The 193344-nt window shown below is 42.7% G+C and carries 196 protein-coding genes, 11 tRNA genes, 7 rRNA genes, 1 other RNA gene, 2 pseudogenes, 1 riboswitch and 1 other annotated feature (1 of these 219 cut by a window edge); of the genes and pseudogenes, 180 read left to right on the top strand and 37 right to left on the bottom strand.

What is annotated here, in order from left to right; translation table 11 throughout:
• Window positions 1-474 precede the first annotated feature (474 nt).
• The 16 genes from rpmH (at window position 475) to rpsR (ending at window position 12359) form a co-directional block, all read left to right on the top strand.
• On the top strand, window positions 475-612 hold the full coding sequence (gene rpmH, locus AC3IPL_RS10805; RefSeq protein WP_133452124.1) for a 50S ribosomal protein L34: 138 nt from the start codon (window positions 475-477) through the stop codon (window positions 610-612).
• Window positions 613-705: 93 nt separating this feature from the next.
• Entirely contained in the window at window positions 706-1053 is a 348-nt protein-coding gene (rnpA, locus tag AC3IPL_RS10800) for a ribonuclease P protein component (protein WP_489241039.1), read from the top strand.
• Between the two features lie 15 nt (window positions 1054-1068).
• Entirely contained in the window at window positions 1069-1812 is a 744-nt protein-coding gene (gene jag, locus AC3IPL_RS10795) for an RNA-binding cell elongation regulator Jag/EloR (protein ID WP_489241038.1), read from the top strand.
• A gap of 123 nt (window positions 1813-1935) precedes the next feature.
• Window positions 1936-3315, top strand: a complete 1380-nt coding sequence (gene mnmE / locus AC3IPL_RS10790) for a tRNA uridine-5-carboxymethylaminomethyl(34) synthesis GTPase MnmE (RefSeq protein ID WP_489241037.1) — start codon at window positions 1936-1938, stop codon at window positions 3313-3315.
• Between the two features lie 12 nt (window positions 3316-3327).
• Window positions 3328-5199, top strand: coding sequence for a tRNA uridine-5-carboxymethylaminomethyl(34) synthesis enzyme MnmG (gene mnmG / locus AC3IPL_RS10785; protein ID WP_489241036.1), 1872 nt, complete (start codon window positions 3328-3330; stop codon window positions 5197-5199).
• Window positions 5200-5916, top strand: coding sequence for a 16S rRNA (guanine(527)-N(7))-methyltransferase RsmG (gene rsmG / locus AC3IPL_RS10780; RefSeq protein ID WP_489241035.1), 717 nt, complete (start codon window positions 5200-5202; stop codon window positions 5914-5916).
• Window positions 5917-5949: 33 nt separating this feature from the next.
• Window positions 5950-6801: a nucleoid occlusion protein gene (noc, locus tag AC3IPL_RS10775; protein WP_489241034.1), complete on the top strand. Its 852-nt coding sequence runs from the start codon at window positions 5950-5952 to the stop codon at window positions 6799-6801.
• 203 nt (window positions 6802-7004) lie between these two features.
• Window positions 7005-7763 carry a ParA family protein gene (locus AC3IPL_RS10770; RefSeq protein WP_489241033.1) on the top strand — a complete coding sequence of 253 codons (759 nt, stop codon included), beginning with the start codon at window positions 7005-7007 and terminating at the stop codon, window positions 7761-7763.
• Window positions 7756-8607, top strand: a complete 852-nt coding sequence (locus AC3IPL_RS10765) for a ParB/RepB/Spo0J family partition protein (protein WP_489241032.1) — start codon at window positions 7756-7758, stop codon at window positions 8605-8607. Before AC3IPL_RS10770 ends, AC3IPL_RS10765 begins: the two co-directional genes overlap by 8 nt.
• A gap of 10 nt (window positions 8608-8617) precedes the next feature.
• Window positions 8618-9511, top strand: coding sequence for a mechanosensitive ion channel family protein (locus tag AC3IPL_RS10760; protein ID WP_489241031.1), 894 nt, complete (start codon window positions 8618-8620; stop codon window positions 9509-9511).
• Window positions 9504-9692 carry a DUF951 domain-containing protein gene (locus AC3IPL_RS10755; protein WP_489241030.1) on the top strand — a complete coding sequence of 63 codons (189 nt, stop codon included), beginning with the start codon at window positions 9504-9506 and terminating at the stop codon, window positions 9690-9692. The genes AC3IPL_RS10760 and AC3IPL_RS10755 overlap by 8 nt, the downstream gene beginning before the upstream one ends.
• Before the next feature lie 13 nt (window positions 9693-9705).
• Window positions 9706-10806 (top strand): redox-regulated ATPase YchF, encoded by a 1101-nt coding sequence (gene ychF, locus AC3IPL_RS10750; protein ID WP_489241029.1) that lies wholly within the window; start codon window positions 9706-9708, stop codon window positions 10804-10806.
• 11 nt (window positions 10807-10817) lie between these two features.
• A complete protein-coding gene (locus AC3IPL_RS10745) occupies window positions 10818-11141 on the top strand; it encodes a hypothetical protein (RefSeq protein ID WP_489241028.1) in 324 nt (107 codons plus the stop codon).
• Window positions 11142-11250: 109 nt separating this feature from the next.
• A complete protein-coding gene (gene rpsF, locus AC3IPL_RS10740; RefSeq protein WP_489241027.1) occupies window positions 11251-11541 on the top strand; it encodes a 30S ribosomal protein S6 in 291 nt (96 codons plus the stop codon).
• Window positions 11542-11561: 20 nt separating this feature from the next.
• Window positions 11562-12089, top strand: coding sequence for a single-stranded DNA-binding protein (ssb, locus tag AC3IPL_RS10735; protein WP_489241026.1), 528 nt, complete (start codon window positions 11562-11564; stop codon window positions 12087-12089).
• A gap of 27 nt (window positions 12090-12116) precedes the next feature.
• Window positions 12117-12359 (top strand): 30S ribosomal protein S18, encoded by a 243-nt coding sequence (rpsR, locus tag AC3IPL_RS10730; protein WP_489241025.1) that lies wholly within the window; start codon window positions 12117-12119, stop codon window positions 12357-12359.
• Window positions 12360-12396: 37 nt separating this feature from the next.
• Here the strand turns inward: rpsR and AC3IPL_RS10725 are convergent, their stop codons facing one another.
• Complete coding sequence (locus AC3IPL_RS10725) at window positions 12397-12984, bottom strand: GNAT family N-acetyltransferase (RefSeq protein ID WP_489241024.1); 588 nt, start codon at window positions 12982-12984, stop codon at window positions 12397-12399.
• Between the two features lie 227 nt (window positions 12985-13211).
• On the opposite strand from AC3IPL_RS10725, the gene AC3IPL_RS10720 reads away from it, so the two are divergent.
• Complete coding sequence (locus AC3IPL_RS10720; RefSeq protein WP_489241023.1) at window positions 13212-13718, top strand: YfbU family protein; 507 nt, start codon at window positions 13212-13214, stop codon at window positions 13716-13718.
• 8 nt (window positions 13719-13726) lie between these two features.
• Here AC3IPL_RS10720 and AC3IPL_RS10715 read toward each other — a convergent pair whose 3' ends face one another.
• Both AC3IPL_RS10715 and AC3IPL_RS10710 read right to left on the bottom strand, forming a co-directional pair.
• The gene (locus AC3IPL_RS10715; RefSeq protein WP_489241022.1) at window positions 13727-14464 is read right to left on the bottom strand and encodes a ZIP family metal transporter; all 738 of its coding nucleotides are present in this window, start codon (window positions 14462-14464) and stop codon (window positions 13727-13729) included.
• Window positions 14465-14523: 59 nt separating this feature from the next.
• Entirely contained in the window at window positions 14524-15678 is a 1155-nt protein-coding gene (locus AC3IPL_RS10710; RefSeq protein ID WP_489241021.1) for a YsnF/AvaK domain-containing protein, read from the bottom strand.
• Between the two features lie 237 nt (window positions 15679-15915).
• Window positions 15916-16017, top strand: a riboswitch (purine riboswitch).
• A gap of 100 nt (window positions 16018-16117) precedes the next feature.
• On the opposite strand from AC3IPL_RS10710, the gene xpt reads away from it, so the two are divergent.
• Genes xpt through guaA form a run of 4 tightly spaced genes read left to right on the top strand, consistent with a single transcriptional unit; the run spans window position 16118 to window position 21039 of the window.
• Window positions 16118-16696 (top strand): xanthine phosphoribosyltransferase, encoded by a 579-nt coding sequence (gene xpt / locus AC3IPL_RS10705; RefSeq protein WP_489241020.1) that lies wholly within the window; start codon window positions 16118-16120, stop codon window positions 16694-16696.
• A complete protein-coding gene (locus tag AC3IPL_RS10700; protein ID WP_489241019.1) occupies window positions 16696-17964 on the top strand; it encodes a nucleobase:cation symporter-2 family protein in 1269 nt (422 codons plus the stop codon). The genes xpt and AC3IPL_RS10700 overlap by 1 nt, the downstream gene beginning before the upstream one ends.
• Window positions 17965-18014: 50 nt before the next feature.
• Entirely contained in the window at window positions 18015-19484 is a 1470-nt protein-coding gene (gene guaB / locus AC3IPL_RS10695) for an IMP dehydrogenase (RefSeq protein WP_489241018.1), read from the top strand.
• A 13-nt stretch (window positions 19485-19497) separates the two neighbouring features.
• On the top strand, window positions 19498-21039 hold the full coding sequence (gene guaA / locus AC3IPL_RS10690) for a glutamine-hydrolyzing GMP synthase (protein WP_489241017.1): 1542 nt from the start codon (window positions 19498-19500) through the stop codon (window positions 21037-21039).
• Window positions 21040-21259: 220 nt separating this feature from the next.
• Here guaA and AC3IPL_RS10685 read toward each other — a convergent pair whose 3' ends face one another.
• The 3 genes from AC3IPL_RS10685 to AC3IPL_RS10675 are packed head-to-tail and all read right to left on the bottom strand — an operon-like array spanning window position 21260 to window position 24047.
• Window positions 21260-22093 carry a type II toxin-antitoxin system PemK/MazF family toxin gene (locus tag AC3IPL_RS10685; protein ID WP_489241016.1) on the bottom strand — a complete coding sequence of 278 codons (834 nt, stop codon included), beginning with the start codon at window positions 22091-22093 and terminating at the stop codon, window positions 21260-21262.
• Window positions 22094-22103: 10 nt separating this feature from the next.
• The gene (locus AC3IPL_RS10680; protein ID WP_489241015.1) at window positions 22104-23339 is read right to left on the bottom strand and encodes a tyrosine-type recombinase/integrase; all 1236 of its coding nucleotides are present in this window, start codon (window positions 23337-23339) and stop codon (window positions 22104-22106) included.
• 3 nt (window positions 23340-23342) lie between these two features.
• Window positions 23343-24047: a helix-turn-helix domain-containing protein gene (locus AC3IPL_RS10675; RefSeq protein ID WP_489241014.1), complete on the bottom strand. Its 705-nt coding sequence runs from the start codon at window positions 24045-24047 to the stop codon at window positions 23343-23345.
• 192 nt (window positions 24048-24239) lie between these two features.
• Here AC3IPL_RS10675 and AC3IPL_RS10670 point away from each other — a divergent pair, with 192 nt between their 5' ends.
• From AC3IPL_RS10670 to AC3IPL_RS10615, 12 genes are all read left to right on the top strand, one after another.
• Complete coding sequence (locus AC3IPL_RS10670) at window positions 24240-24455, top strand: helix-turn-helix transcriptional regulator (protein ID WP_489241013.1); 216 nt, start codon at window positions 24240-24242, stop codon at window positions 24453-24455.
• Window positions 24456-24477: 22 nt separating this feature from the next.
• On the top strand, window positions 24478-24648 hold the full coding sequence (locus AC3IPL_RS10665; RefSeq protein ID WP_489241012.1) for a hypothetical protein: 171 nt from the start codon (window positions 24478-24480) through the stop codon (window positions 24646-24648).
• Window positions 24641-24919: a helix-turn-helix domain-containing protein gene (locus AC3IPL_RS10660; RefSeq protein WP_489241011.1), complete on the top strand. Its 279-nt coding sequence runs from the start codon at window positions 24641-24643 to the stop codon at window positions 24917-24919. Before AC3IPL_RS10665 ends, AC3IPL_RS10660 begins: the two co-directional genes overlap by 8 nt.
• 61 nt (window positions 24920-24980) lie before the next feature.
• A complete protein-coding gene (locus AC3IPL_RS10655) occupies window positions 24981-25223 on the top strand; it encodes a hypothetical protein (RefSeq protein ID WP_489241010.1) in 243 nt (80 codons plus the stop codon).
• A gap of 136 nt (window positions 25224-25359) precedes the next feature.
• On the top strand, window positions 25360-26220 hold the full coding sequence (locus AC3IPL_RS10650) for a primase C-terminal domain-containing protein (RefSeq protein WP_489241009.1): 861 nt from the start codon (window positions 25360-25362) through the stop codon (window positions 26218-26220).
• Window positions 26195-27547 (top strand): DNA primase family protein, encoded by a 1353-nt coding sequence (locus AC3IPL_RS10645; protein ID WP_489241008.1) that lies wholly within the window; start codon window positions 26195-26197, stop codon window positions 27545-27547. Before AC3IPL_RS10650 ends, AC3IPL_RS10645 begins: the two co-directional genes overlap by 26 nt.
• Window positions 27548-27847: 300 nt before the next feature.
• Window positions 27848-28096, top strand: a complete 249-nt coding sequence (locus AC3IPL_RS10640) for a hypothetical protein (protein ID WP_489241007.1) — start codon at window positions 27848-27850, stop codon at window positions 28094-28096.
• Entirely contained in the window at window positions 28077-28334 is a 258-nt protein-coding gene (locus AC3IPL_RS10635; RefSeq protein ID WP_489241006.1) for a hypothetical protein, read from the top strand. The genes AC3IPL_RS10640 and AC3IPL_RS10635 overlap by 20 nt, the downstream gene beginning before the upstream one ends.
• A gap of 51 nt (window positions 28335-28385) precedes the next feature.
• A complete protein-coding gene (locus tag AC3IPL_RS10630; RefSeq protein WP_489241005.1) occupies window positions 28386-28745 on the top strand; it encodes a hypothetical protein in 360 nt (119 codons plus the stop codon).
• 1011 nt (window positions 28746-29756) lie between these two features.
• On the top strand, window positions 29757-30290 hold the full coding sequence (locus AC3IPL_RS10625) for a pathogenicity island protein (protein ID WP_489241004.1): 534 nt from the start codon (window positions 29757-29759) through the stop codon (window positions 30288-30290).
• Window positions 30287-30622: a hypothetical protein gene (locus AC3IPL_RS10620; protein WP_489241003.1), complete on the top strand. Its 336-nt coding sequence runs from the start codon at window positions 30287-30289 to the stop codon at window positions 30620-30622. Before AC3IPL_RS10625 ends, AC3IPL_RS10620 begins: the two co-directional genes overlap by 4 nt.
• Window positions 30619-30954: a hypothetical protein gene (locus tag AC3IPL_RS10615; RefSeq protein WP_489241002.1), complete on the top strand. Its 336-nt coding sequence runs from the start codon at window positions 30619-30621 to the stop codon at window positions 30952-30954. Before AC3IPL_RS10620 ends, AC3IPL_RS10615 begins: the two co-directional genes overlap by 4 nt.
• Window positions 30955-31907: 953 nt before the next feature.
• Here the strand turns inward: AC3IPL_RS10615 and AC3IPL_RS10610 are convergent.
• The 3 genes from AC3IPL_RS10610 to rpmG (AC3IPL_RS10600) form a co-directional block, all read right to left on the bottom strand.
• Window positions 31908-33038 (bottom strand): NADH-dependent flavin oxidoreductase, encoded by a 1131-nt coding sequence (locus AC3IPL_RS10610; RefSeq protein WP_489241001.1) that lies wholly within the window; start codon window positions 33036-33038, stop codon window positions 31908-31910.
• A 150-nt stretch (window positions 33039-33188) separates the two neighbouring features.
• Window positions 33189-33869, bottom strand: coding sequence for a metal-binding protein ZinT (locus tag AC3IPL_RS10605; RefSeq protein ID WP_489241000.1), 681 nt, complete (start codon window positions 33867-33869; stop codon window positions 33189-33191).
• Window positions 33866-34015: a 50S ribosomal protein L33 gene (rpmG, locus tag AC3IPL_RS10600; protein WP_489242350.1), complete on the bottom strand. Its 150-nt coding sequence runs from the start codon at window positions 34013-34015 to the stop codon at window positions 33866-33868. Before rpmG (AC3IPL_RS10600) ends, AC3IPL_RS10605 begins: the two co-directional genes overlap by 4 nt.
• 124 nt (window positions 34016-34139) lie before the next feature.
• Here rpmG (AC3IPL_RS10600) and AC3IPL_RS10595 point away from each other — a divergent pair, with 124 nt between their 5' ends.
• The 5 genes from AC3IPL_RS10595 (at window position 34140) to AC3IPL_RS10575 (ending at window position 39914) form a co-directional block, all read left to right on the top strand.
• The gene (locus tag AC3IPL_RS10595; RefSeq protein WP_489240999.1) at window positions 34140-34880 is read left to right on the top strand and encodes an alpha/beta hydrolase; all 741 of its coding nucleotides are present in this window, start codon (window positions 34140-34142) and stop codon (window positions 34878-34880) included.
• Window positions 34881-35107: 227 nt separating this feature from the next.
• A complete protein-coding gene (locus AC3IPL_RS10590) occupies window positions 35108-36355 on the top strand; it encodes an ABC transporter substrate-binding protein (protein WP_489240998.1) in 1248 nt (415 codons plus the stop codon).
• A gap of 62 nt (window positions 36356-36417) precedes the next feature.
• Window positions 36418-37311, top strand: coding sequence for a carbohydrate ABC transporter permease (locus AC3IPL_RS10585; protein WP_489240997.1), 894 nt, complete (start codon window positions 36418-36420; stop codon window positions 37309-37311).
• Window positions 37308-38144, top strand: a complete 837-nt coding sequence (locus tag AC3IPL_RS10580; protein WP_489240996.1) for a carbohydrate ABC transporter permease — start codon at window positions 37308-37310, stop codon at window positions 38142-38144. Before AC3IPL_RS10585 ends, AC3IPL_RS10580 begins: the two co-directional genes overlap by 4 nt.
• Before the next feature lie 15 nt (window positions 38145-38159).
• On the top strand, window positions 38160-39914 hold the full coding sequence (locus AC3IPL_RS10575) for a glycoside hydrolase family 2 protein (RefSeq protein WP_489240995.1): 1755 nt from the start codon (window positions 38160-38162) through the stop codon (window positions 39912-39914).
• A gap of 107 nt (window positions 39915-40021) precedes the next feature.
• On the opposite strand, the gene AC3IPL_RS10570 is transcribed toward AC3IPL_RS10575, so the two are convergent.
• Genes AC3IPL_RS10570 through AC3IPL_RS10560 form a run of 3 tightly spaced genes read right to left on the bottom strand, consistent with a single transcriptional unit; the run spans window position 40022 to window position 43691 of the window.
• On the bottom strand, window positions 40022-41518 hold the full coding sequence (locus tag AC3IPL_RS10570) for a UDP-glucose--hexose-1-phosphate uridylyltransferase (protein WP_489240994.1): 1497 nt from the start codon (window positions 41516-41518) through the stop codon (window positions 40022-40024).
• On the bottom strand, window positions 41515-42507 hold the full coding sequence (galE, locus tag AC3IPL_RS10565) for a UDP-glucose 4-epimerase GalE (protein WP_489240993.1): 993 nt from the start codon (window positions 42505-42507) through the stop codon (window positions 41515-41517). The genes AC3IPL_RS10570 and galE overlap by 4 nt, the downstream gene beginning before the upstream one ends.
• A complete protein-coding gene (locus tag AC3IPL_RS10560; protein WP_489240992.1) occupies window positions 42504-43691 on the bottom strand; it encodes a galactokinase in 1188 nt (395 codons plus the stop codon). The genes galE and AC3IPL_RS10560 overlap by 4 nt, the downstream gene beginning before the upstream one ends.
• 140 nt (window positions 43692-43831) lie before the next feature.
• Between AC3IPL_RS10560 and AC3IPL_RS10555 the strand changes: the two genes are divergently transcribed.
• From AC3IPL_RS10555 to isaB, 5 genes are all read left to right on the top strand, one after another.
• Window positions 43832-44923, top strand: coding sequence for an ABC transporter ATP-binding protein (locus AC3IPL_RS10555; RefSeq protein WP_489240991.1), 1092 nt, complete (start codon window positions 43832-43834; stop codon window positions 44921-44923).
• 11 nt (window positions 44924-44934) lie between these two features.
• Window positions 44935-45969: an aldose epimerase family protein gene (locus tag AC3IPL_RS10550; RefSeq protein ID WP_489240990.1), complete on the top strand. Its 1035-nt coding sequence runs from the start codon at window positions 44935-44937 to the stop codon at window positions 45967-45969.
• 15 nt (window positions 45970-45984) lie between these two features.
• Window positions 45985-47163, top strand: a complete 1179-nt coding sequence (locus tag AC3IPL_RS10545; RefSeq protein WP_489240989.1) for an ROK family transcriptional regulator — start codon at window positions 45985-45987, stop codon at window positions 47161-47163.
• A gap of 97 nt (window positions 47164-47260) precedes the next feature.
• Complete coding sequence (locus AC3IPL_RS10540; protein ID WP_489240988.1) at window positions 47261-47452, top strand: hypothetical protein; 192 nt, start codon at window positions 47261-47263, stop codon at window positions 47450-47452.
• 160 nt (window positions 47453-47612) lie between these two features.
• Window positions 47613-48128 (top strand): immunodominant staphylococcal antigen IsaB family protein, encoded by a 516-nt coding sequence (gene isaB, locus AC3IPL_RS10535; protein ID WP_489240987.1) that lies wholly within the window; start codon window positions 47613-47615, stop codon window positions 48126-48128.
• Window positions 48129-48287: 159 nt separating this feature from the next.
• Here the strand turns inward: isaB and AC3IPL_RS10530 are convergent, their stop codons facing one another.
• Window positions 48288-49109, bottom strand: a complete 822-nt coding sequence (locus AC3IPL_RS10530) for an HAD family hydrolase (RefSeq protein ID WP_489240986.1) — start codon at window positions 49107-49109, stop codon at window positions 48288-48290.
• 115 nt (window positions 49110-49224) lie between these two features.
• Here AC3IPL_RS10530 and AC3IPL_RS10525 point away from each other — a divergent pair, with 115 nt between their 5' ends.
• From AC3IPL_RS10525 to AC3IPL_RS10510, 4 genes are all read left to right on the top strand, one after another.
• The gene (locus AC3IPL_RS10525) at window positions 49225-50163 is read left to right on the top strand and encodes a nucleoside hydrolase (protein WP_489240985.1); all 939 of its coding nucleotides are present in this window, start codon (window positions 49225-49227) and stop codon (window positions 50161-50163) included.
• Window positions 50164-50257: 94 nt separating this feature from the next.
• Window positions 50258-50350: transfer RNA gene (locus tag AC3IPL_RS10520), tRNA-Ser, on the top strand.
• Between the two features lie 109 nt (window positions 50351-50459).
• Entirely contained in the window at window positions 50460-51545 is a 1086-nt protein-coding gene (locus AC3IPL_RS10515) for a dipeptide epimerase (RefSeq protein WP_489240984.1), read from the top strand.
• The gene (locus AC3IPL_RS10510) at window positions 51529-52434 is read left to right on the top strand and encodes a C40 family peptidase (protein WP_489240983.1); all 906 of its coding nucleotides are present in this window, start codon (window positions 51529-51531) and stop codon (window positions 52432-52434) included. Before AC3IPL_RS10515 ends, AC3IPL_RS10510 begins: the two co-directional genes overlap by 17 nt.
• On the opposite strand, the gene AC3IPL_RS10505 is transcribed toward AC3IPL_RS10510, so the two are convergent.
• Window positions 52373-53146, bottom strand: coding sequence for a serine hydrolase (locus tag AC3IPL_RS10505; RefSeq protein WP_489240982.1), 774 nt, complete (start codon window positions 53144-53146; stop codon window positions 52373-52375). The genes AC3IPL_RS10510 and AC3IPL_RS10505 overlap by 62 nt on opposite strands.
• Before the next feature lie 169 nt (window positions 53147-53315).
• On the opposite strand from AC3IPL_RS10505, the gene treP reads away from it, so the two are divergent.
• The 8 genes from treP to recR all read left to right on the top strand — a co-directional run bounded on the left by treP (window position 53316) and on the right by recR (window position 61711).
• A complete protein-coding gene (gene treP, locus AC3IPL_RS10500; RefSeq protein ID WP_489240981.1) occupies window positions 53316-54767 on the top strand; it encodes a PTS system trehalose-specific EIIBC component in 1452 nt (483 codons plus the stop codon).
• A 62-nt stretch (window positions 54768-54829) separates the two neighbouring features.
• Window positions 54830-56467, top strand: coding sequence for an alpha,alpha-phosphotrehalase (gene treC / locus AC3IPL_RS10495; RefSeq protein ID WP_489240980.1), 1638 nt, complete (start codon window positions 54830-54832; stop codon window positions 56465-56467).
• Between the two features lie 68 nt (window positions 56468-56535).
• Window positions 56536-57267 (top strand): trehalose operon repressor, encoded by a 732-nt coding sequence (treR, locus tag AC3IPL_RS10490; protein ID WP_489240979.1) that lies wholly within the window; start codon window positions 56536-56538, stop codon window positions 57265-57267.
• A 66-nt stretch (window positions 57268-57333) separates the two neighbouring features.
• Window positions 57334-57599, top strand: an RNA gene (ffs, locus tag AC3IPL_RS10485) — signal recognition particle sRNA large type.
• Window positions 57600-57796: 197 nt separating this feature from the next.
• A complete protein-coding gene (locus AC3IPL_RS10480; protein WP_489240978.1) occupies window positions 57797-59038 on the top strand; it encodes an aminoacyltransferase in 1242 nt (413 codons plus the stop codon).
• A gap of 114 nt (window positions 59039-59152) precedes the next feature.
• Window positions 59153-60778: a DNA polymerase III subunit gamma/tau gene (gene dnaX / locus AC3IPL_RS10475; RefSeq protein ID WP_489240977.1), complete on the top strand. Its 1626-nt coding sequence runs from the start codon at window positions 59153-59155 to the stop codon at window positions 60776-60778.
• A 16-nt stretch (window positions 60779-60794) separates the two neighbouring features.
• Complete coding sequence (locus tag AC3IPL_RS10470; RefSeq protein WP_149458861.1) at window positions 60795-61115, top strand: YbaB/EbfC family nucleoid-associated protein; 321 nt, start codon at window positions 60795-60797, stop codon at window positions 61113-61115.
• The gene (gene recR, locus AC3IPL_RS10465) at window positions 61115-61711 is read left to right on the top strand and encodes a recombination mediator RecR (protein ID WP_489240976.1); all 597 of its coding nucleotides are present in this window, start codon (window positions 61115-61117) and stop codon (window positions 61709-61711) included. The genes AC3IPL_RS10470 and recR overlap by 1 nt, the downstream gene beginning before the upstream one ends.
• Window positions 61712-61753: 42 nt before the next feature.
• Here recR and phnE (AC3IPL_RS10460) read toward each other — a convergent pair whose 3' ends face one another.
• The 4 genes from phnE (AC3IPL_RS10460) to AC3IPL_RS10445 all read right to left on the bottom strand — a co-directional run bounded on the left by phnE (AC3IPL_RS10460) (window position 61754) and on the right by AC3IPL_RS10445 (window position 65124).
• Window positions 61754-62560 (bottom strand): phosphonate ABC transporter, permease protein PhnE, encoded by an 807-nt coding sequence (gene phnE / locus AC3IPL_RS10460; protein ID WP_489240975.1) that lies wholly within the window; start codon window positions 62558-62560, stop codon window positions 61754-61756.
• Window positions 62557-63336, bottom strand: a complete 780-nt coding sequence (gene phnE, locus AC3IPL_RS10455) for a phosphonate ABC transporter, permease protein PhnE (RefSeq protein ID WP_489240974.1) — start codon at window positions 63334-63336, stop codon at window positions 62557-62559. The genes phnE (AC3IPL_RS10460) and phnE (AC3IPL_RS10455) overlap by 4 nt, the downstream gene beginning before the upstream one ends.
• Complete coding sequence (gene phnC, locus AC3IPL_RS10450; RefSeq protein WP_489240973.1) at window positions 63336-64109, bottom strand: phosphonate ABC transporter ATP-binding protein; 774 nt, start codon at window positions 64107-64109, stop codon at window positions 63336-63338. Before phnC ends, phnE (AC3IPL_RS10455) begins: the two co-directional genes overlap by 1 nt.
• 79 nt (window positions 64110-64188) lie before the next feature.
• On the bottom strand, window positions 64189-65124 hold the full coding sequence (locus AC3IPL_RS10445) for a phosphate/phosphite/phosphonate ABC transporter substrate-binding protein (RefSeq protein ID WP_489240972.1): 936 nt from the start codon (window positions 65122-65124) through the stop codon (window positions 64189-64191).
• Window positions 65125-65323: 199 nt separating this feature from the next.
• Here AC3IPL_RS10445 and AC3IPL_RS10440 point away from each other — a divergent pair, with 199 nt between their 5' ends.
• The 14 genes from AC3IPL_RS10440 to rsmI all read left to right on the top strand — a co-directional run bounded on the left by AC3IPL_RS10440 (window position 65324) and on the right by rsmI (window position 79423).
• The gene (locus tag AC3IPL_RS10440) at window positions 65324-66838 is read left to right on the top strand and encodes a DNA-binding protein (protein ID WP_489240971.1); all 1515 of its coding nucleotides are present in this window, start codon (window positions 65324-65326) and stop codon (window positions 66836-66838) included.
• A 92-nt stretch (window positions 66839-66930) separates the two neighbouring features.
• On the top strand, window positions 66931-67779 hold the full coding sequence (locus AC3IPL_RS10435; protein WP_489240970.1) for a patatin-like phospholipase family protein: 849 nt from the start codon (window positions 66931-66933) through the stop codon (window positions 67777-67779).
• A gap of 373 nt (window positions 67780-68152) precedes the next feature.
• A 16S ribosomal RNA gene (locus AC3IPL_RS10430) occupies window positions 68153-69705 on the top strand.
• A gap of 219 nt (window positions 69706-69924) precedes the next feature.
• Window positions 69925-72849 (top strand): 23S ribosomal RNA (locus AC3IPL_RS10425).
• A gap of 76 nt (window positions 72850-72925) precedes the next feature.
• A 5S ribosomal RNA gene (gene rrf / locus AC3IPL_RS10420) occupies window positions 72926-73040 on the top strand.
• The 16S, 23S and 5S rRNA genes sit together here, the layout of an rRNA operon.
• Before the next feature lie 135 nt (window positions 73041-73175).
• Entirely contained in the window at window positions 73176-74507 is a 1332-nt protein-coding gene (locus AC3IPL_RS10415) for an Orn/Lys/Arg family decarboxylase (RefSeq protein ID WP_489240969.1), read from the top strand.
• Window positions 74508-74515: 8 nt separating this feature from the next.
• On the top strand, window positions 74516-75130 hold the full coding sequence (gene tmk / locus AC3IPL_RS10410) for a dTMP kinase (RefSeq protein ID WP_346869242.1): 615 nt from the start codon (window positions 74516-74518) through the stop codon (window positions 75128-75130).
• 30 nt (window positions 75131-75160) lie between these two features.
• Window positions 75161-75490, top strand: coding sequence for a cyclic di-AMP receptor DarA (locus tag AC3IPL_RS10405; RefSeq protein ID WP_149459921.1), 330 nt, complete (start codon window positions 75161-75163; stop codon window positions 75488-75490).
• 42 nt (window positions 75491-75532) lie between these two features.
• Window positions 75533-76456: a hypothetical protein gene (locus tag AC3IPL_RS10400; protein WP_346869241.1), complete on the top strand. Its 924-nt coding sequence runs from the start codon at window positions 75533-75535 to the stop codon at window positions 76454-76456.
• On the top strand, window positions 76457-77254 hold the full coding sequence (locus AC3IPL_RS10395) for a PSP1 domain-containing protein (protein ID WP_346869240.1): 798 nt from the start codon (window positions 76457-76459) through the stop codon (window positions 77252-77254).
• Between the two features lie 11 nt (window positions 77255-77265).
• The gene (yabA, locus tag AC3IPL_RS10390; RefSeq protein WP_489240968.1) at window positions 77266-77586 is read left to right on the top strand and encodes a DNA replication initiation control protein YabA; all 321 of its coding nucleotides are present in this window, start codon (window positions 77266-77268) and stop codon (window positions 77584-77586) included.
• A 35-nt stretch (window positions 77587-77621) separates the two neighbouring features.
• Window positions 77622-78347, top strand: coding sequence for a tRNA1(Val) (adenine(37)-N6)-methyltransferase (locus AC3IPL_RS10385; RefSeq protein ID WP_489240967.1), 726 nt, complete (start codon window positions 77622-77624; stop codon window positions 78345-78347).
• Window positions 78340-78633 (top strand): GIY-YIG nuclease family protein, encoded by a 294-nt coding sequence (locus tag AC3IPL_RS10380; protein WP_346869237.1) that lies wholly within the window; start codon window positions 78340-78342, stop codon window positions 78631-78633. Before AC3IPL_RS10385 ends, AC3IPL_RS10380 begins: the two co-directional genes overlap by 8 nt.
• A complete protein-coding gene (gene rsmI / locus AC3IPL_RS10375; RefSeq protein ID WP_489240966.1) occupies window positions 78590-79423 on the top strand; it encodes a 16S rRNA (cytidine(1402)-2'-O)-methyltransferase in 834 nt (277 codons plus the stop codon). The genes AC3IPL_RS10380 and rsmI overlap by 44 nt, the downstream gene beginning before the upstream one ends.
• 33 nt (window positions 79424-79456) lie before the next feature.
• Here rsmI and abrB read toward each other — a convergent pair whose 3' ends face one another.
• Window positions 79457-79741 (bottom strand): transition state genes transcriptional regulator AbrB, encoded by a 285-nt coding sequence (gene abrB / locus AC3IPL_RS10370; RefSeq protein ID WP_346869235.1) that lies wholly within the window; start codon window positions 79739-79741, stop codon window positions 79457-79459.
• A 262-nt stretch (window positions 79742-80003) separates the two neighbouring features.
• Here abrB and metG point away from each other — a divergent pair, with 262 nt between their 5' ends.
• From metG to rrf (AC3IPL_RS10155), 43 genes are all read left to right on the top strand, one after another.
• On the top strand, window positions 80004-81965 hold the full coding sequence (gene metG, locus AC3IPL_RS10365; RefSeq protein WP_489240965.1) for a methionine--tRNA ligase: 1962 nt from the start codon (window positions 80004-80006) through the stop codon (window positions 81963-81965).
• A gap of 10 nt (window positions 81966-81975) precedes the next feature.
• Window positions 81976-82743: a TatD family hydrolase gene (locus AC3IPL_RS10360; protein ID WP_489240964.1), complete on the top strand. Its 768-nt coding sequence runs from the start codon at window positions 81976-81978 to the stop codon at window positions 82741-82743.
• 114 nt (window positions 82744-82857) lie between these two features.
• Entirely contained in the window at window positions 82858-83397 is a 540-nt protein-coding gene (gene rnmV, locus AC3IPL_RS10355) for a ribonuclease M5 (RefSeq protein ID WP_489240963.1), read from the top strand.
• A gap of 1 nt (window position 83398) precedes the next feature.
• Window positions 83399-84289 (top strand): 16S rRNA (adenine(1518)-N(6)/adenine(1519)-N(6))-dimethyltransferase RsmA, encoded by an 891-nt coding sequence (rsmA, locus tag AC3IPL_RS10350; protein ID WP_489240962.1) that lies wholly within the window; start codon window positions 83399-83401, stop codon window positions 84287-84289.
• Window positions 84290-84388: 99 nt separating this feature from the next.
• On the top strand, window positions 84389-84652 hold the full coding sequence (veg, locus tag AC3IPL_RS10345) for a biofilm formation stimulator Veg (RefSeq protein WP_133444403.1): 264 nt from the start codon (window positions 84389-84391) through the stop codon (window positions 84650-84652).
• Window positions 84653-84770: 118 nt separating this feature from the next.
• On the top strand, window positions 84771-85622 hold the full coding sequence (gene ispE / locus AC3IPL_RS10340; RefSeq protein WP_489240961.1) for a 4-(cytidine 5'-diphospho)-2-C-methyl-D-erythritol kinase: 852 nt from the start codon (window positions 84771-84773) through the stop codon (window positions 85620-85622).
• A 62-nt stretch (window positions 85623-85684) separates the two neighbouring features.
• Window positions 85685-86509, top strand: a complete 825-nt coding sequence (gene purR, locus AC3IPL_RS10335; protein WP_489240960.1) for a pur operon repressor — start codon at window positions 85685-85687, stop codon at window positions 86507-86509.
• 13 nt (window positions 86510-86522) lie between these two features.
• On the top strand, window positions 86523-86897 hold the full coding sequence (locus AC3IPL_RS10330; protein ID WP_489240959.1) for a RidA family protein: 375 nt from the start codon (window positions 86523-86525) through the stop codon (window positions 86895-86897).
• A gap of 42 nt (window positions 86898-86939) precedes the next feature.
• Complete coding sequence (spoVG, locus tag AC3IPL_RS10325; protein WP_489240958.1) at window positions 86940-87332, top strand: septation regulator SpoVG; 393 nt, start codon at window positions 86940-86942, stop codon at window positions 87330-87332.
• 151 nt (window positions 87333-87483) lie between these two features.
• Window positions 87484-88839, top strand: a complete 1356-nt coding sequence (glmU, locus tag AC3IPL_RS10320; protein WP_489240957.1) for a bifunctional UDP-N-acetylglucosamine diphosphorylase/glucosamine-1-phosphate N-acetyltransferase GlmU — start codon at window positions 87484-87486, stop codon at window positions 88837-88839.
• Between the two features lie 29 nt (window positions 88840-88868).
• Entirely contained in the window at window positions 88869-89834 is a 966-nt protein-coding gene (locus AC3IPL_RS10315) for a ribose-phosphate diphosphokinase (protein WP_489240956.1), read from the top strand.
• 135 nt (window positions 89835-89969) lie between these two features.
• Window positions 89970-90614, top strand: a complete 645-nt coding sequence (locus AC3IPL_RS10310; RefSeq protein WP_489240955.1) for a 50S ribosomal protein L25/general stress protein Ctc — start codon at window positions 89970-89972, stop codon at window positions 90612-90614.
• Between the two features lie 132 nt (window positions 90615-90746).
• Entirely contained in the window at window positions 90747-91319 is a 573-nt protein-coding gene (gene pth / locus AC3IPL_RS10305) for an aminoacyl-tRNA hydrolase (protein WP_489240954.1), read from the top strand.
• Window positions 91316-94819 carry a transcription-repair coupling factor gene (gene mfd / locus AC3IPL_RS10300; RefSeq protein WP_489240953.1) on the top strand — a complete coding sequence of 1168 codons (3504 nt, stop codon included), beginning with the start codon at window positions 91316-91318 and terminating at the stop codon, window positions 94817-94819. Before pth ends, mfd begins: the two co-directional genes overlap by 4 nt.
• Window positions 94806-96308 carry an oligosaccharide flippase family protein gene (locus AC3IPL_RS10295; RefSeq protein ID WP_489240952.1) on the top strand — a complete coding sequence of 501 codons (1503 nt, stop codon included), beginning with the start codon at window positions 94806-94808 and terminating at the stop codon, window positions 96306-96308. Before mfd ends, AC3IPL_RS10295 begins: the two co-directional genes overlap by 14 nt.
• 11 nt (window positions 96309-96319) lie before the next feature.
• Window positions 96320-97462 (top strand): MazG nucleotide pyrophosphohydrolase domain-containing protein, encoded by a 1143-nt coding sequence (locus AC3IPL_RS10290; protein ID WP_489240951.1) that lies wholly within the window; start codon window positions 96320-96322, stop codon window positions 97460-97462.
• Between the two features lies 1 nt (window position 97463).
• On the top strand, window positions 97464-97733 hold the full coding sequence (locus AC3IPL_RS10285; protein ID WP_489240950.1) for an RNA-binding S4 domain-containing protein: 270 nt from the start codon (window positions 97464-97466) through the stop codon (window positions 97731-97733).
• An 11-nt stretch (window positions 97734-97744) separates the two neighbouring features.
• The gene (locus AC3IPL_RS10280) at window positions 97745-98119 is read left to right on the top strand and encodes an FtsB family cell division protein (RefSeq protein ID WP_489240949.1); all 375 of its coding nucleotides are present in this window, start codon (window positions 97745-97747) and stop codon (window positions 98117-98119) included.
• Between the two features lie 92 nt (window positions 98120-98211).
• On the top strand, window positions 98212-98598 hold the full coding sequence (locus AC3IPL_RS10275; protein WP_489240948.1) for a S1 domain-containing RNA-binding protein: 387 nt from the start codon (window positions 98212-98214) through the stop codon (window positions 98596-98598).
• Between the two features lie 59 nt (window positions 98599-98657).
• A complete protein-coding gene (tilS, locus tag AC3IPL_RS10270) occupies window positions 98658-99899 on the top strand; it encodes a tRNA lysidine(34) synthetase TilS (RefSeq protein WP_489240947.1) in 1242 nt (413 codons plus the stop codon).
• Window positions 99892-100431, top strand: coding sequence for a hypoxanthine phosphoribosyltransferase (gene hpt, locus AC3IPL_RS10265; RefSeq protein WP_489240946.1), 540 nt, complete (start codon window positions 99892-99894; stop codon window positions 100429-100431). The genes tilS and hpt overlap by 8 nt, the downstream gene beginning before the upstream one ends.
• A 117-nt stretch (window positions 100432-100548) precedes the next feature.
• The gene (gene ftsH / locus AC3IPL_RS10260; RefSeq protein WP_489240945.1) at window positions 100549-102630 is read left to right on the top strand and encodes an ATP-dependent zinc metalloprotease FtsH; all 2082 of its coding nucleotides are present in this window, start codon (window positions 100549-100551) and stop codon (window positions 102628-102630) included.
• 60 nt (window positions 102631-102690) lie between these two features.
• A complete protein-coding gene (gene hslO / locus AC3IPL_RS10255) occupies window positions 102691-103560 on the top strand; it encodes an Hsp33 family molecular chaperone HslO (protein ID WP_489240944.1) in 870 nt (289 codons plus the stop codon).
• A 71-nt stretch (window positions 103561-103631) separates the two neighbouring features.
• A complete protein-coding gene (gene cysK / locus AC3IPL_RS10250) occupies window positions 103632-104564 on the top strand; it encodes a cysteine synthase A (RefSeq protein WP_489240943.1) in 933 nt (310 codons plus the stop codon).
• Between the two features lie 92 nt (window positions 104565-104656).
• Window positions 104657-105430 (top strand): dihydropteroate synthase, encoded by a 774-nt coding sequence (gene folP, locus AC3IPL_RS10245; RefSeq protein WP_489240942.1) that lies wholly within the window; start codon window positions 104657-104659, stop codon window positions 105428-105430.
• Window positions 105431-105433: 3 nt separating this feature from the next.
• The gene (gene folB, locus AC3IPL_RS10240; RefSeq protein ID WP_489240941.1) at window positions 105434-105790 is read left to right on the top strand and encodes a dihydroneopterin aldolase; all 357 of its coding nucleotides are present in this window, start codon (window positions 105434-105436) and stop codon (window positions 105788-105790) included.
• A 4-nt stretch (window positions 105791-105794) separates the two neighbouring features.
• Window positions 105795-106268 (top strand): 2-amino-4-hydroxy-6-hydroxymethyldihydropteridine diphosphokinase, encoded by a 474-nt coding sequence (folK, locus tag AC3IPL_RS10235; protein WP_489240940.1) that lies wholly within the window; start codon window positions 105795-105797, stop codon window positions 106266-106268.
• Between the two features lie 14 nt (window positions 106269-106282).
• On the top strand, window positions 106283-107281 hold the full coding sequence (gene dusB / locus AC3IPL_RS10230; protein ID WP_489240939.1) for a tRNA dihydrouridine synthase DusB: 999 nt from the start codon (window positions 106283-106285) through the stop codon (window positions 107279-107281).
• Window positions 107282-107283: 2 nt separating this feature from the next.
• Window positions 107284-108771, top strand: coding sequence for a lysine--tRNA ligase (gene lysS, locus AC3IPL_RS10225; protein ID WP_489240938.1), 1488 nt, complete (start codon window positions 107284-107286; stop codon window positions 108769-108771).
• 217 nt (window positions 108772-108988) lie between these two features.
• Window positions 108989-109103 (top strand): 5S ribosomal RNA (gene rrf / locus AC3IPL_RS10220).
• A gap of 11 nt (window positions 109104-109114) precedes the next feature.
• Window positions 109115-109190 (top strand) — tRNA-Val (locus tag AC3IPL_RS10215).
• Window positions 109191-109199: 9 nt separating this feature from the next.
• A tRNA-Thr gene (locus AC3IPL_RS10210) sits at window positions 109200-109275 on the top strand.
• Window positions 109276-109285: 10 nt separating this feature from the next.
• Window positions 109286-109358 (top strand) — tRNA-Lys (locus AC3IPL_RS10205).
• An 8-nt stretch (window positions 109359-109366) separates the two neighbouring features.
• Window positions 109367-109453 (top strand) — tRNA-Leu (locus tag AC3IPL_RS10200).
• A gap of 5 nt (window positions 109454-109458) precedes the next feature.
• A tRNA-Gly gene (locus tag AC3IPL_RS10195) sits at window positions 109459-109533 on the top strand.
• 22 nt (window positions 109534-109555) lie between these two features.
• Window positions 109556-109644 (top strand) — tRNA-Leu (locus AC3IPL_RS10190).
• Between the two features lie 13 nt (window positions 109645-109657).
• Window positions 109658-109734: transfer RNA gene (locus AC3IPL_RS10185), tRNA-Arg, on the top strand.
• A 13-nt stretch (window positions 109735-109747) separates the two neighbouring features.
• Window positions 109748-109821 (top strand) — tRNA-Pro (locus tag AC3IPL_RS10180).
• A gap of 15 nt (window positions 109822-109836) precedes the next feature.
• Window positions 109837-109912: transfer RNA gene (locus AC3IPL_RS10175), tRNA-Ala, on the top strand.
• Between the two features lie 131 nt (window positions 109913-110043).
• A 16S ribosomal RNA gene (locus AC3IPL_RS10170) occupies window positions 110044-111597 on the top strand.
• A gap of 92 nt (window positions 111598-111689) precedes the next feature.
• Window positions 111690-111766, top strand: a tRNA-Ile gene (locus tag AC3IPL_RS10165).
• A 139-nt stretch (window positions 111767-111905) separates the two neighbouring features.
• Window positions 111906-114830, top strand: a 23S ribosomal RNA gene (locus AC3IPL_RS10160).
• A gap of 76 nt (window positions 114831-114906) precedes the next feature.
• Window positions 114907-115021 (top strand): 5S ribosomal RNA (gene rrf / locus AC3IPL_RS10155).
• A 99-nt stretch (window positions 115022-115120) separates the two neighbouring features.
• Here rrf (AC3IPL_RS10155) and pdxR read toward each other — a convergent pair.
• Window positions 115121-116488 carry a MocR-like pyridoxine biosynthesis transcription factor PdxR gene (gene pdxR / locus AC3IPL_RS10150; RefSeq protein WP_489240937.1) on the bottom strand — a complete coding sequence of 456 codons (1368 nt, stop codon included), beginning with the start codon at window positions 116486-116488 and terminating at the stop codon, window positions 115121-115123.
• 102 nt (window positions 116489-116590) lie between these two features.
• On the opposite strand from pdxR, the gene pdxS reads away from it, so the two are divergent.
• The 3 genes from pdxS (at window position 116591) to AC3IPL_RS10135 (ending at window position 118802) form a co-directional block, all read left to right on the top strand.
• On the top strand, window positions 116591-117478 hold the full coding sequence (pdxS, locus tag AC3IPL_RS10145; protein ID WP_489240936.1) for a pyridoxal 5'-phosphate synthase lyase subunit PdxS: 888 nt from the start codon (window positions 116591-116593) through the stop codon (window positions 117476-117478).
• Window position 117479: 1 nt separating this feature from the next.
• Complete coding sequence (gene pdxT, locus AC3IPL_RS10140; RefSeq protein WP_489240935.1) at window positions 117480-118046, top strand: pyridoxal 5'-phosphate synthase glutaminase subunit PdxT; 567 nt, start codon at window positions 117480-117482, stop codon at window positions 118044-118046.
• A 102-nt stretch (window positions 118047-118148) separates the two neighbouring features.
• Complete coding sequence (locus AC3IPL_RS10135; protein WP_489240934.1) at window positions 118149-118802, top strand: nitroreductase family protein; 654 nt, start codon at window positions 118149-118151, stop codon at window positions 118800-118802.
• Between the two features lie 33 nt (window positions 118803-118835).
• On the opposite strand, the gene AC3IPL_RS10130 is transcribed toward AC3IPL_RS10135, so the two are convergent.
• Window positions 118836-120101 (bottom strand): pyruvate MFS transporter, encoded by a 1266-nt coding sequence (locus tag AC3IPL_RS10130; protein WP_489240933.1) that lies wholly within the window; start codon window positions 120099-120101, stop codon window positions 118836-118838.
• Between the two features lie 187 nt (window positions 120102-120288).
• Here AC3IPL_RS10130 and AC3IPL_RS10125 point away from each other — a divergent pair, with 187 nt between their 5' ends.
• From AC3IPL_RS10125 to AC3IPL_RS10110, 4 genes are all read left to right on the top strand, one after another.
• Window positions 120289-120990, top strand: coding sequence for a FadR/GntR family transcriptional regulator (locus AC3IPL_RS10125; RefSeq protein ID WP_489240932.1), 702 nt, complete (start codon window positions 120289-120291; stop codon window positions 120988-120990).
• A gap of 106 nt (window positions 120991-121096) precedes the next feature.
• Window positions 121097-121831 (top strand): (Fe-S)-binding protein, encoded by a 735-nt coding sequence (locus AC3IPL_RS10120; protein WP_489242349.1) that lies wholly within the window; start codon window positions 121097-121099, stop codon window positions 121829-121831.
• Complete coding sequence (locus tag AC3IPL_RS10115) at window positions 121828-123261, top strand: LutB/LldF family L-lactate oxidation iron-sulfur protein (RefSeq protein WP_489240931.1); 1434 nt, start codon at window positions 121828-121830, stop codon at window positions 123259-123261. The genes AC3IPL_RS10120 and AC3IPL_RS10115 overlap by 4 nt, the downstream gene beginning before the upstream one ends.
• Window positions 123261-123950 carry a LutC/YkgG family protein gene (locus AC3IPL_RS10110; RefSeq protein WP_489240930.1) on the top strand — a complete coding sequence of 230 codons (690 nt, stop codon included), beginning with the start codon at window positions 123261-123263 and terminating at the stop codon, window positions 123948-123950. The genes AC3IPL_RS10115 and AC3IPL_RS10110 overlap by 1 nt, the downstream gene beginning before the upstream one ends.
• Before the next feature lie 39 nt (window positions 123951-123989).
• Here AC3IPL_RS10110 and AC3IPL_RS10105 read toward each other — a convergent pair whose 3' ends face one another.
• A complete protein-coding gene (locus AC3IPL_RS10105) occupies window positions 123990-125213 on the bottom strand; it encodes a NupC/NupG family nucleoside CNT transporter (protein WP_489240929.1) in 1224 nt (407 codons plus the stop codon).
• A gap of 204 nt (window positions 125214-125417) precedes the next feature.
• Between AC3IPL_RS10105 and AC3IPL_RS10100 the strand changes: the two genes are divergently transcribed.
• From AC3IPL_RS10100 to tuf, 30 genes and pseudogenes are all read left to right on the top strand, one after another.
• Window positions 125418-125876: a CtsR family transcriptional regulator gene (locus tag AC3IPL_RS10100; protein WP_489240928.1), complete on the top strand. Its 459-nt coding sequence runs from the start codon at window positions 125418-125420 to the stop codon at window positions 125874-125876.
• A 17-nt stretch (window positions 125877-125893) separates the two neighbouring features.
• Entirely contained in the window at window positions 125894-126274 is a 381-nt protein-coding gene (locus tag AC3IPL_RS10095; RefSeq protein WP_489240927.1) for a UvrB/UvrC motif-containing protein, read from the top strand.
• The gene (locus tag AC3IPL_RS10090; RefSeq protein ID WP_489240926.1) at window positions 126275-127282 is read left to right on the top strand and encodes a protein arginine kinase; all 1008 of its coding nucleotides are present in this window, start codon (window positions 126275-126277) and stop codon (window positions 127280-127282) included.
• 12 nt (window positions 127283-127294) lie between these two features.
• A pseudogene (locus AC3IPL_RS10085) lies at window positions 127295-129682 on the top strand (ATP-dependent Clp protease ATP-binding subunit); the annotation flags it as partial.
• Window positions 129683-129857: 175 nt separating this feature from the next.
• Entirely contained in the window at window positions 129858-131222 is a 1365-nt protein-coding gene (gene radA / locus AC3IPL_RS10080; protein WP_489240925.1) for a DNA repair protein RadA, read from the top strand.
• Between the two features lie 17 nt (window positions 131223-131239).
• Window positions 131240-132292 (top strand): PIN/TRAM domain-containing protein, encoded by a 1053-nt coding sequence (locus AC3IPL_RS10075; RefSeq protein ID WP_489240924.1) that lies wholly within the window; start codon window positions 131240-131242, stop codon window positions 132290-132292.
• Window positions 132292-132975: a 2-C-methyl-D-erythritol 4-phosphate cytidylyltransferase gene (ispD, locus tag AC3IPL_RS10070; RefSeq protein ID WP_489240923.1), complete on the top strand. Its 684-nt coding sequence runs from the start codon at window positions 132292-132294 to the stop codon at window positions 132973-132975. Before AC3IPL_RS10075 ends, ispD begins: the two co-directional genes overlap by 1 nt.
• Window positions 132968-133447, top strand: a complete 480-nt coding sequence (gene ispF / locus AC3IPL_RS10065; RefSeq protein ID WP_489240922.1) for a 2-C-methyl-D-erythritol 2,4-cyclodiphosphate synthase — start codon at window positions 132968-132970, stop codon at window positions 133445-133447. The genes ispD and ispF overlap by 8 nt, the downstream gene beginning before the upstream one ends.
• Window positions 133448-133462: 15 nt before the next feature.
• Entirely contained in the window at window positions 133463-134917 is a 1455-nt protein-coding gene (gene gltX / locus AC3IPL_RS10060; RefSeq protein WP_489240921.1) for a glutamate--tRNA ligase, read from the top strand.
• Between the two features lie 256 nt (window positions 134918-135173).
• On the top strand, window positions 135174-135815 hold the full coding sequence (cysE, locus tag AC3IPL_RS10055) for a serine O-acetyltransferase (protein WP_489240920.1): 642 nt from the start codon (window positions 135174-135176) through the stop codon (window positions 135813-135815).
• Window positions 135799-137193 (top strand): cysteine--tRNA ligase, encoded by a 1395-nt coding sequence (gene cysS / locus AC3IPL_RS10050; protein ID WP_489240919.1) that lies wholly within the window; start codon window positions 135799-135801, stop codon window positions 137191-137193. The genes cysE and cysS overlap by 17 nt, the downstream gene beginning before the upstream one ends.
• Entirely contained in the window at window positions 137186-137587 is a 402-nt protein-coding gene (locus AC3IPL_RS10045) for a Mini-ribonuclease 3 (RefSeq protein WP_489240918.1), read from the top strand. The genes cysS and AC3IPL_RS10045 overlap by 8 nt, the downstream gene beginning before the upstream one ends.
• Window positions 137584-138318 (top strand): 23S rRNA (guanosine(2251)-2'-O)-methyltransferase RlmB, encoded by a 735-nt coding sequence (gene rlmB, locus AC3IPL_RS10040; RefSeq protein WP_489240917.1) that lies wholly within the window; start codon window positions 137584-137586, stop codon window positions 138316-138318. The genes AC3IPL_RS10045 and rlmB overlap by 4 nt, the downstream gene beginning before the upstream one ends.
• The gene (locus tag AC3IPL_RS10035; RefSeq protein WP_489240916.1) at window positions 138318-138839 is read left to right on the top strand and encodes an NYN domain-containing protein; all 522 of its coding nucleotides are present in this window, start codon (window positions 138318-138320) and stop codon (window positions 138837-138839) included. The genes rlmB and AC3IPL_RS10035 overlap by 1 nt, the downstream gene beginning before the upstream one ends.
• Window positions 138840-138921: 82 nt before the next feature.
• Window positions 138922-139542: a sigma factor gene (locus tag AC3IPL_RS10030; protein ID WP_489240915.1), complete on the top strand. Its 621-nt coding sequence runs from the start codon at window positions 138922-138924 to the stop codon at window positions 139540-139542.
• Window positions 139543-139599: 57 nt separating this feature from the next.
• A complete protein-coding gene (gene rpmG / locus AC3IPL_RS10025; protein WP_489242348.1) occupies window positions 139600-139731 on the top strand; it encodes a 50S ribosomal protein L33 in 132 nt (43 codons plus the stop codon).
• A gap of 11 nt (window positions 139732-139742) precedes the next feature.
• On the top strand, window positions 139743-139919 hold the full coding sequence (secE, locus tag AC3IPL_RS10020; protein WP_149459296.1) for a preprotein translocase subunit SecE: 177 nt from the start codon (window positions 139743-139745) through the stop codon (window positions 139917-139919).
• Between the two features lie 11 nt (window positions 139920-139930).
• Window positions 139931-140476 (top strand): transcription termination/antitermination protein NusG, encoded by a 546-nt coding sequence (gene nusG / locus AC3IPL_RS10015; protein ID WP_489240914.1) that lies wholly within the window; start codon window positions 139931-139933, stop codon window positions 140474-140476.
• Between the two features lie 153 nt (window positions 140477-140629).
• Entirely contained in the window at window positions 140630-141052 is a 423-nt protein-coding gene (gene rplK / locus AC3IPL_RS10010) for a 50S ribosomal protein L11 (protein WP_133418118.1), read from the top strand.
• Window positions 141053-141159: 107 nt separating this feature from the next.
• Window positions 141160-141855 carry a 50S ribosomal protein L1 gene (gene rplA / locus AC3IPL_RS10005; RefSeq protein ID WP_489240913.1) on the top strand — a complete coding sequence of 232 codons (696 nt, stop codon included), beginning with the start codon at window positions 141160-141162 and terminating at the stop codon, window positions 141853-141855.
• A gap of 34 nt (window positions 141856-141889) precedes the next feature.
• Window positions 141890-142016, top strand: a sequence feature (ribosomal protein L10 leader region).
• Window positions 142017-142051: 35 nt separating this feature from the next.
• Window positions 142052-142615: a 50S ribosomal protein L10 gene (gene rplJ / locus AC3IPL_RS10000; RefSeq protein WP_489240912.1), complete on the top strand. Its 564-nt coding sequence runs from the start codon at window positions 142052-142054 to the stop codon at window positions 142613-142615.
• Window positions 142616-142646: 31 nt separating this feature from the next.
• Window positions 142647-143015, top strand: coding sequence for a 50S ribosomal protein L7/L12 (gene rplL, locus AC3IPL_RS09995; RefSeq protein ID WP_489242347.1), 369 nt, complete (start codon window positions 142647-142649; stop codon window positions 143013-143015).
• A gap of 69 nt (window positions 143016-143084) precedes the next feature.
• Window positions 143085-143681, top strand: a complete 597-nt coding sequence (locus AC3IPL_RS09990) for a class I SAM-dependent methyltransferase (protein WP_489240911.1) — start codon at window positions 143085-143087, stop codon at window positions 143679-143681.
• 192 nt (window positions 143682-143873) lie between these two features.
• Entirely contained in the window at window positions 143874-147413 is a 3540-nt protein-coding gene (rpoB, locus tag AC3IPL_RS09985; protein WP_489240910.1) for a DNA-directed RNA polymerase subunit beta, read from the top strand.
• Window positions 147414-147469: 56 nt separating this feature from the next.
• The gene (rpoC, locus tag AC3IPL_RS09980; protein WP_489240909.1) at window positions 147470-151087 is read left to right on the top strand and encodes a DNA-directed RNA polymerase subunit beta'; all 3618 of its coding nucleotides are present in this window, start codon (window positions 147470-147472) and stop codon (window positions 151085-151087) included.
• 175 nt (window positions 151088-151262) lie between these two features.
• Window positions 151263-151517, top strand: a complete 255-nt coding sequence (locus AC3IPL_RS09975; RefSeq protein WP_489240908.1) for a ribosomal L7Ae/L30e/S12e/Gadd45 family protein — start codon at window positions 151263-151265, stop codon at window positions 151515-151517.
• Between the two features lie 88 nt (window positions 151518-151605).
• Entirely contained in the window at window positions 151606-152025 is a 420-nt protein-coding gene (gene rpsL / locus AC3IPL_RS09970; RefSeq protein WP_133418110.1) for a 30S ribosomal protein S12, read from the top strand.
• Between the two features lie 79 nt (window positions 152026-152104).
• Complete coding sequence (gene rpsG / locus AC3IPL_RS09965; RefSeq protein ID WP_133443661.1) at window positions 152105-152575, top strand: 30S ribosomal protein S7; 471 nt, start codon at window positions 152105-152107, stop codon at window positions 152573-152575.
• A gap of 93 nt (window positions 152576-152668) precedes the next feature.
• Window positions 152669-154750, top strand: a complete 2082-nt coding sequence (fusA, locus tag AC3IPL_RS09960; protein ID WP_489240907.1) for an elongation factor G — start codon at window positions 152669-152671, stop codon at window positions 154748-154750.
• Window positions 154751-154877: 127 nt separating this feature from the next.
• Window positions 154878-156065, top strand: coding sequence for an elongation factor Tu (gene tuf / locus AC3IPL_RS09955; RefSeq protein WP_489240906.1), 1188 nt, complete (start codon window positions 154878-154880; stop codon window positions 156063-156065).
• Between the two features lie 74 nt (window positions 156066-156139).
• On the opposite strand, the gene AC3IPL_RS09950 is transcribed toward tuf, so the two are convergent.
• The 3 genes from AC3IPL_RS09950 to AC3IPL_RS09940 are packed head-to-tail and all read right to left on the bottom strand — an operon-like array spanning window position 156140 to window position 159646.
• Window positions 156140-157312 (bottom strand): M20 metallopeptidase family protein, encoded by a 1173-nt coding sequence (locus AC3IPL_RS09950; RefSeq protein WP_489242346.1) that lies wholly within the window; start codon window positions 157310-157312, stop codon window positions 156140-156142.
• Entirely contained in the window at window positions 157312-158484 is a 1173-nt protein-coding gene (locus AC3IPL_RS09945; RefSeq protein ID WP_489240905.1) for an amidohydrolase, read from the bottom strand. Before AC3IPL_RS09945 ends, AC3IPL_RS09950 begins: the two co-directional genes overlap by 1 nt.
• Window positions 158477-159646 (bottom strand): amidohydrolase, encoded by a 1170-nt coding sequence (locus tag AC3IPL_RS09940; RefSeq protein WP_489240904.1) that lies wholly within the window; start codon window positions 159644-159646, stop codon window positions 158477-158479. Before AC3IPL_RS09940 ends, AC3IPL_RS09945 begins: the two co-directional genes overlap by 8 nt.
• Window positions 159647-159755: 109 nt before the next feature.
• Between AC3IPL_RS09940 and AC3IPL_RS09935 the strand changes: the two genes are divergently transcribed.
• The 3 genes from AC3IPL_RS09935 to AC3IPL_RS09925 all read left to right on the top strand — a co-directional run bounded on the left by AC3IPL_RS09935 (window position 159756) and on the right by AC3IPL_RS09925 (window position 162831).
• Entirely contained in the window at window positions 159756-160946 is a 1191-nt protein-coding gene (locus AC3IPL_RS09935; RefSeq protein ID WP_489240903.1) for a glycine C-acetyltransferase, read from the top strand.
• A gap of 131 nt (window positions 160947-161077) precedes the next feature.
• Window positions 161078-162022: an L-threonine 3-dehydrogenase gene (locus AC3IPL_RS09930; protein ID WP_489240902.1), complete on the top strand. Its 945-nt coding sequence runs from the start codon at window positions 161078-161080 to the stop codon at window positions 162020-162022.
• A 110-nt stretch (window positions 162023-162132) separates the two neighbouring features.
• Entirely contained in the window at window positions 162133-162831 is a 699-nt protein-coding gene (locus AC3IPL_RS09925; RefSeq protein ID WP_489240901.1) for an HAD family hydrolase, read from the top strand.
• Window positions 162832-162867: 36 nt separating this feature from the next.
• Here AC3IPL_RS09925 and AC3IPL_RS09920 read toward each other — a convergent pair whose 3' ends face one another.
• Both AC3IPL_RS09920 and AC3IPL_RS09915 read right to left on the bottom strand, forming a co-directional pair.
• Window positions 162868-163524, bottom strand: a complete 657-nt coding sequence (locus AC3IPL_RS09920; RefSeq protein WP_489240900.1) for a deoxynucleoside kinase — start codon at window positions 163522-163524, stop codon at window positions 162868-162870.
• Window positions 163517-164113 (bottom strand): deoxynucleoside kinase, encoded by a 597-nt coding sequence (locus tag AC3IPL_RS09915; protein WP_489240899.1) that lies wholly within the window; start codon window positions 164111-164113, stop codon window positions 163517-163519. Before AC3IPL_RS09915 ends, AC3IPL_RS09920 begins: the two co-directional genes overlap by 8 nt.
• A 65-nt stretch (window positions 164114-164178) precedes the next feature.
• Between AC3IPL_RS09915 and tadA the strand changes: the two genes are divergently transcribed.
• Both tadA and AC3IPL_RS09905 read left to right on the top strand, forming a co-directional pair.
• On the top strand, window positions 164179-164667 hold the full coding sequence (tadA, locus tag AC3IPL_RS09910) for a tRNA adenosine(34) deaminase TadA (protein ID WP_489240898.1): 489 nt from the start codon (window positions 164179-164181) through the stop codon (window positions 164665-164667).
• A gap of 35 nt (window positions 164668-164702) precedes the next feature.
• Window positions 164703-165581, top strand: a complete 879-nt coding sequence (locus AC3IPL_RS09905; protein WP_489240897.1) for a Cof-type HAD-IIB family hydrolase — start codon at window positions 164703-164705, stop codon at window positions 165579-165581.
• 44 nt (window positions 165582-165625) lie between these two features.
• On the opposite strand, the gene AC3IPL_RS09900 is transcribed toward AC3IPL_RS09905, so the two are convergent.
• The 5 genes from AC3IPL_RS09900 to thiD all read right to left on the bottom strand — a co-directional run bounded on the left by AC3IPL_RS09900 (window position 165626) and on the right by thiD (window position 169122).
• Entirely contained in the window at window positions 165626-166183 is a 558-nt protein-coding gene (locus AC3IPL_RS09900; RefSeq protein ID WP_489240896.1) for a sugar O-acetyltransferase, read from the bottom strand.
• Window positions 166184-166192: 9 nt separating this feature from the next.
• Entirely contained in the window at window positions 166193-167062 is an 870-nt protein-coding gene (folE2, locus tag AC3IPL_RS09895; RefSeq protein ID WP_489240895.1) for a GTP cyclohydrolase FolE2, read from the bottom strand.
• A gap of 23 nt (window positions 167063-167085) precedes the next feature.
• Window positions 167086-167754, bottom strand: a complete 669-nt coding sequence (bshB2, locus tag AC3IPL_RS09890; RefSeq protein ID WP_489240894.1) for a bacillithiol biosynthesis deacetylase BshB2 — start codon at window positions 167752-167754, stop codon at window positions 167086-167088.
• An 11-nt stretch (window positions 167755-167765) separates the two neighbouring features.
• On the bottom strand, window positions 167766-168122 hold the full coding sequence (locus AC3IPL_RS09885; RefSeq protein WP_489240893.1) for a YojF family protein: 357 nt from the start codon (window positions 168120-168122) through the stop codon (window positions 167766-167768).
• 169 nt (window positions 168123-168291) lie between these two features.
• A complete protein-coding gene (gene thiD, locus AC3IPL_RS09880) occupies window positions 168292-169122 on the bottom strand; it encodes a bifunctional hydroxymethylpyrimidine kinase/phosphomethylpyrimidine kinase (RefSeq protein ID WP_489240892.1) in 831 nt (276 codons plus the stop codon).
• Between the two features lie 109 nt (window positions 169123-169231).
• On the opposite strand from thiD, the gene AC3IPL_RS09875 reads away from it, so the two are divergent.
• From AC3IPL_RS09875 to AC3IPL_RS09845, 7 genes are all read left to right on the top strand, one after another.
• Window positions 169232-169918 (top strand): uracil-DNA glycosylase, encoded by a 687-nt coding sequence (locus AC3IPL_RS09875; protein ID WP_489240891.1) that lies wholly within the window; start codon window positions 169232-169234, stop codon window positions 169916-169918.
• The gene (locus tag AC3IPL_RS09870) at window positions 169890-170159 is read left to right on the top strand and encodes a DUF5327 family protein (protein WP_489240890.1); all 270 of its coding nucleotides are present in this window, start codon (window positions 169890-169892) and stop codon (window positions 170157-170159) included. Before AC3IPL_RS09875 ends, AC3IPL_RS09870 begins: the two co-directional genes overlap by 29 nt.
• A gap of 13 nt (window positions 170160-170172) precedes the next feature.
• Entirely contained in the window at window positions 170173-170535 is a 363-nt protein-coding gene (locus AC3IPL_RS09865) for a DUF423 domain-containing protein (RefSeq protein WP_489240889.1), read from the top strand.
• 371 nt (window positions 170536-170906) lie between these two features.
• Entirely contained in the window at window positions 170907-171869 is a 963-nt protein-coding gene (locus AC3IPL_RS09860) for an ABC transporter permease (protein WP_489240888.1), read from the top strand.
• A complete protein-coding gene (locus AC3IPL_RS09855) occupies window positions 171853-172806 on the top strand; it encodes an iron chelate uptake ABC transporter family permease subunit (RefSeq protein WP_489240887.1) in 954 nt (317 codons plus the stop codon). The genes AC3IPL_RS09860 and AC3IPL_RS09855 overlap by 17 nt, the downstream gene beginning before the upstream one ends.
• Window positions 172799-173602 (top strand): iron ABC transporter ATP-binding protein, encoded by an 804-nt coding sequence (locus AC3IPL_RS09850; RefSeq protein WP_489240886.1) that lies wholly within the window; start codon window positions 172799-172801, stop codon window positions 173600-173602. Before AC3IPL_RS09855 ends, AC3IPL_RS09850 begins: the two co-directional genes overlap by 8 nt.
• 91 nt (window positions 173603-173693) lie before the next feature.
• Window positions 173694-174713: a ferrated catecholamine ABC transporter substrate-binding lipoprotein SstD gene (locus AC3IPL_RS09845; RefSeq protein WP_489240885.1), complete on the top strand. Its 1020-nt coding sequence runs from the start codon at window positions 173694-173696 to the stop codon at window positions 174711-174713.
• Between the two features lie 71 nt (window positions 174714-174784).
• On the opposite strand, the gene hemQ is transcribed toward AC3IPL_RS09845, so the two are convergent.
• A complete protein-coding gene (gene hemQ / locus AC3IPL_RS09840; RefSeq protein WP_489240884.1) occupies window positions 174785-175534 on the bottom strand; it encodes a hydrogen peroxide-dependent heme synthase in 750 nt (249 codons plus the stop codon).
• 154 nt (window positions 175535-175688) lie between these two features.
• Here hemQ and pta point away from each other — a divergent pair, with 154 nt between their 5' ends.
• The 13 genes from pta to AC3IPL_RS09775 all read left to right on the top strand — a co-directional run bounded on the left by pta (window position 175689) and on the right by AC3IPL_RS09775 (window position 186890).
• Window positions 175689-176678 (top strand): phosphate acetyltransferase, encoded by a 990-nt coding sequence (pta, locus tag AC3IPL_RS09835; protein ID WP_489240883.1) that lies wholly within the window; start codon window positions 175689-175691, stop codon window positions 176676-176678.
• Complete coding sequence (locus AC3IPL_RS09830; protein WP_489240882.1) at window positions 176678-177514, top strand: lipoate--protein ligase family protein; 837 nt, start codon at window positions 176678-176680, stop codon at window positions 177512-177514. The genes pta and AC3IPL_RS09830 overlap by 1 nt, the downstream gene beginning before the upstream one ends.
• Entirely contained in the window at window positions 177504-177830 is a 327-nt protein-coding gene (locus AC3IPL_RS09825; protein WP_489240881.1) for a YuzB family protein, read from the top strand. Before AC3IPL_RS09830 ends, AC3IPL_RS09825 begins: the two co-directional genes overlap by 11 nt.
• Window positions 177831-177946: 116 nt before the next feature.
• On the top strand, window positions 177947-178441 hold the full coding sequence (locus AC3IPL_RS09820) for a GNAT family N-acetyltransferase (protein WP_489240880.1): 495 nt from the start codon (window positions 177947-177949) through the stop codon (window positions 178439-178441).
• A 9-nt stretch (window positions 178442-178450) separates the two neighbouring features.
• Complete coding sequence (locus AC3IPL_RS09815; protein WP_489240879.1) at window positions 178451-178951, top strand: GNAT family N-acetyltransferase; 501 nt, start codon at window positions 178451-178453, stop codon at window positions 178949-178951.
• A gap of 88 nt (window positions 178952-179039) precedes the next feature.
• Window positions 179040-180335 (top strand): HD domain-containing protein, encoded by a 1296-nt coding sequence (locus AC3IPL_RS09810; protein WP_489240878.1) that lies wholly within the window; start codon window positions 179040-179042, stop codon window positions 180333-180335.
• Window positions 180336-180345: 10 nt separating this feature from the next.
• Complete coding sequence (locus AC3IPL_RS09805) at window positions 180346-180855, top strand: YwhD family protein (protein WP_489240877.1); 510 nt, start codon at window positions 180346-180348, stop codon at window positions 180853-180855.
• 140 nt (window positions 180856-180995) lie between these two features.
• Complete coding sequence (locus AC3IPL_RS09800) at window positions 180996-181406, top strand: YwiB family protein (protein WP_489240876.1); 411 nt, start codon at window positions 180996-180998, stop codon at window positions 181404-181406.
• Window positions 181403-183061, top strand: a complete 1659-nt coding sequence (gene argS / locus AC3IPL_RS09795; protein ID WP_489240875.1) for an arginine--tRNA ligase — start codon at window positions 181403-181405, stop codon at window positions 183059-183061. The genes AC3IPL_RS09800 and argS overlap by 4 nt, the downstream gene beginning before the upstream one ends.
• A 101-nt stretch (window positions 183062-183162) precedes the next feature.
• On the top strand, window positions 183163-183996 hold the full coding sequence (locus AC3IPL_RS09790; protein ID WP_489240874.1) for an ABC transporter substrate-binding protein: 834 nt from the start codon (window positions 183163-183165) through the stop codon (window positions 183994-183996).
• Window positions 183971-184912: a FecCD family ABC transporter permease gene (locus tag AC3IPL_RS09785; RefSeq protein ID WP_489240873.1), complete on the top strand. Its 942-nt coding sequence runs from the start codon at window positions 183971-183973 to the stop codon at window positions 184910-184912. The genes AC3IPL_RS09790 and AC3IPL_RS09785 overlap by 26 nt, the downstream gene beginning before the upstream one ends.
• Before the next feature lie 9 nt (window positions 184913-184921).
• Window positions 184922-185959 carry a PQQ-dependent sugar dehydrogenase gene (locus AC3IPL_RS09780; RefSeq protein ID WP_489240872.1) on the top strand — a complete coding sequence of 346 codons (1038 nt, stop codon included), beginning with the start codon at window positions 184922-184924 and terminating at the stop codon, window positions 185957-185959.
• A 10-nt stretch (window positions 185960-185969) separates the two neighbouring features.
• On the top strand, window positions 185970-186890 hold the full coding sequence (locus tag AC3IPL_RS09775) for a magnesium transporter CorA family protein (RefSeq protein WP_489240871.1): 921 nt from the start codon (window positions 185970-185972) through the stop codon (window positions 186888-186890).
• Here AC3IPL_RS09775 and AC3IPL_RS09770 read toward each other — a convergent pair.
• Window positions 186887-187384 carry an NUDIX hydrolase gene (locus AC3IPL_RS09770; protein WP_489240870.1) on the bottom strand — a complete coding sequence of 166 codons (498 nt, stop codon included), beginning with the start codon at window positions 187382-187384 and terminating at the stop codon, window positions 186887-186889. The genes AC3IPL_RS09775 and AC3IPL_RS09770 overlap by 4 nt on opposite strands.
• Window positions 187385-187456: 72 nt before the next feature.
• Here AC3IPL_RS09770 and AC3IPL_RS09765 point away from each other — a divergent pair, with 72 nt between their 5' ends.
• From AC3IPL_RS09765 to AC3IPL_RS09750, 4 genes are all read left to right on the top strand, one after another.
• On the top strand, window positions 187457-188146 hold the full coding sequence (locus AC3IPL_RS09765) for an HAD family hydrolase (protein WP_489240869.1): 690 nt from the start codon (window positions 187457-187459) through the stop codon (window positions 188144-188146).
• Window positions 188131-188841, top strand: coding sequence for a hypothetical protein (locus tag AC3IPL_RS09760; RefSeq protein WP_489240868.1), 711 nt, complete (start codon window positions 188131-188133; stop codon window positions 188839-188841). The genes AC3IPL_RS09765 and AC3IPL_RS09760 overlap by 16 nt, the downstream gene beginning before the upstream one ends.
• 9 nt (window positions 188842-188850) lie before the next feature.
• Entirely contained in the window at window positions 188851-189642 is a 792-nt protein-coding gene (locus AC3IPL_RS09755) for an alpha/beta fold hydrolase (RefSeq protein WP_489240867.1), read from the top strand.
• 86 nt (window positions 189643-189728) lie between these two features.
• Window positions 189729-190499 (top strand): alpha/beta fold hydrolase, encoded by a 771-nt coding sequence (locus tag AC3IPL_RS09750; RefSeq protein WP_489240866.1) that lies wholly within the window; start codon window positions 189729-189731, stop codon window positions 190497-190499.
• 55 nt (window positions 190500-190554) lie between these two features.
• Here the strand turns inward: AC3IPL_RS09750 and AC3IPL_RS09745 are convergent, their stop codons facing one another.
• Window positions 190555-191418 (bottom strand): IS3 family transposase, encoded by an 864-nt coding sequence (locus AC3IPL_RS09745; RefSeq protein ID WP_489242292.1) that lies wholly within the window; start codon window positions 191416-191418, stop codon window positions 190555-190557.
• 11 nt (window positions 191419-191429) lie between these two features.
• Entirely contained in the window at window positions 191430-191957 is a 528-nt protein-coding gene (locus AC3IPL_RS09740) for a helix-turn-helix domain-containing protein (protein WP_086039228.1), read from the bottom strand.
• A gap of 186 nt (window positions 191958-192143) precedes the next feature.
• Here AC3IPL_RS09740 and AC3IPL_RS09735 point away from each other — a divergent pair, with 186 nt between their 5' ends.
• Together AC3IPL_RS09735 and AC3IPL_RS09730 are read left to right on the top strand one after the other, a co-directional pair.
• Window positions 192144-192488: a glucose PTS transporter subunit EIIB gene (locus AC3IPL_RS09735; protein ID WP_096077005.1), complete on the top strand. Its 345-nt coding sequence runs from the start codon at window positions 192144-192146 to the stop codon at window positions 192486-192488.
• 26 nt (window positions 192489-192514) lie between these two features.
• Window positions 192515-192703, top strand: a complete 189-nt coding sequence (locus AC3IPL_RS09730; protein ID WP_198337171.1) for a PTS glucose transporter subunit IIA — start codon at window positions 192515-192517, stop codon at window positions 192701-192703.
• Window positions 192704-192908: 205 nt separating this feature from the next.
• Here AC3IPL_RS09730 and AC3IPL_RS09725 read toward each other — a convergent pair.
• Window positions 192909-193344, bottom strand: a pseudogene (locus tag AC3IPL_RS09725) (recombinase family protein) (its annotated part continues 113 nt past the right edge of the window); the annotation flags it as partial.

Here is a 193344-nt window from a genome sequence, read left to right as displayed (position 1 = left end):
ATTGTGCCTCTTTCTCATTAAAATTTTTTCGGAAGTTATACACAGCATCATACATTGTGTATAATTTTAAGCACAGGGTGTGAATATTTATCCACAATTTATTCACAATGTGTGGATAAATAAATACAAGTGCATAGTTTTTCACACGAAATATAACAAAATATTATCAAATAAATGCAATAATATCAATCAATTTATATAGTTATCCACAAAGTTATCAAAAGTCACAGCACTCTTTATACCAACTTGTGGATTTGTGGGTTACCCGTGAGATGACTGTGAATAGTTCAGACATTCATTTTTAATTATCCACAATTCAGTGAAATTAAGATGTGGATAAGTGTATAACTTTTTTGATGCTTCCATCTTTTTAGTAGTTGCAAGGTGGAATGTAATTTGTTATACTTCAGTAGTTATTGTCAATCACATAAAAAGTGAAACATAGATGAATCAATTTAATAGGAGGTGTCCTAAGTGGTAAAACGTACTTATCAACCAAATAAACGTAAACATAGTAAAGTTCACGGTTTCCGTGCACGTATGAGCACTAAAAACGGACGTAAAGTTCTTGCACGTCGTCGTCGTAAAGGCAGAAAAGTATTATCAGCTTAAGATCACTCTCGCAGTGGTCTTTTTTTTGGTTTAAAACGGGGGTCTCATCTAGTATAATTGTATAAAATGCGGGCCTGGAAGTGAGTGGAGACAGTGGAAAAGAAATATCGAATTAAGAAAAACGAAGACTTTCAGATGATTTATAAGCACGGCAAGTCAGTCGCGAATCGTCAGTTTATCGTTTATCGTTATGATTCCCACACGCAGGATCATTTCAGGCTGGGAATATCAGTGTCTAAAAAGTTGGGAAATGCCGTCGTAAGAAATCGCATTAAACGGTCTATCCGAGAAAGTTTCACAAAACATAAGGAAGATATCATTCCAGCAGATTTTATCGTGATTGCAAGAAAACCAGCCAACGACATGTCTGTAGATGAAATTAACAGCAGTCTTGAACACGTGATGAAAATTGCCAAAGGATTCAATAAACGTATTAAATAGAAGGGGGCTGTGCTTGTGCTGCAGAAGAGTTTCACAGGCAGAACAGTAGAAGAAGCGGTTCAGTTAGGGTTAAGTGATATGAATATCACAGAAAACCAAGTGAAAATTGAAGTGATCAATCAAGGGAAAAAAGGATTGTTCGGATTTGGACAGCAGAATGCAGAAGTCAACTTAATCGTTATTGATCCAGTGCTCAAAAAGCTGACCTCATTAGATGAATTAATCACTGCGAAAGAACCTTTTGTTGAGCCGGAAGCTGAACAGCAGGCTGCTGACGAAGTACCGGTATTATCAGATGCACGGCGCAGACTGCCGGACAATGCAGAGAAGACAGCAGCTTATGTAGAGGCGATTATTCAATCGATGGGTATTACAGTCGATAGTACGTGTCATATTAAAGGTAACGAAATTACCATTGAGTTATTTTCACAAGACGCTGCTAGAATTATCGGTAAACGAGGACAAACATTGAATGCATTGCAAGTGCTTGCTCAGACTTATTTCCAGCATATTCAAAAAAGTTTTGTTATCGTTACGCTCGATATCGAGAATTATCGTGCTAAAAGAAAAGAAACACTGCAGACATTGGCGCTGAATATGGCCGGCAAAGCAAGAGCGACGGGCAGTACTGTCAGATTTGATCCGATGCCGAACTATGAACGCAAAATTATGCATCAAGTGCTGGCTGGTATGAAAGATATTGAAACTCATTCTGAAGGACGAGAACCTAACAGATATTTAGTGATAAAAGCTAGATAACATTAATGAATTAACTCTAAAAACTTTTGTTTTTAGAGTTAATCTCTTTATTCAAAGCATATTGATTTTAATTTTTAGTCGTTCGTTCTACAATCAACAAATGACTATGATGGAGGAGATACTATGGATTTTGATACAATTTCGAGCATCTCAACACCGATGGGTGAAGGTGCGATAGCTATCGTCAGGCTATCCGGACCAGAAGCGGTGACGATTGCAGATCGTCTATATAAAGGAAAGACTTCATTGAGTGATGTTCAGAGTCATACGATCAATTATGGCCATATTGTTGATCCAGTCTCCGGTAACATCATAGAAGAAGTGATGGTCGCGGTCATGCGAGCCCCGAGAACATTTACTCGTGAGGATATCGTTGAAATTAACTGCCACGGTGGTATTATGACGGTCAACCGTATTTTGGAACTGACGTTATCAAACGGTGCACGTATGGCTGAACCCGGTGAATTTACAAAACGTGCCTTCTTGAACGGCCGTATTGATTTGTCTCAGGCAGAAGGAATTATGGATTTCATCCGCTCTAAAACAGACCGCGCGAGCAAAGTCGCGATGAACCAGATAGAGGGCCGGCTGTCGACAATGATCAAAGGACTGAGACAATCAATCCTTGAAATATTGGCGCAGGTTGAAGTGAATATCGACTATCCAGAATATGATGATGTTGAAGAAGCGACGACGCAGTTTCTGTTAAGTGAAGCAGAGAAGATTGATTCAGCGATTGACGGCCTACTGCAGACAGGTGTGCAGGGCAAAATACTCCGCGAAGGACTATCGACGGTTATTATCGGTAAACCGAACGTCGGAAAGAGTTCAATGTTGAATAATTTGATTCAAGACAACAAGGCGATTGTCACAGAAGTTGCAGGAACGACACGTGATGTACTGGAAGAGTACGTCAATGTCCGCGGCGTACCCCTCAGACTGGTAGATACAGCAGGTATTCGTGAAACTGAAGATATCGTCGAGAAGATTGGTGTGGAACGCAGTCGAGAAGCACTAAAAAAAGCGGATTTAATTCTATATGTGCTCAACTATAATGAGCCGCTCACAGAAAGCGATTATCAGCTGGCCGACTTGATTAAAGACGAAGATGTCATTGTCATTATTAACAAAACTGACCTTGAGCAGCAGCTTGATCTGGATGAAGTAAAACAAATGGTCGGCGATGTGCCTGTCGTTCATACATCTATGCTGTCACAAAGTGGTATTGACGCACTGGAAGAGGAAATCAGTAGAATGTTCTTCCAAGGAGAGGTCGCGTCGCAGGACATGACGTACGTGTCAAATGCAAGACATATCAGCTTATTGAAGCAAGCTAAACAAACCATTAACGATGCTATGACAGCTGCAGAAGCAGGTGTCCCGATTGATATCGTACAAATAGATTTGATTAGAACATGGGAACTACTCGGAGAAGTCATTGGAGAAGAAGTGTCAGATAGTTTGATTGATCAGTTATTCAGTCAGTTCTGTCTTGGTAAATAAGGAGGAAATAAGTTGGAACATTATGATGTAATTGTTGTCGGTGCCGGTCATGCAGGCGTAGAAGCAGGGCTTGCTTCTGCTCGTAAAGGTGCAAAAACGCTGATGCTGACGATTAGTCTAGATTCAGTCGCTTTTATGCCTTGTAATCCGTCTGTCGGTGGACCTGCAAAAGGAATTGTCGTCCGTGAGATTGATGCACTAGGCGGCCAAATGGCCAAAACGATTGATAAAACACATATTCAAATGCGTATGTTAAATACAGGTAAAGGTCCTGCGGTCCGCGCACTCCGTGCTCAGGCAGACAAAGTATTGTATCAGCAGGAAATGAAGGAAGTTATAGAAAATCAGGATAATCTTGATATTATGCAGGGCATGGTTGAGCGTCTGATTATTGAAGACGGTCAAGTAAAAGGTGTAGAAACTGTCATCGGGACTACTTATTATGCAGATGCTGTGGTTCTGACTACCGGCACATTCCTGCGCGGTGAAATCATCCTTGGTAATATTAAATATTCATCAGGTCCTAACCACCAGATGCCATCTATCACACTTGCTGATCATTTACGTGACCTTGGCTTTGATATTGTGCGTTTTAAAACAGGGACACCGCCGCGGGTTAACGGGGGTACTATTGATTACTCCAAAACTGAAATACAGCCGGGCGATGATGTCGGACGTGCGTTCAGCTACGAAACAACAGAATATATACTTGATCAGCTGCCATGCTGGCTGACTTATACGAATGATAAAACGCATCAAGTCATCGATGACAATCTTCATTTATCTGCGATGTATTCCGGTATGATCAAAGGAACAGGACCGCGCTATTGTCCTTCAATCGAAGACAAATTTGTCCGTTTCAACGATAAACCGCGTCATCAGATCTTCCTTGAACCAGAAGGGCGCAACACGAAAGAAGTATATGTGCAGGGATTGTCTACCAGCCTGCCGGAACATGTTCAGCGTCAAATGCTGCAATCGATTCCTGGACTTGAAAATGCTGATATGATGCGTGCAGGTTATGCGATTGAATACGATGCAGTCGTGCCTACTCAACTATGGCCGACACTTGAAACTAAAAAGATCAACGGACTCTTTACAGCGGGACAGATTAACGGCACTTCTGGTTACGAAGAAGCGGCAGGTCAGGGGTTGATGGCTGGTATTAATGCTGCAGCCAAAGTATTGAATCATGAACCCGTCATTTTAGGACGAGCGGATGCATATATCGGTGTGCTGATTGATGATCTTGTCACTAAAGGGACAAATGAACCTTACCGTCTACTGACGAGTCGTGCGGAATACCGCCTGCTGCTTCGTCATGACAATGCAGATATTCGTCTCACTGAACTAGGACACCGCATCGGACTTATTTCTGACGAGCGCTATGCTAAATTCCAGCTGAAACTTGACGCTATTTCCGAGGAAATCAACCGGTTGTCGAACTACCGCATTAAACCATCCGAACGAACTCAGAAAATCATTGAATCTCATGGTGGTGCTGTACTTAAAGACGGCATATTAGCGATTGATCTGCTGCGCCGTCCAGAAATGGATTATGCATCCATCATCGAACTGATGGATGATGACAAACAAGTGGATGATGAAGTGGCTGAACAAGTTGAAATACAGACCAAATATGAAGGCTATATTCAAAAATCATTGCAGCAAGTTGAGAAGATGAAGCGGATGGAAAACAAAAAAATTCCAGAGAACATCGATTATGATGCGATTCATAGTTTAGCGACAGAAGCCCGTCAAAAACTGAAAGAAGTCAAACCACTCAGCGTCGGCCAGGCATCACGTATTTCCGGGGTTAATCCAGCAGATATATCCATTCTCCTTGTCTATATTGAACAAGGTAAAATCGCAAAGGTGAACTAGATGAACGAACAACAATTTGTTAATAATTTAGCTGAAAAAGGGTTCGAATTAACTGAAACTCAACAAAAACAGTTTGCAATCTACTATAAAAATTTAGTAGAGTGGAATGAGAAAATTAATTTAACAGCTGTGACGGCAAAAGAAGAGGTATATTTGAAGCACTTCTTTGATTCGTTGACACCTGCATTCTATTTTGATTTCAAATCAATTGAGACGTTATGTGATGTCGGTGCGGGTGCCGGATTTCCAAGTATCCCTCTTAAAATTTTGTTTCCGCATATCAAACTGACGATAGTCGATTCCTTGAATAAACGTATTAATTTTCTTAACCATCTGGCAGCAGAATTGAATCTTGAACAAGTTCATTTCGTTCATGACCGGGCTGAGACATTCGGAAAATCACCGCAGCGTGAACAGTTTGACGTTGTGACAGCACGTGCTGTCGCAAGATTATCTGTGCTGAGTGAGCTCTGTCTTCCACTCGTCAAAAAAGGCGGACATTTTCTGGCATTGAAAGGTGCACAAGGTAAGATAGAGATAGACGAAGGACTGTTTGCTGTCAATATATTAGGCGGGGAAGTCGTGGCGAATCATCAATTCACCTTGCCGATGGAAGAGAGTACACGTTATATAGTCGATATCGAAAAGCGTAGACAGACACCTAAGAAATATCCGAGAAAACCTGGTACACCTAACAAAGAACCGATTATGAAATAAAATGACACGATTTAAGAAAGTGAGTCGATTGTAGTGAAGAAACCCTTTTCTAAATTATTTGGATTACGTGATAAGGAAGAAGATGTGGTCATAGACCGCGAACGTGAAAAAGGTAATGTCATTGTGCTGCCGATAGAACGCATCGTACCGAACCGCTATCAACCGAGACAAGTATTCGATGAAGAGAAAATACAGGAGCTGGCAGATTCAATCCAATTCTACGGGCTGCTGCAACCGATTGTTGTCAGACCAATTGAAGAAGGGATGTTTGAAATCATCGCCGGAGAACGACGATTCCGTGCTCTGAAATTAAATCATACAGTCAAGACAGAGGTCATCGTCAAACCGATGAATGATAAACAGACAGCGGCTATTGCTTTGATTGAAAATATTCAGCGCGAAAACTTGTCAGCGGTTGAAGAGGCTGAAGCTTATAAGAAGCTGCTTGATCTTGATGGAATCACACAGCAGGATTTGGCTGCAAGCCTTGGCAAAAGTCAGTCGTTCATTGCGAACAAGCTCAGACTGCTGCGCTTGTCTCAGCCCATCCTTGATGCACTGGGCAGAGCCCAGATTACTGAACGTCATGCAAGAAGTCTACTGGCATTAACACCAGAGCAGCAAGTGGACATGCTCGGGATCATAAAAACTCAGGGACTGAATGTCAAACAGACAGAAGAGCGCGTCAAGCGTATGCTCGGCGGTGAAGATGTCAAACCGACACGTATCGCATTTACACGTGACCTCAAACTTGCCTTCAATACAATCGGCGAAAGTGTCAAAGCAGTTGAGAAAAGTGGTATTAAAGTCAAACGTAAAGATACAGAATATGAGAACTTCTACGAAATCTCAATTAAAGTATTCAAAAATCCTGATAACAAATAACGGCTCACGTTCATGTAAGTTCAAAACAGACAATCCGTCGTGACTGTCTGTTTTATTTTATTCAGTCATCGCTGCTTTTGAATGGCTGGTATGATGGATTTATCAGGGACTATGAGATTATTTTTAGGTTGTGCAGTTTACGCCTAAAATTGATATAATCGGTATTATGAATATGCCCGTCATAGAAACGAGGAGAGAGTGACATGAAAATTTTAGCTATAGCGAATCAGAAAGGCGGCGTCGGCAAGACGACGACATCTGTGAATTTAAGTGCGGCACTGGCAGCACTCGGCAAAAATGTATTGTTAGTAGATACAGACCCTCAAGGTAATGCAACAAGTGGTGTCGGTATCGATAAAAATAATGTGGAATACTCAGTGTACGACATGCTGGTTGAAGATGTATCAATCAATAAAGTAGTGATTCCTACTGAACAGGAAAATCTATGGATCATTCCTGCCAACATTGCACTGGCAGGAGCAGAAATCGAACTTGTTTCAGCGATGAGCCGTGAAGTTCGCCTGAAATATGCATTCAAAGAACTTGAACAGGATTATGATTACATCATTATCGATTGCCCGCCGTCTCTTGGTCTGTTGACTATCAATTCCTTCACTGCAGCAACAGGGATCATCATTCCTGTGCAGTGTGAATACTATGCCCTTGAAGGCTTGAGCCAACTGTTGAATACCATTAAGCTCGTTCAGCGACATTTGAATCAAGGACTTGAAATTGAAGGAGTACTATTGACGATGCTGGATGCGCGGACGAATTTAGGAAATGACGTCATGTCCGAAGTGCGCGCGCATTTTGGTGACAAAGTATATGATACGATTATCCCAAGAAACGTACGACTCTCTGAAGCACCTTCTCATGGACAGCCGATTAACGTCTATGATGCCCGTTCTGCTGGAGCAAAAACTTATAACGAATTAGCAGAGGAGGTTATCAGTCATGGCTAGAGGACTTGGAAAAGGATTAGGACGCGGGCTCGATGCTTTGTTTCAAGATAACAAAGGAGACGAACTCATCGAACAGATCCGCCTGGAGCAGATCCGCCCGAATCCTTATCAACCACGCGAAGAGTTCGACGAAACCGCGCTGAATGAACTGGCAGAATCCATCAAAATTCATGGCGTACTGCAGCCGATTGTTGTCAGAAAATCAGTCAAAGGTTATGACATAGTTGTTGGAGAACGTCGTTTCAGAGCGAGTCAGATTGCAGGAAAACACGATATTCCTGCAATCGTCAAAACATTGACAGACAAGCAGATGATGGAACTTGCCATCATTGAAAACTTACAGCGTGAAGATTTAAATCCGCTGGAAGAAGCTAAGAGTTATCAAGTCATGATGGAACACTTGAACTTAACGCAGTCAGAAACCGCTGATCGTCTCGGTAAGTCACGACCGTATATTGCCAATATGCTCCGTCTATTGAACTTACCTGATGAAATCAAACAGTTGATCAATGATAAAAAGATTTCCGGCGGTCACGGCCGCACGCTGCTTAGTCTGAAAGATGCTGATACAATGCACGTTGTCGCTGCTAAAGTCATCGCTGAATCAATGAGCGTGCGTCAGCTGGAGCTGTACGTCAAATCGCTCGGTGAGCATCCGGTAAAAGTAAAACAGGAGACTGCTAAACCGAAGTTTCTCGTGAAACATGAACAGACGTTAAAAGAATGTTTCGGGACAAAAGTTGAAATTTCGAAGTCGCGTAACAAAGGTAAAATTGCGATTGAATTCACATCAGAGGAAGAGTTCAATCGTCTAATCTCCCTGCTGGAAAATGCCGGACGATGATAGGTGAGCTATGATTGATTTCAATGAATTTATCCATGAAGTTTTGAAGCCCTTTGCTGATCCGGAACTATGGACAGCGGTCTTTAAAAATATATTCTGGGCTGTTGTTACCATTCTTGTTGCGATGGTGATCATCAAAGTGGTTCATCAGTTTATTGGACAGTTCTTCAATGTAAGACGACGCTCTAACTTATCGCACTCAGAGAAGCGGGATATCACCCTCGTTAAACTGCTCCAGAACATCACATCATACGTCGTCTGGTTTATTGTGATTACGACGATTTTAAGCAATTTCGGTATAAAAGTAGAGAGTATTATCGCAGGAGCAGGCGTCGCTGGTATTGCCATCGGTTTTGGTGCACAGACATTGGTGAAGGATGTTATCACTGGTTTCTTTATCATCTTTGAAAACCAGTTTGACATAGGAGATTATGTGCGTATCAATACGACTGGTACAACAGTGGCTGAAGGTACCGTGCAATCCATCGGTCTTCGTTCAACGCGTATTCGTTCTTATACTGGAGAGCTGACTATATTGCCAAATGGCACGATGAACGAAATCGTCAACTTCTCAGTGAATAATTCCGTCGCTGTCTTTGAAGTTTCCGTTTCAAGTGATGAGAATCTGAAGAAAGTAGAGCTGCTGCTGGAACCTTATCTTGAATCGTTGCAGGGGAAATATGAAGAGTTGACGGCAGTGCCTGAAATATTAGGCGTCGATATGGTGAAAGCAGGGGAGGCAGTCATTAAGGTTGCTGCTGAAACTTTACCGAATAACCATACAAAAATTGCACGATTATTGCGTCGCGACTTGAAGGATTTCCTGGATGCTCATGGTATAAAAGCACCTGTTCCACGTATGGTCATGTATAATCAGCCAAAAGGAGGTCCGACAGATGTATGAGCTGGATGATATTGTAGAAATGAAAAAACAGCATGCCTGCGGTACGAATGCTTTTCGAATCATCCGTCTGGGCGCTGATATTAGAATTAAATGTGAAAACTGCGGCAGAAGTGTTCTGTTGCCGAGACACGAGTTCAACAAAAAAATGAAAAAAATAATTTCGTCACGAGACGAATCTTAAAGGAGAAACATACATGGCATTAACAGCTGGAATCGTAGGGCTTCCGAACGTCGGAAAATCTACATTATTCAATGCAATCACTAAAGCGGGGGCGCTTGCTGCAAACTACCCATTCGCAACCATCGATCCCAATGTGGGCATTGTTGAAGTACCGGATTATCGCCTTGACCGTCTAACTGAACTGGTAAAACCGAAAAAAACAGTACCGACTGCTTTTGAATTTACGGATATCGCAGGTATCGTTAAAGGAGCTTCCAAAGGAGAAGGATTAGGAAACAAATTCCTATCGCATATTCGTGACGTCGATGCTATTTGTCAGGTTGTCCGTGCATTTGACGATGAGAATATCACTCACGTTTCAGGTAAGATCGATCCAATTGATGATATTGAAGTTATCAATATGGAATTGATTCTAGCGGATTTAGAGTCTGTTGAAAAACGCTATGCGCGTGTTCAGAAAATGGCCAAGCAGAAAGATAAAGAAGCAGTGGCTGAAGAAGCAGTGTTATCGATCGTCAAAGAAGCGCTTGAAAATGAACGTCCTGTCAGAAGTATTGAATTCTCTCCAGAGCAGTTGAAACTGGTTAAGGGCATGCATTTATTGACAGCTAAACCGATGCTCTACGTAGCGAACGTCTCTGAAGATGACTTAATCAGCGGTGAAGAAAACGAATATTTAACAGCGATTAAAACTTATGCAGATAACGAAGGCTCTGAAGTTATCGTCATCAGTGCCAAAATCGAAGAAGAACTGGCAGCACTTGAGGAAGAAGATAAAAAAGAATACTTAGCGGACCTTGGAATTGAAGAAGCAGGTCTTGATCGACTGATAAGAGCGTCTTATCATCTGCTAGGTCTTGCAACATATTTCACGGCGGGTGAACAGGAAGTACGTGCGTGGACATTCAGACATGGGATGACAGCGCCGCAATGTGCGGGAATTATTCATACGGACTTTGAACGCGGGTTTATCCGTGCAGAAACAGTAAGCTACGAGGATCTTGTAGAAAATAATGGAATGACCGGCGCTAAAGAAGCGGGTAAAGTAAGACTTGAAGGTAAAGACTATTTGATGAAAGACGGAGATGTCGTACATTTTAGATTTAACGTCTAAGGAGGAACTATATGCAGCCTTTAAAACGGATTATCTACAGTATCAAAGTCATTACGAAGTCTGACGATCACAAAGAAAAGATGTATCAAGTCACTTACTATTATGTCGTTCAGGCAGTACTGCCTGACGAACATGTGACATTGAATGAGAACATTTACAACAAAATCAGCTACAAAGATACTGATATACGTTATTTAGATATCATCAGCTGCGACGAAATAGAACCTGAAGACAGTGATTATTATCTATACGATTACCTTTATAAGACAAAAGATACGAAGTTATTTCATGTCAAAGATATGGTCGTCTATAAGTTGAATGAAGTATTGTACTAATGTTGTAATCAGTAGCAATCTATGCTATAATTTTCAATTGTGAGTAATGAAAATTATTCCTTGCTTTACGAAATCGTAAAGCCGCATAGACCATAAGGAGGTGTAATAGATGAGAACATACGAAATTATGTACGTTGTACGCCCGAACATTGAAGAAGATGCGAAGAAAGCGTTAGTAGAACGTTTCAACGAGATCTTAACTTCAAACGGTGCAGAAATCATCGAAGCAAAAGATTGGGGTAAACGTCGTTTAGCCTACGATATCAATGACTTCAAAGAAGGTTTCTACCAAATCGTACGCGTGAACTCTACTGATCAAGCGACTAACGAATTTGATCGTTTAGCTAAAATCAATGACGATATCATTCGTCACATTGTCATTCGCGAAGAAGAAAAATAATATTAGGTGGGGGCGATTGCATGCTTAACCGAGTTGTATTAGTAGGTCGTTTAACAAAGGATCCAGAATACAGAGTTACACCATCAGGCGTGTCAGTAGCCACATTTACACTAGCAGTTAACCGTACTTTCTCAAATGCTAATGGAGAACGCCAGGCTGATTTCATCAACTGTGTTGTCTTCCGCAAGCAGGCAGAGAACGTCAATAACTTCTTGAGTAAAGGTAGCTTAGCCGGTGTTGACGGCAGATTGCAATCTCGTAGTTATGATAATCAGGAAGGCCGTAAAGTGTACGTGACTGAAGTCGTCTGCGACTCAGTTCAGTTCCTTGAACCTAAAAACGCGAACCAGAACCGTCAGAATACCAATGATGACTACTCTGGTTACGACTCAGGATTCGGTGGACAGACACAAGGTCAGAATTATCAATCTAACAACACTAACCAAAATCAATCAAACCAGAATAATACATCATCTGCGCCATCAAACAACCCATTTGCTAATGCAACGGGACCGATTGATATCAGTGATGATGATTTACCATTTTAAGAAATTAATGTAAGGGAGGCAACAATCATGGCAGGTGGACCAAGAAGAGGCGGTCGTCGTCGTAAAAAAGTTTGTTATTTCACAGCAAACGGTATTACACATATCGACTACAAAGATGCTGAGATGTTAAAAAAATTCATCTCTGAACGCGGTAAAATTTTACCACGTCGTGTAACAGGTACTTCAGCTAAATACCAACGTATGTTAACTGTAGCTATCAAACGTGCACGTCATATGGCATTATTACCATACGTTAAAGAAGAACAATAAAATTCAAGACCTTGCAGCCCTGCTGCAAGGTCTTTTTTTACATTCTACTGATATGGTCCTGCAGTGTTGTCAGCGAAATACCGTTGGCTTCATTGTATTTAGCGATGTAGATCTGCGTGATGGCCAGAAATATTGTGCTGCTGTCACGCAGTTGCTTGATGAACAGATTCATCGGTACAGAGGCATCACCGTGCAGTCCAGGCTGCATATAGAAGATGGGATAACAGTGGTAGTCAAATTTGTTGTAGAAACTTTCGAGAGGACTGCTGCCGAATACGTCTTTTTCACATTCCAGCATCACTGTTTCAAGTCTGCCATCCACAGTCAGCATACGGGCTTCAGCATAAGCTATGAGTTTTGCAGCAAGCTTCTGTCCTCTGAAGTCAGGATGTACGACCAAATAGACAATAAAGCCGACATGATGGTCTTTCTCAATATGAAAAGTAATGAAAGCAGCTAATCTATCATCTATCTTGATGCCGACAAAATGATAACGTTCACTACCCATACGCAGGCTGTTTAAAAAAACGTCTTCACTCTCCCTGATTTCATAAGGAAACGTCTGTCCATATAGTGCCATCGCTTCATCGAAGAAATAGTGAGGCGTGATATCAATGAATTTCAATTTTAAATCACTTCCGTAGTTTTTTAAGCTATTATATCATCTATTGCATTCAAAATAGTTTGTAATCATACAAAATATAACAAATCTATTGATTCTTTAATGTCAATTAAATATAATAACGGTGATAATGTGTAAAATGATACATTGTCGAAGCGGAGGCTTTATCACTGCATGTCTTAATTAAATCTGACTAATGGAGGATAAAGATGGATGACAGGATGTGTCGAATGATTTTATTTCAAAATTGTCTGCTACTTGAAAAGATTGATCCAGTGAACGCAGCACTCTATCAGCAGCAAATGAGGATTATAAAGGAAGGTATTGTCTTTGAATACGGCACGGTATTTGAACAACTGGCACAGAGTGATGAATGTATCCCGCAGGAAGTCAGTGAAGAAGTCATTAATATTGTCCATATGTTCGTACATATTGGAAAATCGATTAAAGAATATCCATCGCTGCAGCAGTTCTGTCATTTTATAGGTTTCAATGCAGAGGATGAGAATGAATGGCAGCATGCCAAGTATGCATTTCATTATTTAAACCATGTGAATGCACATGAAGACGTCCTTGATTTAACACTGTTCAGAACTATGAACCAGAAACCGAGCTGTTTGAATGACTACCGAAAGATGATGAAAATCTATACGCAATATAAGGCACAAGACATTCTTTCTAGTGAGGCAGTTGCACGTATTCTGGATGTTATCTCATGTAAAAAAGGAGTGGGTTAGCCCACTCCTTAACTTAAATGATCAAGTAGTACAGATGTCAGTACGCCACACGCAGTTACTAATCCCACCATTGCGCCGCCTTCTTCGTATGCTTCCGGCAGCATAGTAGCACCAATCATCGTAATAATCCCACCAGCAGCAAAGCTGGAAATAAAGGCGAGTACTTTAGGATCGGCATCATCAAGAAAGATATAGCCCCCAAGTGCGCTTAGCCCCGCAATAACAGTCACTGTAATAAATAAAAATAATATTTTCTTCTTTGAATTCCCTCCGTGAAGCATCCCTTTCGTACTGGACAGACCTTCAGGAATATTACTGATAAATATAGCAATCAACAGCAGCATACTGACACCTTTACCACCGATTAAACTGACACCAAGCATAATGGATTCTGGAATAGCATCCATTACAGTACCAATAAAGATACCGATTCCACCTGATTGCTCGCTGCTCTCATCAGGGACTTGAGATCGTTTACGGTGTTTACCGCCTTTTTTAGAAATAAGGGTTTCTAGTACCGTGAATGTTACAGCTCCGACAAGAAAGCCGATGATGGTGTTCATAATTTCATCTTTTTCGAGAGACTCCTGCAGTAATTCAAAGGTAGCAGCGCCGATCAACACACCGACACCAAAGGCCATAATGAAACCGAGAAGCTTTTTCGGAATATGTACTAACAAGCTGATGACAGCCCCTAATAGAACAGCACCACCACTGACCATTCCCCATAACAATGCCATGCCCATTTATAAAACCTCCAAAAAACCTCGAAGGTTATCCCCCGAGGTTATGATTAATATATTGATTAACGACGATCTAAATCATTATCGAAGCGATCGTTATCAAGGTTTTGAGTGTCATCGATATTAACTTCTTCTTTACGTACTGTTTCTGATACGTGTGCAGTATCTTGTACGCGGTTTTTCTTGATTACTAATTCTTCAGCTACAACGTTTTCTTTTTCAACGTTGATGCGTTCTTCAGTTAATGGTACACGGATTGTATCATTGTCTAAACGGTCGAAGTCAACATCTCCGTCTACTCTTTCGTCAACACGACGACGTTCAATCGTTACTTCGTCACGACTTACTGGAACATCAAATTCTTGACGTTCTTCAACAACGTCTTTATCGATACGTACTTCACCAGTTTGAACTTCATCTTTACCTACCCGGATACGCTCTTCATGTAAACGGATTTTTTCGTCATCTGATAAATCAGTACGGTTTTTAATATCTTCATCAAATTCGTAGTCGCGGCGGTCGTTATCAAATGCTCCGTCACGGCCTCCTACTAAATTGTTATCTAAGCGGTCGTTATCTACTCTGTCAAAATCATTTTTGTTATCAAATTCGTTTCTCATGTCTACTCGTTCCTCTCTGTTATTAAGATTATTTTCGCGGTGCTTTGTTGAGTACTCTGCATCTGTGTCAGAGTTGTGACTTTGTTTGCTACTTAAACCTGTAGTACCAACATCTGGATGATCATAACTTTCGTTTTTTAAGGTACGGCCGTTATCAGAGTTTAAATCGCCCTGACTAGCATAACCACCGACAACACCATTAGTGTAACCGTCACGGCGCGTTTGTGTGCCTTCCACGTAACTATCATCACGTGCAGCGTTTACTGTGTTGTCATTATAAGTAGCATCATTGTCTACATATAATAGGATATTGCCACTTTCAACTTCTCTTACATACTGATCTTGTTCGGCATCTGTTAAATTTAATTTCTCAAATACACGATGCTGAGGATCTTCACCAGTAAATAAGGAAGCTACTTTGTCACCAAAGGAACCATCAGCGCTCTTGTACTGGACATCTGTATAATCCAATGCAGAACCTTCAAGCTTATTCTTTGAAATAACATGCATGTCGCGCTCTGCGACACCTTGCGATTTCAAGTTGTCAATTCTACTTAACAATGCTTGTTCGCTTGAAAACGATTCAATGTTTCTCATTTCAGCGTTACCTCCTAATTACTTTAAATGTGATTGTCGTGCTCTAAGGTGTCGATGTAATTATCTTGTGATAGTTAAGAGATACCCGTGGACTATAAATACTAAACACTAAAAAATTAAAATTTTATATTTCATCTGTATAGAAATTAAATTTTTATTCATCAGATTTCATGAGAAACCCTTATATTATAGGGATTACTTATTGATATCATGCGCTGACTTTGTTATTATCATAAGATAAAATAAATCAAAAACACTCATATAATATAAAGGATATGGCTTTAAAGTTTCTACCACATTACCGTAAATGATGTGACTATGAGTAATAGAAGTATGGACCATTGTCTGCTTTCATATATTTGAAAGTGGATTCGGACTTTCTTTTTTTACTCACTTATTCTTTATAATAGGGTGAGTTTTTTGTTTAAGGAGGACCAAAGTGGAATTGCTGCAGCAGAAAGTAAAAGAAGATGGTGTTGTCATTGATGGCTCGATTTTAAAGGTAGATGCATTCTTGAATCATCAAATTGATGCCCATTTAATGAAAGAAGTCGGTCAGACATTTTATGAATACTTCAAGGAGAAAGGTGTTACAAAAATATTGACGATTGAAGCGTCAGGCATTGCGCCCGCTATTATGGCTGCTCTTGCGTTCGATGTACCATGTCTGTTTGCTAAAAAGGCAGTCCCTTCAACACTAACTGAAGCGGTCTACACAACGGATATCCACTCCTATACGAAGAATAAGACAAGCCATGTGGTCATCTCACAGAAATTTCTGTCGCCGGACGATCGCGTGCTGATCATTGACGATTTTCTTGCTAACGGCGAGGCAGCACTTGGTTTATATGATTTAGTGAAACAGGCGGGTGCAGAGTGTGCAGGTGTCGGTATCGTCATCGAAAAGAGTTTTCAACAAGGTTGCAGCAGATTGCATTCAGAAGGACTGGATGTACTGAGTCTCTGTCGAATCGCGTCACTTGAAAATAACAAAGTAACATTAGTAGGGGAAGAATAATGAAGAACCTACTATTAAGTATTCAACATTTACTTGCCATGTATGCCGGTGCTATCATCGTGCCGATTATTGTCGGCGGAGCACTTAACTTCTCACCGAAAGAAATTGCTTATCTAGTGTCTATTGATATTTTCATGTGCGGGGTTGCCACATTCCTGCAAGTCTATAAAGGAATCGGAATCGGGCTCCCTGTTGTACTTGGCTGTACATTTACTGCAGTAACACCGATGATTATGGTCGGTTCGAAACATGGAATCGATGTATTATATGGTTCATTATTTGCATCAGGTGTGATTATTGTTTTAATTGCTCCATTTTTCTCATATTTAGTTAAGATTTTTCCACCGGTTGTGACTGGAAGTGTCGTAACGATTATCGGGATTACATTGATGCCGGTTGCAATGAATAACTTAGCAGGTGGGGAAGGTTCTGATCATTACGGGGACCCACTGAATATCATGCTTGGTTTCATTACTTTAGTGATTATCTTATTGATTCACCGCCTGTCTTCGGGATTCATCAAATCCATTGCAATATTGCTCGGGCTGGTCATCGGAACTATCATCGCTGCCTTCTTCGGTCTTGTTCATACAGATGCTGTCGGACAGTCCAATTGGTTTGACCTGCCGCAGCCATTCAGATTCAGCGGCTTTAAGTTTGAGATAGGTTCTATTTTAATGTTTGTTATTGTAGGAATCGTCAGTCTGATTGAATCTACGGGCGTCTATTCTGCGCTCAGTGAAATTACAAAAACGTCATTGAGCCGTAAAGATATCTCGAAAGGTTATCGTGCAGAAGGACTGGCTATTATTCTCGGTTCTATCTTCAATGCATTTCCTTATACTGCCTATTCACAGAATGTCGGCCTTGTATCACTATCCGGTGTCAAATCCAATAAAGTAATGTACGGGATGATTGTACTGCTGTTATTCTGCGGTTCAATTCCGAAGCTTGGAGCACTGGCAACAATTATTCCAGCAGCAGTACTCGGCGGTGCTATGATCGCGATGTTCGGTATGGTGATGGCGTATGGTGTTAAAATGCTCGGAGCTATCGATTTTACGAGACAGGAGAATCTGCTGATTATTGCAGTATCAGTAGGTATCGGTCTTGGTATTACAACAGTACCAGGTGCCTTCAGCAAATTCGGTGAAGATTTTGCGTGGCTGACACAAAACGGTATTGTTCTTGGCACATTTACAGCGATTATTCTGAATTTATTATTTAATGGATTAAACAATCAACAAACGACAGATTATATGAAATAATGAGAAGATAGTAAAAAGATTGTAAGAATAAAAAAATGGAGGTATTCAGCATGTGGGAAACAAAGTTTCAAAAAGAAGGTCTGACATTTGATGATGTGTTATTGATCCCTGGTCAATCTGACGTACTGCCTAATCAAGTCGATTTAAAAGTGGCTTTATCAAATCGTCTGAAGTTAAATATTCCAATTCTATCAGCAGGCATGGATACAGTAACAGAAGCGAAGATGGCTATCGCGATGGCACGCCAAGGCGGTCTTGGTGTAATTCACAAAAATATGTCTATCGAACAGCAGGCAGATGAAGTACAGAAGGTTAAGCGTTCAGAAAACGGGGTTATCACTAATCCATTTTTCTTGACTCCGGAAGAGCAAGTATTTGCAGCAGAACATTTAATGAGTAAGTATCGTATTTCAGGAGTACCGATCGTCAACAATGAAACTGAAATGAAACTGGCCGGCATTATCACAAACCGTGACTTACGATTCATCGAGGATTATTCAATGACGATTAACGATGTCATGTCAAAAGAAAACTTAGTGACAGCACCTGTCGGAACGACATTGGCTGAAGCAGAACAATTATTGCAGCGCTACAAGATCGAAAAATTACCGCTTGTCGATGATAACGGCGTTCTTAAAGGATTAATCACGATCAAAGATATCGAAAAAGTCATCGAATTCCCAAACGCAGCAAAAGATAATCACGGCCGTCTATTAGTTGCAGCAGCAGTAGGCATCGCTAAAGACACGTTGACGCGTGCAAAACACTTGGTCGATGCAGGAACAGACGCACTTGTGATTGATACAGCTCATGGTCATTCTAAAGGGGTTCTTGACATGGTGTCAGAGCTTAAATCAAACTTTCCTGATGTGACATTGATTGCCGGTAATGTGGCGACTGCTGAAGGCACACGTGCATTGATAGAAGCAGGTGCCGATGTCGTAAAAGTCGGTATCGGACCTGGTTCCATCTGTACGACACGTGTCGTTGCAGGTGTCGGTGTGCCGCAGATTACAGCGATTTATGATGCAGCGACAGAAGCGAAAAAATTTGGCAAAACCATTATCGCAGACGGCGGTATTAAATATTCTGGAGATATCGTCAAAGCACTGGCAGCAGGTGGACATGCAGTCATGCTCGGATCATTGCTCGGCGGTACAGAAGAAAGTCCTGGAGCTACTGAAATCTACCAAGGACGTCAGTACAAAGTATACCGCGGTATGGGTTCACTAGGTGCAATGGAGAAAGGGTCTAAAGACCGTTACTTCCAGGATGACAAAGAAGCGAAGAAGTTTGTGCCGGAAGGTATTGAAGGGCGAATTGCCTTTAAAGGGGCGCTGCAGGATACTGTCTATCAGTTAATCGGCGGTATTAGAAGCGGTATGGGCTATACCGGCTCTAAAGACCTGCAGACATTACGCGAAGAAGCACAGTTCATCAAAATGACAGGTGCCGGATTGAAAGAAAGCCATCCGCACGATGTACAGATTACAAAAGAATCACCTAATTATTCAATCTAAGGAGATATAATACATGGAAATGGCATTAGAACAAGAACTGATTCTTGTCCTGGATTTCGGGAGTCAATACAATCAGCTGATTACTAGACGTATTCGTGAAATGGGTGTCTACAGCGAACTGCATGACCACGAGATTTCAATCGATGAAATCAAACAGATGAATCCGAAAGGCATCATCCTGTCGGGTGGACCGAACTCTGTATACGAAGAAGGTTCATTTACAGTAGACCCTGAAATCTTTAATTTAGGCGTGCCGGTTCTCGGCATCTGCTACGGTATGCAGCTGATGACGAAACTGCTCGGGGGCTCTGTAGAACGTGCGAATGAACGTGAGTATGGCAAAGCAATTATCACCGCAGAAACACATTCTCTCTTCCACATGCTGCCTGAAGAACAGACCGTCTGGATGAGCCATAGTGATAAAGTCATCACTATCCCTGAAGGCTTCCGTATGATTGCGAACTCACCAAGCTGTAAATACGCAGCAGTAGAAAATGCAGAACGTCAGTTATACGGCGTCCAGTTCCATCCGGAAGTGCGACACTCAGAGTACGGCAATGACTTACTCCGTAACTTCATCCGTAAAATCTGTAACTGCACAGGTGAATGGACGATGGAGAACTTCATCGACATCGAAGTTGAGAAGATCCGTGAACAGGTCGGTGACAAAAAAGTATTATGCGCGATGAGCGGCGGAGTGGATTCTTCGGTTGTCGCGGTACTGCTGCATAAAGCAATCGGTGATCAGCTGACTTGTATCTTCGTTGACCACGGTTTACTCCGTAAAGGAGAAGGTGATATGGTCATGAAGCAGTTCGGTGAAGGCTTCAATATGAACATTATTCGCGTGGACGCAAAAGACCGTTTCATGAGTAAGCTTAAAGGCGTATCAGACCCTGAACAGAAACGTAAGATTATCGGTAACGAATTCGTTTACGTCTTTGATGATGAAGCCTCTAAACTGCAAGGCGTTGAGTTCTTAGCACAAGGGACATTGTACACTGACATCATTGAATCAGGTACGAAGACGGCACAAACGATCAAATCACACCATAACGTCGGTGGTTTACCAGAAGATATGCAGTTCAAACTGATTGAACCTATCAACACACTGTTCAAAGACGAAGTCCGTGCTTTAGGTATCGAACTCGGTATTCCAGAACATTTAGTATGGCGTCAGCCATTCCCAGGCCCAGGCCTCGGCATCCGTGTATTAGGTGAAATCACAGAAGAGAAGCTGGAGATTGTCCGTGAATCAGATGCTATTTTAAGAGAAGTAGTTGCACAGGAAGGACTTGAGCGTGATATCTGGCAATACTTCACTGTATTACCTGACATCCGTTCGGTAGGTGTTATGGGAGACTACAGAACATACGACTATACAATCGGTGTCCGTGCTGTAACAAGTATTGACGGTATGACCAGTGACTTCGCTAGAATCGATTGGGAAGTGCTGCAGAAAGTCTCAAGCCGAATCGTTAACGAAGTCAATCACGTTAACCGCGTCGTGTATGATATTACAAGTAAGCCACCAAGCACGATTGAGTGGGAATAGATTTCAAAAATAAAGAAACCCTTTAACAGCAATGGTTAGAGGGTCTTTTTTGATGTTTTAATTTAAGAAAAAGGGCAGAAAAAGGGCAGAGTGTGAGAAAAGTTAAAAAAAGAAGCGGACAAATTAATGTCCGCTTTCTCGAGAATTTAATCTCATGTAATATTTTGATGAGGGCAAGCCTCTATATATTCATAATAAGATGAATAATATTTTAAGTCAATTATAAAGTGAATAGTTCTTTAAATTTGTTATCTAATAAATTTAAGCTATTCTCATCAATCTCCATTTTACCTGAAGGATCAAATCTATTCATTTTTCCTATTCTTAATTTACTTATCGATGTAATATTATTAACACAAGCGTAAGTTTGCTTATCGAACTTTTTGTAATGATCAATGATAAATTTTAAATCTGTTACATCTTCTTGAGCTGCTAATACTGATGTTTGTATATGCGAATACATTAAGTTATAAACATTGTGAGGATCAACTTTATTAAAAGTAGCATATAACTTTTTTTCTTCTTCTGATACTTGAGGAGAAAGAGGAAGTTTAACTTTGCTAATTAATTTTTGAATTTGTTCCTCCTTTTCAGCCGTTAATTCTTGTAGTATTCCTTTTTGTGAAATTTCTTCAAAAAAGTTGTATGTCAGTCCATACAGTATTTCAATATCATTGTTTATTTTATCCAAATTATTATTAAGGACTTTGCTTGCATTATTAAATACTATATCCTCTAAAGGCAAATAATAATCTTTTTCCTTAGAAGTTAATGGCACTACGGTCAATATAGAATTAGATCTTTTATCTTCTTTATTTAAAACTATTGCAAAATGTTTGCCTGAAAATTCATGACCAATATTTAAACCAAAATCTACAAAAATTATAGTCCCTCTTTTAAAAATTTTATAAGTATGTCTAATTTTTTTCTCGTGTTCCATTTTTAGCCAATGAGCAGTAGTTTTTTGCCAATTAGGTAAACTGTTATATCGTAGTTTTTTCGTATTGTATAGCATATCAAAAATCTTACTAGAATCTTCAATTCTTTTATCCATTTTAAATCTCCTATCCGCTTACCGCTTCTAATTTATCCATCATGTCTTTATCCATCTGTTCAGTCACATGGCTGTATATCTGTAACGTGGTCTTATGGTCTGTATGTCCAACTCTATCCATAATAGCCCGTAGTGACACACCTAACTGACTTAACAGCGATATATGGCTATGTCTTAGCGTGTGAGTGGTCACATGCTTATTAATCATCTTCTTGCCCTGGTCGTCCTTTATGTCGTCTACAGCCGTCTTGATGTTACGATTGACGGAAGTAAGAGCCATAGGGTTACCGTAGTGATTGGTGAAGATGAAGCCACGATCTATATAGTTGCTGTCCCACTGTATCGCTTTCTTATTCTCTAGCATGACTTTTCGCAAGATGTCACAGCTTCTAGTGGTCAGTGAAATAGTTCTATAGGACGCTTCCGTCTTAGTCGTGTCTTTCACACCGTGACCCTGGTCGTCATCTACCCAGTGGATAGTCCCGTCTATCTCTAGCGTCTGTTTATCAAAGTTGATGTTATTAGGCTGTATAGCCAGTAACTCACCGATACGCATACCGTTAAGAGCCATGAACTCGACTATATAGGCTGTAACCAGGTATGACCGCTTCATATAGCCCGCCCGTTTCTCGTCAGCGAGTGCGTTCAGTTTATCCACTACCATCATGATCTGTGACATTTCTAAATAGTTCTCACGTTTAGCCTTTACCTCGTCCCTGGTCTTAGCTTGCTTAGGGATAGTCACGTCCTCCAGGTAGGATATATCAGCCAGGTTATAACGCTTCTGTGTGTACTTCATGATGTTTCTAACAATGCTCATAGCGTCCTTGATGACCTTATGGCTTAGATTGTCGTTGGAAGTGGAATTGATGAAGTCCTGGAACGTTTCAGCCGTCATATTCTTAACCAGTATGTCTTTATCCACGTTCCGCTTGATGTGTTCAACCTTATAATACTTAGTGGCGATGGTGGACTGTTTAGACCCCGATATTATTTTGTAGTTGCTAAACCATTCATCACACGCCTGGTGGAACGTAAGGCTTTTAAGTGTTGATGGCGTTCTATCATTCAGCTTCTCTTTAATCTTATCCTCTAACCGCTTCTGTGCTTCTTTCTGTGAGGGCTTCGTGTCCTTGTTCATCACTACAGATACACGCTTCCACTTGTCTGTTAAAGGGTCTTTATACTTCTCATAGAAGCGGTGTTTAGTGTCCCCGTGCTTGTCTGTGAACTGTTCTGACCACATTTTTTACCAATCCTTTCTCAATCGAATATTCTCATTTAATTCTTTTAGAAATTCAGCATTGTTTAGTTGCTTATCGATTTCTTTTTTTAATTGAATTAGTTGAGTTTTAGGAAGTAATTTAAGGTCTTCTACAAATTCTTCTAAATTAGGTGCATTCTGTATATCGAAATTGATAAGAAAGTCAATATTTCTATTATCTTCTATAGAGAGTTGATTTAATATCTTATTTTTCACTTCGAATAGTTCATTGTATAAATTAAAGAAATTTGTATCTAATCCTTTTTCATTTAACAATTCAAAACTATCTTTAGATATTGTGTTGGTTAAGAGCAATAGAAAGTTTTCATTATATAAATCAAATAGATGAAAGTTAGATTTAAATTCATATAAATCATTATCAATTTTATATGTTACTACTAAATCAATAGTTTCTAAGCTATGTTTTTCATTATTTACTTCAATTGTATCCATGTACTCATCATGTTTAATCTCCATCAATTCTATTGATACAGGTGAATAAATTAATAAATCATTAATTCCAATATTGAAAAATCTACACAACTCATCTATTGTGTCATATTTTATATTTTGATTTTCATTTCTTATTAATTGCAACAAAGTCGGTCTACTAATCTTTGTATATTCAGATATAGTACTTTGATTAATACGATGAAATTCCATGTAATGCTTTAATGTACATAAAATCATCTTTTTATACCTCCTAAAATTTTTGCTAACTTGTCACACTCGATTATGAATGATTTGATTTCAAAAATCTATAGTTTTGCAAATAAAAGTTGCAATATATTTTTTAGCATGGTAAAGTTTATTCATAAAGTAAACAAAACGTTCAATTATTAATATTTTTGAATGATTTGTTTTCAAATTAGGAGGTCAGAAATGAAAGTTATTATGCAATCAAATGAAGTTAGACAAGCAATGTTACGAGAAGGCTATAATATTTCAGCTTTAGCAGAACAAGTTAAAGTAGGCGTATCATACATGAGCCAAATACTTAACGGCAAGCGTAACCCTAGCCCTAAACTTGCCAAACGTATAGCGGACACCTTGGGCGTAGAGATTGAAGAGATCTTCACGATTGAAGCTAAAAAATAAAGCCATTGAGGGAGGTGATTTCATGAAGACAATGATTAAAACAATGCTTTATCTCATCATTGTGTACAGCCTGGGACAGACCTTTGATATGACAGGACAGCACAGCGTAGCAATTATGTATTTTAGCTTACTGGGTGTTATCACCTACGAAGCGATGAAGTTAGATAGCAAAGGGGGACAAACAAATGAGTAATATCGTTAAGTTACATGAAGAGCCGACACCGCAGAACAGTGTACTTAGAGAAGAACAAGTAGCACCCGTGAAGATGATTTACTGTAAAATCTCGACACTACCGAAGCTATTCAATATCAGCAAGGCGACAGCGTACAGATTTCTGAAAGAAGCGGAGGATATGGAAGAGTTTAAAGGTCGTATCTGTACAGACGTTTCAGCCACTATGACACTCGTCCACATAGACACGTTTAGCGAGTTTTTGAGAAGTAAACACAAGAAGTATCTGTAAAGTTAAACCGCTTCACACACGGCTTATATGAGCCATATCACACTATTAGGAGGACAATTAAATGGTTACTAAAAATGAAGAAATGTTAGGCGACTTAAATATTATCAGCAAGAAATTATCAGCACTATCAAACCTGGTATATGAAAAATTAGAAACAGTGGAAACACACGCTACAGCAGAATGGACTGAAAGCCAGCCAGTCATTAGAAAGTTATATGAAGAAAGCGAAGAAGATTTATATTTGATTGCCACAGTCCTATCAGACATAGCAAAAACAGTAGACCGAACAATAAAAGAGGCCTAGTTAACTAAGCACCTACCACAGCAACCAGTTAACTAAGCCCACAAAAAGAGGACTATTACTAATAGTCCTACTTGCATTTTAACAGAAAGGAAAAGCCCTTTACACTAATTATATCATACCAGGGCTAAGCGTGGGCATGGAAAACACATTAATCACAGTCAATCATTATGCAAGTTTAGACGCACATTCACATATTAAATCAAGTGATCTTACATTCAGTGAGTTAGTGGACTATCTAAGTTATAGCACCGTTTCAGCCAACAAGTATGAGGGCGGGTTATTCCTATTAGGTGACATGTCCGACACGCACCGTATCAATGACCATATCATCAATAAGCACGCCGTCACGTTAGATTATGATGATTTACCCCAGGGCTTTGATTTAATACAGCAGATTAAGGACACGTTAGGCTTCTCATGGATATGCTTCTCAACGCATAACCACACCGCAGACAAGCCACGTTTACGCCTGGTGATACCCTTATCCAGTCCACTTCATAACGACTACTACAGCCAGGCTATAACGGTCATAGATGAAGCGTTAGGCGTGAAGTCAGACCCTAGCAGTGTGAAGCTAAGCCAGGTACAAGCACGCCAGGTATTAAAGACCGCTTCTAGTGATCGTGTGTTTGAAGTGAACGATACACATTTACTTGATACGACTAAGCTAGTAGAAATGATTAAACAGCGACAGCCTAAAGATAAGCCACTCATGACCGCTAGAAGCCCGAGAAGAGACGCTAGTCATTGGTCAGAAATTTGTTACGGGGTCGGCGAGGGACAGCGTAACAGCAGTTTAGCCAGCATTACAGGGCTACTACTCTATAGAGGTGTACCGATAGAAGCGGTCACAGGGCTGTTATGGTGTTGGAATAATAATAATGATGTACCGATGGACGAGAAAGAATTTAAAAAGACGCTCGACAGCATACTGAAGAAGCACCTAGACGGAGGAGGTAAATTAATAACATATGACAACAAAACAGAAGCCGACTGAATTAATAGAATACGCCAACGAAGTCAGACAGGAACATAGCAGTAAATTAGTGAAGTTCGAGAAAGGTCATTCAGAGTTTTGGGACGGCCAAACATTCAAACATGACGAGTTCGCTCAATATATTTTACAGAAGTACCACTTCATCATATTAGATGATGACGCATTACATTGCTTTGAAAAAACACATTATGTATATGTCGATATGGCCAAGTTCAGACGTATTTTAGTTAAAGATATGCCGATACTGAAAGAAGCACAGCGGAAAGAGGTCTACTACAGTCTGATGGCCAGGGCTAAGCAACGCCGACGCTCACACCCTCGCTATCTATCACTTATAAACGGTGTATTTGATGTTAAAGAAAAAGTGCTACACCCCCACAGCACCGACTATATCATCACTAATGATGTTAATGTGATCTATGACCCTAAAGCCTACAGCAAGGACTTAGACAAGTTTTTAGATGATATTGCTAACAACGATAGACAGATTAAGAAGCTGTTATTAGAAAGTGTCGGTTACGGTCTCTATGCTAGTCCATTCATGCAAAAATGCTTCATTCTCTATGCACCAGGAAGCAATGGGAAATCTTCATGGTTTAACTTGCTCTATCAGTTTTATGGTGAAGATAATATAACGCCCCTAAGTCTGAAAGACACAGAGCATGAATTTAAATTGTTCGGGCTGTTAAATAAGATGGTGGCCATTGGTGATGATATTTCAGCTACACGCCTGGAGGACGCAGAGAACTTGAAAAAATTGGTCACGGGGGACGCTATCTATTGTAATAGGAAGTATGAAAGCCCTCTACCCTTGCACAATTATGCTACCTTGATGTATTCCAGTAACCAGTTACCCAACATTAAAGATACGACACACGGACTATACAGACGTTTAACCATCATTCCTTTTATGAATACATTCAGCAAAGAGAAAGGCAACCTGGACTTATCCATCAATGAGAAGCTAGATAATCACATTGTTAGATCCCACTTATTCAATGAAGCGATAAAGGGCTTAGATAGAATACTTGAAAAACAAGAGTTTACCGAGCCTAAAGCAGTCACAGACGCACTACAGCAGTATCAGAAAGATAATAACGTGGTAGTTGAGTTTGTAGAAGATGTCGGCATGGATAAGGTGGTAGACCAGGATAAACAAGAAGTATTTGAACAATTTATTTGGTGGCTAGAGCGTAACGGACTAAAGAAGAAGTCAGCTAAGTTCTTAACCCAGGAACTTGAAAAAGTTTACGGACTAACGGTAAAGCGTTCTTCTAAGCGAGTAAATGGCCTACCGACTAATTACAAAAAATACTCTAAAGGTTAATAAAAAGTGGTCATACAGTACATACAAATAGACATACAAAAAACGTGATAACAACGGGCTTTAAAGTTGTTTGTATGTACACATGTCTACTTGTTGGCTAAAAACTATTATTTAAATAAGTAGTAGTAAGTAATATATAAAGGTTTTGGGATAAAAAAGTGGTCATCTGTACATACATTGACCTTAAACCCTTGATACATAAGGCTTCAAGTGTATGTACACTTTATTAAATTGTATGTATAAAAAATGACATACACAGCGACATAAATACTACATTTCACTACATTAGGAGGCCATCGCATGTATAAAGAGTTTTACGGTGAGAAGCTCACCCAGGAACAGCTAAAGACAATGGATAGAATGATAGAACATTTCAAGAAGCGGTGGGAAGTGGCCAGTATAGAGAAAGAGTTCATAGAGACGACCTATCACGATGGCGGGACAGTGACTAAAAGCGTGGTCTTTCAGTTCACGCTAGCGGAAGAGATCAGAGAAGTGATAACACACGTACTCACGGAGGACATTATCAATGAATGTGAAGCTATTTAGCAAGCGGTATATAGAAAGTCAGCCTTTTACAGATAGGTATGGCGAACTGTCAACAAGAAGAAAAGAGACACAAGAAGAGTATGAAACACGGTTAAATGACTTCCTGGAACAGCACCACATTATAGATATTAAGCCTATCTACAATGGCGATTGGGACGAGGACGGTGGCGGTATCTACTGTGAACTTATGGTGATGTATGAGCCGATGAAAGTCAATAACCCGTTCTCTAATAACTAACCTAACTAGACCGTCTATAATATGGCGGTCTTTCTACTAAAGGTGGTGTATATGGATAAAGCAGTGAGCAACTATTTAGAGCATGAATTAAGGCGTTATAAGGCCATGAAGCAACGCCGGGCATTAGAGGATAGACGACAGCTAGACCGCTTCACAGTAGCAGATATAACTGTCCTAGAACGTTACAGGCGTAGTCAATATAGAAAGCAACTCATAGAAGCGGTAGAAATGGTCTATAACAATCTGAACGACTTAGACAGACAGCTTATAGATCTCTACTACTTTGATAACAGCAGTGTGATAAATGGCGATGGCGTGGCCGACAAGCTACACATATCAAGACGAGACTTCTACAATCGGAAGCGGAAGATTTTAGACCGCCTGGGGGAATGCTTAGGGGTGGAAAGTTAAGATTTTTTAGTGTGGAGGGGGCTAAAACCTCAACAAAACTTAACGTTTACTAATTAATACTAACTTTTAGCATGGCCTAATAGCCCTTAAACCCTTGATATAGAGCGATTTTAGTTAAATGACAATGCAAATTAATGCAAATTTTAGCGAGGTTTTGAGGGTTAAACGGTTAAAGTTGATTAACATTAAGAAATGCTGTCATATCAATGGTTACAGCTATTTTTAGACTTTAATTTATTTTAATTTCAGCGACTTTTAAAGTGTATAATTTCTCAATATATTTAGGTGTTTCGGCTATATAGAACAAGCGAGGTGACATGATGGCATATACAGGTACAAGAAAGCTATGTACGACAGAACTCTTCGAGATCAATATCAATAAGATGAAAGTAAGGGACAGCTTCATAGGGGTGAAGCGGTTAGGCTTAGACTTCACAGATTTTACAATGCCGTGCTATGTCGAGGGTGTAAAGGTTGGATATGGTACACGTTACTTCTTTAGATGTGGTCGATGTAACACCAGGGTGACTAAACTCTATACAGTACCAAAGCCGACAGAGAAGCACACGACAGGCTGTAGGTACTGTTTAGAACTCAATTACATTTCACAGCAAGCGACTAAGACTGATCTAGCGTATGAATACCATTTAATGAAGCGGTATGGCCGTATGTTAGACCCTAATTATCAGTTAGTGGACTTTACAACACCTTGCCCCTGGAAGCCTAAGCACATGCACTATAAGACTTATGAGAAGATAAGGAATAAGTACGAGAAAGCCAGTCATTCAGCACATAAAAAATTCAGTGCAATGATTGGGCCAACTATAGAAAGAATAAGAAAACAGCTATATGGTAAGCCCTCCCCCTAGAATAAATCGGCTATCAAAACAGAAAACAGGAAGCGGGTAGGGGTCTCGACTGTTCAAAAATATAGCCGTCTCGCACGTAAGGGGGGTACCTCACAAAACCTCACATTTCAGAATAATAAGCAATCTATTAAGGAGGTCAGCCATGAAGCTAAAACGATGTAACCAGGTACTTCACTATGAGGGTGGCAAGATAACAGAGTACGAACTACTGACCCGATATAACCCCCGTTTCATCAATGGCAAGATACAGGCTATTCAATATCAGATTAATGCCATGTACTCACTTAACCAGTCGCATGTGACGTGCTGTGATGTAAGAGGTGTGATTAGTGTCAGCTATCCAGTAGATAAGCTAGTGATATGGATCATCGAACAGAAAGAAGCCCTGGAACGATACAAGACCGCTTCTAACAGCAATCTAGCGACACTAAAAAGAATAGTCAGCAGATATACGCCCCAGGAACAGAAAGACATTATCAGATACATGTCTTCTAATGGCCATTACAGACCGATAGGCGTTATAGAACGACTACAGGTAGATTTATATAGAACAGTGAATAACGCCCGTCAGAAGCGGAACAGAGGGCGTAGAGAAGCACAGGAAAGGGCTGTATATGAACACGTAGCACTGATTAAGCAGACCATCAGTAAAGAGCGTGAGGTGTTGGCCATATGATTGAAATAGTAAGATGGGAGTCGTTAACTAAGAATGATATTAGAGTGTTGGAAGCACGGTTAAAGTCCTATCATCAACTTGCTAAAGCATATAAGAATAGACCTAAAGAGTGGTCAGATGATTACTATCGTAATGTAGGGATAATCGTTAACGGGATAACGGAAGCCTACAACGAGTGTACAGCCCTTGAGCAGAATATCATTAAGCTGTCCTACTGGGATATTCAAGAAGACAAGATTATAGCGGAAGTGCTAGGCGTTAAAGTCAGTCATATAAAAGCCCTTAGAACAGAGATACTTAGGCTAGTGGCTAACGCCATATATCATATATGAAATACGATAAAGAAACGGTGAAGCTGTTCATCAAGAATTATCATAAGCACAACGACAGCCAGGACATAGACCAGGTAGAAGATATAGATGACTTCTTTAGCATTACAGACAGCGTGGCCTATGACATGGAGGACAGCACGCACATAGATGAAATAGTGTTCTTCAATGAGTTAGAAGCGGTTATAGAGCAAGTAGGAACGATGAAACAACAGTTCATCTTCTATATGCTGTGTGAGGGTCTGACGTTTGACAAGATAGGTGAAAGATTATTTGTGAGCGGTAAACGAGTAAGACAGATATACGACGATCTACTGAATAAAATATGTGAGTAAGCCCCCGTTTAGTATGACTGGGGTGTTATTTCGAATATAAAATCTTACAGTAGAAAAAAAGCATTATTACACAGTCAATAATTGCTAAGAACGTGTTATATTAGTTAATGACCCTCATAAATGCAAGCGTTCTTGTTGTCTCACGTTATGGAGGACAGAAGCTATTAAAGATACTAGTAATACTAATAAAGACAGACTATCTTTATTAGAACTTTGGGCAATCTTTGAAATTGGAAAGACTGGAGCTGACTACTTCAATTCTCTTTTTGATTTTATGAGTAACTTGCACGTCTTAATAGAAATCGTTAAGATTTTCATGATGTAAGCAAGCACCATTTTTGACTAAGTATTTTGTGACGGTTTAAAGGCGGAGCGGAACTAAACCTACAACAAGCTCGAGGGTAATTTTGAGATATACAACCAAAACAGAAGAAAAGAAAAAATAAAAAACCCCACTCTTTTGAAGGTTAAAAAGAGTTGGGGTTTTGGTTTATTGAGTGACTAGTTCAATAAACAGGATCTTTTTGAATCATTTAGATTCAAATTAATTAACTTGCTAAAGTGACTAAACTTTAGAACAGAAGCTAATACCAGTAACTTTTACTTTGGGTATTATTAATTCTAACAAATACTTTTAAAGAACACTAGTAAAATGCTAAAAATATAATATTTATTCTAATGCGAAGAAATTATAAAAGGATTCAATACCTATATTAAAAACTGTACGCCTCTGATAAAATCAGCAACATCACCACCAATAAAAAGGGCAAAAAAAGGGCAGATAATTGCTACTAAGGGCAACGCCAGGAAACACATTTAATATCTGTACCGCTTCAACCCCTTGATATATAAGGTTTTGAAACTCTATGAAATTTCTCTATTTTCTATTTTGGATTGAGTGGGAATAGCACTAAAAAATCCTCCAACCTTCGCGGTTAGAGGATTTTTGCATTCTATTTAGCATCTTCTTTTGATGGCAGTGGATAGAAACCAGCTTTAAATTGCTGCCATAAGGGTTCAGGTAATTCGTGTTTGTTAGGGTGTTCTGGATCAAAGTAAGAGATGATTTCATCTTCTTTACCTTCTTTGATTTTACCGACAAACGCATGGTCGAGCAGGAGTTCTCTGCCGACTGCGATGAGTTCTACGCCTGTGTTCAGTGCTTCAATCGCGTCATCAGCTGTGAAGATTGAGCCGATTCCGATTAACGGCATACGTCCGTCTACCCATTGATGCAGCAACTGAATACGATTTTCGCCTGCGTATTTCCCTTCATGAACATCACCATGAATGCGCATCAGTGAAGCATGTAAATAGTGAAGCGGTTTTTCGATCAAGCGTTTGATAAGTTCTTCAGTGAGTTCCATTTTAATCCCTGGGTTGAATGCTTCTTCTGGTGAGAAGCGATAACCGATAATAAAGTCATCGTTGCCGTGTTCTTGTACTGTTTTAAAGACTTCATCGACGACTTTCAGTGCAAATAAAAATGGATCTTTCCACTGGTCAGTCCGCTTGTTGAAGTGAGGAGAGACAAACTGATGGATAATATAGCCGTTTGCGCCGTGAATCTCTACACCATCGAATCCTGCCTCAATCGCACGACGTGTTGCTTCGCCGAATGCTTTGATGGTTTCGTCGATTTCGTCTTCTGTCATTTCTCTCGCACTATGTGTGTGGTCCTGCCCGAAGCTTTTCAGCTCCATCGGGCTTGGTCCGACTACATCGCCGTTTGGTGTATATTCTGGTAATGCCTGCACGCCGCCGTGATGAATCTGTACGATGGCTTTTGCGCCGTTCTTTTTCATAGCAGACGCTAGGCGTGTCAATCCCTCTATATCACTGTCATGCGCGATAGAAGGCTGGCCTGGAAAGGCTTGCCCGATTTCTAATATATGAGACGCTGCTGTAAGGGACAAGCCGACATCTTTAGAGCGGCTTTCCATGTAAGGAATCTCTCTATCAGCAATTGTTCCGTCTTCATTAGAAGAAGTGTGAGTCATCGGTGCCAGCACAAAGCGATTACGCAGTTCGACACCGTTGCTTAATGTTAAAGGTTGAAATAAATCATTATATTTAGTATTCATTGTAATGCCTCCTCGTAACCATCAGTATAGCATCTGGCAACAGAAGGTTTAACAATTCTGCTTGAATATAGAACCCAGTCATTGATACAGCAGCAATCGACTGAACTCACAGTAATTCCTAGAAGTTAATCGCTATTCTAACAACCGTCACTAGTGTTCCATCATTTCATGGGAAATTTCTTCGCCGCTCATATCACTGAAGTAATAAGTCGGCCAGTGTTCGAGTTCTTTGAGCAATGCTGCTCGGTCATTACCCATATAGATATGGAAATGAGAAGCACGTTTCGGAGCGATGTTGTGGTCGCTGAACTGGATATACATCGGTGCTTTTTGATCACCTGATGTTTTCTTGAAGGTGAAGTGAATGCCGCGATTTCCTTTGTCGTAGTTCAGAATTTCTTTGCCATCATATTCATAACGTCCTGAATAATGCTGCTCGCCTTTATAGAAATCAATTTGTTCTTCACCAATATTGATTCTTGAAACATCTGTTTTATAGCCTGTCTTATAGTATGCTTTATACTCTTCTGCTGTCATACTTTCGTCTTCATCTGCTTTATGCTCGAATACTTTATCTAGTGTGCCATCTTTCAAGTAAGGATATACAGATTGCCAGTCGCCTTTCCAATCTGTAAGTGCTCTGTCTTTCACCATATGATCTTCGAAATAGCCGTCGTAAATCTTTTTTTCGTCAGTTGTCATATGGTGGTGATGTTCAGTATGTTCTTCTGTATTTTTTTCTGCTGTCTTAGTTTGTGGACCACATGCTGTAAGTGAGCTGCATATTGTCAGTGCGGCAATGCTTTTCATTAAATAAGAATACTTCATCATTTAGTCTCTCGATGTAGTGTGACTTTTCTTAACCTCGGACAATACTTCTTAAGTTCTATTCTTTCGGGGATAGTCCGCTTATTTTTCGTCGTGATATAATTTCTATCCCCTGATTCAGTACATGCTAATGTAATGGTGACACGTATATGATTACTCCTTTTTTAAATCGTATTAATTACGTTTTATACAATAACGTAAATCTCTCTGTTTGTAAATAGTAATAATTACGTTTTATTGCTTTTGCTATAATTAACAGAATAGGAGTTGATGATGATGATTAAATTAAAGAACCCGAGTGCTGTTTATTTGAAAGGAGGCAGTCATGCGATTCTGCTGCTGCATTCTTTTACAGGGACAGTCAGAGATGTCAAAGATCTCGCAAAACGACTTAATGAAGCGGGCTTTACCACTTATGCCCCGCCATATTCCGGTCATGGATTGATCCTTGAAGATTTTGTGGAATATGATACAGATGATTGGTGGCAGCAGGTGGTTGATAGTTATGATTTTTTGAAGCAGGAAGGTTATACGACTATCAGTGCTGTAGGTATCTCATTAGGCGGATTATTTACACTGAAACTGCTTGAGACGTATACGGATATTGAGCGTAGCATTGTGATGTCTGTCCCTCGATACAAGGATGAAGCAGGGGTGAGCGACCGTCTTCAACAATATGGTATGCGTCTTAATCAGATGCTGGGTATGTCGGACGAAGAACATATGAGACAACTCAAGTATGTTAACGATTATTATCAAGGAACAACTAAATTCACTATGATGGTTCAGCACGTTATGGACCATCTGCACGACATCAAAACACCTGTGCTGGTCATGTACGGTGAACGCGATGACATCAGTTACGCTGACAGTGCGCAGTTCATCTATAATGAACTGACGGGTCAGAAGAATCTCGAAAGTATTGCTGAAGCAGGTCACTTGATGACACTTGGTCGAGGGCAGACAGCGACTGAAGCGCAAATACTTGCTTATTTTGGTCGAGCGGACATCTGATCCGACATGAGGGATTATTAGTAATTTTAGTACAAAAATATATTATCGATTATTGATCGACAATAATATAGAACACACTTTAAGTCAGTGTGTTTTTTAATATATCATTATGAATACGTTTACAATTTTATCTTGACTTATCTAATCAAAAAGTATAAATTATTAGTAAGTTAACTTAATTAAATTAATTAATAAAGTAATTAGAGGGAATGGGAGGAAATTAAGCTATGAAAAACGCAAAGATTGTGTCTATTTTAGTTCTTATGCTTTCGGTAATTTTGGCGGCTTGTGGTGGAAATAACGATGGTGGGTCCTCAAAATCTAATGGTGGGAAAGATGTTACTTTCTGGGCACCATTTTCAGGTCCTGATGGTCCAAATATGAAACAGATTGTTGAAGATTATAACAAGTCACAAAAAGATTTTAATGTAAAACTACAGATTGTTCCACAAAATGATTACTACAAAACAGTTGACTTAGCATTAAATGGTAAGAAAGACGCTCCTGATGTAATGATTATGCATGGTGATCAAATTAGAACATACGCTGAAAAAGATGTAATTCAATCGCTTGATTCATTTATAGGAGATAAAATCAAAAAAGATGATTATCACAAAAATGCATGGAATGGTACTGAAGTAGACGGTAAATTATACGGTGTTCCTTTAGATATTCACCCATTAATGTTGTACTGGAACAAAGAATTATTCAAAAAAGCTGGTCTTGACCCAGATAAAGCACCACAAACTGGTGAGGAATTTGTTGGTTATGCTAAAAAATTAACAAATGATAAAGGGCAATACGGTTATGTTGTACCAACATTGTGGCCGCAACAATTTATCTTCCCAACACTTGTATATCAAAATGGTGGAAAATTAATTGAGAATGACAAAGTAGATTATACTTCAAAAGCAGCAATTGACGCTTTACAGTTCGAACATGACTTAATTTTCAAAGATAAAGTATCTCCTAAAAACGTCCAACAAGATGGTGAGTTAACATTATTCCTTCAAGGTAAAAACGCAATGACAATGAATGGACCTTGGATGATGAACCAATTTGAAGAATCGGGAATTGATTATGGTGTTGCACCTGTCCCGCAATTTGGTGATACAGAAGCTGTTTACGCTAACTCACATAATTTCGTTATTCCAACTTCAGTTAAAGATGATAAAGTCAAAGACGCAATCGAAAACTTTATCGCTTATGTCGGTGAAAATGGTATGGAATGGGCTAAATCAGGTCAAGCTCCAGCAGCTAAAGCAGTTTACGAGAGTGATGACTTCAAGAAGATGAAACAACAGCCGGAAGTGGCAAAATCATTTGATAAAGCAAAATTTTCACCGAACGTATCAAACTGGGGTCCTGTATCTGATCCACTATACAAAGGTGTGAATGAAGCATTATTAAATAAAAAATCAGTTGAAGAAGCACTAAAAGATGCAGCTGAGAAATCACAAAAAGAAATTAAATAAAAATTATAAAGAGGTATGTCTTTTGACTTACCTCTTGATTATTATAAGGCAGGTGTTATACGTTGAAACGTAATAAAGGATCCATTACATCGTTATTGTTTGTTATTCCTTACTTAGTGATGTTTCTATTATTTTTAATTATTCCATTAGTTTATGGTCTGTGGATTAGTTTGCACGATTGGAATTTGATTTCTCCGAACCACAAATTTGTTGGCTTCAAAAACTATTTTGAAATTTTAAAACCAGGTACTTCTGAACACGATTTATTTGTCCGCGGTCTTCTTAATACACTGAAATTTGTAGTTTTTAGTGTGCCGCTATTAGTAGCCTTGGGTCTTGCATTAGCATTGCTATTAAATAGCTTACCGCAGAGATTAAGAGGATTTTTTAGAACAATTTATTTTATTCCATATTCTATTTCTGTTTCAATAGTTGCAGTTTTATGGTTATGGATGTTAGATACAAACTCTGGATTAATTAACCAGACATTAGCCAAATTTGGCATGGGACCAATACCGTGGCTTACAGAAACAAACTTAGCATGGTTTTCAATAGTTTTAGCTACATTATGGTGGACTATTGGATTTAATATGATTATCTTCATAAATGCATTAAATGAAGTTTCAGAAGAAATGTACGAAGCTGCAGATATAGATGGGGCGAATTCAGTCACAAAATTTAGATTTATTACTTTGCCAACCATTAAACCTGTTCTGTTGTTCGTTCTTGTTACTTCAACCATTGCTTCTTTTAATATTTATGGACAACCTTATTTAATGACTAGAGGCGGTCCCGGCGATTCGACTGAAGTTTTATTAATGGGAATTGTTAAAGAAGCATTTACTTTAAGACAAATTGGATCCGCTTCAGCAATGGCCGTTATAATGACGTTAATTATTATTGTTATTTCTATATTCCAATTTATCTTCTTAAATAGAAAGGAGAAAACATCATGAGAAGAACACGCTTATTAAAAAATTCGATTTTAATATTAATTGCATCTATCGTTGCACTATTCTTTCTCACTCCTTTAGTTTGGATGATTTCCACTGCATTTAAAAATGACTTTGAAGCAATAGGTACAGTGAGCTTAATTCCAAAAGAGATAACGGTTGAAAACTTTCAATATTTCTTTGACTCTATGAACTCAGATTCACCTGTATTAAGATGGATGTTCAATTCTATTTTTGCAGGTGTTGTTGGCACGATTATTGTTGTAGTTATTGATTCAATGGCTGCTTATGCATTAGCACGTTTAGACGTACCGATGAAAAAAATACTAATACCATTGATCATTAGTACATTAATGATTCCATGGGTTATTACTTTCCTCCCAATGTATATGCAGTTTAATAATGCTGGATTGTTAAACACTTTTGCACCATTAATTCTTCCGTATTCAGCTAATGCCTTTGGCGTATTTTTACTGTACCAATATTTTAGAAGCTTTCCGACTGAATTAGAAGAAGCGGCACGTATTGATGGGGCAAATAAATGGCAGATATTTACGAAAATTGCTCTACCAAGTGCCCGGCCATTATTAGCGACACTTGCCATCTTTACTTTTATGGGAATTTACAATGACTTTTTGTGGCCGCTTGTATCTACAAGTTCACCAGAAATGAGAACTTTAACAACAGGTATCGCTATTATGTCACAAGGTAGTTTTGTTTCTTCGTATGGTAAGCTCATGGCGTTGACAACAATCGCAACTATTCCAATTGTCATCGTATTTATTATTGGACAGAAACAATTGATTAAAGGTGTTACTCAATCAGGCATTAAGTAGGAGGAATTTTTAGTTATGATGCGGACAGAATATCCACGACCTCAATTTGTAAGGGAAAACTGGACAAATTTGAATGGGAAATGGGATTTTACTTTCGATGATAAGAATATAGGGTTACAAGAAAAATGGAATGCAACATTTCCAACGGACAGAACTATTAATGTGCCATTTGCATTTCAAACTAAACTGAGTGGTATTCATGATACATCATTTCATGATGTTGTTTGGTATCGCAGAAATTTTGATATTAATATAGAAAAACAGAACAGATGGATTCTTCATTTCGGGGCAGTAGATTACCATTCTCATATTTTTGTTAACGGTCAGCTTGTTAAGGAGCACATTGGTGGCAACAGTTCTTTCTCTGTGGATATTACAAATAATTTGCAGAGTGGCAGTAATGAACTTATTGTCAGAGCATTTGATCCTTCTACAGATGAAACAATCCCTAGAGGCAAGCAGTACTGGCATGAAGAATCTGCTTCCATCTTCTATACGCGTACTACAGGAATTTGGCAGACAGTCTGGCTGGAAGAAGTTCATGTTTGTCATATAGAAGAAATAAGATGGACGGCTGATATTGACAGTGGAAACATACAATTAGAACTTAATACTTCTGAACAACATAAAGATTTACTGCTCAACGTTAAAATATCATTTAATAAGCAAGTGTTGGTAAACGATATCATGCAGCTGAATGAAACTTACTTTAAACGTTCTTTCAATATAAGAGGTCATTTTTGTGATCGCAGCAACATTCATAATGATGGCTGGTACTGGACGCCGGAAAACCCTAATTTATTTGATGTGACACTTTCTCTTACTTTAGAAGGGGAAGTTGTAGATCAAGTTGAAAGTTATTTCGGCATGAGAAAAGTTGGCACTCATAATGGTAGATTTCAATTAAACAATAAAGATTACTATCAGAAATTAGTATTAGATCAAGGATATTTTCCAGATGGCTTATTAACAGCACCATCAGATGAAGATTTAAAAAACGATATTATTCTTGCAAAAGAGTTAGGTTTTAATGGTGCAAGAAAGCATCAAAAAGTAGAAGATCCAAGGTACCATTACTGGGCTGACAAATTAGGTTTTCTTGTTTGGGGAGAAATGGCAGGCGCTTCAGAATTCAGTGAAAAATCAGTTGAACGCCTTACAAATGAATGGATTGAAGTAATAAACAGAGACTACAACCATCCTTCAATAGTTGCGTGGATGCCTCTTAACGAAAGCTGGGGTATCAGCAGAGTGAATCATGACAAACAACAGCAGGCTCATTCTCTAGCCATGTACTATTTAACGAAATCATTGGATACTACACGTGTCGTGTTTTCTAATGATGGCTGGGAACATACAAAGTCGGATATTTGCGGTATACACAATTATTCCAGTGCTGAGCAAATAATGAAAAATTATAGCGACTTAAATTCAACATTATCAATTAAACCTGCCAATCGAGAAATATATGCCCAAGGATTCAACTATGACGGCGAACCAATTATGATTACTGAATATGGTGGCATTGCTTATGCTATTGAGGATAAAGGCTGGGGTTATTCATCGGTTAAATCTGATGAAGAGTTAATTGCAGCATATAGAGCAGTCACTAAAGCGATAGGAGACGCCCCTCTTATCCACGGCTTCTGTTATACACAGTTGACTGATGTAGAGCAGGAAATCAACGGGTTACTCACATACGACCGGAAAAAGAAATGCGATATAGCTGTCATTAAAGAGATCAACGACAGCATTGTCAATCATATTTAACAGCGTTTGAAATACATCCATATTTTGACGAAAAAGAAACACGATTGTCTACGAACAACAACGAGTTGTTATAATAGACATATCGTGTTTCTTTATTTTACTTACAATCATTCATCTGAACTTTTTTCTATTTGAGCTATAAATTTCTTGAATGGTTCAATAGATTTAAATACGCCTGCATCTTCAAGTATTAAAGCAAACTTATTGCCTAGCGCAGTATCTACATAATTATTGATGAGTGCTTTATCAGCGGGAAGTCCTTTTTTCAGTGTCTGCACCCAGTCATTATGAATTTCATTGAAGGATTCGACATTACCAGCAAGATAATTTTTAATTTCTTCGATATCGTCTTTCAAACGTGGTGGGAGAACTGCAAGTCCCATGACTTCGATAAGGCCTATATTTTCTCTTTTAATATGATGATGCTCATCATGTGGATGAAAAATCCCTGATGGATGCTCGTCGTTAGTTCTGTTGTTACGAAGTACTAAATCTAATTCAAATGAGTCATTGTTAACACGAGCGATAGGTGTAATAGTATTATGCGGCTCTTCTCCTGTGTGAGAAATAATTTCATTCTCTTGATCTGAATAGTTTCTCCACTCTGTAAGTATATGAGAAGCGGCACTAATTAATTCAGACTTGTCCTGACCTGACAATCTAATCACTGACATCGGCCAATTAAGAATAGAAAATTGAGTATGACTGAAGCGCGGGATATTAAATTCGTAAAGATGTTGTGCTTTAGCCATAGCAAATGTATAATTTCCTGCTTGATAATGGTCGTGAGTTAACATAGAACCTCCTACAATAGGAAGATCCGCATTAGAGCCAATAAAATAATGAGGAAATTTCTCCACAAATTCAATTAAGCGGACAAATGTTTCCCGGTTAATCTGCATAGGAGTATGATGTTTAGAAAGTACAATCGCATGTTCATTATAGTATGAATAAGGAGAGTACTGGAAAAACCAATCTTCATCGTTTAGCTTGATATTAATCATTCGATGATTGGCACGCGCAGGATAATTAAGTCGACCTTGGTATCCTTCATTTTCAATACAAAGCATACACTTTGGATAGGATGTCTCCTGCGTAGTTAAACTGAGTGATTTCAAGCGTTTAATTTCCTCTGGATCTTTTTCAGGTTTTGATAAATTAATCGTGATGTCCAATTCACCATATTTTGTATCACTTAAGTAGTGAACATTTTTGGCGATACGTTCAGTTTGTATATAGTTGCTGACCTTGCTTAAATGATAAAAATATTGGGTGGCTTCTTCTGGATTTTGTTCAGCTCTTGTGTAAAATTTCTGTTCAATGATGGACGGTGCATCTATAAAAACATCCATAATTTCAGCTGATTTGATTTCCTTTGTATCCAGTAAGTTCTCAATGACTCCCTGGTCGGCAAGAATAACTGTAATGGCATTAAGAATTTCAGGGATACTATCATAGTTGTTGTCTGTCAGCAAATGATCAGTTGGCTCTATATGACAAAGACTCGCTATTCTATTCTTAAAATATATTTTATCTCTAACATTAATAATATGCTGTTCTTCTACCCGCTCGATTAAAGTATTGATTAATGATTCTAACTTCATTTGTCATCCCATCCTTTAAGGTTATTGGAATGCCAGTTCCATGCATCTGTAATAATTTTGTTGATATGTGTACGAGTAGGATTCCACTTAAGTACATGCTTTGCTTTTTCAGCGCTGGCGACTAAAGTTGCAGGGTCGCCTGCACGGCGGTCACCGATTTGCTGCTGAATTTTTTTGCCGGTAACTGACTCGACGGTATCTACAATTTGTCTGACTGAGAATCCAGTACTGCTACCGAGGTTAAAAACATCACTTTTACCACCATCGGTTAAGTATTTCAGTGCAAGAATATGCGCATCAATCAGGTCTTCTACATGAATATAATCTCTAATGCAAGTGCCGTCTTCAGTGTTGTAATCATCACCGAATATAGTTACAAAAGGTCTTTGTCCTAATGCGGCCTCAATAACAATAGGGATAAGATGAGTTTCTGGTGAATGGTCTTCACCAATTTCTCCGCTTTCTTTTGCTCCAGCCACATTAAAGTAACGCAGGGCCACATAGTTGAAATCGTTCGCCCGACTGTTCCACTGCATCATTTTTTCCATCATGAGTTTGGATTCACCATACGGATTTGTGGGATTTGCTGACATATCTTCTGTAATAGGTACAACATCTGGTTCTCCGTATGTGGCAGCAGTTGAGCTGAAGACGATATATTTAACATGATGATCATTCATCACTTCCAGCAGAACTTGAGCGCCATAAACATTGTTGTTGAAGTATTTCATTGGTGCTTTAACAGATTCTCCGACTAATGAAAAAGCCGCGAAGTGAATGACTGCTTCAATATCTTCCTGCTCAAAAACGTTATCCAAAAAAGCTTTATCCCGCATATCTCCTTCATAAAACTTTGCATTCTGATGCACTGCTTTTCTATGGCCTGTTACTAAGTTGTCGACAACAACTACATCATACCCTTGCTCAATTAATTGGTGTACAGCATGAGAACCGATATACCCCGCACCACCAAGTACTAATACTTTCATTTTATCTCAGCTCCTTCTAGTTTTCTAGGTCCATCACTTATAGAAAATTCATAGACGTCCGGCTCATATCCTATTTCTTCAGAGTAGCTATTAATTAAAGTCTGCTTATATAATTCGGTCGATTCATTTTCAACTAATGCTATAGCACATCCTCCAAAACCTGCACCTGTCATCCTGCTTCCCAGTACGTACGGTAATGACGAAGAAATATTGTAAATAGTGTCAAGCTCATGTCCAGTTACTTCATAATGATCCTTTAACGACTGGTGAGATTCATTCATTAATCTTCCAAATGTTTTTAAGTCGTTGTTTCTCAGTGCTTCAAACGACTGTAAAGTTCTATTATTTTCATAGACAACATGGCGGGCTCGTTTAACTAATTTACTATCATCGATAAGATGGATATTTTCTTCAAACTGTTCAGGAGATAAATCGCATAAATCTTCTATTGCAAGTTTTTTTTGTAATTGTTTTAAAGCTGATTCGCATTCAGTTCTTCTTTCGTTATATTTAGAATCTGCGAGTTCTCGTCGTTTATTGCTATTGATTACTATCAGCGTATGATTGTTTAGCTTGAAAGGAGCATAGCTGTAAGATAAATCTTCACAGTTAAGTAAGAGGGCATGATCTTTTTTCCCCATACCAATGGCAAATTGATCCATGATTCCGCTGTTTAGACCGATATAATCATTTTCAACTTTTTTCCCTATTTTAATCTGCTCGATTGTTGATAAGTTCAAATGATATATATCATTCAACAGAAAAGTAGTAAGCAGTTCGATGGAAGCGGAAGACGACAATCCAGCACCATTCGGAATGTCGCCGTAATAACAAATATTCAATCCGTGAGTAATAGAATGAGATGTTTCAGTAATATATTTAAGGACTCCTTTAGGATAGTTAGCCCACTTATCAACAGCTTGATAATCGAGTTGATCTAAATTAATAATAAACACGCCATCTTCTTTGAAGTTGACAGAAAAAAGGTGGAATTCATTGTCATCTCTCTTTGAGACAGTTGCGAAAGTACCGGCAGATATAGCAGCAGGGAAAACATGTCCGTTGTTATAGTCTAGGTGTTCACCGATCAAGTTGATTCTACCAGGAGAAAAATAAAAAGATTGGGGGGGCGCATTAAATAAATTTGTAAATTTCTCAGTTAAAATCTGAATGTTAATGGCCATTAATTGTTACCTCCATTTAATAAGATTAGTTTTGTAATTAAGAAGGGATAATGATATAGTATACTTAATTAATTAATTTAATTAAGTATATCGTTAAATGAGTATGAAAGCAAGAAACCAATAATATAGAGGTGACTAAGATGGCAAGTATTAATTTTGAGAATGTTTACAAAGTTTATGAAGATGGTTATGAGGCAGTCAAAGATTTTAATTTAACCGTAGAAGATAAAGAATTTATTGTTTTTGTAGGACCGTCCGGCTGTGGAAAATCCACTACTTTGAGAATGCTCGCTGGTTTAGAAGACATATCAAAAGGGACTATAGCGATAGATAATAACGTAGTTAATGATGTGACGCCGAAAAATCGGGATATTGCAATGGTATTTCAAAACTATGCATTATATCCTCATATGACTGTTTATGAAAATATGGCGTTCGGATTAAAGCTGAAGAAAGTGAATAAAAATGAGATTAAAGAACGCGTCAATGAAGCGGCAGACATACTAGGAATTAAAGATTTATTGAATAAAAAACCAAAAGCAATGTCTGGCGGTCAAAGGCAGAGAGTAGCTTTAGGAAGAGCCATTGTAAGAAAACCTAAAGTTTTTTTAATGGATGAACCACTGTCCAATTTAGATGCTAAATTACGAGTCCAGATGAGATCTGAAATTTCTAAACTGCATAATCGTTTAGGAGTAACTACAATTTATGTCACTCATGATCAGACAGAAGCAATGACTATGGCTTCTCGAATTGTAGTAATGAAAAATGGAGTGATTCAACAAATAGGAGCACCTAAGGAAGTATATGATTATCCTGTTAATATTTTTGTCGGTGGTTTTATTGGAAGTCCTGCAATGAATTTTATTGATGCTTATTTAGATAACGGGAAAGTGAAGGTTGGAAATTCTGTTATAACAATTCCTGAAGGGAAGATGAAGAAACTAGCAGCTTATAATGGAAAAAATATCGTCATTGGCATTCGGCCTGAAGATTTACATGATGAACCTCTATTTCTTCAGTCATCTCCAGATAGTGTTATCACTGCAAAAACTGAAGTTGTTGAACTCCTTGGATCTGAATCTATTTTATTTACAGAGGTCAATGGCAATCAAGTTATTGCTAAATTAGATTCACGTTTTGATTATAAGGTGGGAGAGATGATTGATCTTGCTTTAGATTTAAATAAACTTCACTTTTTTGATAAAGAAACAGAACTTGCTATAAGATAGGAGGTTATAACATGAAAGTTGAAAAGGTGCTTTTTGATCATATTAATGATCAGAATGTATATGAATATATTATTGAAACGGAAAATATGTTCTTTAGTTTTATCAACTTTGGGGCACGTATCCATAAAGTTATGATGTTAAATAATCATAATCAATTGGAGAATATAATATTATCTTTAAATACAGTGGACGACTATATAAATAGTGGTGGTTATTTCGGTGCAACGGTCGGTCGGGTAGCAGGTCGGATTAATAGAGGAATGTTTACTTTGAATGGTGAAATGTTTCAACTTGAATGTAATGATAGAAATAACCATCTGCATGGTGGCCGAGCGGGATTGGATAGCAAAATATGGGACTGTGAAATAAAAGAAGAGAGAGATAAGGTTTCATTGATTTTTACTACTTTTCAATCATCGATTGAGGATGGTTATCCAGGCAATATGAATATTAAAGTCATTCATACAATTGAAAAAGATAATCAATGGACAATACGCTATGAAGCAGAAACGGATAATGATACTATATTTAACCCTACAAATCATGTTTATTTTAATTTGAACGGTAATTATAATGAAAGTATTCTTAATCATGAATTGAAGCTGAATAATCAGTATTTTATAGAAATAAATAAAGAGTTAATTCCTACTGGAGAAGTAAAGCACACTGAAAATTTCGATTTTAGCCAATTTAAACTTTTGAAAGATGGAATTGTGCATCAAGATGATGATAACCAGTTAGTTGATGGTTATGATCATCCTTTCTTATTGAATGGAAAATTAGATAAAGCAGCTATTGAATTAAAGGTAGAGGAAAAAGGTAGAAAAGTAGTAGTGTATACAGATCAACCCTCAGTAGTCATTTATACATCTAATATGATGGATTATTTATCATCTGATGGTGTACAATTAAAGCAATACTGTGGTGTTACGTTAGAAACTCAAAATATTCCAGATGCTATTAACCATGATAATTTTGGAAATATCATATTGAAAAAAGGCGAAACTTTTAGCGCTGTAACAACGTATAGTTTCCAAAAAATTTAACTTAAGAGGTATTGTATGATGAGACGTGGAACATTTAAACAAATGAAATATACAAACAAAACATTAGTGCTAAATAATATACGTCAAAATCAAACAACCTCACGTGCGCAGATAGCTAAAGATACTCTTTTGACGCCACCAACTGTCAGTAGCATTGTTAAAGAACTTATTGAAGAAAAGATCGTTCTGGAAAAAGAAGTATTAGGTGAATCCCAAGGTGGTAGAAAACCTAAACTTCTTGCAATTAATGATAATGCTTACTATATTTTTGGTGTGGATGTTTCTTCAAGAAAATTAAATGGAATCATATGTAATTTAAATGGAAATATACTATATGAAAAAGAAATACAAATAAAAAAACCTAACGAACAAGAGTTTATTGATAAAATAAAAGAAGTCATCAATGATTTGATTCGCTTTACTAAGAACGGAAATAAAGAAATTTTGGGACTCGGGATTGCTATGAACGGTATTGTGGATTCAGAAGATGGGATCGCTTTATTTGCTCCGGGACTGAACTTGAAAAATATACCCCTCAAAGAAATCATTGAAAAAGAATATGATTTTGAGGTTAAAGTTGAAAATGATGTGAGAGCCATGGTACTTGCGGAATCATGGTTTAATGGTGAATCTAAACATGATAATTTAATCCTTGTAAATATTGGTTATGGAGTCGGTGCAGGTATGATGATTGATGGTCAACTTTTCCGAGGAAATAATGATATTGCCGGGGAATTCGGACATACAGTAATCAATTACGAAAATGGAAGAAAGTGCGATTGTGGTAATCATGGTTGTATCGAAACCATTATCTCAGGTTCAGCAATAGAGAAAGTAGCAAGAAAACAAAAATTAATTAAACCAAATGAAACAGCAAAGCGTGTTAACGAATTAGCTAATGCAGGCGATGAACACGCTTTGAAAATTTACAGAGATTTAGGAACTGCTCTTGGTTACGGGCTGATTAATCTCATTCACTTAGTTAATCCGGATAAAATTATTTTATCGGGTGGTGTTACAAATGCGCATAAACACTTTCTCCCGCATACCAATAAAATCATTAAAAAAAGTGTGATTGTAAAAACTGTTGGGGCGACTGCAGTTGAAGTATCTTCTTTTAAAAATAACAGTGCGGCGTTAGGAGCATGCTCATTGTTTTTAGAAAATCTCTACAACGAACAGCCGCACATCTGATCCGACATGTCACAAAATTGTGCAATCTCTTAATCTTACTTATCGTTCGTTTTGTTGTATGATAAGCGTATAGAATTTTCTAGAAGAGGTGAAAGAGATGAACGCAACGTACAAAAAGTTATTTGTATTTGTGCTTGGGCTGATTGAAATTATCGCTGGTTTTGCTTTGTATGAAACGTCAGTGTTCGGCTCATTTGTATTTATAGCATTAGGACTATTATTTATCATTATTACGTTCATCATAGATCATCGTGCCAACAATCCTTATAATGGCCGCTACAGCAACTAAATCCTGCACGCTCAAACTTGAGCGGCAGGATTTTTTGTATTAAGAGTAAGTGAATAAAAATTTAGATCATTATCATTTGAAATAGTAATTTAAGTAATATACGATAGACGTATGATATGTAACTTACGCCACACGCTAAAAAATTTTTGGGGTGATTGGAATGAATTATGTTACAAAACTAATTAGTGCAGGAACTATCGCATCATCATTGTTATTAGGAACAATGGTAGTTGATACGAATGAAGTATCAGCGAAAACATCAGCAGTTCAAAAGCCTTATTATTATTACAATGGCTACACATATTACAATGGCAGCTTTATATTAGACAAGTATTTTGTTAAAGCATTGAAATACGATAACGTAAAAATTAACGGTCATAAAATTAATCCAAAAGCAGCTGTAGGAGTCACCGGCATATTGACTAAAAAATATGATACTGAATTTCTGACAGATAAAAAAGGGCGACTCGGGAATATTAAAATGATGTTTAAACCGGGAACAGTAAAAAAATCAGCATTCATGAAGGCACATCAAGCAAACCATATAGAAGATATGCATGAAAATATGACTGGCGGCGGTTATATTTTGTATAAAACGAATAAAGCACATTACTTAGTATCGTTCAATGAGAATAATTATGTTACTTCAATGGAGATTGGAGTCATAGGGCAGTAGTGATGTATAGTATTAAAAATTCTATGGATGAGACAGCATAATAATTTAATCAGGGCGCCTATTTCCTTATTAATATTGGAAACAGGTGCCCTGATTCTATCAGCAAAAGTGTTTTATTTTATTATAAAACTGGGACGGTTCATCTTATAGGATATCTTTTCATTTAAGCAGCTGTTCAATCACTTCTGCAATGCCGTCACTGTTATTATCACTCGTCACGATATCAGCAGTTTCTTTGATGGAATCGACTGCATTGCCCATCGCTACACCGATCCCTGCATCGCGTATCATCTCTGTATCGTTCAGCTGATCACCGAATGCGATGACATTATCTTTATCAATATTCACAGCTTTGCAGATATGATCAAGTGCAGATGACTTGTTGACTCCTTTAGTTGTAATCTCAAGATAAAACGGGGTGGAACGGATAGGACCGAGAGTGTCGCCGCAAATATCAACGAGTTCATCATATATTTCGTCCACACGTTCCGGGTCTGCGGTCAATAAGATTTTCACTGGATCGAAGTCCAGCTCCTCACGCAACTCCTCGGTCTTTACAAGTTCCAGTCGATGATCACGGTATTCATGTATGACATATTGATTGTCAGGTGAATTAGAATACAAGTGCGTGCCGTTGTCGACGATATAGGTGAGGTCATAATCGTGAATTAAATTGAGAAATTCCTTTGCTTGTTCGACAGGTATTGGATTTTGATATTTAATTTCTCCTGATTCAACATCAATGACCATGCCACCGTTATAAGCACCGATCAGACCATGATGCTGCTTTAAGTTCAGTTCTTCTGTTTCATACCAGAATCCTGATTGCGGCCGGCCTGAAACAAGCGCTACTCGTATTCCCTGCTCTTGTGCTTTGATGAGTGCCACTTTCGTGCGCGAGGTAATCTCACGGTTGTCACTAATTAATGTGCCGTCACAATCAAGGGCGATCAACTTAATAGTTTTATCCTTTATAGTCATTCAGTCATCTCCTCATGGATAGAGTTTCTATCTATAGCGTCAAAGATTAAAAAGTATATTATAATTGTAAAGTTGATAGTTATAAAATAACAATGAAAAGGTTGGGATGAACAAAATGAAACACGTATATTTTAATCATGATGGCGGCGTAGATGATTTAATTTCATTATTTTTGCTGCTGCAGATGGATAATGTTAAGTTGACGGGTGTCAGTGTCATTGATGCTGATTGTTACATAGAACCTGCGACATTTGCCAGCCGGAAAATTATTGCAAAGTTCGGTGATTATCAAGTTGATACAGCAATGTCCAAGGAAAGAGGCAAAAATCCATTTCCGAAAGACTGGCGGATGCATGCGTTCTTTATGGATGCTTTGCCGATACTAAACGAAAAACAGCAGCTGGCACCTCTTGCTGAACAGCCGGCTTATCAGCACTTAATTGATCAAGTAATGGCAGAATCGGAGAAAACAACGCTCTTATTCACGGGTCCACTGACGGATTTAGCTAAGGCTATACAAGTAGAACCCGCGATCGTTGATAAAATAGACCGCTTAGTATGGATGGGGGGTACTTATCTCCCTGAAGGTAATGTCCACGAACCCGAGCATGACGGCACGGCGGAATGGAATGCTTTTTGGGACCCGGAAGCTGTAGGGGTTGTTTTCAATTCTCCGATTGACATCGATATGGTCGCCCTTGAAAGTACGCTGCAAGTGCCGTTAACAACAGACATACGACAAATGTGGGCTGATGAGCGGTCATTTGAAGGGGTTGATTTCTTAGGAGTGAGTTATGCCATGGTTCCGCCGCTCAAACACTTTGCGACGAACTCAACGTATTACCTTTGGGATGTCTTAACGACTGCTGCGCTTGGTAATCCTGAGCTCGTCAAATCCAAAGTCGTCTATTCAGACGTCGTTACTGAAGGGCCGTCGCAAGGGCGTACGTATGAAGTGGAAAACGGCCGTCGGGTTAACTTGGTCTATGACGTCGATCATGATGCATTCTTTGACTACATAACGTCATTAGCTAAAAAGGCTGTCTCACAGTAATGAGCGGACTCATGATTTCAATGAATTGTCTTGGAACAAATAAAAGGCATTGACAAAAAATAATCTGTGTTATAAGATTGTTATTGTCTTATTTGGAGGAATACCCAAGTCCGGCTGAAGGGATCGGTCTTGAAAACCGACAGGGGCTTAACGGCTCGCGGGGGTTCGAATCCCTCTTCCTCCGCCATTATTTTTAAACCAAGACTAATATTTTGATATGCAGATGTCCTCTCCAGGGCATCTTTTTTTTATGTCTGATATAATAGAAAGAAAATTCAGATATTTAGAGGTGGCACATGAACATCACAGCAATTGATATTAAACTGAAACGATCACCACTCCAAAAAACATTTAAGACTGCATTAAGAGTTGTAGAAGCAGTAGAAAGCCTTTATGTATTCATACATACAGACAGCGGTGCCATTGGACTGGGAGAAGCGGTGCCGACCCATGCGATCACAGGTGATACGATTCCTGGTATATGCGGGGCAGTCCACATTATTGAACAACAGCTCATTGGACGAGAACTATCAACAGAACTGCTGCCGGTCATTCAGCAGGCTATCGTCGGTAATACAAGTGCTAAGGCAGCTCTTGATATGGCGGTGTACGACCTGCTCGCCCAGGAACAGCAGCAGCCGCTCTATCAATATTTAGGAGGAACTTATCAAGATTTCGAAACAAGCTATACAGTCAGCTTGAACGGGCTGGACGAAATGGTCAAAGATGCCCTCGATTATCAATCACGAGGATTTACTCTGCTGAAGATTAAACTTGGTGGCCGCGTAGAGGAAGATATTGAACGCATCGCTGCTCTTAGAGAAGCAGTAGATGATTCTATACAACTCGGCATTGATGCCAATCAAGGGTGGTCTGTCAAAGATGCTGTGACGTTCTGTGCTGGCATTGAACGACGTGACATTCCATTGACAGTTATTGAGCAGCCGGTTCATAAAAGAGATATAAAAGGGATGGCAGAAATCAAACGTCATACAAAAATTCCTGTCATGGCAGACGAAAGCTTGTTCTGTATTGATGATGCCAAAAATCTTGTCGATCAATGGGCGGCAGACAAATGGAATATTAAGCTGATGAAGACAGGCGGTTTATATGAAGCATTGAAAATTTATCATATTGCTTCAGTCCCTTGTATGGTCGGGAGCATGATGGAATCTCACGTTTCCGTGACAGCGGCGTTGCATTTTGCTATGGCAATACAAGCAGATCAAATTGATTTTGATGCACCGCTCATGTTGAAAGAAAAGCCTATCAAAGGCGGCATTCATTATGAAGGAAATCAGGTGAGCTGCAGTAAAGGGTATGGGCTCGGAATTGATAATGATAAGTTATGGGAGGAGTTAAAAGATGAGAAAAGTATGTAATGTAGCAGTGGGAACGATCTGGTCAGCACCTGACAAGGTGAGATCTGTAGATGAGCAAGCATTGACACATCCAACGAATATCCAGCAGTGGCTGCTCAAATTAACGCTGGAAGAGAAACTTGCATTCAGTGAAGATTTGAGTATTGACACTCAGATTCTATACGGAGAAGAAGTTGAAGTGCTTGAAGAACTGGATGGCTGGATGAAAGTTGCCTGTATTCACCAGGCGTCTGATCAGCATGAACTCGGTTACCCAGGTTATATTCCTGCAGCACAGCTGTCAGACGTCTGTGAAGTGGCTGACGACAGTCAGTATGTTCGCGTCATTGTACCGAAGACATTGACATACAAAGATCAGCAACCGCATATCATCATTAGTTTTAATACAACTTTGCCGTTGATCGATGAACAAGATGGCTGGGTCACTGTGATGAGTCCAGATGGTACGCTTGAACTTCGTACCTCAGATGTCGTGATTCAACCGAATTACTGGCCGCAAATACAGCATAATTTTAAAGCGCTGTATGCTGCTGCCCGTCAGTTCCTGGATCTCGGTTATTTGTGGGGCGGAATGTCCAGTTATGGCTATGACTGCTCTGGATTTGTCTATCAAGTGTATCGTCATATGGGCCATAAACTCCCTAGGGATGCAGGTGAACAATATGAGGCTGCAGCGCCGGTTGATAAAATTGATTTGCTGCCGGGCGATTTAGTCTATTTTTCAAGCAATCAATCTATAGATTCGATTACACATATAGGCATTTATATAGGGGACGGCATGATGATTCACTCGCCGCATACCCCGAAAGCCATAGAAGAGATGACGATTACTTCCGGGTATTACGAGACGCATTATGTTGCAGGGAGTCGGGTGATTGATTTCCAGTAACAATATCCTTGAGCACCAGGCCGAATGAATGAAAGGCCTGGTGTGTTTTAATGGGATCTGGGTGATCGGTGAGGCAGGCAAACAACAAAATGTTGCTGTCATAACGCATAATACCGACTTCATGTCTCGTTTGATCGAATTCTCCAGATTTAGAACCTGTTTCAATGTTACTATCAACAATATATAGTCGTATCTTCTCCTTCAACTGCTGTCGCTTCATCATTGTAAACATGTCTTCAAAGTGTTGATGACGATAAATCGCTGTTACTATAGCCATCATATCAGCTGCTGAAGTCATATTATCAAAACCTGCAAGCCGTCGTTCAATGTCCATCATTTTACGGTTAAGAATAGTGGCTGACCAATGATTTTCCATGAAATAATGATTCAATGTATCCAGTCCTATATATTCGATGATGGTATTAGTTGCTGTATTATCTGAAGCAATAATCATTAATGTGACAAGATCGTGAATAGTGTAATACTGATGAGATAAGTAAGGGCTTGGACCGCTTCCTTCAACAGGGCTATCAAGTGCCAGCTTTTGATCGAGTGCGTCATACAAATGTTCATACACATATAACATAATAGGAAGTTTAATGAGGCTTGCTGACGGAAATAGCGTATCTCGTTGTTCATCGTCATAAAGACATCGGGTTCCATCACTTATAATGACGGCTTTTCGAGGTTCGTTACCCATAAACATATGCATTTTATTCATCCTTTCAAATCAGCTCTTTTAACTTAGTATAAATAAAATTATTCGTGATGACTATGAATTGTGAAAGAACTAATGTTTTTGTAATCCTTTTCAGAAAGCCTTTACATGCTTGTATAGACAAGATACAATAGGATTAATTGAAAAATAAGGAGATGACAGTATGGCAGTTAATAGAGATGAAGTCAGACAGATTATTGATGCAATCGGCGGCAAAGAAAATGTCAATGCAGCGACTCATTGTGTGACAAGACTACGTTTAGCACTTAATGATGAAACGAAAGTCGACAAAGTGGCATTAGATCAATTGGATTTAGTGAAAGGGTCATTCGCGGCAAACAATCAGTTTCAGATTGTGATTGGTCCTGGTACTGTAGATGAAGTGTACCAAGTGTTCACGGAGGAAACGGGAATAGGCGAGAGTACGAAAGATGAAGTGAAAGCAGCAGCAGCAGACAAGATGAACCCACTGCAACGTGCGATTAAAACATTAGGTGATGTCTTCATTCCGTTATTGCCGGCTATCGTTACAGCAGGTTTACTTCTTGGTTTGAACAACGTACTGACAGCAGGCGGACTATTTGGTGATCAGTCACTGGTCGAGATGTATCCTCAATTGAAGGACTTGGCAGAAATCATCAACTATATCGCAGCAGCACCATTCATCTTCCTTCCTGCGTTGATTGGTTGGTCAGCTATGCGTGTATTTGGTGGTAGTCCAATTCTCGGGTTAGTACTTGGTTTGATTATGTGTCACCCGGGTCTTGCTTCACAGTATAGTTTAGGTAATTCAGAGACAGGTGAATTAACAAAGATTCCAGAGTGGAATGTGTTCGGTCTGCATATTGAAAAACTGAACTACCAAGGACAAGTCTTACCTGTATTGATTGCAGCATGGTTCCTTGCTAAAGTAGAACGTTTTCTGAATAAACGTGTCCATGACTCAATCAAAATGCTCGTTGTTGGACCTGTATCTCTACTGCTTGTCGGTTTCTTGTCATTCGTTCTTATTGGCCCGATTGCCTTATGGTTAGGGACGCAAATTACAGATGTCATTCAATGGATCTTCACTCAAGCAGGCTGGTTAGGCGGCTTAGTCTACGGCTTGATTTATGCACCATTAGTAGTCACAGGTTTGCATCATATGTTCCTTGCTGTTGACTTCCAGTTGATGAACTCTGAGTTAAAAGGAACCTATTTATGGCCAATCCTTGCGATTTCCAATATTGCTCAAGGATCTGCAGCATTTGCGGCATGGTGGTTATACAAACGCCGTAAACTTGTTAAAGAACAAGGTTTAGCATTGACGTCAGGAATTTCAGGCTGGTTAGGTGTTACAGAACCTGCCATGTTCGGGGTCAACATTCCGTTGAAATATCCATTCGTTGCAGCGGTAATTACGACGGGTATCGTCGGTGCGTTGTTTGGTTCTCAGCAATTACTTGGAAGAGTCGGGGTCGGTGGTGTACCAGGGATTATCTCTATCAATGAAGGTTTCCGTATGACCTTCTTAATTGGAATGATTATTGCCATTATTCTTCCGATTGTATTGACACTGATATTTTCAATATTTGCTGAAAGAAAGAACAAAGAAGTTGTTAGAGAAATTGAATAACTTGTAAGTACAAGTTATGCTCGATAAATTTAAAGTATCTTAAAACGTGAGGAGTTTTTTAATTGGCAGTTTCCGACTGGAAAAAATCAGTGGTCTATCAAATATATCCGAAGTCATTTAACGATACGACAGGTAATGGACAGGGAGATATTAACGGTATTATCGAAAAGCTCGACTATTTAAAGATATTAGGCGTAGATTATCTGTGGCTGACCCCGGTTTATCGTTCACCGATGAACGATAATGGTTATGATATTAGTGATTATTATGAAATTAATCCTGACTTCGGGACGAAAGAAGACTTTAAGCGGCTGCTTGACGAGGCGCATGCACGTGGTATCAAGATTATGTCAGACATCGTCATCAATCATACATCCACTGAGCATCAATGGTTTATTGAATCACGTCAATCCACAGACAGCAAGTACCGTGACTACTACATCTGGAAAGACGGTGACGGTGACCAGCCCCCAACCAACTGGGAATCTAAGTTCGGGGGAAGTGCATGGCAGAAAGATGAAATAACGGGACAGTATTACCTTCGACTGTTTGATGTCACTCAAGCAGATTTAAACTGGGAAAATGACAGCGTGCGTCAAGACATCTTTGATATGATCAATTACTGGATTGATTTCGGTATGGACGGATTCCGTTTTGATGTCATCAACTTAATTTCTAAAGGCGACTATAAAAACTCTGACGACATCGGTAAAGAATTTTATACGGATGGTCCAAGAATTCATGAGTTTCTGCATGAAATGAACCGTAGCACGTTTGGCGACAAAGAAGGATTTATGACCGTAGGCGAGATGAGTTCGACGACCCTTGAACATTGTATTAAATATACAAAGCCGGAGCGTCAAGAGTTAAACAGTGTCTTTAATTTCCATCATCTTAAAGTAGATTATAAAGATGGTGAGAAGTGGTCTGAACAGCCGTATGATTTTCTGGAGCTGAAAAAAATTCTGTTCCGCTGGCAGGTAGGTATTGAAGCTGGAGGCGGCTGGAACGCTATTTTCTGGTGTAACCATGACCAGCCGCGCGTAGTATCTCGTTTCGGTGATGATACGACTGAAGAAGCCCGTGTCAGAAGTGGTAAGATGCTTGCCGTCGCGCTGCACTTCCTGCAAGGTACACCGTATATCTATCAAGGTGAAGAAATTGGTATGACGAATTTGTATTTCAATAGCATTGATCAGTATCGCGATGTGGAATCATTAAATGCTTATTCTATTATGAAAGAGCGTGGTATATCAGATAGCCAGGCGATTCGTATTTTAAGGGACAAGTCTCGTGATAATGCACGTTCTCCTGTGCAGTGGGATGGTTCTGCCCATGCTGGATTTACGACTGGGACGCCGTGGATTGATCTCGCTGATAATTATCAGCATATTAATGTGGAACAGGCACTTGCAGATAAACACTCTATCTTCTACACGTATCAGCGGTTGATTGAACTACGACACGAACTTGATGTAATGACGTATGGAAAGGTCGTACCGTTACTGGAAGAGCATCCGCAATTATTTGCCTATGAACGTCAGTTGGATGAAGAAATAGTGATTGTCATTGCTAACTTTAGCGGTCAGATGGTAGAAGTGCCGGCTGATGTAAATATTGACGGTGAAGTGCTCATTAATAATTATGATTCTTACAGTGGGAAGTTTGAGCCTTACCAGGCTATTGCGGTTAAAAAATAATTAAAAGCATCTTGTTCCAAACTAGTTAATTTATGTTAAGATATTTGGAAACAAGAGGTGACATAAGGATGAATAGTAATAAATATCGTATGATATATCAGGAATTAAGTGGTAAAATCATCAGCGGAGAATACCAGCAGCATGATCAACTGCCTTCTGAGAATCTTCTGGTCAAACAGTATCAAGTCTCACGTGAAACAGTGAGAAAGGCTTTGAGTCTGCTTCAGACAAATGGGTTTATCCAGAAGTTAAAAGGCAAAGGGTCAGTTGTTATTTACAATGAATCAATGAATTTCCCGGTGTCTCAGCTCATTAGTTTTGAAGAAATTAAAGAGTCGCTCAATATGGACTATGTGACACATGTGGAATCGTTTGACAAAGTACGTGCGTCTGACTATCCAGCAGTAATGACGGCACTTAAAATATCGGGAAATACTGAACTGTTTAAGGTCGTCAGAACAAGACGTAAAGGAGAAACAGTCAACATCATTGATACAGATTATTTTCTTGTTGAGTTGATGCCGACATTGACGAAGGAAATAGCTGAACAATCGATCTATTCCTATATCGAGAATCAACTTGGGTTGGTCATCAGCTTCTCAAACAAGGCGATTACTTTCGAACCGATGACGACAGCTGAGCTCGAGTTGTTCAATGATGCCTCACCACCTTATGCAGCCACAGTTCGTTCGATTGTTCATTTATCAAATGCTGTCGCGTTTCAATATAATATTTCGAAACATAGAGCAAGTGAATTTAAGTTTGTTGATTTTTCAAGACGACCGACTAGCAAAAAATGATAGTATGAGAAAAATAAAAGTGTTTTTCTTGCCAAACAATCCGCTGATATAGTATCATAGGTTTTGCCGTGCTAAGTGGGGAGTTAGCGGTTCCCTGTACTTGCAAGCCGCTTAGGCAAGACCTAATTCCTCTGCCGAGGGTAATATTTTGTGAGGCCTGACCTTGACACGTAGTGTTGAGAAGACGGTCCGAGTCAATATAAGCCCATGAATCATGTCAGGTCCGGAAGGAAGCAGCATTAAGTGGTACCTTGTATGTGACTGGGGCAGCCGTCTTTGAGCTGTCGATCGAGGTTCCGCTTGTGGATGTTAATCGACGTAGAGGTGCACGGTATTTATATACAAATTAATGATATAGCTAATAGATAGACCTAGGAGACTAGGTCTTTTTTTTGAACGTTTCAGCTGACTGAAGTCGGAAATAAAGTTGAATATAAGATGCGGAAATAATATTACTACATATTTATTACACGAAAGTGTTATAGTAAATAACGAAATAGAACATGTCAAAAAACGGGAGAGCTTTTTAATGAAGTTTTGTAATTTGACGATAGAGGAATTTGAATCGTTTGTTAACGATCATTTCAGTCACTATACACAATCTAGAGCTCACTTCGCGGGTCGTCAGACATTAAATCTTGATGTCCATCTCGTAGGAGTGAAAGAAGGGGACAAAGTGCTGGCAGCCTGTTTACTGAACGGTGCGCCGAGCTTTAAATTCTTCAATTATTTTTATACGCATAAAGGACCGTTGTTCGATCATCATGACAAAGCACTCGTCGATTTTTTCTACACGCATTTAACTGCTTATTTGAAGAAGCACAAAGGGCTGTTTGTGTTAGTGGACCCTTATATTACGCGTAATCATCTGGACGGCGACGGCTATGTCACTGAGTCATTTGAAGTGGACGATATTATCACCGAAATGGAACGCCTCGGCTATAAACACCAAGGTTACAGTATCGGCTACTCTATGGATTCCCAGGCACGCTTCTTATCAGTACTTGATTTAACAGATAAGACAGATGACGAACTGCTGAAAGAAATGGATTATAAGACGCGCCGTAATATCAATAAAACGATTGAGATGGGTGTGCAGATGCGTGACTTATCAGATGATGAAATGGAGAAGTTTTTCAGGCTGTATAAAATGGCGGAAGATAAACATCATTTCTCATTGTTTGACCTGCAGACGTTCAAGCGTATGAAACAAACATACGGGGACAATGCGCGCGTTGTGATGACGTATATCAACCTCAATGATTACTTAAAACGCCTGAACGACCAGCTGAGCATAAAACGCGCAGATTATAATAAGGCAGCAGCAGAACTGGAAGAGAACCCTGACTACAGAAAGCTGAAAAATAAAACAGTAGAACTCGAAAAGGCAGTAGCACAGATCGAGAAGAAAGTCGCGGAAACAGAAGCCTTAAAAGCAAGTGACGGCGATGTGCTTGAATTGGCGAGTGCTATTTATGTTTTCAACAATCATGAGCTGTATTACTTATCAAGCGGCTCTAATCCTGCTTATAATCAGTTCATGGGTGCGTATAACATGCAGTGGGAAATGATTAAGTTTGCCAATCAGCTTGGCCTGAAGCGCTATAACTTCTATGGCGTCAGCGGGGACTTTACAGAATCGTCGCCTGACCTAGGCGTTGCGAAGTTCAAGAAAGGATTCAATGCCTATATTGATGAGCAAATTGGTGATTTTATCAAGCCGCTGAACCCTGGGGCATACTGGCTGTACAAAAAAATGAAAAAGAAATAACGATGTTGCGGAAGACTCATCAACAGTTCATTCTGATGAGTCTTCTCTTTTTTGTTATGAAGCAGTTATGTCTAATGGTATAATAAAAGGACCAATATTGATGGAGGGGACGTCTTGAGTTATCAGGCATTATATCGCGTGTTCAGATCCCAGGCTTTCGAAGAAGTAGTCGGACAGAAGCATGTGACGACTACGCTGAAGAACGCTATAGCGAGAAATAAAATATCACACGCTTATTTATTCAACGGACCGCGTGGTACAGGGAAAACAAGTATCGCGAAAATATTTGCCAAAGCTATCAACTGTACTGAACGTCATGACGGCGAACCATGTAATGAATGTGCCAGCTGTATTTCGATTACGAACGGAACAAACTCTGACGTCATTGAAATTGATGCAGCCAGCAATAACGGCGTGGATGAAATCCGTAATATTAGAGATAAAGTGAAGTATGCACCAGGTGAATCCAGATACAAAGTCTATATTATCGATGAAGTGCATATGCTGACGACAGGTGCATTTAATGCACTGTTAAAGACACTTGAAGAACCACCCGGCCATGCGATATTCATATTGGCGACGACAGAGCCGCACAAAATACCACCAACGATTATTTCCCGCTGTCAGCGATTTGATTTCAAGGCAATCGCCACACCAGATATCGTTGAACATTTGACTTATGTCTGCGACAAAGAAGGCATTCAGTTTGAAGTGCAGGCACTTGAATTCATTGCCCAGACAGCTGAAGGCGGCATGCGGGATGCTTTGAGTATACTGGACCAGGCCATTGCGTTCGGCGATGAAACATTGACGCTGTCGCATGTATTGAATGTGACCGGAAGTGTCGGTAAAGATGATCTTCACGCACTGACTGACGCGATTGTGACACATGATGTACGCGGTGCATTTGACTTGTATCACCAGCTGTTAAGTGACGGTAAGGAATCAAACCGGCTCGTGAATGATTTCATCTATTATTTACGGGATATCATTGTTGATTTTGCTACCGGAACAGAGGGACAAGGTGAAATTTACAGAGTAGAGCTGCCCGTCATCTACGAAATGATTGATAAGATCAACGATACACTTGTATCGATGCGCTTTGCAGTCAACGTGAACATCCACTTTGAAGTGTTGATTGTGAAACTTTCAGAACTGGTCAAGAGCCATCAGCAGAGTGCGGGAGTTAATACGCAGTATATCGATGCGAAGATGAAGGAATTTGAAGAGAAACTTGCTCAAGTCCAGTTGAACCCTACTGCAGCACCGTCTAAGCCAAAACAAAAAGTAGAGCGTACGACGAATAAATTCTCAATCTCTCAAATAGAGAATGTGCTGGACAATGCTAATCGTGAAGATTTGAATTATCTCAAGGAGAACTGGCAGTCGCTCATCGATCACGTCAAACAGAACGACCGTGCACTTGTCAGTCTGCTGCAGAATTCAGAGCCGGTAGCAGCGAGCAGTACGCACGTGTTGATTAAATTTGAAGAAGATATTCACTGTGAACTCGTCAATAAAGGTGACGACAAACGCGAACAGATTGAGTCGATTGTGTACACAATTATCAATAAAAAAGTTAAAATGGTAGGTGTACCAGATTCACAGTGGCTGCAAGTCAGACATGACTATATTAAGAATAAGAAGCAGCAGACCGAAGCTAAATCGGAACCCAAGAACGATATCGTCAAGACGGCAGAAGATTTGTTCGGCAAAGACACAATAAATTTAATTGATTAAATAGGAGGAAACAATTATGCGCGGTGGCGGTAATATGCAGCAAATGATGAAACAAATGCAGAAAATGCAGAAGAAAATGGCGGAAGAGCAGGAAAAGTTAAAAGACGAACGTATTGAAGGGACAGCAGGCGGCGGTATGGTCACTGTTGTTGTCTCAGGTCATAAAGAAGTTCTTGATGTCATCATCAAGGAAGAAGTAGTAGATCCAGAAGATATCGAAATGTTACAGGACTTAGTACTGGCAGCAACTAATGAAGCGTTGTCTAAAGCAGACGATGTGACAGCACAGCGTTTAGGTCAGCATACTAAAGGAATGAACATTCCAGGAATGATGTAATGCATTATCCAGCACCTATTTCACGGCTCATAGACAGCTTTATGAAACTGCCTGGTATCGGCCCTAAGACGGCAGCACGTCTTGCATTTCACGTGCTCGATATGAAAGAAGACGATGTGATGAACTTCGCCAAGGCGCTGGTTGATGTGAAGCGTGAACTGACGTACTGCTCGGTATGTGGTCATATTACGGATACAGATCCTTGCTATATTTGTGCCGATAAGACGCGCGACCGCTCGATGATCTGCGTCGTCGAGGAATCAAAAGACGTCATTGCAATGGAAAAAATGCGGGAATACAAAGGGATGTACCATGTGCTGCAAGGAGCGATTTCTCCGATGGAAGGCATCGGCCCAGAAGATATCAATATTCCGAACTTATTGAACCGATTGAAGGATGAACAAGTTCAGGAATTGATTCTGGCGACAAACCCTAACATCGAAGGTGAATCAACAGCGATGTACATCTCAAGATTAGTGAAACCGATCGGTCTTAAGACTACTCGCCTTGCGCATGGACTGCCAGTCGGCGGTGACCTTGAGTATGCGGATGAAGTGACGTTGTCAAAAGCCATTTCAGGACGTACAGAAATATAAAAACAGTGACGCTGTGTAGTGCGTCACTGTTTTTTTGTACTGTTATACAAGTCGTTTTCTAATGGCACCTGATAATGTGTCAACGATGATAACCATGATCACGATACCGATAAGGATGATACCGACACGGTCCCATGTTCTTCCCTGCAGTGCGAAGATGAGTGGTGTACCGATACCACCTGCACCGATTAACCCGAGGATAGATGCACTTCTTAAATTGATTTCGAAACGATAAAGAACAAACGAAATGAATGCCGGTAATATTTGCGGAACGACAGCAAACATCAACGTTTTAATTTTATTGGCGCCTGTAGCAGTCAATGCTTCAGATGGACCGAGGTCTAAATTCTCGATGTCTTCAGCAAACAGTTTACCGAGCATCCCGATTGAATGGATACCAACTGCAAGTACCCCTGCAAATGCGCCAGGACCGACCGCTTTGATGAATAATAAAGCCATGATGATTTCCGGGAACACGCGGATGAGACTGAGTAGGAATTTACTGATTTCAGACAGGAAGCGGTTTGAAATGTTTCTAGCTGCTAAAAATGCGAACGGGATACACAGCACTGCTGAAATGATGGTCCCGAGAAACGCAATGGCAAACGTTTCAAGCAGACCGCGCAGCAAGTCCTCCCCTTCAGGCATATAGACATAACCCCAGTCAGGATGAATGATTCCTGACAAAATATTAGAAAGAATCTCCCATGATTTTTCTTTGATTTCTATTTTCGGCATACCACTGAACGCCCATATGTAAATGGCAAGGAGCAGCACAATGAGAAGGACCGTTCTGATAATAGAAGGGACGGATGATTTAGTTTTCAAGTAGTCATAGTTCTTTGTCACAGCAATCGCTCCCTCACTTTCGTACTCGTATAGTCAATGACCATTACTATTATTAAAGTAAAAATGATAATAGCAGTTACTTTCGGATATTCAAAGTAGCCGAGTGTTTTATCGTAGAACAACCCGATACCACCCGCACCTACAAGACCAAGTACAGCCGCAGCACGGATGTTGATTTCAAAAGTAAATAATACAAATGACAGGTAAGGTGCAAGAGCCTGCGGCAGAACACCGAATGTAATCCATTTGTATTTGTTGGCTCCGACCGCAGTCATCGCTTCAAGCGGTCCGTTGTCGATATTTTCAAGGGCCTCATAGAACAGCTTTGCGACAATTCCGAAGGACAGAACGGTCAGAGCGAATATACCAGGAAGCGCTCCAATACCAAACACCGCTACGAATATAGAAGCAAGCAATAGGTCGGGAATAGTCCGGATGATATTGAGGACGAAACGAACAGGCATGTAAATCCAGCGGGATTTAAATACATTGCTTGCTGATAATAAGGCCACGGGTAGCGCAAGTAGTGAACCGAATGTTGTGCCAAGCACTGCCATACGAATCGTATCGAGCATCGGATCGGCGATTTCTGAGAAGTAGGACCAGTCTGGTGGCAGCATTTCTCTCATAAGATTCATCATTTCCGGCCAGCCCATAGCCAGACTTTGTAAGCTGAACCCTGTGCTGTAGCCGCTCCATATGACTAGAGCAATTATTAACAGCAGTGAGAAAATAGTTTTATAACGTTTAGCATTACTGGTAGGTGTTGGGTTCATCAGTTAACCCCCATCTTCTCGTCATCTTTAATTTCACGACCGTAAATCTTGCTGAAAGCATCGTCTGTTGCCAGTTCTACAGGACCATCAAAGACCACTCTGCCAGCCTGCAGCCCGATGATTCTTGTCGCATACTCACGGGCAAGGTCAACAAAGTGAAGATTGACAATAATAGTAATGCCGAGTTCCTTGTTAATACGCTGTAAGTCATCCATGACTTGTTTAGTGGTCAATGGGTCGAGAGAGGCAACAGGTTCATCTGCTAAAATAATTTTCGGTTCCTGAGCAAGTGCCCGTGCGATTGAGACACGCTGCTGCTGGCCGCCTGATAATTCATCGGCACGGTTATAAGCTTTCTCCACAATATTGACGCGGTCAAGTGCTTCAAGAGCAATCTGTTTGTCCTGTTTTGGAAACAATCCCAGCACCATTTTCCATGTTGGATGATAGCCTACACGACCGGACAGTACATTTCTAATGACAGAAGAGCGTTTAACAAGATTGAAACTTTGAAAAATCATACCGATATTGCGGCGCATCATCAGTAGTTTATTGCCTTTTGCTTTAGTGATAGATTCACCGTCGATGGAAATATCACCTGAAGTGATTTCGTGGAGACGGTTAATAGAACGCAGCATCGTCGATTTCCCGGCTCCTGATAAGCCGACAATCACTACGAATTCACCTTGGTTGATTTCAAGATCAACGTGGTCAAGGCCGACATGGCCGTTTGGATAGACTTTACTGACGTCAGAAAATACGATTTGACTCATAGTGACACTCCTTTAAATAAAAGGCTAAACCCACGAGTGTGAGTTTAGCCTTGTTGATAGCATAGATATGCTTAAGAAATTATTCTTTGACTTTTTTATCGTACTCACGAATGATGTCAAATTTAGAATCATCTGATTTCACATAACCTTCATGTGAATAAACATCACGGATTATTTTTTGTCCTTCTTTGTCTTTACCGATATTGACGAATGCTTCTGTTACTTTATCTTTCCACTCATCAGTCATATCTGAACGAGCTGCGATTGTATCATTAGGAATATTTTCAGTGAATTTCACGATTTTAGTATCTTTGAAGACATCAGGCTGGTCGCCTTTAACAATGTTACGTGCATCCTGGAATGTCACTGCAACATCTACATCATCATTTAATAATGAAATAACTGCTTGATCATGACCTTTAACAGTGGTTACTTCCATATCTTTTAATGGATCAATACCTTCGCCTTTTAATTCAACAGCCGGGAACACGTATCCTGCAGTGGACGTCACGTCCTGCATCGCAATTTTCTTGCCTTTCATATCTTTCAAGCTGTCGATACCGGAATCTTTTTTAACGATGAACTGTGATTTGTAAAAATCAACTAATTCGTCAGTCGGGGTACCATCATCATTTACACCGTAACGCTGAGCCTGTAGCAATACGTCGGCAGCTTTTTGATCATGTGCTAAAACATAAGCAGTGGGAGGCAGGAAGCCGATATCTACTTTTTCAGATTTCATCGCTTCTACAATTGTGTTGTAGTTAGTAGATACAGAAACTTCTACTGGAATATCTAGTTCATCAGTCAATAACTTTTCAAGCGGTTTTGCTTTTGCTTCAAGTGTTTCAGCATTTTGAGAAGGAACGAATTGTACCGTTAATTTCTCAGGCGTGTAGCCTTTGTCTGCTGACTCCTTGTTGTCGTCTGATTTTGAATCTGTAGAACCACAAGCTGCAAGTACTGTTACTGCCATCACTGCAGGAACAGAAGTTTTAACGATTTTTTTAAACATGATGATGCTCCTTTTTCTATTTTTGTAACGCATGAGTCAATGATAACAAAACATCAATCAAATAGACATGACAATTATGTAAATATTGAAAATAAAGCGCTATTTGTTTTACATATTATTTACATACACTTAAAAATAGTTTGTTAAAAATAGAGTTATAATAAGTAAAAATCTATTTATGTGAAAAGAGGAAAATCTGATGCTCAAAAAAGCGGTCTTGACTACGATAGCAGCTCTAACTTTAGGGACTCATGCGGGCTATGCAGAAAACTTCAGCGACCGAGCACCAGAGATTAAGCCGACAGCTGCGAATGGTCAGAGCGTCTTAGTTGATAATACCCATGGTCAGACTGCAGGAGCAGCGGACTGGGTCATTGATGGTGCATTTTCTGATTTTGGTAACGGCATAGCAGCAAAAGGTTATCATGTGAAAGAATTGCGTAAAGGAACATCGATTACATATGAAGACTTGTCTGCGCATGACATTTTCATTATACCTGAGGCAAATATTCCGTACAAGGTCACAGAGCAAGATGCGATTTTAAAATTTGTTCAGCAGGGCGGCAGTGTATTTTTCATTGCTGACCACTATAATGCCGACCGAAATTTAAATCGGTTTGATTCTTCAGAAATCTTCAATGGTTATCGCCGGGGCGCGTATAATGATCCTGCAAAAGGGATGACGACCGCAGAAAAACAGTCCTCGAAAATGACAGGAGTAGGAAGCTCTGACTGGCTGTCGGCTCATTTCGGCGTCAGATTCAGATATAATGCACTGAATAATATTATTGCGACAGATATTGTACGCGATGCCGGTGCATTTGGTATTACAAATGGAGTTAGTAGTGTTGCGATGCATGCGGGCTCTACACTTGCGATTACCAACCCTGATATTGCTAAAGGACTCGTATACTTACCATCCGGTCTGACAACAGCGGATAAGTGGGGGCCGGCTGTAGATCAGGGCGTTTACTTCGGAGGTGGACGTGATGAAGGTGCTTATGTTGCCATCAGCAAAGTAGGACTCGGCAAAGCAGCCTTTATCGGTGATTCGTCTATGGTAGAAGATGCAACACCGAAATATTTAAGAGAAGATAACGGGCAGACTAAAAAGACATATGACGGCTACAAAGAACAAAATGACAGCACACTACTCCTTAATCTGATCAACTGGCTGGCTAAGGATGAATCTTATACGTCATTCCGCGAGAAAGGCCTGACATTAGATCAGAAATCTCCTATATTACCGTTTGAAGTACCTTCAGCATCGACAGAATCTGAAAGTGAGCCGTGGTCAACACCTGCCGCTACCTACAAATGGTATGATGAAGCGACCTTCAAACAAGGAAGCTACGGCTATCAATCGGCAGTGCCGGCACCAGTCAGCAGTTATGATTTTATGATGCCGACAGTAACTAACGGCGTTTCGTTCACTACTCAGTTGACATTAAGTGGTTTGACTCCTAACACAACGTATAACGATCTCAAGGTAGGAATATACAATACAAGCGGCACTCAACTCGGTTCCTTCTATATGAATGGAACATGGAGTGCAGTCGGTTATAGTCCCGCATTTTCATTGACTACTGATATGCACGGCTCAGCTTCTACTGTCATCACAGGAAAAACGACTAAAGGAACGACGGGAACTTCGAACATCAGACTAAAAAGAGGGACAACTAACTTATATACTGAAGCATTTACAATTAAATAATAAAGAGCAGTAACGTTCAAGCAGCTGATAGCAGCTGCTTTTTTTATATTTTGACATTTGTTATAATATGGAATAGCTGAAGGAGTGAGAGAATGGATAAAATAGGATTGGTGTTAGAAGGAGGAGGTATGCGCGGAATCTATACCGCAGGCGTCCTCGATTTATTTTTAGATAAAGGTATTCATTTTGACTATATTATCGGTGTTTCAGCAGGAGCTAATATGGCTGCTTCTTATTTATCTATGCAGCGCGGGCGCAATAGACAAGTCAGTCTGGACTTTTTAAATGATCAGCGCTATTTATCTATGAAGAATTTCGTGAAGAACCGGGAAATGTTCGGTATGGATTTTATTTTTGAAGAGATACCGAATAAGCTCGTGCCATTTAACATGGAAAACTTCCTACTATATGAAGGAGAATACGTAGTTGCCTGTACCAACTGTGAAACAGGAGAGACAGAATACTTTGATAAAACCTATTTAACGAAAGATTTATTGAAGATACTTCGTGCCTCGAGTTCTCTTCCGTTCATGGCACCTATTGTTGATTACGAAGGTAAGAAATTACTTGATGGCGGCGTTACAGATCCTATTCCGCTTCGAAAAGCGCAGGCAGATGGAATAGCAAAAAATGTGGTCGTGCTGACACGCCCGAAAGGCTATGTCAAAAAATCAGGACGTCTAGCAAAGTGGTTCAAAGTGAAAGGCTATCCCAAAGTGGATGAAGCGATGCGCAGACGACCTGCTCGATATAATGAAACATTATATTATGTCAATCAACAGGAAGAAGAGGGAAATGTTGTTGTCATTCGTCCTTCAGCCGATTTAAAAGTAGATCGCCTGGAGAAAGATAAAGTGAAACTCGATGGGATGTATCACATGGGTTATAAGGATGCAGAAAATGCTCTAGCTAAAATAGCTGATTTAAGACTTTCAAACTAATTGCTGAAAGTGTAAATTTTATGCTTGTAGAACAGCTTGCAAGCCTGTATAGTTATATCTTGTCCGGCAGAGATAACAATAACTCGAAAAAAGATTTCAAAAAAAGAGTTGACTTGTACTTTGCATAAGAGTATAATTAAATCTTGTCCGGCAGAGATATAACAATACATGAACCACTTGATTTTAAAAAAACTTTTAAAAAAGAGTTGACTTTCAAAATGAAAGAGTGTATAGTTAAATCTTGTGAGACGAAAAATGAACATTGAAAACTGAATGACAATATGTCAACGTTAATTCCAATAATTTGAGTACTTTAAGTACTTGCTGAAGAGTGATTGGCTCAACCAATCAAAGAGCTTTTATCAAACAAACTATTATGGAGAGTTTGATCCTGGCTCAGGATGAACGCTGGCGGCGTGCCTAATACATGCAAGTCGAGCGGACAGACGAGGTGCTTGCACCTCTGAAGTCAGCGGCGGACGGGTGAGTAACACGTGGGTAACCTACCTATAAGACTGGGATAACTTCGGGAAACCGGAGCTAATACCGGATAATATGTTTCACCTCATGGTGAAACAGTGAAAGACGGTTTCGGCTGTCACTTATAGATGGACCCGCGGCGCATTAGCTAGTTGGTGAGGTAACGGCTCACCAAGGCGACGATGCGTAGCCGACCTGAGAGGGTGATCGGCCACACTGGGACTGAGACACGGCCCAGACTCCTACGGGAGGCAGCAGTAGGGAATCTTCCGCAATGGACGAAAGTCTGACGGAGCAACGCCGCGTGAGTGAAGAAGGTTTTCGGATCGTAAAACTCTGTTGTAAGGGAAGAACAAGTACGTTAGTAACTGAACGTACCTTGACGGTACCTTACCAGAAAGCCACGGCTAACTACGTGCCAGCAGCCGCGGTAATACGTAGGTGGCAAGCGTTATCCGGAATTATTGGGCGTAAAGCGCGCGTAGGCGGTCTCTTAAGTCTGATGTGAAAGCCCCCGGCTCAACCGGGGAGGGTCATTGGAAACTGGGAGACTTGAGTGCAGAAGAGGAGAGTGGAATTCCATGTGTAGCGGTGAAATGCGCAGAGATATGGAGGAACACCAGTGGCGAAGGCGGCTCTCTGGTCTGTAACTGACGCTGAGGTGCGAAAGCGTGGGGATCAAACAGGATTAGATACCCTGGTAGTCCACGCCGTAAACGATGAGTGCTAAGTGTTGGGGGGTTTCCGCCCCTCAGTGCTGCAGCTAACGCATTAAGCACTCCGCCTGGGGAGTACGGTCGCAAGACTGAAACTCAAAGGAATTGACGGGGACCCGCACAAGCGGTGGAGCATGTGGTTTAATTCGAAGCAACGCGAAGAACCTTACCAAATCTTGACATCCTCTGACAACTCTGGAGACAGAGCGTTCCCCTTCGGGGGACAGAGTGACAGGTGGTGCATGGTTGTCGTCAGCTCGTGTCGTGAGATGTTGGGTTAAGTCCCGCAACGAGCGCAACCCTTATCTTTAGTTGCCATCATTCAGTTGGGCACTCTAGAGAGACTGCCGGTGACAAACCGGAGGAAGGTGGGGATGACGTCAAATCATCATGCCCCTTATGATTTGGGCTACACACGTGCTACAATGGATGGTACAAAGGGCAGCAAAACCGCGAGGTCAAGCAAATCCCATAAAACCATTCTCAGTTCGGATTGTAGTCTGCAACTCGACTACATGAAGCTGGAATCGCTAGTAATCGTAGATCAGCATGCTACGGTGAATACGTTCCCGGGTCTTGTACACACCGCCCGTCACACCACGAGAGTTTGTAACACCCGAAGCCGGTGGAGTAACCTTTTAGGAGCTAGCCGTCGAAGGTGGGACAGATGATTGGGGTGAAGTCGTAACAAGGTAGCCGTATCGGAAGGTGCGGCTGGATCACCTCCTTTCTAAGGATTATACGGAAAAGGAATCCATGAGATTCCTTCGGAATTGACGCTGACATATTGTATTCAGTTTTGAATGTTTATACATTCAGAATGTACCTTGAAAACTAGATAAGCAATGAAGAAGAAAAAGATTTTACCAAGCAATACCGAGTGAGTTCATTTTATGAATTCTTGAAATCGCGCGTCTGCATTCATGCAGACATCACATTATTAATAACAGATTAAGTTATTAAGGGCGCACGGTGGATGCCTTGGCACTAGAAGCCGATGAAGGACGTTACTAACGACGATATGCTCTGGGGAGCTGTAAGTAAGCTTTGATCCAGAGATTTCCGAATGGGGAAACCCAGCATGAGTCATGTCATGTTATCCATATGTGAATACATAGCATATGAGAAGGCACACCCGGAGAACTGAAACATCTAAGTACCCGGAGGAAGAGAAAGAAAACTCGATTCCCTGAGTAGCGGCGAGCGAAACGGGAAGAGCCCAAACCAGAGTGCTTGCACTCTGGGGTTGTAGGACACTCAATACGGAGTTACAAAGGAACAGTTTAGACGAATGATTTTGGAACAATCAACCAGAGAAGGTAAAGGTCCTGTAGTCGAAAAACTGTCCCCTCCTGAGTGGATCCTGAGTACGGCGGAACACGTGGAATTCCGTCGGAATCCGGGAGGACCATCTCCCAAGGCTAAATACTCTCTAGTGACCGATAGTGAACCAGTACCGTGAGGGAAAGGTGAAAAGCACCCCGGAAGGGGAGTGAAATAGAACCTGAAACCGTGTGCTTACAAGTAGTCAGAGCCCGTTAATGGGTGATGGCGTGCCTTTTGTAGAATGATCCGGCGAGTTACGATTTGATGCAAGGTTAAGCAGTGAATGCGGAGCCGCAGCGAAAGCGAGTCTGAACAGGGCGAATGAGTATCAGGTCGTAGACCCGAAACCAGGTGATCTACCCATGTCCAGGTTGAAGTTCAGGTAACACTGAATGGAGGACCGAACCGACTTACGTTGAAAAGTGAGCGGATGAGGTGTGGGTAGCGGAGAAATTCCAATCGAACCTGGAGATAGCTGGTTCTCTCCGAAATAGCTTTAGGGCTAGCCTCGCATGATGATTACTGGAGGTAGAGCACTGTTTGGACTAGGGGCCCCCCTCGGGTTACCGAATTCAGACAAACTCCGAATGCCAGATAATTTAATGCGGGAGTCAGACTGCGGGTGATAAGGTCCGTAGTCGAGAGGGAAACAGCCCAGACCACCAGCTAAGGTCCCAAAATATATGTTAAGTGGAAAAGGATGTGGCGTTGCCCAGACAACTAGGATGTTGGCTTAGAAGCAGCCATCATTTAAAGAGTGCGTAATAGCTCACTAGTCGAGTGACGCTGCGCCGAAAATGTACCGGGGCTAAACATATTACCGAAGCTGTGGATTGTCCTTACGGACAATGGTAGGAGAGCGTTCCAAGGGCGTCGAAGCATGACCGCAAGGACATGTGGAGCGCTTGGAAGTGAGAATGCCGGAGTGAGTAGCGAAAGACGGGTGAGAATCCCGTCCACCGATTGACTAAGGTTTCCAGAGGAAGGCTCGTCCGCTCTGGGTTAGTCGGGACCTAAGCCGAGGCCGACAGGCGTAGGCGATGGATAACAGGTAGATATTCCTGTACCACCTAAGATTGTTTGAACGATGGGGGGACGCAGAAGGATAGGCGATCGTACTGTTGGTTATGTACGTCCAAGCATCAAGACTGAGCATCAGGCAAATCCGGTGCTCATCAAGGTTGAGATGTGACGGGGAGCGAAATTATAGTAGCGAAGTCGTTGATTTCACACTGCCAAGAAAAGCCTCTAGTTAGAAATTAGGTGCCCGTACCGCAAACCGACACAGGTAGTCAAGATGAGAATTCTAAGGTGAGCGAGCGAACTCTCGTTAAGGAACTCGGCAAAATGACCCCGTAACTTCGGGAGAAGGGGTGCTTTTTAGGGTGCAAGCCCTGAAGAGCCGCAGTGAATAGGCCCAAGCGACTGTTTATCAAAAACACAGGTCTCTGCAAAACCGTAAGGTGACGTATAGGGGCTGACGCCTGCCCGGTGCTGGAAGGTTAAAAGGAGTGGTTAGCATCTGCGAAGCTACGAATTGAAGCCCCAGTAAACGGCGGCCGTAACTATAACGGTCCTAAGGTAGCGAAATTCCTTGTCGGGTAAGTTCCGACCCGCACGAAAGGCGTAACGATTTGGGCACTGTCTCAACGAGAGACTCGGTGAAATCATAGTACCTGTGAAGATGCAGGTTACCCGCGACAGGACGGAAAGACCCCGTGGAGCTTTACTGCAGCCTGATATTGAAATTCGGCACAGCTTGTACAGGATAGGTAGGAGCCTTTGAAGCGTGAGCGCCAGCTTACGTGGAGGCGCTGGTGGGATACTACCCTGGCTGTGTTGACTTTCTAACCCGCACCACTTATCGTGGTGGGAGACAGTGTCAGGCGGGCAGTTTGACTGGGGCGGTCGCCTCCTAAAGAGTAACGGAGGCGCTCAAAGGTTCCCTCAGAATGGTTGGAAATCATTCGCAGAGTGTAAAGGCACAAGGGAGCTTGACTGCGAGACCTACAAGTCGAGCAGGGTCGAAAGACGGACTTAGTGATCCGGTGGTTCCGCATGGAAGGGCCATCGCTCAACGGATAAAAGCTACCCCGGGGATAACAGGCTTATCTCCCCCAAGAGTTCACATCGACGGGGAGGTTTGGCACCTCGATGTCGGCTCATCGCATCCTGGGGCTGTAGTCGGTCCCAAGGGTTGGGCTGTTCGCCCATTAAAGCGGTACGCGAGCTGGGTTCAGAACGTCGTGAGACAGTTCGGTCCCTATCCGTCGTGGGCGTAGGAAATTTGAGAGGAGCTGTCCTTAGTACGAGAGGACCGGGATGGACATACCTCTGGTGTACCAGTTGTCGCGCCAGCGGCATAGCTGGGTAGCTATGTATGGACGGGATAAGTGCTGAAAGCATCTAAGCATGAAGCCCCCCTCAAGATGAGATTTCCCAACTTCGGTTATAAGATCCCTCAAAGATGATGAGGTCAATAGGTTCGAGGTGGAAGCACAGTGATGTGTGGAGCTGACGAATACTAATCGATCGAAGACTTAATCAATTTTATAGATTATCGGCATTGCCGGTTGAATCTCTTCTTCATGCCTATCTAGTTTTGAGGGTATATTCCCCGTCTGTCTGGTGACGATGGCAGAGAGGTCACACCTGTTCCCATACCGAACACAGAAGTTAAGCTCTCTAGCGCCGATGGTAGTTGGACTGACGTCCCGTGAGAGTAGGACGTTGCCGGGCAGAAATATGATGCGATGAGCCGCACTCGAGACCGTTCAGGTCTCTTTTTTTTGCGTTCTTCTGCCTTGAGAATACAGGAATCACAACCTTATCATCTGGTATACTAAAACTACTTTCTTAAGGGAGGATGATGTTATGAATCCTATTACCACTCAGCTCAATTACTATGCAAGTCGTGCCATTTCACTTCATGTACCTGGGCACCATAATGGTACGATCGGCAATCTTGATATAAAGCTTTCTTATGATATGACTGAAATTACTGGACTTGATGACTATCATCATGCTGAAACAATCATAGCTGATAGTGAACGATTATTGACGAGACATTCAGACTATCAATCCCGTTATTTAGTCAATGGAACGACAACTGGACTATTATCAGTTCTGCAAAGCGTCAAATCCTCATCAGTTGCAGTGATGCGAAATGTACACAAATCTGTTTTCAATGGTTTGACTATGGCCGGCTTAAAGGCTTATATTCTACCGACAACTGTATCAACAGTGTCACAGCAATATGCAGGTATAGATTTTTCTATGATTAATAAAAAAGATCTGGAAGAGGTCACACTTGCTGTACTGACCTATCCTAATTACTTTGGTGAGACGTATGACATCAAGGCAGCTATTGAATTCTTTCATGATTGTGACATTGAAGTACTCGTTGATGAAGCGCACGGGGCACATTTTGATATTGCTGCCGATTTTCCTGTTTCTTCGATTCATTACGGAGCGGATTATGTTGTTCAGTCGTATCACAAAACACTTCCTGCACTGACGATGGGTTCAGTGATTCACATTCACCATCAAGCATCGCTGAAAAATAACATACGTCGCTATTTATCGTTTCTTCAGACGTCCAGTCCATCCTACCTTGTATTATCAAGCTTGGAACAGGCGCATGCGTTTTACGTCAATTATGATGCAGCGAATTTCTGGCAGAAGCGCAGTATACTCATACAACAGTTAAGCCATCAAGTTGACGTAGTGGAGATGGATGACCCTCTTAAATTGATGATTAGAAAAGATGGTTATTCAGGAACAGCACTCCAGACTCTTCTAGAGAAACAGTTCATCTATACCGAACTTGCCACGTTATCTGAAGTACTGTTAGTGCTGCCGTTATGGCATGAAGGAGACCATTTTCCGATGGATAGACTGCTGACAGCAATTAAAAAAACGGATGTGACCGATATACCAGCTAATAATATGATTCAAGCAAAAAATACACTCCCTACTTCTCCTGGATATTTCAATCCTGTGGAAGGTGAGGAACGCATTGTATCTCTCGTAGAAGGTATCGGCTATTACACGGCGCAGTCACTGATACCGTATCCTCCTGGTATTCCTTTCGTTGTAGCTGGAGAAAGATTGACTGAAGGTCATGTCACAGTACTTCAAAAATACATAGGCCAGGGGATTCGTATTCATGGTATGATTGATGGGAAGATAACGATAGTTGAGTGAGGGATAGTATGAGTTTGTTTATCACATTTGAAGGGCCGGAGGGATCCGGTAAATCGACGGTTATGTCAGCAGTTGCTGAACGGCTTAGTGAACGCTGCGAGATTGTCACCACACGTGAGCCAGGCGGTATAAAAATTAGCGAGGCTATTCGAGAATTACTGCTGCATGATCAAAATGATATGGATTACCGCACAGAGGCACTGCTGTTCGCTGCAAGCAGAAGACAGCATCTAGTTGAAAAAGTACTGCCGGCGCTTGCTGCAGGGAAATTAGTGCTATGCGACCGGTTTATTGACAGCTCCCTTGCTTACCAAGGATATGCCCGTGGAATCGGTAAAGAAGATATTTTAACAATCAATGACTTTGCTATAGAATCTCATTATCCAGATTTGACACTTTACCTGCGTGTTGACGCTGAAGTCGGTCTCAGCAGGATTGCTGATAACGCACGGGAAACTAACCGTCTGGATAAAGAGACGCTTGAATTTCACAAGCGCGTCTGTGCCGGCTATGATCAACTAGCGGAAGATTACCCGGACCGCATTCATGTAGTCGATGCTTCGCAAGCCCTTGAAGAAGTGATTGAAACGGTCTATAATATCATCATCAAAAAATTAAAATAGTTATGTTATAATGTGACTGAGGTGTTTACTATGAAAATGGTTATTGCAATTGTCCAGGACCAGGACAGCCAGAATTTAATGAGTCAGTTAACAAAGCATGATTTCAGAACGACGAAACTTGCAACAACAGGTGGATTTTTACGTGCAGGAAATACAACTTTTCTGACAGGTGTTGAAGACGAGCGTGTCCAGGAGCTGTTATCGTTAATCAATAACACTTGCCGCAACCGTGATCAGCTAGTTTCTCCGGTAACACCAATGAGTGGTAACGTGGATAATTATATTCCTTATCCAGTGGAAGTAGAAGTTGGCGGAGCAACTGTTTTTGTTATGCCGATTGAACAATTTCATCAATTTTAACGAGCTGCAGCTATGCAGCTTTTTCAATATAACGGAGGACTTATGAACAGACAACTCCAGCAATTAGTAACAGCCAATAAATTATCACATGCTTATTTGATGGAAGGCACTCAGCGTACGGCCCTGAAAGAAGAAGCTATCCAGTTTGCGGCTCATATATTAGCGGCAGATGACACAGCACGTTCCCGCGTATTCAGTCATAACCACTCAGATTTCTACTGGCTGGAGACAGATGAGCAGTCGATTAAGAAGGAAATGATTGAAGAACTGCTGCACCGGATGAATCAGAAGCCGGTGGAGGGCGATTATAAAGTATATGTTATCGTTGATTTCGATAAAGTGACGGTACAAGGTGAGAATTCTATTCTGAAATTTCTTGAAGAGCCGCCGCCGAATACGGTCGCTTTGCTCTTGACGACTAAATCGGGCGAAATTCTGCCGACTATCCATTCGAGATGCCAGCATATTTCTGTGTCTGCACCATCGGATGATACACTCCGTACAGCGTTGATAAACGGCGGAATTAGCGAAGCTCAGGCTGCCACATTGGTCGCATTGTCATTTGGTGAGGAAGAAGCAAATGACTGGATGGAAGAAAAAGAGTTCACGCAACTGCGCACAGCCATGTTAAAATGGGCAGATATGATGATGACTGACAGCACGATGGGGCTCGTCCAAATTGTCGACCTGCTGCAGATTGTATCAGACCGCGAACAACAGTTGCTGGCACTCGACATGCTCCAGCTGTATTTTCAGGATATGATATATATCAAACTGAACAATCATCATTTGAGTTTTCCGGACCATCAGCCGAAACTGGAAACATTGGCACGCCATAGATCATTGTCCGAATGCGTTAAGTGGATTGATGTCGTCCTGCTCGGCAAAAGAAACTTATTACAGTACGTCAGCCCAATGCTGGTGTTTGAACATATAGCGATTCAAATCGCAAAAGAGGTGAAATAAGTGATAGAAATCATCGGTATTAAATATCACAGAGCAGATAAAACAGAATATTTCGTACCTAATGGGGAGACTTATCAATTAAATGATTACGTAGTCGTTGAATCGAAACGAGGGCAGGAACTGGCTCGTGTCGTCATCGGTAATCGACAGGTCGAGGAAACAGACGTCGTTCTGCCTGTACCTGCTATTAAACGTCGTGCGACACAGCAGGATATGCTGAAGTATGAATCGAACATGCAGGAAGCGGATGCAGCATTGAAACGCTGCAAAGCACTGGTAAAAAAGCATCAGCTCGAAATGTATTTAGTCAATGCTGTCTATACGCTTGATAAAGGTAAAATTATATTTAACTTTACAGCGAATGAACGGATAGACTTCAGAGAGCTGGTTAAGAGTCTGGCATATGAACTGAAAACACGTATTGAACTGCGTCAAATAGGTGTCAGAGATGAAGCGAAGATACTTGGTGGTATCGGCCCGTGTGGGCGCAGCTTGTGCTGTTCGACTTATTTAGGAGATTTCGAACCTGTTTCAATTAAGATGGCTAAAGATCAAAATTTATCACTCAACCCCTCAAAAATATCCGGTGCATGCGGCAGATTGATGTGCTGTCTGAAATATGAGAATGATTACTATGAAGAAACAAGAAAGAAACTCCCTGACATTGGTGATAAAATTGACACACCCGAAGGACCAGGAAAAGTCATCGCCCTCAATATTCTTGATGTGACGATGCAGGTGAAAATTCAGGGGATGGAACAGCCGCTTGAATATCATATCGATGAAATCAATGCTTAAGGAATGATAATGTGAATCGAGACGATTTATTGAACAAAATTATGGAACTGGAACAGCAGATGGATATGCTTCAGCAAGGGTTTGTTGAATTGAAACAGCAGACTGTCGATCTTGTCGAAGAGAATGTAGCGTTGAAGCTGGAGCGGGACAACATGCAGCGGATGATTCAGTCACAGAAGAATCAGCCTAAGAAAATGAAGTCGCTTCAAAGTAAGGATAACCTTGCGATGCTCTATGCTGAAGGGTTCCATATATGCAGAGGTGAACTGTTCGGTAAGCACCGCGGCGGTGGTGACTGCATGTTCTGCCTCAGCTTACTGGATTCGGATTAAAGGGGCAGCAATGCCTTTTTTTCTTGGAGGAACATATGCTTAAAGAGAACGAACGTTTAGACCAATTGATAAAAGAAAACTTACAAATCATCCAGAATGATGCGGTATTTTCATTCTCGACCGATGCACTGCTCCTTGGTCATTTCACGCCTAAACTCAACAAAGGCCGCGTCATGGACCTCTGTTCAGGAAACGGTATTATACCGCTCCTTCTTAGTCACGGCTCAAACTATACGATCGATGCAGTCGAAATACAGCCGCAGCTGGCAGATATGGCAAGGCGGACCGTTGAACGTAACGGCCTGTCTGACCGCATCACTGTATATGAGATGGATTTAAAGGAGTCGACGCGATTTATTCCGAGTCAATATGATATTGTCACTTGTAATCCGCCGTACTTCCGTGCAAACCAGTCATTCCGGCATCTGAAAGAAGCACATCAAATTGCGCGTCATGAAGTGATGTGTACACTCGATGACTGTACACACGCAGCACGCCATCTACTGAAGCAGGGTGGCAAACTCTATCTCGTTCATCGTGCGGATCGTCTCGTCGACTGCCTGGTCTCTATGCGTGCGGCAGACATTGAGCCGAAGAAACTGTGGCAGATTTATTCAAAGCCTGATAAACCGGCCGCTGTCACCGTTGTCATTGAAGGGATCAAAGGCGGTAAACCGGACTGTAAAGTAATGCCGCCGTTCTATATATATGATAATTCCGGTGTATATTCGCCCGAAATGAAAGAGGTATATTATGGCTGATCATTATATCTATATATTAACATGCAGTGACGGTACATTGTATACAGGGTACACAACAGACCTCGATAAGCGCTTGACAATGCACAACTCAGGGAAAGGTGCAAAATATACTAGAACGAGACGTCCCGTCAGCCGGGTCTATTCAGAACGTCATACGTCGAAGTCAGCAGCGATGCAGCGCGAATATGCGATTAAGCAGCTGACTAGACAACAAAAATTGCAAATGATCAAGGAGGCAGCACATGAGTACACTTTATCTAGTGGGAACACCCATCGGCAACCTTGAAGATATGACTTTCCGAGCGGTTCGTATACTGCAGGAAGTAGATGTCATTGCTTGTGAAGATACACGGGTAACGGGTAGATTGACGCATCATTATGAGATTAAGACACCACTTAAAAGTTATCATGAACATAATAAGGACAAGATGACAGAAGTACTTGTAGCGATGCTTAGAGAAAGGAAGTCTGTAGCTCTCGTTTCAGATGCAGGGCTTCCGCTCATCAGTGACCCCGGCTATGAACTGGTCAACGCTGTCAGAGATGCCGGCTTAACTGTTGTCACAGTGCCCGGGCCGAACGCCGCATTAACCGCGTTGATGACGAGCGGATTATCTTCTTATTCTTTTCTGTTCAATGGATTTCTGCCGCGTAAGGAATCTGACAAACATGCTAAGCTTGAGGAATTAATGCAGCAGCCGCATTCTATTCTGCTATATGAATCTCCTTACCGTGTGAAAGATACATTGACCACTATTGCGAAAATAGATGCGGAGCGGCGTGTAGCACTTGCAAGAGAGTTGACGAAGCGGTTTGAGCAGGTTGTAACAGCACCAGTCAAGGACCTGCTGGCTAAAATTGAGCATGACATCCCGTTAAAAGGTGAGTTCGTCATTGTCATTGATGGTCAGTACGAAGTTCATGTGGAGCAGTGGTGGGGTGATTTATCACTGAATGACCACGTGAATCACTATATCAGCGAAGGACAGTCATCAAAAGAGGCGATCAAACAAGTAGCTGTTGAGCGAGGACTGAAAAAAAGAGAAGTCTATGATAGTTTTCATATAGATGATTAAAGCCCCGGCGCTCTTGCGCCAGGGCTTGATATATTATTTTGCTGCTTTTTCTTTTTCTTCAATTTCTTTGATTAACTGTTCAGCGCCTTCTTTGCTAAGAACAAGTTTGCCGCCTGCTAATAAGTAGTTATCTTCAGAAACGTCACCAGTGACTGCACAAGTCATGCTTGGTTTATATTTCTTTAAAATAATTTTATCTGAATCAGTGTAAATCTCTAATGCATCTTTTTCAGCGATGTCTAAGATACGACGTAATTCAATCGGAATTACAACACGTCCCAATTCATCAACTTTTCTTACAATACCTGTTGATTTCATAACATTTATCCTCCAAAATAGTTAGTAATATTTTCTAATTCGACATATCAATAGACAAATTCGACATTTGACATAGTTAGAATATACTACCATAAATATACAATGTCAATAAGTTTGTTTGTATATTAAGTTTTGTAAAGATAGTGTAATATTTTATAATGATAGTTTAATATTAGATTTGTCGAATTTACATTTAAAGGATATTGAAATCCATGCCTTTTTTCTGTATATTTAAGTGATAGAACAATTGAGGAGGACTACGATGACAAACAAGACTTTTTACGTGACGACACCGATCTATTATCCAAGCGGTAAGCTGCATATTGGACATGCCTATTCCACTGTTGCAGCAGATACGATTGCCCGTTACAAGCGCCTGCAGGGATATGACGTCAGATATTTGACAGGTACAGATGAACACGGTCAGAAGATTCAGGAGAAGGCACAGGCAGCAGGTAAGCCTGAGATCGAATATTTGAATGAGATTATCGAGGATATTCAAGCGCTATGGACAAAATTAGAGATTTCCAATGATGATTTTATCCGTACGACTGAAGAGCGTCATAAAGTAGTCGTAGAAAAAATATTTGAACGTTTACTGGAGCAGGATGATATTTATCTTGGTGAGTACGAAGGATGGTATTCAGTTCCGGATGAAACTTATTATACAGAAACGCAGCTCGTTGATCCTATCTTTGAAGGCGATAAGATTGTCGGCGGAAAAAGCCCGGATTCCGGCCATCCAGTTGAGCTGGTTAAAGAAGAGAGTTATTTCTTCAAGTTAAGTAAATATGCTGACCGCCTTGTACAGTATTATGAAGATCATCCAGACTTCATTCAGCCTGTGTCAAGAAAAAATGAAATGCTGAATAACTTCATTAAGCCTGGACTGGAAGATCTTGCTGTGTCACGTACATCATTCGACTGGGGAATTAAAGTACCGTCCAATCCGAAGCATGTAGTCTATGTATGGATTGATGCACTGACTAACTACATCTCAGCACTCGGTTACTTGTCTGATGACGATGAATTATTCAGAAAGTACTGGCCGGCAGATGTACATATTATGGCGAAAGAGATTGTTCGTTTCCACACCATTATCTGGCCGGTTCTATTGATGGCACTTGATTTACCTCTGCCTAAAAAAGTATTTGCACATGGCTGGATATTGATGAAGGATGGTAAGATGAGTAAGTCTAAAGGAAATGTAGTAGACCCTCATATTTTAATTGACCGCTACGGCCTGGATGCAGTCCGTTATTATTTAATGAGAGAGTTACCATTTGGTTCTGACGGCGTATTTACACCTGAAGCGTTCATTGACCGCACTAACTTTGATCTGGCAAATGATTTAGGTAACTTAGTGAACCGTACAATTGCAATGATCAATAAATATTTTGACGGAAAACTTACAGGTTACAAAGGGCAGCTGCATGAGAAAGATGCTGAACTTGAAACACTTGCTGTTGAAACGAAAAAGCGTTACGACGAAGCAATGGAAGCACTGCAGTTCTCTGTTGCACTGCAGGAAGTATGGAAGCTCATCAGCCGTACTAATAAATATATCGATGAAACAACGCCATGGCTTCTTGCCAAAGATGACAGCCAGAAAGAGCTGCTTGAGAGTGTCATGTATCACCTGCTTGAAAGCATCCGTTTTGCCGCTGTATTACTTCGTCCTTTCCTGACAAAAGCACCGTACAAAATCTTCGAACAGATGAATTTGACAGATAGCGCACTGCAGGAGTACAGCAGTCTTGATACGTTCGGACAACTAGAGGCGAGTGAAGTGACCTCAACCCCTGCACCGATATTCCCGCGTCTTGAAGCAGAGAAAGAAGTGGCGTTCATCAAGAGTACGATGCAGCCACCTGCTGAGGAACCTGTGGAACAAGGAAAAGAAGAGATTACGATTGACGTTTTTGATCAAGTAGAACTCAAAGTAGCGACTATTATTGATGCAGACCATGTGAAGAAAGCGAAGAAATTACTGAAGATCCAAGTGGATTTAGGGAACGAGAAGCGTCAGATTGTTTCCGGTATCGCAGAATACTATAAACCTGAAGATCTCATCGGCAAAAAAGTCATCGTGGTTACTAATTTGAAACCGGTCAATTTACGCGGTGAACTGTCAGAAGGTATGGTTCTATCAGCAGAGAAGGACGGTCAGTTGACACTTGTAAGCGTACCGAGCAGTATTGATAATGGTTCAATCGTCAAATAGGGGTGATTCAATGTTAATTGATACACATGTTCATTTAAATGCAGAGCAATACGATGAAGATCTAAATGAAGTGATTGAACGGGCACAGGCAGCGGGTGTTGATCGAATGATGGTCGTCGGATTTGATGAGAAGACGATTAAGCGGACGATGACGCTGATTGATGAATACGACTTTGTCTATGGTGTGATCGGCTGGCATCCAGTTGATGCGATTGATTTCACAGATGACTATTATGCGTGGATTAAGGAACTTGCACAGCATCCTAAAATCGTTGCAATCGGTGAAATAGGGCTTGATTATCACTGGGACAAATCACCGAAAGAGATACAAAAAGAAGTCTTTAAACGTCAGATTGCGCTTGCTAAGGAGCTCAAACTGCCGATTGTCATCCATAACCGCGAAGCGACACAAGATGTAGTAGACATCCTGAAATCAGAAAATGCTGCTGAAGTCGGCGGGGTCATGCATAGTTTCAGTAGTTCTCCTGAAATATGTGATGAAGTATTGAAATTGAACTTCATTATTTCATTGGGAGGACCCGTAACATTTAAAAATGCTAAGCAGCCAAAAGAAGTAGCAGTCCATGTTCCACTCGATAAATTAATCGTTGAGACAGATGCACCGTATTTAACGCCGCATCCTTATCGAGGTAAGCGTAACGAACCAGCTTATGTCAGACTCGTGGCAGAGCAGATTGCAGAACTTAGAGGAATCACATACGAAGAACTTGCGGCGGCGACAACGGCTAATGCTGAGCGCTTATTCAACCTCAAATAAAATCATCAAAAAGGTCTGCCTTTAAAAGGCAGGCCGTTTTTTATTTGTTGTCTCACCGCATGATTGTAAGAGAAGAATGCCGACATTTGTGGTATAATAGCGCAGGTGATAATAATGAAGATAAATGAAATTGTAATCGTTGAAGGGAAGGACGATACAGTCCGGGTCAAGCAGGCGGTCGACTGCGATACGATTGAAACAAATGGTTCTGCTATTAACGAAACTACGTTACAGGCAATTGAACATGCTGCTGAGAAGCGGGGAGTGATTATTCTCACTGATCCCGATTACCCGGGAAATAAAATCAGAACAATCATTGAAAAGCGTGTACCATCTGCCAAGCAGGCGTTCGTCGATGCTCAAGTGGCCCGCAGTAAACGCGGTAAAATCGGCATCGAACATGCACCGCTGGACGCGATACGTGACGCGCTGACTAACGTCAGTACACCATTTGACAGTGATGTAGAGACAGTCTCAAAAGAACTGCTCGTAGACCTTGGACTGATTATGGGGCCGGGCGCCAGAGAACGACGAAGCAAAGTGTGCAATCATCTAAAACTGGGATACTGTAACGGTAAGCAGCTGTTCCACCGTTTAAATGCGTTCGGTGTGACTGAGGAAGATGTCATTGCAGCTTTGAAACATGGAGGATAATATGGAACACAAAGATATTGCAACACCTGCCCGCACGAAAATGCTGCTTAATAAACATGGTTTTTCTTTTAAGAAAAGTCTCGGACAGAACTTTTTGATCGATACGAATGTCATCAACAATATCATTACAGCGAGCGGTGTCTCAGAACAATCAGGTGTCATTGAAATTGGGCCGGGCATGGGTTCGTTGACAGAACAGCTGGCAAAACACGCCAAACGCGTGCTTGCTTTTGAAATTGACCAGCGGCTGATTCCTGTTCTGGATGATAGTCTCAGTGCCTATGATAACATTACCATCATCAATGAGGATATATTGAAAGCAGATGTTAAATCGGCCATAGAGGAACATCTGTCAGACTGCGAAGACATTATGGTAGTCGCTAATCTGCCGTACTATATTACAACACCGATATTAATGGGGCTGCTTGAGAAGCATCTCCCGATTACAAGCTATGTTGTGATGATGCAAAAAGAAGTGGGTGAACGATTAAGTGCTGCTCCTTCAACAAAGAGCTACGGCTCACTGTCTATTGCTGCACAATATTATACGACTGTCGAAAAAGTCATGGTCGTCCCTAAAGGTGTCTTTATGCCGCCGCCGAATGTCGATTCATTAGTTGTCAAACTGACTGTACGTGATCAGCCTGCTGTGACAGTCCACGATGAGTCACTGTTCTTTAAGTTGACACGTGGTGCTTTTGTGCAGCGACGTAAAACAATCTTAAATAATTACATGTCATTGATACAAAACAGTAAAGAACATAAAGAAGAAATTATCAGCTGGCTTGAGCAGTCACATATTGCGCCGTCACGCCGCGGTGAAAGCTTATCTCTTGAAGAATTTGCAGAATTATCAAATAATTTTAATGATTTTTCCAATCTTTCGATATAAATATGTTGACAACGCTTGATGTAGTTGATAAAATTGAAAATTTATTTGACAAAATACCATAAAAATGCTATAATTTCAACTATAGCGAGGTGGGTCAATATGCCAAAAACATTAATAGACATCAAAAAAATTCTTGATTGTCAGTTAGGAAATCGTATTGTACTTAGAGCTAATGGAGGCCGTAAAAAGTTGATTGAGCGCAGTGGTGTACTCAAAGAAACTTATCCATCAGTATTTATTGTAGAACTTGATCAGGATAAACATAATTTTGAGCGTGTGTCTTATACATACACTGATGTATTGACTGAAAATGTCCAGGTCACTTTTGTGAATGAAAATCAAGAAGAGTTTCTTGTTCAATAATCCAAGCAATTCAGCACAGTCCTAACGGGCTGTGCTTTTTCTTTGTGACAAATCATTATACCGGCACTTTACAAATTATGATAAACTTGTACTAATAATTTTTAAGTGAGGATAACTAATGATTTATGAAAATGCACCGGCAAAAATAAATTTAACGCTCGATACGTTGTATAAACGAGACGATGGCTATCATGAAGTTGAAATGATTATGACGACCGTTGATCTGAATGACCGTCTCTCTTTTGAAAAGCGGAAAGATCAGCGCATCGTACTGAAAATTGAGCATACGTATGTACCGAATGACCATAGAAATCTCGCTTACAAAGCAGCAAAACTAATGATGGACCGCTATGATATCAGTCAGGGTGTGACTATTACATTGGATAAGGCCATTCCGATTGCTGCAGGACTTGCTGGAGGATCCAGTGATGCAGCGGCAACGTTCCGCGGGATGAATCGTCTCTTTAACTTGAACCTGTCACTTGAAACACTGAGCAGCCTTGCAGCTGAAATTGGTTCGGACATTTCGTTTTGTGTTTATGGTAAGACCGCACTATGCAAAGGGCGCGGTGAACAGCTGACACACCTCCCTAAACCACCGGCGTCCTGGGTCGTTTTAGCAAAGCCGGATATCAGTGTATCGACAGCTGATGTATACGGTGCGTTAACGCTCGATGATCAGGCTGATGATATACCGACTCAGCAATGTATCAAAGCAATTGAAACAGGCGATTATCAGTTATTGACCAACAGTCTCGGTAATGACCTTGAAAAAGTAACGACTGAGATGCACCCGGTCATCAAAACACTGAAAGAAACGATGCTGAAAGGTGGTGCTGATGCTGCCCTGATGAGTGGCAGCGGACCGACCGTATACGGTTTGATGAGCAAGGAACGTCAGGCGAAGAGTGTCGTCAATGCACTAAAAGGCTGCTGTAAAGAAGTTTATATGGTGAGGTTGCTCGGTTAATATTGTAAAACCGAACATTTATGATATATTATATATATAATATGCGTAAATGAGGGCTTTATATGAAATTTAAAAGAAGTGAACGTATTGTCTATATGACAAGTTATTTACTGAGTCATCCTAATGAGCTGGTGCCGCTGACTTACTTCGTCCAGAAATTTGAACAGGCGAAGTCATCCATCAGTGAGGATATTCAAATCATCAAGGAGACTTTCCAAAAAGAAGAGATTGGTATCGTTACGACGACAGCTGGCGCAAGCGGCGGTGTCACTTTTATGCCGAAGATGTACAAAAGAGAAGCAGAGCAGCTGATTGATTATTTATGTGACATGCTCGAGGAAAAAGAACGTCTGCTGCCAGGCGGCTACTTATTCATGTCAGATTTAGTCGGTAATCCAAGACTTCTCGGCCAAGTGGGTGAACTGATCGCAACGATGTACATGAATCAGCAAGTAGACGCTGTAGTGACGATTGCTACAAAAGGAATCTCGCTGGCCAATGCGGTAGCTAATATTATGAATGTTCCGGTAGTTGTTATCCGTAAAGATAACAAAGTCACTGAAGGCTCAACAGTGTCTATCAACTATGTTTCTGGCTCATCAAGAAAAATCGAAACGATGGTACTATCAAAACGAACATTGCCGGAAGATTCCAATGTCTTAATTGTTGATGATTTCATGCGTGCCGGTGGTTCTATTACAGGAGTCATGAATTTGATGAGCGAGTTTAAAGCAAAAGTAATCGGGGTATCAGTACTTGTAGAATCGAAAGAGGTCAAACATCGCTTAATAGAAGATTATACTTCCTTAGTAAAGTTATCAGATGTAGATGAATATAATCAGTCATTCACAGTAGAAAAGGGCAATTGCCTGGAACGTTTTGAATAAAGGAGATATCAACATGAAGAGAGTATTTTCTGAACATGCACCTGAAGCCATTGGACCATATTGCCATGCAGTCGTTGTGAACAATATGGTATATACCAGCGGCCAGATTCCTTTGACATTAGAAGGCGAAATTGTTAGTGAAGATGTACGTGAACAGACAGAACAAGTTCTCATCAATCTTCAAGCTGTTCTTAAAGATAGTGGTGCATCACTGGATTCAGTTGTCAAAACCACTATATTTATTAGTGACATGAATGACTTCCCGATCATCAATGAAGCATATGGCACGTTTTTTACAGAGCATCTTCCAGCAAGAAGTTGTGTAGAAGTCAGCCGTCTACCAAAAGACGTTAAAGTTGAAATTGAGGCAGTAGCTCTAATCCATTAAGCGATATTGATGGTTTTACATACAGATAGGGGGCTTACTGAAGTGAAAGTTACAGACGTGAGATTAAGGAAAATAGACGCAGATGGCCGGATGAAAGCATTAGTATCTATCACGCTAGACGAAGCTTTTGTAATTCATGATTTACGAGTCATTGAAGGCAATTCAGGATTATTTGTTGCGATGCCGAGCAAACGGACGCCGGATGGAGAATTTCGTGATATCGCGCATCCTATTAACAGTGAGATGCGTCAGGAAATTCAACAAGCAGTCATGAAAGTATATGATGAGGCAGAAGTTGAAAGTAGACAGCCGGCAGCTACTGACGATGACCCTATTCAGACATTTGATCAGTCTCATGCAGCAACAAGCGAAGAAGTACCGGACTTAGTTGAGTCAGATTCCGAAACGACTGTTTCTGAAGATTTAAGACCTTAATGACAAAAACATCACTTGAAAAAGTGATGTTTTTTTGTTTTAAAAATAGTGTGCTGAGTGGATTACAACGTGTCAACTACTGATACCTCTTGAAACTCGTACGTCTATTAAATTATAATAGAGGTAAAGTGAATGATGGAGGCGCTCTTTTATGAATAGACAAGCAATCATCCTGGCTGCTGGCAAAGGTACACGTATGAAGTCAAAACTATACAAAGTACTGCATCCTGTCTGCGGCAAGCCGATGGTGAAACATGTACTTGATAACGTCCGCAGTGCGGGTGTTACAGAAGTCGTAACTATTGTCGGACACGGCGCTGAGCAGGTGAAGAATGTGCTGGCTGGAGAATCTAAATTCAGCATGCAGCAAGAACAGATGGGAACGGCCCATGCGGTATCGATGGCGAAAGAACATCTAGGTGAATCGACTGGGACAACAGTCATCATTTGTGGAGACACTCCGTTGATTTCTGAAGAAACAATCAATAATTTTATTACGCATCACGAAAATAGCGGGGCGAAAGCGACTATTCTCTCAGCAGTGACGCGGCATCCATTTGGATACGGGCGCATTATACGTGATGAGCATAACAACGTCGTAAAAATTGTTGAGGAAAAAGATGCGTCTCTTGAAGAGAAACTGGTTTCTGAAATCAGTTCAGGAACATTCTGTTTTGATAACGCAGCTTTGTTTGACAAGCTTGCTCAAGTTAATAATGACAATGCACAAGGTGAGTATTATCTGCCGGACGTCATCCAGTTGCTGCAGGCGGACGGTGAAAAGGTGGAAGCCTATACGACTGAAGACTTTGACGAAACATTGGGTGTCAATGATCGCGTGAACCTGGCAAAAGCAGAACGATTGATGAGACGTCGTATTAACTGCGGACATATGATGAATGGTGTGACATTAATTGATCCTGAAACGACTTACATCGGCGCAGATGTAGTAATTGGAGCAGATACTGTCATCTATCCCGGCACTGTACTTTCAGGTAAGACAGTCATCGGTGAAGATGTCATGATTAGTGCCAACTGTGAAATCACTGATAGTACAATCGGTGACAGAGCGCATATTAAACAATCAGTCGTTACTGAATCAGTCGTGGGTGAAGATACAGCTGTTGGACCATATGCTCAGCTGAGACCAGGCAGTGATATAGGAAAAGCTGCGAAAATCGGTAATTTTGTGGAAATCAAAAAAGCAAGACTGGATGATGAGGCAAAAGTATCACATTTGAGCTATATCGGAGATGCTGTCATTGGTGCGCGTACGAATATAGGATGTGGTACAATTACAGTCAACTACGACGGTAAGAATAAGTTCAAAACAACCATCGGTAAAGATGCATTTATCGGATGCAATTCAAACTTAGTGGCCCCAGTGACAATCGGTGATGATTCCTTCATTGCTGCAGGATCGACGATAACAGATGATGTACCGGAATCAAGTCTGGCACTTGCCCGTGCGCGTCAGACAACTAAAGAAGGATATTACAAAAAATAATGAGCAGGACTACGATGGGAGTTAATACAATGTCAAACAGTGAATACAAAAATTCAAAGCTAAAGATTTTCTCGTTAAACGGTAACCAGCCACTTGCAGAAGAAATTGCACGTTATATCGGAATTCCATTAGGGAAATGTAGTGTCAAAAGTTTCAGTGACGGGGAAGTTCAAATCAACATCGAAGAAAGTATCCGCGGCTGTGACGTCTTTATCGTTCAACCGACGTCTAATCCAGTCAATGAACACTTAATGGAATTATTAATTATGATTGATGCTTTAAAGCGTGCGTCTGCAGCGACAATCAATGTGGTGATGCCGTATTACGGTTATGCACGCCAAGACCGTAAAGCAAGAAGTCGTGAACCTATCACAGCGAAACTTGTTGCTGATATGATTGAAAAAGCTGGTGCAGACCGCGTCATCGCATTAGATCTTCATGCACCGCAGATTCAAGGATTCTTCAATATTCCGATTGATCATTTAATGGGGGTACCAATTCTTTCAGATTACTTCCTTGAACGAGATGACATTGATCTGACTGAAACAGTTGTGGTCTCTCCGGACCATGGTGGTGTGACGCGTGCACGTAAAATGGCAGACCGTCTAAAATCACCGATTGCGATCATCGATAAACGCCGTCCGAAGCCTAATGTGGCAGAAGTGATGAACATCGTCGGTGATATTAACGGTAAAACAGCAATCATCATTGACGACATCATCGATACAGCAGGGACTATTACTTTGGCAGCACAGGCACTGATTGATAAAGGTGCAAAAGAAGTCTATGCTTGCTGTACTCATCCAGTATTATCAGGACCTGCTTATGAAAGAATTGAAAACTCCGCGATTAAAGAACTTGTCGTGACAAACTCCATCGTTCTTACTGAAGAACAGAAACCGGCAAAAATCAAACAGCTGTCAGTCGGTGAATTACTAGCTCAAGCAATCATCAGAGTCTATGAACAAGAATCGGTCAGTGTATTGTTCGATTAAAAATGTTTACCCTCACTATTGTGAGGGTATATTTATTTCATGAACGATAAAAAACATTCTGCAAGCAGGTTACCACAACTGATGGGCAGGTGTAGGAGCGCTTACGGAGCGCAGTCGAAAGGATGAAATAATATTATGACATCATTAAAATCAGTAACTCGTGAAGGTAAACAGACAAAATCAGTATTAAACCAATTGAGAAACGAAGGAAATATTCCTGCAGTCGTCTATGGTTATGGTGCTGAAAATACATCAGTACATGTTGTAGAAAAGGATTTCGTTAAAGTCATCCGCGAAGTTGGACGTAACGGTGTTATCGAATTAGAGGTCGATTCTCAGCCAGTCAAAGTAATGGTATCTGATTATCAAGTAAATCCACTTAAAAATCAAATCACTCACATTGATTTCTTAGCAATCAATATGAAAGCAGAATTGACAGTTGATGTTACAGTGACATTAACAGGAGAAGCTGCCGGCGCTGCTGAAGGCGGCGTTGTACAACAACCACTCTATACAGTATCAGTCACAGCAACACCAGACGAGATTCCTGAAACAATCGAAGTAGATGTGACATCATTGAACATCGGTGATACGATTTCAGTTGCTGACTTACGTACAGGTAGAAACTTCACTATTAACAATGAAGATGACGAAACAGTAGTATCTGTTGTACCACCAACAGTCGAAGCTGAAGAAGGCGATGAAACAGAAGCTGTTGAAGGCGAAGCAGCTGAAAACACTGAGGCAACTGAAGAAAACAGCGAAGAAAAATCAGAATAACAAGTAATTTTTAAACGCCCTGGCAGCGCCGGGGCGTTTTTCTTTATGGATGAGACAGTTGATTTCTTTATTTTTCACGGTTATCGAAAAATGGTAAACTCTTTATATTAGGATTAATGGTAGGAGGCTGTTATGAAGTGTATCGTAGGGCTCGGTAATATCGGGCGTAAATATGATGGGACAAGGCATAATATCGGCTTTATGGTGGTCGATGAACTCGCAAAAAAACACCATATCGAACTAGATAAGCAAAAATTCAATGGTTTGTATACAGTCGCTATGATTAACGGCGAAAAAGTACTGCTGATTGAACCAATGACATATATGAACTTATCTGGTGAAGCGGTAAGACCACTGATGGACTATTACAAAGTAGCACTGGAAGATTTATTAGTATTGTATGATGATCTTGATATGCCGCCTGGAAGACTGCGGCTCAGACAAAAAGGTTCAGCAGGTGGTCACAACGGTATTCGATCAATGATACAGCATTTAGGGACTGATCAATTCAAACGGATTCGAATTGGTATCGGACGCCCGAACGGACGCATGAGTGTGCCGAACTTCGTGCTGCAGCGATTCACAGACGATGAGATGATAGTGATGGACCGTGTCATTGACCGGACAGTGGAAGCGTGTGAGACATTTCTTACACAGGAGCGTTTCGAAAATATAATGAATCAATATAATGGTGATGTCAATTGAGAACTATAATAACTAAAATTTTAAGCCAGGATGAACGATTTAATGAATTAAGCAGTATATTCGGCAGGAAAAACTTGTTAATCACTGGTTTGAACCCTTCTGCGAAAGCAACTATGATTGCAGAGCAGTATATCGCTGCCGGCAGACAGATGATGATTGTAACGAGCAGCCTGTATCAGGCAGAGCGGCTTGAATCTGATTTATCCCAGCTGCTGTCAGCGGACGAATTATTTAAGTACCCTGTTCAAGATATTATGATTGAAGAGTTTTCGACAAAGAGCCCGGATTTAATGAGTGAACGTATAAGAACCTTGTCCCATCTAATCACTGGACGACCTGGGTTATTTATCGTACCTATTAACGGACTTAAAAAATTAGTCACACCGAAGCAGTTGTTCGGTGCTCATGTTCTGACATTGAAGCTAGGAGAAGATCTTGATCTAGCAGAATTACAACAGCAGCTTATCGATATGGGTTATATGAGACGTAACCGCGTGACGACCGTGGGTGAGTTTTCTGTCCGGGGCGGCCTCGTTGATATTTTTCCCATGATCGGCCGGCCTGTCCGGATGGAACTCTTCGACACTGAAATTGATGCACTTCGTCACTTTGATGCGGACAGTCAGCGGTCAGAAGACAATATTGAATCAGTCGATATTACGTCAGCGAGCGAGTTCATCTTCAATTCAGAGCAGATTGCACGCATTCAGCAGGAACTCAAACAAGCGCTGGAAAAGACTGAGAAGAAAGTATCGAAAGAAGCGGCTGAAACGCTGCATGAAACATATGATTCATTGATGATGCATACGACAGAACTGCTCGATCATAATATTTTACGTCGAGCTATTAAGTTTGCTTATCCGATTGAAACGACAATCGTCGATTATTTGACTGATGATGCGATTGTTGTTGTTGACGAGTACAATCGTATCAAGGAATCGGAGCTTGCAGTGACACGCGAAATTGAAGAATTTCAGACGTCACTTATTGAATCAGGCCGCGGATTTATTGGTCAGAGCTTCATCAAAGAGGCTGCGTTCAATCAACTGCTGAACCGTTATAAGACTGCCTTCTTTACGCTCTTTACAGCAACGATGCCAGTAGCGATTGAAGAGCTCGTCAAATTCTCATGTAAACCGGTTCAGCAGTTCTACGGCCAATATGATTTAATGTTCTCAGAGTTTGATCGATTCAAAAAACAAGGATACACCATGGTAGTACTCGCTTCTAACCCAACCCGTAAGAAAAAAATAAAAGATATGCTGGTCGATATGCAGCTGCCGGTTGCTGTCGATCGAGTGACAGAAGAGACGGGTGTTGCATTAATTACTGAAGGGGATTTGTCTGAAGGCTTCGAGCTGCCGTTCATGAAGCTTGCTGTAATCACTGAAAGAGAGTTGTTCAAACTCCGCAAAGAGAAGCCGAGACGGACGCAGAAGAAGTTATCGAACGCAGAGAAGATCAAGTCCTATCAAGAACTGAATATTGGAGACTATATCGTTCATGTGCATCACGGTGTCGGCCGTTATATGGGCGTTGAGACACTGCTCGTCAACAACATCCACAAAGATTACATCAAAATTCAGTACAAAGGTACAGACCAGTTGTTTGTTCCTGTCGATCAGATGTCGTATGTTCAGAAATTTGTCGGCTCAGAGGAAAAAGAACCTAAACTGAATAAGCTCGGTGGAACTGAATGGAAGAAAACAAAAGCCCGGGTCCAGCAGAGTGTCAATGATATCGCAGATGAACTGCTGAAGTTGTATCAGGAACGGGAACGTGTGCAAGGTTATCAGTTTGGCCCGGATACGGAAGAACAAGAAAACTTCGAGATGGATTTCCCCTATGAACCAACAGAAGATCAAGTGCGCTCGCTCGCTGAAATCAAAGAAGATATGGAAAAACCAAAACCGATGGACCGCCTGTTATGTGGGGATGTCGGTTATGGTAAGACGGAAGTTGCCGTTCGTGCAGCCTTCAAAGCAGTGATGGATGGTAAGCAAGTTGCTTTCCTTGTACCGACGACAATTCTTGCGCAGCAGCACTACGAAACATTCATTGAACGAATACAGGATTTTCCGGTTGAAGTGCAGATGATGAGCCGCTTCAGAATGGCAAAGGAAATCAAGCAGACGAAAGAAGGGCTGAAGTCTGGATTCGTTGATATCGTGATCGGTACACACAAACTACTCAGTAAAGATGTCGTCTATAAGGACTTAGGATTATTGATTGTCGATGAAGAACAGCGTTTTGGTGTTACCCATAAAGAGAAGATTAAAGCACTGAAAACGAATGTCGATGTTCTGACACTGACTGCAACACCTATTCCAAGAACACTTCATATGAGTCTGCTCGGCGTCCGTGACTTGTCAGTCATTGAAACGCCGCCGGAAAACCGCTTCCCAGTGCAGACATATGTGCTTGAGTACCAGCAGAACTTCATCAAGGAAGCGATGGACCGGGAGCTTGCTCGTAACGGCCAGGTCTTTTATTTATACAACCGGGTGCAGACGATCTATCAAAAAGCTGAGCAGTTAGAGATGATGCTGCCATCTGCCCGTATTGCGGTCGCGCATGGACAGATGTCGGAGCGTGAACTGGAAGAAACGATGCTCGCGTTTATTAACGGAGAATACGACGTTCTTGTAACGACGACCATTATCGAAACGGGTGTTGATGTACCGAATGCCAATACGCTCATTATTGAAGACGCCGATAAATTCGGTTTAAGTCAGTTGTATCAGCTGCGCGGACGTGTAGGCCGAAGCAACAGAATCAGCTATGCTTATTTTCTGCATGCGCCCAACAAAGTGCTGACAGAAGTCGCCGAGCAGCGGCTGCAGGCCATCAAGGAATTCACCGAGCTCGGTTCTGGATTTAAGATAGCGATGCGGGACTTGAATATCCGCGGCGCAGGTAACCTGCTCGGTCGTCAGCAGCATGGTTTCATTGATGCAGTCGGTTACGACTTGTACTCTGAAATGCTTCAGCAGGCAGTCAATGAAAAACGAGGCATTGAAGTGAAGGAAGAAGTGCCTGACATCGAAATCGATGTGCAGGTCGATGCTTACATTCCAGCTGAGTACATACGTGAAGAACAAGCGAAAATTGAGTTCTACAAAAAACTACGCTCAATTGAGACCGAACAGGAACTGATGGATGTTCAGGACGAACTGACTGATAGATACGGTGATTATCCTGTAGAAGTCGATCGACTTCTTAAAATCGTTAAGGTCAGAATCAATGCCTTGATGTTCGGTATCGTTCGTGTAAAAGAAACAGGAAAAGAAATCGAAATAATGGTTTCTGAAGCATCGACTGCAAAAGTTGACGGTGCGAAGCTGTTCAAAGATACAGAATCATTCGGTCGTGAATTGACCATCAGTGTGTCAGAAAACAAGATGAAACTGGTCCTTAAAAAGCGCGGCAACTGGCTGCAGTCTCTTGTTCAATTGACAGATGTGATACAAGGAAGCTTGAAAATTGATGAAGAAGAATGAGGGTGTCTTCAGTACGGTCATCGTGCTGACGATAACAATGTTTCTTGTCAAAGTTTTGAGTGCAGTATACCGCGTTCCTTATCAAAATGTCCTCGGTGATGCCGGGCTGTATGCTTACCAGCAAGTCTATCCGGTCATTGCAATCGTCTCAGTACTCAGTCTCAATGCGATACCAAGCGTCATCAGTCAGCAGCAGGATAAGAATTTCCCAGGAAAATTAGTCAATGTACTGCGCATGATCAGTCTGCTGGTGCTGGTCATCTTAGTTGTCTTCAGTGATGGCGTGACCACATTGATGGGAGATGTCCAGTTAAGCGGCATGTTCAAAGCAGCAGCACTTGTGCTCCTGCCGTTCAGCTTTGTCGCCGTTGTCCGGGGAAGACTGCAGGCTGATAATGAGATGCGGACGATTGCTGTGTCGCAGTTGATTGATCAGCTGCTGAGAGTAGCGACCATTTTAATAGCAATCTTCCTGTTCACTAAAGGATTTACGATTTATGAGAGCGGTATGCTCAGTATTTTCGGATCATTTTTGGGCATTTCCGGTGCATGGCTTTACTTGAAGTATGGCAGGCAGCTGAAAATATCAGGCAGGGGATGGCTATCCGCTGCAGAATTCAAGCGGTTCTTTGTATTGACACTCTTCTATTCGCTCAGTTATCTCATCATGATTCTCTGGCAGGTCGTCGATAGTTTTACGGTACTTAACGGATTGAAACAGTCCGGCTTAGCCATTGAAGAGGCGCGGGTACTAAAAGGTATCTATGACCGCGGGTCGTCACTCATTCAAATGGGGCTGATCGTGACGACATCGTTTTCACTCGTTCTCATCCCTCTCCTTGCAGCCAGTCGAACCAGCAAAGATTATACGTTGATGAATGACTATGCGCGTTCAGCTCTTAAAATCACCATCATATTCAGCAGTGCAGCAGCTGTCGGATTAATGAATTTAATCAGGCCGTTTAATTTGTTGTTGTTTGAAGATACACGTGAAGCAGCAGCGCTCGGTGTCTATATGCTGGCGATTATCTTTGTTTCGCTTATCATTATGTACACCGCGATGCTGCAGGTAACTGAACAATATATGATTCAAGCACTCGGGGTAGCAGCAGGGCTCATTGTGAAAATAGTATTGAACATCATTCTCGTCACGCAATTTGATGTGTTCGGCGCAGCAGTGGCAACAGTGAGCGGCCTTGCTGTCTATACTTGCTTGCTGCACAGTAGTATTCACAAACGCTATACGTTAACCATGCGGTCGTTCATCATTAAATGGGTCATCGTCCTTATCACGATGAGTGCAGCTCTGCAGATCGTCTGCCTGATTCCTGCTGCAACAAGAGTCAGTGCACTAGTAGTTTCCTTGATAGGTGTCGCCTTAGGGGTTATGATAGTAATAACAACACTGACGAAATGGAAGCTGCTGACGAAGCAGGAGTGGACTTATTTGCCGTTCGGCGATAAGGTCATTGATTTGATGAAAGAATGAAGGGATACAAGATGAACGCTATTACTGTAATTGGACTCGGAAACTACGGACTCGATGAACTGCCGTTCGGTATTTATCAACTCCTTAACAAAACGAAAAAAGTATATGTCAGAACGTTAAAACATCCAGTGATTGATGAACTGCCGGACGTCAATTGGCACAGCTTCGACGAGACATATGAACGTCACGATCAGTTCGAAGCGGTATATGAAGATATTGTTGAGCAGCTTGTTGAGGCAAGTCGTCATCAGCCGGTGGTCTATGCCGTACCAGGACACCCGATGGTTGCTGAGACGACCACTCAGCTGCTGCTGAAACGCGATGATGTGAACGTGACCGTCAAAGGCGGAAAGAGTTTTATCGATGATTTGTTCACCGCAGCGGGTTACGATCCTAATGATGGCTTTCAGCTGCTTGATGCAACACAGTTTGAGACGAATCGCGTCAATATCAGAAACGCACTGATTGTGACACAAGTGTACAACCAAATCGTTGCAGGTGACCTGAAAATTTCTCTGATGACAAAATATCCTGAGGATCATCCTGTTGTCATTATCACTGGTGCACGCGGTGCGGCTGCAACTTATCAACACGTGCCGCTATATGAATTAGACCATGAATTCCAAGAATCCAATCTGACAAGTTTGTTCATTCCACCAGTGACCGGTGACGGCCTGAATGGTGAATTTAGTACTTTAGTTGAAGTAATGACAACACTCGTAGGTCCGAATGGCTGCCCGTGGGATCAGAAACAGACCCATCAATCATTGAAACGGTATTTGATTGAAGAAAGCTATGAACTGATGGCCGCGATTGATGCAGATGATATCGACAATATCATTGAGGAGCTCGGCGATATTCTACTGCAGGTAGTCTTCCATGCAGCTATAGCAGAAAAAGAAGAAATGTTTGATGTCAGAGAAGTAGTGACGTCAATTACTGACAAGATGATTCGTCGACATCCCCATGTCTTTGGTGCAGAACAAATCAGCACGATAGAAGAGCTGAACGTCATATGGGAAGCAGAAAAGCGTAAAGAAGGCAAACAGCCTCGGGAATTCAAAGCAGAAAAAGTGTTTGCTGACGTTGTGGCAGCCATCTATGAACGCATGCAGCAAGGCATACCGATAGAACAAGCGATAAAGGAGATATAGAATGAGACTCGATAAATATTTGAAAGTATCACGGTTGATCAAACGACGGACACTTGCTAAAGAAGTGAGTGACCAGGGACGTATTACTATCAACGGTAACGTTGCAAAAGCATCATCCAATGTCAATATCGGCGATGAACTGGTAGTTAAACTCGGACAGCGTATCATTACTGTCGAAGTGACGGCATTGTCAGAACATGCTACTAAAGACAACGCAAAGCAGATGTTTGAAGTGAAAAAAGAAGAGAAAGTTAATTCTATGCTTGAATAGGGGGAATCAAGATGGCGCGTAAAGTTAAAAATATTAACAACGACTACACGAAGCAGAACCGGATCAAAGTGAAGTCCAGCCGTGTCGTCAGAAAGAGAATGTCAGTATTCGGCGGCGTGCTGGTGGCCATCTTGCTATTTCTGACAATATTGCTGATTGTCCAGCTGCAGCAGAATAAAGAATTGAAACAAGCTCAGGATGCTAAAACAGAAGAACTCGCTCAGCTGAAGGACAAAGAAATTGCCTTAAAAGAAAAGTTGAAGCAGTTAAACAACAAAGAATATATTACTAAAATAGCACGCAGTGAATATTTCCTGAGCAATGACGGAGAAATCATATTCAAGATACCTGATGAGGACAACGGTAAAAAAGCTGACGAAGAGTAAACATTCAGAAAACTAATGAAGCTGGTTGTCATTTAAAGGAATCAGTCATATAATAAAGATAGGAAAAAAATCTGGGAGGATTCATTAAACATATGTCAATTGAAGTTGGAAGTAAGTTAAAAGGTAAAGTCACAGGCATTAAAAATTTCGGTGCATTTGTGGAGTTGCCTGAAGGAAAAAGTGGTCTTGTGCATATTAGTGAAGTAGCAGATAGTTACGTTGAAAATGTTGCAGATCACCTCGAACTAGGTCAGGAAGTAGAAGTCAAAGTATTAACTATAGGTACTGACGGCAAAATCAGCCTTTCTATAAAAAAAGCAAAAGAAAGACCAAGACCTCAGAGAGCACCACAGCAGGAGAAAAAGCCTGAGGATTTTGAGAAGAAACTGTCCAACTTCCTGAAGGATAGTGAAGATCGACTAACTTCAATTAAACGTCAGACTGAGTCACGTCGTGGTGGTAAAGGTTCTAAACGTTAATAGATTGTCAGAAAGATTGTCTGCGGACAATCTTTTTGTTATTTGAAGGAGGGCTGACAATGAATTGTTGCTGGAATGCTGAGCAGCATGTAGCGGTTGCTGTATCAGGCGGCGTTGACTCTATGGTCCTGCTCGATCAGGTGAGAACGTCCGGGACATTCAAAACATTATCAATCGTGCACGTCAATCATGGGCTGCGCGCCGAATCAGCAGTGGAACAGCAGATGATTGAGCATTATGCAGCAACTTATGGCATTCCCTGCTATACATCGCAGATTCCATCCGGCTACTTTGATGCCGATAAAAGTATCCAGCAGGCAGCCCGTGATTACCGCTATCAGTTTTTTGATCAAGTGATGACCGATCAGCGACTGGATGTTCTGCTGACGGCTCACCATCGGGGCGATCAGCTGGAAACGATAGCCTTTCGTCTGTTGACGCGCCGCTTCTATATGCAGCCGCTAGGGATTACAGATGACAAGCGGAGCAGCTATCAATTGTGCAGGCCGCTGAAAGATGTCAGTAAGTCGGCATTACGTGCCTATGCTGAAACTCATGCTATTCCCTACATGGAAGACGCATCGAACAGCAGCACAAAATACGCACGCAATGCGATTCGTCACGAACTGCTGCCGACTATAGATGCCATCGACCAGCTGTCATCCGATGCATTGATTGATTTTGCTGACTGGCATGCAGATGTGCTGGAACTGATTGCACTGAACGTTTTGGACTTCAGCCGTGCTGTGACTGAAACAAAGCGGGGGTACCGCTGGGCGAGAGAGGCGTTCAACCAGCTGAATCACTTAGTGAAACGCGCCTTATTAGTCCAGCTGATTGAGTCAAGTGAACACGAACCACTGGCGCTCAGCTACCTTGATGAAATTATCCGGGTTGCAGCGTCGGATACTGTGCAGGTCAGTTTCTCTGTGACTTCACAATGGAATATTGAAATTGCATATGATAAATTGATGGTACACCGTGTCCAGCCGCTGGATGATTATTTGGAGATTCAATCACCTGGGAAATACTTATTCAATGATTATGAAATTGAACTGACCTCTCCAACTGATCAAATAATTATTGTCAGACTGCCGCAGCCTCATGATAAAATAAAGGTTGGCAATCATCACCAGAAGGTTAATCGCATCATGATCAATGACAAGGTGCCGGATTCTGAAAGAATCAGGCTGCCGATTGTAGAAATAGAAGGAAGCATTGTAGCAGTCGGCACGTTAAAACGTGCGCACCACCCTATACACGACATATTGATAATTAAAGGAGAAGAACAACATGCATAATGATATCGGAAGCATCGTATTGACAGAGGAACAGATTGAAGCAGCCTGCAACAGACTAGGTAAACAACTGACTGAAGATTATAACGGTAAATTGCCGCTATGTGTCGGTATACTGAAAGGGTCTGTCTTGTTTATGACAGACTTGATCAAACATATCGATACACATGTCGAAATTGACTTTATGGACGTATCAAGTTATCACGGTGGTACGGAAAGCACGGGAGAAGTGAAAATCCTTAAAGATCTGGGAACATCAGTTGAGAACCGTGATGTCATCATTATCGAAGACATTCTTGAAACGGGTACGACACTTAACTCTATTATCGATCTGTTGAAATACCGCAAAGCAAATTCTATCGAAATTGTGACGCTTCTCGATAAACCATCACGTCGCAAAGTTGATATTCAAGCGAAATATGTGGGAGAAAAAATTCCTGATGATTTCGTAGTAGGCTATGGTCTTGACTATCAGGAGAAATATAGAAACCTACCTTATATCGGCCTTCTCAAAGAAGAAATTTACGCTAAATAATAGAAATCTGACTGAGTTTGACTATTTTTGATTTTTGAAGTGCAATTAGTAGCTTGATAGCGATTAAGTATGATAGAATTTTTTTAGCTTTACATATGAATTAGGAGGATAACGTGAATGCAAAAGGCCTTTCGTAATATTCTGATGGTCGCTTTATTCGGCATCGTCATTTTTGGTGTATTTTCTTGGATTAATGGTAACGGCGCCCTGCCAAAACCAATCACATATACAAAATTAATGACCGAACTGGAAAAAGGTAACGTGGAAGAATTGACGTTACAACCGGCTCAGGAAGTTTATTTAGTCAATGGTAAACTAAAAGGTGCAGACAAAAATGAAACATTTACATCTGTCGTACTTTACAATAACGAGAAAGATCTAGAAAGAATTACAGATATTGCAGAAGCCAATAAAGGTGAAATGGACTTTACTATTAAACCTGCTGAGAAACAGAATGTCTTCTTAGGTATGCTCTCAACATTAATCCCGTTATTACTGCTTGCCTTCTTCTTTATCTTCTTCTTGTCACAGTCACAAGGTGGCGGCGGCGGTGGCCGTGTGATGAACTTCGGTAAATCTAAAGCAAAACTGTACGACGACAAAAAGAAAAAAGTAAGATTTACAGATGTTGCAGGTGCAGACGAAGAGAAACAGGAACTTGTAGAAATTGTTGATTTCCTAAAAGACAATCGCAAGTTCAAAAAAATGGGTGCTCGTATTCCTAAAGGGGTACTGTTAGTCGGCCCTCCAGGGACAGGTAAAACGTTACTTGCCCGCGCTGTAGCAGGAGAAGCAGGCGTACCGTTCTTCTCTATCAGTGGTTCTGACTTCGTCGAAATGTTCGTCGGTGTCGGTGCGAGCCGTGTCCGCGACTTGTTCGAAAACGCAAAGAAAAATGCCCCATGTATCATCTTCATCGATGAAATCGATGCAGTTGGTCGTCAGCGTGGTGCAGGTGTCGGCGGCGGTCATGATGAGCGTGAGCAGACACTCAACCAGTTACTTGTTGAAATGGATGGTTTCGGTGAAAATGAAGGCATCATTATGATTGCTGCAACTAACCGTCCTGACATTCTAGACCCGGCGCTACTTCGTCCAGGTCGTTTTGACAGACAGATTCAAGTGGGTCGTCCAGATGTCAAAGGACGTGAAGCGGTACTGAGAGTACATGCGCGCAACAAACCACTTGATGAAACAGTAGATATCAAGGCACTTAGTCAGCGCACACCAGGTTTCTCTGGTGCCGATCTCGAAAACCTATTGAACGAAGCCGCATTAGTCGCTGCCCGTCAAGGTAAAACGAAAATCGATATGCGTGACATCGATGAAGCAACGGACCGAGTCATTGCAGGTCCAGCTAAGAAATCACGTGTCATCTCAGAGAAAGAACGCAATATTGTCGCATGGCATGAAGCAGGTCATACAGTCATCGGTAAAGTACTTGATGAAGCAGAGATGGTTCATAAAGTGACAATCGTACCGCGCGGCCAGGCCGGTGGTTACGCAATGATGTTACCGAAGCAGGACCGTTATTTCATGACGAAGCCGGAACTGCTGGATAAGATTGTCGGACTGCTCGGCGGTCGTGTCGCAGAAGAAATTACATTCGGCGAAGTATCTACTGGTGCTCATAACGACTTCCAGCGTGCTACAGGAATTGCGCGTCAAATGGTTACTGAATATGGTATGAGTGATAAACTTGGACCCCTTCAATTCGGTAATACACAAGGCGGCGAAGTGTTCTTAGGCCGTGATATGCATTCTGAGCCGAATTATTCCGATCAGATTGCCTACGAAATCGACCTTGAAATACAGCGTATTATCAAAGAAGCGTATGAGCGCTGTCGCGAAATCTTGACTGAACACCGTGAACAACTCGATCTGATTGCAAGAACGTTACTCGTTGAAGAAACACTTGTGGCCAATCAGATCGAAAGCTTGTTCCGCAACGGGACACTGCCTGAAGTAAGCTATGATGATTCACATCTCTATCATCCGACAGTGAAGTCAGATGACAGAGTGACCGTTCAACATAGTGATGACAGAGTGACCATTACAGATGTAGATGATGCTGATGACAAAATCGGCTCATCATACGAAGAAGTCAAAAAAGAATTAGAAGAGGGTGACGATGTTCAGGACCAAAGCAGCAACCAGCCTGAACGAAAAGTTGACCGTCTGGATAAAGATGAATTTTAAATTTCTATCCCTTTCTCACTGTCTGACAGGAAGAAAGGGATTTTTTAAAGGAGAATGACTATGGAAGACTATTTAGTAAGAGCGCTTGCGTTCAATGATGAAGTGCGCGCATTCAGCGTCCGTTCGACAAATGCAGTACAGGAAGCACAGACGAGGCATTACACATGGCCGACCGCGTCTGCAGCACTGGGACGTTCCATGACAGCAGGCATCATGATGGGCTCTATGCTGAAGAACGAAGAGAAGCTGACCATCACGATTAACGGCGGGGGACCGATCGGACAGATCATTGTTGATGCAAACGGCAAAGGAGAAGTGCGCGGCTATGTGACGAATCCACAGACACACTTTGATTTGAATGAGCACGGCAAGCTGGATGTCCGCCGCGCTGTCGGTACGACCGGCTCATTAAATGTCGTCAAAGATATTGGAATGAGAGATTTCTTTACGGGTTCTACGCCGATTGTCTCAGGCGAACTCGGAGAAGACTTCACATATTATTTTGTGACAAGTGAGCAGGTCCCGTCAGCTGTCGGTCTAGGTGTACTCGTCAATCCGGATAATACAATCAAAGCAGCCGGCGGATTTATCATCCAGTTAATGCCGGGCGCATCAGAAGAAACTATCAGTGCGATTGAACAGCGTATCGGTGACATGCAGCCGGTTTCCCTGTTGATTGACAAAGGACTGTCTCCTGAGCAGCTGCTTGAAGAAGTACTTGGAGAAGATAATATTCGTATCATTGACCGTATGCCGGTTGAATTTAAATGTAACTGTGGCAAAGAAAAATTCAGCACAGCCATTAAAGGACTCGGCAATGCAGAGATTGACAGCATGATCAAAGAAGATCACGGAGCTGAAGTTGACTGTCACTTCTGTCGTGAGAAATATTATTTCTCTGAAGAAGAATTGGAAGCGCTAAAGCAATAATTTTGAAGTGGTGGGTTTCAGCTGATATAATTAATCCGATAACAATACTAGGCTTTGGAGGAGATCGAATCATGGCTAAACGAGTTAACAATATTACGGAAGTAATTGGAGATACACCGATTGTCAAACTGAACCGTGTTGTTCCTGAAGGGGCAGCAGATGTTTATGTGAAACTGGAATATCAGAACCCGGGTTCATCAGTTAAAGACCGTATTGCGATTGCAATGATCAATGCAGCAGAACAAGACGGCAAATTACAGCCGGGTGATACAATTATTGAACCGACTTCCGGTAATACAGGAATTGGTCTCGCGATGGTTGCAGCGGCTAAAGGTTACAGAGCAGTATTAGTAATGCCTGATACAATGAGTCAGGAACGTCGTACATTATTGCGTGCTTACGGCGCTGAACTCGTGTTGACACCGGGCGCTGAAGGAATGAAGGGTGCTATTGCAAAAGCAAACGAACTGCGTGATGAAAAAGGTTACTTCATGCCGCAGCAGTTTGAAAATATGGCAAATCCAGAAGTTCATAGAAAAACAACTGGTCCTGAAATCGTAGCGGCTATGGAAGGCTTGACAATCGATGCTTTTGTAGCGGGTATTGGGACAGGGGGTACAATTACCGGTGCAGGAGAAGTCATTAAAGAAAGCCATCCTGACGTTCATATTGTTGCCGTTGAGCCGACTGATTCACCAGTCTTGAGCGGTGGTCAACCGGGTCCTCACAAAATCCAAGGAATCGGTGCAGGATTTGTTCCTGACACACTGAACACTAACGTCTATCAATCAATCACACAAGTATCTAATGATGATGCGATGGAAACAAGCCGCAAAGTAGCGCGTGAAGAAGGAATACTAGGTGGTATTTCATCTGGTGCTGCCGTATATGCTGCTATTCAAAAAGCAGTAGAACTGGGTGCAGGTAAAAATGTCGTTGCCATCCTGCCAAGTAACGGTGAGCGTTACTTGTCTACAGCATTGTACGCAGAACTCGGCAAATAACATATTGATCAAGCTATCTTGTCATGAGATAGCTTTTTTATTTGCTATAATAGATAGGAATGTGGAGCATACAGGAGGTACAAGAGGTACAAATGGAAACGTTGATAATGGGTATTCTTAATGTCACGCCGGATTCATTTTCTGACGGCGGTCAATACAATTCAGTAGCGCGTGCGGTTCAACGGGTGGAAGAGATGATGCAGCAAGGTGTGGATATAGTGGATGTCGGCGGATATTCTACGCGACCGGGGCATCAGGAAATCACTGTGACGGAAGAACTCGACCGCGTCATTCCTGTAATTGAAGCACTCCAGTCATTGGATGTGCTGCTCTCTGTCGATACATTTAGAAGTGAAGTGGCTGATGCAGCCCTTAAGGCAGGAGCAGACTTCGTCAATGATCAATGGGCAGGAAAATATGATCGTGCGATGTTTGACGTAGTTGCTAAACATCGGGCGAAAATATTTCTCATGCATAATGACGACAGAGAAATCACAGGAGATGTTATGGCAGCAATCACTGAGGATTTATTGCAGCAGGCAGAGCGCGCACAACACGCTGGCATCAAGCACGAAGATATATGGTTGGATCCAGGCATCGGTTTTGCTAAATCAAGAGCACAGGAAATCGAAGTCATGAGACGACTTGATGAACTTTGCAGTCTCGGCTACAAAGTACTGCTCGCAACTAGCCGAAAGCGTATGGTCAAGGAATTACTTGATGACGGTCTGCCGGCTGACGCAAGAGACGAAGGTACTGCTGCTACAACAGTATGGGGAATTACAAAGGGTGTACATGCGGTACGTGTTCACAATGTAGCGATGAATAAAAAAGTGGCGCGTGTCGCTGACGGATTGCGAGGATAATTCATGGATAAAATATTTTTGCATGGAATGAAATTCTATGCTTATCACGGTGTTTTTGAGGAAGAGAACAAACTCGGACAGATCTTTGTAGTCGATACTGAATTGTCGCTTGACCTTACTGAAGCGTCTGAAACAGATGCGCTCGACACTACGGTCAACTACGGCGAAGTCTTTCATATCATCGAAGAAGAAATGAAAGAACCTTCTCAACTGCTGGAACATGTCGCCGGACGTATTGCCAAAAAGCTGTTTGCTCACTATAATCGTGTAGTGGCGTTAACCATCAGAATAACTAAGGAAAATCCTCCGATTGTCGGTCATTATGACAGCGTAGGGATTGAAATCCATCGTGTGAGGTAGTATAATGACTACTATTTACTTGAGTCTTGGCAGTAATATCGGCAACAGACGGCAGCAGCTTGAACGAGCAGTGGAATTGTTAAGTGACACTGAATGCATCCGGATCGTTAAAACCTCTTCCATCTATGAGACGGTACCTGTCGGCGGTGTGGCACAGGATGATTTCTATAATCTGTGCGTCACGCTTAATACATCATTGACTGCACAGCAGGTTCTTGCTGTATGTCAATCGATTGAACAGCAGCTGGCACGCGTCCGTAAAATCCACTGGGGACCTCGGACGATTGATCTGGATATTCTATTAGTGGAAGATCAGGTCATTGACGAACCTACGCTGCAGGTACCGCATCCGTATATGCTGGACCGCAGCTTTGTATTAATACCTTTGAATGAAATTGCACCAGATGCTGTCCATCCTTTAGCACAGCAGAAAATAAGTGAACTCGTGTATGACGACCCGGAAGTTAGGAAACTATAAGTGAGGCTATAATTATGTGGAAAATAGGCGATATTGAAATTAATAACAAAGTGGTTCTAGCACCAATGGCAGGTGTTTGTAACGCAGCATTCAGATTGACAGTGAAAGAATTCGGTGCAGGACTGGTCTGTGCAGAAATGGTCAGCGATAAAGCGATTCTTTTCAACAATGAAAAAACAATGAAGATGCTCTATATTGATGAGAACGAGCGACCGTTGTCACTGCAGATTTTCGGTGGCGAAAAAGAGACGCTTGTAGAAGCAGCTAAATATGTCGATCAGAATACAACAGCTGATATTATCGATATCAATATGGGCTGTCCTGTATCAAAGATCATCAAGTGTGAAGCAGGAGCAAGATGGCTGCTTGATCCACCTAAAATTTATGAGATGGTCTCTGCAGTTGTAGAAGCCGTATCAAAACCAGTAACGGTGAAGATGCGTATCGGCTGGGATGATGACCATATTTATGCGGTTGAAAATGCAAAGATGATTGAAAAAGCAGGAGCGGCAGCGATTGCAGTCCATGGACGTACACGAGTACAGATGTACGAAGGTCATGCCGACTGGAATGTCATCAAACAAGTTAAAGAAGCGGTGTCAATTCCTGTCGTTGGTAATGGTGATGTGACTTCTCCTGAACTGGCCAAGAAAATGCTGGATGAAACAGGTGTTGATGCTGTAATGATCGGCCGCGAAGCACTCGGCAATCCTTGGATGATTTACCGGACTGTGCACTACCTGGAGACAGGTGAATTAAAACCGGAACCTTCTATCACTGAGAAGATGGACGTCGCAATTCTGCATTTGGACCGTCTGATTCATCTGAAAGGTGAAAAGATTGCGGTCATGGAGATGCGCAAGCATGCTTCATGGTATTTAAAAGGCGTCAAAGGCAACGGTAAAGCCCGCAAATTAATCAATGCAGCCGAGACACGCGATGAATTAGTTGATATACTAAGAACGTTCGAAAAAAATGTGCTGGAAGAAGAAAAAGTAGCTGAAGGAGTGTAACCATGACAGAAGAATTAAACGACCAGATGCTGGTCCGCCGCCAAAAAATGCAGGATCTGCTGGACCTCGGTATCGATCCATTCGGTCAGAAATTTGAGAGAACTGGAACAGCAGCAAGTCTCGCTGCAGAATGGGATCAATTCTCTAAAGAAGAACTGCATGACAAAGAAGAAGAATCACATACAAAAATTGCTGGACGGATTATGACAAAGCGCGGCAAAGGTAAAGCAGGGTTTGCACACGTCAAAGATTTGACAGGACAGATCCAAATCTATGTGCGTAAAGATCAAATTGGTGATGAACAGTTTGACTTATGGAACAATGCCGATCTAGGCGATATCGTCGGCATCGAAGGTGTTATGTTCAAAACAAATACAGGTGAATTATCTGTTAAAGCGACATCATTTAAAATGCTCGCTAAAGCACTGCGTCCGTTACCTGATAAATTCCACGGCCTGCAGGATGTTGAACAGCGCTACCGTCAACGTTACCTCGACTTAATCACAAGTGATGAATCAACACAGACATTTATTACACGCAGCCGTATCATTCAAGAGATGCGCAATTACTTGAATCAAAAAGGTTTCCTTGAAGTAGAAACACCGATGATGCACGCGATTGCAGGTGGTGCTGCAGCGAAACCATTCGTTACACATCATAATGCTCTTGATATGACACTATATATGCGTATTGCCATTGAACTTCATCTAAAACGTCTGATTGTCGGCGGCCTTGAAAAAGTATACGAAATCGGCCGTGTTTTCCGTAACGAAGGAATATCTACGCGTCATAACCCGGAATTCACAATGATTGAATTGTACGAAGCGTATGCTGACTATAATGATATTATGGATTTAACAGAATCTTTGATTGCTCATATCGCTGAGCAGGTTACTGGCTCTACTACCGTCACTTACAACGGTGAAGAAATTAACCTTGCACCGAACTGGCGCAGATGGCATATGGTTGATGCGGTAAAAGAATATACAGGTGTGAACTTCTATGAGGTTTCATCAGATGAAGAAGCGCATCAATTGGCCAAAGAACATGGTATTGATGTGAAACCTAATATGAAATACGGTCATATTCTGAATGAATTTTTCGAACAGAAAGTCGAAGAGCAGCTCGTTCAACCGACATTCATCTATGGTCATCCGGTAGAAATCTCTCCGCTTGCTAAGCAGAATCCAGAAGACAAACGCTTTACAGATCGATTCGAGCTGTTCATTGTTCGTCGCGAACATGCGAATGCCTTCACTGAATTGAATGACCCGATCGACCAGCGTCAGCGTTTTGAAGCACAGATGGTAGAGAAAGAAGAAGGAAACGACGAAGCACACGAGATGGATGATGATTTCATTGAAGCACTGGAATACGGGATGCCGCCTACAGGTGGACTCGGCATCGGTATCGACCGTTTAGTCATGCTGTTAACTGATTCACCATCTATTAGAGACGTGTTATTATTCCCTTATATGAGACAAAAGTAATAAATGAATGTCCGGCTGACAAGGCCGGGCAATTTTTATAGATTTTGTTAAGGAAAACCGTTGACATCAATCTTGCAATCATGTAATATAAAAAAGTCGCTTGTGACATAACAATCGACTGTGAATCAAACAATGATTTCAATTGTTAAGCAAGTGTAAAATTTACTGTTGCAAAAACAAAATGAAATCTTTATACTTAATAAGTATTCGATTTTTGTCTGGTGACGATGGCAAAGAGGTCACACCTGTTCCCATACCGAACACAGAAGTTAAGCTCTTTAGCGCCGATGGTAGTTGGACTGACGTCCCGTGAGAGTAGGACGTTGCCGGGCAGAATCATTATGGAGGATTAGCTCAGCTGGGAGAGCATCTGCCTTACAAGCAGAGGGTCGGCGGTTCGATCCCGTCATCCTCCACCATTTTATTATGCCGGAATAGCTCAACTGGTAGAGCAACTGACTTGTAATCAGTAGGTTGAGGGTTCAAGTCCTTTTTCCGGCACCATTTCTAGCTTGAGCCATTAGCTCAGTTGGTAGAGCATTTGACTTTTAATCAAAGGGTCAGAGGTTCGAATCCTCTATGGCTCATTTATTTTGCGGGTGTGGCGGAACTGGCAGACGCACTAGAATCAGGATCTAGCGCCTTCACGGGCGTGGGGGTTCGACTCCCTTCATCCGCACCATATTAGCGAAAGTAGTTCAGTGGTAGAATACAACCTTGCCAAGGTTGGGGTCGCGGGTTCGAATCCCGTCTTTCGCTCCATTTTAATTATACTGATTCACTAGCCGGGGTGGCGGAACTGGCAGACGCACAGGACTTAAAATCCTGCGGTAAGTGATTACCGTACCGGTTCGATTCCGGTCCTCGGCACCATTCAAATTAATCAGCGCCCGTAGCTCAATTGGATAGAGCGTTTGACTACGGATCAAGAGGTTAGGGGTTCGACTCCTCTCGGGCGCGCCATTATTTTTATCAACGGGAAGTAGCTCAGCTTGGTAGAGCACTTGGTTTGGGACCAAGGGGTCGCAGGTTCGAATCCTGTCTTCCCGACTTACTTCAATAGATGGGGGCTTAGCTCAGCTGGGAGAGCGCCTGCTTTGCACGCAGGAGGTCAGCGGTTCGATCCCGCTAGTCTCCACCATTATTTGATGATACTGAACATTGAAAACTGAATGACAATATGTCAACGTTAATTCCAATAATTTGAGTACTTTAAGTACTTGCTGAAGAGTGATTGGCTCAACCAATCAAAGAGCTTTTATCAAACAAACTATTATGGAGAGTTTGATCCTGGCTCAGGATGAACGCTGGCGGCGTGCCTAATACATGCAAGTCGAGCGGACAGACGGGGTGCTTGCACTCCTTGAAGTCAGCGGCGGACGGGTGAGTAACACGTGGGTAACCTACCTATAAGACTGGGATAACTTCGGGAAACCGGAGCTAATACCGGATAATATGTTTCACCTCATGGTGAAACAGTGAAAGACGGTTTCGGCTGTCACTTATAGATGGACCCGCGGCGCATTAGCTAGTTGGTGAGGTAACGGCTCACCAAGGCGACGATGCGTAGCCGACCTGAGAGGGTGATCGGCCACACTGGGACTGAGACACGGCCCAGACTCCTACGGGAGGCAGCAGTAGGGAATCTTCCGCAATGGACGAAAGTCTGACGGAGCAACGCCGCGTGAGTGAAGAAGGTTTTCGGATCGTAAAACTCTGTTGTAAGGGAAGAACAAGTACGTTAGTAACTGAACGTACCTTGACGGTACCTTACCAGAAAGCCACGGCTAACTACGTGCCAGCAGCCGCGGTAATACGTAGGTGGCAAGCGTTATCCGGAATTATTGGGCGTAAAGCGCGCGTAGGCGGTCTCTTAAGTCTGATGTGAAAGCCCCCGGCTCAACCGGGGAGGGTCATTGGAAACTGGGAGACTTGAGTGCAGAAGAGGAGAGTGGAATTCCATGTGTAGCGGTGAAATGCGCAGAGATATGGAGGAACACCAGTGGCGAAGGCGGCTCTCTGGTCTGTAACTGACGCTGAGGTGCGAAAGCGTGGGGATCAAACAGGATTAGATACCCTGGTAGTCCACGCCGTAAACGATGAGTGCTAAGTGTTGGGGGGTTTCCGCCCCTCAGTGCTGCAGCTAACGCATTAAGCACTCCGCCTGGGGAGTACGGTCGCAAGACTGAAACTCAAAGGAATTGACGGGGACCCGCACAAGCGGTGGAGCATGTGGTTTAATTCGAAGCAACGCGAAGAACCTTACCAAATCTTGACATCCTCTGACAACTCTGGAGACAGAGCGTTCCCCTTCGGGGGACAGAGTGACAGGTGGTGCATGGTTGTCGTCAGCTCGTGTCGTGAGATGTTGGGTTAAGTCCCGCAACGAGCGCAACCCTTATCTTTAGTTGCCATCATTCAGTTGGGCACTCTAGAGAGACTGCCGGTGACAAACCGGAGGAAGGTGGGGATGACGTCAAATCATCATGCCCCTTATGATTTGGGCTACACACGTGCTACAATGGATGGTACAAAGGGCAGCAAAACCGCGAGGTCAAGCAAATCCCATAAAACCATTCTCAGTTCGGATTGTAGTCTGCAACTCGACTACATGAAGCTGGAATCGCTAGTAATCGTAGATCAGCATGCTACGGTGAATACGTTCCCGGGTCTTGTACACACCGCCCGTCACACCACGAGAGTTTGTAACACCCGAAGCCGGTGGAGTAACCTTTTAGGAGCTAGCCGTCGAAGGTGGGACAGATGATTGGGGTGAAGTCGTAACAAGGTAGCCGTATCGGAAGGTGCGGCTGGATCACCTCCTTTCTAAGGATTATACGGAAAAGGAATCCATGAGATTCCTTCGGAATTGACGTCTGACATATTGTATTCAGTTTTGAATGTTTATACATTCAAATGGGCCTATAGCTCAGCTGGTTAGAGCGCACGCCTGATAAGCGTGAGGTCGATGGTTCGAGTCCATTTAGGCCCACCATTATTTTAAAATGTACCTTGAAAACTAGATAAGCAATGAAGAAGAAAAAGATTTTACCAAGCAATACCGAGTGAGTTCATTTTATGAATTCTTGAAATCGCGCGTCTGCATTCATGCAGACATCACATTATTAATAACAGATTAAGTTATTAAGGGCGCACGGTGGATGCCTTGGCACTAGAAGCCGATGAAGGACGTTACTAACGACGATATGCTCTGGGGAGCTGTAAGTAAGCTTTGATCCAGAGATTTCCGAATGGGGAAACCCAGCATGAGTCATGTCATGTTATCCATATGTGAATACATAGCATATGAGAAGGCACACCCGGAGAACTGAAACATCTAAGTACCCGGAGGAAGAGAAAGAAAACTCGATTCCCTGAGTAGCGGCGAGCGAAACGGGAAGAGCCCAAACCAGAGTGCCTGCACTCTGGGGTTGTAGGACACTCAATACGGAGTTACAAAAGAACAGTTTAGACGAATGATTTTGGAACAATCAACCAGAGAAGGTAAAGGTCCTGTAGTCGAAAAGCTGTTCCCTCCTGAGTGGATCCTGAGTACGGCGGAACACGTGGAATTCCGTCGGAATCCGGGAGGACCATCTCCCAAGGCTAAATACTCTCTAGTGACCGATAGTGAACCAGTACCGTGAGGGAAAGGTGAAAAGCACCCCGGAAGGGGAGTGAAATAGAACCTGAAACCGTGTGCTTACAAGTAGTCAGAGCCCGTTAATGGGTGATGGCGTGCCTTTTGTAGAATGATCCGGCGAGTTACGATTTGATGCAAGGTTAAGCAGTGGATGCGGAGCCGCAGCGAAAGCGAGTCTGAACAGGGCGAATGAGTATCAGGTCGTAGACCCGAAACCAGGTGATCTACCCATGTCCAGGTTGAAGTTCAGGTAACACTGAATGGAGGACCGAACCGACTTACGTTGAAAAGTGAGCGGATGAGGTGTGGGTAGCGGAGAAATTCCAATCGAACCTGGAGATAGCTGGTTCTCTCCGAAATAGCTTTAGGGCTAGCCTCGCATGATGATTACTGGAGGTAGAGCACTGTTTGGACTAGGGGCCCCCCTCGGGTTACCGAATTCAGACAAACTCCGAATGCCAGATAATTTAATGCGGGAGTCAGACTGCGGGTGATAAGGTCCGTAGTCGAGAGGGAAACAGCCCAGACCACCAGCTAAGGTCCCAAAATATATGTTAAGTGGAAAAGGATGTGGCGTTGCCCAGACAACTAGGATGTTGGCTTAGAAGCAGCCATCATTTAAAGAGTGCGTAATAGCTCACTAGTCGAGTGACGCTGCGCCGAAAATGTACCGGGGCTAAACATATTACCGAAGCTGTGGATTGTCCTTACGGACAATGGTAGGAGAGCGTTCCAAGGGCGTCGAAGCATGACCGCAAGGACATGTGGAGCGCTTGGAAGTGAGAATGCCGGAGTGAGTAGCGAAAGACGGGTGAGAATCCCGTCCACCGATTGACTAAGGTTTCCAGAGGAAGGCTCGTCCGCTCTGGGTTAGTCGGGACCTAAGCCGAGGCCGACAGGCGTAGGCGATGGATAACAGGTAGATATTCCTGTACCACCTAAGATTGTTTGAACGATGGGGGGACGCAGAAGGATAGGCGATCGTACTGTTGGTTATGTACGTCCAAGCATCAAGACTGAGCATTAGGCAAATCCGGTGCTCATCAAGGTTGAGATGTGACGGGGAGCGAAATTATAGTAGCGAAGTCGTTGATTTCACACTGCCAAGAAAAGCCTCTAGTTAGAAATTAGGTGCCCGTACCGCAAACCGACACAGGTAGTCAAGATGAGAATTCTAAGGTGAGCGAGCGAACTCTCGTTAAGGAACTCGGCAAAATGACCCCGTAACTTCGGGAGAAGGGGTGCTTTTTAGGGTGCAAGCCCTGAAGAGCCGCAGTGAATAGGCCCAAGCGACTGTTTATCAAAAACACAGGTCTCTGCAAAACCGTAAGGTGACGTATAGGGGCTGACGCCTGCCCGGTGCTGGAAGGTTAAAAGGAGTGGTTAGCATCTGCGAAGCTACGAATTGAAGCCCCAGTAAACGGCGGCCGTAACTATAACGGTCCTAAGGTAGCGAAATTCCTTGTCGGGTAAGTTCCGACCCGCACGAAAGGCGTAACGATTTGGGCACTGTCTCAACGAGAGACTCGGTGAAATCATAGTACCTGTGAAGATGCAGGTTACCCGCGACAGGACGGAAAGACCCCGTGGAGCTTTACTGCAGCCTGATATTGAAATTCGGCACAGCTTGTACAGGATAGGTAGGAGCCTTTGAAGCGTGAGCGCCAGCTTACGTGGAGGCGCTGGTGGGATACTACCCTGGCTGTGTTGACTTTCTAACCCGCACCACTTATCGTGGTGGGAGACAGTGTCAGGCGGGCAGTTTGACTGGGGCGGTCGCCTCCTAAAGAGTAACGGAGGCGCTCAAAGGTTCCCTCAGAATGGTTGGAAATCATTCGCAGAGTGTAAAGGCACAAGGGAGCTTGACTGCGAGACCTACAAGTCGAGCAGGGTCGAAAGACGGACTTAGTGATCCGGTGGTTCCGCATGGAAGGGCCATCGCTCAACGGATAAAAGCTACCCCGGGGATAACAGGCTTATCTCCCCCAAGAGTTCACATCGACGGGGAGGTTTGGCACCTCGATGTCGGCTCATCGCATCCTGGGGCTGTAGTCGGTCCCAAGGGTTGGGCTGTTCGCCCATTAAAGCGGTACGCGAGCTGGGTTCAGAACGTCGTGAGACAGTTCGGTCCCTATCCGTCGTGGGCGTAGGAAATTTGAGAGGAGCTGTCCTTAGTACGAGAGGACCGGGATGGACATACCTCTGGTGTACCAGTTGTCGCGCCAGCGGCATAGCTGGGTAGCTATGTATGGACGGGATAAGTGCTGAAAGCATCTAAGCATGAAGCCCCCCTCAAGATGAGATTTCCCAACTTCGGTTATAAGATCCCTCAAAGATGATGAGGTCAATAGGTTCGAGGTGGAAGCACAGTGATGTGTGGAGCTGACGGATACTAATCGATCGAAGACTTAATCAATTTTATAGATTATCGGCATTGCCGGTTGAATCTCTTCTTCATGCCTATCTAGTTTTGAGGGTATATTCCCCGTCTGTCTGGTGACGATGGCAGAGAGGTCACACCTGTTCCCATACCGAACACAGAAGTTAAGCTCTCTAGCGCCGATGGTAGTTGGACTGACGTCCCGTGAGAGTAGGACGTTGCCGGGCAGAAATATGATGCGATGAGCCGCACTCGAGACCGTTCAGGTCTCTTTTTTTTGCGTTCTTCCGGCTGAACGGTCCTGAAAAACTGATCATCAGGCTCTTTCAAAGGAGCTCAGTCATTAAGCTTGTCATTACTTTTTCTATATCATGATCTTCTAATCCTCCGAAGCCTAGTACAAAATGATTATAAGCTTCGTTTTTATCTTCATCCATATAGTCACTCAACATATTCACTTTGACATCGAGCTGCTTGATTTTATCGCTGATAGTGTCTGCCCCTTTGACTTCTACTATAAAATGCATTCCTGCATACTCGCCTCTAATATTGATCCGTTCTTTATATGGTTCAAGGGCAGCAAGTGTAAGTTCCAGCTTCCTTTTGTATATCTTTCTCATACGATTGATATTTCGTTCAAACTCCCCGTCCTGCATAAACTGTGTAACGATATACTGCATATGTCTTGGCACTGTGATACTTGGCTTATGCGGGAGCTGTCTATAGCGCTGTAACAATAATGGTGGGAGCACCATATATGCGATACGGATACTTGGGAAAATGGATTTTGAAAAAGTACTCATGTAGATTACTTTCTCGCTGCTGTCCATTCCTTGCAGTGCTTTCAGAGGGCGTCCTTTGTATCTGAATTCGCTGTCGTAGTCATCTTCTATGATGTAATGTGCTTCGTCGGCTGCGGCCCAGGCCAGAAGTTCAGTTCTTCGTCCTGCTGACAGTACGGCACCTGTCGGGAATTGATGGCTTGGTGTGACATGGACAATACTACCATTTCCAGTAAGTTCATCTACAATGATGCCTTCATCGTCAACGTGTATGTTTCTGTAAGGGATATGTTCATATTCAAGTACTCGACGAATAGTAGGATAACCCGGATTTTCAAGAAGATAGGATGCACCTGGCAGAAGATGTGTCAATAGTGAGAATAACTGTTCTGTAGAGCTGCCGATAATAATTTCTTCGTTCTTACAGTTGACACCGCGCGAATGATAGAGGTACCGTCTAATTTCGTTGCGTAGTGCAGGCTCACCTTGATGGTCACCGCGTTCCAGTAAGACGCTCTGCTCCATTTCAAAGGCATCCCTTGCGTACTTTCGGAACAACTGAAAAGGAAACTTCGGCTGGTGACTGTCTTCGATTGTTAATGATAAATGGTCGACTGCTTCGTTAAGACTGATATCTTCAGTCGTATTTCGTGGGGCACTGTTGACTGTCTTAATGTCTTCCACAAAATAGCCGACTTTCGGTTTCGAGTAAATGAATCCTTCGTCCTGAAGCTGTTGATAAGCAATTTCTACAGTGGTCTGACTGATGCCTAAATGTTGACTCAGCTTGCGTTTCGATGGGAGCTTTTCATTGAATGTCAAGCGTCCTGTCAATATGTCGTCTTTGATGAACTGGTAGAGCTGCTGATATAAATAGCGATCTTCTGTAAAAGGGTAAGTAAGGAGTTCCATCGTTATCACTGACCTTATTAAAATTATAAAAACTGATACTTTTTTAATGCCAGATATTATTATACAGTAATCTTTGTAATAACAACAAGGAGAGTGTAATGCATGTCTAAAATTGTAGGTTCTGATAAAGTGAAACGCGGTATGGCAGAAATGCAAAAAGGTGGCGTCATCATGGACGTTGTCAACGCGGAACAGGCTAAACTGGCTGAAGCAGCGGGTGCTGTGGCGGTTATGGCATTGGAACGTGTGCCAAGTGATATCCGTAAAGCGGGCGGCGTCGCGCGTATGGCTGATCCACGTATCGTTGAAGAAGTGATGAACGCTGTTTCTATACCGGTTATGGCTAAAGGTCGTATCGGTCATATTACAGAAGCACGTGTATTAGAAGCGATGGGTGTGGATTATATCGATGAATCTGAAGTGCTGACGCCTGCTGACGAAGAGTTTCATTTAAAGAAAGATGAGTTCACAGTGCCATTCGTCTGCGGTTGCCGTGACTTAGGTGAAGCTGCGCGTCGTATCGGTGAAGGGGCTGCAATGCTCCGTACAAAAGGCGAACCGGGGACAGGTAATATCGTAGAAGCAGTGCGTCACTTACGTAAAGTAAACGCACAAGTTCGTAAATTATCAGTGATGAACGATGATGAGATTATGACAGAAGCAAAATTACTGGGTGCCCCTTATGAAGTCTTAAAAGAAATTAAAGCACTCGGTAAGTTACCGGTTGTGAACTTTGCTGCAGGCGGTGTCGCGACACCAGCTGATGCAGCATTAATGATGGAACTGGGCGCGGACGGTGTGTTCGTCGGTTCTGGTATCTTCAAATCAGAATCACCTGAAAAATTTGCAAAAGCCATTGTACAAGCGACTACACACTATCAGGACTATGAACTGATCGGTGAGCTGTCTAAGGAACTTGGCGCAGCGATGAAAGGCTTAGATATCAATTCTCTTTCACTTGAAGAAAGAATGCAGGAACGTGGCTGGTAAGATGAAGATTGGAGTACTTGCGCTGCAAGGAGCAGTACGTGAACATTTAATGCAGATTGAGCAGAGCGGTCATACAGGGATTCCGGTTAAGCACGTCGAACAGCTGAAAGAGCTTGATGGCCTTGTGCTGCCAGGCGGGGAATCAACAACGATGCGCCGTCTGATGGACCTCTATGGTTTTACGGAAGCATTACGGGAAAGTGAACTGCCGATGTATGGCACTTGTGCCGGTCTAATTCTTCTCGCTGATGAAATAGAAGGCTATGAAGAAGGGCATCTAAAGAAAATGGATATCAAAGTCCGCCGTAATTCTTTCGGCAGACAAGTGGATAGTTTTGAAGCAGAGCTTGATGTAAAGGGCATAGAAGAACAGGTCAACGCGGTCTTCATCCGTGCACCGCACATCGTCTCAGTAGGTGATGGGGTAGAAATCTTAAGTGAAGTAGAAGATAAGATGGTAGCGGTGAGACAGGGTAAATATTTAGGTATTTCATTTCATCCAGAGCTGACAGATGACATCAAGATTATGAAATATTTCATCGAAGAGATGGCTGCTCAAAACAAATAGAAGTCACCGGCATAGGCCGGTGGCTTTTTTGCAAACAGCTAGCAGGATTTTTAGTCTGAATGGCGATATAATGTGACATTATATTTAAAGGAGTTTTATATAATGAATCTGACACTTACAGAAGCAATCAAAGCGAGAAAATCAGTCAAGGAATTCGATCCGAACGTCAAAATTCCGCACGAAGAAATGCTCGAAATGATTAAACTTGCTACAGAAGCACCATCATCCGTTAATCTACAGCCATGGCGCTTCGTTGTTGTGGAATCTGATGAAGCGAAAGCCAGCATCAAAGATTTAGTGCGTTTCAATACTCGTCAGCTAGAGACAAGTGCTGCATTTATTCTCGTATTATCAGATAATAGACATGCAGAAGATCTAGAAAAGATTTATGGCAAAAATGTTGAACTGGGCTATATGCCTGAGGATGTCATGAAAACCAATGTGGCTTATATGAAAGAATCATTCTCACAGGTACCTGCTGAAGCACTTCAGATACAAGGGATGATGGATGCCAACTTAGCCGCTATGCAGCTGATGCTGATCGCTAAGGATCATGGCTATGATACGAATCCGATTGGTGGTTTTGAACGTGATGAAGTGCTGGATGCTTTAAGTATCAATAAAGAACGGTATGTACCCGTCATGTTCATTGCGATTGGTAAAGGTGTGAAAGCGCCGCATGATAGCAGCCGCCATGAAATAGAGGAAATTGTTGCCTTTAACGGAGGAAACGCTGAAGGTATAATTGGACAATAAAAGCTCAAAGAGGGACTGACCCTCTTTGAGCTTTTATTTTTCTTCTGTAAGAAGAGGCTGATCCGGTTTGACAAAAAACCACATGATGATAGCGAAGATCACCGGGATAATTGTCAGCATGAGCGTATTGGTCCAGCCGATCTTGTCGGCCAGAAAACCGCATAGAATCGGACTGATAAGTGCGCCGATATTACCCCATAAATTCATCCAGCCTGACACAGTGCCTGAGAAGTTTCTTCCAAGGTCAGTGGCTGCTGCCCAGCTCATCCCCATTGATAAGCCGATTCCACCTAAAGAAAGAGAGAACCAGATGATAGCGATATGGACATCTTTAGCCATCAATGAGAAGTAAAGTGCGCCGCAGAAGACAGCAAAGCCTATGATAGCAATGATGCCACGTCCGGCAAACTTGGAATAGCCGCTGGAAATAATCTTATCTGAAATAGTACCACCCGATAAGATCAGGATGAACATTGCAAGCCAAGGAACAGCGGCAAATGTACCCATATCTTTCAGCTGAACATGATACTCCTCTGCCAGATAAGTCGGCAGCCATATCAGGAATAGCGCAATAACAAACTGTACGACAAAATACTGCGCGGCAATAGCATAAAAACTGAAACGCCCGAAAAACTTCCGCCAAGGTGCACTTGTTTTGTTAGTGTCAACTGTATCACGTTCTGCCATGATCAGTTCTCTTTCAGCTTCATTGACCCATTTATGGTGCTCAGGCAGGTCTTTGGCAATCACTGCCCAGAGCAGAGCGATTACGATACCGATGAGTCCGAAAATAACAAAGACAGCCTGCCACCCGAACGCCTGTGTAATGGCAATCGTAACAAAGGGTGCTAAGACAGGTCCGAAATAACTGCCAGCGAGGAGCGCACTTGAAGCACGTCCTTTTTCTGTCTTGCGGAACCAGTATGTATTGAATACTGCATTAGACGGATACATCGGCCCTTCACCTACACCGAATAAGAAGCGAATCGCATACAGAAGACCATGGTGCTTGACAAGCCCCGTCAGAATCGTAAAGGCACTCCACCAGACGAGAGCGATGGTCAACATTCTCTTAGGACCGAATTTTTCAGCCATGATACCTGCAGGCACCTGCATCAAGGCGTAACCTAAAGAAAAGAATGATGCGAGTAACCCGAACTGGGTTTTATTCATGTTTAAGTCTTCCATCATAGGGCCGGCAATAATTGAGATGTTAGAGCGATCCATATAAGCGATAACGCCGATGATAAAGAACGCAAACATAAAATACCAGCGAATTTTAGTTGGTTTTGTTTTCATATATCCCCCTTGAACATATAGTCATCAGATGACCAGTTGAGTTGCCCCTTTATATTATCATATCAAAAAAACGCTTTCAACAATTTATTTTCTGAATATTCTATACTTCAGATTTCGTTCTCTCATTTCATAGCCAGAGGGCTGCATTTGCTATAATACAACTATAACTATTATGGAGGAAGATGACTTGGGACGTATCGAGAAGAAGAAGTTGTATGAAGAAATTGCCGATATCATCAGTGACAATATTAGATCGGGGCAACTTGTAGAGGGAGAGAAACTGCCTTCTATTCAGAGTCTTGCCAGTGAGTATGGCGTAGGGCCGGCATCTATCAGAGAGGCATTAAATGCTTTGAGAGTCATGGGAATGGTGGATATCAGACATGGTGAAGGGACATTTGTAAAGGCCAGCAGCCCTAAAGCATTTACAGTGGAGATGGCAATCTTTAAGAAGAAAGATATTGAGGAACTGTTAGAAGTCAGAAAGATGATTGAGGTCGGTGCCGTCAAAATAGCAGCTATTCAGCATACGGATGAGCAGCTGAAGAATATTCAGGCAGCACTGCTTAAAATGAAGCAGGCCATTTCAGAGAATGAACTCGGTGAAATGAGTGATCTCGAATTTCATATGGCGATTGCTGAAGCCACCAATAACAGTTTACTGAAAAAGCTTCTATCTGACGTGTCAGATGTCATGAAAACCACGATGAAGGAAACACGGAAAATCTGGCTTTATACCCAGGCAAAAACGATTGAACGCTTATATCACGAGCATCGTGAAATCTACGAAGCGATTGCTGAAAGAGATAGTGACAAAGCGGCGAAGTATATGATTGCGCACCTTGAAGAAGTCGAGCAGGTATTGATGGCTCATTTAAATATCGATTAAGCGGTTGCAAAAAAACGTTAGGTGACATAAACTTGTATTCATAATCATATGGTCATCTGATGACTATAAACTCTGTTGGGCACAGAGAGGAGAAAGGGTGGTTATGATGAAAGTGAGTTTGTTTAGCACATGTCTTGTAGATGTGTTTGAGAAAAAAGTAGGAATTGCGACGGTAGAATTGCTTGAAAAACTGGGCTGTGAAGTCGATTTTCCTGGTTCCCAGGTCTGCTGCGGGCAACCTGCCTATAACTCCGGCTACGTTCAGGATGCCAAAAAGGCAGCTAAAAATATGATCAAGGCATTTGAGAACTCGGAAGTTGTCGTGAGTCCGTCAGGTTCTTGTATTACAATGTTCAAACATTATCCGCACTTATTTGAAGACGATGCGGTATGGCAGCTGCGGGCACAGCGTCTAGCAGATAAATCCTATGAAATCACACAGTTCATTGTTGAGGTCCTGGGGATCACAAATGTCGGGGCGAAGTTGACGGGTAAGGCTACGATGCATCCATCATGTCATATGACGCGGCTGCTCGGCAATGTGACAGCACCGAAGAAATTACTTGCTGAAGTAGAAGGACTGGAAGTGGTTGAGCTGCCCCAATACTATAACTGCTGTGGTTTCGGCGGCACGTTTGCAGTTAAGATGCACGACGTATCCGGCGAGATGGTTGATGAGAAAGTGGACTGTATCCTAGAGAGTGGCGCAGATTATTTGGTCGGCGGTGACGCCAGCTGTCTGATGAACATCTCTGGCAGGCTGAAACGACGCGGCGCAGATGTTAAGGTGGTCCACATTGTTGAGATTCTCAATAATCAAGTGGAGGCGGTCACATTATGAGCATGAAAATTGGTGAGGAGACATTCAAAAAAGCGGTCAAGACAGAACTTAAAGATACGTTTATGCGAGGTGCAGTATCGAGTGCACAGGACCGTCTGCGTGAGCGTAAGCTGAAGGCACAGGAAGAGCTCGGGAACTGGGAGGAATGGCGCAGCCACTCCGAGGAGATTCGTCAGCACACCCTCGCAAATCTGGATTATTATCTTAATATGCTGGCAGAGAACGTCAGTAAGCGCGGCGGGCATGTCTTCTTTGCAGAAACGGCTGAAGAAGCAAACGAGTATGTCCAGCAAGTGCTGAAAGACAAAAATGCCAAGAAGGTCGCTAAGTCAAAATCAATGGTCACTGAAGAGATCGGACTGAACCAGGCGATGGAAGCAGTCGGCTGTTCAGTCGTTGAGACTGACCTTGGGGAGTATATTCTGCAGGTTGATGATCACGATCCACCTTCTCATATTGTGGCGCCTGCACTTCACAAAAATAAGGAACAGATTCAGGCTGTCTTCCATGACAAGCTAGGATATGACCGTACCTCCCAGCCGGAAGATTTAGCGCTCTTTGCACGCCAGAAGCTGCGTGAAGAGTTCTTAAGTGCAGATGTCGGCATCACAGGCTGTAACTTCGCGGTCGCTGAGAGCGGTTCCTTTACACTTGTGACAAATGAAGGAAATGCGCGCATGGTGACAACATTGCCGAAGACGCAGATTACAGTTATGGGTATGGAACGTATCGTGCCGAGCCATAGTGAGATGGAAGTGCTGGTCTCTATGCTGACGCGTAGTGCGGTAGGACAGAGGCTGACAAGCTATGTGACGACGCTTACGGGCCCGCGTGCTGAAGATGAGATCGACGGACCGGAGGAGTTTCATCTGGTCATCGTAGATAACGGGCGCTCCAAAATACTGGGGACACAGTTTCAGTCTATTCTGCAGTGTATCCGCTGTGCGGCCTGCGTCAATGTCTGTCCAGTGTACCGTCAGGTCGGCGGTCATTCGTACGGCTCCATCTATCCGGGACCGGTAGGCGCTGTCTTGTCTCCACTACTCGGTGGATACGAGGAATACAGCGAACTGCCGTACGCGTCAACATTATGCGGCGCCTGTACAGAAGCCTGTCCCGTGAAGATTCCGCTCCATGATTTACTGCTGAAGCATCGCCAGGTTATCGCCGAGGAAAAGAAGATGACCCCAATGGCGGAACGTCTTGTCATGAAAGGGTTCGGAGTAGGGGCTTCGCAGGCGACACTTTTCAAGTACGGTACAAAGATGGCACCATCCTTGATGTCTCCATTTGAGAATAAAGAAGTGCATATGATTACAAAAGGGCCGAAACCGCTCCGTGCATGGACGGATACGAGAGATTTCCCGATGCCTGATGATGAGAACTTCAGAGACTGGATGAAAAACCGGCTGAAAAGAGGTAAGGATTAATGACAGGAACTATTCACAATAAAGATCGATTTCTTAAGAATATCAGCCAGAACTTATCAAGACCTATGCCTAGACAGGTGACCAAGCCGGACTGGCAGTTCAGACCGCAGGATAAGACATTAGCGGGCTTATCACAGGATGAGCTGGTAGAGGTGATGAAACAGCACAGTATTGCCATCCATACAGATATCATTGAGACCCGTTCAAGTGACGTGAATGAGGTGCTTGCACGTGTCATTGCCACATACGGCGGTGGAGAGGTCATCGCCTGGAATGATCCTCGTTTTGATGAGTTGAATATTGATTTGAAACAGTATGATACTTTCATCTGGGATGAGGCAAAAGGTGCGGAGAATATCGAGGTTGCAGAACGCGCTAATATCGGTATCACCTTCAGTGATGTGACACTTGCTGAAAGTGCGACAGTAGTGCTGTACGCAGATAAAGGGAAGGGTCGCAGTGTCAGCCTGCTGCCGGCTACATATATTGCGATTATTCCGAAGTCGACAATAGTCCCACGGTTTACACAGGCAGCAGAGCAGATTGACCAGAGAAACAACGATGCAGATTTTCCGACATGCATCAACTTGATCACAGGTCCGTCCAATTCTGCAGATATTGAAATGAAGCTGGTGGTCGGTGTCCACGGGCCGATCAAAGCGACTTATATCATCGTAGAGGACTACTAAAAAAAGCTTCGAAATCAATTGATTTCGAAGCTTTTTTTATTACAGGAAGAAGCCTGCGATAGTCGCAGAGATGAATGAGACAAGCGTCGCACCGTAGAGTAACTTAAGACCGAAACGAGCGACAACATCACCTTGCTTATCATTCAGCGATTTAATCGCACCAGCGATAATCCCGATAGATGAGAAGTTGGCAAATGATACTAAGAAGACTGAAACGATACCAATGGCACGTTCAGATAACTCACCTGTTTTATTGTTGACGATATTCTGAACATCCAGCATCGCGACAAACTCGTTAGATACGAGTTTAGTGGCCATAATTGAACCTGCACGTACCGCATCATCCCAAGCGATACCTGTTAAGAAAGCAAGTGGTGCAAAGACATAACCAAGGATTGTCTGGAAATTCATGTCTCCTGGTGTGAATGCATCGACGATACCATTCAGCATAGCAATCAATGCGATATAACCAATCAGCATCGCACCGACGATGATTGCTACTTTGAAACCGTCAAGAATATACTCACCGAGCATTTCGAAGAATGACTGCTTTTCGCCTTCGTCTGTCATAATCACATCATTCTCTTCTTCTTCAGATACCCGGTAAGGATTGATGATAGAAGCGATGATGAAACCACCGAATAAGTTCAGTACAATCGCCGTAACGACGTACTCCGGCTTAATCATTGAGAAGTAAGCACCAACGATGGACAATGAAACAGTAGACATCGCCGACGCTGTCAATGTATACAGACGATGCTTCGGAATGTAAGGCAGTTGCTTCTTAAGTGAAATGAATACTTCAGATTGACCAAGAATCGCTGAAGCGACTGCATTGTAGGACTCAAGTTTACCCATACCGTTAATTTTAGAAATCGCAAGACCTAAGTATTTGATGATGAACGGTAAAATTTTGAGATACTGCAAAATACCGATCAGTGCTGAAATGAATGTAATAGGAAGCAGTACATCCATGAAGAATGTTGATGCAGCAGGCTGATCACCGACAGCAGGATTTTCAAGACCAGCAAACACGAAGTTCACACCTTGTTCTGCGTATCCTAGTAAATAGCCGAATCCAGTGGCAAGCCAGCCGACAAATTTAATACCGTACGGCGTTTTGAGCAGCAGGAAGGCAAGCAGGAACTGAATGACCATCATCAGGCCGATATACTGCCATCTGACTTTCTTTTTATCTGAACTGATGACCCAGGCAAGGAGCAGGAAGACAGCCAGACCAATAATACCAATAATATAATTCAATGTAAGACACCTCTTTATTTGATAAGTTCTATTTTTTTCGCTTTTAATATCATACTACAATTATAATGAAAGCGGTACAAAAATTTTAATCATTCACTAACTGTTTATCAATTTAATGTAAAGAGCAGATAAAAACATATTATTTGCACTTGAAGTAGATAGGCCATATAATAAAGTCAAAGATGGTCAAAAAGAGGTGAAGTCATGAAAAATATGTCGGATATTATTGAACAATATTTAAAACAGCTGCTCGAACAAAGCGGCGATGTTGTTGAAATTAAACGTGCACATATTGCTGAAAAATTTGATTGCGTCCCGTCTCAATTAAACTACGTCATCAAAACAAGATTCACTAATGAGCATGGCTATGCGATTGAAAGTAAGCGGGGCGGTGGCGGGTATATACGCATCACAAAAATTGAATCCAGCAACCAGTCCGCTTTTATCAATCATCTGAAAGAATTGACAGGTAACCAGATTTCTCAGCAGGATGCTGAACATATCATAGAAGGTTTATATCAAAATGAACTGATTACAAGACGCGAAAAACGGCTGCTATCAGTGACGCTCCACCGGGATACACTGCTTGTAGATATTCCTTACAGAGATCGTATTCGTGCCAATATACTGAAGAATGTACTGACTGTCATTCAATATCAGTAGTAAGGGAGAGAACATAGATGAACTATAACGAAGATGAATTCACAATGAACCAACTGCTCAAGCATCTTCTGGCTTCCGGAGAAATCAATGGTCGCCAGGAAGTGTGTCCGAACTGTGGATTGACACTGCGTGAGTCGCTGCATATCGGCAAATTCGGCTGCAGTACGTGCTACGACACCTTTCAAACCTACTTGCCCCGCATTGTAGAACGCGTGCAGGCAGGCAATCAGAAGCATATCGGAAAAGCTCCGCTTAAATCTGCCGAGAAGATTGCTCGCAAGAAGAAAATTGAAACACTTGAGCAGCAGCTGAAAGAACTGGTGGAAGTTCAAGACTTTGAACAGGCTGTTCTTGTCAGAGATGAAATTAAAGCATTGAAGGAAAGTGAGGCGGAATAAATGCTGGATAAACATTTAAGTCACACACTCAGCGACTGGATGCAGCAGGAATCGGAGAAACCTATTATTTTAAGCTCCCGCATCCGTCTTGCCAGAAACCTTGAAAATTTTGTTCATCCGCTTATGTACGATGACGACACAGCAGAAGCCGTACTTGCCGAAGTGTCGAATGTGCTCAAACCTCATTATGAAGAAGTGCGGCTGAGTGAACTGAATAATAATGAACGGCTGATGCTTGTGGTCAAACATTTGGTCAGCAAAGAACTGTTGACGCAGAATCACGGAGCAGTATTTTTAAATGATGATGAGTCAGTCAGCATTATGGTCAATGAAGAAGATCATCTTCGTATTCAAGTGCTCGGCCGCGAATTATCGCTTGATGAGCTCTATGCTAAGGCGCTGGAAGTGGATAGTCTGATAGATGAGAAGCTGACGTTGTCCTTTGATGAGACGCTCGGTTATTTAACGACATGCCCGACGAATATTGGGACTGGTCTACGTGCAAGCGTTATGCTGCATCTCCCGGGATTATCCATTATGAACCGGATGAGCCGTATTGCCCAGGCAATCAACCGCTTCGGCTATACGATCCGCGGTATATACGGTGAAGGGACGCAGGCGCTCGGCCATGTCTATCAAGTATCCAATCAGCTGACGCTCGGTAAGACAGAAGAAGCGATTATTGAAGACTTGAAGCAGATTGTCGAACAGATTATCAGTGAAGAAGAAGGCATGCGGCAACGCTTGAAAGATTACGATTATATCGAGACTGCAGACCGCGTCAATAGAAGTCTCGGCATTTTGAAGTATGCCCAGCTCATCACTGCTGAAGAAGCAAGTTTAAGATTAAGTGAACTGAAAATGGGTATCGATATGGGTATTGTTGAACAGATGCCGTTCCGATTCAACGAGCTGATGGTTGCGATTCAGCCGCCATTTTTAGCAACAATAGATGAAGATTTAACCGTCAATGAAAAACGAGCAAAGATGTTAAGAGAACATCTTTAAAGGAGGACATATATCGTGTTTGGAAAATTAACAGAACGTGCGCAGCGAGTGCTTGCTCATGCGCAGGAAGAAGCGATTAGATTACAGCATAATAATATTGGTACAGAGCACTTACTGTTAGGTCTTGTCAAAGAGCCTGAAGGTATTGCTGCAAAAGTACTGGCGACATTCGATGTCACTGAAGAAAAGATCATCACTGAAGTAGAACAGTTGATCGGTCACGGTTCTGAAATGTCAGGAACTATTCAATATACACCACGAGCTAAGAAAGTCATTGAACTGTCATTGGATGAAGCACGCAAACTTAACCATTCATTCGTGGGTACAGAGCATATTTTACTAGGTCTGATCCGCGAGAACGAAGGCGTTGCAGCACGCGTCTTAGCAAACCTTGACTTGAATATTACAAAAGCACGTGCACAAGTCGTGAAATTACTAGGCAGCCCCGAAATGAGCGCTAAAAACTCACAATCTGCTAAATCACAGGCCACACCAACACTTGATGGTCTGGCACGCGATTTGACAGTCATCGCTAAAGACGGAACGCTGGATCCAGTTATCGGACGCAGCAGCGAAATCATGAGAGTGATTGAAGTATTAAGCCGTCGGACGAAGAACAATCCAGTACTGATCGGTGAGCCCGGGGTCGGTAAAACAGCAATCGTCGAAGGTCTGGCACAAGCTATCGTCAACAACGAAGTACCGGAAACATTGAAGGACAAACGTGTGATGAGTCTTGATATGGGAACTGTCGTTGCTGGGACTAAATACCGCGGTGAATTCGAAGAACGTCTGAAAAAAGTCATGGAAGAAATCCATTCTGCAGGGAATATTATTCTATTTATCGATGAACTTCATACATTGATCGGTGCAGGCGGTGCGGAAGGTGCCATCGATGCTTCGAATATTTTAAAACCAGCGCTTGCCCGCGGCGAACTTCAATGTATCGGTGCGACAACGCTCGAAGAATACCGCAAATATATCGAGAAAGATGCGGCGCTTGAACGTCGTTTCCAACCGGTTACAGTCAACGAACCGAATGTTGAAGACGCCATTGAAATCGTCAAAGGTCTTCGCGACCGCTACGAAGCTCACCATAGAATTACGATTACAGACGAAGCACTGGAAGCAGCCGTCAAAATGAGTGACCGCTACATTTCTGACCGCTTCCTGCCTGATAAAGCCATCGACTTAATCGATGAAGCAGGGTCAAAAGTCAGACTGCGTAACCATATTACACCGCCAAGCTTAAAAGAGATGGAAACAGAGCTTGAACAGGTCAAAAAAGAAAAAGACTCAGCTGTTCATTCTCAGGAATTCGAACAAGCTGCAGCACTTCGCGATAAACAATCCAAGCTTGAACAACAGCTGGATGAAACGAAAAAAGAATGGAAAAAAGCGCAGGGTCAGACTGAATCATCAGTAACAGCAGATGATATTGCAATGGTTGTTGCCCAGTGGACAGGTATTCCATTGAACAAAATCGCTGAAACTGAATCAGCAAAACTATTAAATCTTGAAGAAATCCTGCATGACCGTGTCATTGGTCAGTCTGATGCGGTGGAATCTATTTCAAAAGCTGTGCGTCGTGCACGGGCCGGCCTGAAAGATCCGAAGCGTCCAATCGGCAGCTTCATCTTCTTAGGACCAACCGGGGTCGGTAAGACAGAGCTTGCGAAAGCACTTGCTGAAGCGATGTTCGGTGAAGAAGATGCGATGATTCGTGTCGACATGAGTGAGTTCATGGAGAAACATAGTGTGTCACGTTTAGTCGGTTCACCTCCAGGATATGTCGGTCATGAAGAAGGCGGTCAGCTGACTGAGAAAGTACGTCGTAAACCTTACTCAGTTATTTTGTTCGATGAGATCGAAAAAGCCCATCCGGATGTCTTCAACATGCTGCTGCAAGTACTGGACGATGGTCGCCTGACAGATTCACAGGGCCGTACAGTTGATTTCCGTAATACGGTGATCATTATGACTTCGAACGTCGGTGCACAGGAACTGAAAGACAGCAAGTTTGTCGGTTTCGGTGCAAGTGATGTCGGTCCGGATTACGAAACAATCCGTAAAACGATGATGGATGAACTGAAAAACCAGTTCCGTCCTGAGTTTTTGAACCGCGTGGATGATATCATCGTCTTCCATAAGCTCGAAAAAGATCACTTGAAAAAAATTGTCACATTGATGGTTGAAGATCTTGCCAAACGTCTGAAAGAACAGGATATCGTCATTACTTTGACAGATGCTGCAAAAGAAAAAGTGGCTGAGGAAGGTTATGACCCTGAATATGGTGCAAGACCGCTGGCACGTTCAATTCAGAAAAACATTGAAGATAAATTGTCAGAAGAGCTGTTAAAAGGTGAAACGCTCGCAGGGCAGGACATCGTCATCGATTACAAAGACGAAGCGTTCACTATCGACAAAAAAGAGCGAGTGGCTGAAGAAATATAAATGATTTCCAGTTAAATGTTAACATGGGACAATGCCCTTAATGCTATTGCATTAGGGGTTTTATTGTATTGACCGATGAAACAGTTTACAATAATAACATATTGAATCAGGAGGAACTTTTTTGGCGAAAACGAAATCAACGTTTGAATGCATGGCCTGCGGATATCAGTCTCCTAAATGGATGGGCAAATGTCCGAACTGCGGTGCATGGAACCAGATGGAAGAAGTAATAGAACACAAAGCCAAAGGACCGAAGACGGCAATTACTGAATCATCCTCTACTGAACGCGTAGAGAAATTGAAGAATATCACTAAAGAAAGCACTCCCCGCTCAACAACATATATCCGCGAATTTGACCGCGTACTCGGCGGTGGAATTGTACCGGGTTCCCTTATTCTTATAGGTGGAGACCCTGGAATTGGTAAATCTACATTGCTGCTTCAAGTATGTGCACTGCTCTCAAAAGAGAATTCCGTCTTATATATCTCTGGTGAAGAATCTGTCAGACAGACAAAGCTGCGAGCTGACCGGTTGAAAGAAGATGCGGGCGAACTAAGCGTCTATGCAGAAACGAATCTTCAAGTCATTCATGAAACAGTGAAGAAGACTGAACCGAAGTTTCTTGTCATCGATTCGATACAGACCATATTCCATCCGGAAGTGACTTCAGCACCGGGCTCTGTCTCTCAAGTAAGAGAGTGTACACAGGAATTGATGCGTATGGCGAAGCAATTGAACATCGCCACATTTATCGTCGGGCACGTGACTAAGGAAGGTCAGATCGCAGGACCCCGGCTGCTCGAACATATGGTGGATACGGTGCTGTATTTTGAAGGAGACACACATCACAGCTACCGTATATTGCGGGCGGTGAAGAACCGTTTTGGCTCAACGAATGAGATGGGTATATTTGAGATGCGGAATACGGGTCTGAATGAAGTGCTGAATCCGTCAGAGATGTTTCTTGAGGAACGAACGAAGAATGTTGCAGGGTCAACTATTGTTGCGACGATGGAAGGAACCCGTCCGCTGCTTGTCGAAGTGCAGGCACTGGTCACACCGACGACATTTCATAATCCAAGACGAATGGCAACAGGCATTGATCATAACCGCTTAAGTCTATTGATGGCAGTGCTTGAGAAGAAGCAGGGGCTGTTACTGCAGCAGCAGGATGCTTACATCAAAGTGGCGGGCGGAGTCAAACTGGATGAACCGGCTGTCGATTTAAGTGTCGTCGTCAGTATTGCATCCAGTTTTAATGACAAGGCGACGCGCGGTGACGACTGCTTCATCGGAGAAGTAGGGCTGACAGGTGAAGTGAGACGTGTAGCACGGATTGAGCAGCGCGTTCAGGAAGCGGCGAAACTCGGCTTCAAGCGTGTCGTCATTCCGAAGAACAACATCGGCGGCTGGGATTTCCCTGACGGCATTGAAGTCATCGGCATTACGAATATTTCTGAAGCATTGAAACTAGCATTTAGCTAATATAAGGAGGTGACGCTATGCTTAAAAGGTTAATAGTTCTGTTATTCATTATCATTGGTGCATCACTTGGTATTTATTTGATCCCTGAAGTCGTTAAATTATTTGATCTGAACGTTCCTTCTCTTGTCGTCAATAATTACGTTGACGGTGCTATCGGTATCATTGTCTTTTTATTGTTGTTTTACTGGTTGATTGATAAGGTCGTGGCGATGGTTGAGGCAGGCGAAGGGTTACTGTTGAAACGTAATTTTATGGAGATTATTTTTGCGACGATCGGCATGATGATGGGTCTGATGATAGCGTCCATGATCAGTCTGATATTCAATACGATGGGCTTCCCGCTATTGAAAAATACCATTCCTATCGTCCTGGCTGTTATTCTCGGCTACTTAGGATTTCAAGTAGGCCTCAAAAAGCGTGAAGAGATTCAAAGTCTGCTCCCTGAAAGGTTTCAGGGCAGTAAGCGCAAAGTAACTGACGCAGTGAAATTGCTGGATACATCTGCAATTATTGACGGACGTATTTTAAATATCGTCAAATGTGGTTTTATTGACGGGACGATCATCGTACCGCAGGGGGTTCTTGACGAACTCCAGTTAATAGCAGACTCAACAGACGGTTTGAAGCGGGACAAAGGACAGCGAGGGCTTGATATTCTCAATGAATTAAAGAAGACCGGCCATCCCGTAAAGTTTCATCCGGGGCATGATGAGATCAAAGAGGTCGACCAGCTGCTGGTCAAGATGGCTTCTGAATCAAACGCAAGTGTCATTACGACGGATTATAATTTGAACAAAGTCTGCCAAGTGCAGGGCATCAAAGTACTCAATGTCAACGATCTGTCTGAAGCAATTAAGCCGGTCGTTCAGCAGGGAGATCGTTTCAAACTGCTGATCACTAAAGCAGGGAAGGAAGAAAACCAAGGGGTCGGCTATTTGGAAGATGGCACAATGGTTGTTCTTGAACACGGCAAAAATTTTATCAACCAAGAGAAGCTGGTTGAAGTGCAGTCTATTTTACAGACATCATCCGGACGTATTATTTTTACAAAGAAAGTAGCAGATAAGTAATGTATACAGTAATTATTCCCGCAGCTGGACAAGGTAAGAGAATGGGTTATGGACACAACAAAGTCTTTCTTGAAGTGGGTGGTGTCCCAGTCATCAGACGTACTGTAGCAGCTTTCCAGAGTCATGAGCAGTGCGGTGCCATCTATGTTGCAGCACAAGAAGACGAAATAACGCAGCTGACTGAACTGCTGAGCGATTTCCCGAAAGTGCAAGGGATAATAGCAGGGGGCAGTGAGCGGCAGTACAGTATAGACAATGTGCTGAGAGAGATTGAAGAAGTGGCCGTCGTCATGGTTCATGACGGTGCACGTCCCTTGATTTCACATGAAACATTGAACCATCTATACGAAGGTGCTCTGCAGCATCAAGCGGTCATTGCAGCAGTACGTGCCAAAGATACTATTAAAATGATCGATAACGGCCAGGTGGTAAATACGCCGGACCGCAGCAGGATGTGGCTCGTTCAGACGCCGCAAGCTTTTGCTTATCATGTGCTGACAGCAGCCTATCAACGTGCAGCAGCTGATGGCTATTTAGGTACGGATGATGCATCGCTTGTAGAACGGACAGGTCTTCCTGTTCATATCGTTGAGAGCAGTTATGATAATATTAAACTGACAACACCGGAAGATTTATATTTTGCAGAAGCAATTTTGAGAAAGCGGGAGGAATCGGATGTTTAGAGTAGGATTCGGCTATGATGTTCATCAGCTGGCAGAAGATAGGAAGTTAATCATCGGCGGCCTTGAGATCCCTCATGAAAAAGGGCTGCTCGGCCACAGCGATGCAGATGTACTGCTGCACGCAATTACTGATGCGATGCTCGGAGCAGCAGCATTAGGAGATATCGGTAAGCTGTTTCCGGATACCGATGCAGCGTTCAAAGATGCAGATTCTAAAATTCTGCTCAAGGAATCTTTTAAGGAAGTCAAAGCGAAAGGTTATACTATCGGTAATATTGATGCGACCATTGTAGCGGAACGACCGAAGTTCAGACCCCATATTGATGACATGCGCAGCATCATCAGTGAGCTGCTGGAAGTAGATGTCGATCAAGTCAATGTTAAAGCGACGACTTCTGAGAAGATGGGCTTTTTAGGAAGGGAAGAGGGAATTGCTGCACAAGCTGTGGTATTATTAACGAAGAATAATTAAATTGGAGTGACAAACATGGATAAAGTAAGAGTGAGATATGCACCTTCACCTACAGGTTTCCTTCATATCGGTAATGCACGTACAGCATTATTCAACTATTTATTTGCAAAACATCACGGCGGTGCTTTCATCGTCCGCATTGAAGATACAGATACGGCACGTAATGTAGAAGGCGGCGAGGAGTCACAGCTTCGCTACCTCAAATGGTTAGGACTTGAATGGGACGAATCCGTTGATAAAGACGGCGGTTACGGGCCGTATCGCCAATCAGAACGTGCTGACATCTACAATCCGATTATTGAGCAGCTACTGGCTGAAGACAAAGCTTATCGATGCTATATGACATCTGAAGAGCTGGAAGCTGAGCGCGAAGCACAGATTGCCCGCGGTGAGATGCCGAGATACGGTGGACAGCATGCGCACTTGACAGAAGAAGAGGAAGCAGCATTTGTTGCTGAAGGCCGTCAGCCAAGTATTCGTTTCCGTGTACCGAAAGACAAAGTTTATACATTCAATGATATGGTCAAAGGCGAAGTTTCATTTGAATCCAATGGTATCGGTGACTGGGTCATCGTGAAAAAAGATGGCATCCCGACTTATAATTTCGCGGTAGCGGTGGATGACCACTTCATGGCGATTAGTCACGTGATCCGCGGTGATGATCATATTTCCAATACACCGAAGCAGATGATGATCTACGAAGCGCTGGGCTATGACGTTCCAGTATTCGGCCATATGACACTCATCGTCAATGAAGACCGCAAAAAATTATCTAAGCGTGACGGTTCTATCATTCAGTTCATCGAGCAGTACCATGATCTTGGTTATCTGCCGGAAGCGTTGTTCAACTTCATCGGACTGCTGGGCTGGTCGCCGGTCGGAGAAGAAGAAATCTTCTCAAAAGACCAGTTCATCGAGATGTTCGACGAAAACCGTCTGAGCAAATCGCCGGCATTCTTCGACAAAGTGAAGCTTGCCTGGATTAACAACCAGTACATGAAAGAGAAAGACCTGGATACAGTGTTTGAAATGACATTGCCGCACATGAAAAAAGCAGGGCTGATTACTGAAAATCCGACACCTGAAGCGTTGACTTGGGCGAAAGGCCTAGTTGAACTGTATCAGCAGCAGATGAGCTATGCTGGTGAAATTGTGGAACTGTCTGAACTGTTCTTCAAAGAAGAGCTGACATTGAACGATGAGGCAGCAGAAGTGGTAAACGGTGAGCAGGTTCCTGAACTGATGCGTGCGTTGACTGCACAGCTTGAAGCACTGGAAATATTTGATGCAGCGTCTGTCAAAGCAGCTATTAAAGCAGTTCAGAAAGAAACAGGCATCAAGGGTAAAAACTTATTCATGCCGATTCGTGTCGCTGTATCAGGACAGACGCATGGTCCAGAACTGCCGAACACGATTGAACTGCTGGGGCGCGAAAAAGTGCTGGCACGTATTGCACCTTACTGTGCTTAAGTGCTTGATATTTAATCAAAACCCCTTATAATAGAACTTAATCAGGAAGACATAGTAAATCGTGCCATACCAATAGAGAGCATCCGGCTGGTGAAAGGGTGTGATGACACGGTTGAATGCACCTTCCGTTGTTTAATTTCATAACTTGATGAGTGAATGATAATAATCATTAATGAAGAGTGGAACCGTGTTTATATTAGGCACCTCTGACGTTTGTCAGGGGTGTCTTTATCTTTTATGGGAAGAGAGGATACCGATGTTCACAAGAATTAAAGACGACATTGCGATGGTCTTCGAACAGGATCCCGCAGCCCGCAGCAGCCTGGAAGTTTTCCTGACTTATTCAGGGCTGCATGCTGTATGGTGGCATTTAGTCGCACATTGGTTTTATAACAGACGATGGTTTTTTGCAGCGAGATTCATCAGCCAGATGTCGCGCTTTTTCACAGGCATTGAAATACATCCGGGTGCGAAGATAGGCCGACGACTGTTTATTGATCACGGCATGGGTGTTGTGATCGGTGAGACGTGTACGATCGGCAGCAATGTCACCATCTATCAAGGCGTGACCCTTGGGGGTACAGGAAAAGAGAAAGGGAAGCGGCACCCTGACATTGGAGACAACGTGTTGATTGCAGCAGGAGCTAAAGTGCTTGGTAACATTAAAGTAGGGAGTAATGTCAATATCGGTTCGAACTCCGTCGTGCTGAAAGATGTGCCGGGCTGTACGACAGTCGTAGGGATTCCGGGCAGAATCGTCAGACAATGCGGCCAGAAGGTAGGTAAAAGTTTTGAGCATACAGACCTGCCGGATCCGATTTTTGAAAAATTAGTAGAACTGGAACGTCAAATAGAAGCGACAAGAAATGGAGAGATTAAAGATGATTACGTTATATAATACACTGACGCGTAAAAAAGAACCGTTTGTACCGATTGAAGAAGGCAAAGTGAAGATGTATGTCTGCGGTCCGACCGTCTATAACTACATCCATATCGGTAATGCACGTCCGGCTATCAGCTTTGATGTCGTTCGCAGATATCTAGAATACAAAGGCTATGACGTGAACTATGTCTCTAACTTCACAGATGTCGATGACAAGCTCATTCGTGCAGCTAATCAGCTCGGCGAAACAGTGCCTGAAGTAGCGGACCGTTTCATTGAGGCCTACTTCGAAGATACTCACGCATTAAATTGTAAGACGGCGACAGCGCACCCACGGGTGATGGACCATATGGATGATATCATTGATTTCATTCAAGTACTGATTGACAAAGGCTATGCCTATGCCAATCAAGGGGATGTCTATTACAGAACCCGCAAATTTGATGAATACGGAAAACTGAGTCAGCAGTCGATTGATGAGCTGAAAATCGGCGCTCGTATTCAGCAGGGTGAACTGAAGGAAGATGCTCTGGACTTCGCATTATGGAAAGCGGCAAAACCAGATGAAATCAAGTGGCAGAGCCCGTGGGGGGAAGGTCGTCCAGGCTGGCACATCGAATGTTCTGTCATGGCACGTAAACATCTGGGCGATACAATCGATATTCACGCAGGCGGCAGTGATCTTACGTTCCCGCACCACGAAAACGAAATCGCACAGTCAGAAGCGCATAATGACAAGACATTTGCCCATTACTGGCTGCACAATGGTTTCATCAATATCGACAATGAAAAGATGAGTAAATCACTCGGTAACTTCATTCTTGTCCATGATATCATCAAAGAAATTGACCCTAATGTCCTGCGTTTCTTTATGATCAGCGTGCATTACCGTCATCCGATCAACTACAATATGGAACTCGTCGATGCAGCGAAGACAGGTCTTGAGAGAATTCAGAATGCCTATCAGTCCCTTGTCGAAAGAAAGAATATTTCTGTTGATATTGCAGACCATCATGAGGTCATCGCTGACATAGATCATATACTCGCTAAGTTTGAAGAAGCGATGGATGATGATTTCAATACGGCCAACGCGGTGACGAGCTGGTATGAGCTCGCGAAGCTTGCGAATGTCTATAACGCGAATACATCGACTGACTTGTCCGTCATTAAACGTTTTATTGAAGTGTTTGATATTATGAGCGATGTCCTCGGCGTGAATTTACAGGCGGACAATGGCCTGCTGGACGAAGAGGTCGAGCGTCTGATTGAAGAACGTCAGACGGCCCGTGCCAGCAAAGACTTCAAACGCGCCGATGAAATCCGCGACCTGCTGAAAGAGCAGAACATCATTCTTGAAGATACAGCACAAGGAGTGCGTTTCCGCCGTGGTTAACGCTGCTCATCTCCATAATCCGCTGACACTCGCCTATTTAGGAGATGCGATATTAGACCTCCATGTCAGACAGCATGTCATACTAAAATTGAAGGCGAAACCGAATGCTCTGCACCGCGCTGCAACGTTCTATGTATCAGCGAAGAGCCAGGCACAGACGTTCGATGCACTCGTTGACGCACAGTATTTCACTGAGCAGGAATTGGATGTATTGATGCGCGGGCGCAACGCGAAAAGCCATACGAAAGCAAAAAATACAGATGTGGTCACTTATAAGAAGAGCACAGGGCTTGAAGCGGTCATCGGCTACTTGCAGCTGGCAGGAGAAGAAGAACGGCTGAAAGAACTGCTCGACAAAATAGTGGCGCTATGTGAAGAGAGGGAACTGAAATGAACGAAGATATTATCGTCGGCAGACATGCGGTGAAGAGTGCCGTGTCATCTGACCGCGAGATCAACAAAGTGTTTATTCAGGAAGGCATCAACAAACAGCAGATCAGGCCCATTCTCGACCTGCTGAAAGAACGGAAAATCATGGTTCAGCAAGTGCCGAAAAGCAAACTGGATCAGATGAGTGATGTACCGCATCAAGGGATTGCGGCACAGATTTCACCGTATGACTACACCGAGCTTGAAGACTTCTTGGAGACAGTAAAGGATAAGACAGCGACTGTCATGATTCTGGACGGCCTGGAAGACCCGCATAATCTCGGTTCTATCATCAGAACAGCAGATGCAATCGGTGTGGATGGGATTATTATCCCGAAACGACGTTCTGTGACGCTGAATTCAACAGTTGTCAAAGCATCGACCGGGGCGATTGAATATGTGCCGGTGATGCGCGTCACTAATTTGGCGCAGACGATCGATCGACTGAAAGAGGCGGGATTCTGGATCTGCGGCACTGACGCTGGGAAATCAGTGGATTACCGGAGAATGGCTGCGGATATGCCGCTTGCTGTAGTCATCGGTTCTGAAGGTGAAGGGATGAGCAGATTAGTCAAAGAAAAATGTGATTTTCTTGTGCACTTGCCGATGGTCGGTCATGTCAACAGCTTGAACGCCTCAGTGGCTGCAGCGCTATTGATGTATGAAGTCTATAGAAAGCGCAACAGTATCGACTGATGAAGGAATTCTATATCATAGTTGATGGTTACAATGTCATCGGGCAAAGCGACCGGCTGAAAGCTATCGCACTGGAATCATTGGAAGAAGCAAGGAAAACACTGCTTTTAGATCTCGTCAACTATAATGCAAGACAGCAGGGTGAACTGATCTGCGTGTTTGATGCTTACGATGTGAAACGCGGAGAGTTCATTGAACTATTTCACGGCATCAAAGTCATCTTCTCAAAAGAGAAGGAAACTGCGGACTCGGTCATCGAGCGTCTCGTCTATGAGCTGTACGATAAGCACATTACACGAATTACAGTCGTGACAAGTGATTTATCTGAGCAGCATGCTATTTTTGGAACTGGGGCACTGCGCGTGTCGTCACGTGAATTTTTAAGTGAACTCGATGAAGAGAAGGAACTGCTGGATAAAGACATCAAGAAAATGAACACATTCAAACCAAGGACAAGAATCGATATCGATGAAGAGACGAAATTTAGACTCGAACGGCTCAGACGTGGACTTGATGAGTAAATTTATTATTTCAGCAGCACGGCTTGTCGGTAGTTACGTGACGTTGTACACTGAAGTTAATACTAATAAGGGGTGTTAACTTTTGTTCAGAGCGCTGACATTCGTTCTGTTTGAGACAGAAGAACGTTACGAGACGAAGACGGATGAACAGCTTGTCGCTGACATTCAAGCAGGGGATGAACGATCTTTTGAACGGCTCGTTGTCCGTATGAGACTATTGATTTTGACGTATGTCAGACGGCATCAGATGGATGATGACGAGCTGTATCAGGAGGCATTGATTCTGCTTCACCAGGCAGCTGTTGACTATGATCAGCTGAAATGCGATACGTTTAAACCTTATTATCTAAGGCTGCTGCGCTTTCGGATGATTGACTGGGCGAGAAAAGAGCGCAGTCGTCAGAAGGTGGCGATGGTCAGTCTTGATGCGCCGCTGTCAGAAGATGAGAGCAGAACATTAATCGATGAGCTGAACGACTATTCCCAACTATCACCTGAAGAAGTCAGCATCTATAATGAACTCTCTAGTCAGTTGGATCCAGTGACACTCGGCCTCAGTCCGCTGGAGCATCGCATGGCAAAACATCTGCTGAGCGGTCTGACAATTGAAGAGATTTGTGTGCTTGAAGACCGGACGGAACGCATCATCCGGAATGCACATCAGAGACTAAAACACAAAGTGCTGAGTCAGTTGATGCGTTGACAACTGAACCTTTACTTTGTATATTAAATAGGATTAAGGTGAACCCAATTGAAAAAAGTGGCATTAAATTGTTCGGTTTGCGGCAGTCGCAATTACACGGTGGCAAAAAAAGATTCAACGATTCGCATGACACTTAAAAAGTATTGCAAAACATGTGATCAACATACGATTCATAAGGAATCTCTATAGGAGGCATCAGCATGCAGAAAGAGAACTTCTTCCAAGGCGTCGTTTCCGAAATGAAGAAGACGTCATGGCCGACTGGCAAAGAAGTAGTACGTGATACAACGATCGTTGTGCTCACCGTATTGTTTTTTATTTTATTTTTCTTTGCAGTGGACCTTGGTATCACAGAACTTATCAAGTTAATTAATTAAGGAGGCACATTATGTCTGAAGAAACTACAAAACATTGGTATGCAGTCCATACCTACTCCGGATATGAAAACAAAGTAAAGGACAATCTGGAGAAGCGTCTGGAGTCAATGAATATGCAGGACCAAATCTTCCGCGTTGTGATTCCTGAAGAAGAAGAAACAACGATTAAAGATGGCAAAAAGAAAACATCACTGAAAAAAACATTCCCGGGGTACGTGCTTGTTGAACTCGTGATGACTGACGAATCATGGTACGTCGTACGTAATACACCAGGTGTTACAGGATTCGTAGGATCTGCCGGCGCAGGATCGAAACCTAATCCATTGTTACCGGATGAAGCACGTTTCATCCTGAAATCAATGGGAATGGCTGAAAAAACTATTGATGTGGAACTTGAAGTCGGTGAACAGGTGCGTGTAACATCTGGACCGTTCACGAACCAAGTCGGTGAAATTAAAGAACTGGATGCTGAAAAATACAAATTGACAGTGCTGGTTGATATGTTCGGCCGTGAAACACCCGTAGAAGTAGAGTTTGATCAAGTCGAGAAATTATAATCTATCGTTTTAAAAAAAACAGTAAAAATACACTTGCCAAGCGGCTCTAAAAATGCTATTATTTTAGGGTCGTGCTATTAGCATGCGTGTTTGAGTGGGAGGGTAAATCTCATACCCTGTGACCACATCACGATATTATAGGAGGTGCACATCGTGGCTAAAAAAGTAATCAAAGTTGTTAAATTGCAAATCCCTGCAGGTAAAGCTAATCCAGCTCCACCGGTTGGTCCAGCATTAGGTCAAGCGGGTGTAAACATTATGGGATTCTGTAAAGAATTTAACGCACGTACTCAAGAACAAGCAGGTTTAATCATTCCAGTTGAAATTTCTGTATTTGAAGACCGTTCATTTACATTTATCACTAAAACTCCACCTGCAGCAGTATTACTGAAAAAAGCAGCTAAAGTTGAAAAAGGTTCAGGCGAACCTAATAAAAACAAAGTGGCTACAGTAACTGAAGATCAAGTACGTCAAATTGCTGAAGAAAAAATGGAAGACTTGAACGCAGCAAGCGTTGAAGCAGCAATGCGTATTATCGCAGGTACAGCTCGCAGCATGGGATTTGAAATCAAATAATAAACGTTTTTAAGCAGACGTCATGACGTCTGCTCTTGCATTGTCATCCGGCATTGCATACGTGGGAGGACATTCCGCTAAAACCACTATAAGGAGGAAAATAAACAATGGCTAAAAAAGGTAAAAAGTATCAAGAAGCCGCTCAAAAAGTTGATCGTAACTCTTTCTACTCAGTAGAAGAAGCAATCAAACTTGCGAAAGAAACAAGCACAGTGAACTTCGACGCTTCTGTTGAAGTGGCATTCCGTCTAGGAATCGATACACGTAAAAATGATCAGCAGATCCGTGGTGCAGTTGTACTGCCAAACGGTACTGGTAAAACACAACGCGTCTTAGTATTCGCTAAAGGCGAAAAATTAAAAGAAGCTGAAGCAGCAGGTGCTGACTACGCTGGTGACACTGAATACATCAACAAAATCAACCAAGGTTGGTTCGACTTCGATGTAATCGTTGCAACACCTGATATGATGGGTGAAGTGGGTAAACTTGGACGTGTCTTAGGACCTAAAGGTTTAATGCCAAACCCTAAAACAGGCACTGTAACAATGGACGTTACTAAAGCAGTTCAAGAAATCAAAGCAGGTAAAGTAGAATACCGTGCTGAGAAATCTGGTATCGTACATGCAGCTATCGGTAAAGTATCATTTGACGACGCTAAATTAGTTGAAAACTTCAATGCGCTTAAAGACGTGTTAGCTAAAGCTAAACCAGCATCATCTAAAGGTACTTACTTCAAAACAGTTGCAGTTTCAACAACAATGGGCCCTGGTATTAAAGTAGACCCAAACGAAATTCGTAACTAATTAATATTGACAGATTACAAACTACACGTTATAGTGTAGTTTGTGTTCATAACCTAAGACAGCAGGGGCTGCGTGCTTAATCATCCTGCCGAGGTGAAAATTGACTTGATAACGTTCAAGCACTTTTTGCCATAGGTGAAAAGTGCTTTTTTAATTCTTATTAGAAAAGCACGAAAATCTAAATGGAGGTGTCATCATGTCTAAAGCAGTTGAACTTAAACAACAACAAACTGATGTGATCACTGAGCAGTTTAAAAACTCAGTATCTACAATCATTGTTGACTATCGTGGTTTAACAGTTGCTCAAGTAACTGAACTACGTAAACAACTTCGTGAAGCAGGCATCGAATTCCGCGTATACAAAAATACGCTCGTACGTCGTGCTGCTGAAGCTGCGGGTGTTGAAGGAATTGAAGAATTCTTAACTGGCCCTAATGCGATCGCGTTCTCTAACGAGGAAGTTGTTGCACCTGCTAAAATTATTGCTGATTTCGCGAAAACAAACGAGAAATTAGAAATTAAAGCAGGTATCATCGAAGGTAAAGTGACTTCTGAAGCAGAAGTTAAAGCAATCGCTTCACTTCCTTCAAAAGAAGGTCTTATCTCAATGGTTCTTTCAGTATTACAAGCACCAATGAGAAACTTCGCTTATGCTGTTAAAGCAGTCGGCGAACAAAAAGAAACAGGCACAGAAGCAGCAGCACCAGCTGAAGCTCCTGAAGCAGAAGTAACTGAAACATCTGAAACAACAGAAGCTTAAAATAAACTATTAAAAAAACGGAGGAAATATAATCATGACTAAAGAACAAATCATCGACGCGATTAAAGAAATGTCAGTTTTAGAATTAAACGACTTAGTAAAAGCTATTGAAGAAGAATTTGGTGTAACAGCAGCAGCTCCTGTAGCAGCAGCTGGTGCAGCTGGTGGCGCTGACGCTGCAGCTGAACAAACTGAATTCAACGTAGAATTAGTATCTGCGGGCGCTTCAAAAATTAAAGTTGTTAAAGCTGTTAAAGAAGCAACTGGTCTTGGCTTGAAAGACGCTAAAGACTTAGTAGACAACGCTCCTAAAACAGTTAAAGAAGCTGTTTCTAAAGAAGAAGCTGAAGAATTAAAAGCTAAATTAGAAGAAGCAGGCGCAACTGTAGAAGTTAAATAGTTTGTCACTTCCATTTAAAACCCGTTATTATTGATAACGGGTTTCTTTTTTTACGAAGGAGGATTGATGATGAGTCATTATTATAGTGAAGAACAGGATGTTGAATCAAATCCGTCCGTGTTCACTTATCGTTATGAAGATTATAGCCTTGAGTTGAAGACAGATAGTGGTGTGTTCTCTAAAGGTAGTATTGATTACGGTTCAAATGTCCTCATCAATGCATTTCTGAAAGAACAGTCTTATCCGCGGATACTTGATGTCGGCTGCGGCTACGGGCCGATTGGTCTGATGATCGCCAAAGTTCATCCGGAAAGTACAGTTGATATGGTCGATGTCAACACACGTGCACTTAATCTGGCAGAAGAGAATCGCCGGGTGAATCTCATCGACAACGCAGTCATCTACAAGAGCGATGCACTTGATGCCGTCGAGCAGTCATTTGATGCAATCCTGACCAACCCGCCGATTCGTGCAGGTAAAGACGTTGTATCCAGAATTCTCGACCAAAGTTATGACTGCTTAAATGTTGGCGGTGCGCTGTTTGTTGTTATTCAGAAGAAGCAGGGCATGCCGTCAGCTAAGAAACGCATGGGTGGGCTGTTCGGCAACGTAGAGGTTGTCACTAAAGACAAAGGCTATTATATTTTAAAAAGTGTCAAAGGTTGACCTAATCATGTCAATCTGTTATAGTAATAGAATGTAAAAATTTAAATTCAATAAGTGTGTACTTTTCTAGCTCAAATTTGGCAGAACTAAGTCGATAAAAAAACGAAAATGGGGTTTATTTTGATTCCGTTTTCTTTTTGTCTTATGTCTGTCGGAGAGTAAGGTAACCACAATTTTTGAGGGGTGAATCTGTTGACAGGTCAACTTATCCAGTATGGACGACATCGCAAACGTAGAAGTTACGCGCGTATCTCCGAAATTTTAGAACTACCGAACTTAATTGAGATTCAAACTAAATCTTATGAATGGTTCCTTAAAGAAGGCCTTCTTGAAATGTTTCGCGACATTTCTCCGATCGAAGACTTCACAGGTAATCTTTCATTAGAATTCGTCGATTATAAATTGGGTGAACCCAAATATGATTTAGATGAAGCCAAAAATCATGATGCAACTTACTCTAAGCCACTTCGTGTAAAAGTTAGACTGATCATCAAAGAGACTGGTGAAGTCAAAGAACAGGATGTCTTCATGGGTGATTTCCCAATCATGACGGACACAGGTACTTTCGTGATTAATGGTGCGGAACGTGTTATCGTTTCTCAATTAGTGCGGTCACCATCTGTTTATTTCAACGACAAAGTTGATAAGAACGGTAAAGTAAGTTTTGGTGCAACAGTTATCCCTAACCGTGGTGCTTGGCTGGAATATGAAACAGACGCGAAAGACGTTGTATTTGTTCGTATCGACCGCACGCGTAAATTACCGATCACGGTATTACTACGTGCGTTAGGTTTCTCATCAGATCAAGAGATTATCGATCTATTAGGTGAGAGCGAATACTTGCGTAATGCATTAGATAAAGACAACACAGATTCAGTTGAATCAGCATTGCTCGAAATATATGAGCGTTTACGCCCAGGTGAGCCGCCAACAGTGGAAAATGCGCGAAGCCTACTGTATTCTCGTTTCTTCGACCCAAAACGCTATGATTTAGCAAGCGTCGGTCGTTACAAAATGAATAAAAAACTTCACTTAAAACACCGCCTGTTCAATCAGACACTCGCTGAGCCGATTGTTGATGTGGAATCCGGTGAAATTGTTGCTGACGAAGGGACAGTTCTTGACCGTCGTAACCTTGACAGCATCATGGAAGTTCTTGAAAACAATGCAAACCGCAAAGTCTTTGACTTGGATAACGGTTTATTAGACGAGCCTGTAGAAGTTCAATCAGTTAAAGTCTACATCCCTGGCGATGAAGAAAAACGCACAACGACAGTCATCGGTAATGCATTCCCTGATGATGAAGTGAAATGCATCACGCCGGCAGATATCGTTGCTTCTATCAGCTATTTCTTCAACTTGCTGCATGGTGTCGGCGATACAGATGATATCGACCATTTAGGTAACCGTCGTCTACGTTCAGTAGGTGAATTGCTGCAGAACCAGTTCCGTATCGGTCTATCTCGTATGGAACGTGTTGTTCGCGAACGTATGAGTATTCAGGATACAGAATCTATTACGCCGCAGCAGTTGATCAATATTCGTCCAGTCATTGCATCTACTAAAGAATTCTTTGGCAGCTCTCAATTATCACAGTTCATGGACCAGGCGAATCCATTGGCAGAGTTAACGCACAAACGTCGTCTATCTGCATTAGGACCCGGTGGTTTAACGCGTGAACGTGCTGGTATGGAAGTACGTGACGTTCACTATTCTCACTACGGTCGTATGTGTCCGATTGAAACACCTGAGGGACCAAACATCGGTTTGATCAACTCATTATCAAGTTATGCACGTGTGAACGAGTTCGGTTTCATCGAAACACCTTACCGTAAAGTAGATCCAGAAACTAATCAAGTCACATCACAGATCGACTACTTAACAGCAGACGAAGAAGATGCTTACGTCGTCGCTCAGGCGAATGCACGTCTTGATGACAACGGCAGCTTCATCGACGAAGAAATCGTCTGTCGTTTCCGCGGGGACAATACAACAATGCCTCGTGAACGGATGGACTACATGGATGTATCACCGAAGCAGGTTGTCTCTGCTGCGACAGCATGTATCCCATTCTTAGAAAACGATGACTCAAACCGTGCCTTGATGGGTGCGAACATGCAGCGTCAAGCAGTACCGTTGATGATTCCGGAAGCACCATTTGTTGGTACAGGTATGGAACACGTTGCTGCCCGTGACTCTGGTGCAGCAGTCGTTGCTAAATATAAAGGTCGTGTGGAACACGTTGAAGCACGTCAGATCAAAGTACGCCGTATCGTTGAAGAAAACGGCAAAGAAATCGAAACAGATTTAGATGTATACAAATTATCTAAATTCGTACGTTCTAACTCAGGAACATGTTACAACCAGCGTCCAATCATCGCTGTTGGTGATGTTGTGACTAAAGGTGAAATCTTAGCAGATGGTCCTTCTATGGAACTTGGTGAGATGGCACTTGGTCGTAACGTCGTTGTCGGCTTCATGACTTGGGATGGTTATAACTACGAGGATGCGGTTATCATGAGCGAACGTCTCGTGAAAGACGACGTCTATACATCTATTCATATTGAAGAATATGAATCAGAAGCACGTGATACTAAACTCGGACCTGAAGAAATTACGCGTGACATTCCTAACGTCTCTGACAATGCACTCAAGAACTTAGATGATCGTGGTATCGTCTATGTCGGAGCAGAAGTTAAAGACGGAGATATCCTGGTCGGTAAAGTGACACCTAAAGGAGTTACTGAATTGACTGCTGAAGAGCGCCTGTTACATGCAATCTTCGGTGAAAAAGCACGTGAAGTCCGCGATACTTCACTTCGTGTCCCTCATGGTGCCGGTGGTATCGTTCTTGACGTCAAAGTCTTCAACCGTGAAGACGGAGATGAATTATCTCCTGGTGTTAACCAGTTAGTCCGTGTATACATCGTCCAAAAACGTAAAATTCACGTCGGAGATAAAATGTGTGGTCGTCACGGTAATAAAGGGGTTATCTCTCGTATTTTACCAGAAGAAGATATGCCATTTATGCCTGACGGTACGCCGATTGACATCATGTTGAATCCACTTGGGGTGCCATCGCGTATGAACATCGGTCAAGTACTTGAACTGCACTTGGGTATGGCTGCAAAACAATTAGGTCTGCACGTTGCTTCTCCAGTATTTGACGGAGCAAACGATGAAGATGTATGGACGACTATCGAAGAAGCGGGTATGGCCCGTGACGGTAAGACTGTTCTTTATGACGGTCGTACAGGTGAACCATTCGATAACCGTGTTTCTGTCGGTGTCATGTACATGCTGAAACTTGCACACATGGTTGATGACAAACTTCATGCACGTTCTACTGGTCCTTACTCATTAGTAACTCAGCAACCATTGGGTGGTAAAGCACAATTCGGTGGACAACGTTTCGGTGAGATGGAAGTATGGGCACTTGAAGCTTACGGTGCTGCTTATACATTACAGGAAATCCTGACTTACAAATCAGATGATACTGTCGGTCGTGTGAAAACATACGAAGCGATTGTTAAAGGCGAAAACATCCCTAAACCAGGTGTTCCTGAATCATTCCGCGTATTGATGAAAGAATTACAAAGTTTAGGTCTGGATGTTAAAGTCATGGACAACAAAGACGAAGAAATCGAAATGCGTGATCTTGAAGATGACGACTTCATCGATAACAAAATCAATCTTGATAAACAGCAGGAAGCTGAAATCACTGAAAAGTAACAGTCTGACGAAATGCTTATGGGCATTATTAATATAAAACTTGAGGAGGTAGGGCTTTGATTGATGTAAATAACTTTCATTACATGAAGATAGGTCTCGCTTCACCTGAAAAAATCCGTTCTTGGAGTTTTGGTGAAGTTAAAAAGCCAGAAACAATTAACTACCGTACATTAAAACCGGAAAGAGACGGTTTATTCTGTGAGAAGATTTTCGGTCCGACAAAAGACTGGGAATGTAGCTGTGGTAAATACAAACGTGTGAGATATAAAGGGATGGTCTGTGACCGTTGTGGCGTAGAGGTTACTAAATCCAAAGTACGTCGTGAACGTATGGGCCACATCGAACTTGCTGCACCTGTTTCTCACATCTGGTATTTCAAAGGCATTCCAAGCCGTATGGGCTTATTACTTGATATCTCTCCTCGCTCTCTTGAAGAAGTCATCTACTTTGCATCTTATGTTGTAGTTGATCCAGGCCCAACAGGTCTTGAAAAAAAATCATTGCTATCTGAACGTGAATACCGTGAGTATTATGATAAATTCCCGGGTCAGTTCACTGCGAAGATGGGTGCTGAAGCAATCAAAGATCTATTGATGTCAATCGACCTGGACGCAGAACTCAAAGCACTTCGCGAAGAGTTAGAATCTGCGACAGGTCAACGTTTAACAAGAGCAATCAAACGTCTTGAAGTCGTAGAATCATTCCGTAACTCAGGCAATGATCCATCATGGATGATTTTAGATGTGCTGCCGATTATTCCACCGGAAATCCGTCCGATGGTTCAATTGGACGGCGGACGTTTTGCGACAAGTGACTTGAACGATTTATATCGACGTGTCATCAACCGTAACAACCGTCTGAAACGCTTATTGGATTTAGGTGCGCCTGGCATTATCGTCCAGAACGAAAAACGGATGCTGCAAGAAGCGGTCGATGCGTTGATCGATAATGGTCGCCGTGGTCGTCCGGTCACTGGACCAGGTAACCGTCCATTGAAATCACTGTCTCATATGCTGAAAGGGAAACAAGGTCGTTTCCGTCAGAACTTACTTGGTAAACGTGTGGACTACTCTGGTCGTTCAGTTATCGTTGTAGGTCCAAACTTGAAAATGTATCAATGTGGTCTTCCTAAAGAAATGGCACTTGAATTATTCAAACCATTTGTCATGAAAGAACTCGTTGAACGTGAAATCGCTACAAACATCAAAAATGCTAAAAGTAAAATCGAGCGTATGGATGCTGAAGTATGGGATGTATTAGAAGATGTCATCCGTGAACATCCAGTTCTCCTAAACCGTGCACCGACGCTTCACAGATTAGGTATTCAGGCCTTTGAACCGACCCTTGTAGAAGGGCGCGCGATCCGTCTGCATCCGCTTGTAACAACTGCTTACAATGCCGATTTCGATGGTGACCAAATGGCCGTTCACGTTCCGTTATCTAAAGAAGCCCAGGCAGAAGCACGTATGCTGATGCTTGCTGCACAGAACATCTTAAATCCTAAAGATGGTAAACCAGTTGTTACACCATCTCAGGATATGGTACTTGGTAACTACTACTTGACGCTTGAGCGTAAAGGTTCAATCGGTGAAGGTAAGATCTTCAACGATGCGAACGAAGTTCTCATGGCTTATACAAACAGCTATGTTCACTTACACTCACGTATCGCAGTAAGAGCAGGTTCATTCAACAATCCTACATTCACTGAACAGCAGAACAACCAGCTTCTTGTAACTACTGTAGGTAAAGTCATATTCAATGAAATCATGCCGGAATCATTCCCTTACATCAATGAACCATCATTGACTAATCTGGAAGAAAAAACACCAGAGCAGTATTTCATCAATGCGACTGACTTAACAGAAGAAGGTCTGCTGAAATATTTAGAAGAGACACCACTTGTCAAACCATTCAATAAGAAATTCCTTGGACAAGTCATCGCAGAAGTATTCAACAAGTTCCACTTCACAGATACATCAACAATGCTTGATAGAATGAAAGACTTAGGATTCAAATATTCTTCACGTGCAGGTATTACTGTAGGGGTATCTGACATCGTCGTATTACCTGACAAACAGGAAATCATCAGCGCAGCTGAAGAAAAAGTCGATAAAGTAACGAAACAGTTCACACGTGGTTTAATCACTGAAAGCGAACGTTACGCCGCAGTTATCGATATTTGGACAAAAGCAAAAGATGAAATCCAGGCGAAACTGATGAATTCTCTTGATAACTTGAACCCAATCTTCATGATGAGTGATTCTGGTGCCCGTGGTAACGCATCTAACTTCACGCAGCTTGCGGGTATGCGTGGTCTGATGGCCAACCCGGCTGGACGTATCATCGAGTTACCTATTAAATCTTCATTCCGTGAAGGTCTGACAGTACTTGAATACTTCATCTCAACACACGGTGCGCGTAAAGGTCTTGCCGATACAGCACTGAAAACAGCTGACTCAGGATACTTGACACGTCGTCTTGTAGACGTGGCACAAGATGTCATCGTCCGCGAAGCAGACTGTGGAACAGACCGTGGTCTTTTAGTCTCTGCTATCCGTGAGGGTTCAGAGTTAATCGAGCCATTCATTGAACGTTTAGAAGGACGTTATTCTCGTGAGACATTACGTCACCCAGAGACAAAAGATATCCTTGTTAAATCAAATGAACTGATCACTCCTGAAATCGCAAAAGCAATCGTCGATGCAGGAATCGAAGAAATGCATATCCGTTCAGCATTTACTTGTAATACGCGTCACGGTGTCTGTGAGAAATGTTACGGTAAAAACTTGGCAACAGGTGAGAAAGTTGAAGTCGGTGAAGCAGTCGGAACAATCGCTGCGCAATCGATCGGTGAGCCGGGTACACAGCTTACAATGCGTACTTTCCATACAGGTGGGGTAGCCGGAGCCGACATCACACAAGGTTTACCGCGTATCCAGGAGCTATTCGAAGCGCGTAACCCTAAAGGTCAGGCGATCATCTCTGAAATCAATGGTGAAGTCATTGAAATCAACATCGTCAAAGACCGTATGCAGGAAATCAAAGTGAAAGGCGAGAACGAAGTTCGTCCTTACTTAGCGCCTGCAACAGCGCGTCTGAAAGTGGAAATCGGTTCTAAAGTCAGCCGTGGTGAAGTAATGACAGAAGGTTCTATCGAGCCGAAAGAATTACTTGCTGTTGCCGGCTTGAACGCAACACAAAAATACTTGCTGAAAGAAGTTCAGAAAGTTTACCGTATGCAAGGGGTAGAAATCTCTGATAAACACGTTGAAGTGATGGTTCGTCAAATGCTGCGTAAAGTACGTATCATCGAAGCTGGAGACACAAACTTATTACCAGGTGCATTAGTAGATATTCACGTATTTACAGATGCTAACCGCGTCGTGTTCCAGAACAGAAAACGCCCTGCAACTGCAAAACCTGTGTTACTTGGTATTACTAAAGCATCGCTTGAAACAGAAAGTTTCTTATCAGCGGCTTCATTCCAGGAAACAACACGTGTGTTAACAGATGCTGCAATCAAAGGTAAACGTGATGACTTACTTGGTCTTAAAGAGAATGTTATCATCGGTAAATTAATTCCTGCGGGCACAGGTATGAGACGCTATTCAGGCGTTGAGTACGAAAAAGGCACGCCGGATTTTGAACCGGAAGAAGCATTTGTAACAGAATAATCATCAACCGGATCCGTGCAAAGGATCCGGTTTTTTATTCATTAGAACAATGACTGCAACTGACAGCGATTCAATCAAAAATATTGGTGATTTTATCTGCTGTACATTGTTGACACTGTCTGTGATAGGTGGTAAAATAATTAAGGTTGATGCAGAAGCGCTTTGGAGGATTTCCATGTCTAATGAAAAAGTTCATTCTAATCAATATGTAGTGGGTCTTAAGGAAACTCTTAAGGCATTGAAGGAATATCGCGTACAGTCACTTGTGATTGCTAAGGATGTTCAAATCCACTTATTAACCGATGTCCTGTTGATGGCACATCAGCAGCAACTTCCAATAACGTATAGCGATTCTAGTCGATCGCTGGGCGATGAATTTGGAATTCAAGTGAAAGCGACAGTCGCTGCTCATTTGAAAAGTGGTTTGTAAGCCGCTAATCTTACAAAAATTTTTATTTACCCAAAAAATGAACCACCTGGATGTGTGGAATTAAAGAACAGAGAGGAGGACAATTAAAATGCCTACTATTAACCAATTAGTTAAGAAGCCTCGTACTTCTAAAATTAAAAAATCAACTGCACCTGCATTGAACAAAGGTTATAACAGTCATAAGAAAAAAGCTACTGATGTTGCATCTCCACAAAAACGTGGTGTTTGTACTCGTGTAGGTACTATGACTCCTAAAAAACCTAACTCAGCGTTACGTAAATATGCACGTGTGCGTTTATCAAATAATATCGAAGTTAATGCTTACATTCCTGGTATCGGCCACAACTTACAAGAACACAGTGTTGTACTTATTCGTGGTGGACGTGTAAAAGACTTACCAGGGGTACGTTACCACATCGTTCGTGGTGCGTTAGATACTTCAGGTGTTGACGGTCGTATGCAAAGCCGTTCTTTATACGGTGCTAAAAAACCTAAAGCTAAAAAATAATATTTCATTTATGTAAATATTACTGTCCTGCTAGACACTAAAACAGCAAACAAATATACTGTGAAAGGAGGATATACTCATGCCTCGTAAAGGTCCTGTTGCTAAAAGAGACGTATTACCGGATCCAATTCATAATTCGAAATTGGTTACTAAATTAATCAACAAAATCATGATTGATGGTAAACGTGGTACTGCTCAAAAAATTCTTTATTCAGCATTTGACTTAGTTCAAGAACGTTCAGGTCGTGATGCTATGGAAGTTTTTGAAGAAGCGATCAACAACATCATGCCTGTATTAGAAGTTAAAGCTCGTCGTGTTGGGGGTTCTAACTACCAAGTACCTGTAGAAGTACGCGCTGAGCGTCGTACAACTTTAGGATTACGCTGGTTAGTCAACTACTCACGTCTTCGTGGTGAAAAAACTATGGAAGAGCGTTTAGCTAACGAAATTCTTGATGCTGCTAACAACACTGGTGGTGCTGTTAAAAAGCGTGAAGATACACACAAAATGGCGGAAGCAAATAAAGCATTTGCTCACTACCGTTGGTAAGAAGAAAGTGAACCATAGGCATCTGCAATTTATTGCTGTACCTATGGTATCTTTCTAAATATAAACCATTTCCTGGAAGGAGAAAGAATACCTATGACAAGAGAATTCTCTTTGAAGAACACTCGTAATATCGGTATCATGGCCCACATCGATGCTGGTAAAACGACGACTACTGAACGTATTCTTTATTATACTGGCCGTATCCATAAGATCGGTGAAACGCACGAAGGTGCTTCACAGATGGACTGGATGGAGCAAGAACAAGAGCGTGGGATCACAATCACTTCTGCTGCTACAACAGCGCAGTGGCAAGGTCACCGCATCAACATCATCGATACACCAGGACACGTAGACTTCACTGTTGAAGTTGAACGTTCACTTCGTGTACTTGATGGTGCGGTTACTGTACTTGATGCACAATCAGGTGTAGAACCACAAACTGAAACTGTATGGCGTCAGGCGACGACTTACGGCGTACCTCGTATCGTATTCATCAACAAGATGGATAAAACAGGTGCAGACTTTGACTACTCTGTAGGTACTTTACACGACAGATTACAAGCGAATGCTCACCCAATTCAAATGCCTATCGGTGCGGAAGATGAATTCAACGCAATCGTTGATTTAGTTGAAATGAAACTTCACACTTATACAAATGACTTAGGGACTGACATCGAAGTCACTGACGTACCTGAAGAATTCCTTGCAGATGCTGAAGCGAAACGTGAAGCATTGATTGAAGCTGTTGCAGATTTCAATGAAGAATTAATGGAAAAATACCTTGGTGGCGAAGAAATCACACCAGCAGAACTTAAAGCTGCTATCCGTCAAGCAACATGTGACGTAGAATTCTTCCCAGTGTTAGCAGGTACTGCTTTCAAAAACAAAGGTGTTCAATTAATGCTTGATGCAGCAATTGACTACTTACCATCACCATTAGATGTTAAACCTATCGTAGGTCATTCAGCTGATGATGAAGAACAGGAAATCGTAGCAAAACCTGATGACTCTGAACCATTCGCAGCATTAGCGTTCAAAGTTATGACTGACCCGTTCGTTGGTAAATTAACATTCTTCCGTGTGTACTCTGGTACATTGAACTCTGGTTCTTATGTACAGAATGCAACAAAAGGTAAACGTGAACGTGTAGGACGTATCCTGCAGATGCACGCGAACTCACGTGAAGAAATCTCTACAGTTTACGCTGGAGATATCGCAGCAGCAGTAGGACTTAAAGATACAACAACTGGTGACACACTTTGTGATGAAAAAACTCAAGTTATCCTTGAGTCTATGGAATTCCCAGAGCCGGTTATCCACTTGTCAGTTGAACCTAAGTCTAAAGCTGACCAAGACAAAATGACTAACGCTCTTGTGAAATTGCAGGAGGAAGATCCAACATTCCACGCGCATACTGATCCTGAAACAGGACAAGTAATCATCGGTGGTATGGGTGAGCTTCACTTAGACATCTTAGTTGACCGTATGAAACGTGAATTTAAAGTTGAATGTACAGTTGGAGCGCCGATGGTATCTTACCGTGAAACGTTCAAAACAGCTGCCCGCGTTCAAGGTAAATTCTCACGTCAATCAGGTGGTCGTGGTCAGTACGGTGACGTTCACATTGAATTCGAACCAAACGAAGTTGGTGCTGGCTTTGAATTCGAAAACGCTATCGTCGGTGGGGTCGTTCCTCGTGAATATATCCCATCAGTAGAAGCTGGTCTTAAAGATTCAATGGAAAACGGTGTTCTTGCCGGCTATCCATTAATCGATGTTAAAGCACGTTTAGTTGACGGTTCATACCATGATGTCGATTCATCTGAGATGGCCTTCAAAGTGGCGGCATCTTTAGCACTTAAAGAAGCAGCTAAAAAATGTGACCCTGTTATTTTAGAACCTGTCATGAAGGTAGAAATCGTTATGCCTGAAGAGTACATGGGAGATATCATGGGTGACGTAACAAGCCGTCGTGGTCGTGTAGAAGGTATGGAAGCGCGTGGTAACGCTCAAGTTGTTCGTGCATTCGTTCCACTTGCAGAAATGTTCGGTTACGCAACTAACTTACGTTCTAACACACAAGGTCGCGGTACTTACTCAATGGTATTCGATCACTACGAAGAAGTTCCAAAATCAATTTCAGAAGAAATCATCAAGAAAAACAAAGGTCAATAATTCCTTTGATCAACTCTGATTGATTTTTCCGATGAAATGCTTTATAACAGAGTTATAGCGTTACCTCATGAGGGTGAGAATCCCTCATGAGATCTAATATACTTATATTCTAAGGAGAGATTTCAAAATGGCTAAAGAAAAATTCGACCGCTCGAAAACTCATGCCAATATTGGCACAATCGGTCACGTTGACCACGGTAAAACAACTTTAACAGCTGCTATCGCAACTGTATTAGCAAAAAAATTAGGTGGGGAAGCGCGTTCATACGATCAAATCGATAACGCTCCTGAAGAAAAAGAACGTGGTATCACGATCAATACTTCACACATCGAATACGAAACTGAAAAACGTCACTACGCTCACGTAGACTGCCCAGGACACGCTGACTATGTTAAAAACATGATCACTGGTGCTGCGCAAATGGACGGCGGTATCTTAGTAGTATCTGCTGCTGACGGCCCAATGCCACAGACTCGTGAACACATCCTGTTATCACGTAACGTTGGTGTTCCAGCATTAGTAGTATTCTTAAACAAAGTTGACATGGTTGACGATGAAGAATTATTAGAATTAGTAGAAATGGAAGTTCGTGACTTATTATCTGAATATGACTTCCCAGGCGACGATGTACCTGTAATCGCTGGTTCAGCATTACGTGCATTAGAAGGCGACGAAGCATACGAAGACAAAATCATGGAATTAATGAACGCTGTTGATGAGTACATCCCTACTCCAGAACGTGATTCAGACAAACCATTCATGATGCCAGTTGAGGACGTATTCTCAATCACTGGTCGTGGTACAGTAGCTACAGGACGTGTTGAACGTGGACAAGTTAAAGTCGGTGAAGAAATCGAAATCATCGGTTTAACTGAAGAACCATCAAAAACAACTGTAACTGGTGTTGAAATGTTCCGTAAATTATTAGATTACGCTGAAGCTGGCGACAACATCGGTGCATTGCTTCGTGGTGTATCTCGTGATGACGTACAACGTGGTCAAGTATTAGCTAAACCAGGTACTATCACTCCTCACACTAAATTCAAAGCTGAAGTTTACGTATTATCAAAAGAAGAGGGTGGCCGTCATACGCCATTCTTCTCAAACTACCGCCCACAGTTCTACTTCCGTACAACTGACGTAACTGGCGTAGTTAACTTACCAGAAGGTACTGAAATGGTAATGCCTGGCGATAACATCGAAATGGACGTTGAATTAATTTCTCCAATCGCGATTGAAGACGGTACTCGTTTCTCAATCCGTGAAGGTGGACGTACAGTTGGATCAGGTGTTGTATCTGTAATCGAAAAATAATTCACAGTTAGTGAATCAAAAAATCCGAAGAGGACGCTCTTCGGATTTTTTTTGTTATTTTAAGTGATTGATGATTAGTTCAGCTGATTCATATTCTCTGCGATTTTCAGGAACACACGGACACCGTTCAGCAGGCCGTTTTCATCTAGATCAAACTTTGGATGATGATGCGAGTAGTGCGCACCGATTGCTTCATTCATGACACCGGTATAGAAGTAAGTGCCCGGCCGCTCCTCAAGGAAGTAGCTGAAGTCTTCTCCGCCAAGTGATGCCGGCTGCTGAATCACTTCATCGACTTGTTCAATCTCTTCGGTCAGCTGTTTTAACCATGCTGTTTCCTTCTCATGATTAATCAGAGCTGGATAACCATCCGTATAGTCGAGTGTTATCGATACGTGATAGCCGATTTCAACAGCTTTGATCAAGTCGTTCATGCGTTGTTTGATCATGGCTTTCACTTCCGGCAGATATGTTCTAATGGTACCTGACAAATAGGCGCTGTCTGCAATGACATTGAATGCTGTACCTGCTCTGAATTCTCCGACAGTGACGACAGCGGTATCCATCGGGTTTGCAGAGCGGGAAATAATGGTCTGGAACTGTGTGATTAAACTGCTTGCTGCAATTATCGCATCGTTCGTCTCATGAGGAGCAGCCCCGTGTCCGCCTTTCCCTTGAATGTGGATCGTATAGGCATCTGCATTCGCATAGGCAGGACCCGGACAAAATCCGACTGTACCGACAGGAAGATAGCTTGCGGTATGTGTACCGAACACATAATCAACACCGTCAAGGGCACCCGCTTCAATCATCGACTTGGCACCGCCTGGCAGCACTTCTTCTGCGTGCTGATGGATCAATACAATAGTACCGGCGAGTTCTGCTTCGTGCTGCTTTAATATTTTGGCAGTGATGAGCAGCATCGCCGTGTGGCCGTCGTGACCGCAGGCGTGCATCACACCAGAGACTTTTGATTTGTAGGGGACGTCTTTCTCGTCTTGAATCGGCAGGGCATCGAAGTCAGCACGCAGGCCGACTGTCGGCCCCGGCTTACTCCCTTTAATATAACCGAGCAGTCCGTTGCCGCCGACGTTACGTGTCACTGGAATATCAAGTGCTTCCAAATAGTCAGCGATATAGTTCTTAGTGTTCTCCTCGTGGAAGGAGAGCTCTGGATTTTCGTGCAGAAAGCGTCTGATTTGAATCAATTCTTCTTTGTGCTGCTCAACCTCATTTAACCAGTTCATCATTTACCTCCTTCAAAGAAATCTTCTGTAGCCTGTAGGAAGATTTTCACTGCATTCAACATCCCTTTTTCGTCAATATCAAATCGTGGATGATGGTGCGGGAAATCTGCTTTTAAGTTCTCGTTCTTTGTTCCTGTGTAAATAAAAGCACCAGGTACGCGCTGCAAGTAGTACGAGAAATCTTCTCCGCCGAGTGACGGTTCAATTTCAACGACTGCTTCCACCGTATCGACTTTGTTCGCAGCGCTGACGATTAAATCAGTTTCTGCCTTTGTGTTGACGACTGGTGGATAGCCTTTTAAATACTTCAAGTCATAAGTGATGCCGGTAGAAGCAACGAGTCCTTCAAGACATTTCTTCAGTTCGTCAATCATATGCTGCTGAGTTGCTGAATCAAATGTCCGGATGGTACCACCGATAGTTGCAGTATCAGGGATGACATTGGTCTGTTCACCGGCCTGGAACATCGTAATCGAGAGCACAGCAGGGGTGGTTGGATTGGTCTTTCGTGAGACGATGTACTGAAGATCATTGCAGAGCCTTATACCCGCTGCCACAGGATCAATCGTTGTATCAGGGTGGGCGGCATGTCCGCCCTGTCCCTGCAATGTGATCCAGAAGTCATCAGGAATACCTGTCACTGTTCCGTGTCTGTAGCCGACTGTGCCGACAGGGATACTGCTGGAGACGTGCTGACCGATAATGGCATCGACACCACGCAGACAGTTATCTGCGACCATCTGCAGCGCACCCCCCGGATCGACTTCTTCAGCATGCTGATGAATGAAGACGACGTTGCCGTTCAGCTGGTCGCGGTGTTCACTCAAAATTTTTGCTGTAATAAGCAGGATCGCTGTATGAGCATCGTGCCCACAGGCATGCATGACACCTGGGACAGTTGATTTGTACGGTACATCTTTCTCGTCTTGAATCGGCAGCGCATCAAAGTCGGCGCGGATAGCGAGAGTAGGGAGTGACTCATCTTTGATTAGACGGCCGACAACACCACGGCCGCCGACTCCTGTTTCCACTTCAATATCGAGCCCTGTCAAATAGTCTGCGATATACTGAGGGGTCTTCTCCTCCTGGAAACTCAGCTCTGGATGCATATGGAGATGACGTCTAATATCAATCAGTTCTTCGTATAAGTGATCGGCATAATTACTAAGCATGGATGACACCTTCTTCTTCAAGGATAGCGAGGAACATTCTGAGTGCGCCTGTCATCGCTTCTTCGTCCAGGTCAAACAATGGATGATGATGGGGTGCGGTTGATTTCAATTCCGCATTTCCTGACCCGGTCAAGAAAAAGGCACCCGGTCTCTTTAGTAAGTAGTACGAGAAATCTTCGCCGATCATCATCGGCGCGGTATCGTTGTAACTTAATCCTGCGCGTTCGGCTGCCCGCTTGATGACGTCGTAACCTTCCTCATGATTGACGACTGCCGGATAGCCCTTCATGTACTTCAAGTCATACGTAATGCCTTTTGATATCGCGAGGCCTTTCAGCTCATTTTCAAGCGCTGTACGGATGATTTCCTGAACAGCTGGTTCAAATGTCCTTACTGTTCCTGAGCACGAAGCAGAATCGCTGATGACATTGAAGGCACTGCCTGCTTCCACTTTGCCGACAGTAAGTACACCGGCATCGATCGGATTGATGTTACGAGCAACGATGGTCTGAATGTTCATAATGAATTCAGCCATTACTACGACTGCGTCAACAGTCATATGAGGCTTGGCACCATGGCCGCCGCGACCGTATATAGTAATGTCGAACATATCCGGGCTGGCCATCAACGGACCGTTAATAGAGTGAATCGTATTCGTATCAAACTGACTCCAGAAATGATTGCCGTATATGGCATCTACACCATTCAATGCTCCGTCATTGACCATAGGTGATGCACCACCCGGCGCAAACTCCTCAGCAAACTGGAAGATCAGGACGACGCTGCCGGACAGCTCATCACGATGTTCCGCTAATATTGCTGCCAGGCTGAGTAACGTCGCTGTATGGCCATCGTGACCACAGGCATGCATGACATTCGGTACAGTTGATTTGTAAGGGACATCTTTCTCGTCTTGAATCGGTAGTGCATCAAAGTCAGCACGAAAGGCAATGACAGGTCCATCTCCGCCTGTAATTCTCGCCGTGATGCCTTGCCCACCGACTGCTTCTCGAATATCGATATTCGGTATGGCCTGAAGGCAGCTGAGAATATACTTGTATGTTTCTGTTTCATGAAAAGAAAGTTCGGGGTGCATATGTAAATATCTTCTGCGTTCAATCATTGCTGCTTGTTCAGATGAAACGAGTTGTTCTAAATTCATTAAATCCCTCCACGATTATATTATTATTCGATTTTATCAGACATTTCAGTATAATTAAATAGGATGTATTTTATGTTATGATAAAGAAAAATGATGAAGGAGTCTGATTATGTCTAAAGTATTGAATGAATTTCTGACGACTAACTTAAATGAATTGAAGAAGAATGGTCTCTATAATGAGATCAACGTTGTTGAAGGAGCGAACGGAGCAAAGATTACGATTGATGGTAAAGCGCTGATCAATTTATCTTCTAACAACTATTTAGGTCTGGCAACGAATGAGCGTCTGAAAGAAGTTGCTAAGCAGGCGATTGATTCTCATGGGGTAGGTGCCGGCGCAGTACGTACCATTAACGGGACATTGGATCTTCATATCGAACTTGAAGAAACACTGGCGAAATTCAAAGGGACAGAAGCAGCCATTGCCTATCAGTCAGGCTTTAACTGTAATATGGCGGCTATCAGTGCCGTGATGGACAAAAATGACGCCATTCTTTCAGATGAACTGAACCATGCGTCTATCATCGATGGCTGCCGTCTCTCTAAAGCTAAGATCATCCGCGTCAACCACTCAGATATGGAAGACTTGCGTGCCAAAGCGAAAGAAGCGGTGGAATCCGGACTTTACAACAAAGTGATGTACATTACTGACGGCGTGTTCTCAATGGACGGCGATGTCGCAAAACTTCCTGAAATCGTAGAAATCGCTGAAGAATTCGGCCTTATTACTTATGTCGATGATGCCCATGGATCAGGTGTGATGGGTAAAGGGGCAGGCACGGTGAAACATTTCGGCCTGCAGGACAAAATTGACTTCCAGATCGGCACGTTATCAAAAGCAATCGGTGTTGTCGGCGGCTATGTGGCAGGGACAAAAGATTTGATTGACTGGCTGAAAGTAGCATCACGTCCGTTCTTGTTCTCAACATCACTTGCTCCTGGTGACACACGTGCTATCACTGAAGCAGTGACGATGCTCATGGAATCAACAGAGCTGCATGACAAGTTATGGGAGAACGGCGATTACTTGAAACAAGGTCTGAAAGAACTCGGCTTCAATATCGGTCATTCCGAGACACCGATTACACCATGTATTATCGGTGATGAAAAAACAACACAGGCATTTTCAAAACGTCTGATGGAAGAAGGCGTGTACGCGAAATCCATCGTCTTCCCGACAGTACCAAAAGGCACAGGACGCGTCAGAAATATGCCGACAGCTGCTCACACAAAAGACATGCTGGACGAGGCGCTCACAGCTTACGCCAAAGTCGGCCGCGAACTGAATATCATCAGCTGAAGCAATACACCGCAGAACGACTGCGGTGTATTTTTTGAGTGTACAATTAGTTATGAGAGCGTTAAAATGATAATGAAAACTATGATTATGTACACTGTCAGAGGACAGTTGTCGTTTTAAGGAGTATGGATATGAAGAGAATTATGATTACCGGTGCCCTAGGGCAGATCGGTACAGAACTAACAGTGAAATTACGTGACATCTATGGTACAGACAATGTCCTGGCGACTGACTTGCGCCGTCCGGAAGAGGATAATATTGTTCTTTCGGGGCCGTTTGAAACGCTTGATGTCATGGATGGTGAGAGAATGCAGGCTATTGCTGATGACTTCAAACCGGACACTATGATGCACATGGCGGCATTGCTCAGTGCAACTGCCGAGAAAAATCCAGTATTCGCATGGGACTTGAATATGGGCGGCCTGCTGAATGCTCTGGAAGTAGCGCGTCAGCACAACATGCAGTTCTTTACACCGAGCTCAATCGGCGCATTCGGCCCGACAACACCGAAAGATCATACGCCGCAGCTGACCATTCAACGTCCGACAACGATGTACGGTGTCAACAAAGTGGCAGGAGAGCTGTTATGTGATTATTACTACCACAGCTTTGGCCTGGACACACGCTCTGTCCGTTTCCCCGGCTTGATTTCACACGTCAAAGAACCAGGCGGCGGCACGACAGATTATGCGGTTGAAATCTACTTCAAAGCCGTTCGTGAAGGTCGTTATGACAGCTATATCGACAAAGGGACGTTCATGGACATGATGTATATGGATGACGCCATTGACTGCATCATTCAACTGATGGAAGCGGACGCGAGCCGCTTAAAAACACGCAATGCATTCAATGTGACAGCAATGAGTGTGGATCCTGAAGCAGTGGCAGCAAGCATCCGTAAATTCATGCCTGACTTTGAACTGGGCTACGATGTTGATCCAGTCCGTCAGGGGATTGCTGACAGCTGGCCGAATTCAATCGATGCGACAGAAGCAAGAGAACAGTGGGGCTTTGATCCGAAGTTTGATCTCGATACAATGACTGAAACAATGCTTAATGCCATCAAAGCGAAATAACAGAAACCTCCAGTTACACGGTGACTGGAGGTTTTTTTAGATGATGGTATGATTTCCTTTTTTGCTCAGGACTCAGTACAATAAGGATAAACAAATAGAAGAGGTGACGCATGGTACAGTTAATCGTATTTGATAAAGACGGCACGTTAATGGAGCTCGGCAGTGTGATTGTTAAGCTGGCAGATGATTTGATCAATGAATTTTCATCCCGGTCGAATATCCACGTGCCGAAGTCAGAAATTAAAAACGCATTCGGAATCGTCGATGACAAACTCGACATGCTGATGCGTTCAAACACAGCAAAGAGTATCGTCAACCGACTGCGGGTCCTGCCAAACGGGGAGCAGATGGCTGACTGGACGCTCGGGGAGATGGAACATTTATCAACGGACAATGAAGTCGATGATATTGAAATCATCAAAGGCGTCCCGGAAACACTTAAGGAGCTGAAAGCACGCGGCTATAAGCTTGCCATCGTGTCAGCAGACGACAAATTATCGATGGATCTGTTCATTGATAAATATGACATTCGTGATTACTTTGATTTAATAGTCACAAGTGATAGTTCCACCCATCAGAAGCCGCAGCGAGGACTGATGGACGATATGCTGGCAGCACTCGGCATTCAGCGCGAAGAAACTGTTATGGTAGGAGATACTGAAATGGATATCATGCTCGGACGTAATAGTGACGTCTATCAGACGGTGGGCGTGTTGAGCGGGTCAGGAGACGAGCAGGATTTAAGAGACGCAGACATTATATTGGATAGTGTGGTTGATTTAATAGATAGCGGCGTTCTTGATAGATAAAAAAGCGGCCCTCAAATGCAATTTGAGGGCCATTTTTTATCTATGCTGTGATTTTCGATGTTCTTCGATGACCCGGCCGATTTTCTCGATGACAGGATCCAACGTATCAATATCTTCAAAAACATCATATTCATCGATATGAATTCTAATGACTGGGCAGGCATTGAAGCCGTCAATCCAATTTTCATAGCGCTGGAATAAGGCGCGCCAGTATAGCTCGTCTGTCTCGATCTCCATTTGGCGGCCGCGCTCTGCTATTCTGCGGATCACTGCGTCATAATCACATTCCAGATAAATGAGGCAGTCCGGTTTTGGGAAGTAAGGTGTCATCACCATTGCTTCATACAGCTGACGGTATGTTTCGAAATCTTCTTTTGACATCGTGCCGCCTTCTTCGTGCATCTTCGCAAAAATATCGACGTCTTCATAAATAGAGCGGTCTTGAATAAAGCCGCCGCCGTATTCAAACATTCTCTTCTGTTCTTTGAAACGCTCAGCAAGAAAATAAATCTGCAGATGGAAGCTCCAGCGGTCAAAGTCATTATAAAACTTTTCTAAGTACGGATTGTTATCGACTTTTTCAAATGAAGTTCTGAAGTTCAGTTTCTCAGCTAATGCTTTTGTCAGTGACGATTTGCCGACACCGACTGTTCCTGCAATCGTGATGACTGCATCGCTTGGTATATTATACATGTTGTTCTCCGATCACTGTGTTTATTTGGTCAAGGATATACTGGTAATCTCCTTCATTGTGGACAAAATCAAGTGCTGTCGTATCGATGCATAGACTGTTATCAGATGTTTCTTCGCAGATGCGGTTATAGTGTTCAGTCAAAGTCAGCAGGTAGTCATCAGTGATGGACGACTCGAACTCACGGTTACGCTTAGCAATACGTTCTTTCAGCACGGGCAGGTCTGCTGTCAAAAATAAAGTGATATCAGGTTGACGTAACTCCGCTGTCATCACTTCATAGATTTTCTCGAACATCCCGAATTCTTTTTCGTTCAATGTTTGACGTGCAAAAATCTTGTTCTTCATAATATGATAGTCGCTGACGATGTTTTTATCTGCTAATTCGCTTATCTGCTTATAGCGGTTGCACAGAAAAAACATCTCGGTCTGAAAGCTCCATTTGCTGATATCTTCATAAAAATCGCTGAGAAATGGATTTTCTTCCACGATTTCATACATTGTGTCCATATTTAAGGTGTCAGCAAGTTTTCTTGTGAGAGAACTCTTACCGACACCGATGGGCCCTTCAATTGCAATATATATTGTCATGATACTCTCCCGTAGTGATAAAATGTATATGTTATTGTATCACAAAATATAAAGGGTGAAGCCAAATGAATCATGAAACTTTTATGAAACTCGCAATTGAAGAAGCATACAAAGCAGAAGCTATCGCTGAAGTGCCTATCGGAGCAGTGGTTGTCCACCACGGTGAAGTCATCGGACGCGGTTATAATTTACGTGAGACCGAGCAGAATCCGACGTACCATGCAGAGATGATGGCTATCAACGAGGCAAGTGAGCACCTCGGTTCATGGCGACTTGAAGAATGCACATTGTACGTGACGCTTGAGCCGTGCGTCATGTGTTCAGGTGCGATTGTCATGAGCCGGATCCCGGTTGTTGTGTATGGCGCTCACGATCCAAAAGGCGGCTGCAGCGGCAGTCTGATGAATCTGCTCAACGAACCCCGATTTAATCACCGGGCAACCGTTATTAGTGGCATTTGTCACGATGAATGTAGTATGCTGTTAACGACATTCTTCAGAGCGCTTAGACAAAAAAAATCACTCGAGAAGAACAGGAATAACAGCGCTATATAATTTAACATAGCTATTATCACATAGGAGATGAAACGATGATTAAACTGATTGCGATTGATATGGACGGAACACTATTAAATGCTTCCCATGAAATTTCCGAGGAAAATATCGCTGCAATCAAAGCGGCACAGAATAACGGCGTTACAGTGGCTATTGCGACTGGCAGAGCTTTTTACGAAGCCCTGGCTCCAGTGAAGCCGACTGGACTCGTCCTACCGTATATTTGTCTGAACGGAGCAGAAGTAAGAGACGAAGCATTCAATATCCTTCATACATCGAGCTTGAATGCAGAACAGATCGACAAAGTCACAGCGATACTTAACAAATATGATATTTTCTATCAAGTCTATACTAATTCAAGTATTTATACAGAAGACGTTGATAAAGATCTGCAAATCTATATCGATATTTCTGAAAAAGCGGGAAATGTACCGGATGTCGATAAGATTAGAGCGGGCATTCAAAAGCGTATCAATCAAGGGTCATTGAAAGAAGTCGACAGCTATCAGCAAATATATGACCATGACGGCGAGCTGGTTCTTAAGTTTCTGGCGTATTCCAGCAATCTCGACAAAATAGATGCGGCCAAAGCAGAGCTTAAACAGTTCTCAAGTCTTGCGATATCTGCATCATCGCGCGGTAACATTGAAATCACGCATAATGACGCGCAAAAAGGAATCGCACTTGAAGCTATTGCAGAGCAGCTGAATATCTCAATGGACCAAACGATGGCACTCGGCGATAATTTGAACGATATATCCATGCTCACACGCGCAGGCTATTCGGTAGCTATGGCGAACGGCGCCCCGGAAACAAAAGCGGCAGCAAAAGACGTGACAGAATCCAACCAAAACAGCGGCGTCGGTAAAGCTATCTTCAAATATTTGCGGGAAGTAAACGGATTAGACGTTTAGCAGCTGTACAACTACAAAAGCCATGCTCAGCTGAGCATGGCTTTTTATTGTTCGATCATTCGAATGATAATTGCAGGTACACCAGCAACGACGGCGTTGTCCGGGACGTCTTTTGTGACCACTGCACCGCTTGCGATAACGACATTATCGCCGATCGTGACGCCGGGATTGATGACGGCACGACCGCCGATCCAGCAGTTATGGCCGATCTTGACCGGCTTGGCATACTCGACGCCGCTGTTACGTTCAGCCGCTGTCAGAGGATGTGTAGCGGTATAGATGTGAACACCAGGTGCAATCATACAATGATCGCCGATGTCTACGCGCGCAACGTCCAGTATCGTTAAATCATAGTTGGCATAGAAGTTCTCACCGACATGGATATTATAGCCGTAGTCGACTTTGAAATCACTTTCGATCCAGATCTTGTCGCCGGTTGTACCAAGTATTCCTTTGATCTGTTTCGTCCGTTCTTCTGTGAGATTTTCAGGAATCGCATTATAGCTTCTTATCGATAACTTGGCTTGAATTCTATCACCTGCAAGTACTGGATCTTGCGGATCATAGAGTTCACCTGCAAGCATCTTTTCTTTTTCAGTCATTGAAATCTCCTATTTTGTATAGTGTAAACGCGCGAATGCATCGTGCTGATGAATCGATTCTTCATTACGGCATTCTATATCAAAACCTGTGACAAATGGCAGCTCGACTAAGTCAGCTGCAATCAGACGTAGCAAGTCCTCAACGAAACGAGGATTCTCATACGCGCGTTCTGTCACTGCTTTTTCGTCGGTACGTTTCAAGATCGGATACAGCATGCTTGAAGCATTGGCTTCCATCGCATCGAGCAGCTGCTCCTTGAAGTCACCTGGAAGGTCATCACTCAGTGCGGCTGTGACGGTAATGACGCCGCGCTGATTATGAGCAGAATATTCACTGATTTCTTTTGAGCACGGACAGAGCGTCGTGACGTCTGCTTGAATAGTGATAGACTTCGCAGTCACGGTTTCATCAGCGACCGTCATTGAGAACGTCACATCTGCATGGCCGACCGCCTTCAAGTTTGTCAGCGGACTGAAGCGGTCAAAGAACCACACCGCTGATACATCGACAGAAGCATTCTTCTGCTTCATCGTCGTCTGCAAAGTGACTAGAACTTCTTTCAATGTCTCGAACTCAAGCGGTAGTCCATTGTCATAGTGGGCTTCCACCGATTCAAGAATACGGCTCATATTGATCCCTTTTTCATCTTGAGCGAGGTGGGTGGATAAACTGAACGTCCCAGCCGTCTGAAACTGATCGATCTTGACCGGGTACACCAAGTTTTTAATACCAACGTGATCGATTTCGAATAAAAAGTCTTTTTTTGAGCTTTGAAGGTCTGTCATGAACTCTTTTTCGGTCGGTTTTGTTCCTTTGATAGGATCAACTGAACCGAAATGCTTCCAGCGGCCTTCTCGCGTCGTTAAATTATAATCCATAGCTATCTCCTAATTACTGTTCATCATCCACTAATATGATAAGTGTAGAATCGTTCTATTTTAAACCACATATCTTTTGCAGCTTCTGCTTCCTGTGTGTCTGCTGCCAGTGATGCAAGCATCGGGCCGGTCTGTGAGGCGTGGGCTTCTAATACACGCTGCTTTCTGTCGCTGAAGTCGTCAATGTCGACTTCAATGTCAGGTTCACCTAAATCATCCAATGTATCGTTACTGAAAGCGACGAGATGCAGTTTCGGCCGGTCGCTTGCAGGCAGTCGGCGCACCGCTTCTACTACTGCATCGGCTGTGGCCTCGTGATCCGGGTGCACCGAGTAGCCGGGATAAAACGAAATGATCAGTGACGGCTTCAGCTCATCGATCAATGCGCTGACCATATTGGCAAGGTCACTTGTCTTTTCAAATTCAAGTGTTTTATCACGGTAACCCATTTTGCGCAGATCGGTAATGCCGATCGCCTCTGCTGCAGCCTCAAGTTCTTTCTCGCGAATATGAGGCAGTGATTCGCGTGTCGCAAACGGGGGATTGCCTAAGTTACGGCCCATCTGACCAAGTGTCAGACAGGCATAAGTCACAGGGACACCGCTGTCAATGAATTTGGCAAGCGTTCCTGAGACGCCGAATGCCTCGTCATCGGGATGGGGAAATACGACTAATACTTGTGATTCTTCCATAGTTACACCTCTTATAACGGGAACGGTGTTCTGCTGATTTCAAGAGCAGCAGCCAGCTGACCTTGGAAATTATGTCCTGCAAGCAGGAATTCACCGTTTTCTGTGATTTCGTAATGTGTTAAACCTTGCACGTATACCCAGCCGCCTTCAAGCTTCAGACCGATGCGGAACGGCTCTTTGCCGCCACCGGTAATTTTCGCCTGAACATAAGTCACCTGAATATTGCGTAAAAATGTGCCTGCGTTGAATACTTGCTTGTCGAAATGAGAGGCGTATGCCCCGTTAGTCGTTTCGACATGTAAGTAGACAGGCTGACCTTTATATTCTTCTAAGTGCTGCTGCACTGTTTCCTGGTTAATTAGTTCCATCGTCAGGACTCCTTCATGATTGATACCTTACTATCTTACTAGAAATTGTTGAAAAATTATACCGTTTGAGCTTGACTGTCACTCATTATTGTCACTGATGAATAAAACGCCCTGGCGACTTACAGACATAGTGCTGTACGTGTGAGTCGGCCAAGGCGTATCGATTGAGTTATACTTCTTTTGTCTGTACGTCGATCTTCTCGACTTTGTTGTAAGCACTGTGCTGTACAGGACCGACGAAATCGTTCATCTTCCAGCCGTTCTTAATCGCTGATGCAACGAATGCTTTTGCGTTGATCACAGCTTCGCGCGGCGTTAAGCCGTTCGCTAAGTTGGCAGTGACTGCAGCTGCAAATGTACAGCCTGCACCATGGTTATAAGATGACTGGAATTTATCCGTTGTCAGCAGTGTGAACGTCTCACCATCGTAGTACAAGTCAACGGCTTCTTCGCCTTCCAGTGCTTTGCCGCCTTTGATGACGACGTGCTGTGCGCCGCGGTCATGAATGATCTGAGCTGCTTTTTTCATATCTTCTACGGATGTTAATCTGCCGAGTTCAGACAGCTGGCCCGCTTCAAATAAGTTCGGTGTCACAACGGTCGCGACCGGCAGCAATTCTTTGATCATGGCATCAGTATTTCCCGGGTTTAGTACTTCGTCTTCCCCTTTACATACCATGACAGGGTCAACCACGAAAAATTCAGCATCGGAATCTTTGAACGCCTGTGCGGCACGACTGATGATTTCCTCAGTACCGAGCATTCCTGTTTTGATGGCATCAGGTTTAATGGATAACGCCGTTTTGATTTGTTTGTCGAGCAGTTCGATCGGTAGTGCTGTCACATCATGGCTCCATGTTTCAGGGTCCATGGTCACTACAGCAGTCAGTGCGACCATACCATAAGTGTTATGCTCCTGAAATGTTTTAAGGTCAGCCTGCATGCCTGCTCCAGCACTTGTATCAGAGCCTGCAATCGTTAATGTTTTCTTTAAAGCCATTTTGACATACCCCATTCTTATAGTGTTTACTATTATCATATCAGAAATAAAAGGATGATAAAATAAAATGATTCAATAATATGGTACAATTTATGGCGAGGTGAATGAGATGAACTGGGACACGATTTTCAAAGACATTAAAGACAGACATGATTTCACAGCGATGGATGAATTTTTGAATGATGCTTATCAGCATAAGACAGTCTATCCGGCAAGAGAAAATATCTATAATGCCTTCAAATTCACGCCGTTTGACAACGTCAAAGTGGTCATTCTAGGACAGGATCCTTATCACGGACCTGACCAGGCACACGGTCTAGCATTTTCAGTGAAGAACGGCACTAAAATTCCGCCGTCATTACGCAATATGTATAAGGAGCTGGAAGCTGACATCGGCTGTGTGAGAACGACCGGCGAACTGACCGGCTGGGCACAGGAAGGCGTGCTGCTGTTGAATACGGTCATGACTGTGGAACAAGGCGCCGCTCATTCTCATAAAGGCATCGGCTGGGAGACGTTTACCAATGAAGTGATACAGGCGGTGAGTGATCATAAGGAGCATGTCGTCTTTGTGCTATGGGGAAACCCCGCGAAGGCCAAGCTCGAGCTGATCGATCAGACGAAGCACCACGTCATCACCAGCGTCCATCCGAGTCCGCTCAGTGCGTCAAGAGGCTTCTTCGGCTCAAAACCATACAGCCGGACGAATCACTATTTGACGACGCATGGACTGCCGCCGATTGACTGGTGTAAGGAGGTTGTTATGAATGAACGAACAGCTGATCAAGCAGATTGAACAGCAGCTGGCACTTGCTAAAACAGCCGCATCATCTGCAGCATTTGAAAAGCATATGTATGCGATTCAGACGCTCGCATCACTCGGCGCTCAAGCGCTGCCCTATGAACAGCACGTGCCACCCGCCGGCACGACTGAGATATCTGCTGCAGAACTGAAGATGATGGGCGGCACAGTCACTGGCAAAACAGCCGAGACAGACGACGGTTATGGTAACGGCGAATCACTTTTTGATTTTTAGGAGGAACAGATTAATGAAGACATTTTTAATCATCGGGGCTATCAATGCGATGGTGGCAGTCGCTTTAGGTGCATTCGGTGCACATGGACTGGAAGGAAAGATCACGGATAAATATCTCGCTATATGGGAAAAAGCCACGCAGTATCAGATGTACCATGCTCTTGGATTATTGGTTATCGGGGTATTGTCAGGCACGACATCACTGAACTTGAATGTTGCCGGGTGGCTGATGACGGCAGGCATTATTTTTTTCAGCGGTTCACTGTATATTCTTGCAGTAACGCAGATCAAAGTGCTCGGAGCTATCACACCGATCGGCGGCGTATTATTTATTGCGGCATGGGTCATGCTCGTCATCGCTGCCTTTAAACTATAAAAAAAACAAGCGGTTTTAACCGCTTGTTTTTTATTTGTAATCACGATTATTATTTGATTTTTTGTTCAACTGACGTTGGATGATCGGTAGTAATATCGGGCTTAATTTGATTAATAAACGAATAATTCTACTCATTCTAGTGTCCTCATTTCACTTTATAGTTAGTAGTTTTTACCCGGATATGCAAAATTAAAACATGATGCCTGCTTGTTTTTGAGTAGATTATAAAAATGCCTGTTCAGCATGACATACAGCCATCACCGTGTAACGTTAAAATGCAATAATATAGTTTTTTGTTGAAACCGCTTGATTTATTGAAAGATATTTCCTATTATTAATGAGAATGATTATCATTCGCGAAGGAGTACGTTATGAAGCTACGTTATTTAGTTATGACCCTCATACTGCTGTCGGTGACTTCCATTTTCATCGGAGTAGTCAATGTCACACCGCGAAGTTTATTAAATTTGACAGAGCACGACAAAAATATATTGCTGAACAGCAGGATTCCGAGAACTATCTCGATTATTCTGGCCGGGGTTGCACTAAGTGTCGCAGGACTGCTCATGCAGCAGTTGACACGCAATAAGTTCGTATCACCGACCACTGCGGGAACGATGGATTTCGCAAAACTTGGGATTTTGATTGCGATGATCTTTTTCACGGATGCACCGATTCTTGTGAAGCTCTTGTTCGCAGTAACAAGTGCTATTATCGGAACGATGGTTTTCATGTGGATTGTCAGACGGATTAAATACAAAGATGCTATTTTCATCCCGCTTGTCGGCCTTATGCTAGGTAATATCGTCTCCAGTCTGGCGACGTTCATGGCGCTTAGGTTCAACGCCATGCAGAGCATCGGGAACTTCTTCGTCGGAGATTTCTCAATGATTACAAAAGGGCGCTATGAAATCATGATCATCATCATTCCGATGGTCGTGCTGATATACGTGTTTGCCCATCATTTTACGATTGTCGGAATGGGAGAATCGTTCAGCCGCAACTTAGGGATCTCATATGATAAGATCATGAATCTCGGTATCGTCATTGCGGCCGTCGTATCAGCGACAGTCGTTGTTACCATAGGGGTGCTGCCGTTTTTAGGGTTGATTGTGCCGAACATCGTCAATTTGTTTGTCGGTGATCATCTGCAGAAGACGCTGCCGTCTACTGCACTGCTCGGCGCGATACTGGTCATGGTGGCAGATATATTCAGCAGACTGATTATCTTCCCGTATGAAATACCGATCGGATTGACGCTCGGTATACTAGGCAGTGTGATTTTCATGGGATTATTGTTGATGAGGAGAAAAAGCTATGCAGAAAAAATATAGACAGCTGCTGATTCTTGCGATCGTTCTTGTCGTCCTTATTGCGCTGTTTATCGTCATTCAGCTGAACTTCAATATTCTGGACTATGTATTACCGTCTCGTTTGAAAAAAGTAGCCGCGATTATTATCGTCGGTGCAGCTATCGGTGTCTCGTCTCTGATCTTTCAGACGCTCACTGAGAACCACTTGCTGACACCATCTGTCATCGGCCTCGATGCGGTCTACTTATTCATCCAGACGCTCACGATCTTTATGTTCGGCACATTCAGTGTGGTGCTGTTTAATACATACGTGAATTTCTTTATTTCAGTCGGGCTGATGATTTTGTTTACACTTGGATTGTTCCAGCTGGTGTTCAAAAAGAATGTCTCGGTCTATTTCATCTTGTTGTTCGGAATGGTGATGGGAACATGTTTCCAGAGTTTGTCGAGCTTCATGCATATGGTCATGAACCCGGATGACTTCCTCATGCTGCAGGATAAGATGTTCGCGAGCTTCAATACAGTGAACAGCTCGCTGCTCGGAATTTGCACTGCTATCATTTTGTTGATGCTGCTGTTCGTCTATAAGAGAAGCAGCCAGCTGGATGTACTGAGCCTCGGCAAAGTGCATGCCACGAACCTCGGTATCGATATCGACGGTTTGACGCGGTCCATGCTGCTTGTCGTCGCTATATTGGTCAGCGTGTCGACAGCACTCGTCGGGCCGATCACGTTTCTGGGCATTATCGTCTGTAATGTCACGTATCAGTTTATGAAGACATTCGAACATCGCCTGCTCATCCCGGCAACAATCGCAATTTCCGCTATTACTTTGCTCGTCGGGCAGATGCTCACGCAGTATCTATTTGACGGTAATACTGAAATTACGATCATGATTAACTTTGCAGGCGGACTGTATTTCATCTATTTACTTTTTAAGGAGGGTGCACATGATTAACATTGAAAATTTATCAGTCCATATCGGCAAAAAACCGATTTTAAATAATGTCTCAAGCATCATTAAAGAAGGAGCGATTACAGCTATCATCGGACCTAACGGCGCTGGTAAAAGTACGCTGCTGAACGCCGCAACGCGCCTCATTGATGCGGACTCAGGAACAGTTTATCTCGACCGTGATAATTTGACGACGATGAAAAGTGATGACGTCGCTAAGAAATTATCAGTACTTAAGCAGAGCAATCATACGAACTTAAAAATAACAGTGCGTGAACTCGTCAACTTCGGCAGATTCCCTTATTCAAAAGGCAGACTGTCGAAAGCCGATCATGCTATTGTCGATGAAGCACTGGAATATATGGCGCTCACTGATATGCAGGACCGCTACATTGATGAACTGTCAGGCGGTCAGCGCCAGCGGGCCTACATCTCAATGACGCTCGCTCAAGATACTGACTATATCTTCTTGGATGAGCCGCTGAACAATCTTGACATGAAGCATTCTGTTCAGATGATGCAGCTGCTGCGCAAACTCGTCCGCGAAAAACAGAAAACCATCGTGATCGTCATTCACGACATTAACTTTGCGTCGTGCTATGCGGATTACATCATCGCCTTAAAAGACGGCGAAGTGCTGTTAGACGGCAAAAAAGACGAGGTCATTACGACAGAAGCATTAAAAGCCGTATATGACATGGATATTAACATTGAATGTATATTCGGTCAGCAGATCTGCGTCTACTTTGACGACGAGAAGACGGTAGATGAATTCATCGAAGAAGTTCAGCTCGTCTAACGTATGTACATTGAGAGGAGTGATGCCGGGGAATGATACATTCATCGGGCGGATTAATCGGGGAAATAACACCATTTTAAAGGAGCAGAAAATGAAGAAATTATCATTAGTATTATTAGCTTTAGTTATGATTCTGACACTTGCAGCATGTGGTCAGTCAGCGGAGAAAGACAGTGCAGCAAAAGATGACAAAAAAACAGTAGCGATCAAAACATCTTATCAACTTGCTGGTGAGAAAGAAGACGGCAGCGATGCCAAAGCAGTGGACGAGACAGTAGCTGTACCGAAAAACCCTGAAAAAGTAGCGGTATTTGACTACGGCGTATTATCTACATTGCAGGAGTTCGGCGTAGAAGACAGCGTTGCCGGATTACCAAAAGGAGAAGGCGACAAATCAGTGCCATCATTCCTTAAAGGATTCAAAGACGCGACATACGAGAACCTAGGCACATTAAAAGAACCTAACTTCGAGAAGCTGGCTGAAACAGATCCAGACTTAATCATCATTTCCGGACGTCAAGCAACAAGCAAGATTTTAGATGAAATGAAAAAAGCAGCACCCAATGCTAAAATCCTTTATATGGGAACAGACGATAAAAACTATCTTAGCAGCGTAAAAGACAATACTGAGAACCTCGGCAAAATTTTTGATAAAGAAGACGAAGCGGCTCAATTAGTGAAACAATTAGATGACAAAGTTGCAGAAGTGCAGGAAATGACAGCAGATTCTGACGCAACAGGATTATTCGTTCTTGCTAATGAAGGAGAGTTGTCTGTTTACGGTAAAGGTGGTCGCTTTGGATTTATCCATGATGTACTTGGTGTGAAAGAAGCGGACAAAAACATCAAAGCAGAAGGACACGGTCAAGTGATCAACTTTGAATATTTAAACGACAAAAATCCTGATATCATCTTTGCGATGGATAGAGGCGTTGCAGTCGGTGGTAAATCATCAAGTAAACAAGCGCTGACCAATGACGTCATTAAAGATGTCAATGCAGTGACCAATGACAAAATCATCGAGCTTGATCCTTATTTATGGTACTTCTCAGGTGGTGGTGTCAAAACAGCTATTCAGCAAATTGAAGAAATAGAGCAGGCTTATCAATAAACGGAATAAACATAATAAGTAAAAGGTCCTGATTATAGATTAATCAGGACCTTTTACTTATTGTTTACTTGTTATACTTCAAATAGAGGCGTCAGATCATCGGCAGTCAATAGGTGGCCGACGAAGAACTCACCGAATTCTGCGTAACGTGCAGATACTTCATCAAAGCGCATTTCGTAGATTAATTTTTTGAACTGCAGGACGTCGTCTGCAAATAACGTAACGCCCCACTCGTGGTCGTCAAAGCCGACAGATCCTGAGATGAACTGCTTCACTTTGCCTGCGTAGCTGCGTCCGATCAGACCATGTGAACGCATCATGGCTTTGCGGTCAGCCATATCAAGCATATACCAGTTGTCTGCCGCTGTACGACGTTTATCCATCGGGTAGAAACAGACATATTCTGAACGTGGTAGTTCAGGGTAGAGGCGGGCTCTGACGTGCGGGTTTTGATAAGGGTCTTCATTGGATTCCCCTGCCAGATAATTACTTAATTCAATGACCGACACATATGAATACGTCGGAATCAAATAATCAGTGATCGCCAGCTTATTGAATTCATTTTCCAGTGCATTCAAGTCTTTCATTTCAGGGCGCAGCAGCCAGAGCATGACGTCTGCTTTTTGACCTGTAATATTGTATAGGGCGTAAGAGCCTTCTTTAGCGGCATGATTGTCATCAAGTTTAGCGACAAAACGCTTCAGTTCAGTGATCATTCTTTGTCGGTCTGCCTGTTCAACCACTTTTAAGCTCGTGAAATCGATTGTATAGAATAGGTGAAGGCTGTACCAGCCGTCCAGTGTAATTGCTGCTTCGTTCATCGTTATCTCTCCTTAAAATGTGTCACTTCTAATATACCATAATCCACTGAAAATTCCGCCTTCATACTTTTACAATTTGATGACGTGAAAAAATATGGGAAATATCATATAATGAATAAGGAAATCAAGACAACAGAAGCATTAGGAGGCTATTATGGCTAATTTATTAGATGTATTAAAAGACAAGCTGCAAGGTAAAAATGTCAAAATCGTATTACCTGAAGGAACTGACGAACGGGTGCTGCAGGCAGCGGTTGAACTGCAGGCAAGCGACTTCGTCTCACCAATCGTTCTTGGCAGCACGGAAGAAGTCACTGCCCTTGCTGACCGGTTAGGTGTATCAGTCGAAGGAATTGAACTGTTAGATCCAGCGACAAGCGAGCTGCGCGACGAGTTGATCAGTGCGTTTGTTGAACGCCGTAACGGCAAAGCAACTCAGGAACAGGCGGAGCAGCTGTTGAATGATCCGAACTACTTCGGGACAATGCTCGTTTACACCGGCAAAGCAGCCGGCCTCGTGTCAGGTGCTGCACATTCTACAGCAGACACGGTTCGTCCGGCACTGCAGATTATCAAAACAAAACCAGGCGTTGCGAAAACATCAGGTGTCTTCTTCATGATTCGTGGAGACGAGCAGTACGTGATGGGTGATTGTGCCATCAATCCGACACTTGAAGCGACAGATTTAGCTGAAATCGCTGTTGAAAGTGCGAAGACAGCAAAAGCATTCGGTATGGAACCGAAAGTCGCTATGCTCAGCTTCTCTACTAAAGGTTCTGCCAAAACAGACGAAACAAAAAAAGTCGTTGAAGCAACACGTCTCGCACAACAAAAAGTAGCAGGTGAAGCAGCACTCGAGGGCACTGTCATCGACGGTGAATTCCAGTTTGACGCTGCGTTTGTTCCTTCAGTTGCCGCTAAAAAAGCACCGGACTCTCCGATTCAAGGCGATGCCAACGTCTTCGTCTTCCCGAGTCTTGAAGCGGGCAACATCGGCTACAAAATCGCTCAGCGGTTAGGTGGTTTTGATGCGGTCGGTCCAATTCTTCAAGGATTGAATGCACCAGTCAATGACTTATCACGAGGCTGTTCTACAGAAGACGTCGTGTCATTATCTATCATCACAGCAGCTCAAACGCTTTAATGGACATCTTTCAACAACAGTGGCAGTACGTTGACCACACTTCAGGACTGCAGCCGATGCAGTCCTTCAGTTTTGATGATACTTACTGTCACTTGACGGGCATGCTCGGCTGGAACAGCATCGTCAGAACGTGGGTGCATCAGCATGTCGTCATACTCGGCATTCATGATTCACGCCTGCCGCACTTAAAAGAGGGTATCCAGTATTTGAATGATTCTGGTTACGGTGCTATCGTCCGCAATTCAGGGGGCCTTGGCGTCGTGCTGGACAGCGGTGTGCTGAATATTTCACTGATTTTTAATGGGAGTAAGAACTTCTCGATTGATGCAGGCTATGAGCTGATGTACACATTGATCAAAGAGATGTTCAAGGATGAAGTCATCATTGCAGCGAAGGAAATCGAGCATTCCTACTGCCCCGGCAGCTATGACCTCAGCATCAATGACCGCAAGTTTGCCGGCATATCTCAGCGCCGGGTACGCGGCGGTGTTGCTGTACAGATATACTTGTGTATTGAAGGCAGCGGCAGCGAGCGGGCTGAACTGATGCGTGAATTCTATCAACGTGCGCTGCAGAATGAGGAGACTAAATTCAAATACCCTGACATTCATCCTGAAGATATGAGCAGTTTGAGTGAACTGCTGGGTTATGAATTGACAGTGGAAGACGTGTTATTTAAGCTGCTCGGCTCAATGAAATCACTCGGGGCCACTTTGACTCAGGCAGAGATGACAGATGAAGTGTGGGCATTGTATAATGACTACTTCGACCGAATGATTGACCGTAACGACAAAATGATTAAACTGATGAAGGATGTGACTAACGATGCGCAATAAATTTCAAATCTGTGACGACTGCCAGGCTGTGAACATTAGAACACTGCTGCCGAAACTGGAGAAAATGGATCCAGATGCAGAGGTGGAGATCGCATGTCAATCCTACTGTGGTCCCGGACGGAAGAAAACGTTCGCATTTGTTAATAATCGTCCGTGTGCCGCATTGACTGAAGATGAGTTGATGGAAAAAGTTGCTAAACGACTCGCACAAAAACGCGACCCTGAAGAAGAAGCAAGACTTGCCGCGCGTAATGAAGAACGAAAACGCCGCCAAGCAGAGATTGACGCAAAAATCAAAGCTAAACGAGCTAAATAGCAGGACACCATCCGATTCCGGGTGGTGTATTTTTATCGGCATGCGATTGGTAAATATATTTATTTTTCAGATAATAATGTTATAATGATGTACATATTATTTCAGGAAGTGATGACATGTCAATTGAAACGAGACGTGCGACCGCAGCAGACCTGCCGCGTATTGTTGACATATACAATTCAACAGTGGCGAGTCGTCTCGTTACTGCAGACACTGAGCCTGTTACTGTAGAGAGTCGGACTGAGTGGTTTCACAACCATTCAGATCAGCGGCCGATTTTTTTGTTTTTACAGGAAGATGAGACGATCGGCTGGTTCAGCTTTGAGGCGTTTTACGGTAGACCCGCTTATGACAAAACAGTGGAGATCAGTCTGTATTTAGATGAGCACTATAGAGGACGAGGCATCGGCAGTCAGGCAGTCGCACAGATGAAGGACATTGCAGCGACGCTTGATATAGAGACGCTGCTGGCATTTGTCTTTGCACATAACAGCCGGGCACTCATGCTGTTTAAGAACCATGGCTTTACCGAATATGGTCGATTGCCTGATGTAGCGACGATGGACGGGTCGCATTATTCATTATCGATATTAGGATACAAAGTGGATTAGGAGAGAACAATGATGGTCAATGTAAGAAGAGCAGAACAACACGATATCCCTGCTATTAAGAAAATAGCGACGATAGCGTGGCATGATACGTATCAAAATATTATGGCGGCGGGTACGATTGCACAGTTTCTGACAGCCGCATACAGCGAAGAACGCCTGGAGAAACGCCTCGGGGATTCACTGTTCCTTGTAGCGGAAGCAGACGATGAGGTAATAGGATTTGCGAACTTCATCAACGGGCGTGAACTGTATTTAGCAGCTATTTATGTCATGCCTGGTCATCAACGCAACAGCGTCGGTGAAGCATTGCTTAATGCCGGGATTGCACAGTTCGAAGATTATACTGAATTATTTGTCGAAGTTGCAAGCGACAATGAGGGCGCCGGTCATTTCTACAACAAGCACGGCTTTGAGCTGGTCCGTGAATACGAAGAGGAGATCTTCGGCGAGACGGTGGTCACCGGTCTGCTCAAGAAACCACTCGAATCATCGCGTAGTCACGAGCAATAAACAATAGTCGCTATTTTGAGACCTGACTATGTTAAGGTCTCCTTTTTTTGTGGTAAACTTTAGTTAACATTCACTAAAGGAGAACGCTATGTCCTATCAATTTCAGAAAATGCCTGAAGAAAAAGTATTTAAAGATCCTGTACACCGCTACATTCATGTCAGAGATCAATTGATATGGGATTTAATCAAGACGAAGGAATTTCAGCGTCTCCGCCGAATCAAGCAGCTGGGGACATTGTATTTGTCGTTCCATTCAGCAGAGCATTCCCGGTTCAATCATTCGCTCGGTGTATACGAAATCGTGCGCCGGATGATAGACGAAGTATTTCACGGGAGACCGGCATGGCACGATGAAGACCGCCCGCTTGCGTTATGTGCGGCACTACTGCATGACTTAGGACATGGCCCGTTCTCGCACTGTTTCGAGAAGATCTTCAACACCGATCACGAAGCCTATACGCAGGCCATCATTACAGGCGATACAGAAGTCAATGCGGTACTGTCGCGCGTCCATCTGGGATTCCCGGAAGAAGTCGCGGAAGTCATCAATAAGACGCATCCGAACAAACTTGTCATTTCAATGATTTCCTCGCAGATTGATGCGGACCGTATGGATTACTTGCAGCGAGACGCCTATTATACCGGCGTGAGCTACGGCAGCTTTGATATGGAGCGTATTCTCCGCCTGATGCGGCCGACTGAAGACGAAGTGATGATTAAAGACAGCGGTATGCACGCGGTTGAAGATTATTTGATGAGCCGCTATCAGATGTACTGGCAGGTGTATTTCCATCCTGTCAGCCGTGGCGGTGAAGTACTGCTGAACCGCTGCTTCAAACGCGTCAAAGTACTATACGAGGCAGGTTATCAGTTCAAATCACTGCCGACTTATCTGCTGCCGTTCTTCAAAGGAGATGTATCAGTACAGGACTATTTACGGCTCGATGAAACGATCGTCTTCTATTATCTGCAGGAATGGATGTCAGAAGACGATGCCATACTGAGTGATCTATCACAGCGCTTCGTCAATCGTGATTTGTTCAAGTACTTGCCGTTTGACGGCTCTATTATTACGATTGGTGAACTGACAGAACTGTTTGAACGGGCGGGCATCGACCCTGAGTATTATTTCGTCTCAGATTCTTTCAGCGATCTACCGTATGATTATGATCGACCCGGCTCAAATAATAACCGTAAACCCATCCATCTGCTGACCCGCTCCGGCCGCATCAAAGAAATCAGTACACAGTCGGTCATCATCAGCAGTATTACCGGTGTCAACCGGATGGATTACAAGTTATACTATCCGAAAGAACTGATCTTGAACATTGAAGATCTCGAACTTAGAGGAGCAATTATTAATCTGCTCAACGAATTGAACTAGGAGTGATCACATGAGTAATTTTCAATTCAATATCATCAAAAATGACCCGCTGGATGGTCACAAAGGGACCAATATTGGTTCCATCAGTCTCGATAATGTCGCACCTGTGTTCATCGACGTGCTGGACAAACACGCATTCATCGATATCGGTGCGATGCACGCGCGCAGTGAAGTAGAGAAACGCGTCAAATGGATTGATGATGAGGAAGAAGTGAAAGGCGATGCTGCAAAACCATACTGGCTCGTCTGGGTGACGACAGAACGCGGTAAGGACGGCCCTTATTATGCCGGCGTGACAGCATGCTATATGCTTGTCAACAAAGAGAAGAAGCGCGCGTTCAAACGCATGCATGAACATGTCAATATGATGGACAAATCTATGAAGCACCACATCATCGTTGATCATATCGGTGATGACAACAAGCAAGTACTCGCTGATTTTCTGAAGCATCATAACCCGCAGATGTGGGATTTATCTTCTGATGAACTGAAACAGCAGCTGATTGTGTCATCATTGTGAACAAATATTGACTAACTTGTAATTTATTTTTTGGCGTATTAAAATGACGATAGCTATAAAAATAGCTAGGACACTAAAGAAAGCAGGTCTCTGTACCTGCTTTCTTTAATTTTTGTTATAATACAAAATAGGTGATAATTATGAAAGTCTGGGTCACAACAAAACAGAAATTAAAGCAGAATAATGAGCTGATGACCTACCACAACGAAGTAGCAGGTCAGCTCGTCGAACGGCGTGTACCGTACGTATTGTATACTGAAGTGCTGGACGGTGAGCCGATTGACGTACGCGTCAAAATGGACCCTGACGGTATCCGGATCTCGCGCCGCGGTGCCATTAAGATGGATTTTCTATTTGTCTACGGCGAAACGACGCAGAATGTCTATACGACGCCTGCAGGACGTTCGGTCATGGATGTGACGACAACAAAGCTGGATTACAAAGCACTGTCCACCGGTGGCCGCCTGACCATTCACTATCGTTTGAGTGAGAAGGGTGAAGATCTTGGACAATTTAACTATCAATTAGACTATAAGGAGACTACGACATGAATATCGTCAATCAATTAAAGGACACTTTAATAGAAGAAATCAACGCTGCCATCCTCAAAGCAGAGCTGGTCACTGAAGTTCCTGACATCAAAATCGAAGTACCGAAAGATACGGCGAACGGAGACTATTCAACGAACATCGCGATGGTTCTGACGAAGCTTGCTAAACGCAGCCCGCGTGACATTGCAGCATTGATTGTTGAACATCTGGATACATCAAAAGCTCATGTCAAGAAACTCGACATCGCAGGTCCTGGTTTCATCAACTTCTATATGGATAACAGCTATTTGACAGATATCATCGGCGAAGCTCTGACGAAACAAGAAGCATTCGGTCATCATCCGGGTGTCCGCAGTGACAACGTACTGCTGGAATATGTATCAGCCAATCCGACAGGCGATCTGCATATCGGCCATGCCCGTAATGCGGCTGTCGGTGATACACTGGCGAACATTTTGGCAGCAGCAGGCTACCATGTCACGCGCGAATATTACATCAATGATGCTGGTAAGCAGATTGAAAATCTGGCCTATTCGATCGAAGCGCGCTACTTACAGGCACTCGGCAAGCCCGCAGAGCTGCCTGAAGACGGCTATCACGGCAAAGACATCATCAACATTGGCAAAGAACTTGCTGACAAAGAACCAGGCTACGCTTCAGCTGACAGAGAAGAGCGCATCAAAGTGTTCCGTCAACTTGGACTCGACTACGAAATGAAGAAACTGAAGCAGGATTTAGCGGACTTCAATGTCCAGTTTGATAACTGGTTCAGCGAAACGTCATTATATGAAACAGGGGCTATCGACCGTGCACTTGAAACGATGACAGCGAACGGCTATATCTTTGAAGCGGAAGATGCAACGTGGTTACGTACGACGGATTTCGGCGACGACAAAGACCGTGTGCTGATCAAAAAAGACGGGACATATACGTACTTCCTGCCTGACATCGCTTATCATTATGACAAGATTCAGCGCGGCAATGATGTACTCATCAACTTGTTCGGTGCGGATCATCACGGCTATATTCCACGTCTCAAAGCTTCACTCGATACACTCGGCGTTCCATCTGACCGCCTTGAAGTGCAGGTCATGCAGATGGTGCGTCTGCTGCAGGACGGTCAGGAAGTGAAGATGAGCAAGCGTACCGGCAATGCCATCACACTTCGAGACATTATGGACGAAGTAGGGGTTGATGCGGCGCGTTACTTCTTGACGATGCGCAGTGCGGATACACACTTTGACTTTGATATGGAACTGGCGAAGAGCCAGTCAAGTGACAACCCTGTCTACTACGCTCAGTATGCCCACGCGCGTATCTGTTCAATTATCCGTACAGCGGCAGAGCAGGGCATTACAATAGATCGTGAAGCTGACTTATCACTCATTACGAATGACAAAGCGTTTGAACTATTGAAGCGCGTAGCCGATTTTGAAGGTGTGATTGACAGCGCAGCAGAAAACCGTGCACCGCACCGAATGACGAATTACATTCAAGATCTCGCGAGCCACTTCCACAAGTTCTACAACGCAGAAAAAGTACTGACAGACGACATTGAAAAATCAACAGCTCATGTAGCATTGATTGAAGCAGTCAGAATAACGCTGCATAATGCGCTGACATTAGTCGGTGTAACTGCACCGGAACGCATGTAATCGTGTTAAACACCATCATTCCTCAGAGTGATGGTGTTTTTTTAGTGGTGAACGGATGCAAATTATGCGTTCTCCGCTATAATAAAAACAAGGAGGTGCCTATGAAGAAACTATTACTCATGATTGTATTACTGCTTGCTGCCTGTCAGCCGGTAGATTCGCCGAACAAGCTGCGTATTATCAGCTTGATGCCGAGTAACACAGAGATTCTATACGAACTCGGACTCGGTGATGCTGTCATCGGTGTATCGACAGAAGATGATTATCCCGCTGACGTGAAGACGAAGCTTAAATTTGATGGGTTTAATCTCAATAAAGAAGCTCTGCTGAAAGCGAGGCCAACGCATATTGTTACCCATGAATCCGCCCGCAATGCCCAGCACAAAATATTAGCCGACTTAAAAGCGCGGGGCGTCACCATCATCTATGTCAAAGAGGCAGTTCGCCTGTCACAACTTGATGAGACATTCATGCAGGTCGCAGAGGCTGTTGACCGGGTGGATGAAGGCAGGCGATTATCACAGCGCGTCACTGAAGACATTGATGACGTCATACGCCGTTATCCATCCGCAGGAGGTCAGCGTGTCTTCATGGAAGTGTCGTCGGCACCAGAAATTTATACGAGCGGCAGCGGAACATTGTTTGACGATATGATTACGCGTCTTGGAGCAGTGAATGTCTTTCATGACATTGACGGCTGGCAGCCGGTATCAAAGGAAGCCATCGTGCGCCGTAATCCTGATGTACTCATTTCAACGACCGGTCAAAGTGCCGCAGCGTATCGGCAGACGATTGAGCGTCGCGGCGGCTTCAATGAAACGACGGCAGTCAAGCAGTCTCGGATTGATGCGCTGAATGATGATTTATTCACGCGGCCGGGACCGCGGATAGCGAAAGGGCTTGAGGCACTTGCGACGATACTCGCTGATCAATAGCATAGTCGTTGTGCTCCTCTTCTTCGTTTCAGCTCTGCAGTTGTTTGTGCAGATGGGTTTCCCGGAGACACCGCTTGAATGGTCGATCCTCACTGATATCCGGCTGCCGAGGCTGTTATTAGGACTGATGGCAGGGTTCATCCTCGCTATTACAGGAGCAGTGTTTCAGACGATGTTCAACAATCCACTTGCCGATTCCTTCTCACTAGGAATTGCAAGCGGCGCGAGCTTCGGCAGTGCGTTGGGCATTGTGCTGGGCTTGAGTTTGACGATGACCGCATTAGCCAGTATTGTGTCCAGTCTGTCGACACTAGTGGTCGTTATCTTGCTCACTTATCAGCTCTTCCATGCGCATCAAAAGACTGGAATGGTGCTGTTCGGTATGTTTATTAACTTCTTCTTCTCTAGTGCGTTGTACGGGCTGGTCATCTTAAGACCAGACGAGTCGCGGTCGCTCCTTAACTATTTGTTCGGCAGTGTCGGCAGTGCTGAATGGCAGGACATTATCATACTTATACCAGTCATACTGATAGGGACCGGATTTCTCCTCTATCATGCCCGAGCGATCGCTATTATGGCGACCGGAGAGACGATTGCGAGAAGTCTTGGGATTAGTACGACAACACTTATGTATGTGATTCTCACTGTTGCTTCGATCATGACTGCAGTACTGATCAGCATGACCGGTATTATCGGTTTTGTCGGACTTATTGTGCCGCAATTGTACAGAACAATGAACGACCGTTTCACCGTGAAGTTATTATGGACCGGGGTAGTTGGCAGTCTTGCTGTCATCATGTCGGATTTCCTAGGTAATATCATACTATCACCTGTCCAGATACCAGTCAGTGTCATCCTTGCCTTTTTAGGACTGCCGCTGCTTTTGGTCATCACGATTCGGACAGTCAGAAAGTAGGAGTGTGTCATGAAAAAATATATCATTTTAATGCTGCTGCTCGCCGGATGTCAGAATGAGGAAAAACCAGCTGAAGAACCGACTGAAGAGCCGAAACCATCATCTCAACAACCGGATGGTAGAATTGCTTCAAATCTCAATATTCCTTGGCAGATTGCCAAAAATGGTGATGAACTCATTGTGACTGAACGTGAAGGGACGATACAATCCATCAAAAATCAGCAAAAGACTGCATTGAAGCTGTCGCTTAACAAGCCGATAGTAGCAACAGGCGAAAGTGGTCTGCTTGGGTTCGTGCTGCACCCGGATGATGCGGACAAAGCCTTCCTCTACTATACGTATGAAGATAATGGACTGAAGAACCGAGTGGTGACTGTTACTCGTGACGGCAATGCGTGGTCTGAAGATGCTGCACTGCTGGACGATATTACAGGAGGCGTGACGCATAACGGCGGACGGCTGGAGCTGTCCCCGGACAATCAGCTGTACATTACAGTCGGTGACGGCGGTAACGCCGATCTTGCACAGGACAAAGAAGCGCTTGCCGGTAAGATTCTCAAAATGAACTTAGACGGTTCCGTGCCGGATGATAATCCATTTGACAACTATATTTACAGTTACGGCCACCGCAATCCGCAGGGCATCGTCTTTAAAGATGACAAAATCTATGCTGTAGAACACGGTAATTCAAATCATGACGAAATCAATGAAATACAAAAAGGACATAACTATGGCTGGCCGGTCATTGAGGGAGACGAGCAGCAGGACGGTATGGAAACGCCGATTTACGAAACGGGTGACAGTACGCTTGCACCGTCCGGCATTGACATTAAAGGAGATGTGCTCTATATTGCAGCGCTGAGAGGAGAATCTATTCAGCAGTATGACATTGAATCAGGAGAGCTGACGCCACTTGTAACAGATCAAGGGCGTATTAGAGATGTGCTCATTGACGGGGATGTGCTGTACTATATTACAAATAATACAGATGGTAGAGGCAATCCTGACAGCACTGATGATCAGCTTATCAAAATAACCTTAAAGTGAGGACGAAACGATGGAAACGATTTATCGGTACTGTGAAGGAAGCTGGGACAAGCTGTTTATTGAGCCGGATGACATGAAATCGCACAATCAGTCGTGGACAGAACGACTGGCTGACCTGCTTCAGTTTGACGGTAATATCGTCAGAATTGAAGCGAAGGAAGATTACAATGAAGTATGGGGGTCCTACATTTACTATCAAAACCTGGAAGAGAAGGATGACAACAAAGCATTTAAGTTTTATTTGTCAAAAGATGAACTGGTGCTCATTCATCTGAATATCGCAGAACACTTGGACACAGACGATACAGCGCTTCTTAGAGATACTAGCAGGCGGACGCCGATTGAAAATTTTTTAGTCATTCTGAAAAATACAACCGATACTTACATGAAGCAGATTGACCATTTTGAACGTGTGCTCCATTCCATTCTCTGGCAAGTCAAAGAGCGCAACAATACAGACATTCTTGACGCAGTAGCAAAAGCCGACCATCAGCTGCTCATCTGTAAGACACAGGTAGTGACAGTCACAGAAGTTCAGATGGTCATTCAAGAAGCGTTTGATGCTGAACTGGATCATAACAAGTATTTTAAGCAGCTGGACCATCGTCTCAAGCGAGCTAGGTTTCTGATCGATGCCTATGAACAGGAAATCGATGCGCTATTAGATTTTGAAAGTGTTGTTTCTTCTCATCGCGGCAACGAAATTACGAAGACATTGACATTGTTTACAGCACTGTTCACTCCAGGGACACTGCTCGGCGCCATCTGGGGTATGAACTTCAAATATATGCCTGAACTCGACTGGAAAATCGGTTATTTATTGGCGCTGCTGTTGATTATCGGTGCGACGTTCGGTGTCTATTTCTATTTGAAAGGCAAGGGCTGGATGGGCGACCTGCTCGACACGCACAACAAGAAGAAATTCTTCTAGCGCTTCTGCTGCCACTGGTAGAACGCTGCAATATGCAGGGCGTTTGAGAATGAACCGTCTGTAATCGCCTGGTCAATCGCTGCAGGTGTCATGAAGCTCACCTGAATGTCTTCGAATACGTCTAGTGACGGCTGCGTAGTTTGAGTGATAGTAGTGACGGCGACTGTCGTACAGCGATTCGTCATGAGTGCGGGATTCGGCCGCATCGTGCCGATGATAGCAGGCTTTCCTGTATAGCCGGTCTCCTCCTGCAGTTCACGGACGGCCGCACGAACGGGGTCTTCTCCTTCTTCAATGACACCGCCCGGGAATTCGAGTGTCATTTCCTCTGTGCCGATCCGGTACTGAGATTCGACCAGCAGCAGGCCGTCTGCTTCTGCGATGATGGCCACCCAGTCCGGTGCGTCGATCTGATAGAACGTACCGTCTATGCCGTTGATATGTTTAGTGACTGTGTTGACGCTGAATACGCGATAGTCATGTCTATGGATCATTGGCTTACCTCCTGATAGTGTTGTTACTATTTTAGCAAATGGGGTAAGATAATAAAAAACTGGAGGTTCATCATGATTAGTGCCATTATATTTGATTTGGACGGGACGCTTATGGACCGCGATAAGTCACTCCGATTATTTCTTGAAGATCAGTATGAGTATTATCATAACTATATGTTGAACGTGCAGCAGGCTGATTTCATCAATTATTTCATTGAGTACGATGACCACGGGTATGCGCCGACTTTGGAAGTGTATCAACGATTGTTCAAAGAGCTGGATATCAGCTATGTTGTGCCGGAAGACTTGCTGGATGATTTCAATGCCAGATTCCCGCAGTTTGCCTACGGTTATGACGATACGCTCGATACACTGCGCAGGCTGCAGGCACGCGGCTACAAACTTGGCATCATCACTAACGGTGAGACAGAGCATCAAACGATGTTGATTGACGTGCTTGGCCTTGAGACGATAGTGACAGGGTTTGTCATTTCAGAGCAGGTCGGTTACCGGAAGCCTGAACCGCAAATATTTCAGGCGATGATGGACCAGTTGAGTGAAAGGCCGGAACATTGTATGTTTATTGGCGACCATCCTGATCACGACGTCAGAGCGAGCCATGATCTTGGCATGGTGTCAGTCTTCAAAGACAACGGCTATTTTGAAGCACCACCGCAGGCAGTAATGGATTACCGGATTACGCATCTTATTGAACTGCTGGATCTACTTGAAGAGGAGGATGTCTCATGGAAACTCGATTGAATATCACTGAAGCAGTCGTCACACAAGGTGGCATTTTTGAACAGATCAATGCCGAGGCACGGACCGATCTATCATCAAGCGTCGAAGCGAATGAACTGACAATCGGTAAGACCGGCGATGTCTTTATTGAGGGCCGGTTGAACGCCTCTTATATTAACAACAAAGGAATTCTTGATGTCATGGATACAATCGAGACGGAAGAACTGACGAATCATCAAGAGGCGCTCGTCAAAGCAGGAGATCACGTCGGCGCAGGAATCATCGATAACGACGGCACACTTGAATTGGCCCGGAGCTTAAGAGCTGAAGCACTGCAGTCCAGAGGAAGCATTCAAGCAGGAGTCGTCAACGTAACGACATTCCGCTCTGAAGGCAAGCTCGCGATTGAAGAGCTGACGGCAGAAGAACTTCATATCAAAGTAGCGGATCATAGTTCCATCAATTATATCAATGCAGCGAATGTATCGATCAAGGCGAAACGACAAGGACTGCTGCTCAAAGATGACGATGCGAAGCTTAGCGCAGCAGAAATTACAGGCAGTGACATTCATATAGAGAATGTCATCGCTGACCTCGTGCGTGGTGACCGCGTCACTATCGGACCTCACTGCATCATCAAAGTGGTGGAATATACTGAGCGCTATGACTTGGATGAATCATCAGAAATATATGAGCTTGGCAAGATGAGAGATTAGGAGACACTTATGAATATTATAATTAGCGGCAGAGATACAGCGATTCACTACGAGATTACTGGTAACGGCTATCCACTGATACTACTGCACGGACAATATATGAATACAACGATGTTCGATACATTTGAACGTGAACTGATACAGGATTACCAGCTGATTAAGGTGGACTTAAGAGGGCATGGTCTGTCTGACAAGCCGCTTCGAATCAATATGGATGACTATATAGAAGATGTGATGAATGTCATGGCTGAACTGTATATTACGAAGGCACACTTCCTAGGTTACGGTCTCGGTGGGATGGTCGCTCAGGCCATCGCCATTCGTTATCCTGAACGTGTGCAGCGGCTCATTCTGGTCAGCGTCGGCAATGAGCCGTTCAAAGACTCAGAAGAACGTTTCCGCATGGGATTTGTCAACATACTGCGGACAATGAAGGAGAAGGAACGCACTAAACTGCTGAATCAATACATGTATCATGACCCTAAAAAAGTCAACCGCTGGATGCGCGGCTTGAAGGATTCTGAGACGTCTATGACAGAGCTTGAAACGAAAGCAGTCAAACATTCTACTGACGGCGTTGATCTGTTGAGTCAGTCACATCTCATTACGGCACCGACGATGATTGTCAGCGGCGAACATGATCACTTGATTCAGCCGGATCACGGTAGAACGCTGAGTGAGAAGATTCCGAACTCAAGTTACATGCTGTTTGATAACAGCGGACATGCTCCGATGATTGAAGAGAAAGAACGCTTCATACAGGATGTCAAAAGGTTTCTGTCACCGTCGCTAGATGTATAGTCTGAATGGTAAATTGAATAAAACAAGTCATTTATCATTAAACAATACATAAAGGGGTACTGTTAGTTAAAAGGAGGACTCAGACGATGAAAACTTTTAATTCTGATGGGTCTGTAATTGCATATGAAGTAACAGGTCAAGGAGAACCTCTAATACTAATTCACGGAATTAACGGCAATATGGAAATGTTCTATCATAACGTCCAGGAATTAAGCAAGTATTACATGGTGATTACTTATGATCTCCGAGGTCATGGCAAATCAGACAGACCCTTAAATTATTCTATGGAAGATCATATCAATGACTGCTTCACGCTCATCAAGCATCTCGGCATTAAGCGCACGAATGTATTAGGCTTCTCGCTAGGTGCATATATTGCGTTAGGGTTTGCTATCAATTATCCGGAATACTTAAATAAATTAATACTGGTTGGCGGCAAAGCACACGGTGAAGTAAGCTCCTTTGCACGATTGATGACGAAACATCGTCACGAAATTAAAGGACTGACAAAAAAAGAAGTGCTCGAAAAGCTCAATCCTTATATTTATCACAATACAGCGATTGTTAAAGAGTGGCTGGAGAAAGTCACAGATTATTCAACGATGACTGCGAATGAAGAGGCTATTGCGTCACGCAGCGTATCGAACTTTGATTTTAGAGACGACATGAAATACATCGACAAAGAAGTGCTGCTCATTGTCGGCGAACATGATGGACTGAACCCGCCGAATGAAAGTGAAGAGATAGAACAGAGTGTGAAACGCAGCTTCCTTGTTGAATTTAATCAGTCAGGACATGCCCCGCTCGCTGAGGAACATGAGCGTTTCAACGACATTGTTCATTATTTTTTGAGCTGATGCATCAGAAAAAACCTTTCTTGATTGTAGTGAACCCAAAAAGTTGAACTTTTTATTAAGCTACTTTCATTAAAGCAAGATTTCTGTATTCTACAGGAGTCTTGCTTTTTAATTTTCTCTTCTTTCTGACTAAATTATAATACTCCATATAGTCAATAATCTCCTCTTCTAGTTCATCATAAGAATCAAATGTTTCTCCATAAAACATTTCTTGTTTTAAAATACCAAAGAAATTCTCCATCGGAGAATTATCAAGACAATTACCTTTTCTAGACATGCTTTGAATAATTCTATTCTTTTTCAAAGATTGTACCCAAGATTTATGCTGATATTGCCACCCTTGATCGGAATGGATTGTAGTTCTATAGGGAAGGTCTGGAATTACATTAATTGCTTTTAACAATGATTCCACAACGAATTCCAATGTTGGACGCTTACTAATTGAATAAGAAATAATCTCTTTCGAACATACATCAAAAATTGTTGACAGATATAGCTTAGTTCCATTTTTAATGTTGAATTGTGTTACATCAGTAAGTAATTTTTGATATGGGCGATTAGTTACGAATCTGCGATTCAATTTATTCTTAGCTGTTTTGCCAACTTTCCCTTTGTACGACTTATATGTTCTATTTCTATGCTTAAACTTTGTACAAAGTAAATTATTTTCTCTCATTATTCTAAGAACTTTTTTATGGTTAACTACAAAACCTAACTCTCTTAGTTCGTCGGTTACTGTACGATAACCTATCCTATTTTTATGTTTGTTAATGATTTCTTTAATCAAAGTAATTAAATAATTGTCTTTATGTTTAGTGACACTAAGTCGTAATTTCCAATAATGGTATACACTTTTCGCTATCATAGCTACTGATAATATTTCTTTTAACTTATAGTTAGATTCATTCCTTAACTCAATAATAGCAGCTACTATTTCTTTGTTTGATTTTTTCGAGCTAAGGATTGTAACTTTTTTTCGAGAGCAATTGCGATTTCTAATCTCCTGTTTTCCTCACGTAAGCGTATTAATTCTTGTCGTTCACTTTCGTTTAAACTAGTGTTATCAACCTTTTTATTTTTCATAGTTTTAGACGCACGACCCTTCGGTTTTGATTCTAAACCTAGGATACCATATTGATTGTATTTCATCTGCCACTGAGCTATTAAAGTAGGATTAGTAATATCAAAGATTCTAGCAGTTTCTTTATATGAAAGTTGATTAGTAATTCTATACTGAATGATTCTTAATTTTTCATCTGTTGAATATTTCTTTCTGGTCATACTGGATATAAGACCGTCAATACCGAAGGTATCAAATTGGTAAGTCCATGTTTTTAGTTGTGAAGGATCGATATCATATTTGTTACTTAATGAATCATAACCAATATTTCCTTCTTTATATTCTTTGATTAGTTTTAATTTAAAATCAAGATCATGCTTTTTATTCAAAATAAACACCCCTAAAGTTGAATTTTAAGGTTCAACTTTAGGGGTGCACTTCAAAAGAAGGCACTCTCTTCGGGTTTTCGGTCTGTACTGAAATCAAGGTATTATTGGGAATCCCAGCTTAAATCATAGATACCGTAAGGGATTTTATTCTTTATTTAAAACTTTGCAACAGAACCTTTTTGTTTATATTATTTTATTTTTAAATTTGCTATTATTAAATGGAATTTAAAAACTCCAGGTAGAGAAGTAGAGGATGTTGTTATTTCTGGTACTGTTGAAAATACTACAGATTCTAAAGAGCTTTTAGAAGCGATCATTGTTGCTGTCGGTGGTAAAGATAATATTGAAAAAGTAGATGCTTGTTTTACACGTTTGAGAATAACTTTAAAAGAGCCAAGTAAAGTTGAATCAAGTACTCATTTCACGGAAAAACTAGGGGCAAATGGTGTTGTTAATGTTCCATCTGGTATTCAAATTATTTATGGTAATAAAGCAGCAGTCTATAAGACAGAAATGAGAGAATTACTAGAAATGGAGTAATTGTTTCTTTGAAGGGAAGATAAAGTGTGAATTTATTTAAAAAATTTAAAAAGAAGACGAACCAATTAACCCTACATAGCATAAATACAGGGGTATTTGTTCCAATTACAGAGGTGAAAGATGATGTGTTTTCTCAGAAAATGTTAGGGGATGGTTTTGCTATTAGACCTAATATAAAAGAGGTATATTCACCGATTAGTGGTAGAAGCATTTAGAGGGTCAGGATACCCTGATATGCCAGAGTTAGAACTGGCTCCTCATTTAGATTGGTATAAAGATGTAGATATACGTAAAGAATACAATTGAGTTATATAATATCTGTAGAATCGAATAAACTAAAACGCATTTTAAGACTGTTTCGTGGAGAGTCATCCACTCGGAGATTCGAAACTGCCTTAAAATGCTTTTTTTTTTTTACTATTTTAAATATCGATAGAGTGTAGCCTTACTAATACCAGTCATTTCCGTAATTTCTTTTACACTATATTCCTGACTGTCATATAGTTTCACTGCTCTTTCAATATCTCGTTGATTAACGCGTGGGCGACCACCTTTTCTACCTCTAGCCCGCGCGCTTTTTAAACCTTCTTTCGTACGCTCTACAATCAAATCACGCTCAAACTGACTGAATGCTTGGAAAACGGTCATCATTAAGCGTCCTTGGGGTGTACTAGTATCGAAGTTTTCTTTCAGACTTACAAGCTTCACTTTATGCTCTTCAAAGTAAGTAACGAGATCAATTAAATCTTTAGTACTACGACCTAGACGCGAGAAACTTTCCACTATAACTGTGTCTCCAGGGCGTATCTTATCTTTTAGTCGGTTCAGCTGAGGCCGATCGGATTTTGTTCCAGTC

It is taken from the genome of Macrococcus sp. GL_134 (genome assembly GCF_057834705.1).
This window is presented reverse-complemented; position numbering and strand designations above follow the sequence as displayed.

What these genes read in the sequence shown, in the direction of transcription:
- mnmE (WP_489241037.1), top strand. Translation starts at nt 1,936, where the DNA reads ATGGATTTTGATACAATTTCGAGCATCTCAACACCGATGGGTGAAGGT.
- rsmG (WP_489241035.1), top strand. Translation starts at nt 5,200, where the DNA reads ATGAACGAACAACAATTTGTTAATAATTTAGCTGAAAAAGGGTTCGAA.
- AC3IPL_RS10770 (WP_489241033.1), top strand. Translation starts at nt 7,005, where the DNA reads ATGAAAATTTTAGCTATAGCGAATCAGAAAGGCGGCGTCGGCAAGACG.
- AC3IPL_RS10765 (WP_489241032.1), top strand. Translation starts at nt 7,756, where the DNA reads ATGGCTAGAGGACTTGGAAAAGGATTAGGACGCGGGCTCGATGCTTTG.
- AC3IPL_RS10760 (WP_489241031.1), top strand. Translation starts at nt 8,618, where the DNA reads ATGATTGATTTCAATGAATTTATCCATGAAGTTTTGAAGCCCTTTGCT.
- AC3IPL_RS10755 (WP_489241030.1), top strand. Translation starts at nt 9,504, where the DNA reads ATGTATGAGCTGGATGATATTGTAGAAATGAAAAAACAGCATGCCTGC.
- ychF (WP_489241029.1), top strand. Translation starts at nt 9,706, where the DNA reads ATGGCATTAACAGCTGGAATCGTAGGGCTTCCGAACGTCGGAAAATCT.
- AC3IPL_RS10745 (WP_489241028.1), top strand. Translation starts at nt 10,818, where the DNA reads ATGCAGCCTTTAAAACGGATTATCTACAGTATCAAAGTCATTACGAAG.
- rpsF (WP_489241027.1), top strand. Translation starts at nt 11,251, where the DNA reads ATGAGAACATACGAAATTATGTACGTTGTACGCCCGAACATTGAAGAA.
- ssb (WP_489241026.1), top strand. Translation starts at nt 11,562, where the DNA reads ATGCTTAACCGAGTTGTATTAGTAGGTCGTTTAACAAAGGATCCAGAA.
- rpsR (WP_489241025.1), top strand. Translation starts at nt 12,117, where the DNA reads ATGGCAGGTGGACCAAGAAGAGGCGGTCGTCGTCGTAAAAAAGTTTGT.
- AC3IPL_RS10720 (WP_489241023.1), top strand. Translation starts at nt 13,212, where the DNA reads ATGATTTTATTTCAAAATTGTCTGCTACTTGAAAAGATTGATCCAGTG.
- AC3IPL_RS10715 (WP_489241022.1), bottom strand. Translation starts at nt 14,464, where the DNA reads ATGGGCATGGCATTGTTATGGGGAATGGTCAGTGGTGGTGCTGTTCTA.
- AC3IPL_RS10710 (WP_489241021.1), bottom strand. Translation starts at nt 15,678, where the DNA reads ATGAGAAACATTGAATCGTTTTCAAGCGAACAAGCATTGTTAAGTAGA.
- AC3IPL_RS10700 (WP_489241019.1), top strand. Translation starts at nt 16,696, where the DNA reads ATGAAGAACCTACTATTAAGTATTCAACATTTACTTGCCATGTATGCC.
- guaB (WP_489241018.1), top strand. Translation starts at nt 18,015, where the DNA reads ATGTGGGAAACAAAGTTTCAAAAAGAAGGTCTGACATTTGATGATGTG.
- guaA (WP_489241017.1), top strand. Translation starts at nt 19,498, where the DNA reads ATGGAAATGGCATTAGAACAAGAACTGATTCTTGTCCTGGATTTCGGG.
- AC3IPL_RS10685 (WP_489241016.1), bottom strand. Translation starts at nt 22,093, where the DNA reads ATGGATAAAAGAATTGAAGATTCTAGTAAGATTTTTGATATGCTATAC.
- AC3IPL_RS10680 (WP_489241015.1), bottom strand. Translation starts at nt 23,339, where the DNA reads ATGTGGTCAGAACAGTTCACAGACAAGCACGGGGACACTAAACACCGC.
- AC3IPL_RS10675 (WP_489241014.1), bottom strand. Translation starts at nt 24,047, where the DNA reads ATGATTTTATGTACATTAAAGCATTACATGGAATTTCATCGTATTAAT.
- AC3IPL_RS10670 (WP_489241013.1), top strand. Translation starts at nt 24,240, where the DNA reads ATGAAAGTTATTATGCAATCAAATGAAGTTAGACAAGCAATGTTACGA.
- AC3IPL_RS10665 (WP_489241012.1), top strand. Translation starts at nt 24,478, where the DNA reads ATGAAGACAATGATTAAAACAATGCTTTATCTCATCATTGTGTACAGC.
- AC3IPL_RS10660 (WP_489241011.1), top strand. Translation starts at nt 24,641, where the DNA reads ATGAGTAATATCGTTAAGTTACATGAAGAGCCGACACCGCAGAACAGT.
- AC3IPL_RS10655 (WP_489241010.1), top strand. Translation starts at nt 24,981, where the DNA reads ATGGTTACTAAAAATGAAGAAATGTTAGGCGACTTAAATATTATCAGC.
- AC3IPL_RS10650 (WP_489241009.1), top strand. Translation starts at nt 25,360, where the DNA reads ATGGAAAACACATTAATCACAGTCAATCATTATGCAAGTTTAGACGCA.
- AC3IPL_RS10645 (WP_489241008.1), top strand. Translation starts at nt 26,195, where the DNA reads ATGACAACAAAACAGAAGCCGACTGAATTAATAGAATACGCCAACGAA.
- AC3IPL_RS10640 (WP_489241007.1), top strand. Translation starts at nt 27,848, where the DNA reads ATGTATAAAGAGTTTTACGGTGAGAAGCTCACCCAGGAACAGCTAAAG.
- AC3IPL_RS10635 (WP_489241006.1), top strand. Translation starts at nt 28,077, where the DNA reads ATGAATGTGAAGCTATTTAGCAAGCGGTATATAGAAAGTCAGCCTTTT.
- AC3IPL_RS10630 (WP_489241005.1), top strand. Translation starts at nt 28,386, where the DNA reads ATGGATAAAGCAGTGAGCAACTATTTAGAGCATGAATTAAGGCGTTAT.
- AC3IPL_RS10625 (WP_489241004.1), top strand. Translation starts at nt 29,757, where the DNA reads ATGAAGCTAAAACGATGTAACCAGGTACTTCACTATGAGGGTGGCAAG.
- AC3IPL_RS10620 (WP_489241003.1), top strand. Translation starts at nt 30,287, where the DNA reads ATGATTGAAATAGTAAGATGGGAGTCGTTAACTAAGAATGATATTAGA.
- AC3IPL_RS10615 (WP_489241002.1), top strand. Translation starts at nt 30,619, where the DNA reads ATGAAATACGATAAAGAAACGGTGAAGCTGTTCATCAAGAATTATCAT.
- AC3IPL_RS10610 (WP_489241001.1), bottom strand. Translation starts at nt 33,038, where the DNA reads ATGAATACTAAATATAATGATTTATTTCAACCTTTAACATTAAGCAAC.
- AC3IPL_RS10605 (WP_489241000.1), bottom strand. Translation starts at nt 33,869, where the DNA reads ATGATGAAGTATTCTTATTTAATGAAAAGCATTGCCGCACTGACAATA.
- AC3IPL_RS10595 (WP_489240999.1), top strand. Translation starts at nt 34,140, where the DNA reads ATGATGATTAAATTAAAGAACCCGAGTGCTGTTTATTTGAAAGGAGGC.
- AC3IPL_RS10590 (WP_489240998.1), top strand. Translation starts at nt 35,108, where the DNA reads ATGAAAAACGCAAAGATTGTGTCTATTTTAGTTCTTATGCTTTCGGTA.
- AC3IPL_RS10580 (WP_489240996.1), top strand. Translation starts at nt 37,308, where the DNA reads ATGAGAAGAACACGCTTATTAAAAAATTCGATTTTAATATTAATTGCA.
- AC3IPL_RS10575 (WP_489240995.1), top strand. Translation starts at nt 38,160, where the DNA reads ATGATGCGGACAGAATATCCACGACCTCAATTTGTAAGGGAAAACTGG.
- AC3IPL_RS10570 (WP_489240994.1), bottom strand. Translation starts at nt 41,518, where the DNA reads ATGAAGTTAGAATCATTAATCAATACTTTAATCGAGCGGGTAGAAGAA.
- galE (WP_489240993.1), bottom strand. Translation starts at nt 42,507, where the DNA reads ATGAAAGTATTAGTACTTGGTGGTGCGGGGTATATCGGTTCTCATGCT.
- AC3IPL_RS10560 (WP_489240992.1), bottom strand. Translation starts at nt 43,691, where the DNA reads ATGGCCATTAACATTCAGATTTTAACTGAGAAATTTACAAATTTATTT.
- AC3IPL_RS10555 (WP_489240991.1), top strand. Translation starts at nt 43,832, where the DNA reads ATGGCAAGTATTAATTTTGAGAATGTTTACAAAGTTTATGAAGATGGT.
- AC3IPL_RS10550 (WP_489240990.1), top strand. Translation starts at nt 44,935, where the DNA reads ATGAAAGTTGAAAAGGTGCTTTTTGATCATATTAATGATCAGAATGTA.
- AC3IPL_RS10545 (WP_489240989.1), top strand. Translation starts at nt 45,985, where the DNA reads ATGATGAGACGTGGAACATTTAAACAAATGAAATATACAAACAAAACA.
- AC3IPL_RS10540 (WP_489240988.1), top strand. Translation starts at nt 47,261, where the DNA reads ATGAACGCAACGTACAAAAAGTTATTTGTATTTGTGCTTGGGCTGATT.
- isaB (WP_489240987.1), top strand. Translation starts at nt 47,613, where the DNA reads ATGAATTATGTTACAAAACTAATTAGTGCAGGAACTATCGCATCATCA.
- AC3IPL_RS10530 (WP_489240986.1), bottom strand. Translation starts at nt 49,109, where the DNA reads ATGACTATAAAGGATAAAACTATTAAGTTGATCGCCCTTGATTGTGAC.
- AC3IPL_RS10525 (WP_489240985.1), top strand. Translation starts at nt 49,225, where the DNA reads ATGAAACACGTATATTTTAATCATGATGGCGGCGTAGATGATTTAATT.
- AC3IPL_RS10515 (WP_489240984.1), top strand. Translation starts at nt 50,460, where the DNA reads ATGAACATCACAGCAATTGATATTAAACTGAAACGATCACCACTCCAA.
- AC3IPL_RS10510 (WP_489240983.1), top strand. Translation starts at nt 51,529, where the DNA reads ATGAGAAAAGTATGTAATGTAGCAGTGGGAACGATCTGGTCAGCACCT.
- AC3IPL_RS10505 (WP_489240982.1), bottom strand. Translation starts at nt 53,146, where the DNA reads ATGCATATGTTTATGGGTAACGAACCTCGAAAAGCCGTCATTATAAGT.
- treP (WP_489240981.1), top strand. Translation starts at nt 53,316, where the DNA reads ATGGCAGTTAATAGAGATGAAGTCAGACAGATTATTGATGCAATCGGC.
- treR (WP_489240979.1), top strand. Translation starts at nt 56,536, where the DNA reads ATGAATAGTAATAAATATCGTATGATATATCAGGAATTAAGTGGTAAA.
- AC3IPL_RS10480 (WP_489240978.1), top strand. Translation starts at nt 57,797, where the DNA reads ATGAAGTTTTGTAATTTGACGATAGAGGAATTTGAATCGTTTGTTAAC.
- AC3IPL_RS10470 (WP_149458861.1), top strand. Translation starts at nt 60,795, where the DNA reads ATGCGCGGTGGCGGTAATATGCAGCAAATGATGAAACAAATGCAGAAA.
- recR (WP_489240976.1), top strand. Translation starts at nt 61,115, where the DNA reads ATGCATTATCCAGCACCTATTTCACGGCTCATAGACAGCTTTATGAAA.
- phnE (WP_489240974.1), bottom strand. Translation starts at nt 63,336, where the DNA reads ATGAACCCAACACCTACCAGTAATGCTAAACGTTATAAAACTATTTTC.
- phnC (WP_489240973.1), bottom strand. Translation starts at nt 64,109, where the DNA reads ATGAGTCAAATCGTATTTTCTGACGTCAGTAAAGTCTATCCAAACGGC.
- AC3IPL_RS10445 (WP_489240972.1), bottom strand. Translation starts at nt 65,124, where the DNA reads ATGTTTAAAAAAATCGTTAAAACTTCTGTTCCTGCAGTGATGGCAGTA.
- AC3IPL_RS10440 (WP_489240971.1), top strand. Translation starts at nt 65,324, where the DNA reads ATGCTCAAAAAAGCGGTCTTGACTACGATAGCAGCTCTAACTTTAGGG.
- AC3IPL_RS10435 (WP_489240970.1), top strand. Translation starts at nt 66,931, where the DNA reads ATGGATAAAATAGGATTGGTGTTAGAAGGAGGAGGTATGCGCGGAATC.
- AC3IPL_RS10415 (WP_489240969.1), top strand. Translation starts at nt 73,176, where the DNA reads ATGAATCCTATTACCACTCAGCTCAATTACTATGCAAGTCGTGCCATT.
- tmk (WP_346869242.1), top strand. Translation starts at nt 74,516, where the DNA reads ATGAGTTTGTTTATCACATTTGAAGGGCCGGAGGGATCCGGTAAATCG.
- AC3IPL_RS10405 (WP_149459921.1), top strand. Translation starts at nt 75,161, where the DNA reads ATGAAAATGGTTATTGCAATTGTCCAGGACCAGGACAGCCAGAATTTA.
- AC3IPL_RS10400 (WP_346869241.1), top strand. Translation starts at nt 75,533, where the DNA reads ATGAACAGACAACTCCAGCAATTAGTAACAGCCAATAAATTATCACAT.
- AC3IPL_RS10385 (WP_489240967.1), top strand. Translation starts at nt 77,622, where the DNA reads ATGCTTAAAGAGAACGAACGTTTAGACCAATTGATAAAAGAAAACTTA.
- AC3IPL_RS10380 (WP_346869237.1), top strand. Translation starts at nt 78,340, where the DNA reads ATGGCTGATCATTATATCTATATATTAACATGCAGTGACGGTACATTG.
- rsmI (WP_489240966.1), top strand. Translation starts at nt 78,590, where the DNA reads ATGAGTACACTTTATCTAGTGGGAACACCCATCGGCAACCTTGAAGAT.
- abrB (WP_346869235.1), bottom strand. Translation starts at nt 79,741, where the DNA reads ATGAAATCAACAGGTATTGTAAGAAAAGTTGATGAATTGGGACGTGTT.
- metG (WP_489240965.1), top strand. Translation starts at nt 80,004, where the DNA reads ATGACAAACAAGACTTTTTACGTGACGACACCGATCTATTATCCAAGC.
- AC3IPL_RS10360 (WP_489240964.1), top strand. Translation starts at nt 81,976, where the DNA reads ATGTTAATTGATACACATGTTCATTTAAATGCAGAGCAATACGATGAA.
- rnmV (WP_489240963.1), top strand. Translation starts at nt 82,858, where the DNA reads ATGAAGATAAATGAAATTGTAATCGTTGAAGGGAAGGACGATACAGTC.
- rsmA (WP_489240962.1), top strand. Translation starts at nt 83,399, where the DNA reads ATGGAACACAAAGATATTGCAACACCTGCCCGCACGAAAATGCTGCTT.
- veg (WP_133444403.1), top strand. Translation starts at nt 84,389, where the DNA reads ATGCCAAAAACATTAATAGACATCAAAAAAATTCTTGATTGTCAGTTA.
- ispE (WP_489240961.1), top strand. Translation starts at nt 84,771, where the DNA reads ATGATTTATGAAAATGCACCGGCAAAAATAAATTTAACGCTCGATACG.
- purR (WP_489240960.1), top strand. Translation starts at nt 85,685, where the DNA reads ATGAAATTTAAAAGAAGTGAACGTATTGTCTATATGACAAGTTATTTA.
- AC3IPL_RS10330 (WP_489240959.1), top strand. Translation starts at nt 86,523, where the DNA reads ATGAAGAGAGTATTTTCTGAACATGCACCTGAAGCCATTGGACCATAT.
- glmU (WP_489240957.1), top strand. Translation starts at nt 87,484, where the DNA reads ATGAATAGACAAGCAATCATCCTGGCTGCTGGCAAAGGTACACGTATG.
- AC3IPL_RS10315 (WP_489240956.1), top strand. Translation starts at nt 88,869, where the DNA reads ATGTCAAACAGTGAATACAAAAATTCAAAGCTAAAGATTTTCTCGTTA.
- AC3IPL_RS10310 (WP_489240955.1), top strand. Translation starts at nt 89,970, where the DNA reads ATGACATCATTAAAATCAGTAACTCGTGAAGGTAAACAGACAAAATCA.
- pth (WP_489240954.1), top strand. Translation starts at nt 90,747, where the DNA reads ATGAAGTGTATCGTAGGGCTCGGTAATATCGGGCGTAAATATGATGGG.
- AC3IPL_RS10295 (WP_489240952.1), top strand. Translation starts at nt 94,806, where the DNA reads ATGAAGAAGAATGAGGGTGTCTTCAGTACGGTCATCGTGCTGACGATA.
- AC3IPL_RS10290 (WP_489240951.1), top strand. Translation starts at nt 96,320, where the DNA reads ATGAACGCTATTACTGTAATTGGACTCGGAAACTACGGACTCGATGAA.
- AC3IPL_RS10285 (WP_489240950.1), top strand. Translation starts at nt 97,464, where the DNA reads ATGAGACTCGATAAATATTTGAAAGTATCACGGTTGATCAAACGACGG.
- AC3IPL_RS10280 (WP_489240949.1), top strand. Translation starts at nt 97,745, where the DNA reads ATGGCGCGTAAAGTTAAAAATATTAACAACGACTACACGAAGCAGAAC.
- AC3IPL_RS10275 (WP_489240948.1), top strand. Translation starts at nt 98,212, where the DNA reads ATGTCAATTGAAGTTGGAAGTAAGTTAAAAGGTAAAGTCACAGGCATT.
- tilS (WP_489240947.1), top strand. Translation starts at nt 98,658, where the DNA reads ATGAATTGTTGCTGGAATGCTGAGCAGCATGTAGCGGTTGCTGTATCA.
- hpt (WP_489240946.1), top strand. Translation starts at nt 99,892, where the DNA reads ATGCATAATGATATCGGAAGCATCGTATTGACAGAGGAACAGATTGAA.
- ftsH (WP_489240945.1), top strand. Translation starts at nt 100,549, where the DNA reads ATGCAAAAGGCCTTTCGTAATATTCTGATGGTCGCTTTATTCGGCATC.
- hslO (WP_489240944.1), top strand. Translation starts at nt 102,691, where the DNA reads ATGGAAGACTATTTAGTAAGAGCGCTTGCGTTCAATGATGAAGTGCGC.
- cysK (WP_489240943.1), top strand. Translation starts at nt 103,632, where the DNA reads ATGGCTAAACGAGTTAACAATATTACGGAAGTAATTGGAGATACACCG.
- folP (WP_489240942.1), top strand. Translation starts at nt 104,657, where the DNA reads ATGGAAACGTTGATAATGGGTATTCTTAATGTCACGCCGGATTCATTT.
- folB (WP_489240941.1), top strand. Translation starts at nt 105,434, where the DNA reads ATGGATAAAATATTTTTGCATGGAATGAAATTCTATGCTTATCACGGT.
- folK (WP_489240940.1), top strand. Translation starts at nt 105,795, where the DNA reads ATGACTACTATTTACTTGAGTCTTGGCAGTAATATCGGCAACAGACGG.
- dusB (WP_489240939.1), top strand. Translation starts at nt 106,283, where the DNA reads ATGTGGAAAATAGGCGATATTGAAATTAATAACAAAGTGGTTCTAGCA.
- lysS (WP_489240938.1), top strand. Translation starts at nt 107,284, where the DNA reads ATGACAGAAGAATTAAACGACCAGATGCTGGTCCGCCGCCAAAAAATG.
- pdxR (WP_489240937.1), bottom strand. Translation starts at nt 116,488, where the DNA reads ATGGAACTCCTTACTTACCCTTTTACAGAAGATCGCTATTTATATCAG.
- pdxS (WP_489240936.1), top strand. Translation starts at nt 116,591, where the DNA reads ATGTCTAAAATTGTAGGTTCTGATAAAGTGAAACGCGGTATGGCAGAA.
- pdxT (WP_489240935.1), top strand. Translation starts at nt 117,480, where the DNA reads ATGAAGATTGGAGTACTTGCGCTGCAAGGAGCAGTACGTGAACATTTA.
- AC3IPL_RS10135 (WP_489240934.1), top strand. Translation starts at nt 118,149, where the DNA reads ATGAATCTGACACTTACAGAAGCAATCAAAGCGAGAAAATCAGTCAAG.
- AC3IPL_RS10130 (WP_489240933.1), bottom strand. Translation starts at nt 120,101, where the DNA reads ATGAAAACAAAACCAACTAAAATTCGCTGGTATTTTATGTTTGCGTTC.
- AC3IPL_RS10120 (WP_489242349.1), top strand. Translation starts at nt 121,097, where the DNA reads ATGAAAGTGAGTTTGTTTAGCACATGTCTTGTAGATGTGTTTGAGAAA.
- AC3IPL_RS10115 (WP_489240931.1), top strand. Translation starts at nt 121,828, where the DNA reads ATGAGCATGAAAATTGGTGAGGAGACATTCAAAAAAGCGGTCAAGACA.
- AC3IPL_RS10110 (WP_489240930.1), top strand. Translation starts at nt 123,261, where the DNA reads ATGACAGGAACTATTCACAATAAAGATCGATTTCTTAAGAATATCAGC.
- AC3IPL_RS10100 (WP_489240928.1), top strand. Translation starts at nt 125,418, where the DNA reads ATGAAAAATATGTCGGATATTATTGAACAATATTTAAAACAGCTGCTC.
- AC3IPL_RS10095 (WP_489240927.1), top strand. Translation starts at nt 125,894, where the DNA reads ATGAACTATAACGAAGATGAATTCACAATGAACCAACTGCTCAAGCAT.
- AC3IPL_RS10090 (WP_489240926.1), top strand. Translation starts at nt 126,275, where the DNA reads ATGCTGGATAAACATTTAAGTCACACACTCAGCGACTGGATGCAGCAG.
- AC3IPL_RS10075 (WP_489240924.1), top strand. Translation starts at nt 131,240, where the DNA reads ATGCTTAAAAGGTTAATAGTTCTGTTATTCATTATCATTGGTGCATCA.
- ispD (WP_489240923.1), top strand. Translation starts at nt 132,292, where the DNA reads ATGTATACAGTAATTATTCCCGCAGCTGGACAAGGTAAGAGAATGGGT.
- ispF (WP_489240922.1), top strand. Translation starts at nt 132,968, where the DNA reads ATGTTTAGAGTAGGATTCGGCTATGATGTTCATCAGCTGGCAGAAGAT.
- gltX (WP_489240921.1), top strand. Translation starts at nt 133,463, where the DNA reads ATGGATAAAGTAAGAGTGAGATATGCACCTTCACCTACAGGTTTCCTT.
- cysE (WP_489240920.1), top strand. Translation starts at nt 135,174, where the DNA reads ATGTTCACAAGAATTAAAGACGACATTGCGATGGTCTTCGAACAGGAT.
- cysS (WP_489240919.1), top strand. Translation starts at nt 135,799, where the DNA reads ATGATTACGTTATATAATACACTGACGCGTAAAAAAGAACCGTTTGTA.
- rlmB (WP_489240917.1), top strand. Translation starts at nt 137,584, where the DNA reads ATGAACGAAGATATTATCGTCGGCAGACATGCGGTGAAGAGTGCCGTG.
- AC3IPL_RS10035 (WP_489240916.1), top strand. Translation starts at nt 138,318, where the DNA reads ATGAAGGAATTCTATATCATAGTTGATGGTTACAATGTCATCGGGCAA.
- secE (WP_149459296.1), top strand. Translation starts at nt 139,743, where the DNA reads ATGCAGAAAGAGAACTTCTTCCAAGGCGTCGTTTCCGAAATGAAGAAG.
- nusG (WP_489240914.1), top strand. Translation starts at nt 139,931, where the DNA reads ATGTCTGAAGAAACTACAAAACATTGGTATGCAGTCCATACCTACTCC.
- rplA (WP_489240913.1), top strand. Translation starts at nt 141,160, where the DNA reads ATGGCTAAAAAAGGTAAAAAGTATCAAGAAGCCGCTCAAAAAGTTGAT.
- rplJ (WP_489240912.1), top strand. Translation starts at nt 142,052, where the DNA reads ATGTCTAAAGCAGTTGAACTTAAACAACAACAAACTGATGTGATCACT.
- AC3IPL_RS09990 (WP_489240911.1), top strand. Translation starts at nt 143,085, where the DNA reads ATGAGTCATTATTATAGTGAAGAACAGGATGTTGAATCAAATCCGTCC.
- AC3IPL_RS09975 (WP_489240908.1), top strand. Translation starts at nt 151,263, where the DNA reads ATGTCTAATGAAAAAGTTCATTCTAATCAATATGTAGTGGGTCTTAAG.
- rpsL (WP_133418110.1), top strand. Translation starts at nt 151,606, where the DNA reads ATGCCTACTATTAACCAATTAGTTAAGAAGCCTCGTACTTCTAAAATT.
- rpsG (WP_133443661.1), top strand. Translation starts at nt 152,105, where the DNA reads ATGCCTCGTAAAGGTCCTGTTGCTAAAAGAGACGTATTACCGGATCCA.
- fusA (WP_489240907.1), top strand. Translation starts at nt 152,669, where the DNA reads ATGACAAGAGAATTCTCTTTGAAGAACACTCGTAATATCGGTATCATG.
- tuf (WP_489240906.1), top strand. Translation starts at nt 154,878, where the DNA reads ATGGCTAAAGAAAAATTCGACCGCTCGAAAACTCATGCCAATATTGGC.
- AC3IPL_RS09950 (WP_489242346.1), bottom strand. Translation starts at nt 157,312, where the DNA reads ATGAACTGGTTAAATGAGGTTGAGCAGCACAAAGAAGAATTGATTCAA.
- AC3IPL_RS09945 (WP_489240905.1), bottom strand. Translation starts at nt 158,484, where the DNA reads ATGCTTAGTAATTATGCCGATCACTTATACGAAGAACTGATTGATATT.
- AC3IPL_RS09940 (WP_489240904.1), bottom strand. Translation starts at nt 159,646, where the DNA reads ATGAATTTAGAACAACTCGTTTCATCTGAACAAGCAGCAATGATTGAA.
- AC3IPL_RS09935 (WP_489240903.1), top strand. Translation starts at nt 159,756, where the DNA reads ATGTCTAAAGTATTGAATGAATTTCTGACGACTAACTTAAATGAATTG.
- AC3IPL_RS09930 (WP_489240902.1), top strand. Translation starts at nt 161,078, where the DNA reads ATGAAGAGAATTATGATTACCGGTGCCCTAGGGCAGATCGGTACAGAA.
- AC3IPL_RS09925 (WP_489240901.1), top strand. Translation starts at nt 162,133, where the DNA reads ATGGTACAGTTAATCGTATTTGATAAAGACGGCACGTTAATGGAGCTC.
- AC3IPL_RS09920 (WP_489240900.1), bottom strand. Translation starts at nt 163,524, where the DNA reads ATGTATAATATACCAAGCGATGCAGTCATCACGATTGCAGGAACAGTC.
- AC3IPL_RS09915 (WP_489240899.1), bottom strand. Translation starts at nt 164,113, where the DNA reads ATGACAATATATATTGCAATTGAAGGGCCCATCGGTGTCGGTAAGAGT.
- tadA (WP_489240898.1), top strand. Translation starts at nt 164,179, where the DNA reads ATGAATCATGAAACTTTTATGAAACTCGCAATTGAAGAAGCATACAAA.
- AC3IPL_RS09905 (WP_489240897.1), top strand. Translation starts at nt 164,703, where the DNA reads ATGATTAAACTGATTGCGATTGATATGGACGGAACACTATTAAATGCT.
- AC3IPL_RS09900 (WP_489240896.1), bottom strand. Translation starts at nt 166,183, where the DNA reads ATGACTGAAAAAGAAAAGATGCTTGCAGGTGAACTCTATGATCCGCAA.
- folE2 (WP_489240895.1), bottom strand. Translation starts at nt 167,062, where the DNA reads ATGGATTATAATTTAACGACGCGAGAAGGCCGCTGGAAGCATTTCGGT.
- bshB2 (WP_489240894.1), bottom strand. Translation starts at nt 167,754, where the DNA reads ATGGAAGAATCACAAGTATTAGTCGTATTTCCCCATCCCGATGACGAG.
- AC3IPL_RS09885 (WP_489240893.1), bottom strand. Translation starts at nt 168,122, where the DNA reads ATGGAACTAATTAACCAGGAAACAGTGCAGCAGCACTTAGAAGAATAT.
- thiD (WP_489240892.1), bottom strand. Translation starts at nt 169,122, where the DNA reads ATGGCTTTAAAGAAAACATTAACGATTGCAGGCTCTGATACAAGTGCT.
- AC3IPL_RS09875 (WP_489240891.1), top strand. Translation starts at nt 169,232, where the DNA reads ATGAACTGGGACACGATTTTCAAAGACATTAAAGACAGACATGATTTC.
- AC3IPL_RS09870 (WP_489240890.1), top strand. Translation starts at nt 169,890, where the DNA reads ATGAACGAACAGCTGATCAAGCAGATTGAACAGCAGCTGGCACTTGCT.
- AC3IPL_RS09865 (WP_489240889.1), top strand. Translation starts at nt 170,173, where the DNA reads ATGAAGACATTTTTAATCATCGGGGCTATCAATGCGATGGTGGCAGTC.
- AC3IPL_RS09860 (WP_489240888.1), top strand. Translation starts at nt 170,907, where the DNA reads ATGAAGCTACGTTATTTAGTTATGACCCTCATACTGCTGTCGGTGACT.
- AC3IPL_RS09855 (WP_489240887.1), top strand. Translation starts at nt 171,853, where the DNA reads ATGCAGAAAAAATATAGACAGCTGCTGATTCTTGCGATCGTTCTTGTC.
- AC3IPL_RS09850 (WP_489240886.1), top strand. Translation starts at nt 172,799, where the DNA reads ATGATTAACATTGAAAATTTATCAGTCCATATCGGCAAAAAACCGATT.
- AC3IPL_RS09845 (WP_489240885.1), top strand. Translation starts at nt 173,694, where the DNA reads ATGAAGAAATTATCATTAGTATTATTAGCTTTAGTTATGATTCTGACA.
- hemQ (WP_489240884.1), bottom strand. Translation starts at nt 175,534, where the DNA reads ATGAACGAAGCAGCAATTACACTGGACGGCTGGTACAGCCTTCACCTA.
- pta (WP_489240883.1), top strand. Translation starts at nt 175,689, where the DNA reads ATGGCTAATTTATTAGATGTATTAAAAGACAAGCTGCAAGGTAAAAAT.
- AC3IPL_RS09830 (WP_489240882.1), top strand. Translation starts at nt 176,678, where the DNA reads ATGGACATCTTTCAACAACAGTGGCAGTACGTTGACCACACTTCAGGA.
- AC3IPL_RS09825 (WP_489240881.1), top strand. Translation starts at nt 177,504, where the DNA reads ATGCGCAATAAATTTCAAATCTGTGACGACTGCCAGGCTGTGAACATT.
- AC3IPL_RS09820 (WP_489240880.1), top strand. Translation starts at nt 177,947, where the DNA reads ATGTCAATTGAAACGAGACGTGCGACCGCAGCAGACCTGCCGCGTATT.
- AC3IPL_RS09815 (WP_489240879.1), top strand. Translation starts at nt 178,451, where the DNA reads ATGATGGTCAATGTAAGAAGAGCAGAACAACACGATATCCCTGCTATT.
- AC3IPL_RS09810 (WP_489240878.1), top strand. Translation starts at nt 179,040, where the DNA reads ATGTCCTATCAATTTCAGAAAATGCCTGAAGAAAAAGTATTTAAAGAT.
- AC3IPL_RS09805 (WP_489240877.1), top strand. Translation starts at nt 180,346, where the DNA reads ATGAGTAATTTTCAATTCAATATCATCAAAAATGACCCGCTGGATGGT.
- AC3IPL_RS09800 (WP_489240876.1), top strand. Translation starts at nt 180,996, where the DNA reads ATGAAAGTCTGGGTCACAACAAAACAGAAATTAAAGCAGAATAATGAG.
- argS (WP_489240875.1), top strand. Translation starts at nt 181,403, where the DNA reads ATGAATATCGTCAATCAATTAAAGGACACTTTAATAGAAGAAATCAAC.
- AC3IPL_RS09790 (WP_489240874.1), top strand. Translation starts at nt 183,163, where the DNA reads ATGAAGAAACTATTACTCATGATTGTATTACTGCTTGCTGCCTGTCAG.
- AC3IPL_RS09780 (WP_489240872.1), top strand. Translation starts at nt 184,922, where the DNA reads ATGAAAAAATATATCATTTTAATGCTGCTGCTCGCCGGATGTCAGAAT.
- AC3IPL_RS09775 (WP_489240871.1), top strand. Translation starts at nt 185,970, where the DNA reads ATGGAAACGATTTATCGGTACTGTGAAGGAAGCTGGGACAAGCTGTTT.
- AC3IPL_RS09770 (WP_489240870.1), bottom strand. Translation starts at nt 187,384, where the DNA reads ATGATCCATAGACATGACTATCGCGTATTCAGCGTCAACACAGTCACT.
- AC3IPL_RS09765 (WP_489240869.1), top strand. Translation starts at nt 187,457, where the DNA reads ATGATTAGTGCCATTATATTTGATTTGGACGGGACGCTTATGGACCGC.
- AC3IPL_RS09760 (WP_489240868.1), top strand. Translation starts at nt 188,131, where the DNA reads ATGGAAACTCGATTGAATATCACTGAAGCAGTCGTCACACAAGGTGGC.
- AC3IPL_RS09755 (WP_489240867.1), top strand. Translation starts at nt 188,851, where the DNA reads ATGAATATTATAATTAGCGGCAGAGATACAGCGATTCACTACGAGATT.
- AC3IPL_RS09750 (WP_489240866.1), top strand. Translation starts at nt 189,729, where the DNA reads ATGAAAACTTTTAATTCTGATGGGTCTGTAATTGCATATGAAGTAACA.